At 57.1% G+C, this 228,422-nt stretch carries 226 protein-coding genes, 1 tRNA gene and 2 pseudogenes (2 of these 229 only partly in view); 136 read left to right on the top strand and 93 right to left on the bottom strand.

Going from position 1 to position 228,422, the window contains the following annotated elements:
• The 4 genes from SLH49_RS03590 to SLH49_RS03575 all read right to left on the bottom strand — a co-directional run.
• On the bottom strand, positions 1–452 hold the 5' end (the start) of the coding sequence (locus tag SLH49_RS03590; protein ID WP_320267795.1) for a HesA/MoeB/ThiF family protein. 610 nt of this gene lie to the left of the window's left edge; the window shows 452 of its 1,062 coding nt (coding positions 1–452); it begins with the start codon at positions 450–452; its stop codon lies beyond the left edge, outside the window.
• Positions 449–904, bottom strand: coding sequence for a dUTP diphosphatase (dut, locus tag SLH49_RS03585; RefSeq protein WP_320267794.1), 456 nt, complete (start codon positions 902–904; stop codon positions 449–451). Before dut ends, SLH49_RS03590 begins: the two co-directional genes overlap by 4 nt.
• A complete protein-coding gene (gene coaBC / locus SLH49_RS03580) occupies positions 901–2,094 on the bottom strand; it encodes a bifunctional phosphopantothenoylcysteine decarboxylase/phosphopantothenate--cysteine ligase CoaBC (protein ID WP_320267793.1) in 1,194 nt (397 codons plus the stop codon). Before coaBC ends, dut begins: the two co-directional genes overlap by 4 nt.
• 65 nt (positions 2,095–2,159) lie before the next feature.
• Entirely contained in the window at positions 2,160–3,038 is an 879-nt protein-coding gene (locus SLH49_RS03575; protein ID WP_320238290.1) for an RNA polymerase factor sigma-32, read from the bottom strand.
• Between the two features lie 96 nt (positions 3,039–3,134).
• On the opposite strand from SLH49_RS03575, the gene cobU reads away from it, so the two are divergent.
• Genes cobU through SLH49_RS03555 form a run of 4 tightly spaced genes read left to right on the top strand, consistent with a single transcriptional unit; the run spans position 3,135 to position 6,546 of the window.
• Entirely contained in the window at positions 3,135–3,656 is a 522-nt protein-coding gene (gene cobU, locus SLH49_RS03570) for a bifunctional adenosylcobinamide kinase/adenosylcobinamide-phosphate guanylyltransferase (RefSeq protein ID WP_320267792.1), read from the top strand.
• A complete protein-coding gene (locus SLH49_RS03565; RefSeq protein ID WP_320267791.1) occupies positions 3,653–4,231 on the top strand; it encodes a histidine phosphatase family protein in 579 nt (192 codons plus the stop codon). The genes cobU and SLH49_RS03565 overlap by 4 nt, the downstream gene beginning before the upstream one ends.
• Positions 4,232–4,289: 58 nt before the next feature.
• Complete coding sequence (locus tag SLH49_RS03560) at positions 4,290–4,979, top strand: glutathione S-transferase (RefSeq protein ID WP_320267790.1); 690 nt, start codon at positions 4,290–4,292, stop codon at positions 4,977–4,979.
• A gap of 52 nt (positions 4,980–5,031) precedes the next feature.
• On the top strand, positions 5,032–6,546 hold the full coding sequence (locus SLH49_RS03555; protein WP_320267789.1) for a YifB family Mg chelatase-like AAA ATPase: 1,515 nt from the start codon (positions 5,032–5,034) through the stop codon (positions 6,544–6,546).
• Here SLH49_RS03555 and gshB read toward each other — a convergent pair.
• The 3 genes from gshB to rsmI form a co-directional block, all read right to left on the bottom strand.
• Positions 6,516–7,481, bottom strand: a complete 966-nt coding sequence (gshB, locus tag SLH49_RS03550) for a glutathione synthase (protein ID WP_320267788.1) — start codon at positions 7,479–7,481, stop codon at positions 6,516–6,518. The genes SLH49_RS03555 and gshB overlap by 31 nt on opposite strands.
• A gap of 170 nt (positions 7,482–7,651) precedes the next feature.
• Positions 7,652–8,008, bottom strand: coding sequence for a YraN family protein (locus SLH49_RS03545; protein ID WP_320267787.1), 357 nt, complete (start codon positions 8,006–8,008; stop codon positions 7,652–7,654).
• The gene (rsmI, locus tag SLH49_RS03540; RefSeq protein WP_320267786.1) at positions 8,005–8,865 is read right to left on the bottom strand and encodes a 16S rRNA (cytidine(1402)-2'-O)-methyltransferase; all 861 of its coding nucleotides are present in this window, start codon (positions 8,863–8,865) and stop codon (positions 8,005–8,007) included. Before rsmI ends, SLH49_RS03545 begins: the two co-directional genes overlap by 4 nt.
• Positions 8,866–8,951: 86 nt before the next feature.
• On the opposite strand from rsmI, the gene SLH49_RS03535 reads away from it, so the two are divergent.
• Genes SLH49_RS03535 through murJ form a run of 3 tightly spaced genes read left to right on the top strand, consistent with a single transcriptional unit; the run spans position 8,952 to position 14,506 of the window.
• Positions 8,952–10,136, top strand: a complete 1,185-nt coding sequence (locus SLH49_RS03535) for a penicillin-binding protein activator (protein WP_320267785.1) — start codon at positions 8,952–8,954, stop codon at positions 10,134–10,136.
• On the top strand, positions 10,096–12,909 hold the full coding sequence (locus tag SLH49_RS03530) for a [protein-PII] uridylyltransferase (protein WP_413785266.1): 2,814 nt from the start codon (positions 10,096–10,098) through the stop codon (positions 12,907–12,909). The genes SLH49_RS03535 and SLH49_RS03530 overlap by 41 nt, the downstream gene beginning before the upstream one ends.
• Positions 12,910–12,943: 34 nt before the next feature.
• Positions 12,944–14,506, top strand: coding sequence for a murein biosynthesis integral membrane protein MurJ (murJ, locus tag SLH49_RS03525; protein ID WP_320267784.1), 1,563 nt, complete (start codon positions 12,944–12,946; stop codon positions 14,504–14,506).
• Here murJ and SLH49_RS03520 read toward each other — a convergent pair.
• Positions 14,494–15,321, bottom strand: coding sequence for a rhomboid family intramembrane serine protease (locus SLH49_RS03520; RefSeq protein WP_320267783.1), 828 nt, complete (start codon positions 15,319–15,321; stop codon positions 14,494–14,496). The genes murJ and SLH49_RS03520 overlap by 13 nt on opposite strands.
• Here SLH49_RS03520 and trpS point away from each other — a divergent pair.
• On the top strand, positions 15,281–16,297 hold the full coding sequence (gene trpS, locus SLH49_RS03515; protein WP_320267782.1) for a tryptophan--tRNA ligase: 1,017 nt from the start codon (positions 15,281–15,283) through the stop codon (positions 16,295–16,297). The genes SLH49_RS03520 and trpS overlap by 41 nt on opposite strands.
• A gap of 10 nt (positions 16,298–16,307) precedes the next feature.
• Here the strand turns inward: trpS and SLH49_RS03510 are convergent, their stop codons facing one another.
• Positions 16,308–17,165 (bottom strand): class I SAM-dependent methyltransferase, encoded by an 858-nt coding sequence (locus SLH49_RS03510; protein ID WP_320267781.1) that lies wholly within the window; start codon positions 17,163–17,165, stop codon positions 16,308–16,310.
• 301 nt (positions 17,166–17,466) lie between these two features.
• On the opposite strand from SLH49_RS03510, the gene SLH49_RS03505 reads away from it, so the two are divergent.
• The 16 genes from SLH49_RS03505 (at position 17,467) to SLH49_RS03430 (ending at position 30,599) form a co-directional block, all read left to right on the top strand.
• Complete coding sequence (locus SLH49_RS03505; RefSeq protein ID WP_320267780.1) at positions 17,467–18,330, top strand: branched-chain amino acid aminotransferase; 864 nt, start codon at positions 17,467–17,469, stop codon at positions 18,328–18,330.
• Positions 18,327–19,388, top strand: coding sequence for an AbrB family transcriptional regulator (locus SLH49_RS03500; protein ID WP_320267779.1), 1,062 nt, complete (start codon positions 18,327–18,329; stop codon positions 19,386–19,388). Before SLH49_RS03505 ends, SLH49_RS03500 begins: the two co-directional genes overlap by 4 nt.
• 33 nt (positions 19,389–19,421) lie before the next feature.
• On the top strand, positions 19,422–19,877 hold the full coding sequence (locus SLH49_RS03495) for a universal stress protein (RefSeq protein ID WP_320238305.1): 456 nt from the start codon (positions 19,422–19,424) through the stop codon (positions 19,875–19,877).
• Entirely contained in the window at positions 19,877–20,491 is a 615-nt protein-coding gene (locus tag SLH49_RS03490; protein WP_320267778.1) for a CPBP family intramembrane glutamic endopeptidase, read from the top strand. Before SLH49_RS03495 ends, SLH49_RS03490 begins: the two co-directional genes overlap by 1 nt.
• Positions 20,492–20,630: 139 nt before the next feature.
• Entirely contained in the window at positions 20,631–21,194 is a 564-nt protein-coding gene (locus tag SLH49_RS03485; protein WP_320267777.1) for a NifU family protein, read from the top strand.
• Positions 21,195–21,208: 14 nt separating this feature from the next.
• Entirely contained in the window at positions 21,209–21,637 is a 429-nt protein-coding gene (locus SLH49_RS03480; RefSeq protein WP_320267776.1) for a GFA family protein, read from the top strand.
• A gap of 18 nt (positions 21,638–21,655) precedes the next feature.
• Positions 21,656–22,231, top strand: coding sequence for a tRNA (adenosine(37)-N6)-threonylcarbamoyltransferase complex dimerization subunit type 1 TsaB (gene tsaB, locus SLH49_RS03475; RefSeq protein WP_320268508.1), 576 nt, complete (start codon positions 21,656–21,658; stop codon positions 22,229–22,231).
• Positions 22,228–22,647 (top strand): GNAT family N-acetyltransferase, encoded by a 420-nt coding sequence (locus SLH49_RS03470; RefSeq protein ID WP_320267775.1) that lies wholly within the window; start codon positions 22,228–22,230, stop codon positions 22,645–22,647. Before tsaB ends, SLH49_RS03470 begins: the two co-directional genes overlap by 4 nt.
• A gap of 189 nt (positions 22,648–22,836) precedes the next feature.
• Positions 22,837–23,832 carry a BMP family ABC transporter substrate-binding protein gene (locus tag SLH49_RS03465; RefSeq protein ID WP_320267774.1) on the top strand — a complete coding sequence of 332 codons (996 nt, stop codon included), beginning with the start codon at positions 22,837–22,839 and terminating at the stop codon, positions 23,830–23,832.
• A 79-nt stretch (positions 23,833–23,911) separates the two neighbouring features.
• Positions 23,912–25,516, top strand: a complete 1,605-nt coding sequence (locus SLH49_RS03460) for an ABC transporter ATP-binding protein (RefSeq protein ID WP_320267773.1) — start codon at positions 23,912–23,914, stop codon at positions 25,514–25,516.
• A gap of 3 nt (positions 25,517–25,519) precedes the next feature.
• Positions 25,520–26,605 (top strand): ABC transporter permease, encoded by a 1,086-nt coding sequence (locus SLH49_RS03455; RefSeq protein WP_320267772.1) that lies wholly within the window; start codon positions 25,520–25,522, stop codon positions 26,603–26,605.
• Between the two features lie 8 nt (positions 26,606–26,613).
• Entirely contained in the window at positions 26,614–27,033 is a 420-nt protein-coding gene (locus SLH49_RS03450; protein WP_320267771.1) for a hypothetical protein, read from the top strand.
• Positions 27,034–28,002 carry an ABC transporter permease gene (locus tag SLH49_RS03445; protein ID WP_320267770.1) on the top strand — a complete coding sequence of 323 codons (969 nt, stop codon included), beginning with the start codon at positions 27,034–27,036 and terminating at the stop codon, positions 28,000–28,002.
• Positions 27,986–28,792 (top strand): purine-nucleoside phosphorylase, encoded by an 807-nt coding sequence (locus SLH49_RS03440; protein WP_320267769.1) that lies wholly within the window; start codon positions 27,986–27,988, stop codon positions 28,790–28,792. Before SLH49_RS03445 ends, SLH49_RS03440 begins: the two co-directional genes overlap by 17 nt.
• 137 nt (positions 28,793–28,929) lie before the next feature.
• Complete coding sequence (locus SLH49_RS03435; protein ID WP_320267768.1) at positions 28,930–29,853, top strand: sulfite exporter TauE/SafE family protein; 924 nt, start codon at positions 28,930–28,932, stop codon at positions 29,851–29,853.
• Complete coding sequence (locus SLH49_RS03430) at positions 29,850–30,599, top strand: TIGR02186 family protein (RefSeq protein ID WP_320267767.1); 750 nt, start codon at positions 29,850–29,852, stop codon at positions 30,597–30,599. Before SLH49_RS03435 ends, SLH49_RS03430 begins: the two co-directional genes overlap by 4 nt.
• Here the strand turns inward: SLH49_RS03430 and SLH49_RS03425 are convergent.
• The 4 genes from SLH49_RS03425 to SLH49_RS03410 form a co-directional block, all read right to left on the bottom strand.
• Positions 30,596–31,306 carry an SDR family oxidoreductase gene (locus SLH49_RS03425; protein WP_320267766.1) on the bottom strand — a complete coding sequence of 237 codons (711 nt, stop codon included), beginning with the start codon at positions 31,304–31,306 and terminating at the stop codon, positions 30,596–30,598. The genes SLH49_RS03430 and SLH49_RS03425 overlap by 4 nt on opposite strands.
• Positions 31,303–32,829 (bottom strand): ATP-dependent DNA helicase, encoded by a 1,527-nt coding sequence (locus SLH49_RS03420; protein WP_320267765.1) that lies wholly within the window; start codon positions 32,827–32,829, stop codon positions 31,303–31,305. Before SLH49_RS03420 ends, SLH49_RS03425 begins: the two co-directional genes overlap by 4 nt.
• Before the next feature lie 40 nt (positions 32,830–32,869).
• Positions 32,870–33,505, bottom strand: a complete 636-nt coding sequence (locus tag SLH49_RS03415) for an acyl-homoserine-lactone synthase (RefSeq protein WP_320267764.1) — start codon at positions 33,503–33,505, stop codon at positions 32,870–32,872.
• A gap of 91 nt (positions 33,506–33,596) precedes the next feature.
• Positions 33,597–34,427 carry a helix-turn-helix transcriptional regulator gene (locus SLH49_RS03410; RefSeq protein WP_320267763.1) on the bottom strand — a complete coding sequence of 277 codons (831 nt, stop codon included), beginning with the start codon at positions 34,425–34,427 and terminating at the stop codon, positions 33,597–33,599.
• Between the two features lie 230 nt (positions 34,428–34,657).
• Here SLH49_RS03410 and SLH49_RS03405 point away from each other — a divergent pair, with 230 nt between their 5' ends.
• Positions 34,658–34,909 (top strand): hypothetical protein, encoded by a 252-nt coding sequence (locus SLH49_RS03405; RefSeq protein WP_320267762.1) that lies wholly within the window; start codon positions 34,658–34,660, stop codon positions 34,907–34,909.
• Here SLH49_RS03405 and SLH49_RS03400 read toward each other — a convergent pair.
• Entirely contained in the window at positions 34,894–35,265 is a 372-nt protein-coding gene (locus SLH49_RS03400; protein WP_320267761.1) for an XRE family transcriptional regulator, read from the bottom strand. The two genes, SLH49_RS03405 and SLH49_RS03400, sit on opposite strands and share 16 nt — an antisense overlap.
• 145 nt (positions 35,266–35,410) lie before the next feature.
• Between SLH49_RS03400 and SLH49_RS03395 the strand changes: the two genes are divergently transcribed.
• The 3 genes from SLH49_RS03395 to SLH49_RS03385 are packed head-to-tail and all read left to right on the top strand — an operon-like array spanning position 35,411 to position 38,705.
• Positions 35,411–36,910, top strand: coding sequence for a recombinase family protein (locus SLH49_RS03395; RefSeq protein WP_320268507.1), 1,500 nt, complete (start codon positions 35,411–35,413; stop codon positions 36,908–36,910).
• Positions 36,910–37,809 (top strand): plasmid partitioning protein RepB C-terminal domain-containing protein, encoded by a 900-nt coding sequence (locus SLH49_RS03390; protein ID WP_320267760.1) that lies wholly within the window; start codon positions 36,910–36,912, stop codon positions 37,807–37,809. Before SLH49_RS03395 ends, SLH49_RS03390 begins: the two co-directional genes overlap by 1 nt.
• Positions 37,806–38,705, top strand: a complete 900-nt coding sequence (locus tag SLH49_RS03385) for a plasmid partitioning protein RepB C-terminal domain-containing protein (RefSeq protein WP_320267759.1) — start codon at positions 37,806–37,808, stop codon at positions 38,703–38,705. The genes SLH49_RS03390 and SLH49_RS03385 overlap by 4 nt, the downstream gene beginning before the upstream one ends.
• Before the next feature lie 378 nt (positions 38,706–39,083).
• Here the strand turns inward: SLH49_RS03385 and ccrA are convergent, their stop codons facing one another.
• Positions 39,084–40,376 (bottom strand): crotonyl-CoA carboxylase/reductase, encoded by a 1,293-nt coding sequence (gene ccrA / locus SLH49_RS03380; RefSeq protein WP_320267758.1) that lies wholly within the window; start codon positions 40,374–40,376, stop codon positions 39,084–39,086.
• Between the two features lie 120 nt (positions 40,377–40,496).
• Positions 40,497–41,894 carry a 1-acyl-sn-glycerol-3-phosphate acyltransferase gene (locus tag SLH49_RS03375; protein WP_320267757.1) on the bottom strand — a complete coding sequence of 466 codons (1,398 nt, stop codon included), beginning with the start codon at positions 41,892–41,894 and terminating at the stop codon, positions 40,497–40,499.
• Between the two features lie 177 nt (positions 41,895–42,071).
• On the opposite strand from SLH49_RS03375, the gene SLH49_RS03370 reads away from it, so the two are divergent.
• The 3 genes from SLH49_RS03370 (at position 42,072) to deoD (ending at position 45,288) form a co-directional block, all read left to right on the top strand.
• A complete protein-coding gene (locus SLH49_RS03370; protein ID WP_320267756.1) occupies positions 42,072–44,039 on the top strand; it encodes a protein meaA in 1,968 nt (655 codons plus the stop codon).
• 100 nt (positions 44,040–44,139) lie between these two features.
• Complete coding sequence (locus SLH49_RS03365; protein WP_320267755.1) at positions 44,140–44,478, top strand: H-NS histone family protein; 339 nt, start codon at positions 44,140–44,142, stop codon at positions 44,476–44,478.
• A gap of 105 nt (positions 44,479–44,583) precedes the next feature.
• On the top strand, positions 44,584–45,288 hold the full coding sequence (gene deoD, locus SLH49_RS03360; protein WP_320267754.1) for a purine-nucleoside phosphorylase: 705 nt from the start codon (positions 44,584–44,586) through the stop codon (positions 45,286–45,288).
• Here the strand turns inward: deoD and SLH49_RS03355 are convergent.
• The 13 genes from SLH49_RS03355 to SLH49_RS03295 form a co-directional block, all read right to left on the bottom strand.
• A complete protein-coding gene (locus SLH49_RS03355) occupies positions 45,285–46,136 on the bottom strand; it encodes an urea carboxylase-associated family protein (RefSeq protein WP_320267753.1) in 852 nt (283 codons plus the stop codon). The two genes, deoD and SLH49_RS03355, sit on opposite strands and share 4 nt — an antisense overlap.
• 85 nt (positions 46,137–46,221) lie before the next feature.
• Positions 46,222–47,001 (bottom strand): succinate dehydrogenase iron-sulfur subunit, encoded by a 780-nt coding sequence (locus tag SLH49_RS03350; protein WP_320267752.1) that lies wholly within the window; start codon positions 46,999–47,001, stop codon positions 46,222–46,224.
• 25 nt (positions 47,002–47,026) lie between these two features.
• Complete coding sequence (locus SLH49_RS03345; protein WP_320238329.1) at positions 47,027–47,317, bottom strand: hypothetical protein; 291 nt, start codon at positions 47,315–47,317, stop codon at positions 47,027–47,029.
• Positions 47,317–47,646, bottom strand: a complete 330-nt coding sequence (locus tag SLH49_RS03340) for a succinate dehydrogenase (RefSeq protein ID WP_320267751.1) — start codon at positions 47,644–47,646, stop codon at positions 47,317–47,319. The genes SLH49_RS03345 and SLH49_RS03340 overlap by 1 nt, the downstream gene beginning before the upstream one ends.
• Entirely contained in the window at positions 47,646–49,451 is a 1,806-nt protein-coding gene (sdhA, locus tag SLH49_RS03335) for a succinate dehydrogenase flavoprotein subunit (RefSeq protein WP_320267750.1), read from the bottom strand. The genes SLH49_RS03340 and sdhA overlap by 1 nt, the downstream gene beginning before the upstream one ends.
• 21 nt (positions 49,452–49,472) lie before the next feature.
• On the bottom strand, positions 49,473–49,844 hold the full coding sequence (gene sdhD / locus SLH49_RS03330; RefSeq protein WP_320267749.1) for a succinate dehydrogenase, hydrophobic membrane anchor protein: 372 nt from the start codon (positions 49,842–49,844) through the stop codon (positions 49,473–49,475).
• 12 nt (positions 49,845–49,856) lie between these two features.
• Complete coding sequence (sdhC, locus tag SLH49_RS03325) at positions 49,857–50,240, bottom strand: succinate dehydrogenase, cytochrome b556 subunit (RefSeq protein ID WP_320267748.1); 384 nt, start codon at positions 50,238–50,240, stop codon at positions 49,857–49,859.
• A gap of 216 nt (positions 50,241–50,456) precedes the next feature.
• Positions 50,457–51,122 (bottom strand): DUF1194 domain-containing protein, encoded by a 666-nt coding sequence (locus tag SLH49_RS03320; RefSeq protein WP_320267747.1) that lies wholly within the window; start codon positions 51,120–51,122, stop codon positions 50,457–50,459.
• A gap of 64 nt (positions 51,123–51,186) precedes the next feature.
• The gene (locus tag SLH49_RS03315; RefSeq protein ID WP_320267746.1) at positions 51,187–52,287 is read right to left on the bottom strand and encodes a M48 family metallopeptidase; all 1,101 of its coding nucleotides are present in this window, start codon (positions 52,285–52,287) and stop codon (positions 51,187–51,189) included.
• Positions 52,284–53,309: a MaoC family dehydratase gene (locus tag SLH49_RS03310; RefSeq protein WP_320267745.1), complete on the bottom strand. Its 1,026-nt coding sequence runs from the start codon at positions 53,307–53,309 to the stop codon at positions 52,284–52,286. Before SLH49_RS03310 ends, SLH49_RS03315 begins: the two co-directional genes overlap by 4 nt.
• Positions 53,306–53,512, bottom strand: a complete 207-nt coding sequence (locus SLH49_RS03305) for a DUF1737 domain-containing protein (RefSeq protein WP_320267744.1) — start codon at positions 53,510–53,512, stop codon at positions 53,306–53,308. Before SLH49_RS03305 ends, SLH49_RS03310 begins: the two co-directional genes overlap by 4 nt.
• A 1-nt stretch (position 53,513) precedes the next feature.
• Positions 53,514–54,068 carry an NnrU family protein gene (locus SLH49_RS03300; RefSeq protein ID WP_320267743.1) on the bottom strand — a complete coding sequence of 185 codons (555 nt, stop codon included), beginning with the start codon at positions 54,066–54,068 and terminating at the stop codon, positions 53,514–53,516.
• Complete coding sequence (locus SLH49_RS03295; protein WP_320267742.1) at positions 54,065–54,907, bottom strand: CoA ester lyase; 843 nt, start codon at positions 54,905–54,907, stop codon at positions 54,065–54,067. Before SLH49_RS03295 ends, SLH49_RS03300 begins: the two co-directional genes overlap by 4 nt.
• A gap of 200 nt (positions 54,908–55,107) precedes the next feature.
• On the opposite strand from SLH49_RS03295, the gene SLH49_RS03290 reads away from it, so the two are divergent.
• Entirely contained in the window at positions 55,108–55,422 is a 315-nt protein-coding gene (locus SLH49_RS03290) for a hypothetical protein (protein WP_320238340.1), read from the top strand.
• Positions 55,423–55,454: 32 nt separating this feature from the next.
• On the opposite strand, the gene SLH49_RS03285 is transcribed toward SLH49_RS03290, so the two are convergent.
• A complete protein-coding gene (locus tag SLH49_RS03285; RefSeq protein WP_320267741.1) occupies positions 55,455–56,210 on the bottom strand; it encodes a sulfite exporter TauE/SafE family protein in 756 nt (251 codons plus the stop codon).
• Between the two features lie 159 nt (positions 56,211–56,369).
• Here SLH49_RS03285 and mdh point away from each other — a divergent pair, with 159 nt between their 5' ends.
• The gene (mdh, locus tag SLH49_RS03280; RefSeq protein ID WP_320267740.1) at positions 56,370–57,332 is read left to right on the top strand and encodes a malate dehydrogenase; all 963 of its coding nucleotides are present in this window, start codon (positions 56,370–56,372) and stop codon (positions 57,330–57,332) included.
• Positions 57,333–57,378: 46 nt separating this feature from the next.
• On the opposite strand, the gene SLH49_RS03275 is transcribed toward mdh, so the two are convergent.
• Positions 57,379–57,738, bottom strand: coding sequence for a hypothetical protein (locus SLH49_RS03275; protein WP_320267739.1), 360 nt, complete (start codon positions 57,736–57,738; stop codon positions 57,379–57,381).
• Positions 57,739–57,792: 54 nt separating this feature from the next.
• Positions 57,793–58,803, bottom strand: a complete 1,011-nt coding sequence (locus SLH49_RS03270) for a glycosyltransferase family 2 protein (RefSeq protein ID WP_320267738.1) — start codon at positions 58,801–58,803, stop codon at positions 57,793–57,795.
• Between the two features lie 201 nt (positions 58,804–59,004).
• On the opposite strand from SLH49_RS03270, the gene sucC reads away from it, so the two are divergent.
• The 10 genes from sucC to SLH49_RS03220 all read left to right on the top strand — a co-directional run bounded on the left by sucC (position 59,005) and on the right by SLH49_RS03220 (position 69,849).
• Entirely contained in the window at positions 59,005–60,198 is a 1,194-nt protein-coding gene (gene sucC / locus SLH49_RS03265; protein WP_320267737.1) for an ADP-forming succinate--CoA ligase subunit beta, read from the top strand.
• A complete protein-coding gene (locus SLH49_RS03260) occupies positions 60,195–60,647 on the top strand; it encodes a hypothetical protein (RefSeq protein ID WP_320267736.1) in 453 nt (150 codons plus the stop codon). The genes sucC and SLH49_RS03260 overlap by 4 nt, the downstream gene beginning before the upstream one ends.
• A 9-nt stretch (positions 60,648–60,656) precedes the next feature.
• Positions 60,657–61,538 carry a succinate--CoA ligase subunit alpha gene (gene sucD, locus SLH49_RS03255; RefSeq protein WP_320267735.1) on the top strand — a complete coding sequence of 294 codons (882 nt, stop codon included), beginning with the start codon at positions 60,657–60,659 and terminating at the stop codon, positions 61,536–61,538.
• A 90-nt stretch (positions 61,539–61,628) separates the two neighbouring features.
• Positions 61,629–62,117, top strand: a complete 489-nt coding sequence (locus tag SLH49_RS03250) for a DUF805 domain-containing protein (protein WP_320267734.1) — start codon at positions 61,629–61,631, stop codon at positions 62,115–62,117.
• On the top strand, positions 62,114–65,071 hold the full coding sequence (locus tag SLH49_RS03245) for a 2-oxoglutarate dehydrogenase E1 component (RefSeq protein WP_320267733.1): 2,958 nt from the start codon (positions 62,114–62,116) through the stop codon (positions 65,069–65,071). Before SLH49_RS03250 ends, SLH49_RS03245 begins: the two co-directional genes overlap by 4 nt.
• Positions 65,071–66,270 carry a 2-oxoglutarate dehydrogenase complex dihydrolipoyllysine-residue succinyltransferase gene (odhB, locus tag SLH49_RS03240; protein ID WP_320267732.1) on the top strand — a complete coding sequence of 400 codons (1,200 nt, stop codon included), beginning with the start codon at positions 65,071–65,073 and terminating at the stop codon, positions 66,268–66,270. Before SLH49_RS03245 ends, odhB begins: the two co-directional genes overlap by 1 nt.
• A gap of 139 nt (positions 66,271–66,409) precedes the next feature.
• Entirely contained in the window at positions 66,410–66,880 is a 471-nt protein-coding gene (locus tag SLH49_RS03235) for a hypothetical protein (RefSeq protein WP_320267731.1), read from the top strand.
• Positions 66,877–67,266 (top strand): MAPEG family protein, encoded by a 390-nt coding sequence (locus SLH49_RS03230; protein WP_320267730.1) that lies wholly within the window; start codon positions 66,877–66,879, stop codon positions 67,264–67,266. The genes SLH49_RS03235 and SLH49_RS03230 overlap by 4 nt, the downstream gene beginning before the upstream one ends.
• A gap of 64 nt (positions 67,267–67,330) precedes the next feature.
• Positions 67,331–68,719, top strand: a complete 1,389-nt coding sequence (gene lpdA / locus SLH49_RS03225) for a dihydrolipoyl dehydrogenase (RefSeq protein ID WP_320267729.1) — start codon at positions 67,331–67,333, stop codon at positions 68,717–68,719.
• 278 nt (positions 68,720–68,997) lie between these two features.
• Positions 68,998–69,849 carry a TerB family tellurite resistance protein gene (locus tag SLH49_RS03220; RefSeq protein WP_320267728.1) on the top strand — a complete coding sequence of 284 codons (852 nt, stop codon included), beginning with the start codon at positions 68,998–69,000 and terminating at the stop codon, positions 69,847–69,849.
• On the opposite strand, the gene SLH49_RS03215 is transcribed toward SLH49_RS03220, so the two are convergent.
• Complete coding sequence (locus SLH49_RS03215; protein ID WP_320238356.1) at positions 69,830–70,480, bottom strand: GntR family transcriptional regulator; 651 nt, start codon at positions 70,478–70,480, stop codon at positions 69,830–69,832. The two genes, SLH49_RS03220 and SLH49_RS03215, sit on opposite strands and share 20 nt — an antisense overlap.
• Before the next feature lie 31 nt (positions 70,481–70,511).
• Complete coding sequence (locus SLH49_RS03210) at positions 70,512–71,201, bottom strand: SprT family zinc-dependent metalloprotease (protein WP_320267727.1); 690 nt, start codon at positions 71,199–71,201, stop codon at positions 70,512–70,514.
• A gap of 111 nt (positions 71,202–71,312) precedes the next feature.
• Between SLH49_RS03210 and SLH49_RS03205 the strand changes: the two genes are divergently transcribed.
• From SLH49_RS03205 to SLH49_RS22310, 6 genes and pseudogenes are all read left to right on the top strand, one after another.
• Complete coding sequence (locus SLH49_RS03205) at positions 71,313–71,639, top strand: TIGR02300 family protein (protein ID WP_320267726.1); 327 nt, start codon at positions 71,313–71,315, stop codon at positions 71,637–71,639.
• Between the two features lie 84 nt (positions 71,640–71,723).
• A tRNA-Ala gene (locus SLH49_RS03200) sits at positions 71,724–71,799 on the top strand.
• A gap of 413 nt (positions 71,800–72,212) precedes the next feature.
• Positions 72,213–74,429 (top strand): hypothetical protein, encoded by a 2,217-nt coding sequence (locus tag SLH49_RS03195; protein WP_320267725.1) that lies wholly within the window; start codon positions 72,213–72,215, stop codon positions 74,427–74,429.
• A gap of 95 nt (positions 74,430–74,524) precedes the next feature.
• Positions 74,525–75,073, top strand: a pseudogene (locus SLH49_RS03190) (recombinase family protein).
• A gap of 14 nt (positions 75,074–75,087) precedes the next feature.
• Positions 75,088–75,873 carry a hypothetical protein gene (locus tag SLH49_RS03185; protein ID WP_320267724.1) on the top strand — a complete coding sequence of 262 codons (786 nt, stop codon included), beginning with the start codon at positions 75,088–75,090 and terminating at the stop codon, positions 75,871–75,873.
• Between the two features lie 225 nt (positions 75,874–76,098).
• The gene (locus SLH49_RS22310; protein WP_413785272.1) at positions 76,099–76,473 is read left to right on the top strand and encodes a GNAT family N-acetyltransferase; all 375 of its coding nucleotides are present in this window, start codon (positions 76,099–76,101) and stop codon (positions 76,471–76,473) included.
• Here the strand turns inward: SLH49_RS22310 and SLH49_RS03180 are convergent.
• From SLH49_RS03180 to SLH49_RS03165, 4 genes are all read right to left on the bottom strand, one after another.
• Complete coding sequence (locus SLH49_RS03180) at positions 76,470–76,961, bottom strand: DUF6653 family protein (protein WP_320267723.1); 492 nt, start codon at positions 76,959–76,961, stop codon at positions 76,470–76,472. The two genes, SLH49_RS22310 and SLH49_RS03180, sit on opposite strands and share 4 nt — an antisense overlap.
• Before the next feature lie 69 nt (positions 76,962–77,030).
• The gene (locus tag SLH49_RS03175) at positions 77,031–78,212 is read right to left on the bottom strand and encodes an NAD(P)/FAD-dependent oxidoreductase (RefSeq protein WP_320267722.1); all 1,182 of its coding nucleotides are present in this window, start codon (positions 78,210–78,212) and stop codon (positions 77,031–77,033) included.
• A 9-nt stretch (positions 78,213–78,221) separates the two neighbouring features.
• The gene (locus tag SLH49_RS03170; RefSeq protein WP_320267721.1) at positions 78,222–78,368 is read right to left on the bottom strand and encodes a hypothetical protein; all 147 of its coding nucleotides are present in this window, start codon (positions 78,366–78,368) and stop codon (positions 78,222–78,224) included.
• A gap of 29 nt (positions 78,369–78,397) precedes the next feature.
• Positions 78,398–79,480: a class I SAM-dependent methyltransferase gene (locus SLH49_RS03165; protein ID WP_320267720.1), complete on the bottom strand. Its 1,083-nt coding sequence runs from the start codon at positions 79,478–79,480 to the stop codon at positions 78,398–78,400.
• A 114-nt stretch (positions 79,481–79,594) separates the two neighbouring features.
• Here SLH49_RS03165 and SLH49_RS03160 point away from each other — a divergent pair, with 114 nt between their 5' ends.
• Both SLH49_RS03160 and SLH49_RS22305 read left to right on the top strand, forming a co-directional pair.
• Complete coding sequence (locus tag SLH49_RS03160) at positions 79,595–80,623, top strand: GlxA family transcriptional regulator (RefSeq protein ID WP_320267719.1); 1,029 nt, start codon at positions 79,595–79,597, stop codon at positions 80,621–80,623.
• 59 nt (positions 80,624–80,682) lie between these two features.
• A complete protein-coding gene (locus SLH49_RS22305; protein WP_413785265.1) occupies positions 80,683–81,168 on the top strand; it encodes an SRPBCC family protein in 486 nt (161 codons plus the stop codon).
• A gap of 184 nt (positions 81,169–81,352) precedes the next feature.
• Here SLH49_RS22305 and SLH49_RS03155 read toward each other — a convergent pair whose 3' ends face one another.
• Positions 81,353–82,261, bottom strand: a complete 909-nt coding sequence (locus tag SLH49_RS03155; RefSeq protein ID WP_320267718.1) for a LysR family transcriptional regulator — start codon at positions 82,259–82,261, stop codon at positions 81,353–81,355.
• A gap of 72 nt (positions 82,262–82,333) precedes the next feature.
• On the opposite strand from SLH49_RS03155, the gene SLH49_RS03150 reads away from it, so the two are divergent.
• Genes SLH49_RS03150 through SLH49_RS03125 form a run of 6 tightly spaced genes read left to right on the top strand, consistent with a single transcriptional unit; the run spans position 82,334 to position 85,467 of the window.
• The gene (locus tag SLH49_RS03150; RefSeq protein ID WP_320267717.1) at positions 82,334–82,738 is read left to right on the top strand and encodes a hypothetical protein; all 405 of its coding nucleotides are present in this window, start codon (positions 82,334–82,336) and stop codon (positions 82,736–82,738) included.
• Positions 82,702–82,947 (top strand): hypothetical protein, encoded by a 246-nt coding sequence (locus SLH49_RS03145; RefSeq protein ID WP_320267716.1) that lies wholly within the window; start codon positions 82,702–82,704, stop codon positions 82,945–82,947. Before SLH49_RS03150 ends, SLH49_RS03145 begins: the two co-directional genes overlap by 37 nt.
• Positions 82,947–83,567 (top strand): glutathione S-transferase family protein, encoded by a 621-nt coding sequence (locus tag SLH49_RS03140; protein WP_320267715.1) that lies wholly within the window; start codon positions 82,947–82,949, stop codon positions 83,565–83,567. The genes SLH49_RS03145 and SLH49_RS03140 overlap by 1 nt, the downstream gene beginning before the upstream one ends.
• A 19-nt stretch (positions 83,568–83,586) precedes the next feature.
• On the top strand, positions 83,587–84,297 hold the full coding sequence (locus SLH49_RS03135; RefSeq protein WP_320267714.1) for a type 1 glutamine amidotransferase domain-containing protein: 711 nt from the start codon (positions 83,587–83,589) through the stop codon (positions 84,295–84,297).
• Positions 84,294–84,740 carry a DMT family transporter gene (locus SLH49_RS03130; RefSeq protein ID WP_320267713.1) on the top strand — a complete coding sequence of 149 codons (447 nt, stop codon included), beginning with the start codon at positions 84,294–84,296 and terminating at the stop codon, positions 84,738–84,740. The genes SLH49_RS03135 and SLH49_RS03130 overlap by 4 nt, the downstream gene beginning before the upstream one ends.
• Positions 84,741–84,750: 10 nt before the next feature.
• On the top strand, positions 84,751–85,467 hold the full coding sequence (locus SLH49_RS03125) for an SDR family NAD(P)-dependent oxidoreductase (protein ID WP_320267712.1): 717 nt from the start codon (positions 84,751–84,753) through the stop codon (positions 85,465–85,467).
• A gap of 340 nt (positions 85,468–85,807) precedes the next feature.
• Here the strand turns inward: SLH49_RS03125 and SLH49_RS03120 are convergent, their stop codons facing one another.
• From SLH49_RS03120 to SLH49_RS03105, 4 genes are all read right to left on the bottom strand, one after another.
• Complete coding sequence (locus tag SLH49_RS03120) at positions 85,808–86,281, bottom strand: GNAT family N-acetyltransferase (RefSeq protein WP_320267711.1); 474 nt, start codon at positions 86,279–86,281, stop codon at positions 85,808–85,810.
• 100 nt (positions 86,282–86,381) lie between these two features.
• Positions 86,382–86,816, bottom strand: coding sequence for a carboxymuconolactone decarboxylase family protein (locus SLH49_RS03115; RefSeq protein WP_320267710.1), 435 nt, complete (start codon positions 86,814–86,816; stop codon positions 86,382–86,384).
• Between the two features lie 23 nt (positions 86,817–86,839).
• Positions 86,840–87,250 (bottom strand): DUF6326 family protein, encoded by a 411-nt coding sequence (locus tag SLH49_RS03110; RefSeq protein ID WP_320267709.1) that lies wholly within the window; start codon positions 87,248–87,250, stop codon positions 86,840–86,842.
• Between the two features lie 162 nt (positions 87,251–87,412).
• A complete protein-coding gene (locus SLH49_RS03105) occupies positions 87,413–87,802 on the bottom strand; it encodes a hypothetical protein (protein ID WP_320267708.1) in 390 nt (129 codons plus the stop codon).
• A gap of 52 nt (positions 87,803–87,854) precedes the next feature.
• Here SLH49_RS03105 and SLH49_RS03100 point away from each other — a divergent pair, with 52 nt between their 5' ends.
• On the top strand, positions 87,855–88,337 hold the full coding sequence (locus SLH49_RS03100; RefSeq protein WP_320267707.1) for a helix-turn-helix domain-containing protein: 483 nt from the start codon (positions 87,855–87,857) through the stop codon (positions 88,335–88,337).
• A 94-nt stretch (positions 88,338–88,431) separates the two neighbouring features.
• Here the strand turns inward: SLH49_RS03100 and SLH49_RS03095 are convergent, their stop codons facing one another.
• Positions 88,432–89,235: a hypothetical protein gene (locus SLH49_RS03095; protein ID WP_320267706.1), complete on the bottom strand. Its 804-nt coding sequence runs from the start codon at positions 89,233–89,235 to the stop codon at positions 88,432–88,434.
• Between the two features lie 262 nt (positions 89,236–89,497).
• Between SLH49_RS03095 and SLH49_RS03090 the strand changes: the two genes are divergently transcribed.
• The gene (locus SLH49_RS03090) at positions 89,498–90,436 is read left to right on the top strand and encodes a class I SAM-dependent methyltransferase (RefSeq protein WP_320267705.1); all 939 of its coding nucleotides are present in this window, start codon (positions 89,498–89,500) and stop codon (positions 90,434–90,436) included.
• 417 nt (positions 90,437–90,853) lie between these two features.
• Here the strand turns inward: SLH49_RS03090 and SLH49_RS03085 are convergent, their stop codons facing one another.
• Positions 90,854–91,756 carry a LysR family transcriptional regulator gene (locus SLH49_RS03085; RefSeq protein ID WP_320267704.1) on the bottom strand — a complete coding sequence of 301 codons (903 nt, stop codon included), beginning with the start codon at positions 91,754–91,756 and terminating at the stop codon, positions 90,854–90,856.
• Positions 91,757–91,849: 93 nt separating this feature from the next.
• Here SLH49_RS03085 and SLH49_RS03080 point away from each other — a divergent pair, with 93 nt between their 5' ends.
• A complete protein-coding gene (locus SLH49_RS03080; protein WP_320267703.1) occupies positions 91,850–92,491 on the top strand; it encodes a class I SAM-dependent methyltransferase in 642 nt (213 codons plus the stop codon).
• A 403-nt stretch (positions 92,492–92,894) separates the two neighbouring features.
• On the opposite strand, the gene SLH49_RS03075 is transcribed toward SLH49_RS03080, so the two are convergent.
• Complete coding sequence (locus SLH49_RS03075) at positions 92,895–95,354, bottom strand: ATP-binding protein (protein ID WP_413785264.1); 2,460 nt, start codon at positions 95,352–95,354, stop codon at positions 92,895–92,897.
• A gap of 184 nt (positions 95,355–95,538) precedes the next feature.
• Between SLH49_RS03075 and SLH49_RS03065 the strand changes: the two genes are divergently transcribed.
• Both SLH49_RS03065 and SLH49_RS03060 read left to right on the top strand, forming a co-directional pair.
• A complete protein-coding gene (locus tag SLH49_RS03065) occupies positions 95,539–96,357 on the top strand; it encodes a class I SAM-dependent methyltransferase (protein WP_320267702.1) in 819 nt (272 codons plus the stop codon).
• 76 nt (positions 96,358–96,433) lie between these two features.
• Entirely contained in the window at positions 96,434–97,168 is a 735-nt protein-coding gene (locus tag SLH49_RS03060; protein ID WP_320267701.1) for a GNAT family N-acetyltransferase, read from the top strand.
• A gap of 57 nt (positions 97,169–97,225) precedes the next feature.
• Here the strand turns inward: SLH49_RS03060 and SLH49_RS03055 are convergent, their stop codons facing one another.
• A complete protein-coding gene (locus SLH49_RS03055) occupies positions 97,226–98,776 on the bottom strand; it encodes a winged helix-turn-helix domain-containing tetratricopeptide repeat protein (RefSeq protein WP_320267700.1) in 1,551 nt (516 codons plus the stop codon).
• 551 nt (positions 98,777–99,327) lie between these two features.
• On the opposite strand from SLH49_RS03055, the gene SLH49_RS03050 reads away from it, so the two are divergent.
• From SLH49_RS03050 to SLH49_RS03040, 3 genes are all read left to right on the top strand, one after another.
• Complete coding sequence (locus SLH49_RS03050) at positions 99,328–99,474, top strand: hypothetical protein (RefSeq protein WP_320267699.1); 147 nt, start codon at positions 99,328–99,330, stop codon at positions 99,472–99,474.
• A gap of 11 nt (positions 99,475–99,485) precedes the next feature.
• Complete coding sequence (locus tag SLH49_RS03045; protein WP_320267698.1) at positions 99,486–100,244, top strand: NnrU family protein; 759 nt, start codon at positions 99,486–99,488, stop codon at positions 100,242–100,244.
• A gap of 63 nt (positions 100,245–100,307) precedes the next feature.
• Positions 100,308–101,054 carry an alpha/beta hydrolase gene (locus SLH49_RS03040; protein WP_320267697.1) on the top strand — a complete coding sequence of 249 codons (747 nt, stop codon included), beginning with the start codon at positions 100,308–100,310 and terminating at the stop codon, positions 101,052–101,054.
• A gap of 320 nt (positions 101,055–101,374) precedes the next feature.
• On the opposite strand, the gene SLH49_RS03035 is transcribed toward SLH49_RS03040, so the two are convergent.
• The 7 genes from SLH49_RS03035 to SLH49_RS03005 form a co-directional block, all read right to left on the bottom strand.
• Positions 101,375–101,899: a GNAT family N-acetyltransferase gene (locus SLH49_RS03035; RefSeq protein WP_320267696.1), complete on the bottom strand. Its 525-nt coding sequence runs from the start codon at positions 101,897–101,899 to the stop codon at positions 101,375–101,377.
• Complete coding sequence (locus SLH49_RS03030; RefSeq protein WP_320267695.1) at positions 101,896–102,483, bottom strand: GNAT family N-acetyltransferase; 588 nt, start codon at positions 102,481–102,483, stop codon at positions 101,896–101,898. Before SLH49_RS03030 ends, SLH49_RS03035 begins: the two co-directional genes overlap by 4 nt.
• A 284-nt stretch (positions 102,484–102,767) precedes the next feature.
• Complete coding sequence (gene cynS / locus SLH49_RS03025; protein WP_320267694.1) at positions 102,768–103,238, bottom strand: cyanase; 471 nt, start codon at positions 103,236–103,238, stop codon at positions 102,768–102,770.
• 27 nt (positions 103,239–103,265) lie between these two features.
• Positions 103,266–103,745, bottom strand: coding sequence for a nuclear transport factor 2 family protein (locus tag SLH49_RS03020; RefSeq protein ID WP_320267693.1), 480 nt, complete (start codon positions 103,743–103,745; stop codon positions 103,266–103,268).
• Positions 103,746–103,757: 12 nt separating this feature from the next.
• Entirely contained in the window at positions 103,758–104,675 is a 918-nt protein-coding gene (locus tag SLH49_RS03015; protein ID WP_320267692.1) for an ABC transporter ATP-binding protein, read from the bottom strand.
• Positions 104,676–104,686: 11 nt separating this feature from the next.
• The gene (ntrB, locus tag SLH49_RS03010) at positions 104,687–105,688 is read right to left on the bottom strand and encodes a nitrate ABC transporter permease (protein ID WP_320267691.1); all 1,002 of its coding nucleotides are present in this window, start codon (positions 105,686–105,688) and stop codon (positions 104,687–104,689) included.
• Positions 105,689–105,760: 72 nt separating this feature from the next.
• The gene (locus SLH49_RS03005) at positions 105,761–107,188 is read right to left on the bottom strand and encodes an ABC transporter substrate-binding protein (RefSeq protein ID WP_320267690.1); all 1,428 of its coding nucleotides are present in this window, start codon (positions 107,186–107,188) and stop codon (positions 105,761–105,763) included.
• Positions 107,189–107,468: 280 nt separating this feature from the next.
• Here SLH49_RS03005 and SLH49_RS03000 point away from each other — a divergent pair, with 280 nt between their 5' ends.
• Positions 107,469–109,325, top strand: coding sequence for a sigma 54-interacting transcriptional regulator (locus tag SLH49_RS03000; RefSeq protein WP_320267689.1), 1,857 nt, complete (start codon positions 107,469–107,471; stop codon positions 109,323–109,325).
• 52 nt (positions 109,326–109,377) lie between these two features.
• Here the strand turns inward: SLH49_RS03000 and SLH49_RS02995 are convergent, their stop codons facing one another.
• Positions 109,378–110,583, bottom strand: a complete 1,206-nt coding sequence (locus tag SLH49_RS02995; RefSeq protein WP_320267688.1) for an acyl-CoA dehydrogenase family protein — start codon at positions 110,581–110,583, stop codon at positions 109,378–109,380.
• A 160-nt stretch (positions 110,584–110,743) separates the two neighbouring features.
• Entirely contained in the window at positions 110,744–111,772 is a 1,029-nt protein-coding gene (locus tag SLH49_RS02990) for an AraC family transcriptional regulator ligand-binding domain-containing protein (RefSeq protein WP_320268505.1), read from the bottom strand.
• A gap of 191 nt (positions 111,773–111,963) precedes the next feature.
• Here SLH49_RS02990 and SLH49_RS02985 point away from each other — a divergent pair, with 191 nt between their 5' ends.
• The 6 genes from SLH49_RS02985 to SLH49_RS02960 are packed head-to-tail and all read left to right on the top strand — an operon-like array spanning position 111,964 to position 117,793.
• Positions 111,964–113,532, top strand: a complete 1,569-nt coding sequence (locus SLH49_RS02985) for an ABC transporter substrate-binding protein (protein ID WP_320267687.1) — start codon at positions 111,964–111,966, stop codon at positions 113,530–113,532.
• Positions 113,522–114,304 (top strand): ATP-binding cassette domain-containing protein, encoded by a 783-nt coding sequence (locus SLH49_RS02980; protein ID WP_320267686.1) that lies wholly within the window; start codon positions 113,522–113,524, stop codon positions 114,302–114,304. Before SLH49_RS02985 ends, SLH49_RS02980 begins: the two co-directional genes overlap by 11 nt.
• A complete protein-coding gene (locus tag SLH49_RS02975; RefSeq protein WP_320267685.1) occupies positions 114,291–115,079 on the top strand; it encodes a dipeptide/oligopeptide/nickel ABC transporter ATP-binding protein in 789 nt (262 codons plus the stop codon). The genes SLH49_RS02980 and SLH49_RS02975 overlap by 14 nt, the downstream gene beginning before the upstream one ends.
• Positions 115,076–116,020, top strand: coding sequence for an ABC transporter permease (locus SLH49_RS02970; protein WP_320267684.1), 945 nt, complete (start codon positions 115,076–115,078; stop codon positions 116,018–116,020). The genes SLH49_RS02975 and SLH49_RS02970 overlap by 4 nt, the downstream gene beginning before the upstream one ends.
• A complete protein-coding gene (locus tag SLH49_RS02965; RefSeq protein ID WP_320267683.1) occupies positions 116,017–116,865 on the top strand; it encodes an ABC transporter permease in 849 nt (282 codons plus the stop codon). The genes SLH49_RS02970 and SLH49_RS02965 overlap by 4 nt, the downstream gene beginning before the upstream one ends.
• A gap of 10 nt (positions 116,866–116,875) precedes the next feature.
• Complete coding sequence (locus SLH49_RS02960) at positions 116,876–117,793, top strand: DMT family transporter (RefSeq protein WP_320267682.1); 918 nt, start codon at positions 116,876–116,878, stop codon at positions 117,791–117,793.
• A 239-nt stretch (positions 117,794–118,032) separates the two neighbouring features.
• Here SLH49_RS02960 and SLH49_RS02955 read toward each other — a convergent pair whose 3' ends face one another.
• Positions 118,033–118,923, bottom strand: coding sequence for a LysR family transcriptional regulator (locus SLH49_RS02955; RefSeq protein WP_320267681.1), 891 nt, complete (start codon positions 118,921–118,923; stop codon positions 118,033–118,035).
• Between the two features lie 128 nt (positions 118,924–119,051).
• On the opposite strand from SLH49_RS02955, the gene SLH49_RS02950 reads away from it, so the two are divergent.
• Complete coding sequence (locus tag SLH49_RS02950) at positions 119,052–119,678, top strand: NAD(P)-dependent oxidoreductase (RefSeq protein ID WP_320267680.1); 627 nt, start codon at positions 119,052–119,054, stop codon at positions 119,676–119,678.
• A gap of 27 nt (positions 119,679–119,705) precedes the next feature.
• Here the strand turns inward: SLH49_RS02950 and SLH49_RS02945 are convergent, their stop codons facing one another.
• The 3 genes from SLH49_RS02945 to SLH49_RS02935 form a co-directional block, all read right to left on the bottom strand.
• Positions 119,706–120,134: a glyoxalase superfamily protein gene (locus SLH49_RS02945; RefSeq protein ID WP_320267679.1), complete on the bottom strand. Its 429-nt coding sequence runs from the start codon at positions 120,132–120,134 to the stop codon at positions 119,706–119,708.
• A complete protein-coding gene (locus SLH49_RS02940) occupies positions 120,131–121,519 on the bottom strand; it encodes an MATE family efflux transporter (protein WP_320267678.1) in 1,389 nt (462 codons plus the stop codon). Before SLH49_RS02940 ends, SLH49_RS02945 begins: the two co-directional genes overlap by 4 nt.
• 844 nt (positions 121,520–122,363) lie before the next feature.
• Positions 122,364–123,152, bottom strand: coding sequence for a relaxase/mobilization nuclease domain-containing protein (locus SLH49_RS02935; RefSeq protein WP_320267677.1), 789 nt, complete (start codon positions 123,150–123,152; stop codon positions 122,364–122,366).
• A gap of 302 nt (positions 123,153–123,454) precedes the next feature.
• Between SLH49_RS02935 and SLH49_RS02930 the strand changes: the two genes are divergently transcribed.
• From SLH49_RS02930 to SLH49_RS02890, 9 genes are all read left to right on the top strand, one after another.
• Positions 123,455–124,252 (top strand): alpha/beta hydrolase, encoded by a 798-nt coding sequence (locus SLH49_RS02930; protein WP_320267676.1) that lies wholly within the window; start codon positions 123,455–123,457, stop codon positions 124,250–124,252.
• Positions 124,253–124,967: 715 nt separating this feature from the next.
• On the top strand, positions 124,968–127,007 hold the full coding sequence (locus tag SLH49_RS02925) for a dynamin family protein (protein WP_320267675.1): 2,040 nt from the start codon (positions 124,968–124,970) through the stop codon (positions 127,005–127,007).
• 17 nt (positions 127,008–127,024) lie between these two features.
• On the top strand, positions 127,025–128,371 hold the full coding sequence (locus SLH49_RS02920) for a dynamin family protein (RefSeq protein ID WP_320267674.1): 1,347 nt from the start codon (positions 127,025–127,027) through the stop codon (positions 128,369–128,371).
• Entirely contained in the window at positions 128,368–129,519 is a 1,152-nt protein-coding gene (locus SLH49_RS02915) for a fused DSP-PTPase phosphatase/NAD kinase-like protein (RefSeq protein ID WP_320267673.1), read from the top strand. The genes SLH49_RS02920 and SLH49_RS02915 overlap by 4 nt, the downstream gene beginning before the upstream one ends.
• 66 nt (positions 129,520–129,585) lie before the next feature.
• On the top strand, positions 129,586–130,755 hold the full coding sequence (locus SLH49_RS02910; RefSeq protein WP_320267672.1) for an ATP-binding cassette domain-containing protein: 1,170 nt from the start codon (positions 129,586–129,588) through the stop codon (positions 130,753–130,755).
• A gap of 12 nt (positions 130,756–130,767) precedes the next feature.
• A complete protein-coding gene (locus tag SLH49_RS02905; protein ID WP_320267671.1) occupies positions 130,768–132,330 on the top strand; it encodes a 2Fe-2S iron-sulfur cluster-binding protein in 1,563 nt (520 codons plus the stop codon).
• Positions 132,331–132,342: 12 nt separating this feature from the next.
• Positions 132,343–132,924 carry a GFA family protein gene (locus tag SLH49_RS02900; RefSeq protein ID WP_320267670.1) on the top strand — a complete coding sequence of 194 codons (582 nt, stop codon included), beginning with the start codon at positions 132,343–132,345 and terminating at the stop codon, positions 132,922–132,924.
• A 91-nt stretch (positions 132,925–133,015) separates the two neighbouring features.
• Positions 133,016–133,477 (top strand): BLUF domain-containing protein, encoded by a 462-nt coding sequence (locus SLH49_RS02895; protein WP_320267669.1) that lies wholly within the window; start codon positions 133,016–133,018, stop codon positions 133,475–133,477.
• Positions 133,478–134,284: 807 nt separating this feature from the next.
• Positions 134,285–135,022, top strand: a complete 738-nt coding sequence (locus SLH49_RS02890; protein ID WP_320267668.1) for an autoinducer binding domain-containing protein — start codon at positions 134,285–134,287, stop codon at positions 135,020–135,022.
• Between the two features lie 40 nt (positions 135,023–135,062).
• Here SLH49_RS02890 and SLH49_RS02885 read toward each other — a convergent pair whose 3' ends face one another.
• Both SLH49_RS02885 and SLH49_RS02880 read right to left on the bottom strand, forming a co-directional pair.
• Entirely contained in the window at positions 135,063–136,277 is a 1,215-nt protein-coding gene (locus SLH49_RS02885) for an HlyD family secretion protein (RefSeq protein WP_320267667.1), read from the bottom strand.
• On the bottom strand, positions 136,274–138,403 hold the full coding sequence (locus SLH49_RS02880) for a peptidase domain-containing ABC transporter (RefSeq protein WP_320267666.1): 2,130 nt from the start codon (positions 138,401–138,403) through the stop codon (positions 136,274–136,276). The genes SLH49_RS02885 and SLH49_RS02880 overlap by 4 nt, the downstream gene beginning before the upstream one ends.
• Positions 138,404–138,596: 193 nt before the next feature.
• Between SLH49_RS02880 and SLH49_RS02875 the strand changes: the two genes are divergently transcribed.
• From SLH49_RS02875 to SLH49_RS02865, 3 genes are all read left to right on the top strand, one after another.
• Entirely contained in the window at positions 138,597–138,794 is a 198-nt protein-coding gene (locus SLH49_RS02875) for a hypothetical protein (RefSeq protein ID WP_320267665.1), read from the top strand.
• A 74-nt stretch (positions 138,795–138,868) separates the two neighbouring features.
• The gene (locus tag SLH49_RS02870; protein WP_320267664.1) at positions 138,869–139,867 is read left to right on the top strand and encodes a radical SAM protein; all 999 of its coding nucleotides are present in this window, start codon (positions 138,869–138,871) and stop codon (positions 139,865–139,867) included.
• Positions 139,864–141,072, top strand: a complete 1,209-nt coding sequence (locus tag SLH49_RS02865) for a S41 family peptidase (RefSeq protein ID WP_320267663.1) — start codon at positions 139,864–139,866, stop codon at positions 141,070–141,072. Before SLH49_RS02870 ends, SLH49_RS02865 begins: the two co-directional genes overlap by 4 nt.
• A 193-nt stretch (positions 141,073–141,265) precedes the next feature.
• On the opposite strand, the gene SLH49_RS02860 is transcribed toward SLH49_RS02865, so the two are convergent.
• Positions 141,266–141,466, bottom strand: coding sequence for a hypothetical protein (locus SLH49_RS02860; RefSeq protein ID WP_320267662.1), 201 nt, complete (start codon positions 141,464–141,466; stop codon positions 141,266–141,268).
• Between the two features lie 285 nt (positions 141,467–141,751).
• A complete protein-coding gene (locus SLH49_RS02855) occupies positions 141,752–143,053 on the bottom strand; it encodes a flavin monoamine oxidase family protein (RefSeq protein WP_320267661.1) in 1,302 nt (433 codons plus the stop codon).
• A 151-nt stretch (positions 143,054–143,204) separates the two neighbouring features.
• Between SLH49_RS02855 and SLH49_RS02850 the strand changes: the two genes are divergently transcribed.
• Positions 143,205–143,687, top strand: a complete 483-nt coding sequence (locus tag SLH49_RS02850; protein ID WP_320267660.1) for a helix-turn-helix transcriptional regulator — start codon at positions 143,205–143,207, stop codon at positions 143,685–143,687.
• 73 nt (positions 143,688–143,760) lie between these two features.
• Here SLH49_RS02850 and SLH49_RS02845 read toward each other — a convergent pair whose 3' ends face one another.
• From SLH49_RS02845 to SLH49_RS02830, 4 genes are all read right to left on the bottom strand, one after another.
• Positions 143,761–144,261, bottom strand: coding sequence for an SRPBCC family protein (locus tag SLH49_RS02845; protein WP_320267659.1), 501 nt, complete (start codon positions 144,259–144,261; stop codon positions 143,761–143,763).
• 88 nt (positions 144,262–144,349) lie between these two features.
• Positions 144,350–145,579 (bottom strand): RNA polymerase sigma factor, encoded by a 1,230-nt coding sequence (locus SLH49_RS02840; protein ID WP_320267658.1) that lies wholly within the window; start codon positions 145,577–145,579, stop codon positions 144,350–144,352.
• Positions 145,576–145,929: a YciI family protein gene (locus SLH49_RS02835; protein WP_320267657.1), complete on the bottom strand. Its 354-nt coding sequence runs from the start codon at positions 145,927–145,929 to the stop codon at positions 145,576–145,578. The genes SLH49_RS02840 and SLH49_RS02835 overlap by 4 nt, the downstream gene beginning before the upstream one ends.
• A gap of 40 nt (positions 145,930–145,969) precedes the next feature.
• Entirely contained in the window at positions 145,970–146,482 is a 513-nt protein-coding gene (locus SLH49_RS02830; RefSeq protein ID WP_320267656.1) for an SRPBCC family protein, read from the bottom strand.
• An 809-nt stretch (positions 146,483–147,291) separates the two neighbouring features.
• Between SLH49_RS02830 and SLH49_RS02825 the strand changes: the two genes are divergently transcribed.
• The gene (locus tag SLH49_RS02825) at positions 147,292–147,456 is read left to right on the top strand and encodes a hypothetical protein (RefSeq protein WP_320267655.1); all 165 of its coding nucleotides are present in this window, start codon (positions 147,292–147,294) and stop codon (positions 147,454–147,456) included.
• A gap of 677 nt (positions 147,457–148,133) precedes the next feature.
• Here the strand turns inward: SLH49_RS02825 and SLH49_RS02820 are convergent.
• Both SLH49_RS02820 and SLH49_RS02815 read right to left on the bottom strand, forming a co-directional pair.
• Positions 148,134–150,362 (bottom strand): xanthine dehydrogenase family protein molybdopterin-binding subunit, encoded by a 2,229-nt coding sequence (locus SLH49_RS02820; RefSeq protein ID WP_320267654.1) that lies wholly within the window; start codon positions 150,360–150,362, stop codon positions 148,134–148,136.
• 3 nt (positions 150,363–150,365) lie between these two features.
• On the bottom strand, positions 150,366–150,830 hold the full coding sequence (locus SLH49_RS02815) for a (2Fe-2S)-binding protein (RefSeq protein ID WP_320267653.1): 465 nt from the start codon (positions 150,828–150,830) through the stop codon (positions 150,366–150,368).
• A 132-nt stretch (positions 150,831–150,962) separates the two neighbouring features.
• Here SLH49_RS02815 and SLH49_RS02810 point away from each other — a divergent pair, with 132 nt between their 5' ends.
• On the top strand, positions 150,963–151,403 hold the full coding sequence (locus SLH49_RS02810) for a MarR family winged helix-turn-helix transcriptional regulator (protein WP_320267652.1): 441 nt from the start codon (positions 150,963–150,965) through the stop codon (positions 151,401–151,403).
• A gap of 560 nt (positions 151,404–151,963) precedes the next feature.
• On the opposite strand, the gene SLH49_RS02805 is transcribed toward SLH49_RS02810, so the two are convergent.
• The gene (locus tag SLH49_RS02805) at positions 151,964–153,325 is read right to left on the bottom strand and encodes a phosphomannomutase (protein ID WP_320267651.1); all 1,362 of its coding nucleotides are present in this window, start codon (positions 153,323–153,325) and stop codon (positions 151,964–151,966) included.
• Positions 153,326–153,533: 208 nt separating this feature from the next.
• Between SLH49_RS02805 and SLH49_RS02800 the strand changes: the two genes are divergently transcribed.
• The 5 genes from SLH49_RS02800 (at position 153,534) to SLH49_RS02780 (ending at position 162,145) form a co-directional block, all read left to right on the top strand.
• Positions 153,534–154,898: an HlyD family efflux transporter periplasmic adaptor subunit gene (locus SLH49_RS02800; RefSeq protein ID WP_320267650.1), complete on the top strand. Its 1,365-nt coding sequence runs from the start codon at positions 153,534–153,536 to the stop codon at positions 154,896–154,898.
• On the top strand, positions 154,898–156,484 hold the full coding sequence (locus tag SLH49_RS02795) for a glycosyltransferase (RefSeq protein ID WP_320267649.1): 1,587 nt from the start codon (positions 154,898–154,900) through the stop codon (positions 156,482–156,484). The genes SLH49_RS02800 and SLH49_RS02795 overlap by 1 nt, the downstream gene beginning before the upstream one ends.
• 132 nt (positions 156,485–156,616) lie before the next feature.
• Entirely contained in the window at positions 156,617–158,053 is a 1,437-nt protein-coding gene (locus SLH49_RS02790; RefSeq protein ID WP_320267648.1) for a mannose-1-phosphate guanylyltransferase/mannose-6-phosphate isomerase, read from the top strand.
• Positions 158,054–158,258: 205 nt separating this feature from the next.
• On the top strand, positions 158,259–159,665 hold the full coding sequence (locus SLH49_RS02785) for a UDP-glucose/GDP-mannose dehydrogenase family protein (RefSeq protein WP_320267647.1): 1,407 nt from the start codon (positions 158,259–158,261) through the stop codon (positions 159,663–159,665).
• Between the two features lie 26 nt (positions 159,666–159,691).
• Positions 159,692–162,145 carry a calcium-binding protein gene (locus SLH49_RS02780; protein WP_320267646.1) on the top strand — a complete coding sequence of 818 codons (2,454 nt, stop codon included), beginning with the start codon at positions 159,692–159,694 and terminating at the stop codon, positions 162,143–162,145.
• A 19-nt stretch (positions 162,146–162,164) separates the two neighbouring features.
• Here SLH49_RS02780 and SLH49_RS02775 read toward each other — a convergent pair whose 3' ends face one another.
• From SLH49_RS02775 to hisI, 5 genes are all read right to left on the bottom strand, one after another.
• Positions 162,165–162,779 (bottom strand): response regulator transcription factor, encoded by a 615-nt coding sequence (locus tag SLH49_RS02775; RefSeq protein ID WP_320267645.1) that lies wholly within the window; start codon positions 162,777–162,779, stop codon positions 162,165–162,167.
• Between the two features lie 9 nt (positions 162,780–162,788).
• Positions 162,789–165,539: a PAS domain-containing protein gene (locus tag SLH49_RS02770; protein WP_320267644.1), complete on the bottom strand. Its 2,751-nt coding sequence runs from the start codon at positions 165,537–165,539 to the stop codon at positions 162,789–162,791.
• Between the two features lie 19 nt (positions 165,540–165,558).
• Positions 165,559–166,704: an FIST signal transduction protein gene (locus SLH49_RS02765; protein ID WP_320267643.1), complete on the bottom strand. Its 1,146-nt coding sequence runs from the start codon at positions 166,702–166,704 to the stop codon at positions 165,559–165,561.
• A 634-nt stretch (positions 166,705–167,338) separates the two neighbouring features.
• Positions 167,339–167,761 (bottom strand): outer membrane protein, encoded by a 423-nt coding sequence (locus SLH49_RS02760; RefSeq protein WP_413785263.1) that lies wholly within the window; start codon positions 167,759–167,761, stop codon positions 167,339–167,341.
• A gap of 379 nt (positions 167,762–168,140) precedes the next feature.
• Positions 168,141–168,614: a phosphoribosyl-AMP cyclohydrolase gene (gene hisI / locus SLH49_RS02755; RefSeq protein WP_320267642.1), complete on the bottom strand. Its 474-nt coding sequence runs from the start codon at positions 168,612–168,614 to the stop codon at positions 168,141–168,143.
• An 84-nt stretch (positions 168,615–168,698) separates the two neighbouring features.
• On the opposite strand from hisI, the gene SLH49_RS02750 reads away from it, so the two are divergent.
• On the top strand, positions 168,699–169,832 hold the full coding sequence (locus SLH49_RS02750) for a GTP-binding protein (protein ID WP_320267641.1): 1,134 nt from the start codon (positions 168,699–168,701) through the stop codon (positions 169,830–169,832).
• A gap of 443 nt (positions 169,833–170,275) precedes the next feature.
• Here SLH49_RS02750 and SLH49_RS02745 read toward each other — a convergent pair whose 3' ends face one another.
• Positions 170,276–171,841 (bottom strand): alpha/beta fold hydrolase, encoded by a 1,566-nt coding sequence (locus SLH49_RS02745; protein ID WP_320267640.1) that lies wholly within the window; start codon positions 171,839–171,841, stop codon positions 170,276–170,278.
• 895 nt (positions 171,842–172,736) lie between these two features.
• Between SLH49_RS02745 and SLH49_RS02740 the strand changes: the two genes are divergently transcribed.
• The 28 genes and pseudogenes from SLH49_RS02740 (at position 172,737) to SLH49_RS02605 (ending at position 204,285) form a co-directional block, all read left to right on the top strand.
• Positions 172,737–173,327 carry an RNA polymerase sigma factor gene (locus SLH49_RS02740; RefSeq protein ID WP_320267639.1) on the top strand — a complete coding sequence of 197 codons (591 nt, stop codon included), beginning with the start codon at positions 172,737–172,739 and terminating at the stop codon, positions 173,325–173,327.
• On the top strand, positions 173,314–173,949 hold the full coding sequence (locus SLH49_RS02735) for a hypothetical protein (RefSeq protein ID WP_320267638.1): 636 nt from the start codon (positions 173,314–173,316) through the stop codon (positions 173,947–173,949). The genes SLH49_RS02740 and SLH49_RS02735 overlap by 14 nt, the downstream gene beginning before the upstream one ends.
• Positions 173,946–175,130 carry a S8 family peptidase gene (locus tag SLH49_RS02730; protein ID WP_320267637.1) on the top strand — a complete coding sequence of 395 codons (1,185 nt, stop codon included), beginning with the start codon at positions 173,946–173,948 and terminating at the stop codon, positions 175,128–175,130. The genes SLH49_RS02735 and SLH49_RS02730 overlap by 4 nt, the downstream gene beginning before the upstream one ends.
• Positions 175,127–176,146, top strand: coding sequence for a peptidoglycan-binding protein (locus SLH49_RS02725; protein WP_320267636.1), 1,020 nt, complete (start codon positions 175,127–175,129; stop codon positions 176,144–176,146). Before SLH49_RS02730 ends, SLH49_RS02725 begins: the two co-directional genes overlap by 4 nt.
• 61 nt (positions 176,147–176,207) lie before the next feature.
• On the top strand, positions 176,208–177,080 hold the full coding sequence (locus SLH49_RS02720) for a DUF3365 domain-containing protein (protein ID WP_320267635.1): 873 nt from the start codon (positions 176,208–176,210) through the stop codon (positions 177,078–177,080).
• Positions 177,073–178,440: a serine/threonine-protein kinase gene (locus SLH49_RS02715; protein ID WP_320267634.1), complete on the top strand. Its 1,368-nt coding sequence runs from the start codon at positions 177,073–177,075 to the stop codon at positions 178,438–178,440. The genes SLH49_RS02720 and SLH49_RS02715 overlap by 8 nt, the downstream gene beginning before the upstream one ends.
• Positions 178,441–178,499: 59 nt before the next feature.
• The gene (tssA, locus tag SLH49_RS02710) at positions 178,500–179,534 is read left to right on the top strand and encodes a type VI secretion system protein TssA (protein WP_320267633.1); all 1,035 of its coding nucleotides are present in this window, start codon (positions 178,500–178,502) and stop codon (positions 179,532–179,534) included.
• Between the two features lie 62 nt (positions 179,535–179,596).
• On the top strand, positions 179,597–180,106 hold the full coding sequence (gene tssB, locus SLH49_RS02705) for a type VI secretion system contractile sheath small subunit (RefSeq protein ID WP_320267632.1): 510 nt from the start codon (positions 179,597–179,599) through the stop codon (positions 180,104–180,106).
• 3 nt (positions 180,107–180,109) lie between these two features.
• A complete protein-coding gene (gene tssC / locus SLH49_RS02700) occupies positions 180,110–181,606 on the top strand; it encodes a type VI secretion system contractile sheath large subunit (protein WP_320267631.1) in 1,497 nt (498 codons plus the stop codon).
• Between the two features lie 74 nt (positions 181,607–181,680).
• Positions 181,681–182,217, top strand: coding sequence for a type VI secretion system tube protein Hcp (locus SLH49_RS02695; protein WP_320267630.1), 537 nt, complete (start codon positions 181,681–181,683; stop codon positions 182,215–182,217).
• Between the two features lie 108 nt (positions 182,218–182,325).
• Entirely contained in the window at positions 182,326–182,904 is a 579-nt protein-coding gene (gene tssE, locus SLH49_RS02690) for a type VI secretion system baseplate subunit TssE (protein WP_320267629.1), read from the top strand.
• Positions 182,905–182,910: 6 nt separating this feature from the next.
• Positions 182,911–184,785: a type VI secretion system baseplate subunit TssF gene (tssF, locus tag SLH49_RS02685; RefSeq protein WP_320267628.1), complete on the top strand. Its 1,875-nt coding sequence runs from the start codon at positions 182,911–182,913 to the stop codon at positions 184,783–184,785.
• On the top strand, positions 184,749–185,768 hold the full coding sequence (gene tssG / locus SLH49_RS02680; RefSeq protein WP_320267627.1) for a type VI secretion system baseplate subunit TssG: 1,020 nt from the start codon (positions 184,749–184,751) through the stop codon (positions 185,766–185,768). Before tssF ends, tssG begins: the two co-directional genes overlap by 37 nt.
• A 338-nt stretch (positions 185,769–186,106) precedes the next feature.
• Positions 186,107–187,261, top strand: a complete 1,155-nt coding sequence (locus SLH49_RS02675; protein WP_320267626.1) for a hypothetical protein — start codon at positions 186,107–186,109, stop codon at positions 187,259–187,261.
• Positions 187,262–187,453: 192 nt separating this feature from the next.
• Positions 187,454–187,930: pseudogene (gene tssB, locus SLH49_RS02670) on the top strand (type VI secretion system contractile sheath small subunit); the annotation flags it as partial.
• Positions 187,931–188,257: 327 nt separating this feature from the next.
• Positions 188,258–190,267: a type VI secretion system contractile sheath domain-containing protein gene (locus SLH49_RS02665; RefSeq protein ID WP_320268504.1), complete on the top strand. Its 2,010-nt coding sequence runs from the start codon at positions 188,258–188,260 to the stop codon at positions 190,265–190,267.
• A gap of 1 nt (position 190,268) precedes the next feature.
• Positions 190,269–190,568, top strand: coding sequence for a hypothetical protein (locus tag SLH49_RS02660; RefSeq protein ID WP_320267625.1), 300 nt, complete (start codon positions 190,269–190,271; stop codon positions 190,566–190,568).
• 27 nt (positions 190,569–190,595) lie between these two features.
• Positions 190,596–192,722, top strand: a complete 2,127-nt coding sequence (locus SLH49_RS02655) for a type VI secretion system Vgr family protein (RefSeq protein ID WP_320267624.1) — start codon at positions 190,596–190,598, stop codon at positions 192,720–192,722.
• Between the two features lie 12 nt (positions 192,723–192,734).
• On the top strand, positions 192,735–193,340 hold the full coding sequence (locus SLH49_RS02650) for a DUF6931 family protein (RefSeq protein ID WP_320267623.1): 606 nt from the start codon (positions 192,735–192,737) through the stop codon (positions 193,338–193,340).
• 66 nt (positions 193,341–193,406) lie between these two features.
• The gene (locus SLH49_RS02645) at positions 193,407–193,697 is read left to right on the top strand and encodes a PAAR domain-containing protein (protein WP_320267622.1); all 291 of its coding nucleotides are present in this window, start codon (positions 193,407–193,409) and stop codon (positions 193,695–193,697) included.
• A gap of 9 nt (positions 193,698–193,706) precedes the next feature.
• Entirely contained in the window at positions 193,707–195,047 is a 1,341-nt protein-coding gene (gene tagH, locus SLH49_RS02640; protein ID WP_320267621.1) for a type VI secretion system-associated FHA domain protein TagH, read from the top strand.
• 11 nt (positions 195,048–195,058) lie between these two features.
• On the top strand, positions 195,059–195,562 hold the full coding sequence (tssJ, locus tag SLH49_RS02635; RefSeq protein WP_320267620.1) for a type VI secretion system lipoprotein TssJ: 504 nt from the start codon (positions 195,059–195,061) through the stop codon (positions 195,560–195,562).
• Between the two features lie 30 nt (positions 195,563–195,592).
• Positions 195,593–196,927: a type VI secretion system baseplate subunit TssK gene (gene tssK, locus SLH49_RS02630; protein ID WP_320267619.1), complete on the top strand. Its 1,335-nt coding sequence runs from the start codon at positions 195,593–195,595 to the stop codon at positions 196,925–196,927.
• 24 nt (positions 196,928–196,951) lie between these two features.
• The gene (icmH, locus tag SLH49_RS02625) at positions 196,952–198,316 is read left to right on the top strand and encodes a type IVB secretion system protein IcmH/DotU (protein WP_320267618.1); all 1,365 of its coding nucleotides are present in this window, start codon (positions 196,952–196,954) and stop codon (positions 198,314–198,316) included.
• Positions 198,317–198,318: 2 nt separating this feature from the next.
• Positions 198,319–201,900, top strand: coding sequence for a type VI secretion system membrane subunit TssM (gene tssM, locus SLH49_RS02620; protein WP_320267617.1), 3,582 nt, complete (start codon positions 198,319–198,321; stop codon positions 201,898–201,900).
• The gene (gene tagF / locus SLH49_RS02615) at positions 201,900–202,505 is read left to right on the top strand and encodes a type VI secretion system-associated protein TagF (protein WP_320267616.1); all 606 of its coding nucleotides are present in this window, start codon (positions 201,900–201,902) and stop codon (positions 202,503–202,505) included. Before tssM ends, tagF begins: the two co-directional genes overlap by 1 nt.
• A 10-nt stretch (positions 202,506–202,515) precedes the next feature.
• Positions 202,516–203,238, top strand: a complete 723-nt coding sequence (locus tag SLH49_RS02610; RefSeq protein WP_320267615.1) for a PP2C family protein-serine/threonine phosphatase — start codon at positions 202,516–202,518, stop codon at positions 203,236–203,238.
• 9 nt (positions 203,239–203,247) lie between these two features.
• Positions 203,248–204,285, top strand: a complete 1,038-nt coding sequence (locus tag SLH49_RS02605) for a hypothetical protein (protein ID WP_320267614.1) — start codon at positions 203,248–203,250, stop codon at positions 204,283–204,285.
• 151 nt (positions 204,286–204,436) lie between these two features.
• On the opposite strand, the gene SLH49_RS02600 is transcribed toward SLH49_RS02605, so the two are convergent.
• The 3 genes from SLH49_RS02600 to SLH49_RS02590 form a co-directional block, all read right to left on the bottom strand.
• Entirely contained in the window at positions 204,437–205,429 is a 993-nt protein-coding gene (locus SLH49_RS02600; protein ID WP_320267613.1) for a serine hydrolase, read from the bottom strand.
• Between the two features lie 300 nt (positions 205,430–205,729).
• Positions 205,730–206,545 (bottom strand): M15 family metallopeptidase, encoded by an 816-nt coding sequence (locus SLH49_RS02595; RefSeq protein ID WP_320267612.1) that lies wholly within the window; start codon positions 206,543–206,545, stop codon positions 205,730–205,732.
• A gap of 205 nt (positions 206,546–206,750) precedes the next feature.
• Positions 206,751–207,335 (bottom strand): hypothetical protein, encoded by a 585-nt coding sequence (locus tag SLH49_RS02590; RefSeq protein WP_320267611.1) that lies wholly within the window; start codon positions 207,333–207,335, stop codon positions 206,751–206,753.
• Positions 207,336–207,577: 242 nt separating this feature from the next.
• Between SLH49_RS02590 and SLH49_RS02585 the strand changes: the two genes are divergently transcribed.
• The 5 genes from SLH49_RS02585 to SLH49_RS02565 all read left to right on the top strand — a co-directional run bounded on the left by SLH49_RS02585 (position 207,578) and on the right by SLH49_RS02565 (position 210,371).
• On the top strand, positions 207,578–207,949 hold the full coding sequence (locus SLH49_RS02585) for a YciI family protein (RefSeq protein ID WP_320267610.1): 372 nt from the start codon (positions 207,578–207,580) through the stop codon (positions 207,947–207,949).
• A 3-nt stretch (positions 207,950–207,952) separates the two neighbouring features.
• A complete protein-coding gene (locus tag SLH49_RS02580) occupies positions 207,953–209,188 on the top strand; it encodes an RNA polymerase sigma factor (RefSeq protein WP_320267609.1) in 1,236 nt (411 codons plus the stop codon).
• A gap of 69 nt (positions 209,189–209,257) precedes the next feature.
• Positions 209,258–209,644 (top strand): VOC family protein, encoded by a 387-nt coding sequence (locus SLH49_RS02575; RefSeq protein WP_320267608.1) that lies wholly within the window; start codon positions 209,258–209,260, stop codon positions 209,642–209,644.
• A gap of 27 nt (positions 209,645–209,671) precedes the next feature.
• The gene (locus SLH49_RS02570) at positions 209,672–210,070 is read left to right on the top strand and encodes an MAPEG family protein (RefSeq protein WP_320267607.1); all 399 of its coding nucleotides are present in this window, start codon (positions 209,672–209,674) and stop codon (positions 210,068–210,070) included.
• 154 nt (positions 210,071–210,224) lie between these two features.
• Positions 210,225–210,371, top strand: coding sequence for a hypothetical protein (locus SLH49_RS02565; protein ID WP_320267606.1), 147 nt, complete (start codon positions 210,225–210,227; stop codon positions 210,369–210,371).
• Positions 210,372–210,625: 254 nt separating this feature from the next.
• Here SLH49_RS02565 and SLH49_RS02560 read toward each other — a convergent pair whose 3' ends face one another.
• Positions 210,626–211,009: a PAS domain-containing protein gene (locus SLH49_RS02560; protein ID WP_320267605.1), complete on the bottom strand. Its 384-nt coding sequence runs from the start codon at positions 211,007–211,009 to the stop codon at positions 210,626–210,628.
• A gap of 15 nt (positions 211,010–211,024) precedes the next feature.
• A complete protein-coding gene (locus SLH49_RS02555; RefSeq protein ID WP_320267604.1) occupies positions 211,025–211,441 on the bottom strand; it encodes a helix-turn-helix transcriptional regulator in 417 nt (138 codons plus the stop codon).
• Positions 211,442–211,675: 234 nt separating this feature from the next.
• Between SLH49_RS02555 and SLH49_RS02550 the strand changes: the two genes are divergently transcribed.
• The 7 genes from SLH49_RS02550 (at position 211,676) to SLH49_RS02520 (ending at position 217,805) form a co-directional block, all read left to right on the top strand.
• Entirely contained in the window at positions 211,676–213,547 is a 1,872-nt protein-coding gene (locus SLH49_RS02550) for a serine/threonine protein kinase (protein ID WP_320267603.1), read from the top strand.
• Between the two features lie 5 nt (positions 213,548–213,552).
• Positions 213,553–214,509 (top strand): PP2C family protein-serine/threonine phosphatase, encoded by a 957-nt coding sequence (locus SLH49_RS02545; protein ID WP_320267602.1) that lies wholly within the window; start codon positions 213,553–213,555, stop codon positions 214,507–214,509.
• A gap of 168 nt (positions 214,510–214,677) precedes the next feature.
• Entirely contained in the window at positions 214,678–214,890 is a 213-nt protein-coding gene (locus SLH49_RS02540; RefSeq protein WP_320267601.1) for a hypothetical protein, read from the top strand.
• Complete coding sequence (locus tag SLH49_RS02535; protein WP_320267600.1) at positions 214,890–215,528, top strand: hypothetical protein; 639 nt, start codon at positions 214,890–214,892, stop codon at positions 215,526–215,528. Before SLH49_RS02540 ends, SLH49_RS02535 begins: the two co-directional genes overlap by 1 nt.
• Positions 215,529–215,542: 14 nt before the next feature.
• The gene (locus SLH49_RS02530) at positions 215,543–215,956 is read left to right on the top strand and encodes a hypothetical protein (RefSeq protein ID WP_320267599.1); all 414 of its coding nucleotides are present in this window, start codon (positions 215,543–215,545) and stop codon (positions 215,954–215,956) included.
• Positions 215,953–216,366, top strand: coding sequence for a BLUF domain-containing protein (locus SLH49_RS02525; RefSeq protein WP_320267598.1), 414 nt, complete (start codon positions 215,953–215,955; stop codon positions 216,364–216,366). The genes SLH49_RS02530 and SLH49_RS02525 overlap by 4 nt, the downstream gene beginning before the upstream one ends.
• 89 nt (positions 216,367–216,455) lie before the next feature.
• The gene (locus tag SLH49_RS02520) at positions 216,456–217,805 is read left to right on the top strand and encodes an AarF/ABC1/UbiB kinase family protein (RefSeq protein WP_320267597.1); all 1,350 of its coding nucleotides are present in this window, start codon (positions 216,456–216,458) and stop codon (positions 217,803–217,805) included.
• On the opposite strand, the gene SLH49_RS02515 is transcribed toward SLH49_RS02520, so the two are convergent.
• The 4 genes from SLH49_RS02515 to SLH49_RS02500 form a co-directional block, all read right to left on the bottom strand.
• A complete protein-coding gene (locus tag SLH49_RS02515) occupies positions 217,802–218,587 on the bottom strand; it encodes a carnitinyl-CoA dehydratase (protein WP_320267596.1) in 786 nt (261 codons plus the stop codon). The genes SLH49_RS02520 and SLH49_RS02515 overlap by 4 nt on opposite strands.
• Positions 218,580–220,619, bottom strand: coding sequence for an acetate--CoA ligase family protein (locus SLH49_RS02510; RefSeq protein WP_320267595.1), 2,040 nt, complete (start codon positions 220,617–220,619; stop codon positions 218,580–218,582). Before SLH49_RS02510 ends, SLH49_RS02515 begins: the two co-directional genes overlap by 8 nt.
• Complete coding sequence (locus SLH49_RS02505) at positions 220,620–221,780, bottom strand: acyl-CoA dehydrogenase family protein (protein WP_320267594.1); 1,161 nt, start codon at positions 221,778–221,780, stop codon at positions 220,620–220,622.
• Positions 221,781–221,842: 62 nt separating this feature from the next.
• Positions 221,843–222,988: an alpha-D-ribose 1-methylphosphonate 5-triphosphate diphosphatase gene (locus SLH49_RS02500; RefSeq protein WP_320267593.1), complete on the bottom strand. Its 1,146-nt coding sequence runs from the start codon at positions 222,986–222,988 to the stop codon at positions 221,843–221,845.
• Positions 222,989–223,022: 34 nt separating this feature from the next.
• Between SLH49_RS02500 and SLH49_RS02495 the strand changes: the two genes are divergently transcribed.
• On the top strand, positions 223,023–223,700 hold the full coding sequence (locus tag SLH49_RS02495; RefSeq protein WP_320267592.1) for a DUF1045 domain-containing protein: 678 nt from the start codon (positions 223,023–223,025) through the stop codon (positions 223,698–223,700).
• On the opposite strand, the gene phnN is transcribed toward SLH49_RS02495, so the two are convergent.
• The 5 genes from phnN to SLH49_RS02470 are packed head-to-tail and all read right to left on the bottom strand — an operon-like array spanning position 223,682 to position 226,880.
• Positions 223,682–224,224: a phosphonate metabolism protein/1,5-bisphosphokinase (PRPP-forming) PhnN gene (gene phnN / locus SLH49_RS02490; protein WP_320267591.1), complete on the bottom strand. Its 543-nt coding sequence runs from the start codon at positions 224,222–224,224 to the stop codon at positions 223,682–223,684. The two genes, SLH49_RS02495 and phnN, sit on opposite strands and share 19 nt — an antisense overlap.
• Positions 224,221–224,904 (bottom strand): phosphonate C-P lyase system protein PhnL, encoded by a 684-nt coding sequence (gene phnL / locus SLH49_RS02485; protein ID WP_320267590.1) that lies wholly within the window; start codon positions 224,902–224,904, stop codon positions 224,221–224,223. Before phnL ends, phnN begins: the two co-directional genes overlap by 4 nt.
• A gap of 4 nt (positions 224,905–224,908) precedes the next feature.
• Positions 224,909–225,679 carry a phosphonate C-P lyase system protein PhnK gene (gene phnK / locus SLH49_RS02480; RefSeq protein WP_320267589.1) on the bottom strand — a complete coding sequence of 257 codons (771 nt, stop codon included), beginning with the start codon at positions 225,677–225,679 and terminating at the stop codon, positions 224,909–224,911.
• The gene (locus SLH49_RS02475) at positions 225,676–226,014 is read right to left on the bottom strand and encodes an NIPSNAP family protein (protein WP_320267588.1); all 339 of its coding nucleotides are present in this window, start codon (positions 226,012–226,014) and stop codon (positions 225,676–225,678) included. Before SLH49_RS02475 ends, phnK begins: the two co-directional genes overlap by 4 nt.
• The gene (locus SLH49_RS02470; RefSeq protein ID WP_320267587.1) at positions 226,011–226,880 is read right to left on the bottom strand and encodes an alpha-D-ribose 1-methylphosphonate 5-phosphate C-P-lyase PhnJ; all 870 of its coding nucleotides are present in this window, start codon (positions 226,878–226,880) and stop codon (positions 226,011–226,013) included. Before SLH49_RS02470 ends, SLH49_RS02475 begins: the two co-directional genes overlap by 4 nt.
• A 50-nt stretch (positions 226,881–226,930) precedes the next feature.
• On the opposite strand from SLH49_RS02470, the gene SLH49_RS02465 reads away from it, so the two are divergent.
• Positions 226,931–227,272, top strand: a complete 342-nt coding sequence (locus tag SLH49_RS02465) for a hypothetical protein (protein ID WP_320267586.1) — start codon at positions 226,931–226,933, stop codon at positions 227,270–227,272.
• Positions 227,273–227,280: 8 nt separating this feature from the next.
• Here the strand turns inward: SLH49_RS02465 and SLH49_RS02460 are convergent, their stop codons facing one another.
• Together SLH49_RS02460 and phnH are read right to left on the bottom strand one after the other, a co-directional pair.
• On the bottom strand, positions 227,281–228,363 hold the full coding sequence (locus SLH49_RS02460) for a carbon-phosphorus lyase complex subunit PhnI (RefSeq protein WP_320267585.1): 1,083 nt from the start codon (positions 228,361–228,363) through the stop codon (positions 227,281–227,283).
• Positions 228,363–228,422 carry the final stretch of a phosphonate C-P lyase system protein PhnH gene (phnH, locus tag SLH49_RS02455; RefSeq protein WP_320267584.1) on the bottom strand. 501 nt of this gene lie beyond the right edge of the window, so the window shows 60 of its 561 coding nt (coding positions 502–561); its start codon lies off the right edge, out of view; its stop codon occupies positions 228,363–228,365. Before phnH ends, SLH49_RS02460 begins: the two co-directional genes overlap by 1 nt.

The following is a 228,422-nucleotide window of genomic DNA, read 5'->3' as shown; positions in this document are numbered from 1 at the left end:
CCGACCCCGGCTGCGGCAAGATATTGCAGCGCGGGCGCGCCCAAGCCCCCTGCCCCGACAGCGAGCACTTTCGCGTTCCGCAGCGCCTTTTGCCCCGGCCCACCAATCTCGCGCAGCACGATGTGGCGCGCATAGCGGTCGAGTTCCGTTTCGGAAAAACTGTCCGACGGCGGCGCAGGGGCGTTGCTTTCCCGCGCCACAACGCGGGCACGCAAGTTGCCCAGCGCGCGGCGATACCCCCAGACCATGAAGCCGAAGGCGATGAGCAGCCCCCAAAGCCGGGCATCTCCACCCGTTGCCATGCGCAAAGGATGCCCGTTCGGCAGGATCACATGCAGCATCATCACCCCGACCAGCAGGATGCCCATCATGTTCCAGCGCACCGCATATGGCACCTTCATCGCGATACCGATCCCCCAAAGGGTCGCAGCCATGGCACCGACCATAATCATAGACCGGTTGACCCGAACCCGCCCGCGCCGCGCAGTGTTGCGTCAAGCATGTCAACTTGTGCCATGTTTGCCTGGATCATGGGGGCAACAACCATCTGCGCGATGCGCATCCCATGGGTGATCGTGAAATCCTCCTGCCCCAAATTGATCAGGATCACGCCGACGGGACCCCGATAGTCGCTGTCAATCGTGCCGGGGGTATTCACCAGCGTCACACCATGTTTCAGCGCCAGCCCAGATCGTGGCCGCACTTGCACTTCGTAGTTCGGCGGGATCGCCATGTGAAACCCGGTGGAGATCAACGCACGGTCGCCGGGTTGCAGCACGACGGGGTGCTTGCCTTCCAGATTGGCGCGCAGATCGGCCCCGGCCGCTCCGGCGGTTTCGTAGCTTGGCAGGCCAAGCGTCTGATCAGCCCCCTCAGCCCATTGCAACCGGATTTCGACCGTCACGAGACAGCCTCGGCAATGCGTTGTGCCAGCTTCTGCGCAACCGCATCTTTGGACATGCGGGGCCAAGTCTCGGCGCCATCATCGGTGATCAGCGTCACCGCGTTCTCCTGCCCGCCCATGATGCCCGTCTCAGGCGACACGTCATTGGCCACGATCCAGTCACAACCCTTGCGCGCCCGCTTTGCAGTCGCATGTGCGATGACATCATTTGTCTCTGCCGCAAAGCCAATGACAAGCGGCGGACGCCCCTCCTGCCGTTGCGCAATGGTCGCGAGGACGTCGGGGTTTTCAGCCAGTTCCAGCGCAGGCAGTGCGCTGCCCTCTTTCTTGATCTTCTGTGCCCCGGCATTGACCACATGCCAATCCGCCACGGCGGCTGCAAAGATCGCCACCTCTGCCAGTGGTGCGGCCTCAACAGCTCGTAGCATCTCTTGCGCGGTCTCGATCCGAACGACGTTCACCCCAGCGGGGGGGGGCACACCCGCCGGACCGGTCACAAAGGTGACGTCCGCGCCAATTGCGGCGAGCGCTTTGGCAATGGCCGTTCCTTGCGCGCCCGATGAGCGATTAGCGATGTAGCGCACCGGATCAATGGGTTCATGGGTCGGGCCGGATGTCACGAGGATGTGCCGCCCCTTTAGCGGCCCATCACCCAACGCGGCATCAATCGCGGCGATGATTTCGGGCACTTCCGCCATGCGCCCCGGGCCGTATTCGCCACAAGCCATATCGCCCTCGTTCGGGCCGACAACCAGCACGCCATCGCCTTGCAAGGTCGCAAGACTGCGCTGGGTGGCGGGATGCTCCCACATGCGCACATTCATCGATGGCGCGATCAGCACGCGTTTATCCGTCGCCAATAGCAATGTTGACGCCAAATCGTCGGCATGCCCGCCGACCATCTTGGCCATCAGATCAGCCGTTGCTGGCGCGACAACGATGAGGTCTGCAGCGCGCGACAACTCGATATGCCCCATCTCGGCCTCGTCAGTGAGATCAAAGAGGTCTTGATAGATTTTCGTGGCGGAAAGCGCCGACAGGCTGAGTGGCGTCACAAACTCCGAACCCGCGCGCGTCAAAACTGGTGTGACCTGTACCCCTTGTTCGCGCAAGCGACGCACCAAATCCAACGACTTAAATGCGGCGATGCCGCCCCCAACGATCAATAATATATGTTTGCCAGCCAGCATCGGGCTCTCCGGTCTGTAGTCGGGCTGACACTAGGTCAGATCAGACCGGAAAGACAATGATGCGCTCAGGCAAAGAAGGCGTGCACTTCCGAGCTTTGTGCCTCAAGGCTTTTGCGCATTTTCCCGAAAGCTGCCGCTTCCAGCTGGCGCACGCGCTCCTTCGACAGGCCAAGCTCTGTCCCCAGGCTCTCCAGTGTCCGGGGGTCATCACGCAGCTTGCGTTCCCGCACGATAAACTGCTCACGGTCATTCAGCGCCGACAGCGCCGTCATCAGCCACTGACGCAGTGTTTCATTGTCATGGTTGTTTTCCACCGTCTCTGACGCCTGCGGGCCGTCATCTTCAAGCGCATCAATCCACTCGCGGCCTTCGTCATCGCTTGATTGCGTGGCGTTGAGCGAGAAATCAGAGCCGGACAGGCGCCCTTCCATCATCTCAACATCGTGCAGCGGTACGCCCACTTCGATGGCGATGAGTTCCCGCATCTCCTGACGGTCAAGTTCGCGACCCTCTGCCGCCGCTTCCCGTTCAAGCCGCGCTTGCACCCGGCGCATGTTGAAGAAAAGCGACTTTTGCGAAGACGTCGACCCGGTCCGGACCATCGACCAGTTGCGCATCACGTAATCCTGGATCGACGCCTTGATCCACCAGACAGCGTATGTCGAGAAGCGCACCCCACGGTCAGGGTCGAACTTGTCTGCCGCCTTCATAAGGCCCACGGACGCCTCTTGGATAAGGTCGTTCATCGGGGCGCCGTAGCGCTTAAATTTAGAAGCCATGGAAATCGCAAGACGCATATACGCAGTGATCAGGCGGTGCAGCGCTTCTTCATCCCGGTCGTCACGCCACGCATAGGCCAGCGCAAGCTCTGTTTCTGCATCAAGCAGCTCTGCTTTCATCGCCGTACGTGACAAACTTTGATCAGAAAAACCGGTGACACCCATGTTTATTCTCCCAATTCGCCGTGCGAGGCATTAACTTTTTTCTCAAGTGTTATTACGCAGGGTCACGAAGACTGGATCACATAAAGTATTTAGGAAATGTTACCCAAGATTTCCCTCGTGTTGGGCGGTGCGGCTTCGGGTAAGTCCGCCTATGCCGAAAATCTGGTTCTGAGCATGGGGTTAGCGCCGATCTACATCGCGACGGCGCAGAGCTTTGACGACGAGATGACCGCGAAAATTGCTGCTCATCAAGGGGCGCGTGACGCTAAATGGCATACCATCGAAGAACCGATTGACCTGCCTGCAGTGCTCGCCCAGCGCTCCTCTGATCAGGCTGTCTTGATCGATTGCGCAACGCTTTGGCTTAGCAACCTTCTGTTGGAGGAGCATGATCTTGATGCCCGCTGCGCTGACCTCATCACCGCGCTCCAAAACTGTGATGCACCAGTTACAGTCGTCTCAAACGAAGTCGGTCAGGGCGTTGTGCCGGACAATGCGCTCGCCCGCCGTTTTCGTAATGCGCAGGGGCGATTGAACCAGCAGATCGCAAGCATCGCTGACCGGGTTGTGGTGGTGATGGCGGGGCTGCCCATGACGCTCAAAGATCAATCGCAATGACCCGGCTCTGGTGGGTGCGGCACGGGCCGACACATGAAAAAGCCTTTGTCGGGTGGCGGGACGTACCTGCGGATTTATCCGATCAGGCTCTGATTGATCGTGTCGCGCGTTACTTGCCGTCAGAGGCCGCAATTGTGTCCTCTGACCTCAGCCGTGCAGTTACGACCGCCGACGCCATCGGAAGAAATCGAAAGCGTTTGGCACACCATACCGGGTTGCGCGAGTTCAATTTTGGCCTTTGGGATGGTTTGCGTTTTGATGAAGTCACCGCCCGTGACCCGGACCTCAGCCGCCGTTTTTGGGAGGAGCCGGGCGATCTTGCCCCTCCAGACGGCGAAAGTTGGAATGCAGTTGCAAGTCGCGTGAATGACGCCGTTGATGATCTGATCCGCGCATGCCCTGATCAAGATCTTATTCTCGTCGCGCATATTGGCGTGATCATGACGCAAATCCAGCGCGCCGCAGGATGCAGCGCCTACGAGGCGATGGGCCATCACATCGACAATCTGTCGGTCACGGACATGACGTTGGCAGCCGACCACTGGGAAATCGGGCGGATCAATCACATTGCGTGATGGGCCGCGTCACGAATGATCGTTCGTGAATTTGCAGCACGCACGCTAGCGTCGCTGCATGACATATGACCTCTATATTGGCGATCGCACCTTCAGCAGTTGGTCCTTACGCGCCTGGCTGTTGTTCGAAAAGTTCAACATCCCCTTCAAGACGCATCTCGTTGGCTTATATGCGGGCACCTACCGCAGCGAATTGGCCCCTATGCCGCCGGCCCGCACCGTGCCCGCAGTGCGAACGCCTGAGGGTCATGTTTTGTCAGACAGCCTGGCCATCGCCGAAACACTGGCAGAGCGGCACCCGGATATCGCGCTCTATCCCGCCGACCCCGCCGCGCGCGCATTGGCGCGGTCCATTACCGCCGAGATGCATTCGAGTTTCCTCGCCCTGCGCAGTGATTGCCCCAATATGATCACCCATGTCTGGGACGGGTTTATGCCGTCAGACGCCGTGCGAGCAGATATCACCCGGATTGAAGCGCTTTGGGCCTTGGCGAAAGAGCATCATGGTCAGGAAGGACCGTGGCTGTTTGGCGCATACACGATTGCCGATGCATTCTATGCACCCGTGGCCATGCGCATCACGGCGTATGACCTGCCGATCAACGCGGCCTCGCAAACCTATGTAGACAATCACCTGAAAGATCCCGCATTCGTGGCATGGCGTGAGGCCTCAAGGGCCGAGACCTACGACCCTTGGCCCTATCCGATGGAACTTGGCCGCAAGCCATGGCCGGGTGACATGGGTTAACCATTCCTCAACCAGCGGCAATTACCCGTTAACCACGTTAGGGGAGATGGGTATGGTCGCAGTGACCTACACGGTGGCATTTGAAGGCATTGAGGCGCGGCTGGTCGAGGTCCAATGCGCGGTCACGCCCGGCATACCGGCGTTTTCGATTGTGGGATTGCCGGACAAGGCCGTGTCAGAGGCGCGGGAACGCGTGCGCGCGGCGCTGACTTCCATGGCCATCGCGCTGCCATCAAAACGGATCACGGTGAACCTGTCGCCCGCGGACCTGCCCAAGGAGGGGTCGCATTTCGATTTGCCAATCGCCTTGGCCCTGCTGGCCGCGCTTGAGATTATCCCGCGCGAGGATGCCGAGCAGACGGTGGCATTGGGCGAGTTGTCCTTGGACGGCACGTTGGTGCCCGTCGTCGGCGCCTTGCCGGCCGCAATGGCCGCCGCAAGGGATGATCGCACACTCCTGTGCCCGCAAGCTTGCGGGGCCGAAGCCGCCTGGGTTGGCGCGGCAAATGTCATTGCGCCGCGTAGTCTGGGTGACGTGATCCGACATTTTACTGGCCAGTCAGTGATGTCTGCGTCGGAGCCGGGCGAAGTTCACAATGGTGCGGCACAACGCGACCTGTCCGAAGTGAAGGGGCAGGAACGGGCCAAAAGGGCTTTGGAAATCGCGGCAGCGGGCCGCCATCACCTGCTACTCGTTGGCTCCCCCGGATCGGGCAAATCCATGCTGGCGGCGCGCATTCCCGGCATCCTGCCGCCGCTGACGCCGGCAGAAGCGCTTGAGACGTCAATGATCCATTCGCTTTCCGGATTGCTTGACGAAGGCGGGATCAACCGGGATCGGCCTTTTCGCGAACCCCACCATACCGCCTCTATGGCCGCCATCGTGGGTGGCGGGCGCGGCGCCAAACCGGGGGAGATCAGCCTTGCCCATAATGGTGTGCTGTTCATGGACGAATTCCCCGAGTTTCCGCGGACCGTCCTAGAGACGCTGCGTCAGCCGATTGAAACCGGCGATGTCGTCGTGGCCCGCGCCAACGCCCATGTGCGTTATCCTTGTCGTTTTATGCTGGTGGCCGCCGCGAACCCTTGCAAATGCGGCTACCTGGCCGACCCTGCCCGCGCCTGCGCGCGGGTCCCCGTCTGCGGTGAGGATTACATGGGCCGCATCTCTGGCCCGCTGATGGACCGGTTTGATCTGCGGATTGAGGTGCCACCCGTCGCATTCACCGATCTGGACCTTCCGGAAACTGGTGAAAGCTCATCCGCAATCGCGGCGCGTGTGCTTGCTGCTCGCGATATGCAATCGGCGCGGTTTTCCGGACATGACAACGCACGCGTGAACGCCGATGCGGAAGGGCATCTGCTTGAAGAGATCGCAACCCCCGACACAGAAGGGCGTGGGCTGCTTGTCAAAGTGGCCGAGCGATTTGGCCTTTCCGCACGCGGCTATCATCGGGTCCTGCGCGTCGCCCGCACGATTGCGGATCTCGCCGGGTCAGACGACGTTCGAAAACCTCATGTGGCTGAGGCTGTCAGCTACCGGCTTGCGATGACGGCAGAGGTATAGCGGCGCGCCTCGATAGCTTGCCAGATCTTTTCGGCAATATTGACACCGTCAAACCTTTCAAGCTCCTGAATGCCCGTTGGTGACGTCACATTGATCTCGGTCAGCCAGTCGCCGATCACGTCAATGCCGACAAAAATCTGCCCTTTCTCTTTCAAGAGCGGCCCGATCCGGGCGCAAATCTCGCGATCCCGTTCGGTGAGCGCCACTTTCTCCGGACGTCCCCCCACATGCATGTTCGAACGTGTCTCGCCCGCCGCGGGCACACGGTTGATGGCACCCGCAGGCTCGCCATCGACAAGGATGACACGCTTGTCGCCTTCACTAACGGCTGGCAGGAACTTCTGCATGATCAAGGGCTCGCGGTTGATGCCCGCGAAAAGCTCATGCAGTGATGCCAAATTGCTGTCACCCGTCTTCAGCTTGAATACACCAGCGCCGCCATTGCCATAAAGCGGTTTCAGAATGACATCACCGTGTGTGGCACGAAATGCCTTTAACGTATCGAGGTCACGGGCAATCATGGTTGGCGGCGTCAGATCTGGAAACTCTAGCACCAACAGCTTTTCGGGATAGTTCCGCACCCAGAAGGGATCGTTCACGACGAGGGTATCTGGATGGATCATGTCCAATAGATGCGTTGTCGTGATGTAGCCCATGTCAAAGGGCGGATCCTGGCGGAGCCAAACCACGTCAAAATCAGCGAGCCTCACGGTTTCTTCATTGCCGAGGGTAAAATGGTCACCCGTGACCCTTCGCACCGTCAGCGGCCACCCTCCTGCCACAACATCACCTGCATCATAGGCCAGTTTATCGGGGGTGTAGTAAAAGAGTTCATGGCCCCGCGCCTGCGCCTCTTCCGCAATCCGGAATGTGCTGTCGGCATCAATGTCGATAGGTCCAATCGGGTCCATCTGAAACGCGATTTTCAGCGGCATGGCGGTGACCTCTTTGGTTACTTGTTTCCGCTGTTACATGACGCAGCGCGGCATGGCACGCAATGGGGTCATAATGCGCCGCAAAAATTCGAGGTAACGCTTGATCGCCTTCGAAATTGCTTTCCGCACCCTGCTCTGCTGAGCGTTCGAACGTCCGACCCCAAATTGGTTTAGGCTTCCATAAAGGCGTTCTCGATCACCTTGACCGCGCCTCGGCCGTCAACCATGGCCAGATCAAATCGCACATCGGTCAATTGTCCACGCGGTTCGCCGGCCAGAAACTCTGATGCGGCCACACACAAACGATCCATCTGTCGCCGACCCAGGCGCGCCGCCGCCCGACCGAAGGATTTGCTTTTCTTGACCTCGACAAAGACAACCTGATCGCCGTCACGCGCGATCAGGTCAATCTCTCCGCCTTCTCCACGCCATCGTTTTGCGACCACTTGATGCTGACGGTTTTCGTAATCCCGAGCAACCGCAGCCTCGGCTGATATGCCCGCATGATATCCAACAGACCCTGTCATTCCTCATCCTTCATCTGCAGCGCGATCTGATAGACCTGCCTGCGGGGCAGACCCAGCGCACCGGCCACCACTGTCGCGGCGTCTTTGATACGCATTGTCTTCATGGCCTCTTGCAAAGCGGCGGCAACATCCATGTCAGCGACGTCATCCGCGCCTTGTCGGCCCACAAGGACAACCAGCTCGCCCTTCACGGACCGGTTTGCGAATGCATCCGCAACTTCGCCCAATGTCCCGCGCGTTATCTCCTCAAACCGTTTTGTCAGTTCGCGACAAACAACCGTTTCCCGCTCTGCCCCCAGAACATCGCGCAAATTACCTAACATTTCCCCAATGCGTTTCGGACTTTCATAAAATACCAACGTGAAGGGCACATCGCGCAGTGCCGCGATTTCGGTTTCGCGTTGCGTCTTTGCGGCTGGCAGGAAACCCACAAATGCAAATCGGTCAGTCGCAAGGCCTGATGCGGTAAGCGCAGCCAGCACAGCGGATGGGCCGGGTGCTGAGATCACGGGTAAATCTGCTGCTATCACGCCGCGCGCCAACTCATAGCCGGGATCAGCTACCAGGGGCGTGCCCGCTTCCGATGCGTAAGCGACGGATTTGCCCGACGCAATCTCGGCCACTAGGCGTTCCACGTCAGCCACCGCGCTATGATCATGAAACGCAACAAGCTGGCGCCCGTTGAGCGGCACGCCGTGAATATCCATCAACTTGCGGGTCGTACGCGTATCTTCAGCCGCGATCACATCGGCGCTCGCCAGAATATCAAGCGCGCGCAGCGTGATATCGCGTGCGGCACCAATAGGTGTAGCCACAAAATACAATCCGGCGGACAGTGGCTTGGTGACAAAATTCATCTCTGGACCCGCCTGTCCCCTGCATTATGATGCCCTCAGCTGGCGGCGGACCAAAACCGGCGCATGATCCAGGAGGGATATCAGCCATGTTTGCTTGTTTCCGCACCGCCCGCAAGGCGACGTTGCGCATTTTTGTCTTGCTGTCATTCGCCTGGCTGGCTGCCTGCGATGTCACGCTTAGCGCTGACGCAAATGTCGGCCCGCAGATTGACCCTGATGACCCCGTGCAGGTAGCCCTGCTGGTTCCCGGCGGATCGGCCCAATCGACGGACAATCAACTGGCGCAGAACTTTGAGAATGCCGCACGTTTGGCAATCGCCGATCTGGAAGGCGCTTCGATTGAATTGCGCGTCTATAATACCGGGGGCGGCGATCCGACACAGGCTGCGACCGTTGCTGCACAGGCCGTCAATGATGGTGCAAAGATCATCATTGGCCCGCTCTACGCCGAAGCGGCAAATGCCGCTGGCGTCGCCGTTGCCAGCCGCAACGTCAATATTCTTGCATTCAGCAATAACCCGTCCATTGCGGGTGGCAACGTGCTTGTCCTTGGCGCGACCTTCAACAATACCGCGAACCGCTTGACCCGTTACGCAAACCGGCAGGGGATCAGCAGATATGCTGTTGTGCATGGCAATGACCTTGCAGGCGACGTCGGGCGAGACGCAATTACGCGCGCCGTGCAATCGAATGGCGGCCAGGTTGTGGCGGTTGAAAGCTATCCGCTTTCGCAGCAGGGTATCTTCAGTTCAACGAACCGCATGGTCTCAAGCGTTCGGAATTCCGGCGCGCAGGCGGTATTTACGACGGCCGGTGCCGCGGCAGACCTCCCGATTGTGGCAACGGCCTTGCCAGATGCGGGCATGAATACCGAGAACAGCCGTTTCATCGGCCTGACCCGGTGGGACACTGTTCCACAATTGCTGGCCCTTCCGGGGCTTGAGGGTGGCCTCTTTGCATTGCCCGACCAGTCAACGCAAACCTTGTTCGAAAACCGCTATGCGGCGACCTATGGGGCGCAACCGCACCCGCTTGCGGGGCTGGCCTATGACGGAATCGCTGCTATCGGGGCATTGGTTGCGTCGGGCAATGATGACGCATTGAAGAAAGCTGCATTAACAACTTCGCAAGGTTTCCGTGGGACAGCGGGTGTTTTCCGGCTTTTGCCCAATGGTCTGAACGAACGCGCTTTGGCCATTGCAACAATTGAAGAAAATCAGGTGGTGATCCTTGAACAAGCCCCACGCAGCTTTGGTGGCGCAGGGCTCTGACGCGCTTCTGACCGCTACTGATGACGCGCCGGACGATCTTATCTGTCGGGCGGAGTCGATTTTCGACAAAGCCGCCGTGATAGCAGACATCATGGCGCAGGTTGCGGACGCGACCTCCGAAAAGGAAGTGCGCGCGATCAGCGTGGCCGTCATACGCCGCGCACGTGACACGGGCCGGGAAAGCATCGCAGAGGCATTTCGCGCCGCTCCTTTTGCATCACGCCCCACAACCCGCGCCTATAGCTGGCTGGCCGATCAGATCGTGTGCACCGTCCTCGAGGTTTCGACCACGATCCTGCACAAACTCGCCAACCCGACAGAAAGCGAGCGGCTGACGCTCATCGCTGTCGGCGGCTCTGGCCGTGGCGAAATGGCACCTTACTCGGACATCGACCTTCTCTTTCTGACACCCTACAAGATCACTCCCTGGGCCGAGAGCGTGATCGAGTCCATGCTTTACATGCTGTGGGATCTGAAGCTGAAGATCGGCCATGCCAGCCGCACCATCAAGGATTGCGTCCGCCTGGCGCGTGAGGATTACACGATACGCACTTCACTGGTCGAATACCGGTTCCTCGCGGGCGACCGCGGGCTTGCCAATGAGCTGGGCCAGCGTTTGTGGAGCGATCTTTTCCAATCCTCGGCGCGCGATTTCATTGATGCCAAGCTAATCGAACGCGACGAGCGGCACCGCAAACAGGGCGGCCAGCGATATGTGGTTGAGCCCAACGTAAAAGAAGGCAAGGGCGGCCTGCGCGACCTGCAATCCCTGTTCTGGATCAGCAAATACGTCAATGACGTTAAAGACGCCGCTGATCTGGTCAATCTAGGCGTGTTCACAACTGAAGAATTTGAGACCTTCGTTACCGCCGAAGACTTTCTTTGGGCAGTGCGTTGCCATTTGCATCTGATTGCAGGTCGAGCGGTCGATCAGCTGACATTTGATATGCAGGTCGAGGTCGCGGAGGCCATGGGCTACCGTGATCACGGGGGACGGCGCGCGGTTGAGCATTTCATGCAGGCCTATTTCAGACAGGCGACGCGGGTGGGTGAACTGACCCGCATCTTCCTGACCGCGCTTGAGGCGAACCACACCAAGCGTGAACCCATGCTGGTGCGGCTCTTTACCCGCCGCAAGAAGGCCAAGCCGCCCTACGCAATCAAGCAGAACCGCCTCACCATCGCGGACAAGGCGGCATTTTTTGAAGACAAACTGAACATGTTGCGCATCTTTGAAGAGGCACTGCGGACGGGCACGCTCTTACATCCCGATGCGATGCGTATGATCTCGGCCAATCTTGATGTCATTGATGAAGACCTGCGACAGAACAAGGAAGCGCGGCGCATATTTCTTGACCTGCTGCTCAAACACGGCAACCCGGAACGCGCCCTGCGCCGGATGAACGAGCTTGGGGTGCTGAGCGCTTTCATCCCCGAATTCGCCCCGATTGTCGCGATGATGCAGTTCAACATGTATCACCATTTCACCGTGGATGAGCATACGATCCAATGTATCAGCAACCTGTCCCAAATCGAACGCAAAAGACTGATCGAAGAGCTGCCTGTCGCATCCGGCATTCTGGATCGTGGGGTGAACCGCAAGGTGCTTTATGTGGCACTGTTGCTGCACGACATCGGCAAGGGGCGCGACGAGGATCATTCGGTCCTCGGAGCGCAAATCGCACGGAAAGTGGCACCACGGCTTGGGCTGAACAAGAAGGAATGTGAGACGGTCGAATGGCTCATCCGGTATCACCTTCTCCTCTCGGACGTGGCGCAGAAGCGCGATATTACCGAGCCGTTCACCATTAGCGGCTTTGCAAAGGCAGTGAAATCCGTCGAACGCCTGGATTTGCTGACCGTGTTGACGGTCTGCGACATTCGGGGTGTTGGGCCGGGCACTTGGAACAACTGGAAAGCGGTGCTGATCCGCAACCTTTACCGCGCAACGAAAGAGGCCCTTGAAACCGGCATCGAAGACCTCAGCCGCGACCGGCTGGAGACCGAGGCCAAGCGGGGGCTGCGCGAAGCCCTTGCCGATTGGGACGCCAAATCACAGAAGACCGAAATCGGGCGGCATTACGGGCCCTATTGGCAGGGCATGCCGCTGGCCGCACAGGTCATCTTTGCAGGGCTTTTGCGGGACATTCCCGACGATGAGGTACGCATTGATCTGATGCTCGACGAAGATCGTGACGCGACCCGTGCCTGCTTTGCCATGGTCGACCATCCCGGCCTCTTCAGCCGGATGACGGGGGCCTTGGCGCTTGTCGGGGCCAATATTGTGGACGCGCGCACGTACACATCCAAAGACGGCTACGCGACAGCAGTCTTTTGGGTGCAGGACAATGACGGCAACCCTTACGATGAAACCCGCCTGCCGCGCCTGCGCCAGATGATCGCCAAAACGCTGAAAGGCGAGGTCGTGCCGCGCGAGGCGCTGAAAGACAAAGACAAGCTCAAGAAACGCGAGCGTCCGTTCGAAGTGCCGACGAATATCAGCTTCGACAATGATGGTTCCGAGATTTACACGATCATTGAGGTCGACACGCGCGACCGTCCCGGACTTCTGTTCGATTTGACACGAACTCTTGCGAATAACCACGTCTATATCGCCTCAGCCGTAATCGCGACATACGGAGAGCAGGTTGTGGACACCTTCTACGTCAAAGATCTTGTGGGGCTGAAATTCCACTCCGAGGCCAAACGCGCCGGATTGGAGCGCAAATTGCGCGAGGCCATCGCGCAAGGGGCTGAGCAGGCTAAGTCTTGAAGGCGTCGGGTACCTTGCGACCGGAGTATCTGCGATGAAACCCATCCGCCTGATGGCCGGTTTTTTCACCGTGGGTCTTTGGACGATGCTCAGTCGTGTGCTGGGCTTTGTCCGCGACATCATGATCGCGGCCTACCTGGGCACCGGACCGGTGGCAGAGGCTTTCCTTGTCGCGTTCTCGCTCCCCAACCTCTTCCGCCGGTTTTTTGCCGAAGGCGCATTCAATATGGCCTTTGTGCCCATGTTCTCAAAAAAGCTCGAAGCGGGCGAAGACCCCAAGCGGTTTGCACAAGACGCTTTTGTCGGCCTGGGCGGCGTTTTGGCTGTCTTTACAGTGATCGGCGTCATCTTCATGCCCGCGCTGGTGACGATGATGGCAAGCGGCTATCTCGGAACTGAGCGTTTCGATCTCGCCGTCTATTACGGACGGATTGCGTTCCCCTACATTCTCTTTATCTCGCTTTCGGCGCTGCTATCGGGCGTGTTGAACGCCACTGGTCGCTTTGCCGCCGCTGCCGCCGCGCCGGTCTTGCTGAATGTGATCTTTGTCGGTGCGCTTTTGATCGTCGCTTTGGGAACAGGCGGTGAGGATCAGGCGCTGATGGGCCAATCGCTTGCCTTTGCGGTGCCGGTTGCCGGAATGGCCCAGCTTGCACTTGTCTGGTTCGCGGCCAAAAGGGCCGGGTTCGCGCTGAAAATCGGTCGCCCAAAACTGACGCCGGAATTGCGCCGTCTCGCCATCATCGCCGCCCCGGCAGCGCTCGCTGGCGGAGTGGTGCAGATCAACCTGCTCGTCGGTCGGCAGGTTGCCAGCTTTTTTGAAGGCGCCGTGGCGTGGCTGAACTACGCGGACCGCCTTTATCAATTGCCCTTGGGCGTCGTTGGCATCGCGATTGGCGTGGTCTTGCTGCCAGATCTGTCGCGCAGGTTGCGGGCAGGCGATGCGGCTGGCGGGCAGGACGCGTTCAACCGCGCGACAGAGATCAGTCTGGCGCTCACCGTCCCCGCCGCCATCGCGCTCATGGTGATCCCCCTGCCACTGGTCAGCGTGCTGTTCGAACGTGGCGCCTTCAACAGCGACGACACAGCCGCCACAGCGCTTGCTGTCGCGGTCTATGGTCTCGGCCTGCCTGCCTTCGTGATGCAGAAGACGCTACAGCCGCTCTTTTTTGCGCGTGAAGACACTAAACGCCCGTTTTACTATGCGCTTATCGCGATGGTCCTGAATGCCGCATTGGCTATCGGGCTTTCACCGCTCATCGGGTTTATCGCGGCGGCAATTGGCACAACAATCACTGGCTGGGCGACAGTGCTCCTCTTGTGGCGGGGCACGCGCAACATGGGCGACGCCGCTTGCCTTGACGCGCGGTTCAAGTCGCGCCTATGGCGGATTGTCCTGGCGTCCATCGGCATGGGTCTGGCGCTCGCCGCCACGGCGACCATCATGAAACCGTTCTTTGGCCTGCCAACGATCCGCTACGCTGCACTTCTGGCACTCGTTCTGATCGGCATCGGCAGCTACTTTGGGATCGGCCAGATGATCGGGGCGTTCAAACTGTCTGAGTTCCGCCGCAGCCTGCGCCGTCAGGAGCGTTGACGCATCCGCGCCACAAATGACGTCCACCCACCTGGGGCCAGGAGCACCGCCAAACCAAAGCCCGCCACAAAACCCGAAAGCTCGGAAATCCATGTGGGCGGCGGGGGTGTTTCGTAAAGAAAGCTCGCGACGATGCCAAAGATCAACTGGATCAACAGAAGAAAGCCGATCAGGCGGAAGGCGAGGATCTGATTGTCGCCCGCCTCACCCAAGCGCAGCCAAAGCGCGTAGGTATAGGCACCGATCAACCCGTAAACCGGCGTGTAGCCACCCAAAAGCGGAAAGTCCGTGTTCGCCAGAAGGCCAAAGGCAAGGGCGCCAACAATGGATGTCAGCACATAGACAATCAGGATCTTTGTGCCGCCATAATACTCTGCCGTGAACTTGCCCAAGGCGAGTGTGAGTGCCGCGCAGAACGCCACCTGTGTCAGGTCAATGTTGATGAACGGATAGGTCACAAACCGTTTCAGGATATCGAAGGAATAGTCGGCATTCACCAGAACACGGTCGAGAACGGCGGTTGAAAACCCATATTGCTCAATCGCATCAAAGCGCCAGCCGACACCGCGCGGCCCACCGATCATCCCATAATTGGCCAACTGGAATACGCACTCTATCCCAACGATCAAAAGGGTCAGGACAATCACAACCGGCGGCAGGCGGTTGATCGGGCTTTCAGGCTGCATGACGTGTCTCGGGCGCGGTTGAAGTTGACGGGTCTGTCTGGCATGGGTATGCGACCCAAGCCCCGAAATCCAGACCGGACCTGCATCGATGACGACGACCACTTTCACACCGCGCGTATTCTCGGGCATCAAGCCATCGGGCGGTCTGACGCTGGGCAATTATCTTGGCGCAATCAAACGTTTTGTCGGTATCCAGGGGCAGATGGAGACGATCTATTGTGTGGTCGATCTGCACGCGATCACCGTTTGGCAAGACCCTGCAGAGCTTGCCAACATGACCCGCGAAGTGGCTGCCGGGTATCTCGCGGCGGGTCTCGACCCAACCCAGTCGATCCTCTTCAATCAGTCTCAGGTCGCGGCCCATGCCGAACTTGGCTGGATCTTCAACTGCGTCGCCCGTGTCGGCTGGATGAACCGGATGACGCAGTTCAAGGACAAGGCGGGCGCGAATGCCGAGCAGGTCTCGCTGGGGCTTTACGCCTATCCGTCGCTGATGGCGGCTGACATCCTGCTTTATCACGCGACACATGTTCCGGTGGGTGACGACCAAAAGCAGCATGTCGAGCTGACGCGCGACATCGCCACGAAGTTCAACCACGACTTCAAGACCGATTTCTTCCCGCTGACCGAACCGGTCATCGAAGGACCTGCCATGCGCATCATGAACCTGCGCGACGGAACCAAGAAAATGTCGAAATCCGGTGAAAGCGACATGGAGCGCATCAACATGACCGATGATGCCGACCTGATCGCCAAGAAGTTCAAAAAGGCCAAGACCGACCCGGAGCCGCTGCCAGAGACCATTGACGGGCTTGCGGAACGGCCGGAGGCGCGCAATCTGGTCGATATCTATGCGGCCCTTGATGACCAGACGCCCGAATCCGTGATTGCCGAATATGCCGGTGCAGGCTGGGGCAAGTTCAAACCCGCCCTCGCCGATCTCGCAGTTGCCAAACTCAGCCCCATTTCCAGCGAAATGGCACGGCTGATGAATGATCCTGCAGAGATTGACCGCATTCTGGGTGACGGGGCCGAAAAGGCGCGGGCCATTGCAGAACCGATCCTGCAGAAGACTTATGATATCGTGGGGCTTCTACGCAGCTAACCACGCGTTCTCACGCGCGCCGCGCGATGAGCACATGGCAGGAATTGTTCAGAACAAAGGGCAGTTCGCGACCGCCGCTGCGGCTTTCAAAGGCGGCGAGGACCGCGTGCTCGACCTCTTGCCGTTCCTCGGGGGTGCAAGCCGCGATCAATGCGCCCGTAATCGGGTTCCCGACCATGCCGCGCCACATGGCTTTCGGCGTCGGCAAGGCGAGCGTTGCATCCAGAATGTGAATTTCAGGGTCAATGAGGGGAGCCGCGCACGTGATCTCTTCGACCAGTCCTTCCGCTGTCATGAGATCCGCCCAGCTTGCGCGCGGCGGCGGGTCCGTCAGACGCGCAGGTAAGGCCGACATGAGCGGCCCCATCTGCGCCTTTGCAAGTTCGTTAAACTCCGGCCCACGCCAGACGGACGTTACAAAAATCCCTCCAGGCCGCAATGTCTCTGCCGCTGCTTGCCAACCCGCAACGCGGTCGGGAAAGAGAAAGATGCCAAAGCACGACAAGGCAGCATCAAATGATGCACTTTCAAGCCCGAGGTCTTGACCATCGCGCACCTCAGCCCCCGCATCAGCATCAATCGGTTGCAGTGCCCGCTGCGTCAGCGCCACCATCCGCGGCGAGATATCAGTCGCCAGAACCGAACCTGCACCACGCTCTGCACAAAGGGTCGCGGCAGCGACAGCAAGATCTCCGGGCCCGCACGCGATATCGAGAAGACGCGGCGCATCCGGCAGACGTGACTGCACCAAAGCCACCATCCCCCGCGCGACATGGCCGGTAAGTGGCGAAAACAACCGCAGATAATCGTCCGCATGTGCATCCCACGCACCAGCAGGTGCACGGGCATCATTGGCATTGTTTGACATGTTGGACATACCCTTATTCTGGCGTAGCATAATGATATTACTACAGGCGTCCTGCAGAAACTTGACATGGGTGCCCCTTGCACAAAAGACCGCACCCGACCCGCGTCACAAAACTGAATCTCGTACATGCGACGGTTGTAATGCGGCATAGATTCGCTCTGCCCGTCCCCGCCCGGGTGTCCCATCCCGTCCCTCGGTCACCTTGGGTTCAGCAGGCGTTCGGTGTTCCCCGGCACCGAACGCCACGCTGACTTTACCTTGTCACACCATCAGCTTACGGTCCCGACAGGGAGGATCATTCATGGCAACCGGCTCTCACATCCGCACGTATTTTGAAGGCGCCTGGCATGATGAAGATATCCCCATCATGCGGGCGGCGGATCATGGGTCGTGGCTAGGCACGACCGTCTTTGACGGGGCGCGTTTTGTGAATGGGCTTGCGCCTGATCTTGACCTGCATTGTGCGCGGGTGAACCGTTCGGCAAAGGCGCTGATGATCACGCCGACCGTGTCGACAGAGGACATGATAGCGATCACCCATGAAGGCTTGTCACGCTATCCAAAAGGTGCCGCAGTCTATATCCGGCCCATGTATTGGGCGATCCATGGCGACCCCACGGCCATTGTGCCCAGCCCAGATGAAACCGGCTTTGCCATTTGCCTTGAAGAAATACCAATGGCACCCGAAAGCGCCTCGACAACCCTTGGCCTGACCCGCTTCCGCAGGCCCGTGATTGATGATGCCGTTGTCGATGCCAAGGCGGGCTGCCTTTATCCCAACAACGCCCGCATGCTGGCCGAGGTGCGTGCGCGTGGTTTTGGCAATGCGCTGGTTGCCGACGCGATGGGCAATGTGGCCGAAACGGCGACCGCCAATGTGTTCATGGTCAAGGATGGCGAGGTTTTCACGCCCATCGCCAACGGCACCTTTCTGTCCGGGATCACCCGCGCGCGCCATATCAAAAACCTTCGGCAAGACGGTGTTACGGTCAATGAAACCGTGCTGACATTCGATGATTTCCGGGAAGCGGATGAGGTGTTTTTGTCTGGCAACATGTCCAAGGTCACACCCGTTACCGCGTTTGAGGATCACCAATACCAGGTCGGCCCAGTGACAAGGCGGGTGCGCGAGATGTATTGGGACTGGGCCGCCTCAACCTCATGACATCGGAATGGTCTTTTGCAAGTCGGCTGATCCTGCTTGTGGGGATCACTGCCCTTGGCGCCTTGGGTGGGCTGGCCATTGGCATGCCTGTCCCACTGCTGACAGGGCCCGCTTTGCTGACAACAATCGGATGCCTTGCCGGTCTGCCGCTTGTCTTTCCATTACCTTTGCGCAACGCGATTTTTCTGCTGGCAGGTGTGGCGATTGGGGCGACGGTTTCGCCTGAATCAATGGCCGCGCTCTTGCGTTGGCCCTTGGCATTTGCGGTGCTTGGGATGGCAATCGTGTTGATGGTCTTCTTGGGGCAGCGGCTGATGCGGCGGATGATGCGGGTCGATGACCGTTCGGCGCTGCTTGCCGCAGCACCGGGGCATCTGAGCTACGTCATCGCGTTAGGTGAGGATCTGGGGCTGGACACGCGCCGCGTGGCGGTGGTGCAGTCGATACGCCTCTTGGCGCTCACACTTTTGGTACCGTTCCTCGCCACGCTTTCCGGCATGGAGACAGGCCTTGGCCTTGGGCCTGGCGGCGCAGAAGCGGCGGAAATGACGATGGTCCAGACCGCGATTGCGGTTCTGGCGGCTGTGGCCCTGGCCCCCTTGGTGAAACTGACCGGGGCGCCTGCACCAATGCTCCTTGCGGGCATGGCTGTGGGTGCAGCCATGCGCCTTTCGGGCTGGGCGCCCGGTGGGCTGAGCCACTATATCGCGTTTCCGGTCCTTGCTGCGATTGGTGCCCTGATTGGCACCCGCTTTGCTGGGATCTCGCTGACAGAGTTGCGGCAATCCCTGCTGGCAGGGCTCGCCGTCACAACCCTCGCGGCAGTGCTCACTTTGATCGCGGCATGGCTCGCAACTTATCTCGTGGGCATGCCGCTCGCCCATGTGCTTGTGGCATTCGCCCCCGGCGGCTTAGAGACGATGGCTGTCATGGGCGCGGCCATTGGTGCCAATCCCGGCTTTGTGGCCGCGGCCCATGTGGGGCGTCTTGTCCTTCTCTCGATCCTTGTTCCGGTTCTGGTGGCCCGCAACCAAGGGCCGTTGCCACTTCGCGATTGATGTTCCACTATCCGATCCAAGAGGGAGTGGAAGATGCGTAAATTCTTGGTCGTCCTTGACGACAGCCGCGAATGTCTGAATGCGATGCGGTTTGCGGCCATGCGGGCGGCAAGGTCCGGCGGCGGCGTCGCCATTCTGTCGATCATTCCACCTGACGAGTTCAACCACTGGATCGGTGTCGGTGAGATCATGCGCGCCGAGGCGCGTGAGCGGATCGAAGTCCATTACGAGGTCTTCGCCAAATGGATGCGTGACAAACAGAACGTGCATCCAGAATTGATCATCCGCGAAGGCGAACCGCTGGTTGAGATCATGAACCAGATCAACGAAGACCCCGAAATTGGGGTGCTGGTTCTGGGCGCGGGCACCGACAATAAGGGGCCGGGGCCGCTGGTTACGCATCTGAGCCGTCAATCCGGCAGCTTGCCTATTCCGATCACGATCGTGCCCGGGGATCTGTCTAAAGAGCGGCTCGAAGCGATTACCTGATGGATCGGGCTGCTGCGGGCGCGGTTGCCGCCGCAATCCCTTTTTTGGCTATTGTCTTTTACGTCGCAACCCGTGCGATGCCGCCGCTTGCCGGTTATCTCTTCGGCCTCGCTGTCTATTGGTTCATGGTATTGACCCCCTTGATCCTATGGCGCTGCGGTTTCCGCGCCGTCCGCCATGAACTGGCCTGGCCACATTTTGTGCTGATCATGCTGAACGTCATTCCGATTGGCGGGGTGGCGGTTGCCGCATTCATCGGCTGGCATAATCATCCGTTGAACGCGGCAGTACTTGGTGCGGTTGTGGCAGCGGCCCTGATCAACGGGACACTGGAAGAGGTGTTTTGGCGGGGCACGCTTTTGCGAAACGCGCAACACCTTGCCTCTTACTTGTCGCAGATCGCCCTGTTCGTTTCCTGGCATATCGCCCTGCTTTTCGCAGGTGGAGTTGTAGTGACTGGAGGCGCACTTGGTCTTTTCGGCGGCGCCTTGATAGGCGGCATTCTCTGGACTTGGGCGCGCGTGCAGACCGGTTCTATCGGTTTTGGCATCCTGTGCCATATCGGCTTGAACCTGTTTGCCTTTACCGAACTGGCCACGAATAACCCGATTTAAGTCGGGAGCCGGTGCTTGGCTTGTGGCAGAAGCGATCTCGCGGGGGGTCGGTCAATTTGCCTAACTTAGAATGGTTCCAAACCTTGACAGACCACGTCACCAGGCGCATATCAAAAGCCTGACAGAAAGGTTGGGCGCCATGTTCATTCAAACTGAATCCACACCAAATCCAGCGACACTGAAATTCCTGCCGGGCCAGAACGTACTGGAGGTCGGCACCGCCGATTTCCCGACCGTCGAGGCGGCTGAAAAGTCACCCATGGCCAAGCGCATCTTTGCAACCGGCAATGTCAGCGGTGTCTTCTTTGGCCTCGACTTCATCACCGTCACCAAAGACGACGCCGTCGAATGGGATCATATCAAGCCCGCCATTCTGGGCGCGATCATGGAGCATTATCAATCCGGTCAGCCCGTGATGGCCGACGATCACGCGCCTGCGAGCGGCCATGCCGAGCATAGCGGTGAAGACGCCGAAATTGTTGGCCAGATCAAGGAATTGCTGGATACGCGTGTACGCCCTGCCGTGGCCCAGGATGGCGGCGATATCACGTTTCACGGCTTTGATCGCGGCATCGTCTACCTGCATATGCAAGGCGCCTGCGCGGGCTGCCCGTCCTCAACCCTCACGCTGAAAATGGGGATTGAGAACCTGTTGCGCCATTACATCCCCGAAGTTGTCGAAGTACGGCCTGTAGCAGCCTAGCCGAGGTGGAGGGTGTGAGCGCACTGACAGGGCGCTGCTATTGCGGCGCCTTGCACGTTGGCACGAAGGCATCTCCACAGACCGTTGCCTATTGTCACTGTTCTGATTGTCGCCGCCTCTCCGGCGCACCAGTTGCGGCTTTCGCGGCGTTTGATCCTGCACATGTCGTGATCACACCGCGCTGGCCCGATGCCAAATCACATGCGAAAGGTGTGAAACGCTGGTTCTGCCCGGAATGTGGAACACAGCTGGGTGCGACATACGATTACCTGCCCGATCAGGTTTACATGCCCGTGGGGCTTTTTGACCAAGCCGACCGATTGCAGCCGCAATTGCATAGCCACGCCGATTCTGCGCTGCCGTGGCTGCATATCGATGACGGCCTGCCGCGCAATGCCGCGTCCAGCCGCGCCAGCCTCACAATGGCATCGTGTGACAGCTAGGCACCTGATTTGAAACCGATGTTGTATCCAAAACTCATCGCCTTTGACACATCCGCCGCGCATTGCGCCGCTGCTTTGCTGTTGCAGGGGCAAGTCATCACGCGTGTTGACGAAATGGCGCGGGGGCAGGCCGAGCATCTGATGCCGATGCTACAACAGATGCTGCAAGCCGCAGGTCTGGATTGGTCAGACCTTGATGCCGTTGCCGTCGGCACCGGACCAGGGAACTTCACCGGCATCCGTATCTCGGTTTCGGCGGCGCGCGGCCTTGGGCTTGGCCTTGGTAGACCTGTGATCGGTGTGACGGGCTTTGAGATGCGTGCCTTTGATGAACCCCGCCCCTTTACGGCGACCATCCGCGCACCGCGCGAAACCTCCTATATTCAGACCTTTCACGCCGATGGCAGCACGACGGCACCCGTACAGCAGGACGTGCCAGCCGGGCCGCAAAAGCCCGCCGCAGATCTGATCGCGGCTGCTGCGCATATCGCCGCCGCGCGGATCGGAGAAAAACTACCACGCCCTGCGCCGCTCTATATCCGGCCCGCTGACGCCGCCCCGCCAAAAGACACGGCTCCCGTCATTCTGTCATGAAACCCGAAGACTTCGCGGCCCTGCACGCCAAAGCCTTTCGCGCGACACGCGCATGGTCAGCCACCGAATTCGCCAACCTGCTCGGCCAGCGCGGGGTGAACTGGTATGGTGATCCTCGCTGCTTCATTCTGATCCGTCAGGTCGCGGATGAGGCAGAAATCCTGACTCTCGCAACCGACCCTGACCATTGCCGACAGGGCCTCGCGCGTGCGGCACTATCCCGCGCCGAGACCGCAGCGACGGACGCTGGCGTCCATCGATTTTTCCTGGAAGTCGCCGAAGATAACGCCGCCGCACGCGCGCTTTACGCAACCTTTGGTTACACCCAGGTTGGGCGGCGTCCTGACTACTATCTGCCTAAAGATGGGGCACCGGTTGCCGCTCTTGTCCTGCAAAAGGAACGCGGAGCCAGCTAAGCCGCCACCGGGCAGTGGATAAGTTCGCATTTCGGCGTAGAGTCCCACAAGATTGACCAAAAAGCGGTTGATCTTCCCTTGAAGGCAAGGCCTTATCTGATGATGACCCGACATAAGATCGGCTCGGCTTTAACAGAGGGGGCGTGTGTCGCCGGTAACACCCTCGCGTAACGACCTGGGAGAAAAATAATGACCGTAATGCAGAAATTCCTTGGCGCGTCTGCCGCCCTGGCTTTGACAGCCGGTACAGCAGCGGCAGAGCCCGCCATCCTGTTCGATCTTGGCGGCAAGTTCGACAAATCCTTCAACGAAAGCGCCTATAACGGGGCCGAACGCTGGGCAGCGGAAACCGGCGGCTCTTATGCCGAGGTGGAAATCCAGTCTGACGCCCAACGCGAACAGGCGATCCGCCGCTTCGCCGAATCCGGTGCGAACCCGATTGTCATGGCTGGTTTTTCGTGGGCCACACCGCTGGCTGAAGTGGCCGCCGACTACCCTGACACCAAGTTCGCGATCATCGACATGGTCGTGGATGCCCCCAACGTGCGGTCCGTTGTCTTCAACGAACATGAAGGTTCTTACCTTGTGGGCATGATGGCCGCGATGGCGTCTGAAACCGGCACGGTCTCATTCGTAGGCGGGATGGATATTCCGCTGATCCGCAAATTCGCCTGCGGTTACGCCCAGGGCGTGATGGCTGTGAACGCAGACGCAACTGTGATCGCCAACATGACCGGTACGACACCTGCGGCGTGGAACGACCCTGTGAAAGGCTCTGAACTGACGCTCGCGCAAATCAGCCAGGGCTCTGACGTTGTGTTCGCCGCTGCTGGTGGCACGGGTGTTGGTGTGCTGCAAACCGCCGCTGACGAAGACATCCTGTCCATCGGTGTGGATGCCAACCAGAACTACCTGCATCCCGGCGAAGTGCTGACTTCCATGATGAAGCGCGTGGACAACGCGGTTTATGAGGCGATGCTGCAGGGCGAAGACCTTGAAACCGGCTTTAACGTCATGGGCGTTGCAAATGAAGGCGTGGGCTATGCGCTTGACGAATTCAACGCAGAGCTTGTGAGCGCTGAGATGCAGGCGACCGTCGATGCCGCTGCCGCTGAAATCGCGGCTGGTGATCTGGTTGTGCATGATTACACATCGGACGAAAGCTGCCCTGCGCTGACATTCTAAGTCTGCCAATAGGCCAATAAAATCAAAGGCCGCGCCCGGGAACGAGCGCGGCCTTTTGCGTCCATGACAAGGTTCCGCCATGACAGACCAAGCCCCCGCTATTGAACTTAAGGGCATCTCGAAATCCTTTGGTCCGGTTCAGGCCAACAAGGATATCTCGATCCGCGTGATGCCCGGTACCATCCACGGCATCATAGGCGAGAATGGGGCCGGAAAATCGACCCTGATGTCGATTTTGTACGGGTTTTACAAGGCAGATGCCGGCGAAATCTTAATCTCAGGTCAGAAAACTGCAATTCCCGATAGCCAGGCCGCCATCGCCGCAGGCATTGGGATGGTGTTCCAGCACTTCAAACTGGTCGAGAACTTCACGGTTCTGGAAAATGTCGTGCTGGGGGCCGAAGACAGCGGCCTCTTGCGTCCGTCGCTTGCCCGTGCCCGGCGCGAGCTCAAAAGCCTGGCCGAAGAATATGAGTTGAATGTAGATCCTGACGCGCTGATCGAAGAGGTCGGAGTGGGCATGCAGCAGCGGGTGGAAATCCTCAAAGCGCTCTATCGCAAGGCCGATATCCTCATCCTTGACGAGCCGACCGGTGTGCTGACCCCCGCCGAGGCCGATCACCTGTTCCGCATTCTTGAAAACCTCAAGCGTGAGGGCAAAACGATCATCCTGATCACGCATAAACTGCGTGAGATTATGGAGATCACCGATACGGTCAGCGTGATGCGCCGGGGTGAGATGACCGCGACCGTGAAGACATCCGAGACAAGCCCGGCGGAACTCGCCGAGCTTATGGTCGGGCGCAAGGTGCTGTTGCGTGTTGACAAGGCACCCGCTCAGATCGGGCGGAAAATCCTCGAAGTCAAGGACCTTAACGTCACCGACAGCAAGGGTGTGCACAGGCTGAAGGGGATCAGTTTCGACGTCCATGCAGGCGAAATCCTGGGGATCGCTGGCGTTGCAGGCAATGGCCAATCTGAATTGCTGGAGGTGCTGGGCGGCTATGAAAAGGCCACAGGTTCGATCAAGGTCAACGGGGAAGAAATCGATCTGACCGGCGCCAAATCAGACGGCCAAAGCCGCAGGGCGCGGGGAATCAGCCACGTGCCAGAAGATCGGCAACGCGAAGGGCTGATCATGGATTTTCACGCCTGGGAAAACACTGCCTTTGGCTATCATCATGACGATCGCTATCAGCGCTCAAAGCTCTTTATGGACAACAACATCATCCGGCAGGATACCGAAGAAAAGATGGCGCGTTTTGACGTGCGGCCACCCGATCCAAGGCTTGCGGCGAAGAGTTTTTCAGGCGGCAACCAGCAGAAAATCGTCCTCGCGCGCGAGATTGAGCGTAATCCCGACCTTCTGCTTGTGGGCCAACCCACACGCGGAGTGGACATCGGCGCCATCGAATTCATCCACCAGCAGATTGTTGCACTTAGGGATCAGGGCAAGGCAATCTTGTTGGTTTCTGTGGAGTTAGAGGAAATTTTGTCGCTCTCGGACCGCATCGCCGTTATGTTTGACGGAAAAATAATGGGCGAGCGAATGCCTGAACAAACGGACGAAAAAGAGCTTGGATTGCTGATGGCAGGCATGACAACCGAGCCGAAGGGGCCCATCCACGAGGCGGTTGAGGCTAACCTTGCCCATGCTGGTGGTAGCGCTGGCAAGGAGGTCTGAGGCATGGACGCAATGCCAAAATGGGCCGATGTCATCCTGATACCGCTGATCTCGATCCTGCTGGCAGCTTTGCTGTCGGCGCTTGTGATCCTGGCTATTGGTGAGAACCCTTGGGAAGCGCTGAAGCTCATGGTCGACGGCGCTTTAGGGTCGACTTACGGCTGGGGCTACACGCTTTATTACGCGACGAATTTCATCTTCACAGGGCTGGCCGTGGCCATCGCCTTTCACGCGCGGCTTTTCAACATCGGCGGCGAAGGCCAAGCGCTGGTGGGTGGCCTGGGTGTCGCGATCATCTGCCTTTACATCCCGTGGCCCCATTGGACCCTGGCCCTGTTGGGTGCGGCCATCGGAGCTGCGATATTCGGTGCGGCGTGGGCCGCCATCCCTGCCTTCCTGCAGGCCAAGCGCGGCAGTCATATCGTGATCACCACGATCATGTTCAACTTCATCGCCGCCGCCCTGCTGAACTACATGCTGATTGGTGCGCTGAAGGCACCTGGCATGGAACCGGCGACACCGCGGTTTCCCGAAACGACGCATTTACCGTCTTTCCAGGACATGTTCAATTTCGGCGAAACCACGTTTTTCCGTGGTGCGCCCGCCAATATCACATTCTTCGTGGCCCTCATCGCCTGTGTCGCCCTTTGGGCGCTGATCTGGCGGACGCGGCTTGGCTACGAAATCCGCTCCTTCGGGCAATCTGAATCAGCGGCCAAATATGCGGGCATCAGCCCGACCAAGATCATCATGGTTGCCATGCTTATCTCAGGCGCTCTTGCCGGCATGATGGCCATCAACAACGTCCAGGGCGAGGCCGAACGGCTGGTCCTGAACGCAGTGGAGGGGGCGGGCTTTATCGGCATCGCCGTCGCACTGATGGGGCGCAGTCATCCCTTCGGGGTGTTGCTGGCGGCCCTTCTTTTCGGCTTTCTATATCAAGGCGGCGCAGAACTCGCCCTATGGACGTCGATCCCCCGGGAACTGATCATCGTAATACAGGCATTGGTGATCCTGTTCACGGGCGCACTGGATAACATGGTGCGCATGCCGCTCGAGCGGCTTTTCCTGAAAATGAGGAGAGCATAATAATGATAATGGCAGGACCACTCAAAATCGGTGTCGAGGATGACACAGGGGCAGATCTGGGCTTTGTGCTCAGTTGTCTGGCCCTTGGCATGATCACAATGGAGGAGTTCCACCAATGGATCCACATGGTGATCGAAAACATCCCCGGCAATGATGTGCCACCCCATTTGATCGCGCTACTGGCGGTCAAGAACAGGGCCAACGTCTTTCGCCCGAACGAGGCGGTGATGCGCCGCATCCCGCATGATCCCTTCATCACCGATGATCGGTTCGACGCGATGCTGGGGCTGCAATTCTTCATGCGGCGCGACCGCACGCAGGCCAATGACATCACGCAGGCAGAGGCCGAAGATGCCTTGCGGCGCAACCCCGAAGTGGCCGAACGCTTTTTCGCCCTCTTCCCCTTCCTGATGGAGAAAGCCGCCTAGATGGACTTTGCGACCCTTCTACAGATGCTGGACGCCACGTTGCGTCTGGCAACCCCGCTACTTCTGGCCTGCCTCGCGGGCCTCTTTTCAGAGCGGGCCGGTATCTTTGATATCGGGTTGGAAGGGAAAATGCTGGCCGCGGCATTTCTGTCGGCTGCGATAGCTGCCGTGTCAGGCAGCGTCTGGTTGGGCCTTTTGGCCGGGATTGGCGCATCGCTGATCCTGTCGGTCGTACACGGCCTCGCCTCAATCACTTTTCGCGGCAACCAACTGATTTCCGGGGTCGCCATCAACTTTCTGGCCGCGGGCCTGACGGTTGTCATCGCGCAAAGCTGGTTTCGCCAGGGCGGGCGAACCCCGCAACTGAGCGGGGATGCGCGCTTTAACCCGATTGAACTGCCCTTTGCTGATGCGCTCAGCGACGTCCCGTTTTTCGGCCCCGTCTATGCCGAACTGATTTCCGGCCACACAATCCTTATTTACCTCGCGCTTCTGACAGTGCCGCTCACATGGTGGGTCCTGTTCCGCACCCGCTTTGGCCTGCGCTTGCGCGCTGTTGGAGAAAACCCCGCCGCTGTTGATACCGCTGGCGTCTCGGTCATCTGGTTACGCTTTGCGGCAGTGGGCATCTGCGGCGTGCTTTGCGGTCTTGCCGGGGCTTATCTCGCCACCGCTCTGCAGGCGGGTTTCGTGAAAGACATGAGCGCCGGGCGCGGCTTTATCGCACTCGCCGCGCTGATCTTCGCCAAATGGCGCCCTTGGTACGCACTTTATGCCTGCCTTCTCTTTGGGTTCCTGCAGGCGATGTCACTGCGGGCGGACGTGGTCGAAGGTGTGCTGGGCTTCCAGGTCAATGGCCAGCTTTTGGATGTACTGCCCTACATCCTGACCGTCGTGATCCTGGCCGGTTTTGTGGGCAAGGCGATCCCGCCGCGCGCCGGGGGGGAGCCTTATGTCAAAGAACGCTGAAACGCTCGCGGCCCAGATCAAGGGGGTTGCGGGCGATGCGCCCGTGCGCTTTGGGCTGATCTTGGGCTCTGGTCTAGGACACATCGCCGATACGGTGAACGGCATCGCGATCCCCTATGGCGACCTTCCTGGCTTTCCACATGCGGGCGTGTCGGGTCACAACCCCAACCTCGTGATCGGCGATCTGGAAGGGGTACGCGTCGCTGTCTTTGGCGGACGGTCGCACTACTACGAACACGGGCGCGCTGATGCGATGCGGTTGCCGTTGGAGGTGCTCAAGGAACTCGGCGCCGAAGCCGTGATCGCGACAAATGCGGCTGGATCGATGCAGACCGACATGCCAACCGGGTCGATCATGTGCCTGACCGATCACATCAACTTTTCCGGACTGAACCCGTTGATCGGTGAACCAACTGATGCGCGCTTTGTGCCCATGAAAGACGCCTACGACCCTGCCCTACGCAGTGTGCTACATCAAGCGGCCAAGACGGCAGAGGTCGAGATGGCCGAAGGCGTCTACGCCTGGTATTCCGGCCCATCTTTTGAGACCCCGGCCGAGATCAAGGCCATCGCCATGCTGGGTGCCGATGCGGTTGGCATGTCCACCGTCCCCGAAGTGATCCTCGCGCGGTTTCTTGGCCTCAAGGCCGCCGCCATCTCAACTATCACGAACATGGCCGCGGGCTTGAGCGATGAGGCGATCAGCCACGATCATACCAAGGCGATGGCGCCCATTGGTGCAGCCAAGCTGGAAAAGGTCCTACGCGGGTTCCTGCAGGCGCAAACATAAGTCCAATTTAGGCTCACCCATACGTCCACGTGGCGGAATTTCTGCATCTGCAGCATAATCGCCGCCCAGCCATTTGACACGATGCACTGAAAGCGTTTTCTTGTAGCGCACAGGGGCACAAGCGCCCGGATCAGTTCATGCAGATTTACCTTCCCATCGCCGAGGTTTCGGTGAACGCGTTCCTGTTACTCGGGCTAGGTGGGATTGTGGGCATCTTGTCGGGCATGTTCGGGGTTGGCGGTGGCTTTCTAATGACGCCGCTCCTCTTTTTTATCGGCATCCCACCTGCTGTGGCCGTCGCGACGGAGGCCAACCAGATCGTAGCATCCTCATTCTCAGGGGTTCTGGCCCATCTCAAACGCAAAACCGTCGATCTCAAGATGGGAACGGTTTTGCTCATAGGCGGCCTTGTTGGATCGGGCCTGGGGATAGTGCTGTTCAATTACCTCAAATCCCTGGGCCAAGTGGAACTCCTGGTTCAGCTCTGTTACGTCGTCTTTCTGGGCATGATCGGCACGCTGATGTTTTTCGAAAGCCTCAAGGCGATCCGTCGGGCAGGCAAGGCAGGCGGCACCGCACCGCCAACAAGGCGCAAGCATAACTGGGTCCACAACCTGCCCCTCAAAATGAAGTTCCGGGTGTCAGGCCTTTACATCTCGGTCATTCCCCCGCTGATGGTCGGTGTGCTTGTCGGTGTCCTCGCTGCAATCATGGGCGTCGGCGGCGGTTTCATCATGGTGCCTGCGATGATCTATCTGTTGGGCATGCCGACCAAGGTGGTTGTCGGGACATCGCTGTTCCAGATCATCTTTGTGACGGCCTTCACCACGATGCTGCATGCCACGACGAACTACACAGTCGACGTAGTTCTGGCGGTTCTTTTACTAGTCGGTGGCGTGATCGGCGCCCAGATCGGCACGCGGATCGGGGTCAAGATGAAGGCCGAGCAACTGCGCATTCTGCTGGCGCTGATGGTGCTGGCCGTCTGCGGCAAGCTGGCCTTTGACCTTTTGGTTCAACCAGCAGAACTCTATAGCTTGGGCGAAGGCGGGCATTCATGATACGTCTCTTCGCGCTCTTCATCTTGCTGGCCCTACCCGCCAAGGCCGAGGAAATTGTACTGGGCCTCAGCCGCGATCAGGTGGCGATTACGGCAACTTTCGAAGGCTCTGACATTCTGGTCTTTGGCGCCATCAAACGTGAGGCGCCGATCCCCGATGAAAGTGATCTCGGCGTGATCGTCACGGTGATGGGGCCAAATGAACCAGTCATTGTCCGGCGTAAGGACAAGCGGCTGGGTATCTGGGTTAACACTGATGAAGTTGAGGTGGACGCCGCTCCGTCTTTCTACGCAGTCGCGACCAGTGCACCGATGCGCGAGGTGCTCAAGGATGTCGAAGACCTACGCTATGGCATCACGATCCCCCGCGTGATCCGGTCTGTCGGTGCAGTCGTTGAAGACAGCGCATCCTTTACCCGCGCGCTGATCCGTATCCGCGCCGGCGAAGAGCTTTATCAGGTGCTCGAAGGGGCGGTGGATTTGGAACAGGAAACGCTGTTTCGCACCGCGATCAGTCTACCCGCCAACCTCACCGAGGGCGAGTACGAGGCGCATATTTTCCTGACCCGCGATGGCAAAGTCATTGACGAATACATCACCTACATCCCTGTGCGTAAGGTTGGCCTGGAACGATGGCTCTACAACCTCGCCCACGACAATGCGTTTCTTTACGGGCTGATGTCACTCGCCATCGCAATCGCAGCGGGCTGGGGCGCATCGGCAGCGTTTTCACTGCTGCGCCGCTAACCCCGCCCGATATGCGGCATCTTGGTCGCCATGATCATCATGTTCTGTACATTCGCCTCTGGCGGCAGCGAGGCCATGTGAAACACGGCGCGTGCCACGTCCTCGACCGCCATGCTCGGCAAAGGCTCAAGACCTTGTGCGGCGCGCGTCTTTTCAAGGTTCTTTACAAGATCGGTGCGCGCATTGCCGATATCGATCTGTCCGCAAGCGATATCAAAAGGCCTGCCATCGAGCGATAATGTCTTCGTCAGCCCCGAAACCCCATGCTTTGTTGTCGTATAGCAAACCGAGCCTTCCCGCGGCGTATGGGCCGAGATTGAGCCGTTATTGATGATCCGCCCCCCTTGCGGGTTCTGACTGCGCATCACACGAAACGCCGCCCGGGCGCAGAGGAACATGCCCGTCAGGTTCACATCCACAACCTGTTGCCAATCGGTCAGTGCGACCTGATCAATCGTTGTCTGCGGCCCGAACATCCCCGCATTGTTGAAAAGAACGTCCAACCGCCCGAACGCGTCAAAAGCCGCATCGATAGCAGCCTCGTCTGTCACATCGCAGGGGAGCGGCACGGCATTAGCGTGAGCCATCTCCTTCAGTGGCTCCGCCCTGCGCGCGATCAGACCAACGCGCCAGCCTTCCTGCAGAAAATGCTCCGCCGTCACACGGCCAATCCCGCTGCTGGCACCGGTGATGATGATGCTTTTCATATCTCTTCACTTTTCAATTCAAGCGGCGCTGCGGGCACTTCCAGATCGTCCACCCGCAAAGCGCCCGTCGGGCGCGCCAAGCGGTTGCGCACGACCCAGCGCAACTGTGTCTCGGCCCGCGTGATCGCAACATAGGCAAGTCGCTTCCACAAAGGCTGCCCTGCTTCAACCCGTCCCATGCGCGAAGCCGCGTAAATGTCCGGCGCAAAGACCTGCACCGTATCCCATTGTGATCCTTGCGCCTTGTGGATTGTCACGGCAGCCCCATGCAGAAACGTGGCCCCCATCCGCGCAGCGAACGGGATAAAGGGCTCTTCATCGCTCTCCTGTTCGATCTTCACAATGCTCGCCGCACTCACCTGAGGATCTTCTGCCCCCATTACATGCAGACGCGAGAATCCGGGCTTACGCCCCGGCCCAAGGTAGATCACCTGCGCGCCCTTGATCAGACCCCGCGCCTCCAGATCAAGGCGTTTCTTGCGATGCTTCAGCGGCAGCTCGATACCGTCACAAATCAACGGCTCACCTGCCAGCAACTCATCATCCGGCGCACCAAAGGCAGCCCGAAACGCGTGGATTAGGCGGATCCGCGTGGCGTTGCGCCAAACCAGACAGGGGGAGCGGGCCATCAGATCGGCCTCCACCCGCTGCGCCATCACGACGCGGTCATCGGTCTTGGCGGCATCCTCCACCATCCGCTCAAACCCATAGAAATCAAGCTGCGGGTCGGCCAGGGCATGGGCCAGATCAAGGATCGGATTACCTGCATCCTGCCGGTGAATACGGCTGAGGGTCAGGACACGCTTTTCCGGCAGAGTTTCAAACACCATGCCCCCTGACGATTGAACCGGCGGCAATTGCGCCGGGTCGCCGAATAAAAGCAGCGTCGGAAATATCTCTTGCAGGTCTTCAAACTGCTTTTCATCGAGCATGGAGCTTTCGTCGACAAACCCGATATCCAGCGGCTCTTCCCGGCGTTTCCAGCCAGTGATGAAATCAGACCCGCGCAGGCCCGCGGCGGCCAAAGCCGCCGGGATCGATTTGTTGGATTGGTAAGAGGCAAAGGCGCGGTCCAGCGCCATTTCGGTCAGCCCCTCAATCTCCGGCTTGTCCCCCTGCCCGGCCAGCCATTCGGCCACCTTTTCGTATTCGGGGTCATAGACTGGGGTATAAAGGATACGGTGGATTGTCGTCGCAGGCACACCGCGATTGCGCAAGACACTCGCCGCCTTGTTGGTCGGTGCGAGAATGGCCAGGGTCCGGCGATCCTTGCGCTTGCGCCCTTCCCAATCGCCGGAAATGACATCGACGCCTGCCTCATCCAGTGCCTGGTATAGCTTGGCGAGCAGCATCGTTTTGCCCGACCCCGCCTTGCCCACCACCGCCAGAACCGAAGTCGTGTCCGATTGCGGCGGCTGCAGCAGCGCGTCATCCAGATCAATCCCGGATTGGCGCATGGCAAGCGCCACATTGTCCCAGGCCTCTGCCTGGTCATCGGAGAATGTGATCTGGGGTGCGTTCATGCCGCGACACTATCCGGCCCGTCGCGGCACGACCAGAGCGTCAGGCGACCTTTTGCATGTCGCGGATCGGATGACCGAAGGAGCGGCTGAACCAGTGTTCGGAAATCTCTGATGACAGTCCAGCCCGTTTGAGGACGCGGATGCGGTCTTCGGGCCGATAGGGCCACAGGCCGACACTGATCTTGTCACGGCCCTCACCAGAACTGCCCAGAACCTCGGGCGAGGCACCGATCATGGAGTAAATGCGCACCATGCGCGGGTCGAACACACCCAGAAGATGCGTCAAGGAGAATGCCCGCATCAATTCGCCGCCTGCCAGCATCATTGCGGCCGCGACCCGCGAATTGGCGCCCTGCCCAAGTACAAAACGCGTGCATTCCCAGATAAACGGGCTGCAAATGTCCACGCCATTCAGCAAGGCACTGAAATGATCATTCACCATGGTCTGTTCCGTCGTCGGCAGAAAGCGCATTGAGCCGCCATGCGTACCATCTGGATTTTCCCAGATCACGTAGAGCGGATTGAGCGCATCATACTCATCCCGCTCCCAGCCGTTTTCGTCGACGTGAACAGCCCATTTCAGGCGGTCCGCAAATTGCGCAGCACGGTCCCGGTGCATGCTGTCCTGCAAAACAGGATAGTTGGTGAGATCATTTCCATAAATGTAACGCAGCATCTGATTACCCTTCTAACAACGCTAATGCGATCAGGGTAAAATGTGGCACGACACCAATGGTTAATGCGCCGCCCGCGCGATTAACCTTTTGTTAACTCGCTGCGCTCTTATGCGGTTTGTCGTCCTCTTCGCGACCGGGCCACCCACCAGATGCAGCGCGCGCGGCGCCGCCGATAATGATGAGACCCTCGCTGGTCGCGCGCGCAACCGCATGGGTCGTGTTCAGCGCACCGAGTTTAAACCGCGCGCTTTCAATATAGGCACGTAGCGTGTGTTCAGAGATTTTCAACAAATCGGCCACTTGGCCACGGCTATAGCCCATGCCGAGGTAGGTGAGCGCGTCGGTTTCACGCGGGCTGAGCGCGCGTACTGGGTCCGGCGCGCGGCCTTTTTCAAGCTGGAGCGCCTTTTGGTTGAGGTAGTGGGCGATCAGGATCCAATTGCGCTGATGCTTCGCCGTGAATTCGGCCCAAGTCTCATCATCCGTGGAGTGCGATGCGGTAAAGAGCGCGAGCTGCCCATTTGGCCCACGGATCGGAATGGAGTACCCTTGGTTTCCCACTCCATACTCAATCGCCTCTTTTCGGAATTCGCGCGCCGCCTTGGATGACCAGTCAAGACGGTTCCAATCCACTGGGTGGAAACGCTGGAAACAGCCGATAATCACTGGATCGACGCGCAGATACTCCTGATCCTGGTAACGTTGCGCCCAAGCTGGATCGTACGTCCCAAACCCATATTGCTCGCCATCGGCGCTGACCCAGTGATAGACAACGTGATCGACTTCAAAGGCGTCACGTAACCCAACGATGAGGTTTTGGATTTTATCAAGCGCGTCGGCCTGCTCCAGCGCTCGCAAAAAAGTATCTATCTCCAGCACCGTCACCTCGCATCGTGCGGGACGGTTTTTCCACCTTACCATCGATCTCTTGTCGTGCTGCCAGAGCAGTCTCTTCCAAGTGCTCCGCCAACTGCGGCAGGTCATTTGTACTCGCAAATGATTTCAGATCTGCGAGAACATCAATTATCCAATCATGTCCCATTTACCAGTCTCTCTAATAATCGTTAATGATTTCTTAACAACCTATAGTAGCACCATGCATCTTAGCATTTTACTCACAGGTTCCGACCCCCCAAAAATAGTGGGTAGACATGCTGCTTATCGACGCACCCATCCTGCCGGGCAAACAAGAAGGGGCGCAGCAACCATGTGCCACGTCCCGCCAAGCTGTTGAAAAATTATCTGTGAGTTTTCACGAAACCTTTCCCCTTTCAGGATACTATCTGCTTGATTTTGACCAGGTCTGCAGTCTAGCTATGAAAAACGTTTTTTCTTGTTCGATAGAGCTTTTCCTCCACTGGAAACGCCGTGAGCTCATAAGAATTGGCTATTTGTCATCTTGAGACCCACACAGAAGATCAAGCTTTTCAAGGACTTCAGCTAGTTCATCTCGTGCGGCCCGAATACGTTCCGTCGTCATGGCTTCCTGCCTCCCGGCAAGCCCCAAGACCACGTTCAGTATGGTGTCCGAATGCCTCATCAGTTCGATCATATGTTCGGCTGTTGGTCCGTAGGAGCCAGATATCCAGTTCTTCACCGTTCGCTCGCTTGCTCCGGTCCATCGCATGGCTGCTTTCGCGGCCCTGCCTGCACCGCCAAGTTCTTGCGTCAGCGCTGCGCTGATTGCCTGTCGATATTCTGACGCAGAAACACGCCCGTCGCATTCTCGATGAAACGAGTTGCCCTTTTTATGCAACATGTTTCCGCCCCTCTCTCGTTAAGATTGAGAGAGGAATCGCAAAGATCCCGCGCAGGTTTGCGAATTTAGATGATGGAGAGCCGCAGCATTGAGTTGGCTAGATGATGATTGTGAGAAGGATAGTCGCCGCAAGGCAGCGCAATACGTGCGCATGTCGACCGAGCATCAGCGCTACTCCACTGAAAATCAGGCGGATGCGATCCGGCGATACGCCGATGAGCGTAGGTATCAGATCATAAAGACCTATTCAGATGCGGGAAAGAGTGGTCTGCGCATTCAAGGCCGCGCTGGCCTTACGCAGTTGATTGACGATATTGAAAACGGCCACGCCGACTTCAAGACCGTTTTGGTCTACGACGTCAGCCGCTGGGGTCGTTTTCAAGATGCGGATGAAAGCGCCTACTACGAGTATGCTTGCAAGCGCGCGGGCATTTCAGTCGAATACTGCGCCGAACAGTTCGAAAACGATGGCAGCCCGGTTTCCACCATTGTCAAAGGCGTCAAACGAGCAATGGCAGGTGAATATAGCCGCGAGCTCTCTCAGAAGGTCTTTGCGGGTCAATGCCGCTTGATTGAACTGGGCTACCGTCAAGGTGGTGCGCCGGGATTTGGCTTGAGGCGCATGCTGATTGATGAAGCGGGCAACGCGAAAGGCATCCTGTCCCGCGGTGAACATAAGAGCATTCAAACCGATCGCGTGACGCTCGTCCCGGGACCTTACGAAGAGATCGCTGTTGTAAACCAGATTTTCCAGAGTTTTGTGCACGACGGTCGATCCGAGGCCGAAATCGCCGCGAACCTCAATGCGCGCGGAATTAAGACAGATCTGGATCGGAGCTGGACGCCAACCGTCGTGCGGCAAATCCTGACCAACGAAAAGTATATCGGCAACAACATCTGGAACCGAAACTCATTCAAGCTGAAGAAGCGTCATGTCCGCAATGATCCGAGCAATTGGATCCGCGCGGTTAATGCCTTTGAAGCCATCGTCAGTACAGACCTTTTCGAGGCTGCGCGCGCCATTATAGGCGCACGCTCTCAACGGATGTCGGACGAGGAAATGCTTGAAGGTCTGAAAGAAACGCTGGAACAACACGGATTTCTCTCTGGTTTTGTGATCAATGAAGCCGCTGGCTTGCCGTCAAGTGGCGCGTTTCAAAGCCGGTTTGGAAGCCTACTGCGGGCCTATAGTCTTGTCGGTTTCAAACCGGACCGGGATTATCGCTATATTGAAATCAACAAACGCCTGCGGGACATCCATGCCGATATCATATGTGACGCCATTTCTGGCGTTGAAGCCGTCGGTGGACTGGCTGATCGCGATCCACAAACCGACATCCTCACGATCAATGACGAGTTCACAGTGTCCATCGTCATTGCCCGTTGCATGCAGACCGGCGCTGGTGCGTTTCGATGGAACATTCGCCTCGATACCGGGCGCTTGCCCAATATGACGATCGTCGTGCGGATGGGAAAGATGAATGAACTGCCACTGGACTACTATTTGCTGCCAACCTTCGACATGACCCAATCCAAGCTACGTCTGTCGAAGAACAATGGCCTGTCACTTGACGCATTCCGTTTCGATGATTTGTCACATTTCTTCGCAATGGCGGCGCGCGCACCGCTTCTGGAAGTGGCTTGATGAGCGACACCGATGTCAAACAGACGGTACTTGTTCCGATCGATGCGATCACCGTCGTTAATCCGAGGGTTCGCAACCAAAAGGTTTTCGAAGAGATCAAGGCCAATATCGCTGAACTTGGGCTCAAGCGGCCGATCACAGTTGCGGTGCGCGAAACTGAAGGTGGGGACGAACCAAAATATGAGTTGGTGTGTGGCCAGGGGCGCATGGAGGCGTTCAAAGCGCTCGGCAAATCCGAGATTCCAGCGATCGTGATCAGCGCAAGCAGCGAAGACTGTTTGGTGATGAGCCTCGTCGAAAACCTGGCGCGCCGTCAGCACCATTCGCTCGATTTGCTGAGGGATATTCGACGGCTCAAGGAAAGCGGCTATCCGGAACGAGAGATCGCGGCCAAAACACAGCTTTCCGCCAAATATGTGCAAGGCGTCATCAAGTTGTTGGAGGGTCAAGAACACCGTCTGTTGCGCGCGGTCGAAAGTGGAAAGATCCCGGTGAGCGTTGCTGTCGATATCGCTGATGCGGACGACGTCGGTGTTCAGACGATTCTGAGGCAAGCTTATGAGAAAAAGCTCCTAAGAGGTGGAAGACTTCTGCGTGCAAAGCGCCTAGTCGAAGCGCGCCAAAAGCACGGTAAGGGGCAAGCAACATCCGATGGCCGTTCACGGAAAAGCATGTCTGTTGAGAGTCTACTGAAGACCTATGAGAACGATGTCGAAAAGAAGAAGATGCTCTTGCGGAAGGCGCATGCAACACGAAGCGAAATGCTCTTTCTGCTGCAATCGCTCAAGGCCCTGATGGCCGACGAGAACTTCGTCACGCTGCTGCGTGCTGAAGGATTGGCCAGCCTGCCAAAGACGATTGCCGATCGGCTCTCGCACCCCGAAAGTGCACCGACATGACCACAACCTCAGCCGAAAAAGAGGTCGTCGCTGCCTTTGAGCGAGAGCTACTGACGGTTCGCTTTAATCAGATCGCCCCACTTTACATTGTCACCCCGCAAAAGAAGGCGAGCACCAAGTACAAACAGATCGCCGCATCCGTTCACGAAATCGGCCTTGTTGAACCCATCGTGGTGGTGCCGGACCGACATGAAGCAGGACAATACACATTGCTGGATGGCCACTTGCGGCTGGAGGTCCTGAAAGATCATGGCCATACCGAGACGCAATGCTTGATTTCGACTGATGATGAAGCTTTCACGTACAACAAGCGGATCAATCGTCTTGCGACCATTCAGGAACACAAAATGATCCTGCGTGCGCTGTCGTTGGGCGTCCCCGAGGAGCGCCTAGCCAGTGCGCTGAACGTCAATATCAAGACCATCAAAGAGAAGCGTCGCTTGCTCGACGGTATCTGCGACGAAGCAGCCGAGCTTCTGAAAGACAAACAGGTTGCGCTGACCAGCTTTCAGATCCTCAAGAAGATGAAACCCATGCGCCAGATCGAGGCGGCACAGCTGATGGTCGCCATGAACAAATTCACCATCAACTACGCCCGGTCTCTTTTGGCAGCGACACCAGAAAACCTGCTGATGTCCGCGGCCACACCGAAGAAGATCAAAGGGCTTTCGCGTGAGCAACTCGAGTTGATGGAACGCGAGTCCACCAACCTGGAACGAGAAGTCCGCCTTGTCGAAGACAGCTACGGCGCGGACCATCTCGATCTGGTACTGGCACGCGGATACATCTCTAAACTGATGAGCTGTGAGAGGGTCAGGCGATATCTGTCCCTGCATCACGAAGAGTTCTTGCCAGCATTCGAAAAGATCACTGAAACGGAGGCCTCTGCGTCCTGACGGCCTTATTTGGCCATGACGATTTTGCGGACCCGGACCCATGAAGCGCGGGGACCGCAGGAGACGCCGCACTGTGGGGCGGATCAAGTGCGGCGATGGGAATGGCGGCGGACCCGTCGGGGCCATCACGTCGGGCCAGATACCCCGATCAAAATGGAAATGGCCCCGATATCCTGCGGGTCTCCTCAAGCGCTCGGCTTGTGCAACGCGCGCCCACCAAGTCGCGTCAAAAGTTTGGAGTGATCCTGCCAAGAACGACTAAAAACCTACCTCGAATGGTCAAGCATCACTATTCGTTAGTGTGTGGGTGCAAGCCCACAGCGATCGCCCCAAACGGAAGAAACCGGTCGTAAAGGGGCGATCAGGTGTCATTTCTCGCTATCTATTTTGTGAAGCCTCAAGAGTATCTTCGAAGGTCCGTAGGCCTGTAATGGGCGCCTGCACAAGAACCGCCATGTTACCCGGCTTATGTTCATTTTTGCGCATTTTGGTATGCGCGGCGGGAATATCCTGCCAACCGAACACCTCTGACATGCAAGGATCAAGGCGGCGTTCGATCATAAGTTGATTGGCAGCGCTAGCCTGCTTAAGATGCGCAAAATGGCTGCCCTGCAGGCGCTTCTGGTGCATCCACATGTAACGGACATCAAAGGTGCAGTTAAACCCTGTGGTGCCTGCGCAAATGACAACCATGCCGCCTTTCTTGCAGACCAGTGATGAGACGGGGAATGTCGCTTCACCTGGGTGTTCGAACACCATGTCGACATTCACGCCCTTACCGGTGATGTCCCAGATGGCCTTGCCGAACTTTCGCGCCTCTTTCAGCCAAGTGTTGTATTCGGGCGTATTGACGGTCGGCAACTGGCCCCAGCAATTGAAGTCCTTTCGGTTGATGACGCCTTTCGCTCCCAGCGACTCAACAAATTCACGCTTGCTTTCGTCGCTGATCACACCAATCGCGTTCGCACCGGCGGTGTTGATCAACTGGATCGCGTAAGAGCCCAAGCCGCCGGATGCGCCCCAGACCAGTACGTTCTGCCCCGGCTTCAAATCATGGGGTTCATGCCCAAAGAGCATCCGATAGGCCGTCGCCAATGTCAGCGTGTAGCAAGCACTTTCTTCCCAGGTCAGGTGCTGAGGGCGCGGCATCAGCTGCTGCGATTGCACGCAAGTAAACTGCGCAAACGAGCCGTCAGGCGTCTCGTAACCCCAAATCCGCTGGCTGTCCGAGAACATCGGATCGCCACCATTACAGTGTTCATCATCGCCATCGTCCTGGTTGCAATGGATGACAACCTCATCCCCCACTTTCCAACGCTTGACCTTGTCACCCACGGCCCAGACAATGCCGGATGCGTCGGAACCCGCGATGTGGAAATCGGCACCATGGACGTCGAATGGGCTAATCGGCACACCAAGCCCGGCCCAGACGCCATTGTAGTTGACCCCTGCCGCCATGACGAGCACCAGGACCTCATTACTGTCGGGCTTGGGGCAATCGACAACCTCGATCTCAAATGCCTTGTCGGGTTCGCCATGACGCTCGCGCCGGATGGTCCAAGCGTGCATCTGCGCGGGCACATGGCCCAGCGGAGGCATCTCACCAACCTCATAAAGGTCCTTTTGCCGCGCGTTGTAGGTGGCGCCATGGGCAGTTTGATCGAGGGCCATCGTCGTCTCCATTATGCGTTATCCATGTCCTGCTGCACCGCAGAATCGGGTGCGCTGTGGCTTCGTTATATGGTGCATTGGTAACATTGCAACCAATTTTGATACATATTTGTAATTTAATTACTCAGCAGCCGCAGCATTTTCCACCAAACCCTTTGCAGGGGCAGAAAAATGATGCGCAATGGAATTGGCATAGAACGGCAGAACGTCCCGGCCCTTGACGGTCACGGTGAACTGATCACCGGACTGCGCAATGAGTTTGCGCGCTTTCATCCGCTGCAGCGCGTCGCGGACGATCTCGTTGGCCTTGCGGCGCGGCTTAGGCCGATTTCGGTCAGTCAAATCGGCGATAGAAGCCGTGACCGCCTGCTCTAATGCAGCGGCAGTGGCCTTGTCGGACGCCAAAAGATGCCCCGCGACAAGTGGCACACCCAGAACAGGCGTCACTTCCGAAATACGATGCATTAATTCCGTCGCTACTGCTTCGGTGAGGTCATCCTTCGCATCGGGTTTAAATGCGGACAGTTTCAAAGGCTCACCAAAGCTGACGGAGGCCGTGCCAAATCCACGAAAACGTCCCGTCAGGCGTTGTAGAAAATGGCGACTGACCCGCCGAAGCACGTTGAGAAGCGGCGGTTGAAAGCGGCGCTGCCCGGATTTGTCTGCCGCTATCAGGATCGTGTCCTCCAGAACGCGGTCGTAGTTCAGGGCCACTGGGATAAAGATGACCTCACGGGCTTCCGGGTCGAAATCCTCGATCACATAGCTCAAAAGACCCATACGCGGGGGCGCGAGTTTACCATCAAGGCTAAGTCCACCTTCAGGGAAGACCGCTTGGCTCACCCCGCCGCGCGTTGCCATCTGCACGTAACGCGCCAGTACTTTTCGATAGAGAGCACCGCGCGACTTGCGGCGAATGAAGTAGGCGCCCATAGCCCGTATCAACGGCGACAACGGCCAAACCCGCGCCCATTCGCCAACCGCATAGGAAAGCGCACCCGCATTCGCAGCAAGATAGGTCACAAGAACGTAGTCCATGTTACTGCGGTGGTTCATGACAAAGATGACAGCAGCTTGCGGATCAATATCGGCGAGAGCTTTGCGATCAAAGCTATCCAGTCTGATCCGGTAAAGCGACTTCGACAGCCAGCGCGCCAACCGAATACCAACGCTGAAGTATGCCGTGGCGGAGAATGAGGGAACGATCTCGCGGGCATATTGCTGTGCCTTCTCAAAGGCCACGTTTTCGGGCACCTGCTCTTTGCGAGCATATTCCACGACTGCCTGTGTCACCTCTGGATCATAGCTGAGGCGTTGGATCATGTCGTAGCGACGGGCGAGCTTGAAGGGTTCAATTGGGCGCTGCAGCCTTTCATTCAATCGCGCGATGGCCCGTTCGGCCCGTTTACGAAAGAACCAGCGCACAGATGGGAACAGAAAATGCGATGCAAAGGTCACAGCCGCAAAAAGCAAGACAAGAACAAATGCCCAAAGCGGCATGGTAATAGGCTGTGTCATGGCGAAAGCGTATCAAAACACCGATGATTGCCAATGGAAATCGCGGACAGGCCCTGATGGACCCGGCCTGATAACGTTTCTTATGCCGCAACGCAGCGAATTGACAGCGCCACTTCATTACCTATAACGGAAGCGTAACGTAATAAAATTGCGCAGACAGATTCGAGGAGTGCTCGCATGTCCCAGACACAGAAAGACCGCCCCTGGCTGTTTCGGACCTATGCCGGGCATTCAACCGCCGCTGCCTCAAACGCGCTTTACCGGGGCAATCTGGCCAAGGGACAAACGGGGCTTTCCGTGGCCTTCGATCTGCCGACCCAGACGGGTTACGACAGCGATCATGTCTTGGCCAAGGGTGAGGTGGGCAAGGTTGGCGTGCCCGTAAGCCATCTCGGCGACATGCATGCCCTTTTTGATCAGATCCCGCTTGATCAGATGAATACCTCGATGACCATCAACGCGACGGCCCCCTGGCTATTGTCGCTTTACATTGCCGTGGCCGAGGAACAGGGTGCTGATATTAGCGCGCTGCAGGGCACGGTGCAGAATGACATTATCAAGGAATACCTGTCGCGCGGCACCTATATCTGCCCGCCGGAGCCGTCTTTGCGCATGATTACGGATGTGGCGGCCTATACCCGCGCGCATTTGCCAAAATGGAATCCAATGAATGTGTGCTCCTATCATTTGCAAGAGGCCGGCGCGACACCAGAAGAGGAATTGGCATTTGCACTTGCAACCGCAACGGCAGTCCTTGATGATTTAAAAGGCAAAGTCTCGGCCGAGCAATTCCCGGCAATGGTAGGCCGTATTTCGTTTTTCGTGAATGCGGGCATTCGGTTTGTCACCGAGCTTTGCAAGATGCGCGCCTTTGTCGAATTGTGGGACGAGATTTGTGAGACCCGCTATGGCGTTGAAGACCCGAAATATCGCCGTTTCCGCTATGGTGTGCAGGTCAATTCGCTGGGACTGACCGAACAGCAGCCGGAAAACAACGTCTACCGTATTCTGTTGGAAACGCTCGCGGTGACGCTGTCGAAAAAAGCACGTGCCCGCGCAGTCCAATTGCCTGCCTGGAATGAGGCGCTCGGCCTGCCGCGCCCTTGGGATCAGCAATGGTCGCTACGCATGCAGCAAATCCTCGCCTATGAAACGGACCTGCTGGAATTCGACGACCTCTTTGAAGGCAATCCCGCGATTGAACGCAAAGTTGAGGCACTGAAAGAAGGTGCACGCGCCGAATTGGCCCAGATTGACGGGATGGGCGGTGCGGTGGGCGCAATCTCCTATATGAAATCGCGCCTCGTTGAAAGTAATGCAGCCCGCATTGTGGGAATTGAGAAGGGCGAAACAACAGTTGTGGGCGTCAACAAATGGCAAGCTGGTGAACCTTCACCGCTGACCGCAGGCGACGATGCAATTATGGTCGCAGACCCAGAGGCCGAGGCTGATCAATTGCGTCGTTTGCAAGCGTGGAAATCCGGGCGCGATCAGGGTGAGGTGCAAGAGGCACTGGCCGCTTTGCGCGCCGCAGCAATTGACGGCAGCAATATTATGCCACCTTCCATCGCGTGCGCGCGCGCCGGCGTGACCACAGGCGAATGGGCTGACGTGATCCGCAGCGTTTTCGGGCAATACCGTGCCCCAACCGGCGTCAGCACTAATCCGTCAAACCGTACCGAAGGGCTTGAGGATTTGCGCGAGCAGGTTGATCTGGTCAGCGCGGCCCTTGGCCGCCGCCTGAAATTCCTGGTCGGCAAACCTGGCCTTGATGGCCACTCCAATGGTGCCGAACAAATTGCCGCTCGCGCGCGCGATTGCGGGATGGATATCGATTACGAGGGCATTCGCCTCACCCCGGATGAGATTGTTCAGGCTGCGGTCGAAAATAAGGCGCATGTCATTGGCCTGTCCATTTTATCGGGGTCACATATTCCGTTGGTCCGTGATGTGATGGACAAAATGCGTGCTGCAGGCGTCAGTCATATTCCTGTCATTGCGGGCGGGATTATCCCCGATGACGATGCCAAGAAATTACGTGCTATGGGGGTTGCAAAAGTGTACACTCCGAAGGATTTCGAATTGAATGTCATTATGGGAGATATCGTTACGCTCGTTGATCCACGACAAGTCGCGGCGGAATAAGCGCCAATACTTGCACTTTAGTCTAGAGTACCCATGTTTTTGGGATGCATATCCCAAGAACTGGTGATATGCGCCCAGATACTATCAACTGGAGCGCAATATGAAACCTGACCTAAAATCAATGACAAGAAAAGAGCTGGAAAGGCTCAAGATCAACGTCGAAAAAGCGCTAGAGAAACTCGCCGAGAAGGACAAGAAAGCAGCTCTTGCCGCAGCACAAAAAGCTGCAGCGGCCCACGGTTTTTCGCTTGCTGACATTACCGGTGGTGTTCCCGCACCGACAAAAAGAAAGGCAAAGACCGGTCCCAAAAAAGCGTCTGTTCCAAAATATCGCAACCCCGAGAATAGCGATCAGACCTGGACCGGCAAAGGACGCCAACCAGAATGGTTCAAAGCAGCGATCGCGGCGGGCACCTCGCCGGACGCAATGGAAATCTGAAGTAAACAGTACCCTCCCCCTTTTTTGGTTATCGGATGAATTGACGCTAGAAAGCGTTGGGCGGCGTTCGCGTGCCGCATGCTTTGTCACGTCAGGAGGCCAGAAATGACGATCCATATTGGTGCCAAAAAGGGGGAGATTGCCCCAACGGTTTTGATGCCCGGCGATCCCTATCGCGCGAAATGGGCGGCTGAGACGTTTTTGCAGGATGCCCGTTGTATCAACGAGGTTCGGGGCATGTTGGGTTTTACCGGCACGTGGAACGGGCATCCCGTGACGATCCAGGGGTCGGGCATGGGGATGCCGTCGCTCTCAATCTACGCCAATGAGTTGATCCGGGATTATGATGTGAAGACGCTGATCCGCGTCGGGTCCTGTGGTGGCATGCAGGAACACGTGAAAATCCGCGACGTGATCCTGGCAATGACGGCGAGCACGCTTTCAACGCCGTCGCGTGGGATTTTCAAAGAGCTGAACTTTGCGCCTTGTGCGGATTTTGGTTTGCTCAGCGCGGCGTACCAGGCTGCAGCGGATAAGGGCGTGCCGACCCATGTGGGCGGGATCTATTCGTCGGATGTTTTTTACGATGAGCGGCCCGATCTGAATGAACAGATGGTCCGCCACGGTATCCTCGGGGTCGAGATGGAGGCGGCGGAGCTTTACAACCTTGCCGCGCGGCATGGGCGCCGGGCGCTTGCCGTTCTGACGGTCAGCGACCACCTTCTGACGCATGAGGCCTTGCCTGCCGAAGACCGGGAGCGGTCCTTTGGAGATATGATCGAGATTGCGCTGAGTGCCGCCTTTGCCTAGCGGCCATGGCTGCGATCATAGGCGTTGACTTGTGGCGGCTCCCATCCGGCAAGTGCTTCGGTTGTGGGTTGGAACACCTGCATTTCCAAAGGAAAGCAGCGGGCCTCGTCGCTGGAATGCACAGACCCGCAATCACCACCGGGGCAGGCGCTTAACACTGCTAGCAAGTCAATCTCGGCGAACAGTTCGATGTAGTCGCCCGCACGCACGGGGCTGGCCTTCATAAAGTACTGGCCCGTGTCCCGCGTGAAGCCTGTGCACATGAAGACGTTGAGGACGTCGTGAATGTGGGGCTCAGCTTCGGCAAGCGACATGTTCTGATCATCCGCCAAGGCCCGCGTCAGGTTCGAATGGCAGCAATAGTGGTAGTCCTCGTCGGACAAGAGGCGCCCTGTATAAGGATCGCATCTTGTGCCAATCACATCATGGACCCGGCCGCCAAATTCATCCGCGCCGTACCAGGCGAGGCTGTCATGGGTTATCGTCGCCATGGGCCGCAGGCTGGGAAAGGACGACCAAAGCCGATCTCCGGTTGTAACGTGACTGCCATGGAGCGCGCGTGTTTTGCCGGAATAGAAGCGTTCGGACAGGTCGTTGGCGTTGAACAGGTTCAGATCGCCCACTTGGGGGCCTTCGGTGCAGGCGATGCGCAGAAAGGCCCCGGCGGGCACGCGCATTGCGCCGGCATCGCGCGGCGGAACGGTAACGTGATCTGTTGGCGTCGCCGTGGCACGTGCACGCTGATAAAGCGGCAGGTCAGGCGTAGGGAGCGTATCGGTCGGGTAGCAGATGACCGGCTGCACCGCGCGACGCGCCGCGGCATCTGGCGGGGAGGTGTCGTTTGTCATGCCGCTATGTCACGCCGAAAAACGATGGGACGCAACACATGCTTGTGCACCCCAAGTTTCTACGGCCCGTTCGGGTGTCGTGCCCTTAGACGACGCGTTCGACCATCATGCCCTTGATATGCGCAATCGCCTTGGCGGGGTTCAGACCCTTGGGGCAAGTCTTGGCGCAATTCATGATCGTGTGGCAGCGATAGAGCTTGAACGGGTCTTCGAGCTGGTCCAGACGCTCACCCGTCGCCTCATCCCGGCTGTCGATAATCCAGCGATAGGCATGCAAGAGCGCTGCTGGCCCCAGATACCGATCACCGTTCCACCAATAAGACGGGCAGGAGGTCGAACAGGACGCGCACATCACGCATTCATAGAGACCGTCGAGCTTTTTGCGGTCTTCAATCGACTGCTTCCACTCTTTCGCCGGGCGGTTTGTCTTGGTCTCAAGCCATGGCATGATGCTGGCATGCTGCGCATAGAAATGGGTCAGGTCCGGGATCAGGTCCTTGATCACCGGCATATGCGGGAGCGGGTAGATTTTGATATCCCCCTTGATCTCATCCATCCCGTAAATACAGGCGAGCGTGTTGATCCCGTCGATATTCATCGCGCAGGACCCGCAAATCCCCTCACGGCAGGAGCGGCGGAAGGTCAGGGTCGGGTCAATCTCGTTCTTGATCTTGATGAGCGCGTCCAGAACCATCGGCCCGCAGCTGTCCATGTCGACGAAATAGGTATCCAGCGACGGGTTCTTGCCGTCATCGGGATTCCAGCGATAAATCTGGACTTTGCGCAGATTGGTGGCGTCTTCGGGTTTTGGCCAGGTTTTACCGACCGTCATCCGCGAATTCTTTGGAAGTGTCAGTTGTACCATCTTGCTATTCCTTCCATCACAGCTCTTACAGCGCCCGCAGACGCGCGGGTCGAATTGGCGGCTCGCCGGTTAGATTGAAAACACATTCCTCATAGACCTCCAACGGGTCACGTCCGCGCAGCAGGTCGGTCGTGACACCGATATCAACGCTCGCAAATGGGCCATCATTCGAGCTTGCGCCCACTTTGACACCGACATTCGGTGCTTGCGCATCGCGTGCGCGTTCTTCACAGCGGTTCGCGGCCTCTTCGCGTGTGGGTGGCTCGCTCTCACAAGCCGCTAGCAGGAGCACGCAGATCGCTAAAATTCCGCGCATCAGAGTGTCAGACCAGGAATTGCAAGCGAGTTATTCACCGCGCAGCGCACCGTTTCAGGCCGCGCGGCAATGTCTGCCACGAGTTCAGTCGTCGCTTGAGTCGTCCCGACGATCGCTGCTTCTGCGATCTGGAGAATTTCCGATCCGGTCGCATTATCGATGATGCAATCTGTGTAAGGCTCCGCATTCACGCCGGGAAAGCGTGTTTGTACCACCGAATTCACCACACCTTTGGCCGCATCGCGGGCCAATGTGTCGCCCGCCGGACCCAGATCCTGCATACACCCCGCTAGGGCCAGCGTGACGCCAGTTATTGCCAGAATGCGCATCAGAATGTCCGTTCCTTTGGTGCGATCTTGGCCTCACTGATCCCGCCATCTTTTTCAGACGTTAATGCGGCGGTGATCACAGGCCGGTAGCTGAGTTTGACCTTTGCGCCGTCGATATGAGTGATCGTGTGAACACGCCACTTTTCATCATCACGGCTGTCATAATCCTCATGCGCGTGGGCACCGCGGCTTTCCTTGCGTGCCTCGGCGCCCACGATCGTAGCTAGCGCATTGGGCATCAGGTTGGTCAGTTCCAGCGTCTCCATCAGGTCGCTGTTCCAGACCAGACTGCGGTCGGTGACTTTCAGGTCATCCATCTTCTCGGCAATCGCTGTCATCTTCTTAACGCCGTCGCCGAGCGTCTTGTCAGTGCGGAAGACGGCGGCGTCTTCTTGCATTGCGCGCTGCATTTCAAGCCGCAACTCTGCCGTGCCCGTCGTGCCGTCAGCATGACGCAGCGCATCGAACCGGTCGAAACATTGATCAATTGACGCCTGGTTCAGCGTCGGGTTCGGCGCGTCCTTGTCGACAACCTGACCCGCCTGAATGGCGGCGGCACGCCCGAAGACCACGAGGTCAATCAAGCTATTTGAACCAAGCCGGTTTGCACCGTGGACCGAGGCACAGCCGGCCTCGCCAACGGCCATCAAGCCGGGCACGATTGCATTCGGGTCTTTCTTGGTGGGACTCAACACTTCGCCCATGTAATTCGTCGGGATGCCGCCCATGTTGTAATGCACAGTGGGCAGCACAGGGATCGGCTCTTTAGTCACATCCACACCGGCAAAGATGCGGGCGGACTCAGAGATACCCGGCAAACGCTCGGCCAGCGCCTCTTTCGGCAGGTGGTTGAGGTTAAGGTGGATGTGGTCGCCGTCCGCGCCTACTCCACGCCCTTCGCGGATTTCCATCGTCATGCAGCGGCTGACATAATCACGCGGCGCGAGGTCTTTGTAGTTGGGCGCATAACGCTCCATGAAGCGCTCGCCATCCTTGTTGGTGAGATAACCGCCTTCGCCACGCGCGCCTTCGGTGATCAGGCAGCCGGCGCCGTAGATGCCAGTGGGATGGAACTGCACGAATTCCATGTCCTGCAAAGGCAGGCCCTGACGCGCGACCATCCCGCCACCGTCACCGGTGCAGGTATGGGCAGAGGTTGCGCTAAAATAGGCGCGGCCGTAGCCGCCCGTGGCCAACACGACCGTCTTCGCATTGAAGACATGCATGGTGCCGTCATCCAGCTTCCATGCAATCACGCCCTGACAGATGCCGTCATCGGACATGATCAGATCAAGCGCGAAGTACTCGATGTAGAACTCGGCCTGCTGTTTCAGCGACTGGCCATAGAGCGTGTGCAGGATCGCATGGCCGGTCCGGTCGGCAGCCGCACATGTGCGCTGCACCGGGGGGCCTTCTCCAAATTCAGTCGTGTGGCCGCCAAAAGGACGCTGATAAATCTTTCCCTCTTCAGTCCGGCTGAACGGCACGCCGTAATGTTCAAGCTCATAGACAGCCTTGGGTGCCTCGCGGGCCAGATACTCCATCGCGTCGGTATCACCGAGCCAATCCGACCCCTTGACCGTGTCATACATGTGCCACTGCCAGTGGTCGGGACCCATGTTGGAGAGTGACGCGGCAATGCCGCCTTGTGCGGCCACGGTGTGCGACCGCGTCGGGAACACTTTGGTGATGCAGGCCGTCCGCAGGCCCTGCTCCGCCAGGCCCAGAGTTGCACGCAGACCAGCGCCACCTGCCCCTACAACAATCGCGTCATAGGTATGCGTTTCGTATTCATAAGCTGCCATATTGAGGTTGCTCCGGACGTATTAAAGCGCGATGCGCACGATTGCGAAAATGGCAAATGCGGCTGCGGCGTAGGACACACAAATCATCGCGATGATCAGAACTTTGCGGGCAAGGCCATGCACGTAGTCTTCGATAAGGGTCTGCACGCCCAGCCGGAAATGGAACCAGCCGACCAGCATCGTCAGAATGGCAACCACAGCGGGGAACGGGCGCTGATAATAAGCGATCACCTCGTCATAGGATGAGCCCAGGATCCAGCCGAATGTGAAGACAAAAAGCGGGATCAGCACCAGAAGTGCGACCGAGGTCACCATCATCTGCCAATGATGCTCCGTCCCGGTTTTTGCCGAGCCGAGGCCCATGGCGCGCTTGCGATCTGTCAGAAATGCCATTCTCTTGCCCCCTTAGACCGCGATGACCGTGAAGATCGTCAGAAGGACGGACAGGACAATCATCATCTGCCCGGCCATTTCCGATCTTTCGACATCCAGCATCCGGCCACTGTCCCAGACAAGGTGACGCAATCCGCCCAGTGTATGATACCAGAGCCCAAGAACCGACAGAAACAGAACCAAATCCCCAAACCAGCTGGTTAGGAACCCGTTTGCCGTCGCAAATGCTTCTGGTCCCGAAGCAGCGGCGACGAACCACCAAACAATCATCAGCCCCGCAACGATCATTGCGTTACCGGTGATCCGGACGAGAATTGAGGTCATTGACGTCCATTGCGGGCGATAAACCGTCAGGTGCGGCGAGAGGGGGCGATTGCCCCTGTTCACATCAGCCATATCTGTTCCCTTCGCTGGCTTGCGCTGCCTCGGCGGGCAGTTGCTTGCGCATTTTGTGCACCATTCCATATCGAGAGTCACGTGGCCGAATGGGTCTGAAACGCGAAAAATGGTCGCGATTGTAAGGATTTTCACTTATGTGATCACAGCTGAAAAATCTGTGATCACATATGACCGCATACAAGTTGATTGGGTGATGGAACTTTGCACCTTCGTCTACCTCGTCCCGCTTTGTGCGACGGCTTGTGTTAACTCGCGATAAAGTTTGCGCCGAATTTGCACCGGATAATCGTCAAAATGATTGGCGGTAATCGCAAATGAACCCGGTCCAGTGATCACCTCTCGCTCGAAGTAACCAGTGAGGCCCGGCACGCTTTCCTCGATCACCAAGGCATTCACGGTCACGCCGGCCCTTTCCAGATCAGCCCAGGTGGCAGAGGGCACGCGCCCCTCATTGCTTTCGCCGTCTCCGGAGATATCGACGATATAGCGCAGACATTCAGGGACTTGAGCAAAGTAGCTGAGCGACAGCGCCATCGCCTCGCCAATGGCGGTTGAATAGTCCCGCCACAATCGGGGCTCTGCAATGATCCGATCGGCAAAGGCGCCCACATCAGCATGATACGTCATCTCTGTCCAGTTGATGACAACCGTCTGCCGACCCGACCCGGTCCATTGCATCAGCGCGACTTTGGCCCGACCTGCCACCAGCGCGTCCGCAATCGGCGGATCAATCAATGCTGCAGCAAGCCCATCCATCTGCACACGATATTCACGTGCATCGACCGAGCCCGAGACATCCACCGCCAGCATCAAAGCAACATCGCAGGCAGATACTGAACCGCCCCACCCGATCAAACCTGCCAACAGTGCCCCACGCATAGCCGCCACCCTACGCGGTATGGAACGGAGGACAAACAACAACAATGTGAGCCGAACGCGCTTTCTATTGCGCGTCAAATCGCAGTGCGAGCTTCTCACCTATTCTGTGCAGCGCTTTGTCGAGCGCAGGGTCTTCCTCATTAAAAAGCGAAGGCGAAAGTGTCACCTCATCAGGCGCGACGGTATCAACGAAAGCACGCCGATAGGCGTTGGGTGGATGTGTGACGTCGACCGAGAGTTTTTCTTGATCGTTTTGCGCGAGAAGCGTCGCGCGCCGCTGCGCGTCCATGTCCGTCAGGCATACAACCAACCGCCGCAGAACCGCGCGGCCCGACACGTCAGCCATCCCGTGTATCTTGTTCCACTCCGTCTCAAGAATGCTTGCAAGTGACGATGTATTCAAAAGGCTGGCAATCGCATCCGACCCCGCGACCTTCGCCGCAAGCGCGTCCGCAAGGTACTCGGCGCGCTGGCTTTGCAAAAACATCATCCGCAACAGCGCCTGCTCCAACGCGGCGATCAGCAATCGGAACGGCAGCAATGCGATATCTGCAAAGACATTGCCATACCAATCCGGGGCAACCAGATCCTCCCACCGAGCCAGCGTATCCAATGCGTAGCTCATCACCTGTCCGCGCGCCGGGTCATTGTTAACCAGATGCGCGATTTCATGGGCGACAAGCGCGCGCTTTTCATTGGCCGATGCTGCCTCCCACAGCAGGCCGCCAATCCCGAGAACGGTCTTGCCACCTGTGTTCGTAACGAAGGCGTTGAATTCCTCGGTCACCGCGACATGGCTGATCCGAGGTGCAGACAATGCATCGGATACCTTGTCCAGTTGAGCGAACAGGATGGGTGCCTCATCCCGCGTCAACGCATCTTTCGGTACGCAGTAACGCGCGGGGAGCAGGACATAGCCCGCCACGATCAAAACCGCGCCGAAAAACACCCCGCCCCAGGACGGCAGGGTGGAGAGTATCAACGCCACACCACCGAGTGCCACGGCAAAGGGCGTGGCGAGGATCAGGACTGACAGGATCTGCGCACCGATCAGGCCGTGGCGTTTTGCATCGAGCGTACCGCCCGCATAATCCCGCAGCGCGTCCAGAAAGACCTGCTCCCCCTGCGCGCGCTTGCGCTCTTCCCACCAGTTCGCCGCGATCATGTGGGCATCAATGCCCAATAGTCGAGATCGAGCAGTACGTCAGGCAGGTATTTGCCATCGTCGCCGCGCAGCGCCCCGGCATCGCCCTTGGTTGCCACAAGGCGCAGGCGGATCGCGCCGACGCCTGGCGCGTTGGTCTCGACAATGTCGAGGACCTCTGACCATGCACGCACCGTGTCGCCCGCAAAGCAGGGGTTGGCATGGGCACCCGCATTGAGCGCCACAATCATCTGCGCATTGGCAAGCCCGTTGAATGACAAAGCCCGCGCGAGCGAGATGACATGGCCGCCATAGATCAACCGTTTGCCATCGGGCCTATGCGTGGCATCGAAATGCACCTTCGCCGTGTTCTGCCAGAGACGCGTGGCCAGCATATGCTCGGCCTCTTCCACGGTCACGCCGTCCACATGGTCGATGATCTCGCCCACTTGATAGTCGCCCAAGCGGTGCGGCTCTCCTGCCAGCGTGAAGTCGTAGTTCGCAAAAGACAGCCCGTCCGGAATCACCAGATCGCCCGGTGCCACAGCACCCGCGAGCGTAGGGATCACGGCCTCTGGCGCTTCGCCTTCGCCACGTTTGCGCACCATCACCCAGCGCACATAGGTCATGACGTCTTCACCATGCTGATTGCGCCCTGCGGTGCGCACCCAAACGACCCCGGATTTCCCGTTGGAGTTTTGCTTGATCCCGATCACCTCGGACCCAGACGTGAGCGTATCGCCCGCATAGACGGGCCGCAGCCACCGCCCCTCCGCATAGCCGAGATTGGCCACGGCGTTGAGCGAGATATCAGGTACACTCTTGCCGAACACAGTATGAAACGTGATCAGGTCATCGACCGGCGAAGCGGGCAGACCGCAGGCACGCGCAAATTCATCTGAAGAATAAAGTGCCCCGCGTGCAGGGTAGAGCGCATGATACATCGCTCGTTCACCGCCGGAAATCGTACGCGGCACGGCATGGGTGATCACATCACCAACGGCGTAATCCTCAAAGAAGCGACCCGGATTTGTCTTGCTCATTGGTCGCCCAGCTTCATGTCCGACGAATAGGGTTGCTCCACCTCTTTGGTGACCGCCTGCCCGCAGCGCATCACGCCATTCGCGTGGTCGTAGGCGTAAGTCGGATCGCCATAAAGCTCCCACCCTTTGGATAGGGCGTCTGACACTTTGTGGCAGAAGGCAGCGGTGTCATCCTCGGTCAGCAGACGGTAGAGTTTGGTCATCTTATCCCCATGGTGTGACGCCCAGCGCATAATGAATGCCCATCACAACGGCGTAAATGACAAGCGTGATGACAATCGCCACCACCTCTTTCTTGAAAGGTGCGCGCGGGGGGCGTTCCCACGGGCCGTCTTGTATGTTGATCAGAAGAACCTCGACAATGGCCCAAGACAAAAGCCCGCCGAACAGCACGAATGACGGCAGATCGCCATTGACCAAGAGATGCGCGACGGCCCAGATCGAAAAGCCGGTCAGTTGCGGATGCCGCACCTTGGTGCCAAGCCAGATTTTGGCGCCTTTTGCGCCGCTGGCTGCGTAGAAATAGAAGGCAAGCAGCATCAAGAGGTTGTTGATGCCCACCCACATCGGGTCACGACCCCAATAAACCGGCCCATCCGCCGCGCGATAGCCCAGCACCATCAGCACAACGCTGATCACTATCAGGACCGCAAAAATCCCCTTGCCCGGTTCGCCCAGCTTGGCGCGTGCCGCCGGGGCCAGTCGTTTGAACAAATGCGCCGCCCACCAAAGGGCGACACCGGCGATGAGTGTGGTCATGTTGTCTCCAGCGCAGCGATGGCTTCAGCTTTCGCCAAAGTCGCCCGCGCGGTCACGATATGCAAGTTCTCAACGATGCGTCCGTCGACGACGGCCACCCCCTGCCCTTCGGCCTCTGCCGCCTCAAACGCCGCGATCTGACGGCGGGCGAGGTCGATTTCCTCCGCAGTGGGCCCGAAAATCTCATTGGTGATGGCGACCTGCGCTGGGTGGATCAGCGTCTTGCCGTCAAAACCCATATCGCGCCCTTCTATGCATTCGGCGCGCAGGCCGTCCTCATCCTTGAAGGCGTTGTAGACCCCGTCGAGCGCCACGATACCCGCCGCGCGCGCTGCAAGGACGCAGATCTGTAGGGAGGTGGTGAGGGCGGCGCGCGTCCGCGAATTCAGATCCTTTGCGAGATCGTTGGTGCCGAGGACAAAACCCGCAATCCGGGGATGATTTGCGATTTGGGCTGTGTTCAGGATGCCTTGGGGGGTCTCCATCATCGCCCAGATCGGCATGTCGGGAACGAAAGCGGCGAGCGCGTCGACGTCTTCGGTGCCGTTCACCTTGGGCAAGAGGATCGCATCACAATCCATCGCCGCCACGGCTGCTGCGTCCGCGCGGCCCCATTCCGTATCCAACCCATTGATCCGCACGATCCGCAGCCTTTGCCCGTAACCGCCATCCGAAAGTGCTGCATGCAGCGTATCGCGCGCGGCGATCTTGGCGTCGGGCGCCACCGCGTCTTCAAGATCAAACAGGATCACATCCACAGGCAAGCCGCGCGCCTTATCAAGCGCCCGATCTTTTGAGCCGGGGATGTAAAGTGCGGAGCGATAGGGGCGATTTTGCATCGAATCCTCCTTGAAATATTATTGCGCGGAGATGGCCAGAATTTCCCAGATCATTCAAGCCAGAAACGCCGCGGCGCAGCATTTCCCCTCCGTCACGGTGTATTAACCAATTTACGTCAGGTTGGACGGACAATTTCTCTACTTGCCCGACTGCGACGGAAGATCAGCCGCGGTCCCCCAATCGCAATAAGGTGTAGAATATGAAACGTAATCTTTTTCTGATGTCCTTTGGCTTTGGTGCCATGATGCTGGCGGCTGGTCAGGTCAACGCGCAAACCCGCAATTGTGCCGCCCATGCGCAGGTGGTCGAACGGCTGGCCGAACGGTACGGCGAAAGCCGGCAATCCATCGGCTTGGGTAGCGACAATTCCATGGTTGAAATGTTCGCCTCGTCCGAAACCGGCACATGGACCATCACAATCACCCGCCCCGGCGGCCCCACATGTCTTGTGGCTGCGGGCCAGGCCTATCAGCATGTCAACGAACCGCTGCCCGTCGACGATAACGGCGCATGATGGACATGGGGTTGCCAGTTTTGGCGGCCCTTCTATGAGATGGCGACTGAAATCAGGCGTAGACCTGTGATGATGAGCAGCACGTAAGTCAGTCCGAAGAACACCCGCTCACTGACGATATGATGGGCCTTGAGGCCCAGCCATGTTCCCAAAAGGGCAAAGGGTGCCAGAACGAGGCTGCCCATCAGGCTCTCCCAACTGAAGATGCCCAGAAAGGCGTAGGGGACCGCCTTCATCCAGTTCACGGCCCAGAAGACGACGACTGTTGTCGCCTGATAGGCCGTTTTTCTCAGGCCCTGCGACAGCAGGAATACCGCCGCAGGCGGGCCGCCTGCATGGCTAACAAAGCTGGTGAAGCCGCTGACAAGGCCCGCGAACCACGCGACGGGTCGCGAGAACGGCATCACCCGCACCTGCAGCCAGCCCAGCGCCCGGCTGAGTTGAAAAGCGACAAAAGCAAGGCAAATCACCCCGATCAGTAGTCGAAAGACGTCAGCCTCCACTGCCGTGTAGAGCCATGCCGCGATGATGCAGCCCGGCACGGCGCCGATCATCAGCCCCTTTGCGGATGGCCAATGCCACTTGCCCCAATAGGGGCGCAACGTCGCCGCATCCACCAGCATGAAAAGCGGCAGAACGATCCCAAGTGCGAGGCCCGGAGGCACGATAAGTGCCAGAATCGCCCCTGCCGCAAATGCAGCACCTGAGCCGAATCCGGCCTTGGATATCCCGCCAAAGATAATGGCAGGGATGCCCACCGCAAAAAATTCCCACCCAAATTCAACCACCTAGCGCACCTGCCTTATCCCGCCTTCCGCTTTCGGTAGCGCGTCGGGCCCGGTTTGGCCATGCCGCGTCCCCTTTGCGCCGCGTCGCAGCACCCTTGCACGGGCCCGCGCAAACCCTTACCCAAAGCGCCAAATCCAAACCACCAAAGGATCCATTTCATGGCCAGACCCAAGATTGCCCTTATCGGCGCCGGACAGATCGGCGGCACGCTTGCGCATCTCGCTGCCGTCAAAGAGCTTGGCGACGTTGTGCTTTTCGACATCGCCGAAGGCATTCCGCAAGGCAAGGCGCTTGATATCGCCGAATCCGGCCCTGCCGCGAAATTCGATGGCAGCTTCAAAGGCACCAACGATTACGCCGATATCGCTGGCGCCGATGTCTGCATCGTGACCGCCGGTGTGCCACGCAAGCCGGGGATGAGCCGGGACGATCTTTTGGGCATCAACCTGAAAGTCATGAAATCGGTCGGCGAAGGCATCGCCGCTCATGCGCCAAACGCGTTCGTGATCTGCATCACCAACCCGCTTGATGCGATGGTCTGGGCGTTGCGCGAGTTCTCCGGTCTGCCCACTGAAAAGGTCTGTGGCATGGCAGGGGTGCTGGACAGCGCCCGTTTCCGCCATTTCCTCGCTGAAGAATTCGACGTCTCCATGCGGGATGTGACCGCCTTTGTACTGGGCGGCCATGGCGACACGATGGTTCCACTGACGCGTTACTCCACCGTCGCAGGCATCCCGCTGCCTGATCTGGTGGAGATGGGCTGGACCAGCCAGGAAAAGCTCGACGCTATCGTGCAGCGCACGCGTGATGGCGGTGCCGAGATTGTGGGCCTTCTGAAAACCGGCTCTGCTTTCTACGCCCCGGCCACTTCCGCCATCGAAATGGCCGAAGCATACCTCAAAGACCAAAAGCGCCTGCTGCCTTGTGCGGCGCATGTGGATGGCGCTTACGGCCTGAACGGATTCTACGTGGGCGTGCCAACCATCATCGGCGCGGGCGGGATTGAGCGCACCGTCGAGATCAAGATGAACAAGGACGAACAGGCGATGTTCGACAAATCCGTCGACGCGGTCAAAGGCCTGGTCGAGGCCTGTAAGGGCATCGACAGCAGCCTGGGTTAAACGCCCCGAAAGCGCGCGAGGGGCACCCCACGGGTGCCCCCCTTTTTTAGCAGCTGATCACGATGGTCCAGACCTGATTGGCGCTGTCATAGCGATCCTGACTGGTCAAACGGCTGAGGTTGCGGGTGCATCCACGCGATTGGATATAGGCGGCTGCGGCAGAGCTGGCACGCCGCTGGTCTTGCCCGAAAGTCAGCGATCTTTGGCTTGGACTGACGGTGATGTAAAACCGCTCGTCGCCCGACACGACATAGGTCCGCATGTCGTAGCGGTCGCCCGTGGGTGAAAGAAAGCTGTTCACCCGGTTTTCGCTAATCTCCGCGGCGTCTTCGGGCAGAATCCCACCGCTGCTTGCACAGGCCATCAGGCCCAAAGCTCCAACCATTGCCAATATCAGTTTGCGCACGCTCGTCATCCTCTTTGGGTCTTTTGGGCAGGTTAGCGGGCTGGCGGCATCGCATCAATCACTGGCATTCAGCCCAAACTGGCGAAAAAGAGTTGGCCTGCGCAGATGCAGCCACGCATCGAACTGCTTTGGCGAGAGGTCAAAGTCGAGATCAGGCCAAAGCGCCTGCATCGCCCCCTCTGGTGCAAAATCAGGATCGAGGAGCAGCGCGCGGTCCGCCAGATGCTGCTGCGCCATCGCATCCGGGCGTTTGAGCCGGTCATGTATGGCCATAACTTCCTGCGCCGCGGCCAGGACCGCGTTGATCTGCCGTTGGCGATGCCGAGTCGCTGGCATGCCACCGTGATTGGCCACCGCATCAGCCTTGCGCAGGATTTTGAAAGCCCAATGCGCGGGTGTCAGCCCGTCGAAATGCAAAAGCGTCAGACCATTTGCCTGTTCTGACCGAAAGTCCGCGCCCTTTTGCTTTGGCCGGTGGATTGACGGGGTTGCCTTCGCGCCGCGCCGCAGAAAGCTCTTGCCAATCGCATGGCCGGTCAGCCCCCGCTGTGTCATCGCATAGCCACGACCGAACAGGGCCCGCCCCATGTCCGGATTGCCCGCAAATGGCCGCCGGAACGAACCTGCGAAAATGGACGCGTCAGCGCTGTCAGTCACATAGAACCTCTCGGCCACCGGGGTGATCAGGCATTGAGCTCCCGCTCCCGCCCTATCCAGACTTGCTGCAACCGATGCCTCCGGCCACAAGAACTCATCGCCATCGCAATGCAGCAGCCAGTCTTCCTGGGTCGCGGCAAATGCGTCACGCGCATTCAGGACCTGCCGCAATTGATGCTTGTCGGGCCGTCGCTTGCCCATTGTCTTCCAATAGGTAGCATCGCAACGCGTCACCCGCACCTGCGGAATGGCGGCCACCAGATCGGCCGCGGGGTCATCCGGCCTGTCAAAATAGAGATGCATCTCTGCCGCGCCCAGCGACAAATGCCATGCCACAAAGGCCGCAACGAGTGTCGGTGGTTCATCCAGGGTCGCAACGACCGCCCAACTGCAAGTCTGTGCCTTCATTGCACATGCATAGCACCCTGCCGAATCTAAGAAAACGGACGAAAGCTGATTCAAATTAACCAGTCATACATTTGTGATCACACAAAAAAAATCTGTGATCACAAATGTACGATTATTCGCCCGATCAGGATTTTTCCCTTAGAAGCGCGGGTTTTTCTATGATCTAACCCAGGGGAAATGTAGCCGAATTGGGATTGCCTTATGAACATTCACGAATACCAGGCGAAAGCCTTGCTGCGCAGCTATGGCGCGCCTGTGTCCGACGGTCGTCCGGTTTTGAAAGCCGAAGATGCGAAAACCGCCGCGGGTGAACTGGATGGCCCGCTTTGGGTTGTGAAGGCGCAGATCCACGCAGGCGGACGCGGCAAGGGTAAGTTCAAAGAGACTGATGCAGGCGATGCAGGCGGCGTGCGCCTCGCGAAATCGGCCACCGAGGCCGCCGAAGAGGCCAAAAGGATGCTTGGCCGCACACTGGTCACCCATCAGACCGGCCCCGCAGGTAAGCAAGTCAACCGAATCTATATCGAGGATGGCTCAGGCATCGAGACCGAGATGTACCTCGCCCTGCTCGTTGACCGCCAGACCAGCCGCATCGGCTTTGTCTGCTCGACCGAGGGCGGGATGGATATTGAGGAAGTCGCTGCCGAAACCCCGGATAAGATCCTGAACTTCACCGTCGACCCCGCCACCGGCTACCAGCCCTATCACGGACGGCGCGTGGCCTTTGCGCTGGGTTTGACGGGCAATCAGGTCAAGCAATGCGTGAAACTGATGGGCCAGCTTTATACCGCCTTCGTTGAGAAGGACATGGAGATGCTGGAGATCAACCCGCTGATCGTGACCGATGGCGGTGATCTGAAGGTGCTGGACGCCAAGGTCGCCTTCGACGGCAACGCCGTCTACCGCCACGCCGATGTGGCCGCCCTGCGCGACGAGACCGAAGAAGACCCAAAGGAACTCGCCGCCTCGAAATTCGACCTCAACTACATCGCGCTTGACGGCGAGATCGGCTGCATGGTCAACGGCGCAGGCCTCGCCATGGCGACGATGGACATCATCAAGCTTTACGGGGCCGAGCCTGCCAACTTCCTCGACGTGGGCGGCGGGGCGACCAAGGAAAAGGTGACCGAGGCGTTCAAGATCATCACCTCTGACCCCAACGTCAAAGGCATCCTCGTGAACATCTTCGGCGGCATCATGCGCTGCGACGTCATCGCCGAAGGCGTTGTGGCTGCGGTGAAAGAGGTCGGCCTGCAAGTCCCCCTCGTCGTGCGTCTTGAAGGGACGAATGTGCAGCAGGGCAAAGACATCATCAACAATTCCGGCCTCGACGTGATTGCGGCGGATGATTTGAAGGATGGGGCGCAGAAGATTGTGAAAGCAGTGAAGGGATGACACTACGTTTCCCGACATTAGCGGCAATGCTGCTTCTCAGTTGGACAACGCCCGCGCAATCTGAGAACCACGTTTCCGCTCAAGACGTGGCAGACCTAGCAAACGAACGAGCCATCGACGCTTTTCATTCATTGTGCATGCGTAATCTAGACGATCCAGACGCAGCACGAACCGATGCAGAAAAGGCCGGTTTTGAGTTTCTCGGTCAAGGAACCGCCGTCACCGATAACTTGACGATTCAAATCAATACACATCCCGCCAGGTCCTTTGAGTGCATTGTCGTAAGAGAGCGCTTGGCAACAAATTATGGCGGACGAGATGACTTCTTCCGTTCGCTAAGTCTGCAGCATCGTCGAGGCGTGGCGCAAATGATAATCAGTGGTGAGCCTTACGTGTTCATGCACACTTCTTCCGGTGGATTTGCATCTTTCACCGTCTTCAAAGAATAAAGGGAAAAAATGGCAATCCTCGTAAACGAAAACACCAAAGTCATCTGCCAGGGCCTCACCGGCTCGCAAGGCACGTTCCATTCCGAACAGGCCATCGCCTATGGCACCAAGATGGTGGGCGGCGTGACACCCGGCAAGGGCGGCACGACGCATCTGGACCTGCCCGTCTTCAACTCCGTCCATGAGGCGAAGGCGAAGACCGAGGCGAACGCATCGGTCATTTACGTCCCCCCACCCTTCGCGGCGGATTCGATCCTTGAGGCGATTGATGCCGAGATGGAGCTGATCATCTGCATCACCGAAGGCATCCCCGTCCTCGACATGATGCGCGTGAAAAAGGCGCTCGAAGGCTCTGCCAGCCGCCTGATTGGCCCCAACTGCCCCGGTGTCATCACGCCCGATGCCTGCAAGATCGGGATCATGCCCGGCCATATCCACAAACGCGGCTCGGTCGGCGTCGTCTCCCGCTCTGGTACGCTGACCTACGAGGCGGTCAAGCAGACCTCTGACAGCGGCCTCGGCCAGTCTACGGCCGTCGGCATCGGCGGCGACCCAATCAAGGGGACCGAACATATCGACGTGCTCGACATGTTCCTCGACGATGACGAAACCCAATCGATCATCATGATCGGTGAGATCGGGGGCACGGCTGAAGAAGAAGCCGCCGCATTCCTCGCCGAACAGAAGAAGAAAGGCCGCTGGAAACCCGTCGCCGGTTTCATCGCCGGCCGCACCGCCCCTCCCGGCCGCCGCATGGGCCATGCCGGCGCCATCGTCGCAGGCGGCAAAGGCGACGCGGAAAGCAAGATTGAAGCCATGAAATCCGCTGGGATCGTCGTGGCGGATAGCCCCGCAACGCTTGGTGAAGCTGTGCTGGAGGCGATTGGCTGAGAAGACACCGAGGTCCCGGATCAAGTGCGGGACTTCGCAAATAATGCAACGCAGTCCCGGGCCTGACCCGGGACATCAAACAGGACCCTCATGATGGGACTGATTAAGGCCACGAAATCCTGCTTTACGAAGTCTTTCGACTTCTCAAGTCGTGCTTCTAGAGCAGAGTTTTGGTGGTTCATACTCTTTATATCTATTGTTCATTCGATCTTGTTTAATTGGAATAACCAGGAAGCTGGCAAGCTCACGCTGCACTTCGGTTTCAATCTCAGTTTAAGCACTGATGCTCCGTGGTGGGTGAACATATACACGGCGCTATTCACTCTTCCCTTCGTTTCCGCGTTCGTGCGACGAGCTCATGATATTAACATCGATGGAAGCCGGATTTTTGTTGTTTTGTTTTTAGGATTTGCGACTGTCGTATTCCTTCTAAAGCTGGTGCCAACACAAGGCATGTACACTGCGCTGCTCGTCGCTGCACTCGTCGTCGTGGGCGGAGGTTTCTTGTTCACGACACTGAAGAAATCTGACTTTCATGAGAACCGTTTCGGCCCCAACCCCAACGAGGTCCCCCAATGACCGAACAATCCCCAAACGACGTCTTCCACGCCTCATCCTTCCTGCAGGGGCACAATGCTGAATATGTTGAACAGCTCTACGCCCGCTATGCCGACAACCCCGGCGCGGTAGATGAGCAATGGCAGGCCTTCTTCCGCTCGCTCGGTGATGCGCCGATGGAGGCGAAGGCCGAGGCGGCGGGGCCGTCCTGGGCGCGCATGGATTGGCCGCCGCAGCCAGCGGATGACCTTACGGCAGCTCTTGATGGGCAATGGCCTGCGGAGCCGGAAGCGGCGGCGAAGAAGATCAAGGACAAGGCTGCCGAAAAAGGTGTGAACCTGACCGAGGAGCAGGTGCGGCACGCCGTGCTCGACAGCATCCGCGCGCTGATGATCATCCGGGCCTACCGGATCCGGGGTCACCTGATCGCCGAGCTCGACCCGCTGGGGATGCGTGCCAATACGCCCCATCCAGAGCTTGATCCGAAATCCTACGGTTTCACCGACGCCGATATGGACCGGCCGATTTTCATAGACAACGTCCTCGGCCTCGAAATGGCGACGATGAACGAGATCATTGCCATTGTTCGGCGCACCTATTGCGGCACTTTCGCGCTGCAATACATGCATATCTCCAACCCTGAAGAGGCCGGTTGGCTGAAAGAGCGGATCGAAGGCTACGGCAAGGAAATCGCGTTCACCAAGGAAGGGCGCAAGGCGATCCTGAACAGCCTCGTCGAGGCCGAAGGTTTCGAAAAGTTCCTGCATGTCAAATACATGGGCACCAAACGCTTTGGCCTTGATGGTGGCGAAAGCCTGATCCCCGCGATGGAGCAGATCATCAAACGCGGCGGCCAGCTGGGGCTTGAGGATATCGTGATCGGCATGCCCCACCGGGGCCGTTTGTCCGTCCTCGCCAATGTGATGGAAAAGCCCTATCGCGCCATCTTTAACGAATTCCAGGGCGGGTCGTTCAAACCTGAAGAGGTGGATGGCTCTGGCGATGTGAAATACCACCTTGGCGCGTCCTCTGACCGCGCATTTGACGGCAATAACGTGCACCTGTCGCTGACCGCCAACCCAAGCCACCTGGAGGCCGTGAACCCTGTGGTCCTCGGCAAAGTGCGGGCCAAGCAGGACCAGTTGAACGACACCGACCGCACCAAGGTCATGGGCGTCCTGCTTCACGGCGATGCGGCCTTTGCGGGCCAGGGTGTTGTCGCAGAAGGCTTTGGCCTGTCCGGTCTGCGCGGGCATCGCACCGGCGGCACGATGCATATCGTCGTCAACAACCAGATCGGCTTTACCACCGCCCCGCATTTCAGCCGGTCCAGCCCCTACCCCACCGATATCGCCCTGATGGTCGAGGCGCCGATTTTCCACGTCAATGGCGACGATCCAGAGGCCGTGGTGCATGCCGCGCGCGTCGCCACGGAGTTCCGGCAGAAATTCCACAAGGACGTGGTGCTCGACATCATCTGCTACCGCCGGTTTGGCCATAACGAAGGCGATGAGCCGATGTTCACCAACCCGATCATGTACAAGAAGATCAAGAAGCATAAGACAACGCTGACATTGTACACGGAGCGGCTGGTCAGCGACGGGCTGATCCCCGAAGGCGAGATCGAGGATATGAAAGCCGCGTTCCAGGCGCATCTGAATGATGAGTTTGAGGCGGGCAAAACCTACAAACCCAACAAGGCCGATTGGCTGGATGGGAAATGGTCGCATCTCGACCGCAAGGAAGAGGATTACCAGCGCGGCGTGACGGCCATCGAAGAGGCGACGTTCAACGCTGTGGGCCAGGCGCTGACAAAAGCGCCGGAAGGTTTCGCATTGCACAAAACCGTCGCGCGGCTTCTGGATACCAAGGCGAAGATGTTCGACAGTGGCGAAGGGATCGACTGGGCGACGGGTGAAGCGCTCGCCTTCGGCTCACTCCTGACAGAAGGCTACCGCGTGCGGCTTGCCGGGCAGGACTCGACCCGTGGGACGTTCAGCCAGCGCCATTCCGGCCTGATCAATCAGGATACCGAAGAACGGTACTACCCGCTCAACCACATTCGCGACGGACAGGCGCATTACGAAGTCATCGACTCGATGCTGTCAGAATATGCGGTACTGGGTTTCGAATACGGCTATTCACTCGCCGAACCCAACGCGTTGACCCTGTGGGAGGCGCAATTTGGCGATTTCGCCAATGGTGCCCAGATCATGTTCGATCAGTTCATCTCGTCTGGTGAATCGAAATGGCTGCGTATGTCGGGCCTCGTCTGCCTGCTGCCCCACGGGTACGAAGGGCAAGGACCGGAACACTCCTCAGCCCGGCTGGAACGGTTCCTGACCATGTGCGGCGGCGATAACTGGATCGTGGCCAACTGCACGACACCCGCGAACTATTTCCACCTGCTCCGGCGTCAGCTGCACCGCACCTTCCGCAAACCGCTGATCCTGATGACGCCGAAATCGCTCTTGCGGCACAAACTGGCCGTTTCCAAACGCGCCGAATTCACAACCGGCTCCAGCTTCCACCGGGTCCTCTGGGATGATGCCGAACAGGGCAATTCCGACACAAAACTGGTGGCCGATGACAAGATCAAGCGGGTCGTGATGTGTTCCGGCAAGGTCTATTACGACCTCTTGGAAGAGCGGGACGCGCGGGGGATCGACGACATCTACATCCTCCGGTTTGAACAGTTCTACCCATTCCCCGCCCAATCGGCGGTCAATGAGCTTGAACGGTTCAAGAACGCCGAAATGGTCTGGTGTCAGGAAGAGCCCAAGAACCAGGGGCCATGGTCCTTTATGGAGCCGAATATTGAATGGGTCCTGACCCGGACCAAAGCCAAACACACGCGGCCCATCTACGCAGGTCGCGCGGCCGCCGCCTCGCCCGCGACCGGCCTCGCCAGCAAACACAAAGCAGAGCAAACGGCGCTCGTGAATGACGCCCTGACCATCGAAGGAAAGAAGTAATGAGCACCGAAGTCCGCGTCCCCACCCTTGGCGAATCCGTCACCGAGGCGACCGTCGCAACCTGGTTCAAACAGCCCGGCGATGCCGTGGCGGTGGACGAAATGCTGTGTGAGCTGGAAACCGATAAAGTGACCGTGGAGGTGCCCAGCCCGGTGGCTGGCACCCTGTCGGAAATCGTTGCCGCCGAAGGTGAAACCGTGGGTGTTGACGCCCTGCTCGCCCAGATCGCCGAGGGCGACGCGGCCCCCGCCCCGAAAGCCGACGCACCCAAAGCGGCAGAAACACCCGCCGCCGCCCCGGCACCTGCGCCCGCCACCACGCGCACGGATGTCGAGAATGCCCCTTCGGCCAACAAGTTGATGGCCGAAAACAACCTCTCCGACGTCCAAGGCACCGGCAAGGATGGTCGCGTGATGAAAGAGGATGTGCTGAACGCGCTCTCATCAGCCGCGCCCGCCCCTGCCCCGGCCCCGCGCGCACCGGTCCCAGCCGAACAGGCGGACCGTGAAGAGCGGGTCAAGATGACCCGCCTGCGCCAGACCATCGCCAAGCGCCTGAAAGACAGCCAGAACACGGCGGCCATGCTGACGACCTATAACGAGGTCGACATGACCGAGGTCATGGCGCTGCGCAACGAATACAAGGACCTGTTCCTGCAGAAGCACGGCGTGAAGCTCGGCTTCATGTCCTTCTTCACCAAAGCCTGCTGCCACGCGCTGAAAGAAGTGCCAGAGGTCAACGCCGAAATCAACGGCACTGACATCGTCTACAAGAACTACGTCAACATGGGCATCGCGGCAGGCACGCCCACGGGCCTCGTGGTGCCGGTGATCAACGATGCGGATGCGATGTCATTCGCCGCCATCGAAAAGGCAATCGCCGAAAAGGGCGCGAAGGCACGCGACGGCAAGCTGAGCATGGCCGAAATGCAAGGCGGCACCTTCACGATCTCTAACGGCGGCGTCTACGGCTCCCTTATGTCGTCGCCCATCCTGAACCCGCCGCAATCGGGCATCTTGGGCATGCACAAAATCCAGGACCGGCCCATGGCCATCGGCGGGCAGGTGGTGATCCGTCCGATGATGTACCTCGCTTTGTCCTACGACCACCGGATCGTCGATGGCAAAGGCGCGGTGACGTTCCTCGTTCGCGTAAAGGAGGCGCTGGAGGACCCACGGCGGTTGTTGATGGATTTGTAAATTGGTCTTCCAGTCTGCGTTCGACGCGTCAAGAAATTGGACAAACAGCTTAAGCCGACTTGGCTTCGGCATACTGTTTCTCACGATTCTTGGAGAATTGAGCTTGTTCCCAAGCGCTTGGAGTCCTGGGCATCTGGCAATGGAAAGCCTTACTGCAGGCACTATCCCCATCGTCGTGCTGATCATTATGCTGTCAATGGTGATCGGTGCTGTTTGCACCATGTTGGGATCAATAAGCCTGACAAAAAGTCACAGAGAGCTCGGCCGTGTCGAAAGAGCATACAACATCGGAAGCTTGGGAAACCCAGTTCTGCTTGAGTTGTTGAGGGACGCAAACGCGAAGTATGAACTGGCTTCCGGTTTTATGGGACTTCTCTATCTTTCGCTCGCTGCTTCCATGCTCGCTTCAATCACTGGTCTAGACACTGTACTTCAAGAACCTTTTCTGGAGTCAACCGATCCTCCGGCATGGATTGCACCACTCTATGGCGTAGTCGGGGGGGTCACGGCCTATTTGGTGAAGCTATCATCGACGAGTACATTTGACGCGCTGGACAAGGTTCTCGAAGACCATCAATCAAACTCAACCAATACTGAGTTAACACAATGACCCCCGAACTCACCGTCCTCGCCCTTTCCGCCATCTTGCAGGCTGTCCAGTTCACGCTCTATTCCATCGCGGCCAACCTGCAGGTCGGTCCGAAAAAGGCGATGAGTCCGCGGGATCAGAAGATAGACCTGACCGGCGGTGCGGGCCGCCTGCAGCGCGCGATGAACAACCATTTCGAAGGGCTGATCCTCTTCACCATTGCCGTCGTTGTGATCACGCTCGGCGACAAGGGGACCGGGTTCAGCGCCGCGTGTGCCTGGACCTACCTAGGTGCCCGCATCCTTTATGTCCCCGCCTACTATTTCGGCCTCTCCCCCTGGCGGACGCTGATTTGGATGGTGGGGTTCCTCTCAACCTTGCTGATGATACTCTCAGCCCTGATATGACACTTTGTACGTACAGCATCCCTAACAGGTTCTGTACGCGTTCTGCATGACTAAAGGAGACCCCATGTCCAGCTATGATGTCATCGTAATCGGTGCCGGCCCCGGCGGCTATGTCTGCGCCATCCGCTGCGCGCAATTGGGGATGAAAGTCGCCTGCGTTGAGGGCCGCGAAACGCTGGGCGGAACCTGCCTGAATGTGGGCTGTATCCCGTCCAAAGCGATGCTGCATGCGACGCATCTGTTGCATGAGGCCGAGCACAATTTCGCGACGATGGGCCTGAAGGGCAAGGCGCCCTCGGTCGATTGGAAACAGATGCTCGCCTATAAAGAACAGACCATCGGCCAGAATACGGGCGGCGTCGAATTTCTTTTCAAAAAGAACAAGATCGACTGGATCAAGGGATGGGCCTCGATCCCTGAGGCAGGCAAGGTGCAGGTGGGTGACGACGTGCATGAGGCCAAGCATATCGTGATCGCATCCGGGTCAGAGCCGTCGTCATTACCTGGTGTTGAAGTGGACGAAAAGACGGTTGTCACGTCAACCGGTGCGCTGGAACTGACCAAAATCCCCAAGAAGCTGGTGGTGATCGGCGCCGGTGTGATCGGGCTGGAACTAGGCTCGGTTTATGCGCGTTTGGGGGCCGAGGTTGAGGTGATTGAGTTCCTCGACGCAATCACGCCGGGCATGGATGCCGAGATCGCGCGGCAATTTCAGAAGATGCTGATGAAGCAGGGGCTGAAATTCACCCTGGGTGCGGCGGTGCAGAATGTTGCGGTCAAGGGCAGCAAGGCGACCGTGACCTACAAGTTGCGCAAGGATGAGAGCGAGCATCAGATGACCGCGGATACCGTCCTCGTCGCTACGGGCCGGAAGCCCTATACCGATGGGCTCGGTCTTGACGCGCTGGGCGTTGCGATGTCAGAGCGTGGCCAGATCAAGACGGATACGAAATTTGCCACCAGCCTCCCCGGCATCTACGCCATCGGCGATGCGATCGCGGGGCCAATGCTGGCCCATAAGGCCGAGGATGAGGGCATGGCCGTTGCCGAAGGCATCGCTGGTCAGCACCCCCATGTGAATTACGGTGTGATCCCAGGCGTGATCTACACCCATCCCGAGGTCGCCAATGTGGGCGAAACCGAAGAAAGCCTGAAAGAACAAGGGCGCGCCTACAAGGTCGGCAAGTTCCCGTTTTTGGGAAATGCCCGTGCGAAGGCCAATTTTGCAGGCGACGGCTTTGTCAAAATCCTCGCTGACGCAAGCACCGACCGCATTTTGGGCGCGCATATTATCGGACCTATGGCCGGTGACCTGATCCATGAGATCTGCGTGGCGATGGAGTTTGGTGCCGCCGCCGAAGACCTCGCCCGCACCTGTCACGCGCATCCCACCTATTCTGAAGCCGTGCGCGAGGCAGCGCTGGCCTGTGGCGATGGGGCTATTCACGTCTGACCCAAACGGACAACCAAGCGATCGTCGGAGGGCCCGCATGTTGAGGGTCTTCCCGGCAAAGAACCCCTCATTTTGACCGCTTGGGACCACAACTACGTCTTCAAAGATTAACGCGTTAACAAATACTTAATAATTTCGACCAAGAAACTGTTGCCAAATTGCTACCAATTCACTGTCCACGCGGAAATTGCCGCAGACAAGGTCCCAGTCAAACACAAGTGCGCCACAATTCTAGGGTTGTTTCGGCGCGATACCGAGTACTCCGATCCGAGAAGCCCATGAGAGCGCGCATTCTATTAACGTTGTTTCTGGCCCTGATCTCCTACCCAGCGCATGCGTTCACGAATGATACCGGGTATTTTGACGGCCTAGAGTTCGTGGCCGACACAACGATTCCCGGCCCGGACGTGAATACGATGTCGCTTTGTTACGTGACCCGTGACCTCAAGATCCTCGGCTTGACGCTCACCAGTGACATTACCGGATATGCTTTGGCTGACGATGGCTGCGTGTCAGAACCATTGCGTCCGTTCACTGAAGAGCAGATGATCACCGCACAGTCGCTCGAACTGATCGCGACAGATATCCCGGCGCGCGCGCGCAACGATCTGACCCGTAATGTGCAGAATTACGGCCTCTGGGCGGCGATTGGCCTCGCACTCATTGCCGTGATCATCCGCCGCATCAAATCGCTGTTGGGCTATGATCTGCGCGGACCACTCCGCGCCAAGGCATCCAGCCGGATCCTGACAACGATGTGTTACGCAGGCAGTGCGGCCGGTGTCATGGCGTCAAACGATATCGCGATTGTGGCGCAGGCGGCGCGGCGCCTGACCCGCCGCAATTATCAGCCACAGGACATCATCCGGATCGCCGATCATCTCGATCCCGGCCTTGATGCACAGGATTACATCGATTTTGGTCGCGGATTGCGCGACCGCGAAAAAGACATCATGATGCAAGGGGTGCTTTATGTGGGCATGGCAAATGGGCGCATGCTGCCGGGTCAATATGCCTTTGCAACTGAACTCGCACATGGCCTCGGCATGCCCGGCGAGGATTTTCGCCGGGTGCTAAAGAACGCTATGATCGACCTCGACCGGTTCCCACCTACCCCTTCAACATCCTGAGGCCTTGCGTGGCATCCGTGCGCACCGCAAGGCGCAGGCCCGGCTCATCACCTGCTTTGAGCGCGCTGATGATCAGCTTGTGGTGATAGGGCGGCTCGGTCCGGTTCAGCCGCCCATAAAGTGCCCGCATTGTCGGCCCTAGTTGCAACCAAACCGTCTCAGCAATAGCGAGCATCGCGGGTGCCTGCGCGCGCAGATAGAGCGTGCGGTGAAATTCGAGATTCATGCGGATGTAACCCGTCGCATCATGGCGGGCGATCATCTGGCTGACACCCTGGTTGGTCGCTTCAAGCCGTTCGATCAGGGCAAAGTGCGCCCGTGGCAAGGCGCGTGAGGCGAGCTCCGGTTCGAGCAGGGCGCGCAGACTTGCCAATTCCTCAATCCTGTCATTTGACAAGGTCGGCGCCGAGACACGACCGGACGATGAAAGGAACAGTGCCCCTTCCGCCACAAGCCGCCGCACAGCTTCACGCGCAGGCGTCATCGACACGTCATAAGTCTCGCCAATCCCGCGCAGGGTAAGGGCCTCGCCCGGTGCAATCTCGCCATGCAGGATGCGCGTCCGCAAGGCGCGATAGACCCGCTCATGCGCGGCGGTGGTCGGGTCAATCGGGCGCGGCTGGATCATCATGCGGCAATTGTGATCACAAACCGGAGGGTGGTCAATTGTCGAAGCGGAAGCGATGCAATTGGTCGCCATTGTCGCGCAGCCACTGGCGCGGACGTTCATAGTCAGGGTAAAGCGCCCCCACGACATCCCAATATGCCGGTGAGTGGTTCATCTCAACAAGATGCGCCACCTCGTGGGCCGCCACGTAGTCAAGCACATCGGGTGGTGCCATAATCAGGCGCCAAGAATACATCAACGTGCCGTTGCTGGAACACGAGCCCCAACGCGACCTTGTATCGCGCAGTGTCAACCGCGTGTAATGACGACCGACCTTAGCCGCATACCGGTCCGAAGCCGCCGCCAACGCGTCACGCGCCAAATGCCTTAGCTGAGCCTTGATGCGCACCGCGGCAGTCGCCTGATCCGGCACACAGATCTCGGATGTCGTGATCTGAACGCGCTTCGCATCGCCGGTCACAACCGGGAGCAGCTGCCCGCGCACCATCAACTCTGTGCCGACCGCAACCGCCGAGGGAGGCGCAACATCATGCAGATGGGTGCGCAACCACGCCTCTTTCGCTTTCAGAAAGGCGATCCCCTCCCGTTCGGCAGTAAAGCGCGGCAAGGTCAACGTCACCCGCCCATCAAGCCGCGAAATACGTAACGACAGGCGTCGCGCGCGGGTCGATTTCCGCAGATTGACCTCAATCGGGGGGTTGCCTTCAAGCGTGTGACGGCCCATATCCAGCTACTCGTATTTCCATGTGCCAAAGGCTTTGACACAGCCCCCTGCTTATGGCAGTTGGCACCGATCACCCGCAAGGGTCCGTGCAAGATTTCGAAGGGATAGCCCATGCCAAAGGAAGAATGGGGTACAAAACGTCTTTGCCCCGAAACCGGCAAGCGCTTTTACGACCTGAACGCCACCCCGATCATCAGCCCTTACACAGGTAACGAGGTTACGGTGGACACGTCCAAGACCCGAACCATGGTGGCGGATGCCGAGGACGCGCAAAGCAAGAAGATCAAAGAGGTCGCCGAAGAGGACGATCTGGTCCTTGATGACGACGATGACGGCGACGACGTCGATCTGGGCGATGATGTGCTCGAAGATGATGATGACGACGATACCGTCTCGCTGGACGAATTGGCCGATGTGGCCACGGGTGACGACGAGTAATTGAAAGGTGCGGGCGAGATTTACTCTTGATCTCGCCCGACCCGCTGCATAGACAGCACCTCGCAACAGGACGTTGCGCCGGATGGGGCCTTAGCTCAGTTGGGAGAGCGCTTGCATGGCATGCAAGAGGTCAGGGGTTCGACTCCCCTAGGCTCCACCACATCACTCATGGTGCATTCATCATATTCTTTCCATTTATTAAGCATAGTTCTTCCATTTGCTGGCTTTGATCCAGTTTCAGGGCGAATTGGCGCGCTGTCTAGGCTTTAGTGTGAACGAGAGCGAAGAGCAGTTTTCCGCAAAAAGGGCGGAAAGCGGAAGTTCGCTGCGGTGGCAAGCCGATAAAGGCTCGAACGTCAAAGCTGACGTTCATTTTGATCTGAGAAGACAAGTTTTCATACACAAGGGGCTTATGCGTCTGCGGGGTGCGGTCATAACCTTCCACTAACAACAAATCGACCGACGAGACTGTTGGACAACAATTTGCAGACATAACGCCTAAACCCTGTGTTTATTCGACTCTTGGACGCAAGAACAGTACGTTGGCGACCGCGATACAACCATAAGTTTGAAATGATGACAGTCGGTCCAGCAGCGGTAAGAGTAAACGCGGTTCTTTCTGCGTTTCGCGACGATGAGAATTCGGACGTCATGGACGCCCTTTGCTACTTCTACGTCCCCATTCTCGACAAGCTTCACGGAAAGCCGATCACCGCATCATTGCTGGCGAAAGCCGCTAAACTCATCTACGGGTGGAACCTCACGGAGTCAGTCGGGCATGTCTTCGTTGAGCGACTAGTTGCGCAAGGGCACCTAGTCGAGGAGCAAAAGAACGGCCAGACGATTTTCGTTGCGCAGCCAAGCCCGGAGCTAGCTGCCGACGTTGAAATGTCGATCCAAGATTCATTCGATCAAGTCACCGAGTTGTTCGGGGAGTTCGACCTTGTTTCTGGCGATCTCATCTACAGGCAATTGACCCCTGAGCAGTTGGGCGACCTACTCGTCCGCTTTCTTATATCGCTCGACGCCTATTCGAACAATGAAATTTCTGCCTCCTTAAGGTCAGGAGACATTGCCAACGGGGAACGCAGCGCCCTTCAAGAATTAACAAATGACGTTTCGGTTCTGTCGCAGTCGGAAACCCACGCCTGTGCGCGCTTTGTACAATGGCTTTCAAAGGAACAGCCGGAACTAGCCGAAAAACTCAGCCTTTTTGTCGCGGCAGGCCTGTTGGCTGAATTAGTTGAGGATTTTCGCAAGCCCTCTGCACTGGAAACAACAAGCGAAACAACATTCTTTCTCGACGGGCCAATGCTACTTGGCCTTGTCGGGACAAGCGGTGCAGCCCTTCAAGAGGAAGCAAGAACGATTGTTGATGCATTGAGGTCAATTGGTTGTCGCATTCAGGTCTTCAGCGAAAGCTGCCGCGAGGCAGAACGCGTCCTCTCGTCCTACTTGAAGGCTTCGCCCTCGGATCGTCACGGTCGCACCCACACGGCGGCTATAAAGGGAGAGGTTGACCGAGCCTACGTGCAAACTGTTGCTTCAGACATTGAGGCAGCCGCAGAAAAGTTCGGTGTGAATGTCAGGGATTACTCGCTAGACGCCTTCCCCAATGATCAAAAGTACTTCGATTCCGAACGAAATACCGACGTCTACTCGTTCCTGTCTTGGGATAACCCACTTGCTCGCGAGCATGATGCGTTCGCCGTGACAGCCATCATGCGGATGCGCCATGGCAGGCACAAGAACGATCCGCTGCAAAACAGCCATGTCTTCATTTCCTCGAACGAGAAGCTGGTCAGGAAAGCGCGGGAATACTGCTTGCAGTCTCAATTGGTACGCGAAACACAATGCGGCCCCGTCGTCGATACCCGAGACTTGGCGACAATCGCTTGGCTCCGAACTGGGTTCGAGAACTCGGAGAAACTGCCAACATCGCACATGTTGGCACAATGCGAACGCGTCCTCAGGGTCCGAAAAGACGTGATTGAAAATGCCCGGCAGCAGGTTGCCAAGTTCACCCCCGAAAAGGTGGAGCAATTTGAACTGCTTTTGCAGGACAACCGCGCGGTCAGCTACCTAATGGACACCGCACGCGGCTCGTCTGCGCCGTTTGATCCTGAACGAGACCAAGAGCTTCTGGACGGAATGCTAGATGCTGCCATCAAGGTCGTTCGCGACGAAACGGACGCGAAGCTGTCAGAGAAAGACAAGAAAATTCGTCAACTGCGCGCCGAGAACAAAAAGACGCAGAAAGAAACCGAAGCCGAATATGAAGCAAGGCTCGATGAAGAAGCCCGGAGGACCGCCGATGTGGAGGCGCGGCTGGCCGAGTTGGAGCGTTTAAGGGAGGAAGATGCAAGGCGCCTTGCATCGGTCACATCACGTCATGAGACCGTGATGCAGGCAGGCATCGAATATGCCAACAAGTGGATAGGCCGCTATCAGGTGCTGGGCGGAGCGGTTTTGGCCGCAGCGGGCATCCTCGCAACATTTGGAGTATTTTGGGATCCGTCATCGCTGCCGCCGGTGGTGGACTGGGGTTCTAAGCTAGTGGCTGTAATCGGCGTCGTGTTCACAGTCCTCGCACTTCTCGGGCGACCTGTGCCCGGCTTGTGGCAACTGATCGAGCGTCGTGGCGAGAAGTGGTATTCAAAGTATTGCGTAAACAAGGGCGTACCAGCAATTGAGGCTCAAAATCGCCTGTCGGTCGGAAAAAGTCGGCTAGTACTTGCCAAACCTAGTATCACAAACAACTCGTCGAACTGTTTGGAGCGTAAGTCATGATTTCTGCACCACGCCCACCAACCCCACAAAACAAGGTTATAGACATGGTGCATAAATCAGGTGCGCATTTCGTCTCAATCTGATACCCTATCAACATGAAGATCGGCTATGCTAGAGTATCGACCCGAGCCCAAAGTCTCGACCGCCAGATTGGAGCGCTAAACGCGGCTGGCGCAGAACGTATCTTCCGAGAAAAGGCGACAGCCAAGACAGTGAAGGGCCGCCCATAGCTCGAAAAGGCTATTGATGCTCTTGGGGCGGAAGACGTGTTTGTGATCGCAGAATGGGACCGAGCCACCCGGTCGATGATGGACGGCATTACCATCATTCAACGTGTTGCTGACCGCTGCGCGACAGTCAAGGTGCTAGACAAACCATGGCTCGATCTGACTACGCCGACGGGTAAGGGCATTCTTGCCTTCCTTTCGGCGTTGGCCGAGGATAAGCGTGAGCGCATCACACGCCGTGCGAACGAAGGTAGAGACGCCGCGAAATCGCGAGGCGTAAAATTCGGCCCAAAACCAAAGCTTACAGAGCACCAACGGACACTCGCGCTTGCTCGAATGGCTCAAGGGGACAGCTGCCGCGCGATTGCTAAAGACATGGGTGTCGCTCACACAACTATTTCTCGACTGAGCAAGTAAACGGACGACAATGCATGGATGAGCCAAAAGACCCAAAGGAAGTCGGTAAACAGCTTGGGACGCTCGTTGAATTATTGAAGGAGTTTGAAGAGGGACCAAGCATGCCAAACGACATTCGAGTTGGTGACATGTTGGCGATTGAGAGAGAGCGCAGCCTGCCGCCGCCGCCAGGTGGTCTTGGTTCTATACTTGGTTTTTGGACAGCATGGGTTGGAGCACTTCTGTCGGGAATAAGTCTAATGAGTGCGTTTGTTCGAATCTATCAGGTAGGGCTAAATGCATTTGTTTCCGAATTGGTGAGTACATTTCGCGGTGCGACGCAACCTATAGTGAACATTGTGAATTCTTGGCCTCTACCGTTCCAGCTAACACCTTTCGCAATCGAAATGATTTTAGTTTACCTAACACTATTCACTATCTCCGCTAGAACACTTCAAACTTACAGTTGGAGGAGGCCGGTTTCCGTCAAAGTCTTAGGAAAAGAAGCTACGTTGAACGTAGGATTTTTCTCCAAATCCATAATGATAATTTCTCTATGGCCGATTTTTACTCTTCTCCCACTCAGGAACTATCTGAGTGCGAAAAAGGGATTGCGCTATGCAAAGGAACTGCCTGACACTAGGCGAATGGCAAACCTAAGAAAAATACTTGGTCCTATGGCCTACCCAGTGAGCAAAGAAGGGATGCTTGATGTCTGGAAGGGAGCCTCCCGATATAGCTGGTATGCCTGCTTGCAAGTCGTACTTCCTCCACTGATTGTAGTATTGCTACTTGTGATCAATATGTTTCCGCCGTTTTAACATAATGAACCCTATCGGCGCGAAAGTCTGCTTTGCAGGCTGCGACCGCAGCATCCCAACTGTGAACTGACCGTCCGTTTTGGGCCGTCTGCGATGAACTCAGAGTGCGCAGTCTTGTCCGATCCAAGCCTATGCTTTCCGATCGAAACCTTGCGAATTGAATGAAATCGCGGTGGTTTCCGTTGACGCTTAACAGACGAGTAGTTTGATCGGTCCCATGACGACATTAGAACATACAGACTTGTCCAAAGCGCTTGGTCGCTGAATCAAACGGGACCGTTCGTGGTTTGTCGCAAAGATACAAACGACGCCATTGGTACTGCCGGGCCCTGGTATCCAAGCGGTTGGCCAGAGAAGGAACTGACCTGGTCGATCTGGTCTCCCGAGGACGAAGGCCAGGGTTTTGCCAGTGAAGCTGTCGTTTCATTACGCAACCACGTTCTAAGGGATCTCAATTGGACCCGCGCCGTCAGCTACATTGACCCCGAGAACACGGCGTCCATTCGACTTGCTGAGCGTATTGGCTGTTTGCTGGATGAAAGTGCCCTGGCTCCCGATGACGACCCAACGCTTGTCTACGTTCACAGGCAAACAGACTAATGCTTGGCTTTGAGGCCGCCCGTGTCCTCAAAAAGCCAGACCATGCGGTCCAAGAACCAGAGCTTGCCGCCCATCACAAGGATCATTCCAGCAAGCACGGGCCATGGGTCCAGTACCCACAAGCCCCATCCTAATGGCAGCAACCCCAATCCACTAACTACTGCCAGAATGTGAGGCATCCTCCTGTGATGTTCAGGCACAGGATCGGCCTTTCGGGCGATCCATACACGCTCACCAAAGACTCCTTTCGACATCCAGTTGTCTAGGTTATCAGATTTTCGAAATGCGCGTGGGTTCCACCAAGTCCAGATGCAAACCAGCGCAATGAGTGCGAGCGACCACCAGCCGATCCACTCACGGCTCCAGACGGCCGCGACAAAGAGGGGCGGGATGGAGATGCGGCTCCATCCACTCCAAGGATTGGCATGTCGTTCCCAAACCTCGTCGGACATGGACATCAGGCTTTCGGAGAATGAGCTTTTGGTCATGTTGATTTCCTTGGGTGAGTGAGGTGCCCCGATAAGCTGACAGCTATCATCAAAGCACCTCGTCATTGACTATGCAGCAAGCTTTCGCTGTGGCGAAGCATGAGCCGGTTTGACGGTCTTGGCGTCTTTAAGGATGCCGGACGCAATTCGATGCGCCCCCTTGGCCGCCGAGTGGAAGTAGCCTTGGAATTCAGGCCGAAACCCATTGAACCATAGACCTGGCAGACCTGGCGTCGGCTCTCCCATCGGGTGCTTTGGGATGCCCGCATGGTTGAGGACATCAAAACCCCCGAGCAAAGGCTCCAATGCAGTTTTGTATCCTGTCGCACAGATCACCACATCCGGCTCGAACGTGCGGAAGCAATCGAAAGAGACGCGGTCGGTCCAAAACTCAGTGATCTCACCAACGACCTTGAAGCGCCCGCTCTTGATTGCTGCAACAAAACCGTCGTCGATGGCGAACGCCGTCCCGTCGGTGGCGAGCCTCGTTCCGCCGCCCATTGAATGAGAGGTCAGACCGTACTTTTTGAGATCGCCAAAGAACAAGCGCTGCGTCAGCGCGAACGCCGGATCGACCATCCAAAGTGGCATTGCGGCAAAGAGATTGGCTGCGCGGTGTAGCGGGAATCCGAACACGCGTTGCGGAACGATCGCAGGACCGTAGCGTATGGAGATCCGCACATCTTTTGGATTGTGTCGCGCGAGGTGGTTCAACACGTCACCGCCGGAGTTACCTGCCCCAACAACAAGAACCTTCTTTCCGTTGTATTGCGAGAAATTGCCTACGTTTGCTGCATGGATCACTTCCCCCTCAAAACGCTCAAGACCTCGCCAGGCTGGGATGTGCGGGGTTCGGTCGCGTCCTGTTGCCACGACGACATGCGGTGCCTCGAACGAACGGCTTCCGGCAACGACGCGCCAACCATTTGAAGTCCGTTCTATCCCGGAGACGATGACACCAGCCTCGATGCAGTCGCGAAGATCATAGGCAAAATCTTCGAGGTGCTGAATGAGAGTATCGCGCTTGAGGTAGGCGCCGTCTGAACGTGGTGCCGGCTTGCCTGGTAGTGCTACAAATCTACGATGAATGTTCAACCGCAGCGCGGGATGGCGCTGCCGCCAGTTCCAAGCCACGCGGTCAGATGCATCCAGCACGGTCACAGGGATGCCCTGGTCGCGCAGGATGTGTGCGGTGGAGAGGCCAGTCAAACCGGCCCCAATGATAAGTGTGTGTTTGTCGGCGTGTGGCATGGCCAACTCCTAACGTGATCGGCGGAGCACCCCATCGGGCAGACCATCGATCAAGCCGATGTCCCGTTGGACGCTCTTTGGCAGGTTTGTGATGATGCGGCGTGTTTTGCGTCGCTGGCGGGCGTCGGAGAGACGCTGAAGAATACGTAGTTTCATGGTTTTGTCCTTGTTGCGATCACTCGCATTTAACGGCGTGCAACGAAGTAGGCGTTCACTTGGTCATGCGGCAGGCGGTGGGTTTCCACATCGTCAAACCCAGCTTCGGCCAAGAAGTCCTGCGCGGTTTCCACACCCCACATCGTTCCCAAACCTGGACCGCCCTGACCAATCGAAATCGGCGTACAATGCATCAGCGAAATGGTGAACAAAAGTGGCGAAAGCGGATTGTCCATATTGGTGACAAGGTCCCGCGACCCGCCGATATCTTGCATCAGGAACACGCCGTCTTCCGTCAGCGAATTGTAAACAGTTTTGACAAGCCCCAGAGGGTCTTTCTGGTCATGAACCGCGTCGAAACCAGTCACCAGGTCGAATGCGCCAAGTGAATCGACGGTGCTCAAATCCAGCGTTTTGAAGGTGAGGTTATCCAAACCGTCCTTTAGGGCCTGAACACGCGCTTCGGCGAATGCGTCCTCGCAGAGGTCCACACCCGTAAACCGACTATTTGGAAATGCATGCGCCATCTTGAGTAGTGCACGACCGCCGCCACACGCAATATCGACGACATCGATACCTTCCTTCAAGCGCTCGATCAGACCTGGGACAATTGGCAAGATACTATCGATCAAGGCCATAACCGTGGTCTGATAGCTGTCTTCTGCCATCACCTCGTGGAAGCGAAGGAAATGGTCGTAGTGCAGACCATCGCCGCTTTGAAATCGCTCGATCATTTGCTCTTCGACCGAGGCGGCAACCCCAACAAACTGGCTGGTCACAGCGATGTTATTAGGTGCGGCTGCTCGCGTCAGAAAAGCGGCATGCTCAGCAGGCAGTGAGTAAGTCCGGTTCTCCGGTTGGTACTCGACGATCCGAGAAGTCACCATGACAGCAAGCCATTCGCGTACGTATCGCTCAGCAAGACCCGCTGAAGAAGCGAGTGCTTCACTGCTGCTCGGTGGCAGAGCGGCCATTGCGTCGAACAGGCCGACACGGTGGCCAAGCGAGATCATAATCGAGGTTGCGGCGTTCGTGATCGTGCCGACAAGCTGACCAGCGAAGGCTTCGGCGCGTTCGGCATTGAAGGGGGTTGGTGAGGAAAGATCGTTCATTTGGGTCTCCATTGTTGAAAGCGCCGTGGCGCTCAGATGGAGATCGTTTGCATTGACAAGCCGAGTCGCGTTAGCTGTTAGATCGACAAGAACGGCTCAAATCGGACATCTGAAATGTCAAAATCACTCGAAACAGTTGTCGTAGGACTTCCTTGGGCTGGCACATCGACAGTCTTTTCGATCCTGGATGTTCTGGCTTCTGTGGGTCGGGACTGGGCGATGCTTCATGGCGAACAGATGCTCCAATCACCGTTCCGGGCGCGTCTGTGCACGCCGGACGGTGTAGCCTATCGCGATTTGAATGGCCGCTTGATCACCCCGGAAGCTGTGTTACCTGAACCGTCGCAAACCGATCTCGTGATTGTACCAGACATGCATCTCGACCCATGGAAACCGCTCCCTTCGGAAATGAATCCAATCGCGGAGTGGGCCGCTCAGGTGCACGATTCCGGCGGGATGGTGACATCCGTCTGTTCCGGAGCGTTGCTATTAGGCATGAGTGGCGTACTGAACGGCGTGGATGCAACGACCCATTGGGCTTACTCAGAACGGTTAGCTGAAGAGTTCGAAGGAATACGGGTGCGCCGCGAACGGGTCTTGATCCCTGCGGGCGACGGACATCGCATCGTAACCGCCGGTGGCGCGTCAGCTTGGGCTGATCTTGTTCTTTACCTGATTGCCCATTTGGTAGGTTGCGAAGAAGCGCGTCGAATTGCCAAACTCTACCTAATTGAACCGCACTCCCAAGGCCAAATGGGCTTTGCGTCTTTGTCCGCTGGACGCCAGCATTCTGACGCAGTCATCGGCGACCTACAGAGCTGGATAGCCGTCAACTACGAGCATTCGAACCCTGTTCAGGAAATGGCGCGCATGGCGGGTATGACAGAGCGTACGTTGTTGCGCCGGTTCCGAGCTGCCACAGGACAGACTCCAAGCGACTATGTTCAAACGGTCCGGGTCGAAGAGGCAAAACAGGCACTCGAAACATCCGATACCCCAATCGACGACATTGCTGGAGAAGTTGGATATGCAGAGCCTTCTGCTTTTCGCACCGCGTTCAAGAAGCGGGTCGGATTGAGTGCTAGCGAATACCGACGCAAGTGGCAGGCGAAGTTGAGCCATGCGCTTGGAGACGCAACCTAGCGTCTTATCCAAACCCTTCGTGTCCGATGGGCGAATAGCGGGAAGGAGCCTGTTGAGGCATGCCACTCCTGAAAAGGAGAAGAGATATGCATGCACTAAGTGCGGAAGCCGGGATGCCTTCAACGTCTGTTGTTGAAAGTTCCATCCTCATTACGTCCCCGTTGGAAACTGTCTGGAAATACACAATTGACGTCAATCGATGGCCTGAATGGTGCCCAACGATACAAGCGGCGAGTGTTCAAGATGCCGATCAGCTGTCAATAGGGACGGAGTTCTCGCTTAAGCAACCGCTACAACCTAAACGGAGCTGGCAAGTCACCGAACTGGTTCCAAACAAAGTAGCGGCATGGCGCACCATCGATGAGAAGGGTCGCTTTGTGGCGAGGCACGTCTTGGTAGACAACGGCACATCAGTCGAGAGCACTTTGCAACTCCGATTTGTTCCAACCTGGTGGCCAATCCAATCATTGTTCACGCTAGCGTTCAAAGCGGCGTTGAACCGAGAAAACAGAGCGCTCAAGGTCGTTTGTGAGCGTTCGAACTAGTTTGAATGCCACTGGTGCTGATGCAGTTTTGAATGTCAGCTTTGCGGACTGCGGCTGCAGCATTGAGGCAGGCTGTCGGAAGTCGGCTATGGGCCGAAGTGCGCCGCTCTGAGCGCGTGTCAGGTACCCTTTTGCGGAAAAAAGATATCCCGTTTCCAAAGCTCGTGCACCACAAAGCGTTCAGCTATTTTGCCAGTTTGTCAGTAACCCAGTTATGTACTGCACTTTTGCTATGTCTTTTGTGACGAAGAATTGAGACATCAAACGAACGGATTTCGATCGGCGGCTCACAGAATTTCAACCCAAAGTAGCTCGCATGATGTCTGACGAGGTCGGCGGGTAAAGTGCTAATGAAGTCGCTTTCTGCCAGAACAGACAGCGCAGGTAGGAACGACGGAACGGCGAGGCAGACCTGCCGGTTCAGCCCCTGCTGTTCCAGCGTGGTATCGACAACTCCCCGCATTGATCCATCGCTTGAGACAAGGATATGCGCCTCGGCGGCATAGGTTTCGGGCGTCAAGGGCGCATCGAATATGGCGTGTCCTTTTCGAGCAGCGACAAGGTAGCCTTCCTTGCGAATGAGGTGTGTGTCGAATTCATCACCAGCGCCCGCAAAGTAGCCCAAGGCAAGGTCGAGCGTGCCGTCGGATAACCCGCGCAAGCACTCTGATCTGGTCAGTGACCGAACAGACAGGTGAATGCCGGGGGCCTCCTCTCGCATGTTCGCCATAGCCTTCGGGAGAAATGTCGCGATCTCCCGGTCTGACGCGGACAGACGCAAAGTTATGTCTGCCGTTGCCGGGTTGAACAGCGCTGGTCCCGACAAGGCCGACTGAACCGCATCGACGGCGGCGCGGATGCTGGGTTCAATCTGGATCGCGAATGCCGTGGGCTCCAAGCCATGCGGGCGACGCAGAAACAACTCATCCTCGAATACCTCGCGCAACCTGCGCAGCGTATGGCTGATCGAGGAGTTCGTGAGCCCCAATTCACCAGCGACGTCAGAGGCTTTGCGGGTGCGCATGAGCGCGAGAAAAATCAAAAGGACGGTCAGATCCAGCCTTCTGATTTTATTTTCATTGTATTCTGACATGAAGCGTTTTCAGTTTAACTACACTGTGCCGATCCATATGTCCTGAGCACCGGCAAGGCAAGGAGCGGCGGCATGAAGATTGGGATCATTGGACGTGGACGCGTTTCATCCGCGCTGTCCGGCACGTTTGCGCACCAACATGAGGTTCGACTTGGTGTCCGGACTGCATCAGCCCCATCCGAAGGCCCAATCGGCGAAGTTGCGGTTTGGTCCGATGCTATCGTGCTTGCAACGCCGTGTGGTGCCGAAAACGAGGTTTGCCGGGCGATCGTGGATCACGTCACGGGTAAGCCTGTGATTGACGCGACCAATCCCGTGGGCATGCGAAACGGCAAGCTTGATCTGGTCCTTGATGGGCCGGGCTCTGCCGCTGAAGTTCTGCAGGCACGGCTGCCGGACGCCATGTCGTCAAGTGCTTCAACCAGATCGGGGCTGAGTTCATGGACGATGCTGGCAAGTTGTCCGGCACGCCCGTGATGTTCGCCGCGGGCGATGATCCGGCGGCAAAGACACTCGCACTCACCCTTGCTGCAGAAGCCGGATTTGAGGCTGTCGACGGTGGGCCGCTTTCCAATGCTCGGCATCTGGAGTCGCTCGCGATGATCTGGATCTGGTCCGCTGTCAAAGGGCCTTTGGGGCGAACATTCGGCTTTGCCCTGTCCCACACAAACTCAAAGGACACCTGATGGAGCTCTATCACTGGCCGATGTCTCACAACGCGCGCAAGGCCCGCGCTCTCGCCCGCCATCTTGGCGTCGCGGTCCAAGAAGTACCCCTGTCGATGCAGGACAAGGACCACAAGGCCGATAGCTTTTTGGCAATCAACCCGATGGGGCAAGTGCCGGCAATCAAGGACGATGATTACACGGTCTGGGAAGCGAATGCGGTTCTTATCTACCTTGCCGCGCAATCCCCAAACGACTTGCTGGGGCAATCGGCGCAGGAGTGGGGCCACATCACACAGTGGATGACATGGCAGTCGGTCGAACTGTCGCCCGTTGTGGTGCCGCTGCATGTCGAAAACCATTTCAAGCGTGTGCGCGGCATCGATGCAGACGCGGTCAAACGTGACGCCGCCAAGCAGAAGCTGCGCGCCTTGTTGAAGATTCTTGATGATACGCTGGACGGCAAGGATCACCTGGTCGGCGATCGCCTGACCGTGGCGGATTTTGCCGTCGCCGGTGACTTTACCCACGCAAGAAACGCGCACTTCCCGCTTTCTGAATACCCGAATGTCGCGCGTTGGCTCAAGGGCATCGAAACGCTGCCAGCCTGGGCCGACACGACACCTCCGCAAATTGGCTGAAAACCTGAAAGGAAAACCTATGACAAAACGTATCTTGATGCTGGCCTCCAACCCGGCGGTCTCACCTGTAACACAATGGCCCATCGGTTTCTGGTGGGCCGAGTTGAGCCACGCCTACGAGGTCTTCAAGGACGCGGGCCACGATGTGACGATTGCATCGCCGGGTGGCGGTGTACTTCAAGCGGACGGCTATTCCGACCCCGAAGACGAAAGTGGCTATTCCGTCGAAGACACCATTTCGCTCGCGTTCAAGCAGGACCCCGCCAAAATGGCGCTCTTGCAGAACACGCCCGCTTTGAACGACCTCGATATGGATGATTTCGACGCGATCTTCGTGGTCGGCGGGCAAGGCCCGATGGTCACGATGATCGACGACCCCAAGACCCACAAGGCAGTCGCGGATTTCTACGAGGCGGGCAAAGTCACGGCAGCTGTCTGTCACGGCACCTGTGTTCTTCTGAAAACGCGGCTGTCCAACGGGGATCTTTTGGTGAAAGGCAAACGCTGGACCGGCTTTGCGGATTCAGAAGAGGCGTACGCCGAGAAAGCAGTAGGAATGAAGATCCAACCGTTCTGGATCGAATCTGAGGCGCGCAAGCTGGCCGACACGTCCTTTGAAGTGGGTGGCCCGCTGGAAGAGTTTGCGATCCGCGACGGCAATCTGATCACCGGCCAGCAACAGGTCTCGGCCGCCGCAGCCGCCCGTCACGTGGTCGATGCGCTCGCATGACCCAGTGGCCACTCATCCTCGCTGCGTTTGCAACGGGCGCAATGGTGCCCCTCCAGTTGGTCTTTAACGGCCAATTGGGGGGCGTCACACGGAATGCCTTCACCGCCTCGCTTATCGTGTTTCTGGTTGGGGCTGTCGTGCTTCTGGTGCTTGTCGCGGTGATGCGTCCGCCGCTGCCCTCTTTTGAGGAGTTGCGCGCCGCACCCCGAACCGTTTGGCTCGGCGGCTTGATCGCGACCGGCTACATCGTGGCCATCGTCATCATAACGCGGCGGCTTGGTGTGGGGCTGACGACCGGCCTGATCCTTGTGGGGCAGCTTTGCATGGCGCTCGCACTCGACCATTTCGGGGCGTTCGGCAATCCGCAACACGCGCTCGGGCTTGGTCGGGCTGCAGGTCTTGCGCTGATGATTGCTGGCGTCATTACAATCAAATCTTTCTAGGAGAAAATCCATGTCTGATCCCCTAAAGACAATCCTTGTGACAGGCGCCAATCGCGGCCTCGGTGCGGCTATCGCATCGGCCTTTCACAAAGAGGGCTGGCGCGTAATCGGGACGGCCCGCCGTCCCGAGAGCCTCGCCCCCGCCATCATAGACGAGGCCCATGCGCTCGATCTGTCCGACCCGGCCAGCCTGCAGGCATTCAGCGCGGCCATCACCGCTGCGGGACCGGTCATCGACCTTATGGTCAACAATGCCGGGTTCAACCCGAAAGACCGCAAGGACGATCCGGATTATTTTCGGTCCACCTTTTCCATCGACAGTTTCTCAGCCGCGAACGTCGCGGAGAGCATGTGGATCAATGCCTTGGCCCCGACCGAGTTGGTCTCGAAGCTGTTGCCACTTCTGGCCGAGGATGGCGTTGTCCTGAACATCTCGTCCTGGCTTGGATCGATTGGCGGTAAGTCAAGCGGCGGTCACTACGGCTATGCTGGGTCAAAGGCCCTGCTGAACATGATGACGCGCGCAATTGCCGGCGAATGGTCTGAGAGCGGCCGATCGGCCGTCGCCCTGAACCCCGGCTGGATGCAAACAGATATGGGCGGCGCCAAGGCGGACCGGACGCCAGAAGAGGTCGCGCGCGCTGTGTTTGCATTGTGGAGAGATGGAAAACTGTCTTCGGCCAACGGCAATTTCCTAAACACTGACGGATCGACCCATCCCTGGTAGCCAACGGAAAGAAGAAGTCGAAAGTCCGTCTTGTTAGCGGTCATTCGTTCAGTCGAAGCCAAAGGCCGCTTCGTCCCGCGATGCGGTCCTCGGGCGATCCATTGATTTCGCAGCGGTGGCGAATGACCGCTAAGCGGGCGCGCATGCAGCATCGCCAAAGCTAAGCGAACGGCAGGATTGGGCCGTCGAAGCTCATCATGGGTGATACTCCGATCAGAAGGAACGATCGTCTCGAGATTGGCAGTGGGTCCGCTAGGGTTAGTCCTAGACACTGGCGGGTGTGTAACAGGACAGAGCCTCCGTTTATCGCAATACTCAGCATTGCAACCTCGCTCTGCGGCTAATCAGTTTCAAGGCGAAACTTGAGGAACGTCTCTCCGTCGTAGTCGATATGGTCAACGTGCGTTGCTCCTAGTCTTCGAAGCGCGCCCAGGTTCTTGCGAGATGGCGGCAACAGAAAAGTTACAAACGGAATGCGGTCGTCTGACTTTGCAAACTCAAGGGCCTTCATCGTGATACGCCGCCCCAGACCGAATGAGTTCGGACGCAGAACGAGTCCGAAATCCCACTCGTCGCCTTCCTTTTGAAACCCGCCCCATCCGACATACTTGCCGTCAACCAGAAACGCCCAGTGTCCAAGACCGTCACGGCTCCAGCACTCTTCTTTCTTCGCGACAAAGCCGGCGGCAACCTTGGCGTTCCACTTGAAGTTTAGAAGTGGCATGTGCTCGGCGACCTTGGGGTCGGACATGTGTTCGACAATCTCGGCGGGCTCAACGTCGGTGAGCCTTGCGAAGATAATTTCATTTTTCAAAGCCGCCTCCTTTGGCGATCGATTCCGGCCGACTCCGCTTGCGGAGTGCGGCGCCCAGTCCACCGAGCGCCACCGCGACCATGATACGTATTCGTCCGTGTCAGTGTTTCGACTTCTGAACCCGGTTCCAAAGACTGATCATACCGATGTCTGCCGTGATGACTGAGATCTCCTGGTCGGAGTAGTGCTTTCGCAAATCCCGGCGGAGTTCTGACAGGTCCTGATCTCGATCAAGGTATGTCAGGGCTTCGGTCCACGCGAGAACCGCCTGTTCGGCGGGCGAGAAGTGGTCCACCTCGCGCCAGACCACGAGAGTATCCAGCTTTGCCTGTGAAACACCCGCCTTGCGCGCTTGGCTAAGGTGCATAGCCACACAATAGGCGCACTGATTGATTTGTGACGCCCGAAGCTCGATCAGCACTGACAGGGCATGATCTAAGCCATGGTTGGCCATAAGTGCGTGGGTATTGCCGAGATGCCCGTAAATCTCGGGTTGGTTCTTCTCGTGCGTCAGGGGTTGGTTGGTGTCAGTCATGGATTTGTCCATTTTTTCTTGTGTTAGGTGAATAGTGCATCGCCGCCTGTCGGTGCCGGTTTCCATCGCCAAGCCATCACGACGATTGTGGCCATCGCGACAAGTTGAAGTACAAGGTGGTAGGCATCATCGAGATCGATTGGAGACGGCGGGATCATGGTGACGGTTGTGATGAGTGCTGCGACGAATGTGAGAGGCCGAGCGAAACGACGCTCCAATAGCATTGACAATGGCACCATGGAGATCGGGATCGAAACCACGATGCCACCGATCAGCATCAATTCTGGTGTGATCTCCATGCCGTTGAACTGACCCGTCATGACGGTTTGAAGAAACCCAGGCATCACGAAATGGTGGAGATCTCGAAAAATGATGTTGAGCAGGATGAATAGCCAGAGGGCCGCGAGTTTGATGGGAGTCTCTGCAAAATGCATTTCTGTTGTCCTTCTTCCTTTGTTAAGGGCTTTGAGTGGATTCAGAGCTGTTGCTTTTAGCGTTCACCTGGACGCTTTTGTTGCGAGGCTGGCGAACAGTCGATTGCTAAAAAGTGGACAGCGGCTATGCACGGGCGCATGACGTGGAACGCGACCCTTCCGCTACCATAAAAGCAAGGGTTGAAAGGCGCCGGTTGGCCGCAATGCTGCCCAGATCAGCAACAAGCCAATCGTACCAAAGACCGCGCAATAAGCTCTTGAGGATGCGGTCCCGTTGAATGCCAGAATTCCCGTGGCTCCTATGTTTGATACAATGCCCATAAGCACGGACCCCCAGGGAAAAACCCCGTTCGAGCTTTGCCAAAGCCCGAAGCCGTAGCCGACGAGCAAAGCTGTCGCGGCCATTCCGTAGAGCCGAAACAGTGTTGCGGAAGTGGTGGTTACTGCCGTCATCGCCGCCAGACGCGATCGAGGCAAGAGCAAGAACGGCCCCGCCACAAAGACTACGGTGACGACCATCTTTACAGTAAGTATCAACGATATTGCAGACATGATCTGAAACCTTATTCTGAACTCAGATCACACTTACTGGAGCTGAAACCGTATGTCAAACTCAGATACTATATATCGTCGGCATTCACCTGTTCCCCTGGACAAATGCGGAGCGGCCCTCGCGACCGATATCATCTCGGATCGCTGGACAATTCTGATCATGCGCGAGGCGTTTTACGGTGTGATGCGGTATGATGACTTCCGTGCGGACATCGGCATCCCGCGATCAGTGTTGACAGACCGGCTCAAGCGTCTGGTCGACGCCGAAATGCTCAAGCGTATCCCCTACCGAGAAGGCAACTCTCGCACCAGATACGGATATGCCCCGACAGAGACAGGCCTAACCTTTGGTCTTCCTTTGCTTGCCTTAATGGCTTGGGGAGACACGCATTTGGCAGAGCATGGCAGTGCGATAAAAATCGTGGACCGATCAACCGGAACGAAGTTGAAGGTCGCAATTGTGCCGGAAGACACGCCGGAAATTGGGATAACCGACGTCAGGATTGTTCCGAAGCAGTCCGAAATGACGCGTTGATGTAGTCGAATTGGCAAACCAGGAGTCGTTGCCAAATATCTGATTTTCGATCTGTTGCCTGCCAACACGTCCGGCAGGCGGTGTTGACGAACCATCAATGAACGCTGCCCAGCAACCCATGAATCCAATCTTCCAATCCGATGGCACCAGCAACGAGAAACAAGGCTGGAACCGGCGCGACCGCTATGGCGATGCAGGTAAGAAAAGCGGGGTATGTAAGGGTCCGGCTATACCCGACCGCCATCGCGATGCCGCCACCCCCGCCAAAGACTGTGTTGCCTGGCATGTTGATCATGAAGATTAGGGCTAGCCCGCGAAAGCGCATGAGTCGCTGAAGAACCGGTCGCCGTCCGAGTTTCTGGTGAAGGATTGCCAGAGCGTCCTTATTAGTTTGAGCGGTACTTGCGGGGTCAGCACTTCGGGCCCGATCTGCAAACCGTCCTGTGGCGAACGCGATAGTCAGGCCAAGGATTGTCGCAGCATAAACCGGCAGAGCAACGGAAGAGCCCAAAGCAAGCATTACTGCAAGTCCGATTTCAGCACTCGGCACGAACGGTACGGCGAGCAAGACAATGTAGACCAGCAGGATCGCGACGCCCATGGCGATGGACGGCATTCCAGTTTGCAAATGGGTCGTTAGCGTCGAAGAAAGCCCCGAGGTACCAAGGAGCAGCAAAGAGGTCAGGACGCCAACCAAAATGGCCAACCCGATCTTACGATAGTGCCGCACCACGTTTGCGAACTTTGCACGAAGGAACATGCCCGCAATTGGTTTGGGGCTTTTAATGACCGGGCCCGCCTCGGGATCGTCTAGGACGGACCCATTTGCCGGAAACAACCCATCAGCGGGTTGGCCTATGGGCACCGAGGATCGGTGCGAGGTTAATGTGGTATGCATGGCGGGTCTCCGAGGTTGGAGACGGTTTAGCAATATGCTGGCAAATGGCAGATTGCCCAAATCCTTACACTGACCATACGCCAACGCATGATCTGGCAAGTCGTGTCTATGAGTGGCACCAGCTGCGCATCCGGAAAGCAACTCAGACTGGTGGAGCTGCCTTGATTTCAGCTCCGCGATGGGTGGCATGCCGTAGGATGAACGTGACCAAGCGAGCAGGATGCGGTTCACCTAGCTCCGCCACAAATGCATCCATCAATGGGTGCATGGCAACTGTTCAGACTTCCGCAATGGCGCCGCGATCGTTGAATGGGCATTTCAAGGTCCGAAGACGGGAAATCCCCCGAAACCAAAACTGTCAGGGTCGAGAAGGAGCCACCTGAAAATGAACGATCTGAGTAAAGCCGCGCCGTGGGATTGCGTCGCGAACGGGTATGAAGCCTCGGCCAAGCTGGTATTCACTCAGTTTGCTATCGCTGCAATGGACTTGGTAGATATCGAGCCCGGTCAAGATGTAGCCGATATCGCATGTGGGCCCGGGACACTCACAACCCTGCTTGCTGACCGGCAGGCGCGGGTTTCCGCGCTCGACTTTTCGATGAGCATGCTGCGCATTCTGGAAAGAAACCTGTCCAGATCCGATCTCAACGCGGTCACCGTGCATCATGGCGACGGACAGGCGCTCCCGTTCGAAGACTCGCAATTCGACGCAGCGTTTTCTCTTTTTGGCCTGATGTTCTTCCCTGATCGTGCAGCTGGCTATTCAGAGATGTATCGGACGCTGCGCAAAGGTGGCATGGCCTGCATTTCAAGCTGGGCACAACTCTCTCTCTGCCCATTGTTTGACGTAATGGCGCAGACTATCGCGCGCTTGGATCCGTCGCGACGACCGCCAACGTACGACATCAGTTCGTTAGAAAACCCCGACGTTCTTGTGGCGGAAATGCAGGCGGCAGGGTTTGTTGACGTCTCAGTTCACCGTGTGTCGCGCAGCTTCGCATTTCCATCCGCGAACCAGCTTTGGCACGACTTGACAGAAGGAAGCGCGCCAGTTTCGGTCATGCGATCGCGGATGTCGGCTGAGGCTTGGAACGCCGTGAGTTCCGAAGCGGTGCGCTTCGTCGACGCGCAGGTGGGGCCTTTCCCAACCCAGTTGGGGGCAACCGCATGGATTGCGACCGGACGCAAGCCGTTGGCCTGACAGCATGCGGTGCACCATGCACTCGTTGCGTTGTCAGCCCGGTGTTAGTGAAGTTCGCAGTTGTGGCAGGATGGGGCGCTTACCATTTTCCAATATTCAGGACATTCCAGAATGAAAACTCAACCCTACGGCCCTTCCGGCCGTCCTATGCAGCCGAATTGACGGCGATCATGTATGAGGCTGCTCACAACATCGGCGTACCCGATTACACGCCCGAGCAGAGCAAATCGTGGAGCCCGGCGCCGTGCGTACCGGCAGATTACATTAAGCGGGTCGCAGACAAAGAGACAGTGATCGTGGCTGTTGCGGCAAACAACACACCCATTGCCATCACCGAGCTCGAGGCAGATGGTCACATCGATTGCCAGGCTTTCCAGCGGCGCGGCCTTACAATTCACAACTACCGCCGAAGGCCTGTTAGCTAGCTTTAACAACCTGGCTTAGACCATAAGCAATCTGGTCGAAGACAATCCGGATACGTTTGCTTGTCTGAAGCTCGCGGTGTGTGACAAGCCAGACAGGCATCGTTGGCATGCGTAGATCCGGGAGTACCTGTTCATACCCAGGATCCGATTTGCATATCGCAGCCGGGAGAAGCGAGACACCGAAGCCCGCCTTAACACAGCCGGATATTGCGGTCCCAGCGTCGCTTGAAATCGCAAAGTTCCTGTCGCTGATCGGTATCCCGAGGCTGTTCAGCAAGGACTGGACACCATCCTGCTCGATCGGTGCGACGAATGTAAGGTCACCAGCATCGCGAGGTGAACTCGGACGTCCGACGCGATCGAGATATGCAGGCGAGGCATATAGATGCGTCGTCAGATCGCCGATGTGTCGCGCGATGAGTTCGGGCTGGCTCGGCCGCACGTGCCGGACAGCGATATCCGCCTCTCGCCGCAGAAGATCGTCGATTGAATTGGACGAGATCAGTTGCGGCCGGACACCTGGCGCCTTTTCATGCAGCGGAAGCAGGATTGCTGGTAGCAACTGCGCTGCCATCATATCGAATGCAGTGATGCGCACCGTTCCAGACACGTCCACCGACTGACTTATGGCAGCCATTGAAACCATCATGGCGGCGTCACTCATGGCACGGACGTGGTGCAATAGAACCTCGCCTGCCTCTGTCAGCTTTGGCCCTTTCTGGCTTCGCTCTAGAAGCGTCACACTTAACCGTTCCTCTAGTTCCGAGATCTGGCGACCGACTGTCGGTTGGGTGGTCTTCAGGGCGCGTGCAGCAGCACTGAAGCTGCCCTCCTCGGCGGTCGCCAAAAAGGCCCGTACTTGGTTCCAATCAAACGAAATTGCATCCCAGTTCATGCGCTGACGTATAGCAGTCATTGAGTTTTAGGCAATCGCTTGTTCGTATACGCATAACAATAAGGTGGCAAATCCCCGACAAGGAAGTAAGATATGGAATGTGCTACCAAACAGCAGAACCAGACGCTCCAAACATATGAGCGGCTGGCCCCAACCTACGATCAACTTCATCAACGGTGGCTGCGGTTCTCTGGCGGCGAGGCGCAGGCCGCCCTCGAGGCCGCCGTTCGAGTCGCCATGAACGCCGACACAACCCTGCTGGATGCAGGCTGCGGAACAGGACGATTTGCGCGTCGCCTTCTGTCGGAGGGTGTCCGGCCCGAGCAGATCACCTTACTGGACCCTTCATGGGCCATGCTCGCGCACTCCGCCGATCTCCCCGTAGAGAAGACCCGCGGGCGTTTTGAGGCCCTCCCGTTTGCGGCAGCGAGCTTCGATATTGTAACCTGTGCTTGGGCGATTGAAACGGTGTTTGAGCCCAGTGATGCAGTGGATGAGCTGTGCCGCGTCTTGCGACCCGGCGGTCTGCTTTGCTTGACGTTCTGTGCGGAGAAATCGGAGCGCAGCATTCTTGACCGGATAATGCAGGCGCGACTTGCATATCGCCGGACGGGGCGGTTCCTTGATATCGACACGATCAAGGCACAGGTGAGCCGAGCAATGAACTGCGATGTGCAGATTCTGCCGTCATCGGGTCCTGCTGCGACGCTGATTGCGCGCCGAAAGCGGCTCTGATGCTCCTGCTGACCGATCTCACCACATTGACTTAGGACAGTAATCTAGACGATGACTCGGAAAGCTCTCAGTGACTGCTTCGACGTCCGTAGGAGCGTTGAGCGAACTACCCGCCGCACAGGCAACCGGATGCTGCGCCAGCAATAGTTGCAGTCGCACAAGTCCGCTTTGTCCGCGATCAGTGAGTTCGAGCGGGGCAGCATTTCGGCATTGCGGCTAAAGTCCGGTCTGGTGAAGCTGCGCCGCAGCGCTTGGCGACATCGGCAACGGCAGCTCCGGGCCGTCCTCTACGGCTCTCAATGAGGGCAAAGCACCCGATTTTGTGCTGCCTCTCGTGGCGGCTTTGAGCCCAAACTCACCAGACTGCCAAGCAGTAGCGAACGCCTCCTTCCCTAAAGGTGGCCTAGTCGATGATCACGTCGAGTTCTGATAGAACATCCTCCAAGTCCCAGTCCTGTCCCATAGAAACTGCATTGTCAAAGTCGATATCGGTCATGCTCGCGACGGCACGCTCCATTGCGCCTTCGTAGCCAGGTGCCAGAGAACCCTTTTCGCCCAATCCGCGAATGCTGGGGATAAGACCAGAAAGACGCGCGGCGGAAGCGGGCTCGCCAACGTCTACCAAGCAAATGGCAATCGCACGCAGGATTGTTGGCAGTTGAATGACGTCACCCGTACTGATCGCGGATTTCAGCCCTTTTGCGTACATTTCCAGTTGCACTTTCGCTTCGTCCGGAGGGCGCGACAGGCTGGCCTCGATCCCGGCGGCGGTCACTTTGAACCAGGGCGCGTAGCAGCGGTTTGCGGCAATTTCGAGCATATTGCGATAGTGCTCGACATCTTCAGGGCTTCCACGACCAAATGCGGCGACCGTACGCCCAATCAGTTCGCAGCAATGCCCTGACGGCCAATCATAGTCTTTCAACATGGCCTCTATGTCTTCAAAAAGTCCGGGGATTTCTGGCGCGTCGCCCTGACTCATCGCGTAGCCGCATGCCAGAAAGGCAGAGGTTTGGATCTTCCATGCAATATCATTATTCTTCCGGGCGAGATCCCATGCCTTCTTGCCGCTGATGAACACTTTCTCAAAGTCTTCTCGCGCAAACCCTTGGTAGAACTGGAAATAGGCGGTTTCGACCGTTTCTCCGCCCGCAGCAATGCTTGTGGCCATAAGTGCCTCTGAACGGTCCAGGTCACCGGCGCTCCATGCGCCAATAGATCTGACAAGGTCGGCGCGATGGTGATATTCAGCCGACAGGTCGCAACACTGGACGCCGGCTTCCAACCATTCAAATCCTTCGATCCGAAGCTGCCAAAGTAGATGGATGTGCAACGCGAGCAGCGGTTCAACGGCAATGTCAGCACGCTTGACGCGCCGTCCCCATGCAAGCGCGCGACCGACATCGGGCCAGGCAGCCGTCAGCGCTTCGCAAGCCGTGACCTCATCAGGCCCACGCATCTTTTGTGCCAGATCGTTGATCTGCGATGCAAACCATTCACCATGCCGTTCTTCCAGCCTACTGCGACGCTCCTCCTCAAGTTGCTTTTCGCTGAACTGACGGATCGGTTCCAGCAACCGAAAGCGTGACATCGGAGTGTCAGGGATAAAGTTGACCATCGATTGGCTGACAAGGCTGTGCAGGATATCCCTTGCATTCGGCGTTTCGCACACAGCCTCGGCCGCTTGGGCGGTAAAGGCGCCGGCAAAGATGCTCAGGCTCGTCAATGCATTTTGTTCGTCGTCAGACAGCAGGTTGAACGACCATGCGATTGTGTCGTCCATGGTATGGTGCCGCCCACGCGCTCTACCGCGGCGGTTGGACAAGACGGACAGTTGATCGTCAAGGTCTTGCAGGAGCTCATCTGGGGTGCGCGACGATAACCGGGGCGCAGCAAGTTCGATGGCGAGGGGAAGCCCTTCCAAACGTTCGGTAATCTGGCGCACCGTCTCGGACAGATTATCTGTTGTGGCAAGATCGGTCGCCTGTCTTGCGCAGTGCAGAAACATTTCGACCGCGACACCATCGCGCGCCTCGTAAGGCAAACCACCGAGCCGCAAGACTGTCTCGGTTGGCAAATCAAGTGCTTCGCGGCTTGTCGTCAGAATTGTCAGGTTTGGGACAAGACCAGAAAGCTTGTCGGCCAATGCGGCAGCAGCCTCAATCACATGTTCGCAATTATCAAGGACCAGCAGGACCTGCTCTTCTCCCAACCGTTCGGCAATCTTGGCCGGGCTGACAGGCCCTGAACCGGCACTGGAATCGAGCACACCAAGCACGGCAGATTCTATTCTGTCGCTTTCGGCCGGGGCCAATTCGCAGAACCAAATGCCACCCGGATATCTCTCCAAAACTGAGGATGCGACCTCAACCGCCAATGCGGATTTCCCGGCACCCCCTGGGCCGACGATTGACACGATGTCGCCACTCGCAAGTTCATCAAGCACACGTTCAACTTCGTGGCGCCGTCCAAACAGAGGGCGTCGCCGCTTTCGCAGATTGTTCGGAGCGTTGTTCTGAGCTGGTGCGGCGGGTGAGGAGTGCTGGGCAAGTGGCGCCGCTGCGATATCGCCAACAAAGCGGAAGCCATGCCCGTGAATTGTACGCACGAAACGTTGTGTTCGGCCGTCATCATTAATCGCTTGCCGCGCGGCCTTAATCGCGGTGGAGACGGCACTGTCAGAAATGAAGCGGCCGTCCCAAACACGGTCTACCAATTCATCTTTCGGGACGACGCGGTCACGATTTTCAATGAGCAGAACGAGGACATCAAACACTTTTGGTTCGATTGGATGGCGCCTGCCTGCGCGCTGCAGCTCTCTTGTCGAGAGGTCAACTTCAAAGTCATCGAAACTGTAAATCATGCAAAAGCAACCGTTCTTTGGATGAACCGTAAAAGCGCAAACACGCTATCACAACGGAAAACCGGGCCCGAATTGCCGATCCGCCAGACTTCCCCACAAAAAACTCATGTCGTCCACAAGCGTGCTGGACCGTGCGTTGGCATAGCTCTGCCATCGACAAACAAAGATATCGAAGGAGATAACCATGACAATTCAACAAGAAATCACGCCAGACTTTGAAGCGATCAAGAAAAAGCAAAACGCCGCATGGACGTCAGGCGATTACGCCGTCGTTGGTGTGACCCTGCAAAAAGTTGGCGAAGAACTGGCCGATCGGTTGGACCTTGTTCCGGGATCACAGGTACTAGACGTCGCTGCGGGCAACGGTAATGCGACGCTGGCCCTTGCGCGCCGTTGGCACGCGGTCACCTCGACTGACTATGTCCAGCATCTACTCGACAAAGGCGCGCAGCGTGCGAAAGCCGAAGGTTTCGACGTCAATTTTCAGATTGCCGATGCCGAAAACCTTCCGTTTGCAGACGGGCAATTTGATGCAGTGGTATCAACGTTTGGCGTCATGTTTGCGCCAAATCAGACGAAAGCGGCTGCAGAATTGATGCGGGTTACGCGCACGGGCGGCAAGATCGGCATGGCCAACTGGACGCCAGATGGGTTCATCGGTCGTCTTTTCCGTGTGCTGGGTGCCTATGTGGCGCCACCAACCGGGGTGAAATCTCCCGCGCTTTGGGGGGATGAGGTCTGGCTAAACACCAGCTTCAGCGACGCAAGTTCCATCGAGATTGAAACCCGCAGCTTTCGGTTCCGTTACCGGTCAGCAGAACATTTCATTGGCGTATTCCGCGAACTGTATGGCCCGGTTCACAAAGCATTTCTGGCGCTCTCGGCAGAAGGACAAGCTGATTTGGCCGGCGCTATCTCAGAGCTGATTGCGGAGTTCAATCAAGCCAAGGACGGATCTGTCGCGATTGATGGTCGTTACGCCGAAGTCGAAATCACCAAGTGATGACGGCGCGTGAGGCCGGGTCAATCTCCGGACTGACTTGACCTAATTTCAACGCATTCTGATGAAGGAAAAGAATATGCCTGACAACGATAACATGCTCGACAACCCAGTTTGGTGGTCCTTGTCGACGCACCACAGACCAAGGGCAACTGGAACACGTGGCGCCCTTACAATTGCAAAAGATTTTGGGCCTTTCGCGGCCCTGTCCGGTGATGATCCTAAGACAATTGACGCTTTCCTGAACCTCGTCGCGCAGCGCGAAGCGCCAGCTTATACGATGCAACACTGGTCTCCATTTGGCAATGAGGTCGCACCAACCGCTATGGGCGTACAAATGGTCGCGCATAGTGTTGCGAACCCAACTGACCATCACGAGATTGTGGACCTGCGCGAAGTCGATGCCGTACAGATGTTCAACCTCGCGCGGCAGGCCCGTCCGGGACCGTTTGAATGCCGGACACATGAACTGGGCGACTTCATTGGCGTGAAAGAAGGCGGAAGGTTAATCGCAATGGCGGGTCAAAGGCTCAGTTTTCCGGGTTTCACCGAGATCAGCGCCGTTTGTGTGGCGGAAGACTGTCGTTCACGTGGACTGGGCGCTGCACTTGTTCTGGAAATGACAGCGCGTATCTTGGCTTCGGGAAACCAGCCTTTCCTGCACACCTTTGCGTCTAACCAAGGTGCAATTGCGCTCTACAAACGCTTGGGCTTTCGCATCAGAGCCGATGTGCAGGTCACCCTTTGGGACGCTGCGAAGATTTCCGAGGCGCGGCGTTACTTGCAAGGATCGGAAATGCGTTTGGCGTCTTAACCCGCGATTTTTCCCGTCGAGAGGCTCGCTAAACAGATCACCTGCTTTGGCGGGTCCTCAGAACCCGAGCCTATCAAATGCAGTTTGTAGCTGCGCTGCCTTTGCGGGATCGGTCGGGCGGAAGAGCATCTCGAAATGGTCCCGGCCAAAGCCGCCGCCCAGTTTTGCGATCCGTGCAAGCACGTCGTCCGAGCGGTCATCTCTCCCGAAATGGGCAAAGATGGCCGCGGCGATCACACAGACGTAGAGATGTGCATTGGGCGCGCGTAGCGATTGCTCGGCAAAGCGAATGGCCTGCTCGGGTTGGTCATCCACAAATGCAGCAAACGCCCTGGCACTGAGCATTGATTGCAAGTGTGGATCAATCGGGCTGAAGGTCAGTGCTGATTGCAGGTGTTGGTCTGCCGCGGTGCCGTGGCATGCAATCGCCGAGAACTTGCCACTGTTGTAGTGGCCGAAGGCATAGTTCGGGTTCAAGTTGATGGCCCGATCAGTCCATGCTTGTGCACCATCAATGTCTTGATGGATCCAATGTGCGCGGCCCAAAACCAGATTGCAGAATGGGTCATGCGGATCGAGATCGACGGATCTTTCGGCATGGGCGAGCGCATTTGCCAAATGGGCAGACTTTTCGGGCCCAAATCCGAGATTGAAGTTTTCGAACTCTGTATAAGACAAACCGGCTGTCGCGCGTCCAAAGTCGGGGTCGCGTTCCAATGCAAGCTTGAAATAGGCGGCTGCCTTTGTGTTTTCCGGGCCGCTGAAGCGATAAAGATGACGAAGGCCAAGGTGATATAGCCCCCAGGCGTCAAGCTTTTCTGTTGGGACATTCGTCAGACGCACGGCCTCATGCTGTGGTATGCGCAGGTCAACGGCTGTCGCAACAGCGCGGACCACATCCTGCCGTACAATGAAGATGTCATCCAAGGAAACGTCGTATGTTTCGCTCCAAAGAACCTGCTCATCACGCGTGTCAGCAAGATCGACGACAATACGTACCCTCTGCCCGGACACTTCGATCGATCCGCTAACAACGTAGGTCACGCCAAGTCGCGCATGGATGTCCGAAAGCGCGTGCGCCTGCAAATCAAGGCGAAAGGAGGATCCGCGTGCAATCACACTGATCGAATGCAGCCGGGATAGCCCCGCGATGATTTCGATCGGCAGCCCGTCTGCGATCGCCGTCTCCTCCCGGTCCGACCCAATCAAAGAGAACGGCAATACCGCAATGACCGGTTGTCCGGCCATCGCATTTGAGTGCTCGTTTTCAATTGTCTGAGAATCGGACAGGGCGGTTTGCCCTCTTTCAAGATCCCTCACAAAACGAAAGCCTTTTCCGCGAACGGTGCGGATGAACGTTTGGGTTGCACCATCGTCGCCCAGCGCTTTGCGAATATGTTTGATCGCACCACTCAGCGACGCCTCTGTCACAAACACTCCCGGCCAGATTTCATCGAAAATCTCGTCCTTTGTCAGAACGCGATCTGCATGCGCCACCAGAAGGGACAACAATTCAAAATGCTTCGGTTCGAGATGGGTTGCTTCGCCATTTTGCCGCAGCTCCATGCGGCGTGTATCGAGCTCAAATCCATCAAAGGCATAGATCATGGCAACAGATTAACAGGGCCCAGATGTTTGGGAAACCTTCATGCAAACGGCCAATCATCAGACAATCGTCAGACTGACCTCAAGCTCTGTGGCGATCAGCAGCGCATACCTCATGCACCGCAGTTTGAGCGGCATAGCATAAGAGGATTACCGAAAATGATAACAAGTCTTGTCACCAGTTTGAGACGTCACGTCTGGCAAAGGCGCAAAAATGCGCTACCGCGCGACATTCAACGCCTTCCCACACATCTGCGGGCGGACATTGGCTTCCCAAAGCCTGATGAGCCCGCCTCCTTTGACGATTTTCCCTTCAATTTCAGAGTATAGCACCTGGATTTGGCTGCAGGAGCTGACCCATCAAACGGCCGCGATCGCGGCCGTTTGGCATTTCGGCCGACCCAAGATCCTGCCTCTCAGGTGTCGCACTAAGATTCCTCAAGAAACCCTCAAGCAAACCTCAAGCATGCAGCTGGCTCCACCCGCATAAGGCGCCTCACAAGCCAGCGCATTTGACGTGCTTGCAAATGACACAACACCGATTGGAGAAAGAAATGACACGCCGTCTGACACGTTGGTTCCGCATCGCGCGTTCCACAAACCACCCCCCACAGATCGATTATCTGAGCGACCACATGCGCTCTGACATCGGCATGCCGCCGTTTCGTGATGCAGGCGCCCACCTGCGCACCTGGTTCTGAGGAGAGAAACGATGAAAAGATTTATCGTCTTCGCATATGGTATCACAGCCTATCTGTTGTTCCTCGCCGTGTTTTCATACCTTGCTGGTTTTTTGCTGAACCTTCTGGTCCCGAAAGCGATTAACACGGCAGATGGCGCGCAAACGTCTCTGGGTGCCAGCGTTACAATCAACCTGCTGTTGATCGCGACTTTCGGGTTCTTTCACTCTCTCTTGGCCCGCGATCACGTGAAAGCAGTACTGTTGAAAGTCCTGCCAGCAGCTGCCGAGCGAAGCACTTATGTTGTGCAGTCAAGCCTGTGCCTGGCTCTGGCGATGTGGCAATGGCAGGCGCTGCCGGGAACAATCTGGCATATCGATGGCTTTGCTGCGGTCATGGCCTATGTAGGTTTTGCAATCGGGGCGTCATTGGTCCTTTGGTCGACGTTTCTGATCGATCACTTTGAACTGTTTGGGCTGCGCCAAATCTGGACCCACATGCGGAACGCACCTATGCCGCAGCCTGAGTTTCGGACACCTGCGCTTTACAAGATTGTGCGCCATCCAATGCAGCTTGGTGTGATCGTGCTGTTGTTCGCGACGCCGCACATGACATGGGGGCATTTGCTCTTTGCTGGGGCGATGACCGCATACATCTTTGTCGGTCTCTACTTCGAGGAGCGCGCTTTGCTGCGGACATTCGGCGACCGCTACGCAACGTACCAGCGTAATGTCCCGATGCTATTTCCAATGCTCAAGCCACGTGGCCAGCAGATCACTGCGAGAAACTAACCGATTTGGCCGGTGGTGTGATGCACCGGCCAATGCACCCAAATGCATTCAAAGGATATTCCGATGCTCTCCCTAGATAATCATCAGTCAATCGTCGCGGTTCACGGATCCGCAAGTTCGTCCAAACAGTGGCTCTCCCTGCACGCGGCGGCTGCACCAGACTACCAAGTTGTTGCACCTACAGTTCCCGATGCAGATCCCAAGGCGCGTCTGGACGTCGTCATGAACGCCATCGCGAATAGTGCAACACCGGTTCACCTGATCGCGCACTCTTTTGGGGCATCGATTGCAATGATGGCGGCAAAGACGGCACCTGAAAGGGTCGCAAGCGTGACACTTTATGATCCGGTTGTTCCGGTGAAAGTCGGCGCCGAAATGTCAGCGCCACCGGACTTGCGCGATCTGGCTTTGGTGATGCAGCTCGCCGGGGCAGAACATGGCATGGCGCTCTTCATTGAGTTTTGGGCCGGGGCAAAGGCCTGGTCAGGCGGCACTGACAAGTTTCGGGCCGCGGTGATTGCCAAATACGGCTCAGTCCTTCGCGATTTTGAGCAAGTCGCCTCTGGGGTCTGGAACCCGCACCAAATCAAGTACAACGGTCCGATGACGATACTGCATGGTCAGGAGTCACCGTCTGTCATTCTGGAAACCACCGGATTTCTGCAGCGCGTCTATCCGCATGCATGGCTGATACCAGTCGCTGGTCTCAATCACATGACCCCACTCGTCGCCTCGCAACTGACCGATGAACTCTTTTTGAACGCAATAGAGGTCAGCCGCATTGGTCAGCTTGATCAGGTTGCGGCATAATAAAACACCTACAACGCATAGTCAGTGATCCAAACATCTAGATGAATGAGAACCGCTGGGCGTCTGTCGTCGTCAGTCAGAAATGCGCAAATGCTGTCCTTTGGAGTAAAACTTCAAAGGTCGGTTTTGTCCGTAAACTGTGAATTCGACCATTGCCTGATTTTGCGCCCGCAGCGAACGACTGGTTCGGTGAAGCTGCATTGCGGCGCGGCCTCACCCGACGAATGGCTGGTTTGGGCCGTCTTCGATAGATCATACAGCAACCGATATGCATGTCTCGCTTGCTCTAACGTCTGATCAGAGCCTACCCGCCGAAGTGATCAATGCGCTGCTGCGGCCAGCTCCAGACCAAACCTATGGTCGGGATAGTCGTAGCCTTCGAACATGACGTCCCTTTCATACGTCATGCCGATCTTCTGCAAGACGCGTACTGATTGTTGGTTGTTTGGATCGACAATTGCTACAATACGTTTCGTCCCGGGAAGGCATGTTGCGTGAGCCACCATGGCCTGTGCGGCCTCGGTCGCAATCCCGCGACCCCAGCAATCATGAGCCAAACGGAAACCGAGCTCTGCTTCGCACTCAATCACCCGGTGTGGATCGTTGGCAAGCTTTCCGTATCCAATCAACCGCTCGTCCGGTTTCAGGCAGATGGCCAGCATCAGTGGCAGCCCGTGATCAGTGGTGGTTTGCTTCGCCCGATACAACCATTCGCAGCAGGCCGTATGATCAAGCGCGCCATCGTCGCTGAAAGCCATAACGTTGGGATCGCCGAGGATTTCTGAGACTTGGTGAAGATCATCATCGCGAAACGGCCTTAGGTTCAGGCGGAGGGTGTTGATCATGTCTCACTGCTCTTTCCGGACTGAGGCAGCTTCGCCAAGCGTGCCATGCTGACAGCATCAATGAACTCACCTCCGCGCAAAGCATAGTCTCGCAACACACCTTCTCGTTCAAACCCCATGCGTTCGTAGAGACCAATAGCGCGTGCGTTGTCCGTATTCACGGTCAATTCGATCCGGCGCAAGGCCCACCAGTCGTCGGCCACCTCAAGCAATGACGTCAACAAACGCGTTCCAAGTCCATGTCCGACGTAAGAATCGTGGACGCCCATGCCAACGGCACCGACATGTGACCTGCGCCCCTCAAAGCGCGTCAGAGAGGCCATGCCGACGATCTCTTCCTTCGAGGTGGCTACGAGGCATACGAAATTTGGTCCACTCGTCGACATCTTTTGTCGCGTTGTGCTAACACTTTGATAGGGCAGCCGCATCGTGCCCCAGCGATAACCGGGAAGGTTCATCAAAGCCGTCACGCCAGGCGCATCTTCCGGTTCAACTGGACGGACAAATATATCTGGCACCGCGCCCTGCTTGGGTCGCGGCTTGGTTATCGCCTCGTCACCATCTTCAATTTGATCTGTCGTCATTTTTGCTCCTTACTTGCCCGAAGGAGCAGTCACCCCACTCCAATCGGTGGGGTGATATGGACGGTTCTCAGCCTAAGTCGTGTACGTCCTGTTACCCCATACGATATGGGAATGAACCATGAACCGCGCTTTTGTCTGACCTAGAACCATACGGTTCGGTAGCATCTCCGAGATCCAAAATGAAGTGCCCAAATCGAAATTAGCCCGCGCTGGAGCCACGCAGGCAATGTCTTGGCGCGGACGACGCGGTTTCTTGTCCTCGCGAAGGGAGAGACTGCAGATAGCTACCAGGAATTGTACGACAAGAACTTGCCGGACATTTCGACTTTGACACGATCGCCCTTCTCATGCGGAACCTTTGTAATCTGCATGTCAAAATCAATCGCGGACATGATGCCGGTACCGAATTTCTCTTCGATCAGCGCTTTGATAGTCGGGCCGTAGACACCGACAATCTCATAAAGACGGTAGATGCATGGGTCGGTGGGAACGGCCTGCTCCCAGACTTTTGTTGGCGGCTCCTCCAGCACGCTGACCGCTTCCTGCGGCAGGCCCATGACAGACACAATGGCTTCGGCCTTGTCTTTCGGCCAACCATTCATGCCCATGCAAGCCGAATGGGTCCAAACCGGGGACATATCAATCTTTTCGGCGATCTCCTCCCAAGTGAAGCCGGCCGTTTTCTTAGCCGAGAGGATCATCATCGTTACGTCTTCTTTGGTCATCATGGTCGGGACCTCAATTGTGTCTTTCATATTTGCCTCCTCAAGTTTTGTTGTGGGCTAAAGGCCAAGTGCGGTCAGGCTAGGGTGGTCATCAGGGCGAGGACCTTGCGGCCAGTGGAATTTGCGGTCTTCTGCTGTGATGGGCACGTCGTTGATGGAGGCATGGCGCACGGCCATGTAGCCTTTTTCATCGAACTCCCAGTTCTCGTTTCCATGGGCCCGAAACCAGTTTCCGTCATCGTCGTGCCATTCGTACACAAAGCGCACGGCGATGCGGTTTTCTGCATGCGCCCAGATTTCCTTGATCAGGCGATAGCCATTTTCCCTGGCCCATTTGCGGGTCAGAAAGTCCCGGACCTCTTCGCGTCCATTCAGAAATTCTGACCGGTTGCGCCAACGCGTGTCAGGCGTGTAGGCCAAGGCGACCTTGGCAGGGTCGCGGGTATTCCATGCATCCTCTGCCATGCGTACTTTCTTCACCGCATCTTCATAAGTGAACGGTGGCAGCGGAGCGCGGATTGGGCTTTGTTCTGTCATGGATCTACCACCCTAGTCATTCACTGCGCGCAAAGGGGGGACGACGGGCGCCACCTCTGCAGGCGCGGTCTGATGCTCTGTTGTTTTGTCGATATGCACTGTCTCAGGGCGGTGTTCTGATCCGTCAGCAGCCTGACCTGCCAGATCCTTTGAGCGCTGGCCCAAGAACTGCACAAGGTGGTTGCGAATGGCGTAATAGTTCGGATGCTCAACAATCTCGGTCCGATTACGTGGCCGTGGGATCGTGATGTCGACGGACTCTGCAACTCGGGCGAGCGGCCCGTTGGTCATCAGCAAAATCCGGTCCGCCAACAGGATCGCCTCATCAATGTCGTGTGTGATCATAAATACGGTTTGCTCTGTCTGGCTCCACACCTTGACCAGCTCTTCCTGGATTGTGCCACGGGTCAGCGCATCAAGCGCGCCAAAGGGTTCGTCCAAAAGCAGCAATTTCGGTTGGTTCGCAAAAGCCCGGGCAATCGACACGCGCTGGCGCATGCCACCCGAAAGCTGAGAGGGTTTGCGATGCACCACATCACCATCAAGGCCGACCATCGAGAGGTATTTGCGCGCGTGCTTCTCGACCTGGGGCTTGGACCAATCTTTGTAACGCGCGCTGACCCCAAATGTGACGTTCTTGAGTGCCGAAAGCCATGGCAGCAACGAATAGTTCTGGAACACCACCCCGCGATCAAGCGACGGCCCAGACACCTCATAGCCGTCCATTTTCACGACGCCAGAGGTCGGCTCTGCAAGCCCCGCCAGAATGTTCATGATCGTCGACTTGCCGCAGCCGGAGTGGCCTAGGATGCAAACGAACTCTCCCTTTTCGACGCCGAATGTCGCCTTCTCAAAAACGGTCAGCGTGCCGCCCGCACCATCGGGGAATTGCTGGGTAAGCTGCTCAACCGACAGAAATGGTTTGGCCATTTCGGTTCTCCTTATTCAACGTAAGCGACAGCGCGCTGCAAGCGGGCGAAGGCCGCATCGAGAAGCATGCCCATGACCCCGATCAGCAAAATGGCCACGATCATGCGGTCGAGCCGGAGACCGTTCCATTCGTTCCAGACGACGTAGCCAATGCCGGTGCCACCGACGAGCATTTCGGCGGCTACAATGACCAACCAGGCGATGCCAATCGAGATGCGCATGCCAGTAATGATTGTCGGTGCAGCGGCAGGCAGGATGACCGTCAGCGCGGTTTTGATCGTGCTCAATTCATGGGTGCGCGCCACATTGATCCAATCGCCGCGCACGCTGGCCACGCCAAATGCGGTGTTGGTGAGCATCGGCCAAACCGAGCAGATGAAAATCACGAAGATCGACGAAAGCTCGCTGTCGCCGATGGTGAAAAGCGCAATTGGCATCCAAGCAAGGGGCGAAATCGGTTTGAGAACCTGAATGTAAGGATCGAGCGCCTTGTAGGCGAGCGGCGACATTCCGATCAAGAACCCAAGGGGTATCGCCACGGCCGCCGCCAGCGTGTAGCCGATCAGAACCCGCAAAAGAGAATAGCCGATCTGAATCCCGTATCCCATGTCGTTGGTGCCCGCGACATAGAACGGATCAGTGATTGTGGCCCAAAGCTCGGTCCCGATTTGTGCTGGGGACGGGAACAACGAACCGGGTGCCGGCGCGGAATTCTCATCCGGCACACTGATACCAAGCGCCTGAATACCACCAGCCATGTCAATCATCTCGCGCGACAGGCCAAGCCCGGCAATCTGATCAAGTTGCGGAAATGCGACGCCCTGGCTGGCGTAATATGCGATGTCATCAGCAGCCATGTTCTGGCTGAGTAGCGCCTCTTGCTGCTCCGGGCTCAGATCAACTGCAATCGGGCCGGTGTCCGGCACAAATGTTGTCACATGCCAAATTAAAAGGCCGACCACGAGTATCAGGACGGACAGCATCGTACTGCGCAGATCATATTTGCCGATCATGGTCTTGCCTCTAGAAGATCAGTCGAGAGAACGGGGCGGCGATCCGCCCCACTTATGCGCGAGCCAACCACGTCAGATGGTGCGGCTGAAAGGCTGGCTATCGATAAACTCCTGAGCGGCCCCTGGCGCGAACTCGCGACCCTGGATTTCCACCGGCGCGTAGACGTCCTGTTCGGCGTCCGAGAATGTCAGGTTCGCATCGGCGGCCATCATCGCCCTCATGGTTTCGCGGGTGGTTGTGGTCATCACCAGCTCCTCGGCCAGCGTGGCATAGTCTGTGTCGCTGTCGATGTAGTTCCAGCGGCGTAGCTGCGAGAGCACCCAAGTGCCCATGGTTTGCGTGGGCAGCGGCATGAACGAAATACGGTCTGGCACCGCCTTGATGTTGCCTTGTCCATCCGGGAACACCCCAGTCAGGATCTGTTTGAGGATCTCGACGGGCTGGTTGAGGTAGTTGGCAGGTGCCATCGATTCCGCAAATGCCACACGACCCTCAGAGGTCTCCGCAGAAGCAGTCGCTTCGAGGATCGCAGTCGTCAAAGCCATCGTTGTGTTGGGGTTTTCGTCGATGAAGGTCTGGGACAGACCGAAGACGCAGCATGGGTGCTGTTTCCAAAGGTCGAGCGTCAGCTTGTGGATGAAACCAACCTGATCATAGACAGCCCGCTGGCAGAACGGATCGGGCGCCAGATAACCATCAACGTTTTCTGAGCGTAGATTGGCAACCATCTCTGGTGGCGGCACGACGCGGATCTGAATGTCGCGGTCGGGGTCCAGACCTGCATCCGCCACGTAGTTGCGCAGCAGAAGGTTGTGCATCGAGTATTCGAACGGCACGGCAAAGGTGAAGCCTTTCCAATTCGCCGGATCCTGATTTTCCAGATGCTTGTTGGCAAGAACGATGGCCTGACCGTTGGTGTTCACGTTCGACACAACCCGCCAAGGCTGCGCGGTCGATCCAATGCCGAGCGACATTGCCATCGGCATCGGGAACAAAAGATGAGACCCATCATATTCGCCGTTCAGGCATTTGTCCCGCGAGACAGCCCAACCGGCCGTTTTCACGATGTCTACATCAAGGCCATAGCGCTGATAGAAGCCAAGCGCATGCCCGCCAATGATCGGCGTCGCGCAGGTGATAGGGACAAAGCCCAGCGTCAGCTTGGTCTTTTCGAGGTTCTTCATCGCCTCTTCGGCCATCAACTGAAGCGACGAAAGCGGGAAAACGCTGGCCACGGCAGCAAGGGCCCCGGTCACACCGGCGCTCCGCAAGAACCCACGCCGCGAGACGTCATTTTTGAACAGGCCCTGCAGCACGGCGCTTTCAAGGGCGCGGGTCATCCCCACCTCGGAGGTCAGCGTCTGTTTCTCTCTGCGCCGCAGAATATCGGCATCCTCTGCAGACAGACCTGCATATGGATCGGCTGGTCCGGTCGAAGCCTCACCGCACTCATTCCATACGTCGATGTTCGGATTGAAGGGGTCCTTAAAATGCGTCATCTCTCACCTGTTCTGTTGTCTAGCGCCGCAGACAAGAAGGCGCTTTCTGTCGAAATCTTCGACGGACTTGCGCTTGCTAAGTACGAATGCCCGTCGAGCTCCCTGATGAGGGTAGCGAGGATGACACGTTAAGAAAGTGCGTGCCCAATATTTCCGCTGTTTGAAAAATAATATAAAAAACAGAAACTTAAGTGTGTTCTACGAGTCTATGGTGTAACGAAATATCGTAAATTACGAAATCTCGCTAGTGCGCCTAAGGGAGCTGCTCTAGGCTTTCGCCATGACACAGCTCGCGCTCTCTGCCGATTCCATCGTTGCCGCTGTTCCCGAAGCTGCGATTGTGTTGAACACCCATACCGACGACATTGTGACAGCCAATGACGCCGCGTGTCAGCTCTTAGGATTTCAACGCGAAACGCCACCGCGCTTCTCTCGGCTCCTTGGCGCGCAGGTGCAGCAATTTCTTGTATTTCTGGATGAGCTAGATACTCGTGGGGCGGCCTGGACGAGACAGGTTGAACTCAAGCGCGCCGACGGCCACGGCCTCCGCTGCGAGATCCGCGGCCGTCCGCTGCGCATTACAGACCACAGCGTTTTCCTGACCATCGTCGACCTCGATGAATTGGATCGCCGAACCCATGACACCGAGGTCGCGCGGCTCCAGCGCGCGGGTGTCACGGAATGGAAGCGCGCCGAAGGGTTTTTTGCCGACCTTGAGCGGCGCAACCAGCTTATCCTGAACGCAGCTGGCGAGGGCATCTATGGATTGAATGCCGAGGGCAAAGCCACATTCGTGAACCGGGCCGCCCAGGAGATGCTTGGATGGACGACCGACGACCTGCTGGGCAAAGATATCCATTCGATCCTGCACCACACCCACGTCAACGGTGACCATTACCACCACCATGATTGCCCGATCTACAAGTCCTTCCGCTTTGAGCAGGTCAACCGGATCGAAGACGAAGTGTTCTGGCGAAAGGACGGAAAACCCATCCCGGTCGAGTATATCTCGACGCCGATCTATGATCACCAGATCCTCGCGGGTGCCGTTGTGATCTTTCGCGACATCTCTGAGCGCAAGGAAAGCGAACGCAAGCTGCGTCAAGCTATGCAGGAGGTTGCGGATTTGCGCGACCGCCTGGAACAGGAAAACGCCTATCTGCAGGAGGAGATCAATACCGAGCGCGCGCACCACGCGATCATTGGTACGTCGACCGCGATAGCGCAGACCTTGGCACGGATCGATCTTGTCGCCGGGACAGACGCCACAGTCATGATCTCTGGCGAGCATGGGACAGGGAAATCTCTGGTGGCGAAGGAGATTCACAAAACCAGTCCGAGGTCACGAAGGCCTCTCATCCACTTTAACTGTGGTTCGGTGCTGCCTAGCGAGGTTGAGGCAGAACTTTTTGGTCAAGTGCGTGGCGGCGCATCAGGCGCCAAACAGGACAAGCCTGGCAAACTCGAACTGGCCCATGGTGGGACGCTGTTTCTTGATGATGTTGAGGATCTTCCCCACGACGTGCAAGGGAAACTGCTCCATGTGTTGCAAACCAAGTCGGTGCGCCGGCTGGGTGACGTCCGAGAAAAGCCGCTCGACATCCGGGTGATTGCAGCGACGACCCTGTCGCTCACGAAACGTTCGGCCTCGGAGCAGTTGCGCGAACAGCTTTACATGTATCTGAATCTCTTCCCGATCACATGCGCCCCTTTGCGCGAACGACCTGAGGACATTCCGCCTTTAGCTGCACACCTGTTGGAAATCGCCTGCGCAAAGCTCAACCGACCGGTGCCAGCGATCACAGAACGCGCGATGCACCGGCTTCAGAGCTACCGGTGGCCCGGAAACGTCCGGGAATTGCGTAACGTGATCGAGCGCGCGGCGATCCTGTCAACGAAGGATAAGCTCCGCATCGAACTGTCCAGCGGTGCGCCGAGTGAAACGAAGTCCGTGGATGTCGTGAAAACTGAGGCTGAGATTCAGTCAATCGTCCGGGCAAATGTAATTGCCGCCATGCGGTCAACGAACGGCAAGGTTTCAGGGCCAAATGGTGCAGCCTCGCTTTTGGATATTCGGCCCACAACCCTTTATTCACGTATCAAGGCGTTTCAAATCACGCATGCGGATTGGAATTAGGCGCACGGAATTGCGCCACATCCAGAAGTCACCAAAGCAAATTTGGATGATTTTATTCCGCAGCGACAGATGGAGAGGCAGCGTCACTCTCACCGAACCCCCTGGGCACCGGCAGGTCCGGCAGACCTGCCGCGCGCTTTTGCAAAGCACGTCCGATGACAACACGGCTGATCTCGGTCGTGCCATCAACGATCCGCAGCATCTGTGCAAGGCGCGAGAGCCGGTCGAGGCCGTAGGGCTGCAATAGCCCCATGCCACCCAGCACTTGAGTGCAAGTATTGGCCGCTTTGACGGCAGCATCGGGTACGAAACGCTTCGCATGGGCTGCCATCAACGGACCCTCCGGCGTGCCGAGCGCCTCTGCCGCTTTGCGATAGAGCAGTCTGGAGGCCTCAAGGTCCGTCGCCACTTCGCCCAGCATCCACTGGATGCCGTCCAATTCGATATTCTTGCCGCCGAACATCTTGCGGTTCTTGGAATAGGCGAGTGCGGTGTCGAGTGCCGCTTGCATCAAACCGCAGCAGCCTGACGCGATAGAAACGCGTGCGATGTCGATGGCCATCAGTGACCCTTGGAAACCCTGCCCGATAGGCAGGATGATATTGTCCTCACTCACTATGACATTGTTGAGATACATCTCGGACATGGGCAGGAAGCTGTAGGATGGCGTGTCGTAAAGCGGCCCGAAGCTGATCCCTGGCGTGTCGGCAGGGATAGCGATCATGGCCATATCCTTGTGCCCCGGCGCATCGCTGGTTTTCACAACGGTGAAGTAAACATCCGCCTCGGTTGCAAGGCTGACCCACGCCTTGGATCCGTTGATTATCCAGGTGCCGTCGCCGTTGATGGTGGCGTGGGTATACATCGTCATCGGGTCAGAGCCGGATTGCGGCTCTGTCAGTGCGAAGTTTGCCAATTTACGGCCCGAAGTCAGATCGCGCGCCCATTGTTCCTTGAACGCATCCGTCCCATAGCCGCATGCCGCATAAGTGCAGATGTTGTGCATCGATAACGCGAACGCATAAGCGCCATCGCCAAGGCCAAGTTGCTCGTAGACCTGGATGCCCTCTGCCAATGACAAGCCCTGGCCTCCCCATTCTTCGGGTACGTAGAGCCCCGTTAAACCAGCAGCGCCCGCCTTGTCAGATGCACTTCGGGGCCACAAGCGTGCTGCGTTCCACGCATCCACATTGGGCGCAATAACGTCAGATGCATGATCTCTTGCAGCGGTCAGGATGGTTTGGAGTTTTTCTGACATGACGTCTCCTTTCAAGGGCGGAATTGTCGTATCACGCCATGCGGCGGCATGTTCTTTCTGGAGGCACTGAATTCCAAATTCATTTCTGCAGGTATATGACAGATCACCGTACCCACCGCCATCTCAGGATGTGACAGTGTATTGTCCAAAAGTGACAAACTCAGTGCGAGACGGTCGGCTTGCGTCGGTACGTGCTGGGTGTATTTCCTGTCCATCTGACGAAGGCTTTGTGAAAGCTCGCAGCAGAGGAAAACCCAACAAAATGCGCGATGGCTTCGATGCTTTCGCCACCGGTTTGCAAGTGGGCAATTGCCAGATCGCGGCGCAGCGCATCTTTGATGGCTTGAAACGATGTCCCATCCTGTTCCAGCTTTCGGATCAGGGTGCGCGGGGTCATGTGCAGGGCGCGTGCTGCATCAGCAAGCTGTGCACGCTCCCATCCGGATTTGCTGATGTAGCTGCGCACACGCAAGGCTTGCCGGTGCGTGCTGGAACGCGTGAATATCCAGTCCCGTGGCGCGTTTCGCAAAAACGTGTGGAGGTCACCGGTCGCACGGGCGTGCCCTGGCCCCAAATCGGATTTGTCGAACGAAATAGATGTCACCGGCTGCGCAAAATGCACGTGGGCCGGAAAGATAACGGCATAGTCTTCTGCAAATGCCGGTCGATCAAAGGCGAAACCAACTGACTTCACAGGAACTTCTTGCCGCGCAAGCCATGACAGAAGACCATGGGCCAGCTTGAGGATCAGCATGTGTCCGAACCGTTGGGCAACCTGATCACCGTAGGGCTTAAGGGCCAGGGTCAGCGCGTCGCTATCCTCTGAAAGGACGCGTTCATAATCGTCGAGCAGAAGGTTCCAAAAGGTCGAGAACCGATACAGCGCAGATGCAAGCGATGTTGCCTCTCTTACAGACGTAAGCAGATGTTGCAGCGCGCGCGGTCTGATGGGACGCGACCAAAGCCCCATCATCTCATCCCCGGTCTCAACAGCGGCGAGTTGATAGAGGCAGACAATCTGATCAAGCGTAACCCGGCCTTGAGAACCCATCTGACAAATCGCCAAATCTGATCTCTCAAGCAATGAGCGATAATGGTCGTCGGTGCATCTGGATTGAAGGGCCAGAAGCCAATCTGCGATGAACTGATTGGATACGGTGAAAAATGATGACGAGGCTTCCTGCTGCATCGCATAATTGGGTATCACCGATTGACGCGGTAGAGAAGCCGTGGGCGACACATGCTGGTGTCCAGATGTGCGCTTTGAGTGGGCGAGATCATTGCTTGGCGACCTCAGAAAATCGGTGTGGTGCAATGTTACGTAATAACATAAGTAACATCTGAACGAGACGATCCATCAAAGTTAATGGAGGCCGCTACATGGCTGTAAAACGAAATCCATTCGAGGCAACTCAGTTCAGAACTCTGGTAGCCGGCGTAGCCACTGCGCTGACCTTGTCTGCCTCTGCAGCACATGCCGAAGGCAAGGAAATCATCGTCGCGTCGGGTTTTGGGCCGACCAGCAACATCCCTGATCCGCGTGCGCGTCAAAACGGCTGGCTGGCCAATCGTGCGGGAGTGTCCGAAACACTGATCGGGCTGGACTATGAGATGAATATGGTTCCGCGCCTCGCCATAGCGTTTGAGAACATGTCCGAGACGGAATGGAAGATCACGCTGCGGGAAGATGTTCTCTTCCATGACGGCACAAAGATGACGGCAGAAGCGGTAAGGGAATCTTTCGCCAAGCTGAGCGAGGAAGGCCACCCGGGGCACAATCCGCGCCTTGTCAGCTTGTTGGGGATTGCGGAGATCGAAGTCGTTGACCCGCTCACCCTGATTTTCCGGACCGAGGCGCCAAACGCGGCCTTCCTTTGGTCCCTGACAGAGCCCTCTGCCACCGTTCTGAAAGAGGGCACGGAAGAGATGCCGATCATTGGCACCGGACCGTTTGTGTTCGACATGGCGGAGACCGACAAGACCTATCAGGTCACAGGTTTTGCCGACTACTGGGGCGGCGCGCCCAAACTCGACCGTCTCGTGATCGACGCAATCCCCGATGCATCCGTGGCCGCGCTGGCCTTGCAGGCGGGCGATGTTGATCTGGTCACGCACTACCCGGAACCGGAATTTGCGAGGTTAAAAGAAGAAGGCGGGGCACAGCTTTTTTCGGCACCGACCGGGCGCCTCTTTTTCATTCAGGTGAACATGTCTGACGGCCCGCTAGCCAACGCGACCCTGCGCGAAGCGGTGTCGCTAAGTCTTGACCGCGACACGATCGTTGCCGCATCGCTGGTGGGTGTCGGGGGTCAGGCTGCCCAAGGTATTTTCCCGGCGAACATGGCATCTTGGACAAACGCTGATTTGTCTCTGCCCTATGATCCGGCCGTAGCCATGGGGATGCTGGATGACGCTGGCATTGTCGACACAGACGGCAACGGTATTCGTGAGCTGGACGGCGAGGATATCGTGCTGCAAATGCGCAGCTATGAAGGCCGTGCCGCGCTGCGCCCCTCCCTTGAAATCAGCCAGGCGATGCTGAGCCAGATCGGACTTCAGGTCGATATTGCGATGGGCGAGTGGGGTGCCAATAATGACGCCCTGCAAGCAGGTGAAATCGACATGCACCTGCAGGCGTGGGGGACCGCGCCGCAAGGCGACCCAGACTACTTCCCCAGCACCTTGGCGGCAACAGATGGCGCCTATAACATCGGCGGCTACTCTAACCCCGAACTGGATGCGCTTCTTGAAAAAGGGCGGAGCCTTTTTGCAACCGAGGATCGACAGCCTGTTTATGCCGAGATTCAGGCAATCCTGAATGAGGACCTGCCGCTCATCCCGCTTTTCCATAAAACGCAGGTGTCGGTGGGGAACGGCAAGGTCGAAGGCTACCGTATTCACCCTGCGGAAACCTATCTGGCAACGCCGGATTTGACGGTTGTCGAATAACGCTGATGGACTTTTGAAAATCGGTGCCCTGTCCGCCGAGATCGGCGGGCGGGACGTATTGCATGACATCAACCTAGAAGTTGCGCGATCTGAATGGTTGGCCGTCGTTGGCGGGTCCGGCGCGGGCAAATCCACGTTGCTGCGGGCGATCATGGGGTTGAAGCGTCCGGCAAGGCCGACAAGTGGCGAGATGCATTTTGAAGGAGCTCATTGGCGCTTTTCAGACCGCAAGCCGTTTCGACCCAACGCGATGAGTTTTGTACCACAAAGCCCAGCATATGGTTTTGATCCGCTGCGTCGGCTGCACTGGCAATTGGCGCAGCTTGCGCGCAGGATCAAAGGTGACCCGGTGGATCACCGTGCCTTGTTTGACACGCTGTCATTGCCCGACCCGGCCCAAAACTACCCGCATGAATGGAGCCGGGGGATGCAGCAACGCCTGCTTTTGGCGATGGCGCTGATGGAACAACCGTCGCTCTTGATCTTGGATGAGCCGACCTCAGCCCTTGATCCGATTGTCGCGGCACAAGTGCTTCAGGAAGTGCAGCGCATCGCAGCGGCACAAGGTATCGCAGTTATCATGGTTACGCATGATCTTGCCCTCGCGGCGCGCTATGCACAGAAGATCGTCATCATGGAACAGGGGCGGATCGTTGAAGCCGGACGTAGTGATATCGTTTTGACGCGCCCGCAGACCGCCTATGCCCGTGAACTGGTGGCGCATCGTCACTGGCATAGCGCATCAATTGGGCCGAGCCATGCGGCCAACTGACCCCATTTTGGTCCTTGATGGGCTTTCCGTTCAAGTCGGGCAAGCGGCGCTCTTGCACGACGTATCGCTGTCGCTCGCCAAGGGTGAGGTGCTTTGCATCATCGGCGAAAGCGGTGCGGGAAAGTCGACCATGCTGAAAGCATTGCAGGGCCTGATGCCTGCAACGTGTAGACGCTTCTACTTTGGTCCCGCTGGCATTGATGTCACGGGTCGAATGCCCAACCGCGTCGGCCTGCCCAGAACGCGCTGGGTCATGCAGGACCCGCTTGCCGCATTGAATCCCCGCCAGAGCCTAGGGAACTCCATTGCCGAGAGCTTGCATCGCCACCGGCTCTCGGTCGAAGAGCGGAAGGACGCGACGCTTAGTGCACTCGCGCAGGTGGAGCTTGGACCCGAATTCTATGACCGCCTGCCGGCCCAGGTGTCCTTGGGACAGGCGCAACGCGCGTGTCTCGCACGGGCGATGATCGCACAGCCGGAGCTGATACTTTTTGACGAACCGCTCAGCGCCTTGGATGCGCTTGTGCAAAAGAAGATCGCCTATCGTATGGATTTGCTCCGAAACGAAACGCAGATTACCTACATCGTCGTCACGCATGACATCGGCTTTGCCGAAAGCTATGCCGACCAAATCCTGGTTCTGAAAGACGGTCGCGTCGCGGCCTACCAGCGTCGCGATCCCTTCTTTGCCGCACCGCAAGGCCGTTACGCAAGTGAGCTGATTGCAGCGGCGGATGCGCTGGGTGCGCTGCAGCGCGCAGAGGCCGCGGAATGAACGCGTTTGCTCTGCGCCTCGTCGGCCTGATTGTTGTGCTAGCAGGGATCAGCCTGATTACCTTCACGCTGAACCACTTCGCCCCAGGCGATAAAGCACTGATCATCGCGCAGGCGCGTTATCCCGATACAATGAGCCTTCCGGCCGAGCTGTTGCAGGAGATCCGCGCAGAATTTCATCTCGACGCCCCCTTTTTGGTGCAATATGGCCACTGGATGTCGGGGATACTAAGGGGCGATTTTGGCACCTCTTACACATCCGGCGTTCCTGTCTGGGATATCTTTGTCGGGAATTTGGGTGAGACGATTGCGCTGACGCTCTCTTCACTCGCGCTTGGTCTTTTGGGCGCGTTTGTGCTGGCAAGTCTCGCGGTATTCAATCCCGGTACGCTGATTGACCGGTTCGCTGTTTTTGTCGCCTCCATCGGGGCGGCCATGCCGAATTACTGGCTTGCGTTGCTCTTGATCCTCGGTGTCTCGGTGCATCTGGGCTGGTTGCCTGCTTATGGCGAAGGCACGCTGGCGCATCTGATCTTGCCATCACTCACGCTTGCCCTTTGGGTGATGGCATCGCAAACGCGGCTTTTGCGCAGCTTCATGCTGGATGCTTACAACCAACCGTTCATCGAAACACTGCGCCTTCGTGGGATTTCCGAGCGCGAGATCTTTTTCGCCCACGTCGTGCCTCATGCAAGGATCCCTGCGCTTACCATGATCGGTCTCGATCTGGCGGCGCTTCTGGAGGGGGCGATTATCGTGGAATTGACTTTCTCCCGATCCGGTCTGGGCTCGCTCTTGGCGGGCTCGGTGCTGTCGCGTGATCTGCCGGTCATGATGTTTTTGGTGATGTTTTTCGCAACCACCTACGTGGTGATCAACACTGCGATTGACGCTATCCAGGCGTTCTCTGACCCCCGCGCGCGGCAAAGAGGTGCAGCATGAGCGAACTCTCTGTTGATGGCCCCGCCGTTGTCAAAGACCCGCTTGCTGCGTTCGGCTTCCGGGTCGGACTGGCCCTCTGCTGTCTTGGTCTTATGATTGGTCTGGCCCTGTGGCTGACACCTTACGATCCGGCAGAGGCGGACTTTCTGGACCGGCTGACGCCACCAAATGCGGAACACTGGTTCGGTACAGACCATCTGGGACGCGACATAGGCACGCGGCTAATGCATGGGATGGTCTGGTCGCTGGGCCTCTCCCTGATTATTGCAACGGTTGGGTTGATTGTCGGCACAACTGTCGGGCTAGCTGCGGCGCGGGCGGGCCGCGTTGGTGACTTTGCCCTGATGCGGGTGACCGACAGTTTCTTCGCCTTTCCCGAACTGGTTGCTGCTGTAGCTTTTGCTGGCCTCTTTGGCCCTTCGACCACCAACCTGGTCATCGCCCTCTCAATCGTAAGCTGGATGAAGTTCACCCGCCTCGCGCGCAGTCTGGCCCACGGCCTTGACGAAAGGGACTTCATTATTCAGGCGCGGTTGAACGGCCTGTCATCGGGACTGATTCTGTCGCGGCATATTCTGCCAAATGTCATCCCATCACTCCTGGTGCTATGGACCAATACATGGTCGCGGACCATTCTCGCGGTCTCTGGCCTCAGCTTTCTGGGCTTTGGCGTGCAACCGCCAACGGCGGAATGGGGGGCAATGTTGCTTGACGGGAAACCCTACATGCAATCGGCACCACATGTAATGATTTTTCCGGGCGTTGCCGTGCTGATCTCTGTGTTGACGATCAATCTTGTCGGCGACCGCCTGCGCGACCTAGTCGCGGCGACGGACAGGCCCTAGGGGGTGAGCCATGGAAGCAACGGGTATTCTGCTAAGGATCGGCGCGACTTTCTTTTTCACCGTGATGGTCGTTTTTGTGAAGCTTCTGGCAGAGGCGATCCCTCTAGGCCAGGTTGTCTTCTTCCGCAGCGCGATTGCTTTGATCCCTTTGGTGCTGTTTTTGATGTGGACCCGCGACTTCCCCAGCGGCTTACGCACAACACGGCCCCTCGGCCATGTGCTGCGCTGCACCATGGGCTGTATTGCACTCTTTGCGTCCTTTGCGTCGCTCAAATACCTGCCGTTGGCGCATGCCTCGATCATCGGCTACCTCGCACCCGTCATCGCCGTGATCCTCGCACGGCCCCTTTTGGGAGAGACAGTGACCGGCCTACGCTGGTTCGCTGTCGCGCTAGGCTTTCTCGGCATGCTGGTGCTCGTCGCCCCCAAACTGACCGCAACCGAACTAGATGAGAGCTATCTGATCGGGGTCGCACTAGCATTGATCATGGCTGTCTTTACAGCGGGGGCGAAAATCCAGATCCGCAGCCTTGCGCTTACCGAAAACGCGGGCGCGATTGCGTTCTATTTCGCCTTCACATGTTCTGTGGCCGGTGCTCTGACGGTGTTTTGGGGCTGGGCACGACCGACACCAATAGAATTGGTCTATCTTTGTGGTGCAGGTCTCGCTGGTGGCGTGGCGCATATCATGATGACACTCGCGCTTCAGCATAGCGAGGTCTCGAAACTCGCACCCCTTGAGTATCTATCACTGATCTTTGCCGTCATCGCGGATTTCGCTCTCTTCAAAATCGTACCCGACGGCGCGTTCTATCTTTCTACGCTGCTGATTGTGATTGCGATGTGGACCATTGCAGCTCGTGATCATCGCAAGACTGACACAGACAGGTCCGTGAAAGCAGAATACAAGCAGACTTCACAGACATAACATCTTTCCCAATCGTTGTATATTTGGCCTGTCGGCTTAGCGCTTGGCCTTTGGCTTCAGTCAATTCGGCACGATCGCTCTATTGCCGTTTCTTGAACGGTCGGTTGGTGAGAAGTGCGAATAATACTTACACTGATTGGCGAATATAGCAGGCCATTCTTCACCTCATCGGGTAAGGCGGAAAAGGCCCGCTCTAGGTTTGGATCGTCGAATGGCTGGCTCACATCACGTTCCTTTCGTCAGCGGCCCGACAGAGCATCGGCCAATATGTCAAAGACTAGCCGGATGCGACGGCTGGTCTGAAGCTCGCGGTGGGCGACAAGCCAGACAGGGATAGAGAACGGCTCAATCTCTGTCAGTACGGGCCGAAATTCGGGGAACTTGGCGGCAATATTGTCGTTCATGATCGCAATGGCATGGCCTTTGCGTGCGATTTCCCATTCGACCAGTTGCGAATTCGACGCGTAGCGGAAGTTTCTCTGCATCAGATCCAACCCGACAAGCTTGAGGTAGCCGACGATCCTTTCGAAGTCCCCGAAGCTCACGAATTGATGTTCTGACATGTCTCCGGTCTGTTGCGGGATGCCATACCGGGTGATGTACTCGTCGACCGCGTAGAAGCGCATCGTCTGATCGCAGGCGAGCTTCGCTATCAGATTGGGCTGCTCGGGGCGCATATGCCGAATGGCGATGTCTGCCTCTCGCAGGAGAAGATCCCGCACAGAGTTATCGGCGGCAATCTCTAGCTGCAGATCAGGTGCCGTTTGTGAAAGTCGGTCCAGAATATCAGGCAAAAGATAAACCGCGGTCATCTCAGAGGCGGTGACGCGCACCTTGCCTTCGATGTCCTGTGATTGGCCGGACGCGGCCAGAGACATCATGTTCGCCCCTTCTGCCATCGCTCGGACGTGATCAAGCAGGTCAAGACCCGCAGGTGTGAGCGAGACGGTTCGACCTGTCCGCTCCAAAAGCATTACATTCAAGCCCTCTTCAAGAGCAGTGAGTTGCCGCGTGATGGTCGGCTGGGTCAGCTTCAAAGCCAGCGCGGCCGCTGACAAAGACCCTTCCTCGGCAACTGCCAAGAAGGACCGAGCCTGGTTCCAGTCAAAAGAGATCGCATTCCAGTTCATGACAGACAAATACCACAGTTCTAAGAATACCAAATCAACGATTTTGGTCAGTTCATATACAAGAATCGTCAGTTTAGTTGTGTGGCGGGCAGGACCCAGAACTCACATCAGCTGGAAAGGACGACATTATGAAACTCGTTGTGTTGGGAGCAAACGGCGGCACTGGTCAGCATGTGCTGCGCGCTGCATTAGAAGACGGCATGACCGTGACCGCCGTTGTGCGGTCAGAAGAGAAGCGACCAAGGATTACTCATCCAAATTTAAAAACTGTCGTCGGTGATCCTTGCGACCCAGAATTCTTGAAGACGATCTTGCGGGGCCAAGACGCGCTGATTTCCACGCTAGGCGGACGCGCACCAACAAAGGGCGCAACCTCAGTCTACTACCGCTCTGCCGATGCCATTGTCGAAGCGGCTTGGGACACCGGCCTGAAACGTGTGCTTGTGACGTCGACTGCATTGCTTTTCCCCGAGCAGACACTTCTCGGAACATTGCTACAGTACCTTGTCCCCAATGTCGTGCGCAGCGCAGACCGCATGGAAAAGGTACTGCAGAACTCCGGTTTGAACTGGACAGCAGCGCGCGCGGGTTTTTTGAATGACGCACGAGAGGCAACCTACCGCGCAGCCAAGGGTGTGCTTCCTAAAGACGGAACAGCGGTGCCCCGTCTCGCACTGGCTCGTTTCCTGGTCGACGCGGTTAGGAACCCAGAGACCAACTGCGCAGCCTACGGCGTATCCCACGCGGCTGCTTGAGACGCGCCAAGGACGCTTAATCCATAATCATGGATCAAGCTCCACATGCGGTCTCCCGTCGGATGTGCGCTCTTTCGAATGCCCTGCTGGACCGACCTCAACGCGGATCTGCTTGCGCAGGTTCGAAAAACTCTCAAAGCGCACAACGTCAACTGCCTCATCAAGGTCCAAGATCATTCGGAACCAGCCGGGCCGCAATTGTTCAGATGACAGGATTTTTGCCGCAAACGGTTGGGACAAGTAGTGCCCGGTCACCCGAGCGCCGACGCTCCAGGCCTCAAATTGGTGGGCTTCGATTGCGGCGTGAAACCCGTTCCAATCCCTGAAACCATGGTCTTGGGCAATGCGCTCAAGCGCTTGGGAGTGGCCAAGAATGACGCCTTCATCGGCAAGGCGCTTGCGCAGCGCCTTTGCCAGTTTTTTCGCGTCGATGAGTGTTGGCAGATCTCGGGTCATGCCACTTCCTCCTTGCCGGGTTGAAACACGCCCCAGCGCAGGGACCGAACCTTAGCCAGTCTCATCAGAACGCCAAACGTCAGGATTAGCAGCAGGATTTCGGCGATAGGCGCCGCCAGCCAAATCCCAATCTCGCCAACATTTGCGGCCAGCACGAAGGTCAGCGGTGTCGCGAAGAGATACGGCTTCGACAGCCCCAGGAGGCCAGCCCGCCCGGCGTCACCAACTGCCTGAAAATGCATCGCGAGCATCATCAGCGGCCCGGACAGGAAGAACCCTGCGGACATGATGGGCAGAATGCGCGCAACCTCAGAGATGACGGGCGCATCTGTGACAAAAGCAGCCCCCAGCTGGCCTGCGAATACCGACATGCCGATCTGAACGGTAAGGCAATACGCAAACGCAACAGCAGACGCCAGACGCAGGCTGGCATCACTGCGACGAAAGGCGCCCGCGCCAAAATTGTGCCCCGTGATGGTTTGCATCGCATGGGCCAATCCCAAAAGCGGCAGGAAGGCAAAGGTGATCAGGCGTGTGATGATGCCATAGGCGGACACGGTCGCGTCAAATTGCGTGGCCTCAACCCATTGCAATGCGGCAAGGATCGCGGTTGATCCAAGTGCCAGGCCGATAAAGTTCAAACTTTGCGGCGCACCCAAGGCCAGGATGCGCCCCCACCCGGCGACCAAGGAATGGTGCAGCAGCACCGATGGCCGCAGATCCGTTGTCCCCAGTACACGGAACGCGAGGATGATCGCGAACGCCAGCGCCTGCGCCATGGCTGTGCTGTAGGCTGACCCCGCGACGCCCATATCTAGCAGGCCAATCAGCACGTAGTTGAACCCCATATTCGACAGCGAGACGAGCAAGCTCATTGCCGCCATGAACAGCACCCGGCCTTCATTGCGCAAAGCGTCCGAATTGACCGACAAGACAAAGACCAACGGCGACGCGAACACGGTGATCCGTAGATAGATCAACCCAAGCTCCGCCAGATGCTCTGACCCACTTGCGAGTAACAGCGCAACGGGGGCACCGAACGCCAAAAACAGCAGGATAAGCATGAGACCCATGAAACCAGCCAAGCCATGGGCTCCGGCAAAGGTGCTGCGTGCTTGATGCAGGTCTTCCGCCCCTAAAGATCGGGCCAGCACGCTCGACATTCCCGATGACACAAGCGTCGCCAAAGAGACCACCAGCATATAAAGTGGAAACATCAGCGTAACCGCCGCCAACGCGTCAGGACCAGCGAAATGGCCCAGGAACAACGCATCGACAACGGCAAGAAGTCCGTTCATCCACATAACGAAGATGATCGGCAATGCGGTTTTGGCGTAAATTGGACCCAATGGCCCAGTAAGATAGGTATTTGATTGGGACGACATGACCCGGTTTCCTTCTGGCTCAAGTCGCGAAGAAAGATGGGGCCCGCATTACCATCCACGCGACGAATGCCGAGGATGACCAAGATCGTATCTGATACAGAACTTCACCAAGACAAAGCGTCAGCGGGCGGCAGGCGTCCGTAGCCAAGAGTCCGGCTACCTGAGTGATTGGTAACCGTCAAGCCCATTTTGAACTGAACGGTTCACTTTTGTAGTTGCTTCCTTTTCAAATGAGAAGCGCAACAGTTGTAATACTTACTGCCGCCGAATGGGTGGACCGCGCAATTCCCGCGAAGGCCCGCTTATCGGCGTGCGTCTCAGCGGAAAAGTTTCCAATAGTTGGTTCGATCAGTTGCCGTTGCATGTTGCAACGCACGCCTGCGAGAACTTCGGTCTGCTCTTGCTACGCGGTCCAAACACTAAACGTCAGTTTGTGTCGAAGTTGGATTGGATCAAATCTGGCCACATAGGGTACAGCTTCTTGAAGAACGGACCTGAAGCCATGGTTGACAAGCTAGCCGAGCTGGAACGCAAACGTCCCAACGACAACTCGCTCTATCGCGCCCGTTTTGGGGTATTTTTTGAATGGCTCCGGAACCGGGACGACGACCCCGCGTTTGACGCCATTCGCGACCCTGTTCGCGCGTTCATCTTTGAGACCTACCCGGTCCCCAAGGGTGCGCTGGTTCTTGGGGTCGAGAACCCCAAACGAAAGTTCCACACGCATCGCACCTTGTCGAAGGAGCGACGTTTGAACCTCACAAAGACGGGTCACGCGCTGCTTCAGCGGGGCTTCGTTCGGCGCAATGACAGCAATCACTTTGAGCTATTGCGCTACATTCCGTCAGACGTTGCAGATGAAGTTGCACATGAATTGAACCGCGTTTTTACAGTTTCGCACACTGCCAAGAAACTCGGTCTGACCCGCGCGACAATAGACAGTCTTTTGGCGAACAAACTGATCTTGCCCCACTTCAAACATATCGGTGCTGTTCCGGGGTTTGGCAAGGAAGAAGCCTTTATCCTCCAGAGCAGCTTTGAGTGCATCACTGCCATCTGAGTTTTTCCAGCATTCTTGAAACGCGGCCTTGATCAGTTTCGGGTCTTGTTTGCTGCGCTGTGCTTGCTGCCATTCGGCGCGGCTGAAGTTCAGCGGATTGCGCATGGATTTATCGATCATGCCTTTGGGCATCTCCCATCCATGCTGCAGATAAAGATCACGGGAGACATCCATGAGCTTGTCTTCATAGAAGCTCATGTTCTTGGCGCGCATTTCATCGGTATCAATGCGGCTCCACACAGCAGGAGCATGGCGTCTGCCTTCCTTTTCATGAAAGATGATGGCGCGAGCCTGATCACTCAGGCCGAGCTTGGTCTCGATGCTGCCGATGGCGCGCTCAAAATCCTCGCGAGAGACATTCGCCCCCTCAGGCGGGTTCAAACTCATCGAAAACAGGTGGTTTTTGCATTTGGTGCCGGAAGCGATGGCTTCGGCCTCTTGAAAAGCTTCCGCCAGATCATCGCTCATGCAGCCGCGCAACTCATGCAGCTCGACATGCTCATTGTCCCGCATCGAGAGAAGATTTTTTGCAAGTTGAGGGGCATTGCCGCGTTCCTTGGCTTTCAAGATCATGACAGCATATCGGTCGTTCAACGTCCGTGAACGCAACGACCCAAGAGCGGGACAAAGAGCCCGTTTTGACAAATGCTGCGCAGTGTACGAATGTCCGTCGTGGGCGTCGCCTTAGGTGAACACATTTTGGTTATTGCCCACGGTGTGGGCTCTGGTTTTCGCTCATCCTTCTACAAGGCCGTCAGGCGTGAGACCGGTAAGACACCAATGCAAGTAAAGCCGTAGTTTGTGGGTATCTATTTTGATACCCAAGACTTTGTCACAAGCGAAAGACGGCCCGATGGATTTGCTGGAGATGCCTCATGAAGCTTAAGCAGCTGGACCTGTCTGATGGTCGGAGTTTCGAATATGCACTGATCGGCGATGGCACCAACCCCATCGTCATGCTGCATGGCTATGGCGACAGTTGGTACTCCTTCAACGGCATGATAGATGCCGCACCTGATGGCGTTTCGGTGGTCTCGTTGACGCAGCGCGGCCATGGCAACAGCCATAAGCCGGAAGACGATTATTCTATCGGCACCTACGCGCAGGATGCCATCGATGTTATGGATGCGCTTGGCATTTCGGACGTGCCGATTGTTGGCCATTCCATGGGGACCTTCATCGCGCAGGAGATTGCCATGCGCGACCCGGCCAAGGTCAGCCATCTCTGCCTGATCGGCTCTGCCACCACGGGCGACAACGCCGTCTTGCGCAGCTTAACCCCCGAAACCGAGGTGCTGACAGACCCGGTGCATCGCGAGTTCGTGCACGAGTTTCAGGCAGGCACCTGCGCCAACCCGCTGGGGCCGGGCATGACGCTCGAACGCATCGTCGACGAAAGCATGCTGCTGCCAGCACGTGTCTGGCATATGGCGCTCATGGGGCTGATTGACTACCGTGACGCCGATGCCGACCCGGACCTCTCCGCCATCATCTGTCCAACGCTGATCATGTGGGGCGACAAGGATGAGATCTTTCTCGAACACGAGCAAACCAAGTTGCAAGTGAAGATCAAGGGGGCGAAGCGGTCGGACTACAAGGATGTGGGCCATGGTCTGCATTGGGAAAAGCCGCAAGAGGCTATGGCGGAATTGTTGGGCTTTCTCGGACGCTGACGCCATCCGATAGTGAAAGTCCGTGCCGCTCAGGGGGTCTGTTCCGGTAGGGAATGGGGTTGTATGTTATTGCAAGCAGCCGTTCGCGGGCGACGCGGCGAATATGTCGTGTGAGCCCAAGGCAGTCATTGTGAATTTGTGCTGCACGCGCTCGCAGCACATATATCACCGCAAGTCCTGGGAACGATCTTCTGTGCGGTGGAAGCAAAACCGGTTACTCACACTCCCTGCAGCCAAGTCGGCAAGAACAACATTGTATAGTATTCAAAAGACGCGGGTCATTGCAGAGTAGACCGGATTATTTGCGATATATCGGATAACCACCCGCGTCGCCGGTTTGGACCTGATCATATTGCCACATCTAGTCGCAGTGTGATTGCGACGACTGGGTACATTCAGACGTTTGGAACCATCAACGGCGCTATCGGGTTTCGCCTACCTGACAAATCATCTCCTTCACTACAGTACAATCGCCGGGCGAACAGTGAATGCCACATAATTGCCGTTTTTTGGACCTTGCGAAAACTAAGTCTTGCTCGGTAGTGCAGAGTAAGTTCAAGTCAAGTACGCCGTTCAAAAAAAGTCTGGACGCGTTTGTTTGCAAGTGTTGAAAGTTAGTCAAAATGGCTTTGCTGTCGAAAGTACATGGTTTTTGTACTGTAGTAGATAGACTTATCGTCAAATTGTTTGTTGTCGTCTCTGGGCGCGTGACATCATGAGCGCGGTTGAGACAACTGAGCCGGAACAGCGACTCAATCAAAAGCTTTTGTGCCAGGGCAGCGAGAAGCTGGGGCAATTTTTCGAAAAGCTCGACACCTTGCGCGGCGATATCGAAGCGCAGGGTAAGGTGGTTGATCCGTCGATGGTCCGCCAGTTCAACAATTTGGCCCGCAAGATCGATAGGTTCGAGGCCTCAGTCACGCTGGTCGGTCAGGTGAAGGCTGGAAAGACGGCACTGACCAATGTCTTGAGCGGGAATGTCGCGTTGTTGCCGTCGGATGTGAACCCGTGGACTTCGGTTGTCACTTCGGTCCATCTGAATGCGCGGAATGCAAAGCCAAAGACCCGTGCCGCGTTCACATTCTTTGACGACACTGAATGGGATGGCATGGTCAAAGGGGGCGGCCGTCTGGGCGAGTTGGCCCGCCGTGCCGGCGCAGAAGATGATCTGGAAAAGCTGCGCCAGCAGGTGTCGGAGATGCGCCAGACAGCCCGCGAACGTCTGGGTGGCAAGTTCGAGGCACTACTCGGCAAGACGCATAAATATGGCTATGTCGATGCCGAACTGATGGAGCGCTATGTCTGCCTTGGCGATCCTGATGAGTTGGAAGAGAACCCGACCAGCCAGCAGGGCCGTTTTTCAGATCTGACAAAGTCAGCGGACATCTGGCTGGATATCCCGGAATTCAAGGGTGCCCTGATGATCCGCGATACACCGGGTGTGAACGACACCTTCATGGTGCGAGAGCAGATTACCATTCGCGCATTGCGCGGCTCGAAAATATGTGTCGTCGTATTGTCGGCGAATGAGGCGCTGAACACGACAGATCTGGCACTTGTGCGCCTGATTTCGAATTACGATGACCGTCAGGTTATTCTTTTTGTCAATCGTATCGATGAACTGCCCCATCCTGGCACACAGGTCCCAGAGATTTTGGGCAGCATTCGCACGACCTTGCGGTCCTATCCGTCTTTGAAAGATGTGACTGTTGTCTTTGGCAGCGCCCGTTGGGCCGAAATGGCGCTGACATCGGATTATTCTGGCATGGATGAGGAGGCCGTCGCAGCCCTTGCCGATTGGTCCAAGAACAGCGGGTTCGCGCGTGAACGCAACCGCGATTCATTCGTTTGGAAGCTGTCCGGTGTCCCCACGTTGATGGAAGCGGTCAGCGATTGCATCGTCGATCAATATGGCCAGCGTCATCTTGAGAAAGTGGAAGCGGCTTTGCAAAACCTGACCGCTGATCTCGAGACCAAGGATGCGCTTGCTGAAATGGCGCAGACAGCGCAGCCAATGGTCAATCTCGATGTCCCCAAATTGCGCCGCGATGTTGGTGACATGCGCAAGGAAATCAGTGCGGAATTGGACGCATTGATGACCGACCTTCGGGACCGTGAGTTTATGCCCGTTCTCGATCAGATCAAACAAGCCCATGTCGAAGAGGCGCGGCAGGAATTGCTGGCCGCTTTTGTAGATAAGTCAGCGCAGGAAGAATGGGTTTACGACGCAGCGCCTTTGCGGGGGCGGTTGCGCCGCGCCTACGAAGAGTTTGGCGAAAGCATCTCGCGCAAGGTCGCCGCCCAATATGAGGATGCCGCCGCACGCTTCACCACCATCTATCAGGACCGCCTAGGCATCGAGATTGCAGATTTCGCCTTTAATGCGCCTCCTGCGCCAGACGTCCCGCCGCCGGTTGTGCTGGGCAAGACGATCGCAATTGACCTGAGCAGCAATTGGTGGGGCCGCTGGTGGCAACGCCGCCGCAATATCAAAACCAACGCCGAGGATTACGCCACCCTTATCGATGCCGAAATCCAGACGATGATCGACGATCTTTGTAACAGTCAGGTCGATGATCTGTTCGCCGATTTTCGTGCCGTCCTCGACAAGTTCCTGGATGAACGGTGCAGCGCGATTTTCGAGTTTGTGTGCATGGCCCCCATGCTCGCTTCAAAGACGGTGTCGAAGACGACACGTGCTGCCGATTTCAAGGCACTGTATCGCCGCGCCCTTGATCTGACTGCCGTTGAATAGCCCGCCGGAGACCCAGAATGACCTCTCAAACCACTACTGAACGTCAGGTGACCCAAGCGCAACTGGAACGACTTGCCGATTGGAGTATGCGAAAACCGGTCATCGCGCTGATGGGTGAGTTCAGCGCGGGCAAGTCAACGCTGATGAACCTGCTGATTGGCCAGGACATTCTGCCGACACAGATCACCGCAACGCGCATGCCACCCGTCTGGCTGACCTATGGCGACGCGCCGCCATACCGGATGGATCAAGACGGCAAGAAACACAAAGTTGATCCGTCTCGCACGGACCGGATTCCGATCACGACGACCCGCTACATCCGCCTGTACGTCAAGGCTGACATTCTCAAGAACTGCGATCTGATCGACACGCCCGGGATCTCGGACCCGCATATCAAGACCAGCTATTGGCTCAACACGATCCGCTACGCGAATGCCGTGATGTGGTGTACCCATGCCGGTCAGGCCTGGCGCGAAAGCGAACGCGGCGCGTGGGAAGGCCTGCCGCTGCGCCTGCGCGAAACCTCGATCCTGCTGGTCACCCGCAAGGACAAGATCACGTCGGAGCGTGATCTGGCCAAGATCAGGCGCAGGTTAGAGCGTGAAACAACGCATCTTTTCAACGCGCGTATGTTTGTCTCTTTGACAAACGCGATCAAGGCGCGCGCCAAGGGGGATGCCAAGGCATGGACCGAAAGCGGCGCCGAGGAATTTGCCGAAATGCTCGAAAAGATTGTCGAGGGCATTTACGTGCAGCGCAGCTACCTCTTGGCCCGGTATCTGACCGATGATGGTGCCAAAGCCGGGGCGGACGTCAAAGCGGCTTCCGGCGTCGATACAAACAACATGTTGGGTTTTGTGGGCAGCGTCGCAGCTGAAGAAGCGCCGCGCGACACGGCCAGCCTGCTTGACGATATCATGAACTCGGTCGGTGCAATTGGGGATGATCAGGTCTTGGGTGATACAACGGCAGAAGAAGAGGCCGCAATGATGCACGGAACTGACGAAGACACCGCTGAAACACCATCTTTGGACGAACCCGAACCACCTGTTTTCAAAACGCCCCGTGCGGACGCCAATATCAATGACTACCGACTTTCGGACCCAAGCGCCTATCGCGGGGAGCAAAGCCGGGTTGATCTGACGAATTATCGACTGAAGAACCCATCGCAAGCCGAAGAGCCGGAAGAACCAAGCACCCTGAGTATCGCAGAGCAGGCGGCCCTGTTGCAAGCGATCTGGAACGATGCGCAGGAACAGCATGATTTGTCTGACGCGCCGCAGCTCGTTTCGGCGATGCGGGGCCTGATCGCGCAGATGCAGGCACAGGCCGAAGCCGACACGACCGAAAGAAGAACCGCTTGAGCACGCAATCCACAGCCCTCTATCGCGAAGATGCGCGGATGAACGTGGTTGCCGGTGCGCCCTGGAGCGATCCATTTGCCAACACCGATGCGGTGCCCGCCGAAGTGCCAAATGCACCCACGGCCTATGCTGGACCGACGAACTTCACCTGGCTGATACGCGGGCGTCTGGGCGGAATGCCCCGACCGGGTTTGCACCGCGATCTTGCAGCCGACCTGTCGGCCGTGACGCGCATCGGCGTTGATACGGTTGTGAGCCTGACGGAAGAGTGGCAACCGCCCGCCGCCATGTTTGCAGAGCACAATCTGAAATCCGTTTACGTGCCGGTTCCTGACATGCAGCCGCCAACAATGGATCAGGCCGTCGAAATCTGCGGCATGCTGGCTGACATGCTGCGAGACGGGGCCTCAATCGCGTTTCATTGCCATGCAGGGCGCGGACGGACCGGCACGCTGCTGGCCGCAATGTTGATCTGGTATCTGCCCGATTTCGATGCCGCGATCACACGGATCAAACGCACAAACCGCTACTGGATCGAGTCGTCTTCACAAATGAACTTTCTCCAAAAACTCGAAATGCAGCGCCGGGTCATGCTTGGCCGCGCCGCCAAAGCCATTCACCGCACCAGAACTGAGCCTGATGCGGCGTCTCAAGGGGAAGAAACGCGGTCCGAGACCGTATCGGACCCGCCAATGCCAGGGAAACAGAACGAAGTTAGTCAGTTAAACTCCGAGAAGGGAACAAATATGTCACTCGATAAAGCCTTACAAACCGCCATGACCAAAGTACCGGAATGCCTTGCTTCCGGTTACACAGACATGGAATCCGGAATGTTGATCGGTATTCAAACGCTCGATTCTCATCCGCAAGAGGTGCTGGACCTGCTTGCCGCCGCAACCGCCGACCTGTTCCAGGGATCTTCGGTTGTACAGATTGAAAACATCTTCAAAGGCGCACGCGGTTCAAAGGACGAAAACCACTATTTCAACGAGATCCTCGTCTTTTCGGAGAACCTGATCCACATGTTCATGCGGACCAAAGCGTATCCGAACCACGTTGTCTGCTTTGTTTGCCGCAAAAGCGCCAACCCAGGCATGGTCATGACAAAGGCACGGATGAGCCTTGAAGAAGTGACCAACGCAGTCTGACATCTTGGATGGGCCGTCTTAATCGGCGGCCTGCCACCCTTTTCGGTGTTTTGAGAGTTCAAGGCTGTGCCCGATCCCATTCTCAGCATTGCAGACCTGAACCTGCGCGCAGCGGACAAGCGCATCTTGGCAGATGTGGCCTTCAGCCTGCCACCTGTTGGCATGACTGCGCTCATGGGTCCTGTCGGTTCGGGAAAATCGACCCTGCTGAAATGGCTGACGCGCAATGCCGCCCCGCATGTCTATGACGCGAATTGGTCGCTTGCCATCTATCACGGTCGACCGATTGACGAAGGAAATGTGCCGCTCCTTTATGCCCAACTTCAGGCGCAACCGCTTGATGCTCTTATGGCAAGCCTGGAAAAGCTATGTGCAGCGGACCCGCGCTTGCTTTGCGTGGACGAACCAACCGCGCATATGTCGCGCGCTGACGCAAACGTCGTGATGAAATACCTGCATCGGGTTGCGCAGGACCGGGCCGTTCTGCTTGTGACCCATCATCAGGAAGACGCCAGAACCTATGCCGATCAGGTCATGTTATTGGCCGGTGGCCGCATGCATGAACTGACCCCGGCAGCGCAGTTCTTCCGTGACCCGCAAACGGATATTGGGCGCCAGTTTCTGGGCAGCGGATCGGCGATGACCATCGGGCTGGACACGCCTGAACACCATGTCCGCCCCGACTTGCGCCAACCTAGCTTCGCAACAAACGTTTCCTCTGCCGGTGCCGATGACCGCTTGCGTATGATCGTCGACGGTCAGCTTTACATGCTTGATGTCGGTGACGACCCTGACCGCGCGGCGCAGGCCTTGCGGGCGGCGGGGCTGAACGCAATGATCACCATGGGCGACATTGATAGCGCGCTCGTCGGTCTGGACATCATTTGCCTGACTGCACCGCAAGATGAACGGGCGACCTGTCAAATGGTCGATGCCCAGATCGCAGAGGGCAGGCCGGTTGTATTCCTGCGAAATGGCGATGCTGCAGCCGCGCCCAGAGCCATCGCACGACAACTTATCTTCATGGGACTTGGCGCGCATCGCGCGGCAAAGGTCGCGGCGCGCCTTCAGGATGTCCCCCACCTTAGTCCCGAGGATGAGCAGCACCTTTGGGATTTTGAACTCGTCTGCGAACTCGCAAAAGACGGGATTGATCCCGCAGCCGCAGAAATCGACCCGCCTCGCATAACCTGGTCGGCCGATGTAGTCGCCCGCCCACGTGCGGCCAGCAGGTAGGGGGACGGCAAGATGAGCTTAGACAACTGGATCATGTTTGAAGGGCAGAAATATCAGCTCAAATCCGGTGAACGCGCGCTGGACGCATTGTTGCGTCAGGGCGCGCCTGTGCATTTCTCCTGCCGCAAGGGGGCGTGTCGTTCCTGCATGTTGCAGGTCGTCTCCGGCGACGTGGACCCCAACGCAACCGAGAAGCTGCCCAGTGATTTTCAGCAGATGGGTCTCTTTCTTCCCTGTCTGGCGGCGAACAACGCCAAAGTGGTCGCAAAGCTTCCGGACCTGTCAGAATGCACACATGAGGCAATTGTCGCCGAAAAGACTTACGCCGCACCCGATATCGTCATCCTGAAACTGGAACCCGCATCGATGCTGGACTGGCGGGCAGGTCAGGTCATTGGCCTGATGCGTGAAACCGGCGCGATGCGCAGCTATTCCCTTGTCACCAGTACCTCCGATTACTTTCTAGAGCTGCATATTCGCATCCTGCCTGGCGGGGAACTCAGCGGTTGGGTAGATGGACTTGGCGTCGGCGACATGGTGCGTTTTCAAGCGCCGGCGGGAAACTTCGTCTACAACAAAGACATGAGCGAGCGTCCCCTGTTACTGGTCGGGACGGGGACGGGATGCGGCGTGCTGACCGGGATCGTGCAGGACGCCCTTGCCAAGGGGCACCGTGGGCCCATCAGCCTTTATCTTGGCGGGCGCACGGCCAATGACCTTTACCTGAAAGAGCAGACCGCGGAATTCCCGCAAGAGGTAAACATTACACAGGCTGCATCGCGCGAAAGCGTTGATGGCATGCCCGCCGCGCGTATCGTGGATCTTGCCATGCAGGCCCACCCGGACCTGACCGAGACCGAGGTCTTTATCTGCGGCAACCCGAACATGTGCGAAAGCGCGCGGATTGCAGCCGTCCGCAACGGTGCCGCGCTTCACCGTCTGCACAGCGACGCCTTTGAGCCGCCGACGCCTTATCAGACAAATGAGCGGGAAAAACTGGCGGTGCTGCAGCCTGATCCGGAATTGTGGGATGCGCTTGGGCGGGGCGCGTTGCTGACCGACATCCTCACCGAATTCTATACGGCACTATTCGATGATCCGCTTTTGTCGCCGTTCTTTCAGCGTACGACGAAACAACGCGCCATCGAAAAGCAGTACAATTTCTTGCAGGACGTCTTTTCTGGCACCAAGCTTTACTTTGGCGAAAAGCCGTTCAATGCCCACCATTGGATGGTGATCAGCGATGAGCTCTTCGATTATCGCGAAAATATGTTGTTCGACATCGTGCGCCGCCATGGGATCGCTGATCAAATGATCCACCGTTGGGCTGCCATCCACGAAATGTTCCGGCGCGACATCGTCAAATCCACCGCGCGGGGACTTCTGCAGCACGGAGTCGAGGTCAATCTCGAAGGGTATTGCCACGAAACCCTTGGCGTCGGCTCGGTCTGTGATGGCTGTCACGAAGAGATTGCCGCGGGAGACACCGTCCTTATGCACAACCGCACCGGCGAAATCTACTGCGCCGCGTGCGAAGGAAACAAATCACGCAGGTCGCATAGCGCCGCCAACTGAAAGGAAATGATCATGAAAGGTATGGGAGAGGGGCAATGCCCGTTCGGCTTTGGTTCGGACACGACCGAAAGCAGCGGCACATCATATGCAGAAGGGCATATGGGCATGGCGAAAAGTCTGGCCCGCGAAAGCCTGCCGGAACTCGTCCGGGAACCGATTGAGCCGGGTACCGGTAATCAGCGTACAGGTCGTTGCCTTTGCGGCAAGGTCAGTTTCAAGATCAACAAACCGGTCGAAATGGTTTTTGCCAACCATGATGAGACCTCACGGCGCAGATCAGGCGGCGTGTCCTTGACCATCATGATCCGGGCGAAGAACACCACTTTCAACGGTTGGGGGCATCTGGTCCATTACCCATTGTCAGAGCAGGAAACCTCGTGTTTTTGCCGCGCCTGCGGCTCTCCGGTGCTGAGCTATTACGTTGCGCCAGAACCAATGGCAGGCATGGCCCGGATCTCGACCGGTGCTTTGGACAACACCGATGGTCTGCGACTGACCGCTGACATCAGCACGGATGCAAAGCCCGCCTATTACGACTTTGAAGGCGACCGGCGCAGCATTTCGTCCACCGACCTTGCAAAGATGTTTGGTTAGCCATGTCGGCTGATCATCAAAAGCCTATGTCGCAGGGCAACTGATCGATGCGGCTCCGGGGGCGTGTGTTTGAGTAATCGGGAGGTATCAGATGACCACGGAAGCCGTTCGCAAGGACATTGTATCGCGCTTGATTTACACAAGCCGCTCGCTCATCGATCCTGATGATAAGATCAACCAGTCACGGCAACTCAATCAGATCTTGCGGGTCGCGCAGGCAAGAAACACCGAACTTGCGGTCACCGGCGGGCTTTTCCTGAAAGGCAATGTATTTGGGCAGGTGCTTGAGGGCGCGCCAGAGCATCTTGATCAAATCATGCAGAAGATCCGACAGGATCCGCGCCATACCAATGTCACCCAGACAAGCCGCGAAGACGGGGTGCAACGCGTCTTTGGCGATTGGTCCATGGCGTTGGTGGGTGATATGGACACACCAGTATTGATGGTCAACCCGCCGGAATCCACGGACAAAAACGAAGCCGGGTGGCTGGTGTCGCCAGAGCAATTTGATATCATTACGAAAATCAAACGCAGCGTTCTGTGCGCCGCCTGACCCATCAGAAATCGACAGTTCATTGAACCAGATCTCTGCTCCGTTTGGTTCGCAGATTTAGGCGCACCTCTCTTTCAAACGAGTTCTTTTCCGGCAACAGCCACATCTGCAAAAGTGCCGCTTCCGACATGTCTCGTTAGGCGATACGCCAAACCAGACTGCTAAGAGAAGCGTGACCCGGATAAGTGATCCCGATCGAAGAAATGAAAGGAAATGAACTTGACCCAAACACCCGATTAGAGAAGCGGTCGTTCGCCGCGAGAACCCGGCAACCAGTTAGTTTCAACAATGCAAAAATTAATTGTGTTGCTAGGAACTGAACGATTTTGGACCGGCGCTCAGAGAGAAAAGCAGCGCAGCCTTTCAGAAGCGAGATCGCATTCGGGTCACCTTTCGAAATAACAAGCCTATTATCGACCTCCTTCAGAGCACGTTCCGAGAATGGCGGTCCGGCCACTTAAGATACGAGGCGAAGTGCCGGATCGATATCGTTCTTCTGAGTCATTTCGGACGGTAGTGAGCAAAGGCACTCAGAGTAACTTAGTTACCAATACTGCTGCAGCTTGGTGGATGTCGACTTTTCGAAATGTTCAAAAATGCAACAAAAAGCGGTCTCTCGCTAAGGGTTTGGGCGCTAAAATTTTCATTGGTTTTAGTCAGTGTTCGGTCAGCGCATTTCCGCTATCCCAAATGCCCTTCCCAGCGACGATGTGCCGACACATCCTATGGGTGATAATACTTCATAAAATTCCCGCTTAGCGATGTGATATACTGTCAGCCTACGCATTTATGTTTGGAGCGTCGCAGATGCCAACACACATACTTCAATGGTGCGAGGATGAGTTGTCAAAGGTAGAGACCGTCGACCAACTCTTGTTAAAAACAACAGCATTTCTCGGAAGCTCAGGTGTCAAAAACGTCGGGTTATTCTATCGCAGCTTCTTTGAGAGACGTGCGTTTTCAAATTTTCCTGAAGAGTGGGTGCTGCAGTATCGCCAAGACAATCTGGAGACCAAAGATCCAGTCTTTCGACGTGCCTTTGCAACAGGATTACCAACATGTTGGAGCAGCGCCTACAAAGGGCAAGAAGGTAGTGAATTTAAGGATCGTGCCAAGGACGCAGGCCTGCCGGACGATGGCATCACAATGTCGATTATGCGTCGATCAACATGCATCGTGATGTTCTCGGTTTGCGGCGATATTCCGTCCGATGAGGTAGAATGCAAGAACGAGGGCCTGACGTTGATGGTAGAACTAATCGCGCGGCGGTTTTGGCTTAAACTGAGTGAGTTGGAACATGAACTAGATGATTTAAGGGTGAGCCCACGCGAGGTGCAGACACTCTACTGGGCAGCGTGCGGGAAATCGGCCTGGGAGACTGCAAAGATCCTGGGGCTATCGGAAGGGACAGTGAACCAGTACTTGCATTCCGCTGCCAGAAAGCTGGGTGCGGCGAGTAAAACACACTCTGTAATCCGCGCGATTGATGCCGGAGTGTTGCGAGGCTCTGACCCAATTCAAGCAGTGACGGCTCTTGGATCATGACGTCTACGCTTTGATCGAAAGGTACTCGGTTCCCTTTAGTCTACCTATCTGATGCTTGCGCCGCCGACACGCGGTTGAACAAGCTCTGGGGTTTCAGGAAGGCGATAGTCCGAAGTGGTTGGCCGACATATAAACCCGCCTCCGATGCTGTTTGAGTGTCAAACTGTAGTCGAGCGCGGTAGACTGGTGTGTCGTCGCTCACCCCTAGTTTGACCGTATCAGAAACGTTTTCAGCAGGTATGGGCGTTGTGGAAACGGCTGCTAAACTGGCACGTACGCGGAATTCACGACCATCAGGCGCAGCCAAGGTGACGGCAAATTCCGGTTGGCTGCGTAGCGCCGACGATTGTCGCGCCGTCATATAGAGATCTGCACTCCAGCTGACAACAGGCGGTGAAATGACCATCAGATCAGCACCAGCTGCCACACTTTGCCCAGGACGCGACTGAACGAATTCAACCCGGCCAGAGATTGGTGCCGTTACTTCAACGATGCTCGGTGCATCAAGTGTTGCAAGCTGGGATTCCATTTCAGCAAGCTCTGCGGCGAGGCGCGCGTCGCTTGACCGCCAATCCGCCATTTCCTCCTCCTGCAGTCCCTGTAGTTCTACGATATCAGCCTGGATCGTCAGCCTGTCATTTTGTAGATTCATCAGCGCCATCTCGGCTGCAATAGTGCTTTGTTGCGTCTCGTTGACAGCACTTAACACCGCAAGTCCTTGCTGCTGCAGCATAGTCAACCGCTCGGCTTCCGCACTTAAAAGGTCAAAGCTGTACTCACTACGCGAGATAAGGACATCCATCTGCCTGATACGTTGTTCTGCCAAATCTATTTGGCGCGCCCGACTTTCGCCTTTCAGGCGTATCTCTTCAGCCTCAAGTGCGCGGACCTCGCTAAGTTGACCGAGGCTGCTGCGCAGCGCCTTTGCAGCAACGATACCTTCGGCAGGCCGAGAAATGGTCGTCAGGACCATGCCCGACCTTACTTCGGCCCCTTCCTCAATAAGGAGCGTGATAACCGTTCCTGATCCGGGAGAAGTAATGCGAATGGGACCCGGAGAAACCGTGACGACACCTTCAATCGCTATAGTCCTGGGTAGCGGCACAAAGACAATGATGCCTCCGATCGTGATAAGAAGAACAATGAGTACAAAGACGTGTTTTGCTGCACTGGCAAGATGATCCGAAACAGAGTGATGTTGTAGACGATCGTTTTGCGCGGCGACAGCAGCGGGCCGAAATGCCGGGCGGCTCATTCCGCGGCTTCCTTAAGACTGCCGCCAATAAGACGGCCCTGTCGCACTTCCAATATCCGGTCGGCCCAGTTCGTCAGAACCTGCGGGCGGTGGGTAATAATCAGCCGGCTCATCTCCCTCTTCGCGGAGAGGTTTCGGTGAATCTGTTCTTCCAGTTCGACATTGAGGTTCGCTGTTCCCTCATCCAAAATGAGGAGCTCAGGCTCGTGATAAAGCGCACGCGCGATCATAATGCGCTGCGTTTGTCCGCCGGAGAGCTGCGCGCCGCCGTCGCCAATTGGCGTATGATACCCAAGGGGCAGCGCCTCAATTTCGGTATCAATCGCAGCTAGGTGCGCGACCTCTGCAATCCGGTCATTATCCGGGAAATCTGCAAAACTGCATATGTTATCGGCCACACTACCACGAAACAGGTCGTCATTCTGCAAGACGACGCCGATGCGGTTGCGCAATGCACGGCCGCGACCTGGCGTAAGCGGCACATCATCGACAAAGATCTGGCCATCTGTGGGGAACTTCAAGCCAGTGATAAGTGAGACAAGCGTTGACTTTCCCGCGCCCGAGACACCGATGACGCCTATTGTTTCACCCGGAGTGATTTCTAGGTTGATGTTGGTCAGAGCCATCTCGTGTGCGCCCGAATGCCGGTAGCTCACGCAATCAAACCGAAGCGATAACCCATCGGCGTTCTTGCTCAGCACCCCGGAGCCAACTGTGTCAAATGCGTCCGGATCAGGCTCTTCTTCCAGTATGCTAGAAATGTTATCGACATGGCTTGTTACAGCATGGATCTGCCGCAAAAACGTTGCCATCCGTTGCAATGCCGCAGTCATGAGCCCCAAGATGATAAGAATGGCTAGAAGTGTCCCGACAGTTAAATTGCCAGCCATCACCGACTTTGCCCCAATCCAAACCACGATTGGCATGGTTAAAGTAAGAACGATTTCGATGGCACCGTCACTGGCGCGTTCACCTCTTTCAAACCGCCGTTCGGTCTGTAGCATTTCCACAAACCGCCCGGACCAAGCCCCGAAACTCTGGGCCTCGGCATTGCGGATGCGCACGCTGTCGATGCGGCTGACAAGCTCTATCGCAGCCCCGTTCGCTTCGGCACGGGCGTGCAGACGGTCTGCTTCGACCAGCCGCTGATAGTGCCCGGCGATGCAGTGGATAATCGCGATGAGGATCAACGCAAAGAGAACAGTGGCACCTATAGCTGGGCTCAGTACCGTCAGCATCACCAGACCTGGTAGGAATATGATGCAATCAGCAACTGCGGGAATGCCCCTTGCCACTGCAAGTTCCTGCACTTGAGAAGATGATGTGACACGCGAAAGGATTTGGCCGGTATCGCGTGCATGAAACCATGCAACCGGCAGTCGGATCAGTCGATCAAACAAGCTGGAAACCATCAAACGCGACACACGTTGAGAATACTCTATTAGAACGCCGCGAAGCATGATTCTGCAGATAGCAGCGACCAGCAACAGCGAAAACATCCCGAAAACCGTCCCTGACAGCAACAGGCCGCTCGTTGATGGGATAGCCACATCCACAATGTAGGCGGTCAGCAACGGGACTGCCATTTGGACCGCTTGAAGAAGGATCGATGTGCAGACTATCAAGGTTACGACGACGTTCTGGCCGGCAAATTTTGGCCAGATCTGCCGAAGCGATGGCCGCGGGCCAGTTGGCGGGAGTTTCATTTGATCGCTGGCTGGCGTAAAGCCAACAGCCACGCCAGTAAAGGAACAGTCAAAGTCATTGGCGCTGATATCGACAGCACCCTTGGCAGGATCAAGGATGTGATAACGCGCGCCGCGCATACCCGCAAAGATGACATAGTGATCAAAGTTCCAATGCAGTAACAGGCAATCCTTGTGCCGCCGAACTTGCCCTGGCTCGAGTCGCATCATCCTTGGCTTCAGCCCAATCTCGCGCGCAATCTTCAATATGTCGCGCAAAGATGTTCCACGATTACTGCTGGGATAGAGCGCCCTCAATGTTCTGAGTGCGATTGGACGGTCATTATGCGCCGCCACCATGGCGAGGCATGCCAATCCACATTCGCTCACGACGTCTTGCCGAATGAGAGGTAGCCGGGACTTGAACAACTGAACGACCATGGCACAGCCCCCTGGGTTAGCCGATCACACGCGGCATTTCGCACTTACAGGCATTTTGATCGGCCCCGCGCGTCAGTCACCCCTTCAATTCTGTAGTATTGGAGGACGGACGTTTGCTGCGGATGATCCAGATACCGCATTGTATCGACTTCGCTGCAATACGGCTTTTTTCAACTCAACAGGAGTTCGAACAATGAAGGACTTGATAACTGGCGCTTCGCAGACACAGGTGGATTTCAATCTGATCAGTTTTGAGATTGACGTCTTCGGCCGTTACGAGGTGACCGACCCCGAGATGCTTGATGTCGTTGCCGGCGGTTTCAGCACCAGCGGCAACGGCAGTTGCCAGCAGACCCAAAACGGAAACTGCGGCTGCAATACTCGGTCCTAGAGTTAGCGACCTTGGATGCTGGGTGCCAACTCACCCAGCATCTTCCCGATATCCTTCGAGAAAAGGTGACTGTTATGGCGAAAGATCTCTCCGACTACACTGAAGACGAAGCGAAATACATCAAAGGGTCGTTCAGTCCTCATGCGCTGGAACTGACCGTTTTGCCGACGGAGAAATGCAATTTTCGCTGCACCTATTGTTATGAAGATTTCAAGATCGGCAAGATGTCAGCGCGGACAGTCGCAGCGTTGAAAGCGCTGATCGATGAACGGTCGATGGATCTTCAGGTTTTGCGTCTCAATTGGTTTGGCGGAGAGCCGCTTTTGGCCTCAGACATCGTGCTGGATGTCGCCTCCCATGCCCATGCTGTTTGCTCGGATTGCGAAATCGACTTTTTCGGTGAGATCACCACAAACGGATACCTGCTCGACCTGGCGCTTCTTGAACGCCTGACAAATGTAGGCATGCGGGACTATCAAATTTCGATCGATGGTGACCGCACAGGCCATAATGAGACCCGCATACTTGGGTCCGGTGCCGGAACCTATGATGAGATTATGGCGAATTTAATGGCTGCACATCAATCGGATCTCGACTTCCATATCACATTGCGCGTTCACATTACCCGCCAGAACATAGGCTCTGTTGAACGTGCCATTTCTGAAATGCAAGATACCTTTGGGGCCGATGACCGATTTTCGTTTTTTATTAAAGCGATCGAGAATCTGGGTGGCGGTGCCACGGTTCGCGAGTCGGTTCCGGATAAAGGCGATGCACGCGATATGCGATCCCGTATGGAAGCACTTCTCGGGCTTAATCGTGGGCAGGATACGGTGTCGATATGCTACGCCTCTCGCCCCAATGCATTTGTCATTCGGGCAGATGGAACCGTGGGCAAATGCACCGTTCTTCTGAACGCCGATAGCAATCGCGTTGGAAACCTGAATAAAGGGGGTGAGATGCAGATCGATATCGATCGTTTACGACGTTGGATGACGGGGTATGATACACTTGACCGGGCCACACTGCATTGTCCGGCGGATGCGCTGAACATGTGGAGCGAAGCCAATTGAAAGACAGCGTGAAACAGGACCTGTCGGCTGGGCAACGCGCACATATTTGTTCGCGTATCCTGTCGGCTGTCGAATTGTGCTTTCCCCACAGCCTGGCCGGTAGCGATTTCGAAACCGAAGACAAGATCAAAGAGTGGCTTGATGATGCGATGATAGCATCAAACCGATCTGACTTTGCGCGCATATGTCAAAGAGGTCTCGCCTCGTTGAAGAATGGTCATACTTCGTTCCGAGATGACTGCGTTATGAGTACGCCCTTTCTTGGCTTTCACGCTAGAACCTTGGCGGATACGGCATGGACGGTAACTAGCAGCTCGCGAAAGGATATCGAAATCGGCCGCACGATTGTCGCGATCAATGACCAACCCATGGAGGCCGTTTTTAAGAGTATCGCGCCGTTCATCAGCGCATCACGGGATGCCAATGCGAGAGCCATAACGTTTTACAACAGCTGGCTGTTGCCTCCAGATGGCACCCTGACACTTTGCAACGGCCAAACTGTGTCCATGACCTCTAGCGGCACTAATGTTCATCACCGCGGTACAGCGGTCAAAATGTTTGAGATAATTGATGGCCGGATTGGGATGCTCACGATCCCCGACTTTGGCTTGCAGAGTAGCGATGCAGCCTTGGCCGAACGCGAAAATATTGAAGGATGTGAAGCACTCATTGTGGATCTTCGCGGTAACGGTGGCGGCAGCACACCGATGAAATTGATGCGCGGGTTGCATCCCGGACGCATGCCACTTTGGCAAGAGGCTTCAATTCTCGTATCCGGCCTTGAGAGGGCAAGCCGCGAAAAGGGTGTGAGCGGGTGGCCGCAGCCAGGCCGCATGATTTGGCCCACTGAATTTGCCCTCGGCGATGACAACGCTTTTTCGGGGGACATGGTCATTCTGCAGGATGCAAACACCTGTTCTGCCGCCGAAGACTTCGTCATGCCATTTAAGACCAGCGGTCGCGCGCACATTATGGGCGAAAGGTCCGCAGGCAGCACTGGTCAGCCTTATTTTGAGCGATTGGCTGATGACATATGGTTCCGAGTTGCAGCCAAACAAGTCTTATGGCCCGATGGCACCGCCTTCGAAGGGAAGGGTATCGCACCGGACACCGAGATCATGCTTACCGCCGATGACTTGGTCGCTGGTCGTGATCCTGTTCTGGAGGCGGCAATTGATTTTCTTGCCACTACTGGTAAAGCGTAGATTTCTCTAAGCGAAAACACTTACGGTTTGCCAACGCGGTGCTTCATTACAAATGACAACTTCGCTTCGTGTCTTGTCAAACGCTTGCTATCTTCTAATAGCTGCCGTCGTAGCTCTACGTTCTATTCTAGTAACTGTAGCCTTTGGAGAAAAGATGCCGGACAAAATGAAGTCCGACATCAAAGAGACTTAGTTAACCCACAGTATTGCAACCACAATTGCCGTTTGTTGTCTGCTGACAGCTGCCGTTGCCGCCTCCGGACCTGAAACCGCCGGCAACGACATCAAGCATCTCGGGGTCGGTCACCTCGTAGCGGCCGAAGGCGTCGATCTCAAAACTAACGAGGTTAAAGTCCACCTCGGTCTGGGAAGCACTGGTTATAATGTCCTTCATTGTTCGAGCTCCTGTTAGTTGAAGAAATCCGCGTAAATCATTTATGTCACCACGCGGTAACAAAAGTATCGACGGGAACGGCCCACCCTCCAATACTATAGAAATGAGGTGGTCTTCGACTTCACCTTGATTTCAGAAGTCAAACCTCAGGCAATGAAAAGGTTATGTAAGTTCATTCGTTGAAGTAGATGCATGTATTCTGGCGTCATCGGACCACCACAAAATTTCTTTTCAACCGGTTCGTTGACCTCGACTATGGAAACAAGGCCGGACAAGTCTGAACTCTCAAGAAGGATATGCCAAATCTAACGTTTCCTTAGCGTGACGCAGGACTTTGTCGTCCGGCAGCGCTGCAATGTCACGCGCCGGTTGCCCACCATTGAACGCCATGATGATCGGCTGGCCGATATAGGGGTAGAGGTTGAGCCATTGATTGAAGTGGCCTTGCGGTAATCCATTCTCAGGTGTTGCAATCCAGGTGATGTTCTCGTCCCAGAACACGCTGTCGTACTTGAGATAGACCTTGTCCAAGACGCCCATTCCAAGACGCTCGATTGCGCTTTGCTTCGATCCAGAGAGAGGTGGCTCAAACCTGATACACGCGGATTTGAGTACGCCGAGCGGTACGGTTACGATCACAGCATCAAACGCAAGCTCCGTACCGCCGGATAGTTGGACGGTCGTACCTTCTGTGTTGTAGTTGACTTGTTCAACCTGCGCACCCAAGTTCAGCGCAACTCCATCTGTCATCCCAGAAAAGAGTTGCGAGTAGCCGCCGGGAAACAGAACGTCATCGCCCTGATAGTCGTTGTCCCAAACATAGGCGAGGCCGTTGATCTCTTCAGATCCTGCACCAGCGCTGTGCTGGATCGATATGACCTCGTCTAACCAGTCTGGTTGTTCATCATCCGGGATCAGACGCCCACCTCTTCCGCGAACAATAAAGCTGTCCGCAGTTGGTTTGGTGGACACGCTCCTATCTGCCGCAAGCACCATCAGCGGGTTGTCTTCTGTCCCATGTATCCAGCTCGCCCCTAAATCCAAAGGCGCGCCAAGACCTTCATCCGTCCAGATGCGTCCACCGATGCGATCACGCGCTTCAAGGATGGTCACATCGTTCCCACTTTTCGCGAGCGACGACGCTGCGGCAAGCCCACTCATACCAGCACCAACGACACATATCCGTTGCGCCCCTGTTTGATTGACAGCGTCTGCGGCGATCAAACCAGATTCATAGGCGGCGTGCACGGTGCTGTTATAGTCAGGATGGGTCGCCTCCCCTGCAAAGAACACGCGGTCAAAAACGGGCTCCGCCAAAGCTCGCGCATGCCTACGGGCGGATCCCTTCGCAAAGAAGGAATAGGATCCAAAGCTGAACGGGTCGTGGCTCCAATTTGTACGTATGTATCCAAGCGGGCTACGTGCGCCTGCAGCAGCAACTGACAGTGGAACAAAACTAGCTGCGAGTGCTGCGGTAGCGGTTTCTAACAATTGACGGCGTTTCATGGTGTTGGTCTTCCTAGTTATGTATGAGGATGACCTGCACATCCCAAGTCCGGATGTCAAAAACTGGAAAAAGCTGTTCAAATGAGTCTTAAAAATCTGAAAAATATCATCTTTTTAAGAAACCTAGTAAACTCAGGACCCCGCAATGTGTAGAAGCTTGCACGCAAGTGTACAGCGCATATGACCATAGTTTATATCCGATCTGCGCTATACCATAAGCACAGGTTATCACATGCAGGTCCGCCTCCGCTTTATACTCTCTGCCGCCTACCTTGCCGTCTATATGCTTGTGGAATTGCTCGCTGAGATTGCGGTCAATTTTGGAGGCATATGGGAGGAGCTTGCGTGGTCTTTCTGGAACCTTCCGTGGGGATATCTAAATGCTGTGATTGCACTCATCTTGGGCTGGGAGGCTATCAGGCTGTTCCGATCAATGAATGCAATGGACACACAGCTAAAGGCATCAGCCGCTGCCTTCCAATCAACCGTTTCGTCCTATGCGAAGAAATGGCGTCTGTCTGACGCAGAGAAGGACGTCCTGATGTTGATTTTGAAAGGCTGTACACAAGGACAAATCGCGGAAATGCGCAAGACAGCAGAAGGCACTGTCAAAGCACAAGCTGCTCGCATTTATCAAAAGTCAGGGTTCAACAATAAGAACGAACTGCTCAGCACCTTGGTCGAAGACCTTTCTGGTGGACACTCTGTGTTGTAGGGAGCCGCTGAAGATATGTTGCAAAACAAATGGCGAGCCTCAGGCCCGCCATTACTCTTGGTTTTGATGATGTTCAGGCCAGCGCCTTGATGTTTTTGAGGCCAAGCTCGTAGGTTTTGCCGAGCATGCGGTCCATGAACAGACCAAAGATGCGGAAGACAGGGTTGAAGCCCATGTCCGAAGTCACGGTCCAAGTCACGCGGGTGCCGCCGGCATAAGACTTGGCCTCAATGGTCTGGACGGGCTTACCCATAGGGCCAAGGTCAATCAGATGCGAAACGCGAGTGGCAGTTATTTCAGTCACGGTCTGAGTGCCTTTGCCTTCCTTGCCTTCAAAGTGGAAGCCCGAGCCAACACCCTTGGTTGGGCCAAAAGGTGTGATTTTCAGCTCAGGATCCGTTGTGCAGTAAGGGTTAAAGGTCTGGAAGCCTTCGGTAGAGGCGACGCGCGCGATAACGTCCTCAGGTGAGAGCGCCACATCCGCCTTGCGGGTGACCACAACGGTGCGAGGCAAAAGCAGAGCGAGAAGGGCAACTGCGGCGACAATGGCGAGAATTGTGTAAACGATGGTCATGGGTCTGGTCCTTTCAGATCTGCGGTTGCAAGGGTCTTTCTTGTCCTTTCTGCACACATGACGAATGGCATCGGCCCCAATCGACAGGTCACGACATTTTTTTTCGCAAATCTGCAACTTTTTTCTTGAGCCAGTTTTTTGACGGTTGATCAGCGCACAGATCCACAGCCCTTGCATAGGCCTCCGCCGCCTCTGCGAAACGTGTAAGCCCTGCTAGACAATGCGCCCGCACAGCGTGGTAAGGCTGATAGGTGTCCAGCCCGTCATACGTGATCAGATCCAGCATCTTCAGCCCTTCGGCTGGGCCTGCATCCTCAGCCACAACGGCAGCGCGGCTTATGGCTCCACCAATCGAAGGGTAAGCGTTCATCAGCCCATGATAGAGCTGCGACAGGGCCCGCCAGTCAGTCTTACCAGTAACTGAACGCGCGGCATGCACCGATTGGATGGCGGCCTCAAGCTGGAAGCGTCCCGGAATGTCTGCCTGCACGCGCTTCAGCGAGGCTTGGGTCAAAAGACTGACTGAGTGGTCAATCAGCTTTGCATCCCATAAGTCGGTATCCTGTTCAGGCACGGGCACCAGAACACCGTCTTTGACACGGGCATCTCGGCGCGCTTCTATCAAACCGACAAGTGCGGTTAGGCCCAAAGCCTCAGGGTTTTCTGGCGCTAGCTCTGCCAGAATTGTGGAGAGAAAGAAGGCCTCATGGCTAAGATCGCCGTCGCCTTCCAACCAGTCGACTGCGTAAGCCCCATAGACGGCTTCGAGCACGGCTTCCATCCGCTTGGGAAAAGCATCAGGCTCGGGGACGACAAAAGGAATGCCCGCGGATTTTATCTTCTTCTTCGCCCGCACCAGCCGCTGCGCCATGGTTGCGGGCTTGGTCAGGAAGGCCTTCGCAATCTGCTTGGCCTCTAGCCCCAACACGGTTTGTAGCATCAAGGGAGTGCGGATCGCCTCATCTATCGCCGGGTGGGCGCAGACAAACATGAGCTTGAGCCGTTCGTCCAATGGTACTTCTTCGGTCTCAATCGCTTGTATATCAGCCATATCATTTGCCTCATCTGTGATGAACAGACGGGCATCTTTGCGCGCCTGATCGGTGCGTCTGTTTTTGGCCACGGTCAAAAGCCAGGCCTCGGGTTTGTCGGGAATCCCGCGCTGGGGCCAGGTCTGGAGAGCCGCCACAAAGGCGTCCGCTAGCGCGTCTTCGGCTGCGATGATGTCGCCCGAGCGGCTGGCCAGCATCGCGATTAGTTTGCCGTAAGCGGCGCGGGCAACATCCTCTGCCCGCGCCTGCACGTCGCTTTTGGTCACACGCTGCCCATGGCGGAGGCGCGGATCTCCAGCTTGCCGTAGTGGACGTGCGGACATTTCTCGGCCCATTTCATCGCTTCATCGAGGTTAGGTACGTCGATGGCAAAGTATCCGCCCAAAGTCTCTTTCGTTTCTGCAAACGGTCCATCCTGAACCCGTTTTTCCCCACCCGCCAGTGTGACGGTTGTGGCAGTGTCGGCGGGGTGAAGCCAGTCGGTTTCGATGAATACACCGGCTTCCTGCAAGGCACCGATGTACTGGCCGTAAATTTCTTTCGCCTTGGCCCAATCTTCATCGGTCATGTTGGCGGCCATCGCAGGGTCGGAGTAAAGAAGGAATGTGTAACGCATTGTTTTGTTTCCTCGTTGATGGAGTGTGTTGTTGATGGGATTAAGCGGCCACGTCGGCGATGTTGGCAAGGCCAAGCTCAAAATTCGGTCCGAGCATACCGTCCATGAAGAGCCCCATGACACGGAAGACCGGGTTCATGCCGAGATCCATTTCCATGCTCCAAGTGACTTCGGTGGCACCGTCAATAGCCACGGCCGAGATCGCCTGTGTCGGCTGGCCGAGCGGCCCCAGATCAAGGTCGAACACAACCTGATCTGCGGTGACAGACGCAACTGTTTGTTGCCCCACACCATCTTTGCTTTGAAAAGAAAAGCCAGAGCCAATGCCTGATGACGGGCCAAACATCTCAACTTGCAGGTTTGGGTCAAGATCTTTGTAGGGGTTGAATACTTGGTAGCCCGTGTTGGAGGCAGCCAGCTCAATCACAGCCTCAGGTGCTGTGTCGATCACAGCAGTGCGTTCAATACTCACATGGCGTGGTAACGCCAAGGTGGCGACGGCCAGTGCGGCGACACCGCAAGCTGTATGGGTGGCGATTTTCTTGAAGTTCATTTGTCTGTCCTCTCGTCTCAGGTTTGAGAAGGGCTTCTTGCCTCTTCACCCACACGACGGACAAGAAACGCGCCAATCGACACCAAGGAGGAGAAAACTTCAAAAAACTTGTGTGGCCGAGGATCGACTTTCCCTCCGACAGGCGGGAAATGGACTTGCTCGGTAAAAATCGAGCTCGTCCTCTGCCGGCCTAGCTCCTCCGGAAAGAACGCAGTTATCGAAAAACAAAAGGCGTGGACATTGATCAGGATACCACAGACGACCTTATCGCAGACTACATACGTCTCACGAAGTATGTACTGCCAACGCTTGCGCGAACGGAGCGAACAGACTGGCCGGTCCGCTAAGATCACTGCCTTCAGCGGGTTATGCTGGATACGATTTGCGATGGTGTTTGGTATGAACATCTAGACCGGCCTGCCTACAAGCATCTTTCAAACGAGCAAGCAGATCGGGCCGTTTCGTTGTGCCGAGACATTGCATCAGGCGAGGTCAACCTCGATCAGTTGCATCGCTAGTCCTTGAGGTGGCGCGGGAAGCTTGGGGTCGCCGCTCGGAAAGCATGACGGAAGGTAGCGCGCATGCCGAAACAAATCTCCCTGCAGGATGCCAAACGCATTGAGCGCTCTGATGACCTCGACGATTATTGGCAGGATAGGCGAGAGTGTTGGCTGCCAGTACCGCAAAGGTGCGGCGTCGTTAGCGGGGCTGTTCCGAACGAATGACAGACGAAAATGCCGGCTCGCACAAGACAATGCACTCCCAAATGATGAACATGACGAATTTAATGATGGGGGTTACAACGCAACATGAACAGCATGATTGATCTCAAGAAGCTAGAGCTGACGCCGTCGCTTGGCATTTACGGGCCCGATAATGTTGCCCCCGATGCGCACCTGCTCGACCGCAGGCTGACGATTGATCCCTCTCTGACGCTGATCAACGCGGATCGCATGAACCAAGTTTTTGACTAAAACCGACTGATCAGCGATATCGACCGGCTGGCGGGTGATGGGCACTAAGATATGCAAGAGCGGCTCATCACCCGTGTCGCGGGGGGCCTGCGCAGCCCATCTAGAGATTGAGGCGATCGAAATTCATCTGAGAAAACGCCCCGTTTTGCGGAAGAGTGGACAGCTTGGGGTTTGGCTGTGTGTGGACGCGGCGGTTTTGGCAGAAATCCGAAACCGTATCGCCAGCTAGCTGGGCCTTTCTCAAAAGGCCAAAGCCACGACCCTTAATCTGCAGCTCTCGATCTTCACGATGTCGCAGCAACGCCCTCACTATGTCTGGCCAACAAACGACAGTAGCTTGCACGTTAGCTAAGGCTCGCTCTAGATTTGGCGTCACGGCACTACCGGTAGCTGCCATTCGTACAGGCTGCAGCATTGGCTACTCCCAGCGCACTCCAGCCGAAGGAGACGGCGCAGCATTCTTAGTCGCATTTCGCAGAAGAGCTGCGCGGACGGCCCATCGCCGCCGTTGGAGAACAACAACCTTTGCTGCGCTGCAGCCCGTCGAAGGCAGCATTCGCGGCAGGAGCAAATCAATGCAATCACACCGTCGATTTCTTTCCGCCTTCTAAGCTGTCGGTCGATTGACGTTCAATAGAAGGACCGGCAACCGGAACCATCGGCGCATGCAGCCGACATCAGGCAGCATGGAGCCCGTGTTTGCCGATGGGAAGACTACGGATACGGTCACGTGTGACCGCATAAATCGCATTGGTCAGCGCCGGGGTCACTGGCGGCACACCGGGCTCGCCCAGGCCCCCAGGGGCCTCGTCGCTGGCGATGAAATGCACCTCCTGCTTAGGCGCGGTCGCCAGTTGCATCATCGGATAGTCGGGGAAGTTCAGCTGCTGGATTGCTCCACCTTCAAGGGTGATTTCGCCCCACAGCGCCGAGGTCAGGCCATAAATAACCGATCCGGTAATTTGCGCCTCGCCCGCTGACGGATTGATCAGCCTGCCGCAATCGACGACAGACCAGACCTTGTGCACACGCACGCCACCATCTTCCGTAACGCTGGCTTGGATAGCCTGGGCCACGATGGATTCGAAGCTTTTCACCATTGCCACGCCCATCCCGTGCCGGTCGGGCAGGTTTGAGCCCCAGTTCGCGATCTGGCCCAGACGTTCCAGCACGGCACGGATGCGCGGGTCGCTGGTATGTTTGATCCGAAAGCCAAGCGGGTCTGCCCCCGCCGCCTCGGCCAGTTCGTCCATAAAGGTTTCGTTGAAGAACCCCATTTGCGTGAAATCCACCGCACGCCACGTGCCAACCGGGATAGGGCTGGGGCAGATGACGCGCCCGATTTCCCGGTTCGGCACGTCGTATTGGAAGGCGAAGGGCCGTTCGCTATCGGGCATGCCGGATTGCGCGTCGACATAGTGATGCCGCACGGCGGTAATGCGGCCGCTTTCGACTGCGCCTTCCATCCGGCTCAGTATGGCGGGACGATAGGTGTCATTTGCCATATCGGTTTCGCGTGACCAGATGACCTTGACCGGCGTGTCCATTTCTTGCGCAATGCGCGCGGCGACGGTGACAAAATCTTTCTCAGCCCGACGCCCGAACCCGCCGCCAAGATAGACTTGGTGCATAGTCACATCGGCGGGTTCGAGCCCAAGTGTCTCTGCGGCGGCATTTCGGGCAAATAGCATGTTCTGACTTCCCGCCCAGATTTCGGCTTGGTCCCCTTTCAGGGCCACGGTGCAGTTCATCGGCTCCATCGTCGCATGTGCAAGGTAAGGCACGTCGAAGGCCGCCTGAAGCGCAGTTCCAGAAGCAATCGCTATGGACACGTCGCCTTCTTCGTCCATTACCTCGAACTCACCCCGGTCTAGGTCGGCATTGTGTTGCGCACGCACGCTGTCAGACGACACCTCCGTCTGGCCACCCTCCCAGACGATCTGCAACTCCTGCAAAGCGCGCGTTGCGGTCCAGTAGCTGTCGGCAGTTACGGCGACGACATCGCCCAGGTTGAGGACCCGTCCGAGGCCCACACGTTGGGTCAGCCCGCTTTCGTCGACCGATGCGACCAAGGCTCCGCGCGACGGCGGCAGGGCGATCGTTGCATAGACCATACCCGGCACGGTCACATCGATCCCGAAAGCGGCGGTACCATTGACTTTCGCCGGCAGGTCGAGGCGCGGCTTAGACCGACCGACAATACGGTACTCCGAACTGGACTTGAGCGCAGGTTTGAGGTTCGGCGTGAATTCCGCCGCTCCGGTCGCCAATTCGCCAAAAGTGACGCTGAGACCCGAGGCGTCGTGGGTGATCACGCTGTCGCGCGCTGTCAGGCTGCCTTCAGGCACCTCCCATTTAGCCGCCGCCGCTTGCATCAGCATCTCACGCGCCGCGGCCCCCGCTCGGCGCATCCCGTGATGTCCCGTCAGCCGGATCGCCGTGCTGCCCCCGGTCAGCTGTCCGACCAATCCACCCGCTATCTGCAGGAACGTAAAATCGATCATTGGGTACATAAAGGCCGGGATGTTTGCACCTTCACCAATGACGTAGCCGCGCCCGAGATCGCTGTTGATGTAATCCTCGGTCGCGGGGGCCTGCGCGATGGTCACGTTGTCCCAATCGGCCTCCATCTCTTCTGCCAGCATCTGCGCAAGTCCGGTGCCGGCGCCTTGTCCCATCTCGGAGTGCGGGAAGAACACGGTGATCTGGTTGTCGGGAGCGATCTTAACCCAGGTGTTCAACATCACCTCGTCGCCCGTCGCCGCTTCGACCGATGCCATTTTCAGCCGGTCGGGCGAGAGGGTTATCCCTAGAGCGAGGCCGCCGCCCACGACACCAGCGGTGGCGAGAAAGGATCGGCGGGTCCATGTCCCCAAGGAGGAGCTTTTCCTATTCTGTTCGCTCATAACTTAGGCCTCCCGACGCAAGGCGGCTGCCGTATGCACCGCGGCGCGGATGCGGTCATAGGTGCCGCAGCGACAGATATTGGTAATGGCTTCATCGATATCCTCATCCGTTGGATCTGACACTTCATCCAAGAGCGCCTCGACCGCCATGATCATGCCAGATTGGCAGTATCCGCATTGTGGCACTTGATGCTGCAGCCAGGCGCGTTGCACAGCACTCGGTGTCTCGGACGGCGCAATACCCTCGATAGTGCGCACGACAGCACCATCTACCGCCGACACCGGCAGCACACAGGTACGCGTCGCCTCTCCGTCCACGTGCATGGTGCAGGCCCCGCAGGCGGCGATGCCACATCCAAATTTTGTGCCCGTCAGTCCGATCTGCTCGCGCACAACCCACAAAAGTGGCATGTCGGGGTCGACATCAACCGTGACCTGCTCTCCATTCAACTGGAATGACGTTGACATGCATACCTCCAACCATGTTGACCTTGTTATAGGAGGAGGTAGATACGACCTTCGTAATGTCCAGAGATCGAACAAAAATTTTCAGAAGAGGCTGTCCGTGCGTTTCCCATCAGGGTGCCACAAGGTTTAAGTATGGAAGAAGAAATAGAGAGCCTTCACAAGGCCGTGACCGCGCTGATGAAGGCACTGAAGATCGCGGAAAAGAATGTTCAGGTGGCGCATCGAGAGTTGAACTTCGTCGCTGCTGACATTGCCACGCTCCGATATCTCTCGGATCATCAGGACTGTATGCTGTCGGATTTGGCCAACCACTTGGGCGTGGTTCCAACAACCGCGAGCAGCGTTGTTGACCGCCTCGTGGTGCGCGGGTTCGTGTCGCGCGAACGCCCCGAAACCAATCGGCGCTCCATTGCGCTGAGTATGACCCCCGATGGCCAGCATGCTTTCGCTTTGATCAATGCCGAGGAAAAGCAAACGATGAAAATGATGCTCGATGCTCTGCCTGCAGAGGATCGAGCGCAGTTTGTGAAGTCGATGACGCATATCGCAGACAGGGTTTCTCGACGCGACTAGGATAAGCTAACGGCTCTGGGCGGACCTTAGACTATCTGTCACGATGCTGCGCTACGGCACGTCAAACCTGCCATGCACTGCGTGAGCGAAATGCTCACAAGGTGGGCCCACAGTCTGTTGTATTATGGTTATGCGTCCAAAGCGGCATAAATGAAACGATATACTAAGCAGAGATAGAGTTCGATTATGCCCAAGCGCCTTACCAACCTCCCGGCATTGAGGTCCTGCGCTCGTGGTCTCCATCGATGCGAGGCGAGCTTGCGCTTCGCCAGCGAGGGGTTGCATTCGTCTGCGAGGTGCGGGGTATCGAAAGGACCTGCTGTCTTAGCCTCTACCCCTGATTTAGCAAAACCACGAAGCGGTCGAATGCGAGCTCTCCTTCCTGATCCTTCTCCACCGGTACGAATGCTCATTTGCCCTTCCAATCCTGACAGAGTCCGGGGCGAGTTGCGTTGAGATTGATGGCAATATCGCCGTTCTCTTCGAGGCGGCACTGGGTCGATTTGTTGAACCAGATAATCGGGATTGGAGGGGCGCTGTAATGAGGGCATGAGGTTGCTTTAGATCTCGATTAGTTGTGATACCGCCCCAACTAAACTACTAAGATCAATATCTTCAGTCTTGGCCTCAACGTTTAACCGAAGCAGCGGCTCTGTGTTGGACGACCTTAAGTTCAGGCGCCAATCTGTCATCTCAAGGCTTAGTCCATCAAGCCGGTCTAATTTCACGACATCGGCTGCGAAGGCGCGATGGACGCGTTCAGTAGCGGACCCGGCGTCATCGACCCGGAAATTGATCTCACCGGAGCTTTGAAAGCGCCCGCGCATATCGGCAACCAGTTCGTACAGGGTTTGTCCGGTTTGGGAGACATACGCAGCAATCAACAACCACGGGATCATGCCGCTGTCGCAGTGCATGAAATCGCGGAAGTAGTGATGCGCTGACATTTCGCCCCCGTAGACCGCGTTCGTTTCGCGCATCTTTGCCTTGATCAATGCATGACCGGTCTTTGAAACGATCGCGCGACCGCCAGCCCGTGCAATGACCTCTTGCGTGTTCCAGTAGACGCGTGGGTCGTGCACGATTCCTTCGCCCGGAAAACGCTCCAGCATGGATCCGGCAAGCAAGCCTACAACATACTCACCAGGGATGAAGGCCCCGGTGTGGTCGAAGAAGAAGCAGCGATCAAAATCCCCGTCCCATGCAATGCCGAAGTCTGCACCGCTGGCAACAACAGCTGCTGCTGTAACGGGCTGGTTTTCAGGCAAGAGCGGGTTGGGAATCCCATTTGGAAATGCTGGATCAGGATCATGGTGCAGACGCTCCACCTCAATAGCGACATCCTTGGCGCGCAACCCTGCGATGACGGCGTCAAACGTTGGCCCGGCGGCGCCATTCCCTGCATTCGCTAGGATTTTCAGTGGGCCCAGTTTCGACACATCGACGAACGATAAGACCCGAGCGACGTAGGCATCACGGCAATTGACACTCTGACGACTACCGTCAATCACACCGCCCGCATCAGCGCGCGCGGTCGTCGCAGCCTCAATCCTCCGGAACACATTGTCCGGCAGCGGTGCTGCACCCGCGCCGACCAATTTAAACCCGTTAAACTCAATCGGGTTATGGGATGCGGTGACCATTACGCCGGCGTCGGCACCATAGTGATCCGTACCGAAATAAACCTCCTCGGTGCCGCATAGCCCCAGATCGAGCACGTCAATACCCTCGGAAGTCAGCCCACCTGCCAAGGCATCCAAAAGGCGGGGTGATGCTGCGCGGGCGTCGCGCCCGAGTACAACGGTGCGGGCTTCCAGCACGGTGGCAATTGCACGGCCCAGATCGCGGGCAAGATCTTCTGTTAGATCAACATCGACCTGGCCACGAATGTCGTAAGCTTTGAAGCAGGAAAGTCGGGTCATCGGTATTCTCCAAGATCAGAATTTCCGCTGATGTACGCCGCCGTTCAAAAATTACAAAGCAAAAACATATACTTATATCCGAACGCGCGTTCACTATACTTTCGAGACACCGGCTATCCCGCTGCGCCACACATACCGCACCCGATGACGGTAAATAAAAGTCGAACGTAACGGAGATCGGTTCATGAAGATTCGGCATGAACGCCCCATGTCTGACTTATCCTTCCAGGTTCGTGCCCCATTGGGCCTCGAGCTCAACAGCGGTGAGCAGATCACGGTCTCAAATTGGTCGCTGCAGGGGTTTGAATTTCCTTATGACAGCGACGTTCTGCCAAAAGGGGCGATCTTGTCGATCCCCTTTCAGGGTGTCGACATACGCTTTCCGGTCCGCCTGAAACGGAATGACGACACCCAGTTTTTGTCATTTGACGGGCTGACCGGACGGCAGAGGGAAACCCTCGCGGTCTTCTATCGGTCGATCTTGTCGGGGAAAATGGCATCTACCGAAGAGGTTATCACAAGCCTCGATACGCCGGTTGATCTGGTTCCGATGGAGGAAACAGAAGAGGAAAAGACGATTGCCACCGAAGGCAAATCACCCCGTAGTCTTCGCGCTGCACTATCCGTTTTTATGTACCTCTGCCTAGGAGCGATCGTGTTTTGGACACTTGGCGCGGGCGTCTGGAACAAATTGGCGCATGTCGAAATTCAAAACGCACGGATCGAAGCGCAGCTTTTGCCCCACAAAGCGGCGCAACGTGGTTTTGTAAAAGAAGTCTTGGTCTCCCTTGATCAACCAGTTGCGCGAGGTGATGTCCTCGTGCGCCTGACTGATCCAGAAGGTGAAGCTGCTTTGGAAGATGTTCGCAGCCGGATCGAGTTGATCGAAGGACGGCTTGCAACTGCCATGATAACGGAGGAAAGGCTTGCAAATCGCATTGCTGGCATTCGCTCTGCGATTATTGCCGCAATGCAACCGAGCTTTCCGCAAATCGAGCGATTGCTGGCCGCGTTTGACGGTCTCTATGCGAAAGACCATGTAGATCTTTTTGCCGCACATGAAGCGGCACTTTTGCAGGTTGATAGCCTCAGCGATGAGCTGCGACGCTTGAAACGAGAGCGGGGCCGCTTGCGGGATGCAGGCGATGCTTTGCACGTTGTGGCTCAAACTGATGGGATCGTAGCAGAGATTGCCGTGATTCAAGGTCAGCTTGCTGCCAGAGGATCTGACGTCGCCGTTATCGAAGCTGCCGAAGCGCGCCTAGCACGCGGTTGGCTCGACTCTTCTATGTCGGCAGCGATCTTTCCGGGTATGGAGGTGGCTGTGATGGTCGCTGGTCCGCAAGGCCCCCGCCAGTTGAAAGGCGCAGTGCATCAAGTGGCAGCGGGTATTGACCCGGAGATATCGCCCGACTTCGGGATGCTCGTCGCAGTACATTTTGGCGGTCTGACGGTCGCGGAAACGCGCCAGGCGCTCCCGCATCTGGCTCCAGTTGAAATGGAAGCCAAGCGCCCGTGGATCGCAGAGCAGGAAGAGCGTTGGGATGTATTCCTGGCGCAGTTTGGTTTCTGATGCACGCACCTGAATCTGAATATGCCTTCGATAAGGACCTCACTGTGCGATTGCGCGGGTTGCGGGCACCGGCCAAACGTGGCCTCGCTAAATGGCGGGCGACACAGCTGTTGGGCCTTGCTTTGATTACAGCAATACTTTTGTGGTTGCTGATCCATACGCAGAATCGCTTTTTCCAGCCCGATACGCTCGAAGTGACATTGGTACTGGGTACGCTGGGCATTTGGCGGTTTGGCTGGTGGTTCACCCATGCTGTCCGGGCCGAGATCTACCGACGTCTGTGTTGGCCCGGGATGCGCGCTGCTGCGAGCGAGGTTTGGGAAAGTGGATGGCGGCCAAGGCGTCTGCATATCCAGATGACTACCTATTATGAGGAACCTGCCATTACCAAGCGCGTTATTGGCTCAATGCTTGCGCAAATCCGGCGCGAGAAGATCCCAACCACAATCTACATCGGTACCGGTTCGGCATATGACGAGCTGATTATTCGGTCATTTGTCGAAACACATACACAGGACATACCTGATGATCTGGCCGAGCTCGTATTCCTGCGACAGAACCAACCGGGCAAGCGCATGGCCATTGGTATGATCCTGCGTGCAATCAATCGCAACGGCGTAGACAAAGATGATCTCGTCATCTTTATGGACGGCGATGCGTTGTATGGAAACGACGTTCTGGAGAAAACACTTTCAATGTTTGGGGCGGACCCCGAACTTCAGGCCCTAACGACAGATGAAGAGGTCATCTGTTATGGACCTAAGTGGATTGCAAACTGGCTGGACATGCGTTTTGCGCAACGCAGGTTGGCTATGCAGTCTCATGCTATTTCCGGCAAAGTGCTGACCCTCACCGGACGGATGAGCGTCTTTCGCGCGCAGCATATGCTGAGCGAACGTTTTATTCGGACAATTGAAGCAGATCACCTTGACCACTGGCTTTGGGGACGGTTCCGCTTTTTGTCCGGCGATGACAAGAGCACGTGGTATTACATGCTGACCAAGGGCGCAAAGATGACCTACGTGCCAGATGCAACAGTCTATACGATCGAAGTCATCAAAGAGAACGGGCTGGAACGTATGGTTCAGAACTTTCGACGGTGGTCCGGCAACATGCTTCGAAATGGATCGCGTGCAATCGCGCTGGGGCCGCGCCAGGTCAAACCCTTCATCTGGTGGTGTGTGGTCGATCAGCGTTTAGCGATGTGGACCATGATGGTGTCACCCACACTTGCGATCCTAACGGCATTGATTGATCCACTCTATCTTTGGTCGTGTTTAATCTGGGTGCTGTTTAGTCGGGTCGTACTTTGTACATTCCTCTATACTTACTCGCGGCGCGTTGACCTCAGCTGGCCGTTCATCCTTTACCTCAACCAAGTCATCAACGCATCGGTGAAGATCTTCATGATCTTTCATCTATCGAAACAGAAATGGTCCAACCGCGGCAACCAAAGCGCTGGAGCAGGGGAGGGTTGGTTCGCCCGCCTGCAAAACGGCACGGCCAAGGCTCAGCTCGCAGTTGCAGTAACCACGTTCGTGACTATCCTCGCAATCTACGCTGGTGCTTTGCCCACTCCGTTCTGAAGAACAGCAGTCGACTATCCCTTTGGACAGTGCGCTGTGCTTTTGACCGCGTCACCTCTCCTCTCGGACAGCAGATAGCCCCGATTTCATTGGCTAAACCAAGATCAATGCAAATCTAGCGGAGTATACCTCATGATCACCCCAGTTATCCTCGCCGGCGGTTCAGGCACACGTCTTTGGCCTGCATCACGCCAAAGCTTCCCCAAGCAATTCACCGACATAGTCGGTGATGAGAGCCTCTTCCAGTCGACGCTACGTCGTCTTACAGGGGCAGGTTTTTCTGCACCAACCGTTGTGACGGGGACAGACTATCGGTTTATCACAGCCGAGCAGATAGAGCAGGCGGGTGTTGCAGATGCCACTATCCTGCTCGAGCCAGAAGGGCGCAACACGGCTGCAGCTATCCTTGCGGCAGCTCTGCATCATGAAGCGACACCAGACGCAATCCTTCTTGTCGCACCTTCAGATCATCAGATCACGGACCCCACTGCCTTTGCAGAAGCCGTTGCGGCAGGTGCGCGAGCCGCCGAGCAAGGTGAAATCGTCACTTTTGGGATCACGCCCACCGCGGTCGAAACCGGCTATGGCTATTTGCAACTGTCGGACACTCCGAAAAAGGCCACGCCGCAGCCACTCAAATCCTTTGTGGAGAAGCCAACCAAAGCCGCTGCCGAAGACATGCTGAACGGTGGAACATACCTGTGGAATGCCGGTATCTTCCTGTTCCGCGTCAGCACGATTATTGCGGCTTTCGAAGTCCTGGCACCGCGCCTTGTTATGCCATGCCGTGCTGCCGTGGCGACGGGGGCAGAAGACTTGTGCTTTTTCCGTCTTGGCGCAGACGCCTACGCACGCTGTGATGATATCTCAATCGACTATGCCGTTATGGAGGCCGCTGACGCACTTACCGTAATCCCGGTAGATTGTGGCTGGTCAGATCTCGGCTCTTGGCGGGCGGTGCATGGCGCGGGAGAAAAGGACGCAGATGGCAACACGCTGACCGGTGCTGCGACCCAGATCGACTGTAAAGGCGCATTGCTCCGCTCAGATCGCCCCGATACACGCATTGTTGGATTGGGGCTCAAGAACATCGCGGCAATCGCAACGGGTGATGCAATTCTTGTGGCAGACATGGATGATGCGGAACGCGTCAAGGATGTTGTTGCCGAACTAAAGGTTCAGAACGCGCCGCAAGCTACTGGGTTCCAGCAGTGCCACCGCCCATGGGGACATTATGAGACGCTGTCGCTCGGGGATCGTTTCCAAGTCAAGCGGATCATGGTGAAACCCGGTGGTCAGCTTTCGCTGCAATCACATCTACATCGATCTGAGCATTGGGTCGTCGTGGAAGGGACAGCAACGGTCACAGTAGATGACGACGTCCGCAACCTTGCTGAGAACCAGTCCGTATACATCCCACTCGGGGCAGTGCACAGGTTGGAGAATAAAGGCAAGGTCCCACTGACACTGATCGAAGTTCAAAGCGGTCCATACCTCGGCGAAGATGACATCATTCGGTATGAAGATATCTACGCGCGAGCACCTGAAGGGCGTATCGAAGCGGCATAGATTTCCACTCATGGGACAGCAAGGGCCTCCGCTTTTTTGGCGGGGGTTTTTGTCGTCTCGGAGCGATCGCTTTGTGCTGACTATCCTTTCGTATCGGATCGGTCTCTAACGCGCCTCTCCGTACACTTATGGGCAATATAACAAGCGTTTTCAGTGCTTTAGTTATCAACGCAGTAGATGAAAACTTACTCCACGGATGGCAAAAATGCTTGATCTAAGCCCAATAAATACGACTAACGCTCTACCTGCAGAGCAGTTTGACGTTCTCCAGAAGCCCGCGATTTCTATCGTTGGTCTTGGCTACGTAGGGGCAGTTTCAACTGCCTGCCTTGCAAGCCTTGGTCACCGCGTCGTTGGCGTTGATATCGACCCCGAGAAGGTCGCTGATATCGCGGCAGGTCGCTCTCCTATCCATGAAAAAGACCTTGGTCGTTTGCTGAGCAAGGGCGTCGAAGAGGGTCTCATTACGGCGTCTGACGATCTTGCCTTTGCAGTGCGGGATACGGATGTGACCTTCGTCTCGGTCGGTACGCCAACAGCTGCTGACGGAGGATGCGACTACCGTTTCATCGAGGCTGCGGCCAAGTCAATGGCTGTAGGTCTCGCCCAAAAAGAAGGCTTCCATGTCTTTGTTATGCGGTGCTCCATTCCGCCAGGAACGACGATGCGCGTCATGACACCCATCCTTGAACGGATGAGTGGCAAAATACTTGGGGTCGATTTTGGTGTCGCCTTCAACCCGGAGTTCCTACGCGAGGGTGTCGCGGTAGAGGATTTCTACGCTCCTCCAAAGACGGTGATCGGTGCCACCTGCGACCGCACAGCTGATATACTGCGCCGGATCTACCTGCCGGTCGATGGGGCGGCCATCATCACATCGATTAAGACGGCCGAGATGGTCAAATACGTGGACAATGTTTGGCACGCGACAAAGGTCTGTTTTGCCAATGAAGTTGGACGTTTGGCCAAGAGCCAGGATGTCGATAGCCATGAGGTGATGGAAGTCTTCTGTCAGGACCTTAAGCTGAATCTGTCACCCTACTATCTCAAGCCTGGCTTTGCCTATGGCGGGTCGTGTCTGCCGAAAGAAGTGCGTGCAGTGACCCATATCGCTGAGCAGGCTGGCGTTGCCTTGCCAATGATTGAGCAGCTGGACCAGTCAAATCGCGTGCAAGTGGCCCAAGCAGTTCAATTGGTCAGAGACAGCGGTGCACAACGCGTTGCAGTACTTGGATTGGCATTTAAGCCTGGCACAGATGACTTACGCGAAAGTCCAACGCTCGAACTGATTGCAGCGTTGAGAGAAGCAGGCATCGCGGTCCGAGCGCATGACCCCGCGGTTACGAAAGATACAAACATCGCCGCGCAGCTTGGCTACGTCAAACATGGTGCCGCTGGTCTTGCTGCCGTTGCGGATGAATTGGGCGATCTGATTGCCGAAAGTGCCGAGACTGCATGCGCTTACGCGGATGCGATTGTGGTGACCCAGAAAACGAAGACTTACGCAGATATTTCGCGCGCAGCACTCGCCATAGGCACACCCGTGATCGATGTCGTTCGCGTGTTCCCAAGATTGCCTGCCTCGCCTGCCTATCACGGCATTGGCTGGTGATGTGACCCGTAACCAAGGAGACTGTTATGTCAAAGATATTAGGAACTGATCTTGATGAAGAGATTAGAGGTGATGGCGCCGAAAACGTCATCATCGGTCGAGGAGGTGATGACACCATCCACGGCGCAGCCGGCGAAGATTTAATCGTCGGTGACTATGATGAAAACCTGCTGAGTGGCACAGAAGGTGCCATGTCTTTTGCTGGCTATGCCGATACCAGCCAATGGACTGTCACGGACCTTCCAGGTGGCCACAACGCAATGTCGCAAATTGTCGAAACGACCGCGGGCGTTGACTATCAACTGACGTTCGAAGTTGCAGCCAACATTGGCGCGGGTGTTGCGCAAGGTGGCGTCGAAGTCTTGTGGAATGGCGACAGCATTGGCAGCTATGACGCGGAAAACGGTCTTTTCGAACCGATCACTGTCACTTTCACTGGAACAGGCCACCCCGGTGAACTGACATTCCGTTCAACGGAACCCGAAGGACAGTCCAATATCGACAGCTCTGGTCCAATTTTTTCTTATGAAAAGACCATGACAATTGAAGGACAAGAGGTGAACGTCGCTGCGTTCGCAGAAGGCCAACCAAACCTCTACCAAGTCTTGAATGGCACGCTTGTTGTGTTTGATCCTGCCACGCAGACCTACACACAAGCGGGTGCTGACGCGACGGTCACAGTCAATGCGATTGGCTTCAATGTCGAAGATGATCTGATCTATGGGATTGCTGTGCGCGACGGTGTTGACTCTTTAGGCAACGCAATATCGCAACGTGATCTGGTCATGATTGATGCAGATGGGCAAAGCTACCGGATTGGAGAAACACCCTATCGCTCATGGACTGGGGACTTTGATGATAAGGGCAACCTCTGGGCATTTGAGGCGGACATGGACTACTTCATGCGCGTCGATGTGTCCGAACGCGATGCGGATGGAAATCCCATTGTTGAACGGTTCAACTTACCTGATGAGCTGATTCAGGCACGGGTTTGGGACGTGGCATATGATGCGGAGACCCAAACATTTAGCGGAGTAGTCCGACCGAACGCAGAAGGCCAAGCCGGTACGTTGATTACCATTGACGTTTCTGGCGATGAACCTGCGTTCACACTGGTGCCCGTCACTGGAACAATGATCGACGGTGTTTTGCAGGAGGGCTTGCCGGCGGTAACTTTCGGCGCAGCGATCATCGACGCAGACGGCACTCTTTATGTCGGTGGCAACTCTGGTGATCACGACATGAATGATACAACAAGTTCATCTGGCGGCTTCTACCGCGTTGAAACTGATCCTTCTACGGGCGAAGCCATACTTGTTTTGGTAGCTGATGCTCCACGCTCGTCTTCTAATGACGGTGCCGCAGACCCGCGTGCGCTTGATCCATTTCAGGCGATTGATCTCGATTCAAGCATTCTAATCCGTGATATCTCCATGGCAGAGGATCCCTCGGACGCGTCAAGTTTTGACGACACAATCGATGGAAATGCTGGTGCTGATGAGATTTTAGGCAATCAAGGTGATGACGTCCTTAGTGGCAGTTCGGCTGGTGATAAAATCAATGGTGGCAGTGGCGATGACCTAATTCATGGCGGCGCCGCACCAGGCCAGGAAAACCCCGATATCGTGTCAGTCTATGATAACGATGGCCTGCGCTATGATCAGTTCGGCAACTTGTTGCAAGAAGATGATGACATCCTCTTCGGTGGTGCTGGCGATGACGTCATGTCGGGTTCCGCTGGCCACGATCATTTAGATGGTGGGATTGGCAATGACACGCTATCGGGCGGTTCGGGCGCAGATACTTTGTCAGGTGGCGAGGGTGATGACTTACTGAATGGTGGTCGCGAAAACGATGTGCTTGATGGTGGATCGGGTCAGGATACTCTTGATGGCGGGTCTGGCGATGACAGCCTGTTCGGTGGTGAGGGCCAAGACAACCTGAAAGGTGGCAGCGGCAATGACTTTTTGTCGGGTGACGCTGGCGATGACTCACTGCGCGGCGATAAGGGTAACGATACGCTCAAAGGTGGTGATGGTGCCGATAAACTGAATGGCGGATCAGACAACGACACACTGTCCGGAGATGATGGCAACGACTATCTGAATGGTGGATCTGGCAATGATATGCTTGATGGTGGTGCGGGAAAGGACCGGATTTATCTGGGCGCTGGCGACGATATAGCCCTTGGAGGCGCAGGCAGCGACCGCTTTGTTTTCCGTGATCAGGACATGGATGGCGGCAACGACCTGATCATGGATTTCCGCAATGACGGATCAGAAAGTGACCGCATCGATGTCCGCGCCCTCGACCTGTTGGTCGATCTAACAGTAGAAAACTGGTTGGCCGAAAACGTGACTGCGGCAGACGATGGATCGGTTTTAGCTGATCTTGGGGGCTGCACGGTTACCTTCGCATCACGTGAAGATGGACAAATCAACTCGTTCTACCAGGAGATCTGCGACAGCTTCATGTTCTAAGCTCTAGTGGCGGGCCTTTTCAGATAAGGCCCGCTTCTTTCCCGATCATCGCGGCATGCGTACGATTCTTGGCTTCGAGCTTGCGACAGAGTGTTTTGACATGCAGCTTGATTGTAACCTCTTGCAGGTCAAGCTCGCGCGCCAGTTCCTTGTTCGACAGACCGCGGCAAAGCCCGCCCAAAACCTGCCGTTCGCGTTCGGATAAAAGCTTAGCCAGCGGCAGCTCTTCGGTTTCATCCTGTGCGTTCAGAAAGTCGAGCGGAACATAGGTTTCGCCCATAGCCATAAAGCGGACCGCGTTCACGAGTGATTTTGCGGCCATAGTCTTTGGCAAGAACCCAATCGCGCCCTTATCAATCGCTTCTTGTGCGACGGCCTTGGTTGCAGTGCCGGACATGATCGCGACCGGCCGCCCGAATGATGCAGAGATCGCCTTTTCCAGCCCCTGCAGCCCATCCATACCAGGCATTGAGTAGTCCAGCAGAACAAGGTCATAGGCCTCGTCATTCCCGATCTTTTCGCAAGCCGCTTCCAATGAGCCACAGGTCTCAACTTGAAACTGGCCTTGAGCGCTCAGAAACGCGCCAAGGGTTTCGAGAACAAGGTCATGATCATCTGCAAGTAGTAGTCTCATGGCCGGACACTACCGCGTGTTCGAGAGTGCCGCTAGTGCCCGCGACAATCGCACAAGATCAATCGGCTTGCCGAAAACCCCGCTGACCTGGTCTGCGGCAAGGCGTGGGTCAGAAAGGCGCTTGGCAAGGGCTGTGACGACAAAGATGGGCAGGTTCGGCGCATTTGGTCTAACCTTCGCAACGAGTTCCCCTCCGTTCATTATCGGCATGTCGTAATCTGTGATAAGCGCTGACCAACCGGCAGGATCATCCATGATCGCCTCTACCGCATCGCGTGGGTCTTCGCATGCGGCAACCTCGGCTCCGAGCGCTTCCAGATAGGACCCGACAACCCCGCTGACGTTAGGGTCATCGTCGACGATGATGATGGTCTTTCCCGACAGGTTGTCTGCACCAGGTTCGCCGATCACAGGTGCTTCAACCTCTGCCTTTGCCAGCGGCCAATAGAGAGCAACCCTGGTTCCGGTTCCAATGGCGCTTTCCACCTCAATCCCGCCACCAAGTGATCGCACATGTAACGCGGCCGTCGCCAGACCCAACCCAGTTCCCAGGCGTCCCTTCGTCGTAAAGTAGGGGTTGAAGACGCTTGCGGCTGTTTCCATGGTCATGCCGCTTCCGTCATCGCTGACGGTCAGTTTGATATACTCGCGCCCGCCCGTGATGCTGCCGACTTGCAGCGTCTCATCTGCCACGCAGTTGATTGGCTCAACCTCCAGCTTGATGGCGCCAATTGTTCCTTCAAGGGCGTCGCGCGCGTTAAGGATCAGGTTGATCAAGATCTGGCTGAGCGTGCCAGCGTTGCCGCGCAGGACTACGGCACGTGCCTCATCTGAAATGGTCAAAGTGACCGACGCCGGTAGGCTTGCCTGCACCAGCGATGGCAGGTCCGACAGCACGGAGACAAGTTCAAACGCTCCATCGGATTCGTCATGTGCACCTACATCGAGCAGCCGGGCCACCAGCTTGGCGGATTGCGCCCCTGCGCGCGATATTCTGTCAAGATGAGGCGCCACATCGCTGGGCAGGTCCTTTGACATGCCAATCAGCGTGGCCGAACCGTTGATCGCGGAGAGGAGGTTGTTGAAGTCATGTGCAACACCGGCGGTCAGTTGGGCAATCGCTTCCTGCCGCTGCAGCCGGAACAACTCACGCGTCAATTTTTCTTCTCGTACTTCGGTTTCCAAGCTTTCAGTGATGTCACGGATAACGATGACGCTGCCGCCATTTTCAAGCGGAGAGCCAATGATCTCGTGTGTTTGCTCCGCACCTTTCTCGCGACGTTTGAGAGTAATCTCAAAGGACTTATTCTCGGGTGAGCGTGGTGCGTTATGATACTTTTCGCGCCAGCTTTGCCCTTGCGCAGCCTGGGCCGAGGAAAAGGAAAGATGCGCCAGCCCGACAGAGTTCAGGTAAGTCAGCTTACCGTCTGCGTCTTCGATGGCAATACCGTCCGGTGCAGCCTCAATCGCGGCGAGCCTTTGCGACAAAAGATGCTGGGCGGCCTTGATCTCGCTGACATCCGTCGCTGAAAGCACCATCCCGCCATCAGCAAGGCGGCTTGCACGTATTAAGACCCGCCTCCCGCTTGGCAAGTTGACTTCTTGCCCGTTGCGCAGTGTGCTCAGCTGGCTGATATCAGCGCCCCGGACCAACCGTGTGATACGGTCTGCCTCGCCTTCGCTCGCGATCAGAAAAGCCGACCAATTTTCTGCAAAACCGCTACCAACGCGCCAGCCGATATCCGGTGCGGGGAAGAAATCATTGACGGCCTTATTGGCAAAAGACACGCTTTCATCAGCATCCAGCACTAGAAAAGCGTCCAATGTCGCGGCCAGGGCGCTTTCCATTCTTTCTCGCACCTGATCCCGTTCCGCGGCAGCCTCGACCCGCAACGTCACATCAGATTGCGTAGCCACTAGGTTTTTGACGTCTCCCATAGTGTCGTAGACGGGCGAAAGTGTTAGCTCGTTCCAAAAAAGCTCACCAGATTTGCGTCGGTTATGCAGCAGGAATTGCCCGCCCGAACGTGTTTCCACGGCATCCCGCAGACGCTTGCGTTCAGGCGCATCAGGTGGTTCGGCTGACAGAAAGCGGCAGTTTTCGCCCAGAACTTCCTCGGCGCCATAGCCCGACAGCCGCTCAAACGCTTCGTTCACATAGATCAACGGCTGGCGTGGGTCCGTTGCGTCCGAGATTGCAAATCCTGAGGAGGACCCGGCTATCGTGGCCGCAAGCAGATCCTTCTCTGCGGCGATTTCGCTGTTACGTAGGGCTTGGACTGCGAGGCCTGAAAGGCGCTGCACCAAGCTCAGATCGTCTTTGCGAAAATATGATGGTGGCTCCCGAAAGGTCAGCAACGCCAACCCATCTGCAGCCGGTGTTGCAATCATGCCCTTGAACCGGGACGGGTCAAAACCGTCGCCCCATTTGCCCAAAACCCCAAGATCCGAGATGTTGCGCGCACGTGTGAAAGGATCGAAGGGCGGTGCGATTGCCAAGCTGAGCAAGTCGGGATCATCACTGGCAACAATCGACAACGCGTCATCATCGTTAAGCGCGACAACCAGAGATAGTGCAGCACCCACCTTCTGCCGCAACGACAGAAAGATAGATGCCAAAGCGTCACCAGCGCTGGGGGCACCGGTAAATGCCTCCAGGCAGTCGAGAAGTGTTTTTGTTTCTTCGAGGGTGCGTGCTTCCCTGTCGCGCAGAAATTGCAGCTCCAGCAGGGCCTCACGCAGACTTTCATCTTCGGCCATGTGGTGCCTACGTGTTTGATTAGCCGAATACTATGCAGGATATCATGAGGTTTCCATGGCGATTTCCCGCCTTGATCAGCGTGCCTTGCTCACCAAAGGTGAACGCGCCCAGAAATGGTGCGCTGCCCAGTGCCGTGTTCACGCCATTGACTACCTCTGGGATGCTGTCCTGCACTGACAGCATGCAGCCCCCACAATAGATCATCAGGGCACCTGCAATAGGACCTTCATTCAGCCGACCAGTTTCCCGTGCCAGCGATGCGACACGACCCGCCCGCTCAACAAGGCTTTGCTTTGTGCCGTGCATAAGCGTAATCTCTTCGCCTTCCTCGACTGTGGCAAACATCTCCATCTCGCCGCTTTCATGGGCGACTGCGGGATGTGCGAGAAGAAAGAACGGCACTTGGCCTAACTGGTTGATTTCCCGGCCCAGCGGCCAAAGCGTGCTGGCACTTAGTATGGCCTCGGGACCGGAACCTTTGGGCACCAAAGGCACCTCATAACCCGTCCATTCCGCATAGACATCCATGGCCGGTTTGCCGTCGATTTCCTTTAGCGTGCGCCCGTCCACGCTAGTGACCCTGCCGGTCTTATCGGTGGGAGAGTACCCACTCTGATAGGCGAATGAAATCGGGCGCGATGGAAACAAAACCGAGACGATAACTCCCTCGGTTTCCCTGCCCTTGCCATCAAAAACGTACCAGTCACCGCTGACGGAGTTGTCTGCGGCGCTGCCACCAATGATGGGTATGTCGCTGCCAGTCACATCTTCGATGCCCTGCACAATCTCTTCTTCGGTTCCAGGCGTTGCAGAAACCCAAACGAGTTCTGGCTGCTCGCCCAGGCGGTCAGCTTGGCGCAGCGCATTCTGTGTTGCCGCCGTTGCTGCGGCGCGCGGCCCGGTGTCGAAGCTCGCCATCCCGGTGCCATAAGCCCCCTGGGCGTCTTCTATCGCAAAGACTGCCACTCCATCCGTTTTACCGGTGTCCGTCATGGCTCCAAGACAAGAGGTTGACCCATGTATGAAGTCTGGCAAGCCATGAGCTTTTCTCAGAACCGTGTCCGCAAAGCAGTTCGCGTGCGCAGTCACAAAGCTGAAGGGACCGTCACCCAAAGCCAAAACGGCGTCGTTGAGGGATACACCGCTTGCAGCTCTAATTCTCATTGTAGTCTCCTGCTCATCAGCGTTGATTTACACTGGCCCGCAAAGGTTCGCGACGGCTCCTAAGTATAGGCGGCTATGCTTTAGTATATGTGCGTGCCAAACATTTTAAGACAAATGTGATAGTCCGGCGCAGACAAAGGAAGACAGCAATACGATCCGTTATGCACCGGAGACGAGTGATCGTGGCAATAAAAGCGATCACGATGTCATACATCGCGCTAAGAAATCGCAAGCCGGGCTGAAAGCGCTAAATGCGCAAACCAAATCAGTCTAAACTCGACCGCATCATACTGGGCGACCATCGTAAAGGCAGACTTGTCAGCTAACCAATACCGGATTTGATAAGCACTCCCGGCAGCAACATCAGGACCGTGTTCCTCGTTCCTCAAGGCAGTGCCCAAGCAAACGGACTGGGGTGCGAAGTGCGTCAACATAGTAAGCAATAATAGCCTAGCACATCCAAGCATGCCTGTTTCTTTTCGGGTAGCCTGCAATCTCGAATATGGTAGCTCGCATTCTGAAGGAAAATGATCACGACAACCGTTTACGCCAACATTTCCTTCGTGACCGTCTCCTTTGATGAAGGGGGAGGTGAAGGGCCCGAAGAGCCCAGGAAACCAGGGGATCCCCGAGTTCAGAACCGAAACGCAGTGCCAAGAGCTATGTCGACGCTTCGATAGTCCGCACTTAGCGTTCCGCCCGGACCGCTAAGCGACTGACTGCCAGCGTCAAAATAGCGAAGCTCGCCGCTGATCGAACAACGGTCGGACACTGGGTATGCAGCCGCTGCCATAAGCTGATATCCAAAGACACCGGCGCCGCGGTTTCGCCGGGTGCCGCTGATGTCGAAGTCGATCTCGGTGACATAGGCGAGACCAGCCTCTACAAATGGCGTTAGGCGACCTCCCGCAACAGGCTTAAAGTCATAATATCCATTCAGTGCCAGCGTCGTAGATGCAAAGTCACCCGTAGTACCCGCTGCACCGTCAGCTTCGGCTGTCCGGTAAGCGAATTCGAGTTCGGCGCGGAAGGGACTTTCGGCGTAGCCGTAACCCACGGCCCCGCCGAACACCTGGCCGGTATCGAAACCAGAGGTTCATGTGACCGGACCCGCAGGGTCACTGTCAGACAATAAAGAGGCACCACCGAAGGCTTTCAGGTAAAACCCACTACCTGACGGATCTGCGAAGGCTGGAAACGGCACCATGGTGGGTCTGGAGTGTCAAAGTAAAGAATAAGTGCAGGAAGCCAACGGGATTGGCCTTGCCAACGGAGGAACGAATAAAGGCGATCCTGGCCCACGCCCCATCTATGGGTCTGATTTCTACGGGGCCTACCTGCGTGATCTTGCTTGCAACAAAATGAGTTTTGTCTTCCTAGGGCAACGTTGCCAGGTCGTTGCGGCCAAAATTCAGCGAGAAAATCTCGGCTGGCGATCAAAGTTGCGTCGGATTGGGCGCATCACCATAGACTGCCCCGGGATCGAAGGTCTTGCTATCTTCGGTGAAGACCAGCGGCTTGTCCGCATCACGACCTGTGGGCAAGGTGCGATAAAAGCAGGACCGATAGCCGACATGGCATGACGCACCCGAACCTGCGATTTCAACCCGCAACCAAATGGCGTCCTGATCGTCGTCAATCCGCGCCTCGACCACCTTTTGCACCAGACCAGATGTCGCGCCCTTACGCCACAAGGCCTGCCGCGCGCGGCTGAAATAATGTGCCTCACCGGTTTCAATTGTGAGTGCCAAAGCCTCTTCATTCATCCAGCCCAGCATTAAAACTTCCCCGTTTGCCGCATCGGTTGTGGTACAGAGCAAAAGGCCATTGCCATCAAACTTGGGCGCAAGTTCGGTGCCTTCTTCGACCTGTTCGACAGAGCGGCGGGGGTGGAAGATAAGTTTCGTCATGGATACGACCTTGAGATATGTTATGCTATAACATAAACGATATGCGCGCAGGTTGGCTGCAATGTAAAGGGGGGCTTTGTCACAATGAACAAACAAGACACGCGTGTTCCGGTGACGCTGCTGACGGGATTCCTTGGCGCTGGCAAAACCACATTGCTCAACAGTCTTATCCGCGACCCGGGCGCGGGCCGTATTGCGGTTGTGATCAACGAATTCGGCGATGTGGGCCTTGATCATGATTTGATTGAAGAATCCACCGAAGAAACCATCCTGCTCCCATCGGGATGTTTGTGCTGTTCAATCCGCGGCGACCTGATGAAATCTCTAGGCAAACTCATTGCACGGCGAAACAGTGGATCACTGGCCTTCGACCGGGTCGTGATCGAAACAACGGGCATTGCCGACCCCGGCCCCATTCTGCACAGCTTTGTGGTGGATCGCTTGGTCGGCCCCTATTTTCGGATGGACGGCATTGTGACCGTGGCCGATGCGGCGACGGGGTCCACCACGCTGCAAAAGCAGTTCGAAGCGGCGAGCCAAGTCGCGATGGCGGACCTGATCGTACTCAGCAAGTTGGATCTGGTGACGCCCGCAGCTTTGGCGCGTTTCGAAGCGCAAATCGCCGAAATCAACGCAACAGCAACACGCGTGCGTGCCGCCCATGGGCATGTCGCCACGAAGAAGCTCTTCGGATTGTCCGCCATGCGTGCCAATGTAACGCCTGACGTCGTTTCCAAATGGCTGGGTGCCGGTGCGGCGCCACCCGACCCCTTGGCCGGGCTGTCAGGTTTCGCACCAAAGCCCGATAAACCTGCCGCGTTGTCAGCGCCGACAGACGCCGCACCCGCTCATCACAACCACCGCATCAATTCGGCATCCATCGAAATGGCAGAGCCGGTTGCCGCTGATGTCTTCGACTTCTGGCTTGAAACACTCATGACCATCAAGGGGCCGAATATACTCCGCATCAAAGGCATTTTGCATGTGGAAGGTATGAACTGGCCCTTTGTTTTTCATGGCGTCCAGCACATCTTTGATCCGCCTGTCCCGCTCAAGAGCTGGACACATGAAGACAAAACCAGCCGCGTGGTGGTCATCGCCCGCGATATGAGTGCGGAAGACCTTGCTGCCAGCCTCGATCTTCTGCGGATGCAGGCCGTTGGCATGGACAAAGCCGCCAAAGCACTTGATGTTGAGATAAATGAGTTGCCGCTTTGATATTCGCCAAAATGTGTTCCGAGATGGCGCGGCGTTCATCACGGCGACACTTCAAGACTGGTCGAGGAAGCTGGGAGTCAAGCCAATCCGGATCTATACCGGATCACTCTGAGAGGATGGCTACAATCAGCGCTTAGTCAGCGCACTTCGCCGGGTAGTTCTCAATGCAAGGGCTCCACACTATCAAACAGGCGTAGGTTGTAATCAATGCATGACTCGGACGGTATGATCGTATCCGACGGCATCGGTCCCCAAACATGCGTCTGCCGATTCCAAAAGCCTCGCAAGAAAGTGGCGCATAGCATTGGGGCTAGAAAACGATCTAGAAACACTTCGGTCTGTCAGATGGATGAAACGACTGACGGGCCATACGTCAAGCTGACAGTGCTGCTACCAATAAGTTGCACTTCGCAACCGACAGCATCGGCTTGCCGGAATTCCGGTCAGCCGTGGTCAAGTAGGAATGCAGTGATTTCGTCCATGCAGACCTTCCAAGCTGGTTCATCGCCCAGAAGAAGATGATTGCGGCTTTCCAAAGTCACAAATTGTGCATGTGGGATTTCTGCCGCCAGCTTGCGGCCATATGCGGCGCTGACATGCTCGTCGCCGCGGGCATGCAGAACCAGTGTTGGAACATTGAGTTGCGGCAGCAGGTCGGCGATGTCGATTGCGGCTGAAGCCTCTTCGATGCGGGCTGCATTTTCGGCAGAGGCCGTGTGACGTTGGAAATCGTTGAACCAGTCCAAACGTGCCTGATCGGCGTCTGGCATCAGCGTTTGTGAGACCACGTTGCGGCAGGCTGGGTTGGTCTGATCCCATCCCAGACGGGCTAGGGTCAGCATCGCTTCGCGGCGCTGGCGCTCAACCTCTGAGCCACCGATACGCCATCCTGTATCGTAGCCTCCGATCAGTATCAGCGCGGAGACCCGATCGGGATTTGCAAGCGCATATTGGATCGCCGTTGCGCATCCTTGTGACGTGCCAAGCAGAGGAAACCGGTCCAGATCATGCGTATCAACGACCGCTGCAAGGTCATCGGCAAAAGACTGAAGATTGATCGCATCAACATGCGGTTCAGATAGACCGGTCCCGCGCCCATCATACCGGATAAAGGTGTTGTTGGCCGCGAGTGCCTGAAACGTCTCTTTCCAGACAGGGCTGTTCCATTCCAGTTCCAGGTGACCTGGACCAGAGGCCGCTTTGACCAAAGCCGGACCCAAACCCACCTTTGCATGGGCGATCCTGATACCGTCCTGCGTTTTGCAGAAGCCGATTTGCTGACGTTTATGGAGAACGGGCCGCGGCTGCCCAATGGCCGGAACAGGCGTTGTCCAGTCCTGCGCATCTTCGGCCATCAGCAGTTTGTAGTGGTTCAAGACGGTCTTTGCATCGTCTTTGCGACCAAGCGACGTCAGCTTTTGCCAAAGCTCAAATGGCGCGTCGTGGGAAAACGGCTCCAGACGGCACCATAGGCGCAACCATTTGACAGCCTCGGGGTCTGGCGTATCAGCTGCTTTGACGAGCTTCTGGATGATGCCACCGCGTAGTGCCTGGAGTTCTTCGCACTCGCTCAAAAGCCAGAGTTCGTAGTCCTGCGACCCCGACAAAGCCAGGCTGGAAAGTGGTCGTTGCGAGAGCAAAGTTGCCGCCTGACGCAGTTGTTTGGTCGTCGCTTTGGCGTCGTTATGGACGCTGCGCACGAAATTGGCGTCAAGGTGCACGCCGGTCATATCAAGACTGATACTGTCATCCGACGTGATCAGTTTTGATTCCGTCTGGTCCTTCAACGGTGGGCGCAGTTTGCTGAGCGACCATCGCAAGGCGGCACGCGGATCATTTGTGTTGTCAAAGAACATCTCACACAGATGTTCACGGCGATGCGACGTTCCTGTGATCGCCAGATAGGCCAGCAATGCGCGGGTTTTGCGTGACGAGACAAGCGGCACTTCGGTGCCCAGCTTGTAAAGCGACATCTCGCTCATCACGTTGATTTCAAACGTGTTAAGCATGTGTCGGCCTCGTCATATGAGGCGATGCGAACGACGGATCGATCACGCTGAAAAGGCGATCAAGCACCGATACAAACATGCCGCCTTCGACCGTTTTTGTATGTTGTATCGTTGCCGCCACTGTCGTTGTCACTTTCCAGTTATCGTTTGATCAAGTTACGCAGCGGCACTGGGTATTATTCTTAGAAAAGCTCGAAGGCGGTTTTTGGGCACTGCGATCCTCCGTTTCGCTGACTTGTCTGAACCGGGTTTCTCAATTTCAGTTCATAGGCTTACAAGCCCTTGGCACGTAGCAGGGCTCATGAATCCTGAAACAGAGAAAAAACACTCCCTCATGCCGTCAGGCCAAGGCGCTGGGTGCTGCGTACCGCTTGACCTTCTTTTGCTTTCAGAGATGACGACGTGGGTGGCGTGAGAACGCCCCTCCACTCCTTGAAATCGCAAGGCCAAGCAGATGGCCCAAAAAATGTATCGGCTTCGATGGCCCACAAATCATTGAAAATAAAATATAAATTATTGCGTCGTTGTTGGAGCACGGGCGAGAATCCAGAATCCACGCCTTTTACAACGCTCGTTCCAACGCTGCGCCCCACAGACCGTTTCTAGACCTGAGTTCAGCGGCGCGAAACACCAAGTGCGCCCTGAATATGATCTGTCGCCTGCTTTGCAGGTGCCTCTTATCAGGAGATAAAGACGTGTTTTATTTCAATTACTTAATAGCATATTACCCAGTACCCCTCGCGGCCCAATTTCACCGCAACAAACGCGCCTCTGCCTCCCAACACTGACCACCAACCCGTGCATTGACCTCCCGCAGAACGCGTTTGGCCAAGGGATGAACCTTTTTGCCGCCGTGCGGGACTAATCACCCAAGACGAGAAAGTGAAACCGCATCATGCGTATTTTGAAATCAATCCGAACCCAGACAAAGGCCGCGTCAGACGACGCTTTGATTGCTGCGATTGCCCAAGGCGATATGGCGGCGTTTGAACAGATTTACAGCAAATATTTCCCCAAACTGGTGCGGTTTTCAAAGCGCATCACAGGCAGCCAGGAAGCCGCCGAAGAGGTCACCAATGACGTGCTGATGACGGTCTGGCGGACCGCCGCACGGTTTGAGGGTCGCTCGAAAGTGTCCACATGGATCTTTGGCATCGCGTACCGCATGTCATTGAAACAAAGTCGCAAAATCAGTGCACGGCGGGGCGACGTGGAACTAGATGAAGGGATGGTCAGCGACAACACAAACGTTGCCGACGCCGTCATCACAAAAACCGATCTTGCCTGGGCGCTCAAGCAACTGAACCCCGATCTGCGGGCGGTTGTCGAGCTGACTTATTACAACGGTTATCTCTACACCGAGATTGCCGAAATCCTTGGGTGCCCGGTGGGCACGGTCAAGACGCGCATGATGACAGCGCGCCGCCGCTTACGCGCCATGCTGTCAGAAGACATCAACATAGGTAGTGAGAATGCAGTTGCATAACGGACAAAACTGGGGTCCGGCGGGCCGCCGTGACGCGCTTTGGGAACTTATCCCTTGGTATGTGAATGGGTCCCTGCCCGCGAAACAGGCGGACGAAATCAAGGCGAAAAGCAAGACTTGTGCAGATTTCGCCGCCGAAATCATGCGGCAGCGGGACATTGCAAGTGAGGTGCGCAAGCCGGACCTTTTTGATGTTCCGCTTGCGCGAAACTGGCAAGCGCTTCAATCGCAGATCAAGGCGGAAGAGCGGGCCCGCAGCCCCAAGTTCGATCTTTGGGAGCAGTTTGTCAGGAGACATAGCGGAACCGTCGCCTTTGTCAGCGTTGCCGCAATGGCCGCCCTCGTCATGCTGATGCCGCCGGAAGGGCCTGCATTTCAAACGCTTACTACAGATGCGCATATTCCTGCGGGGAATGTGATTAAGTTTCAACTGGCCGTAGGTGTCTCGGAAGATCAGTTGAGCGCGCGGCTGGCAGAGCTTGGTCTGACACTGATTGTTGGTCCGTCTGAGACCGGGGTTTATCAGGCATCTGTGCCAACTGATGCAGATGCGGATGCTCTGGCTGTCGCGCTTATTGAAACTGCCGAGGTGGCTTTTGCCGCAACCGAGGTCGCGCAATGACCTTGGCGCGCCTGTTCCTCATGATGTTTTTTAGCCTCACCATGGCCACGACGGGTCAGGCGCAGCATGCCGAAGCCGAGGATTGGCGTCTTGCCGATGCCGATCAGATCAGCTCGGACAAATACCTTATTCTAACTGTGGCCTTGGCAGATCGCGCCCGTCTTTCTGCGGTTACCGATGGGATTGAGACCACATTTGGCGTGCCGCTGACAGCCGAATGGCCCCTACAATCCATCGACGTTCATTGCCTGGTTTTTGACGCAACCGACGTCACTGACGTCGACGCGCTGATGCGTTCCATGCGGCAGGATGTGCGTATCGAAACAGTGCAGCGGATGCAGAGTTTTGAAGTCTCAGCACATTCTTACACCGACACGCTTTTTCCTCTGCAATGGTCTCTGGATCGTATGGATGTGGTGGAGGCGCATGCGGTCTCGACCGGGCGCGGTGTCACCATTGGCGTGGTCGACACGGCGATTGATCAGGCCCACGCGGATCTGGCCCGACAACTGCAGGACACCCGTGATTTTGTTGCCGCAAGCTCTGCTCACAGTGCCGAAACGCATGGCACCGCCATCGCAGCGGTGATTGCAGCGGATGCGACCAACGGCAGCGGCATCGTTGGCGTTGCCCCGGACGCCATGTTGATCGGTCTGCGTGCCTGCTGGGAAGAGGATGGACAGCCCGGCAGATGCAGCAGCTTCTCACTGGCGCGCGCATTGAATTTTGCCATCCTGAACCAGGTCGCGGTGATCAACCTCAGCGTCGGCGGCCGTTTTGACCCTTTGCTTGAAGATCTGGTTCTGGCGGCCCTGAACGCGGGCATCGTGGTCGTCGCCGCGTCAGGGGAAACGCAGGAAAAGGTCTTTCCCGCCGCGATCCCCGGCGTCATTGCAGCAGCAGGTCTGAAGAGCAATGGCATTCCCGCACCGATGATCGATGTCATCAGCGCCGCACCGGGGAACCGGCACCGGTATGTCTCGGGGTCCTCCATTTCTGCAGCACATGTGTCTGGCGTTGTGGCGCTCCTGCTGGCCGCGCGCACCGATCTGACCACCTTCGAAGTCACTCAGGCGCTGCAAGACGCCGTTGTTACATCAGGAACCGCCATGCCAATGCTGAATGCTTGCGCAGTCCTTCGGGCTGTGACCAATACAACCATGTCGTGTGCGCAGTCATGACGTGGCCCCTTACAAAACCGCGTCAAAACGCCCGGCGCCACCTGCTGCTGACTTCTGCGTTTGGACTTTTTGCAAGCGTCGCAAACGCGCAAGACGACCGCATTGTCGCCCTTGTTGTGTCTGTCGGCGATGGAAACACGCGTGCCAATGTGGTGCAGGAGCAATTGCAGGCGATAGGCGTCGAAACGCTGCGCTCGAACAACCCAAGCAATGCCGAATTGCGCTCGATGGTTAGACGTTTTGCGGACGAATCCGAAGATGCAAGCGCAACGCTCGTCTATCTGGACATGCCCGCCGTGTCTTTCGAGGGTCGGGAATATGTGCTGGCTGATGGAAGAGGTCTTGTCTCCTACACAGATGGGGTCGGCCGACCCACGGATATTTTCACCGAAGCCATTCCGCTTCTGGCTTTTGCGCGCACGGCTGCACAGGCAGAACAGGGTGGCGCTGTCATAACGACGGTCAGCGACCCGCTTGACGGCCTACCGGTTGAGGTCAGTCAGGTCGTGAATGCCCCCGATCCTGTGCCTGGCGCCAGTCCGGTGATCGTGGTCAGCGACGTAGATGCCGAACCGGTGCTCCAGGTCATTGCGGCGGCGGGCAACAACGAAAACGTTGAAATCGGTGCCATGTTCCGCCGCATGGTCGTGCATGAGGGCGTCTCTGTCTCGGCGCTACCGACGACCCCGATTTTCCTCAGGAAAGCACCAGAGGTCGTGGCGGAGCCGGAACCTGCCCCGGTGGTTCCGTCCGATCCTGAGCCGGAAGTCGAGATTGTCCAAGAAGCACCGGAAACTCTGGAAGAGTTGGAAATCCTCGAACAGTCGCTGTCACGCTCTGCAAAGCGGTCCATTCAAAGATCACTGCGCGATCTGGGCCATTACAAAGGCCTGGTCGACGGGATTTTCGGCCCGCAGACGCGCGAGGCCATCACCGCTTTTCAAGGCACGCGCTCGGAAGACCCCACAGGGTTTCTGACGCGGCGGCAGCTGCTTGATCTGAAATCACAGGGATAGGCCATGCACCGCTGCATTCATCACGCATTTTTCGGCAATCATTAACGAAAGGTCAGACCGAATGGGACTTCGTCTGAAATACAACATCGTTCTGATTTTGGCCTGCACCATCGGCATCGGCGCCGCAACGGGCATGTCCTATTGGATTGTTCAGAAATCGGCCATCGAAGAAGTGCACCGCGAAATCGGCCTGTTGCGCGCCAACGCGACGGCAGTGCGGTCCTATACGCTGAACAGCATCGACCCGCTCTTGTCCGACGACAGCGACATCCTGTTTTTGCCCGAGTCCATTACATCCTACGCCGCACGCACGGTCTTTGCGATTTTCCGGCAGCAATTCCCGCAATACAGCTACAAGGAAGCAGCCCTGAACCCCACCAACCCGGCCGACTTGCCTAACGCGCTGGAAGAAGACCTGATCAAACAATTCCGCGCAGATCAGTCGCTGGATCAGCTGTCGGCCATTGTCGAGGAGGACGGGGAACGCATCCTGACTGTCGCCTTTCCGATCACGATTGAGCAGGAAGGGTGCCTGAGATGTCATTCGAACCCTGAAATTGCTCCCCCTGCGATGGTCGACCTTTACGGCTCGGAAAACGGCTTTGGCTGGGAATTGGGCGAAACCGTGGGTGCCCAGTTCATCTCGGCACCGATGGCGCTGGTCGATGAACGCTCTCAGGAAACAAGCCTCATCCTGAGCTCGGCACTGGTGATCGCCTTTTTGCTGGTTCTGATTGTAACCAACATCATGCTGAGCCGTATCGTTTTGCGCCCCGTCGCGCGCATGTCGCAGGTGGCTGAACAGGTCAGTCTGGGCGACTTTTCGGTCCCCGAATACGCAAAGCCCGGCAAAGACGAGATCAGCTCACTCTCGCTGTCTTTCAACCGGATGCGGCGCAGCCTGGAAAGCGCGATGAGGATGATCGATGACTGATCATACCATCATACAGCCCGGCGCCCAAAAGCGGATCGGCAAGTATCTTGTCGATGGCATTCTGGGCGAGGGCGCGATGGGTGTGGTCTATGCCGGGCATGACCCGGACATCGACCGACAAGTCGCGATCAAGACGGTCCACAAGCATCTGATTGATGCGTCTGCCGATGGCGATTGGCTGGAAAGGTTCGCCCGCGAGGCCCGCGCGGCAGGCCGCGTGCTGCACCCAAATCTGGTGACCATCTTCGAATACCTGCAGGAAGAAGGTGTGCCCTATCTGGTAATGGAGCGGATCCGGTCGATCACTCTGGAGGATCGGCTGGTATCGCCGGATGGCCTGGACCTGCAGGAGGTCATGACAATTGCATCCCAGATCCTTGATGGGCTGGACTGCATTCATGCGGCGGGCATCGTGCACCGCGATCTGAAGCCCGCCAACGTGATGCTGACCGAGAGCGGCGCGATCAAGCTGACCGATTTCGGGATCGCCCGGATCACCGCGATGGACAAGACCGGCGCGGGTATGATCGGCACCCCTGCCTATATGGCGCCAGAGCAATTCTCGGGCGGGGATGTGGATGCACGGGCTGACATCTATGCGATGGGCGTCCTGCTCTACGAACTGATTACAGGCCAGAAACCATTTAAAGGCGGGGGTATCGAAGCCCTTATCATCGCGTTTCAGTCGGGCGATGTGACACCACCAAGCGCGCTTGTGCCCGGCATCCCCCAAGCACTGGACGATGTCATTCTGAAAGCGATGAACCCCGACGCGGTGCAACGCTTTGCCAGCGCTGCCGAGATGCAGGCCGCATTGGCAGAAGCGTCTGGGCACGAGGCAGCGGCTATTCGTCTGCCCACCGCGTCTCGTGAAGCATCTGATTTGGCGAGATCGGCCTCCAACACGATGCTGCGCCAGATGTCGTCAGAGACGATGGCGCAGGTTGAGCACAATCTTGTCACCAAGATTGGTCCGATGGGTCAGGTGATTGCGCGGCGTGCGGCCGCCAGCGCCAAAAACACCGAAGAGCTGCTGGAACTGGTCCTGAAGGAAGTCACCCAGGTCGATGAACGCAATGACTTGCGCGATTCCATCATGCGGCTGCTTGCCAGCAATATTGGCCCCGTTTCCGCAGGTGTTCAAGACCGCGACCTGCAGCAGCTGATCGCGCTTCTCAAACCCTATCTCGGTCCGATCACGACCATTCTGGTCAAGCGACAGGCCGCGAAATCCGCGTCGGTTCAGGATCTGATCCGGGACCTGTCGGAAAACATCAAAAATCAAACCGAAAAGACCGAATTCGTTGAGGCCGCACGGCAATTGCACGGCAGCGCAACCGACAACGCGACAGAGGATTAACCGGATGCATAGCAATTCCCGTTTCAGCACGAACCCCCCGCAAACGAAAGGATCACGCGATGCTTGATCTCGACCAGATGCTGCAAAGCATCAGCGATGATGCACCGAGCGGCGAAGATCTGGAATATGATCCCGCCTTCACGGAACTGGAGATGGCCAATCAGCCCGGTGAAGAACGGGTGATCGGCGATGCGGTTATCCCCGCAGAAGATCCCGATTACGGGCAGGTCGCTGATCTGGCCATAGCACTTTTGGACCGCACAAAGGACCTGCGGGTGGCCGTCATTCTGGCCAATGCTGTTCTGGCGACAGAAGGGTTGACCGCCTTTGAGGTCGTTCTGCAGTACATGCGGCGCTCGGTCGAAGAGCATTGGGACAGCGTCCACCCGCAACTGGATGAAGAGGACGACGACGATCCCACGATGCGGGTGAACGCAATCCTGGGCCTGACAAACCGCGACACGGTTCTAAAAGCGCTCCGGTTAGCACCGCTGACGGACAGCCGCTCCTTCGGGCAGTTCAGCCTGCGGGATATGGAGGTGGCTTCAGGTGACATCCCGGCGCCCGATGACATGGACACGGTGCCGGCGATGCAGACAGTTTCTGCGGCCTTTCAGGATGAAGGACCTGAAAAGATCGCGGAAAGGATGGCCGCCATTGTCGCGATGGAAGAGCATATCAAGGCGATCTCGGACACGTTTGATGAGCATGTCGGCACTTTGGGCCCGGACTTGTCGCCGCTTTCCAAGATGATCTACGACATTAGGAAGCGACTATCTGTCTACACCGACAGCGCGGCCCCGGAAGACACCAGCAACGATCCGGCCACATCTGACACGCCAGTGCAAGCCGCAGTCACACATCTACCCGGCTTGGTCAGTTCGCCCAATGACGTGATCAACGCGCTCGACCGGATCGTTGAGTATTACACGCGCAACGAACCCTCCAGCCCGGTGCCAATTCTCTTGAACCGGGCCAAGCGGCTCGTGTCTGCAGATTTCGTGACCATCATGAAGGATATGGCGCCGCTGGGTGTTGAAAACGTGGCGCTGATTGGTGGCCTGCCCTCAGACGAAGATGACGACTACGACTAGCGCGGATCGGGCCGATCATCCGGCATCCGCACCACTCTCTCACCCATAAAAGGAAATCAATCATGGCGAAAAGCAGTCAGAAATTCATTGCCCGCAACCGCGCCCCCAGGGTCCAGATCGAATATGATGTTGAGCTCTACGGCGCCGAAAAGAACGTGAAACTGCCCTTTGTGATGGGGGTGATGTCGGATTTATCCGGCAAGTCCGAAGAGCCACTGCCGGCTGTGGCAGATCGTAAGTTTCTGGAGGTCGATATCGACAATTTCGACGATCGGATGAAATCGATGAAACCACGCTCAGCCTTCGCCATTCCCAACACACTGACCGGAGAAGGTAATCTGGCAATCGACATGACCTTTGAAAGCATGGACGATTTTTCGCCAGCCGCCATCGCCCGCAAGGTCGCGCCGCTAAAAAAATTGCTGGATGCGCGAACCCAATTGGCAAACCTGACCACTTACATGGACGGAAAGACCGGTGCGGAGAACTTGGTGGCCGAGGTGATCAAGGACCCCGATTTGCTCAAGGCTTTGGCCTCGGCGCCTGCCGCGAAACCGGAGAACGAGGAATAGGTCATGAACGAGACAGCAAAAGAGACGCAAGCGGCCGAAACGGAAACGATCTTTGCATCGTCCGAATTCGCGGATCTTCTTGAAAAGGAGTTTCGGCCCAAATCCGAGCAGGCCAAGACTGCCGTGGAAGAGGCAGTAAAAACGCTCGCGGCACAGGTGCTGGAAAACGAAGAATTGGTCTCGGACGACGCGCTGCGCTCAATCGAAGGGATCATTGCGGAGATTGACAAGAAGCTGACCGAGCAGATCAATCATATCCTGCATCATCAGGATTATCAGAAACTGGAAAGCGCGTGGCGTGGTCTTCATTTCCTGGTCAACAATACCGAGACCGAAGAACAGCTGAAAATCCGTGTTCTGAATATCTCAAAGAAAGACCTGTCGAAGACACTCCGGAAATACAAAGGGACCGCCTGGGATCAGTCGCCGATCTTCAAAAAGCTCTATGAAGAAGAATATGGCCAATTCGGTGGTGAACCTTACGGCTGTATGGTGGGCGATTATCATTTCGACCATTCGCCACAGGATGTTGAAATCCTTGGTGAGATGTCAAAGGTGGCCGCAGCCTCGCATGCACCGTTTATCACCGGCGCCAACCCATCGCTTTTGCAGATGGATAGCTGGTCGGAATTGGCCAACCCGCGCGACATTACCAAGATTTTCCAGACACCCGAATATGCCAGCTGGCGCAGCCTGCGCGAAAGCGAGGACAGTCGCTATCTTGGCTTGGCCATGCCGCGCTTTTTGGGCCGGCATCCCTACGGCGAGAAAACTGATCCGGTTGAGGAATTTGCGTTCGAAGAAGACACCGAAGGTGCCTCGTCGAACAAGTATTGCTGGGTCAATGCCGCCTATGGGATGGCCAGGAATATCACGCGGTCATTCAAGGAATATGGCTGGTGCACGCGCATCCGCGGTGTCGAATCCGGTGGCACGGTTGATAATCTGCCCAGCCACACCTTCCCCACCGACGATGGCGGCGTAGATATGAAGTGCCCAACAGAAATCGCTATTTCAGACCGACGTGAAGCCGAATTGGCGACCAACGGGATGATGCCGCTGATCCATCGCAAGAATTCTGATACGGCGGCCTTTATCGGCGCGCAGTCGCTACACAAGTCAGCCGAATATGATGACCCGGATGCGACTGCAAACGCCAACCTGGCAGCGCGCCTGCCGTACCTTTTCGCCACCTGCCGCTTTGCCCATTACCTCAAATGCATCGTGCGCGACAAGGTGGGGTCATTCCAGGGTCGTGATGACATGCAGGAATGGCTGCAAAATTGGATTAACAACTATGTTGATTACAATGCCAGCTCGTCGCCTGAAGAGGAAAAAGCGCGCAAGCCATTGGCCTCGGCCGAGGTGCAAGTCGAAGAGGTCGAAGGTAATCCCGGCTATTACACGTCGAAATTTTTCCTTCGTCCCCATTACCAGCTTGAGGGCCTTTCCGTTTCGCTCAGGCTCGTCTCAAAACTGCCTTCTCAGAAAAAGGCCTAGTCATATGGCCGCGGCGTCTTACTGGCGCCGCGCTTCTGCAACAAATACTCTATTCAACCTAGAAGGAACCCGATATGTCGATTGATGCATTCCTGTATTTTCCAAAACAGGCAAAACGCCAAATTCGTGGCGAGACCATGGATAGCGACTTTGGCGGCAAAGGCGCTTTTGAATTAACGGACTTCAGCTTTGGTGCCGAAAATAGCCTTCAAATGGGATCATTCTCAGACGGTGCTGGTGGCGGTAAAACCGATTTCGAGCCTTTCAGCGTGAGCAAGCGAGCAGATACGGCGACATGTCCTCTGTTCCACACACTCTGCGTCGGTCAGCATATTCCGGAAGCGATTTTGGAATTGCGCCGCTCCGGCGGGTCCGACAGAAAGTCTGGCTCCACCTTCCTAAAGATCCATTTTCTGACTGTTGTTGTCAAAAGTATCAAATGGGCGGGTGATGATGAAAGCGTTAAAGAAGATATCGAATTTGAGTCCGGCGCGATGAAGATTGAGTACTTCCGCCAGGACAAGACCGGCAAGCTCAAGAAAGCCGACGGCGATGCAGGCGAGGCGAAGTGGAGCCGCATGCTAAACGACGAAGTGTATCGCGTCGCATAAGCTACTCCGTTGACCTGGTGCGCGGGAAGGACGCGCACCAATCCTGTTCCACACCACCGGGGATGATCGCAATGACAGACGGAGAGCGTCTAAAGCACGGTGATTTCGATGGCGCTTTGGTGGTTTGCTGCCAAATGCCTCATCGCAACACGACAATCCCGACGGACCAGCGGGACATCGCCCGGACCAATGGTTGAGCGCCTGCTGGAAGAACGCCTGCAGCCGTCTTTGCTGGACCGGTTGACCGACGAGGCACCCGACAAAAAGACGGAAACCTCTTCAAGCTGGATCATTGATATCAACAGGTTGCGCGAAATCATCCAACGCGATCTGGCATGGCTTTTGAATACATCGAATTGCGAGGCCGAACATGATCTCTCGGCTTATCCCAATGTCGCTCGATCAGTCCTGAATTACGGCATCACTGATATCTCCGGGTCAGTTGCGACGCAGGATCGCGCGTTCGACATTAAACAGACGATCCGCAAGGCGATTGAAACGTTCGAGCCGAGGCTGCTGCCGGACACACTTCAGGTTGACATGCGTCAGGACAAGGTCGGGACAAGCGCTGTGATCTCGTTTGAAATCCGCGCGGAGCTTTGGGCCGAACCCGTCCCCATCGATCTTTATCTGCGGACGGCGCTGGATGTGACGACCGGTGCCGTCACCGTGACCAGGCAAGGGTGAGCCCACATGGATACGCGTTTGCTGAAGCATTATGAACAAGAACTGACCTTCATGCGTGAAATGGGGTCGGAATTCGCGAGCACATATCCCAAGATTGCCGGGCGCCTTGGCATGGACCAGCTTGAGGTTTTGGACCCCTATGTCGAACGCATGCTTGAGGGCTTTGCGTTTCTCGCGGCGCGTGTCCAGCTTGAACTGGATCTGCAATATCCTGTTTTCACGCAGAACCTGCTGGAGATCGTCTATCCCCATTTCCTCGCCCCGATCCCGTCGATGATGATCGCGCGGCTGACGGCGGACGCTGCGCAAGGCAATCTCGACAACGGCTTTACCCTGCCGCGCGGCACCCAGCTTCGTGGACATGTCCGAGAGGGCGAACAGACCGCGTGCCTTTTCCGAACTTCGCAGGATGTGACGCTTTGGCCGTTGGAGATATCAGAGGCCGAATATGTCGATGGCCGTAGTGAGTTGGTTGCCGCTGGCCTTGCACCATTCTCACCCGCCAAGGCCGCGTTGCGCCTGCGCATACGCCGGACCGATGGGGCGAAGATTTCTGAGCTGCCGCTGGATCAGTTAACGCTCTTTCTTTCGGGCAGTGCGTCCGAGCCATGGCGGCTTTATGAGGCGATGCTGGGTCAGGGCATTGGTCTTGCCGGGCGATCAACCGACCGGCGGGCCGATTGGGCGGAATACCTTGGGACGCATATTCGGCCACGCGGCTTTGACCCTGATGAGGCGCTTTTGCCGACCCCGGGCCAATCTTTTGAGGGCTATCGGTTGTTGCAAGAATACTTCGCCATGCCGCAGCGGTTCTTTTTTGTCGAACTGGGCGGGCTGCAAAATGCCCTGCAACGCGCGGAAGGCGATGACCTCGACATTTACGTCCTGCTGCGTGACGGAAACCCCGCTCTGAAATCGATCAATCACACGCATTTCGAATTGCACGCTGTCCCGGCAATCAATCTGTTTTCCAAGCGTTGCGACCGGGTCCACATCAACAGCACAGAGGTGGATCATCATGTCACGGTCGACCGCACCGCGCCGCTTGATTACGAAATCTACCAGCTGAATTCCGTCACTGGGATCAGCGGAGAGGGCGAAAATGATGTCGCCTTCCGTCCCTTCTACAGCGCGCAGGACTTCACCCCAAATGGCGATACGCATCAGGCCTACTACAGCCAAAGGCGACGGATGCGCCAGCGGTCCGAGAAACAGCGGCTAAAGGGCGCGCGGACCTCTTATCTGGGATCCGAGATTTATCTGTCACTGACCGACAGGCAGCAGGCCCCTTATCGCCAGGATCTCAAGCAACTCGCCGTCACCGCACTCTGCACAAACCGTGACCTGCCGATGCTGACGCCGATTGGGCAGGGCGAGACCGACTTTACGCTACCCGACGGTGGCCCGGTTTCCGAAGTGCGGGCCATTGTGCCCCCAACCAAGCCGCGCCCCAGCTTGGCCGATGGTCAGCAGGCCTGGCAACTGATCAGTCATCTTAGCCTGAATTATCTGTCCATCGCCGACGCTGACCGTGGCAAAGCGGCGACCGCCCTGCGCGAGATCATGGGGCTTTACATGCCGCTTGGTGCTCCCGCGTTGAGCAAGCAGGTTGAAGGGCTTTTATCCGTTGAGACACGACCCATCGTACGGCGCATGGCCGAGGATGTCTTGTCAACGGCGGTGCGTGGCATCGAGATCAAAGTGGGGTTCGATGAAAGCCAGTTCGAAGGTACCGGCTGCTATCTGATGGGTGCGGTGTTGGAAGCCTTCTTTGCCAAATACGTGACCCTGAACAGTTTCACAGAAACCGTCATCCATTCCACCCAACGCGGAGACATCAAAAGATGGCCAGCCAGAAGCGGGAGGCGGGTTCTGATCTGACGCGCCTTGCTGCACTGCGCGATGACCCGCAATCCCATCACATCTTTCACGCTCTGCGCCTGATCGAAGCGGCGCACCCGGACCGTCCGCGTCTGGGACGATCTGCGCGACCTGCAGAGGACCCGGTCAGGCTCAAGCAAGAGGCGGAGCTGGCTTTTGCGCCATCAGCGATTTCCGATTTCTCGGACGATGTTGAAACGGGTCCGCATAAACTGACACAGCGGTTTTTCGGCCTTTTCGGCCCCAATGGCTCGTTGCCTTTGCATCTGACCGAATATGCCCGTGACAGACAGCGCAATCACGATGATCCGACCTTCATCGCTTTTGCAGATATGTTCCACCACCGCATGTTTTCGCTGCTCTACCGGGCATGGACCAGCGGCCAGCCGGCAGTGTCGTTTGACCGGCCCGATGATGATCCGTTCGACACGAAGGTGGCAGCCCTTTCAGGACTGGCCGAACGGGCGTTCGAAGACCGGGACGCCATGCCCGATCTGGCCAAGCGACACTTTGCGGGGCTACTGGGGAGTGCCACGCGCAGCGAAGCCGGTCTTGAGGCGATGCTTTCTGGGTTCTTCGGTGCCGACGTTTCAATTGAGAGCTTTGTGGGCAGTTGGCTGCACCTTGAACCACACGACCGCGGGCAATTGGGTGGCGTTGCACTGGGTGGGAATGCGAGTCTGGGAACGAAAGTCTGGTCGCGCGAGGCGAAGTTCCGTGTGCGCATCGGCCCGTTGAACTTGGAGGACTATAGGCGGCTTTTGCCCGGTGGCCAAAGCTTCAAAAAGCTCGCCGCCATCATCCGCAATTACCTCGGCGATACCCTGGAATGGGAGGCCAACCTGATCCTGCAAAAGGCGGAGGTGCCACAATGCGCCTTGGGTCAGTCAGCCGATCTGGGGCTGACAAGCTGGATCGGCGAACGGCCGGATCGCGATGCCGACGACCTTTATCTGACAACACCTGCACAGCACTGCGCGTGATCTGCGTCTGACAAAGGACTTCAGAAAGGTCCGCGAACGCAAGCGGGCTTCTGACCCGTATCTTGGTTGGTTTGAACGTTGCAAGCATGGCCAATGATCTGGGGAATGCTGACCTGGCGCATGGATCATCGTCAAAAACGCAGAGACTCAAAAAAATTCGTAGACCCCGAACCTTCCTGAAGCTTCCCGGCACTTAATAACAAGCGGAAGCAAAATAGGAAAAAGTACTGTGCCCTAACTTACAAGGGCTGTTTTCAACATGTCCCGCCGCATTTTAGTTTCACATTTCAATTGGCGCAGCTGCCTTTGCCAGTTGATAATCTAAAGGAGAACACCAAGTGGCCACAATCGTCTTAGTTGATCATGACTTGAAACAAGTGCTTACGGCAAAGGCAAAACCAAGTGCGATCAAACTCGAAAAGAAAATACCAATAAAGATCGCATTGCAAGTTGACGGCAAAGGAAATGAGGCGGTCGATAAAGATCCGCTGCTCCAAGCAAAAATTACAAAGCCAGCAACAAAATCCTATCAGACGCTCGTTATTACCCTGGCCAGCGATCTTATGGACGCCGACAAACGTGTTCAGAAGGCAAAAACGGCTGCAGAACGTCAGAAAATCGTCGATATTTTCACCAAAACAATGCAGGCAAAGATAGCCAAGCACAAGACTTTGGGAGAGCAAAAGGCTATTGCGGCATGGGGCAAGGTGAAGAAAGAAAAACGAGAGTATCTGAATTATAAACTCAAAGCTGTATACGAATTAGGCTCTGACGCGCTCTCATTGACTGTCGACATCGCATCAATTCCGGCATCGGGCGGTTTGTCAGCTGTCCTGGCCGGCATCAAGGCGTTCAGGACAATCATGAAGATGTCCTTGAAACTTTATCAAATGTCGCTATCGGCAAACAAGATGCAGAAGAAGGTCAAAAAGCATCTGGAGACACTAAAAAAACAGTATAATGGCGATAAGAAAGAACTTTCAGGGCTGAAAGGAACACTGAAAGCAGCTGCAAACAAGATCATTGGTGCGAAGTTCATCACAACCATCGACAGCGTAAAGAGTGAAAATGACCAATATGAAAAAACACTTCTCGGCGTGAAGGTGAACTCTCATAAGGTTGCAAAGGAGCTGAACAAGCTGTTGAAATTCCTAGATACCGCAAGCAAGAATAAGGACGTAAAATCCAGTAAGAAAACCTTGAACTCAATTGAGAAAATGAACGACTCTGTGCGTAAATTGCTTGATCGTATCATTACCATGCAAGAGACTGCTGAAAAGGGCGATAAGTTTATTGCCGACACCAAAATTGCTATCAATGAGATTGAAAATATCGAACCAAGTAAATGGAAATATATTAAAAAGGGCCTTGTGCTAGTTGATATTATGCTTGAGGTCGATGACTACAGCAGTGTGCAAAAGGTTGCCGAACAGATGGGCGAGGCGGCAATTGATCAGATTGAGTCCGAGCTGAAAGATCGCATGGCCGCCTGATCAGACCATACGCTAGTTATTGGCGGTGATTTGAGTAATCATAGCACTAGTACGGCAGAGGTTTTTACCTCTGCCGTTTTTAGATATTCACGTACCAATGAACCCTTTACGTGCCAGACGGCACTAACCATCGAAACCAGAACGATGGTGGGATTTCTCCACACCAAAGCCAGCGATCCGAGGAGTGCCTGCATGTCAAAGAGCGGTCAGAAATTTGTTGCGCGCAACCGCGCCCCGCGCGTGCAAATCGAATATGACGTTGAACTCTATGGTGCGGAAAAGAGCGTGCAACTGCCCTTTGTAATGGGTGTGATGTCGGATCTTTCCGGCAAATCTGAGGAGCCGCTTCCATCTGTTGATGACCGCAAATTTCTTGAAGTCGACCTCGACAATTTCGATGACCGGATGAAGGCGATCAAACCCCGCGCGGCCCTTACAGTGCCCAATACCTTGACTGGCGATGGTAATCTGCCCGTGGACTTGACCTTTGAAGCCATGGACGATTTCTCGCCCACGGCGATTGCGCAGAAGGTCGCGCCACTTCGCAAGCTCCTTCAGGCGCGGACAGAGCTTGCGCATCTGGCCACCTATATGGACGGCAAGGCAGGTGCGGAAGACCTGATCGCCAAACTGATATCCGATCCGGCGTCGTTCGCGGCTATCGCAAATGTGGACGCGGAGGATACGGAAGAGGGGGTGACTGAGGCGCTGGAAAGCTTGCGTCAGACCGCCCCGTCCGCCACCCAAACGGTTGACAGCGAGGCTGAGACAAAAGCCGCGTTAGACGATATCCGCCGACGCGCAGCCGAGACGGTGCAGGAGGTGTCTGTGGACGACACAGCACTTGCCCTCAATGCACTACACCATGCCGCGGAGGGTGCCGCCACCGAAGAGGACGACATAGCTGAGACTCTGGAAAGTGCCGCCGTGGTGTCTGAACCAGCCTCTGACGATACAGATGTCCAGGTTGAGGACACTCCTTCCGATGACATTGTGATGATTGATCAGGACGATGCCGACGACACAATCGCCGCATCTGATAATGAAGATGATGTCCTTGGCGCGCAAATGGACAACGGCTTTTCCGAAGATCTCGCGGACCTGTCGGAAGAAGAAACATTAGATGTTGAGACAGATGATCCTGTCGAGGCCGAAGAGACTGTTATTGCCGAACCATTCGGCACGATGTCAGCCGAACGGCCCACGGATCTTGACCAAACATCCGGCAAGTTTCGCATTGCGATCCTCGGTGACTTTTCCGGTCGGGCGAGCCGGGGGATTATTGAAACGGGCGCTGATCTGGCAAACCGCAAGCCGATCAAATTCGACATCGACAACATTGAGCAGATCATCCGCCGGTTTGCGACCACCTTGGTCCTGCCCATCGGAAACGATGGTGCGGGGGTCGAGGTGAAGCTGAGCGAAATCGACGACCTTCATCCCGATGAGCTCTACGAAAATGTAGCGGTCTTCGACGAATTGTCGGCCCTACGCCAGCGTGTCGCGATGGGTGACGGCGCAGCAGCGATTGCCGATATGCAGGGTTGGGCAGAGAGCTTTGGCGACCTCAAACTGTCCTCCCGCAAGCGGGCCAAGGGTGCCGATGTGCCCGCGGATCGCAAGCTCAGCAGCTTCCAAAGCCTGATGAGTGAAGTCGATAAACGATTGGCCAAAGCCAGCCCCGCATCCGACTTGATCGAGCGGATCGTTGGCCCTTATGTGCAAGCCGCACCCGACCCCGCGCAAGGCTCAATGCTGGCAGCGATTGACGAGGCTATCTCGGGTGCGATGCGCGCCATCCTGCATCACCCCGATTTTCAGGCCATCGAGGCCACATGGCGGTCACTTGACCTGCTGGCGCGGAGGATCAACACCGGCCCGGACATCGAGATCGTGCTGTATGATGTCTCGGCAGAAGAATGGGCGCTTGACCTCTCCGCGCAGGACGATCTGGCCGAAAGCGGTCTGTTTCAAATGCTGGCGGAAGAGCCTCGACTGGATGAGGCGCAAGGCGCGCTCTCGGCGGTTTTCGGTCTCTACACGCTGGAAGAAACGCCCCCCCATGCTGAACTGCTGGCAAGGATGTCGCGGATTTCGGCGTGGATGAACGCGCCCTTCATGACGGCAATTTCACCCAAATTTCTTGAAACACCCAAACACGAACGCCATCCGCTTGTCGCCAAAACATGGGATGCGCTGTCTGCCTTGCCCGAGGCCGCCTACATAGGGCTGGCCGCGCCCCGGTTCCTGCTGCGTCTGCCCTATGGCAAGAAGACAGAGCCGGTTGACCCCTTTGATTTTGAGGAATTCAGCCTGCGCAGCGGCCTGAAAGGCATGCTTTGGGCGAACCCCGTCATTCTGTCCGCGATCCTGATGGCAGAGACGGTCAATCAGCACGGTAAGAAGATGCGGCTTGGGCAGATCATGTCGCTGGACGATATGCCGTTCCATTACATGACCGACCAATATGGTGATCAGGTGGCGCTGCCTTGCACCGAGAGGCTCTTGAACACACGCACCACCGCTGATGTGGTCGCCCGCGGCTTTATCCCGCTCTTGTCGATCAAGGGCCGTAACGAAGTGCGGCAGGGATCGTTCCAGGCCCTTGGTGCAGGCTCGCTTGCAGGCCCATGGGGTCAGGTCGGCGGGTCGGGCCTTGCAGCGGATGGATCAGAGGTCGGGTTTAACGCAGGCCTCGCGTCGGACGATACAAGTGCGGCAGACGATGCCGATGATGATCTGCTGGATCTTGAGACCGGTGAAGAGACCGAAGACGACGATCTGGATGCGTTGTTCGCAGATACCGACGACAGTGATGCGCCCGATTTCGGCAGCGATGACACGGACCTGGACGCACTTCTCGCCGACGATGACGACATGAGCGCTAGCGAAGATCTCGATGCTCTGCTTGCCAGTTTTGATGACGATGATGACGGCACCGGTGACGGCGATGACGACGACACCGAGATGGACCCGGAACTGGCCGCCCTATTGGAAGGATTGTAAGATGCGCGATACCGATGATTTCCTGGACGAACCCAACGCAGACAAGGTGATTATCGCCCGCGTGGGTCACGCCTTTTGGCTGCTGGAAGGGGAGCAGCATTTTGGTGCCATGCTCGCTGGCGACGGGTCTTATCCAAAGCCGGTCACCTGCATCGCCTTTCAGTCGCAGCCCCACTTTATCGATGCGTTGGACGCACAAGGTGTCAGCTTCCACACGCTATGGGGGATCAACCCCGCCATTATCCGGCGGCTGGAACGTGACGCGGAGCTTGTCGAAGTCACGCCGCCCCAGGCCGCATAACCCGACCCTCAGCAAAAGATATCCCAGATGGCAAGTGAACTGACGCTGAAAGGTCGACAAATCAGGCTGAAGCTGCCCAATAAGCTGAAAGGGTCGCTGGTGCGTGCGCAGGTGGATGAAGGGTTAAGCCGGATCACCGAGACAACGATTGAATTCATGTCCACTGATCTGGACCTTGATCTGCAAAAGCTGATGGGCGAACGCCTTACCCTGGAAATGGAGGCGCCCAAGGACAAAACCCGCTATTTTCAGGGTCACTGCGTTGCCACGGAATATCTTGGTGCCTTTGGCAATTACGGCTTTTTCCGCGCGAGCGTCCGCCCGTGGCTGTGGTTTCTGACACGCACATCGAATTGCCGGATATTTCAAGACAAATCGGTGATCGAGATCATCAAGGATATCTTTGGCCAGCTTGGCTTTTCCGATTTCAGCGACAAGACCAAGGGCTCTTACCCCAAGCGCAAATATTGCGTCCAATATCGCGAAAGCGATTTTGATTTCATCTCGCGCCTCATGGAAGAGGAAGGGATCTACTATTACCTGACGCATGACAAGAGCCGGGAAACGTTGATCCTCGCGGATGAAGCTAGCGCGCATAAGCCGGTCGAGGATCAGGATGAGATCGCGTTCTATTTGCGCAGCGCGCGGTATCAGCGGGACAAGGATCATATTTCCGAATGGCGCGGCGGTGAGAGCATCCAGACCGGCAAGGTCACGCTGCAAGATTATGATTTCGAAAAACCAAAATCGGATCTGAAATCGGTCAAGGCGCTTGCCAAAGGGCGTCATGCCCATAACGCCTACGAGCTTTACCAATATCCGGGCCGTTACGACGATCTGCGTACCGGCGAACGCCATGCAAGGGTCAAGGTCGAAGGGCTTGCCGCGAATTGTCAGCGGTCGCGCGGGTCGTGCAATGTGCGTCAGATGGCAGCCGGAGCAAAGTTCAAACTGACAAAGCACCCGCGCAAGTCCGAGAACACCGAATATCTCGTCTTGTCCACCCGGCACCAGATGCAGGTTGATACGGATCTTCTGGACCGAGAGGTCACCAGCGTAATCCTTGGGCCGACCCTGGATTTTGACCGTGAGAACAGTTCAGATCTCTATCGCTGTATCTTTGAGGTGCAGCCTATCAAAGAAGCTTTTCGCGCGCCGCAAATCACGCCGCGCCCCGAAAATCCGGGCGTCCAGACGGCAGTGGTCGTTGGCAAAAGCGGCGAAGAGATTTGGACCGACCAATATGGGCGCGTCAAAGTCCAGTTTCATTGGGATCGTGACGGTAAACGCGACGAAAACGCATCCTGCTGGATTCGCACCTCCGTCCCGTGGAGTGGTAAGGGCTGGGGCATGGTCGCTGTTCCGCGCATCGGCCAGGAGGTCGTCGTGCAGTTTGAGAACGGCGATCCGGACCGCCCGATCATCACCGGCATGGTCTATAACGGGGACACGAAATTCCCGCAGGCGCTGCCGGCCAATCAGACCCAGTTGGGGTTGAAAACGAACAGCTCCAAAGGTGGGAACGGCTTTAACGAACTGGTCTTTGAAGACAAGAAAGATGCCGAGTTCGTGCGTCTGCAATCCGAGCGGGATTTCAAACAGATCATCAAAAACAATGCCGAGATCACGGTTGGTCTGGAGCATAAGAAGGAAGGTTTCTTCAAACAAACGATCCACGGCGACAAGACCGAAACGATCCTGGAGGGTAATCACAGCTTCTCGGTCGCGAAGGGCGAGGAAACGATTTCGATTGCCAAAATGCGCGAGGCGAAAATTGGCGGGGCCGACAAGCTCACCGTCGCCGAGGATCAGTCGCTGACAGTGCAGGGTGGCAAGGCTGCCTCAGTTACCAAGTCCTATGAACTGGATATCGGTGCGGCGTTTGATCTGTCGGCCAAATCGAAAATCACGCTCAAATGCGGCGCGTCAAAAATCGAGATGACGCCATCAAAGATCACGATCTCATCGACGCAGATCGACGTCAAAGCCGATGCGAGCGCGAAACTGACCGCCAATGGGCAGCTGAAGATGGAAGGCAAGGGGCAGGCCGCGCTCAAGGGGGCGGGCATGCTGAAGCTGGAGGGTGGCGGCATGACACAACTCAAATCCTCTGGCCTTTTGAGCGTCAAGGGCAGCCTGACGATGATCAATTGAAGAGGCCCCGCAATGACGTCCCCCCGCTTTGACGACCTGAAGAAACTGCCCACCCATCCAGCCGCCCGGATCATCGCGCATAACAACATCGTGCTGCAGACGCCGGTCACGGCCCCCGCCAGCGCGACCGTGGCCCAACTGCTGTCTGAACTGCACGAAAAAGGGGCCGTGATCGACATGATGCAGCTTCTGGCCCACGCGCTCCCCCCGCGTGAGACGACGTGGTGGGCGTGCCTTTCCGCACGCGATCTGTTGCCGGATGGATCGGACAAGCTGACCCCGTCGATCAAGGCCGCTGAAGATTGGGTGCTGCAACCCAGCGAAGAGACGCGCGCATTGGCGCGGGCCGCCTTGGACAGCGCACCAAACGATGATGACACCGTTTTCTGCGCCATGGCTGCGACCTTTGCCGACGGCACACTTGGACCCGGAGAATACGAAGATTATGACGCGCCGCCCGGCGCCGTCGGCAGTGCGGCTTTCAGCATCGCGCTGATTGCGATGTTTGACCGCGAGGATGAGACCGAAACCCGAGCCACGCTCTTGCTGGAACGCGCCCTTGATATTTCGCGCGGCGGCAGCGGACAGGTGAACCCTTTGACCTTTTCCGAGCACTAACAAGCAACGAAAAGGAAACAGCACAATGCAATCAGCAGATTTTGCACCACGCGGCGTGGTGGCAGTATGACTTTGCCTGCCGCACGTGTCGCTGACACTCATGTCTGTCCGATGGTCACCGGGATCGTGCCCCATGTGGGCGGCCCGATTGTGACGCCAACGCCAACAGTTCTAATCGGCAAGATGCCTGCGGCGACGGCAACGGCAATGGCCGTCTGCATCGGCCCGCCCGACATGGTTGCCAAAGGCTCAACCACCGTTCTGACAGTCAAGAAACCACAAGCACGCCTTGGCGATACCTGCGCACATGGTGGCACCATCGTCATGGGCTGCCCAACCGTTCTGGTCGGCGGATAGAGCCTGAACATGCCCCTGTCGCTTCGCCTTCAACCTCCCAACACATTGCCAGACGGTCAGACCGTGACCGCGATGGTCGGCGATGTGTTGACCATCGGGCGGGGCGAAGAAAACGACCTTGTTCTGCCAGACCCCGAACGCACGTTGTCCAAGCGGCACTGCGTCGTCGAACATCGGGGCGGCGATTATGTCATCACGGATATTAGCACGAACGGCACCTTTCTGAACTACAGCGCCGAACGGCTGGATCATCTGTCCACCCCCCTTAACAATGGCGATGTGATTATCGTTGGCAGCTATGAGCTGATTGTTGAAATCACCGCCGATGCCACAGCGGAACTTCCGGGTCAGAACGTGTCAGCACCGCTTCCGCCGCTTGAGGAAGGGTCCATCGCACCGCCAAGCCCGACAGGTGGCTTTGACGGCGGCAACGCAATGCAGCGCCTTGATGATTTGTCGGAGACTGGGCCGGATTTTCTGGATGACCTTCTGGGTCAACCGGCGCAATCTTCCACACCGCCAATGCCATCACCCGATGATCTGGACGGACTGCTGGGCCCCGCACCATCGCCGGATACATCACGCGGGCTGGCCGATGGCAGCAGCGCGCCCAACCATTCCCCCGCCACGCAAGACCATTTTGCGCCGCCGCAGGCCGACCATCACATGATCCCGGAAGATTGGAGCGATTCCCTGATTGGCTCCTCATCGGCACCGCAAGCTCCCGCCACTCCTGATCCGACCACGCCTCCCACCCCCGCTACAGATGCAGGCGACGCGGCAATCCGTGCCTTCTTTCAGGGCGCAGGCGCCGCGCATCTGGCTATTCCACCTGCCGAGATGGAGGCAACGATGGCCCGGATGGGCCAGATCATGGCCGCGGTCATCACGGGCATGCGCGACATCCTGATGACCCGCGCCGCACTGAAAAGCGAAATGCGGATGGACCGCACGATGATCAATGCGGGCGGGAACAATCCGCTGAAATTCTCGGTCAGCGCAGAGCAGGCGATTGAGGCGATGATACGCCCGTCGGTCAAAGGCTATCTGGAGGCTGACGCGGCCATTACCGAAGCGCTCAACGACATCAAGGCACATGAAGTTGCAACGATGTCCGGCATGGAAGCGGCGTTGAAGGATCTGTTGTTCCGGCTTGGCCCAGAACAGCTGTCCGCACGGATCGAGGCAGGATCAACCCTCGGCAACCTCCTGGGCGGGAAAAAGGCCCGCTACTGGGAAGCCTACGAAAAGATGTACGCGCAAATTGCCAGAGAGACCGAGGACGATTTCCAATCGGCCTTCGGCAAGGAATTCGCCCGTGCCTACGAAGAGCAGGTCAAGAAATTATGAGAGGAAAGACGATGTCGCCAAAGTTTCATTTGTGCCTGAGCGCCCTGGTTCTGGCGTTGTCAGCTTGCACACCGCCCGCGCTGCCGGATGGGCAAAACGGACAGAACAGGTCTACCCTGTCGCGCCTGTCAGATCTGACCGGCCTGACACAAGCACCAACAACAGCCCAGCTCAGCATCACCGGCGCATCGAGCATGAATGGCGGTGCACCAGCGCGGGTCAAAGTCTATTACTTGAACGCGCCGGACACCTTCAGTTCGGCAGATTTTTTTGCAGTCTTTGACCAGCCCGAACAGACCCTCGGAGCGGATCTGGTGGCTGTCGATGAATTCCAACTGGCGCCGGGCCGGACAGTGACAGACCTGAAAAGCTTTGGCACACCGCCCGCCGCCATCGGTGTGGTCGCTGCATTCCGCGATGTTGGCGGCACCTTCTCTGCCGTCAAGCCGCTGATACCAAACACGCCCAACCCGGTTCAGATCACTTTGGCCGGCAACACCGTCACCATCCGCTAACGACGCCTACGACGAAGGAGTGATTTAGCCGTGTCCTGGGAAAGCAAAGTTGTCTGGCAGGAAGGGTTGTTTTTGCAGCCCCACCATTTCCAGCAACAAGACCGATATATCGAGGCCCTTGTCGCAGGCGTGGCGACCGGTGTCGCACCTTATGCCTGGGGCGTGCGGGAGCTGACGCTGGACGACGCGCTTCTCAAGCTTGGCAAGATCGCGGTGAAGTCCTGTTCCGGCCTGACCCCTGACGGTGCCGTCTTCCGTATACCGCAGACTGACGAGCATCCGGCGGCGCTTGATGTCCCGAATACGATCAAAAACGCTGTCGTATATCTCGCCATCCCGATCCGGAGACCAGGCACGACAGAAGTTGACATGAGCGGCGCGCCGCAATCGGCGGCACGTTACACCCCTGCCGAGATCGAAGTGACCGATACGATGGGTCGCGATCAGCGGGCGCTGCAGATGGCCGTTGGCAAACTGCGCATCCAGGTTGTTCTGGATGTGGATGATCTGTCCGATCAGCTCATCATTCCGATTGCCCGCATTATTGAGGTCAGACAGGACGGGGAGGTTGTTCTTGACAAGGCCTTCATGCCCTCCTGTACCGATGCGCGAGCTGCGACGCCCTTGCATGGGTTCATGCGCGAACTTGAAGGCTTGCTGAGCCACCGCGCGGAAGCCTTATCGGGTCGGCTCAGCCAGACCGGCGCGGCCAAGGGTGTGGCCGAAATCGCCGATTTCCTGCTCCTGATTGCCGTGAACCGCGCCTTGCCGCAGATCCAGCATCTTCTGTCGATTGAAAACGCGCATCCGGCGGCGATCTATCAGTTTCTGGTGGGGCTTGCCGGGGAACTTGCAACCTTCATGACCCCGGAAAAGCGCGCAGCTGAATACCCTGCCTATCGCCACGATGACCTCAGCAATGTGTTTCAGCCCGTCTTCCGCGCGCTGCGCCAGTATCTGAGCGCGGTGCTGGAACAAAACGCCGTCGCCATCCCGATTGAACCGCGCAAATACGGCATCTCGGTCGCGATGGTTGAGGATAAGAGCCTGCTGACATCGGCCAATTTCGTCCTGGCCGCCAAGGCTAATGTGCCGCCCGAAAGCGTGCGGCGTCACTTCCCCTCACAAGCCAAGCTGGGACCTGTCGAGGAGATCCGCCAATTGGTAAACTCCGCCCTTTCCGGTGTGGAGCTGCGCCCGCTGCCCGTCGCCCCCCGCCAGGTGCCTTATCATGCAGGTGTCGTCTACTTCGAACTGGATAGCAAAAGCCCCTATTGGAAGCAGATGGCGACGTCTGGCGGCCTGGCCGTCCATGTGGCGGGCGATTTCCCCAACCTTGAAATGGAGCTCTGGGCGATCCGCTAAGGCGGGCTCTCTGAGAGATGTGTCATGAACCGCGATGATCCCTTTGCTGAACCGTCCGATACCGACAAAACCGTCATTCGCCCCAACCCGGCGGGGCGGCGGACCGCGCCGCAGGTGGCAACCCCCGCTGCGTCGCCGAGCCCTGCGCCTGCCGGCGTGGTTCCGAAAGCGCAGGCGGGCCCTGATGTTGCGATAGGGACGGTTGCAACGGGTCTGAACCCGCTGAACGCGGCAGCCTCATCTCTATTTCTGCTCGTCGGACGGATCCGGAACCGAGCACAGCACGGCAATCCCGGACAATTGCGCGAAAGCGTGGTCACCCAGATCCGCTCGTTCGAGAACAAGGCGCTTCAGGCCGGTGTGCCTGCACAATCGGTGAAAATCGCGCGCTATGCGATCTGTGCCACAATTGACGACGTCGTGCTGAATACGCCCTGGGGCGGCCAAAGCATCTGGGCCCAACAAAGCATGGTCGGCACCTTTCACAAGGAAACCCATGGTGGAGACCGGTTTTTCGACCTGCTGGAGCATCTGGAAAAGGAACCAGCGCAGAACCGTGACCTACTGGAATTCCTTTACATGTGCCTCAGTCTGGGGTTCGAGGGGCGCTTGCGCGTTGAGAACCGCGGCCCGGAAAAGCACCTGTCGATCCGCGATGGACTGGCCCGCCTGATCCGGGCGCATCGCGGTCCGGTGGAGCGTGATCTGGCCCCGCGCTGGAAAGGTATAGCGGTTGCGCATCGCCCCGTCTCTGCATGGATGACAATCTGGCTGATCACCGGGTTGACCGTGGGTGCGGTTTCATTGGCCTTCTTCGGGTTTTCCCTGGCGCTCAGCAGCGATACGGAGCGGTTGCGCGGGCAGTTGTCAGCGCTGAACTTCGGCGGCCCAATTGAACTGGCGCGAGTGGCACCGCCCCCGCCACCGCCGCCCCCGACCCCGCAACAGGTCCAGGAGGTCGTGAAGGTCGAAACCTTCCTTGCCCCCGAAATCGAACAGGGACTGGTGGACGTCATCGATCAGGGCAACGTGCTGACGGTTCGCGTGGCAGGCAACGGATTGTTTGGGTCCGGTTCGGACGTGCTTGAACCTGATTTTGTCCCGGTCATTGACCGTATCGCCGCAGCGCTTAACGATGAGTCGGGGCGTATCATCGTGGCAGGCCATTCCGACAACATCCCGATCAACACCGCGCGCTTTCCGTCCAATCTGTTCCTGTCGCTCGCGCGGGCCACATCCGTCATGGACAAGATTTCGCGGTCGCTGGACGACCCGGGCCGCATCAGTGCCGAGGGCCGCGCTGATGCCGAACCCATCGCCCGGAATGACACCCCAGAAGGGCGCGCCCAAAACCGCCGTATTGAAGTCATCCTCGTGAAAGCAGGCTAACCATGTTTCAACGTATTCTTCGCACCGTCTTCAGCCCCGTCGGCGTTCTGATCCTGTCGAGCCTGATCCTGGCAGCCGCCATCTGGTATCTTGGCCCACTTCTGTCGATTGCAGAGGTTCGGCCCTTTGACAGCGTCACGGATCGTCTGATCACCATCGGCGCCTTGGCCGCCGGAACGACGATTGCGATCCTGATCATCCTTCTGAACCGCCGCAAAACCGATACGGAAATCGTGGAGGCGATCACCGAGAAGGCAACAGATACGCAGGATGAGGCCGTCGAGGCTGAACTGGGCGAAATGCGCACGGGGATGAAAGAGGCGTTGGGTTTCCTGCGGAAATCAAAGCTGGGCGGGCGTTTCGGCTCGCGCCATCTTTATCAATTGCCGTGGTATATCATGATCGGCCCGCCCGGTGCGGGCAAGACGACGGCCATTGTGAATTCCGGTCTGCAATTCCCCCTGGCAGAGCGCATGGGCAAAACCGCCATCGGCGGTGTGGGCGGCACGCGGAACTGCGACTGGTGGTTCACGAATGAAGCGGTGTTGCTGGACACAGCCGGACGCTACACGACCCAGGACAGCAATCAGGACGCGGATGCCAAGGCCTGGACCGGGTTCCTTGATATGCTCAAAAAGCACCGCAAGCGTCAGCCGATCAATGGTGCGATGGTTGCGATCAGCCTCTCCGATCTGTCATCGCAGGATGAACGGACGCGTCAGGAACACGCCAAGGCGATCCGCACACGGCTGCATGAATTGCGCGAGCGTTTGGGCGTGCGCTTTCCGGTCTATGTGCTCTTTACCAAGGCGGATCTGATCGCCGGGTTTCAGGAGTTTTTCGACAACCTTGGCAGCGAGGAACGTGAACAGGTCTGGGGCTTCACGCTGCCTTTTGAAAAGGGCGCGCAGGCCAGCCCCGCGATGGCGGCTTTCGTGACAGAATTCGACGCGCTCCTGACCCAGTTGAGCAATCACAGCCTGGAACGGATGCAGGCCGAGACGGATTATCAGCGCCGCAGCCTGATTTCCGGCTTCCCGGCCCAGATCGCGTCACTGCGCAATGTCGCCGAGAGCTTCTTGGGGGAGGTGTTTCAGGACAGCCGATTTGAAGACACGCAATTGCTGCGCGGGGTCTATTTCACCTCTGGCACGCAGGAAGGGATGCCCATTGACCGGCTGATGATGGGCATGTCGCGCACGTTTGGGATCGGGCGTCAGGCCATCGGCACCGGACAAGGTCAGGGGCGCAGCTACTTCCTGACCCGCCTGATGAACAGCGTGATCTTTGGCGAGGCTGGTCTGGTCTCCGCCGATGACGCGGTGGAGCGCCGGTATCGCTGGGCGACACGCGGGGCCATCGCAACCAGCGTAGCGGCATTTGGGGCGGTCTTCGGGGTTCTGCTCAACAGCTATATCGGCAATGTCAGGCTGATCGCGGACGCCAAAGACAGCATCACCGTCTTTCAGGACCTGTCGGCAGACATCCCCGGTACGCCGATCTCGGATCAGGATATCCCGTCCGTCGTCCCGGCCCTGAACATCTTACGCGATCTGCCCGGCAACCCTGCCGCGACTGACCCTGAACCGCCAGTCGCACTGACCTATGGGCTTTATCAGGGTGACGCCATCGGCAGTGAAACCGCGCAATCCTATCGCGGCGCGCTCAATAACTTGCTGTTGCCGCGACTGCTGGTCCGGCTGGAAGAGCAGATGCAGGCGAACCTGAACAACTCTGACTTGCTGTTTGAGGCCTTGAAGATCTACCTGATGCTCGGCCTACAGGGGCCGATGGATGAAACGCAGGTCAAGCAGTGGATGGAGCTTGACTGGCAGGTCGCCTTCCCCGGCGAGGACGCCTTGCGCGGCGATCTCATGGGCCATCTCGATGAGATGGTGAACCAGCCGATGCGAGAGATTGCTTTGAACGGCCCGCTTGTGGAACAGGTGCAAGGCATTCTGGCCGAAACCCCGCTGTCTGAACGCGTCTACCAAAGCATTGTCAGCGCCCCAACGGCACGCGATCTGCCGCAGTTTCGCATCACCGATGTGGGTGGCCCGGCGGTATCGCGGGTCTTGCTGCGTCCCTCTGGCACACCGCTGAGCGCAGGTGTCGAAGGGGTCTACACGCATAACGGCTTTCATACGTATTTCCTGCCCGAAGTGCTGGTTGTCACCGAACGGGTCCAGCGGGAAAGCCAGATCTTGGGTGATGCGATTGCCGTCGACGATTCACCGCAGGCCCTGTCCCGGATCACCCGCGATGTGCTCGATCTTTATGAAAACGACTATGTCAGCAGATACGACCAGCTTTTGGCGGATATCGACGTGATCCCCGTTGGCAGCCTCGGACAGGCGACAGATGTCGTGAATATCCTCTCCGGCCCGACATCACCCATCAAGAACATTCTTGAGGCCGTGTCGGAAGAAACGAAGCTGACCGAACTGCCTGACAGCCAGGTGCTTGTGAATAATGCCGCAGGCAATGTCGGAGACTTTTTGCAGGACGAAATCCTGTCATCGATCAACTCACAGCAATCGGCAATCCTTGAGGTGATCCAATCGTCCGTCCCCGCAGGTGAAGCAGACGATCAGGATCAGCCAGGTCAGTTTGTCGAAGACCGCTTTCGTGAACTGCATGAATTGGTCGACGGTTTTGACGGCGCGCCATCGCAGCTGGATCAGGTCCTTGGGACAATGACGGATGTCTATGATGAGCTAAACCGGCTGTCGCTGGGCCAGAACCTCGGCACCGCCATTGTCGGCCAGGGTAATAGTGCTGCGGCACGGTTGCAGGCTGAAATCGGGCGCTTGCCTAGCCCGATGCAGCGGTGGGCATCACAGGTTGCCTCAGTCTCGTCCGGCGCGGCGGTTGGCGGCGCGCGGACAGAGCTGAACGCCAAATGGCAGGCACAGGTGCTGCCGTTTTGTGAACGCGCGATCAATGGACGCTATCCGTTTGACCGCCAATCCGCGTCAGATGTGGCCCTGCAGGATTTCGGCAGGCTGTTTGCGCCCAACGGGTTGATCGACACGTTCTTTAACGAAAACCTAGTGTCCTTTGTCGATACAACCACGAACCCGTGGCAGGTGCGGCGCGTGAACGGGGTGGATATCGGCATCTCAAACGCCGTTGTGGCGCAGTTCCAGAAGGCGTCTGAAATCCGCGACAGCTTCTTTCTCGGACCCGGGCTGCCTTCGGTCACCTTCGATCTGACACCGGTTGCACTTGATCCGGATGTCGAACAGGTGATCCTTGAGGTGGAAGGCCAGACCGTTTCATACGCCCATGGCCCTCCGCAGGTCACGGCGCTGTCCTGGCCCGGTCAGTTGGGCGGGCGCACCCGCGTTGCGTTCACGCCGACACGGTCTGATATCGAAAGCACGATCAACCGCGACGGACCTTGGGCCTGGTTCCGGCTGCTGGACACGGCAGAAGTGCGGCGGACCAATGTTTCCGACAGGAATCGTGTGATCTTCAATATCGGCGGCCGTATCGCGATTTTCCAGCTGCGCGCGGGCTCGGCACTGAACCCGTTTACGGTGCCCGCCTTGGACAGTTTCAGCTGCCCGAGTTCCTTGTGATGGCACCGGCCTACGGATTTTATGGCAAAGTGCCCTGCCTTGGCGATTTTGTGCGCCGGGGCCTGTCGCAGGCTTTTGTCGAAGACTGGGATGTCTGGATGCAGGAACTGCTTTTGATCGGGCAGACCGCCATTGGGGACCGCTGGCAAGATTGCTACATGAGCGCACCGATCTGGCGGTTCACCCTGGCTGCAGGGCTTTGCGGACCAAGGACAGCAGCGGGTGTGATGATGCCCAGCGTTGATCGTGTCGGCCGCCGTTTTCCGATCTGCATCGCCTTCGAAACAGATGCACCAGTCTGGCCTGCCCATCTGGCGTTGCAAAGCGTCGTTGAGCCGCTTGAAGACACCGCCCTACGGATGCTGGACGACAGCACCAACCTACCCGGACTGGAGAAAGATCTTAAGGCCTTGCCACCTCCGCCATCGGTTTTGACTGCAGAAACACAGTCTGGACCCGACATGCCCGGATCACTCTGGATCGCTGTTGTCGAGGGGACCCCAAGGAGTTTCTTCGCTGATGGAATGCCAGCAGATCCCACGCTGGCCAACGCCCTTTTTGATCTGAACGACAATCATTGGCGCGAACATGCGCACGCCACCTAAGGCAAGTAAGATGACCATTTCTTCCACGAAGAGGCACTACAGCGCGAAGACCCATATCGGACGCGTTCGCAAAGTAAATGAGGACGCTATTCTGGCCCTGCCCCATCTGGGTCTTTGGCTCGTCTCAGACGGGATGGGCGGGCATGCGGGCGGCGATTTTGCGAGCCAGACAATTGTCGACATCCTGACGGCTCTTCCGGCCGATCTGTCGCCCGCCGACGTGATGCATGCCGCCCGGACGGCGCTGGGCGAGGCACATCGGGCAATCCAGAAAGAAGCAACCCGACGCGGTAGTGTCACGATTGGGGCAACGGTTGTCCTGCTGGCCTTGTCCGAAGAACACTTCATGTGCCTCTGGGCGGGCGACAGCCGCCTATACCGCTTACGCGATGAGCGGATCACGATGATCAGCAGCGATCATTCCATCGTTGGGGAACTTGTTGAGGCGGGTCAACTGACCTGGGCCGAGGCCGAAAATCACCCACACGGCAATCAGATCACCCGTGCGGTCGGCGTGGATGAAACGCTGCTGCTCGACAAACGTCGCGGGGACATCCTGCCCGGTGACAGATTCCTTTTGTGCTCGGATGGGCTGACCAAATATGCCGACGCAGAAACGCTGCAACGCCATTTGTGCGACGAACCTATCGACAGAATCGCCGATGACCTGATCCGGATCGCGTTGGATGGCGGCGGCGCGGACAACGTGTCTGTCATCGTGGTCGATATCTGAGGTCCGCTCATGCCCTGCTTTTGCACCGTCCCGACCGAGATTGTCAGCAACCGTTTCAGCCCCAGCATGTCGCTAGTTCTACCGCCCGTTCCGCTCAGCCTGCAGGCCGCTGTTGCCTTTCCCAACCTGACACCGGAAAACCGCTTGGACATGCAGATCGCGGCGTTGATCGACCCGATCAAGATACCCAATATTCACTTTGGCGGTGGCGGGCTGGCGCAGATTGCCATGACCATCTCAATGATGATGGGCAACTTCACGTTTGACGATCTGCCCAAGCTTGAATTTCAGATGCAGCAGGCCGCGACGAGCATCAATACAAATGTGTGGCCACGCCTAAAGGGCTTGGTCGGCCTGCGAATGCAGCCGCTTCTGAACTATTCCATTATCGCACGACTGGTGATTGACCTGCAAAGCCTGGGCATTGATCCGTTCAACATCACGTTCTTCCCTGAACCACCTGTCAATCTGCCGCACCGGTTCCGGTTTGCATTGAAGCCACCGCAGATCAAAAAGGCACGGTTCCTGGCTGGGCTGCCGCAGCTGTTTCAAATGACCGAGGCGTTAGATCTTCCACCGCTCGGCGATCCCGGCGTGGTGTCGGCCATGCAGAACCGGTTCAACATGATGGCGCGCCTTTCACCGCCACAGCTGATCGTGCCCATGCCGATGCTGATGAAACTGATGATGGTGCTGGAAGCGCTTGCGACAATCGAGGCCGCCTTTGGCGATGATGCCTTTACGCCCGCAGGTATGATGCGCACCCGGTCCATGTTGCGGCTTTGGGGCGGCTTTCCGATCCCGATGCCGCCGATGCCCGCGCTCGCCATGAACATGCGCCTCGCAGCCCTGCCACCCTTGGAGGATATCCAGTTGGGCGAACAGATGTTGGGCTCGATGTCCAACCCATCGTTCCGCATGGCCTCTTCGCCCCCAAAACTGGCCATCATGCCATTTTTGAACGTCGCGATGGCACTGAACACCGCGATGACCATGACACTGGATATGCCGCCCTTTGATATGTGCAGCCTTTGTCCCTGCGCGTAGCTGCAGAGGACGATCGCTGGGCACAGCATTTCATCAGCCGCCGTTTGGGATCATTGATGTCGGTCTTAGTGAACGTTCGAAAAGCGCCCAAAGTGACCGATGCTGCGCCATGCACAAATGTCGGCTATTGTCCGAAGCACGAGATACCGAGCTACTCAGACCTCGCTCGATTGACCTCTGGAACTGCGAAATCGACAACAACGCGTAGAGGCAATTGCCATGCTTCAGGATCGTTGTATCGACCGGCAAAGGTCGCAACGACGAATTCTGCGGAAGGCTGAACGGTCAAACGCTGGCCACCGTTTCCAGATGCGATAATGATTTGATCGCCACTCGGTCCAACAGCGAGATACCAGAGCATTCCGTAGTCAAAGCCGTCCATTATCGCTGCTTGTGCGCTGAATGACACATCGAGCCAGGAGGCGGGTACGACCTGACGACCATTGTAGGTTCCGTTTCCCGCGATCATTACGCCGATTGTCGCCAAATCTTGCGCCTTCAAGCGCAGGCCGGACGCCGCAGAAGGTACACCGTCAGCACCCGCCACCCATTCAAAATCAGAGATACCGAGCGGTTCAAACAATCTGCTTTGCGCATAGACATCGAGCGCCATACCTGAGCCTTCGGAAATCAGATGGCCAAGAAGTGCGACTGCGCCACCATTGTATGTCCATACGGTGCCGGGCTCCGCGACCATGGGCCGGTCCAAGACAAAGCGATAGCGGTCGTCTGCTAGCTCCATTGCAATCTCGCTATTGCGTGGGTCGGAATACGGGAGGCTCTCATCCCATTCGGTGCCCATCTGCATAGTCAAAACATCCGCAATTGTAATGGCTTCACGGGCCGATCCGTCGCGAAGGTCCGCATATTCTGGGAAGACATCCAACAGCGGAGTTTCAAGGTCAGGGACGATGCCTTCACCAAGGGCTATTCCATAGAGCAAACCGACGATGGACTTCGTTACGGAACGCGTATCATGCAGCGTTTCCGGGCCATGTACGACTTCGCCAATGGGTATCCCCCAGCGTTCGTCTTCGCCCGTAAAGTAGGCTTCGGCGATGAGCTCGCCGCCCAACATGACAACGGTCGAGTGGAGGCCCGGCAATTCATTTGCCTCAATCGCCCTATTCATTCGTTCTTGCATTGTCTGCCCCATGAGCATCGTAGTGGATGCACTCATGCTAATCGCGAGCCACTTGAAGAAGCGTAGGGCGCTCCATTTCAGCATCCTGCGTGCCTCCCACTTTTTTGAAGTTTGAGAATGCTGCGGCGTGCATATCAACCGCTACCTCTACTATCGCGAAATGTTAGGCGTAAACACGAGCTCCGCAAAGCAGACTTTCACGACTTCCGGTTCAACGGCAGAAAGTCGGCATCGGTGCCGACCTGCGCCGCCCTTCAAGGCCGTTGGGGGTAGGAATGCTTCCGACTTTCGGCAAACAAGTTAAATCTGGCCTTGCCTACGCCATTGTTCGATCTTTTGGCGGCTGACTTCGAAATGCATTGAATCCTCGCGGCCAAAGCCCGCACCCCAGATCCAGCCCTCTTTCCTGAAGAAATCGGCAAGCAAGATCAGACCAAGCTGCGTTTTGCCGTCCGCAAGCTCATCCAGGACGCCATCGATGTTGATATCGACGGCCAGTCCGAAGGCATGGGCAGAGGCTGAACTGGATGATCCGCGGATCAACCGCACACATAAAGAACCCGCACTTTCAATCCGGTCATAAAGTTCGGGCTCAAACACCTGAACATTTGCAAAAACCTGTCTGAGTGAGACAAGCGCCGGGCGGATCATCTGCGCGCGGATCGGCCCCACGTCTTCAATAGCCAGAAGTTCGATAAGTCTCTGGTTGGTTGGCGGTTGGCAATCGTCGTTCAAATCATCCCTTGGCGGGCCAAACACGCTGGCCAGAAAGGATGGGGATGCAACCGTCAGCCCCTCATTCGCGGACCGCCGATCTGCAATCAGAACAACCTGGGCAAACGCATCCTTCAACGTATCCGACGCAATTGGGTTCTGGTTTTGCGGCTCAGATGGCGCAGCCGACGCCGCCAGCCCAAGGGATGTCCGAGCATCAAGGCCATCCACGCGGCCCTTGAGCTGCGTCAGCTCATTACGCAACGCCGCAACCTCAGCCCGCAGGGGGCCGGTTTCGTCCACACCGGGTTCCGGAGCGGCAAGATGATGATCCGCGACTTGCCAGAGGACAGGTGCGGCTGTGATCGAAAGGGCAATCAGAATGCCGGACAGCAGCTTCATGACAGCACCTCTGGATTGGCCAAGCGGAGAGGCGAAACACTCAGACTAAGCACGCACATCCTCCACCGCAGCGGCCGCGATCCGTCTCATTTCTTTCCTGCGCCTTTCAGATCGAAGTATCTCTCAAACCAGACAACACGCGTTGCCTTGATCATGAGTGCCATGCGGCGCGAATAAGGTTCAGGCACCGAAGCCGCCAAGTGCATCAGCGGTTACATCTGACAAGTTCTTCAACGATCTGTTTTCCGCTCAACCGCGATCCGCAATGGCGCGCAATTTCGTCTGCAGTTTGGATCGCCGTCTCTCGGCGGGACCGAAACAGAACAATCACGTCGGATAAATCAGCAGTGTTTTTCACACCAATTTCTCGTAGAAGCGTTGATGGCACCTTTGTTCTTTTGATCAGGTTTTGCCGATGCGGGTTGCTGAAGTACTCACTTTCAAAGAACGCTTCGAGGTAGTCCACCTGGACTAAATGCGCCACCTCCTTGCGCGCCGCAGCGTAAACATCCAACCAGCCAGCCTTGTTGTTCCAAAGCCTCGCATTGGCGAGCCTGGAGACCTTTTGGCGTGTGAAAGAGGAAATTGGGATCGCTTTGGGACCGTCTTCAAAGAAATAGAGATCAAAATGCTTTTTGGAGTTCAGTTTGACTGATGCATCAAGGAACTCCGTGTTCTGACCAGCACTCTTGGATTCGACAAAGGCCCGAAAAGCAGGTCCTATCGCCGCGTTTCGCAAAACATCTAATACATTGTCAGGATAGGAAATCCCATCGATTTTTCGAGCCATCTCGGTTCCCGGTGTCATCGTAAATGCTGAAACGACGATCAAGGCGCATCTGAACCGTTAGTGCACGTTCTGAACTCAAAGGTTCACAACTGAAGAGAATAAGATGACATGTGTATTTGGATAGTAATTGAGCGACACAAGTCACAACAGACTGCCTACATTGCGACAGGTCACCCAAGCCATGTCGGATTTGCAACGGCGCGCGCGTCCTTGCAGCATATAACTGCTCTGCGGAGGACAAGATGATCTATGCAATAACCATTTATGGCGAACCGGGCGTGTTTGAGGCACTTCCAAAAGGACGACAGGACGACGTGATGTCAAGGCACAGCGCATTGCAAGACGCGCTCAAGAACCGGGGGGCGTTTGTGTCGATGAAGCTGATGCCGCCCACATCTGCGGTGATGGTAGAACCGGCTAGGAACGACAGTGCTGCACCGCTGATCGTGGACGGACCGTTTGCCGAGACCAAGGAAAACTTTCTGGGCTTCTATGCTGCCGATTTCAAAGACCTTGATGAGGCGCTGGAATACGCGAAAATGATCTCGTCGCCCATCGCGCGGCTTGAGGTGCGGCCCGTCGCCTGGGCGGGGGGTGCATTGTCATCGGACTAGGTCATGTCAGACTGGCTTGAGGCCACATTCACCGAGCAACGGCCCCGCGCCATCGCGGCACTTACGCGGGTGTTTCGCGACATCGATCTGGCCGAAGAGGCCTTTGCCGAGGCCTGCGTAAAAGCCCTGACCGTTTGGGGCACAGATGGCGCGCCACGTGACCCGCTCGCCTGGCTACTGACCACGGCCCGCAATGCAGGCCTTGACCATCTGCGCAAATCGCAGCGCCGTGCCGCGATCCTTTCGCGCCATAGTGAAGAGTTTCAGCCCATGCCTGCAGAAACACCTGACCCGGATGAATTGCGCGACGACGTTCTGCGACTACTTTTCATCTGCTGCCACCCCGAGCTTGACCGGCAAGATCAGATCGCGGTCGCCTTGCGGGTGATCCTGGGGCTCAGCGTCGCTGAAATCGCCAGCGGCTTTCTCATCAAGCCCAAGACAATGGAACAGCGGATCACGCGTGCCAAAAGAAAAATCGCGGAAAACCCGGTCGCCTTCGAAACGCCCACGCCGCAAGAGCGTGGCGTGCGGCTCAGCGAAGTCTCTTTGATGATCTATCTGATGTTCAACGAGGGGTGGTCAACTTCGTCCGGGCCGGTTCAGATGAAACTGACATTGTGTGAGGAGGCGATACGGCTCGCCCGCCTACTGGTGAGGCTGTTTCCAGCGATGGGCGAACAATCTGCGCTTCTGGCGCTATTGCTGCTGCAGCATGCGCGCCGCCATGCGCGGATTGACGGGGATGGAAAGCTGGTCACGCTCGATGATCAGGATCGCAGCCTTTGGGACCGTTCGAACATCGCCGAGGCGATGGCGCTTTTGCAGAAGGCACAGCGCATTAATCATCGGGGCATTTACATCATCCAGGCCACAATCGCCGCCGCGCATGCAAGTGCGGCAACATCCGATAAGACCGATTGGGCACTCATCGAGTCTCATTACGCCGCACTCTACGCGTTGCAGCCGACCCCGGTCGTGCGTCTCAACCAGGTTGCCGCGCAGGCCAAGCTACACGGGCCACATTTTGCAATCAACGCTTTGGAAACGCTGACGGAGGATCTGTCCACTTATCGGTGGTTTCATGCAATGCGTGGCGGTCTGCTGCAGGAGATCGGCGATCACCGTGCCGCAATAAAGGCATTTGAAACGGTCCTGACGCTCACGCCAACCGCGCCTGAACGCGCCGCCGTCACAGACAAAATCGCGATCAGCCAAAAAGAACTGAGCCACCTGTAGGGAAGCCGCCAGTACATGCGTCCTTGGATCAGACCCGCATGTGGCGGGCGCAACCAAGGGAGATAACCCATGAGTATTCTTGAGATGACAACACTCGGCAATTCCGGCTGGATCGGCCATTCCGGCCCGGATCAAAAGGAAGCCAAAGCGTTTTATCAGGACGTATTGGGATGGACGATCAATGACATGCCAATGCAGGACGGGTCGAGCTATTCGGCCGCCGTGATTGGTGAAACCGCGATTGGGGGCTTCTCCCCAATGCCCGAAGATAAGGGTGCCTGGACGATCTATTTCACCGTCGCGGATGTTGATGCCAGCACTGCCAAGGCAAAGGCCAAAGGGGCAACCATCATCCAGCCGGCAATGGATATGCCCGGTGTCGGGCGCATGGCGACACTGACCGATCCGCATGGCGCACGGTTTGCGCTGATCACTTACGAAAGCATGGCGTCGTAAGGCACATCACCGGAAAGGAGAGATCAGATGGAAAACCTGCCCCATATCACGCTTGCCGTCGTCGCCGTCCTTGTGTTGATGAGCATTCCGATGGCTATTGCGGTTGGCCTGCGCCGGGCCAAGACCGGGATCCTTCTGCTGCATGGTGAGGATGACCATCTGTTGCGACTGATGCGCGCGCATGGGAACTTTGTGGAATATGTCCCCCTTGCGCTCGTAGCTCTTGCGGCGGCTGAGATTGCGGGCGTCGCCCCTTGGCTGGTGCTGGGCTGTGGCGGTGCGTTGATCCTGGCGCGCCTTGTCCATTATTTCGGTCTGCGCAAAGCAGCCGACAGCATGGGCCGCCTGATCGGGGCAGGTTTAACCAACATCACTTTGCTGATCTTGGGGCTGGCAATCCTGTGGCAGCTTGGCGCGGCATTCTGATGCCCGTTGACGAAGGGCTCAACACCCGTTTGCGCAACGCATTGGCCGCCCATGTCGGGATTTCCGAAAAACAGATGATGGTCGGGCAGTATTTCTTTCTTAACAGTAACATGCTTTGCGGGGCGCTGCGACACAAAGACGGTTTGGGCGTTTCATGTTCCTCGTGGGCAAGGTAAATGAAGCCCTCGTGCAGCGCGATCCTAGTGCGAATGCGATCATCCATGGTAGCCGCAAACTGGGCGGTATCGTTGATGTGAACGCAATTGATTGCGATGAGACCGCCTTGCAGCGCAGATTGTAGCCTTTGATCGCCCACACCGCCCCACATCCTGCGAAGAATTGATCGATAATGCAAAAAGCAATTCGACCGTTTTCGGCACCGCATTTTTCGCTTCTAGAAAAAGTTGAAGGCCTACCACACAAAGGCTTCGTTTGCCGCGAACAAGGCATGCCGCAAGGCAGGACTCAAGCCGCCAGTGCAGTGACCTCTTTGCCGGACTGTAGGCGCCGTGACGTGACATAAGCCGATCTTCGATTACTTTTTGGTAATGTCGCCTAGCCGGCCACGGGCGTCTGTATGGCGATGAAATGGCTGACATTGCCCTGCGCATTCTTGATCGGGCGCAGGGCGCATTCGTGCACGAACGGCGTCTTGTCCTTGCGGTAGTTTGTGATGCGCACCGTACCGGGCACACCGTTCTCGATCAGAAAGCGAAAATCCTCAATCGCCTGCGCTTCGGTCATTGGGCCCTGCAGGATTGAGAGCGACTTGCCGATGACTTCGCTGGGCTTGTAGCCCGTATGCGATTCAAAAACGTCAGAGACATAAATCACCGGCACGCCCGGCGTTGCGAGACATATGACCGCGGAATGGCCCGCCGCTGCCGCGCGGGTCACATCATCGGCGTTTTCCTCCAGGAAACGATTGTAACTCTCCAACACACACCCCGGTACTTACTCACCGCCCCTCCCGTGGGCCGAGCCTACCGCTTCGATCAATTGAACGAAACGTAATTTTTCTTCCGCGTCATCGAGCCCGACGAACGCAGTGACCAATCGTGCCAGCAAGTCCGCCTCATTCGCGATCTCTGGCTGAGGCGCGGCTGGAGCTGTGCCATGATCCGCACAATCCGGCAGAAAGGCGTTGACGCTCACCCCATAATGATCGGCGAGCGCAATCAGATAGTTAAGGCTGCATTTTGAATGCGCATCTTCGTATTTTTGATATTGCTGCGGGCTGACGCTAATCACACGCGCGGCCTGAGCCTGGGTTAGCCCGCGTTCAAGCCGAAGCTTGCGCAATGACCGCCCGACATGCGCATACGCATCTTCCTCCGCGCGCGGTGGCAGATCGCTGACGGCATCTTCCATGAAATTTACGTCTCCTTTTTTAGACGACTTCAACATAATTTCGCGCACAATGCTATCGGTCCGCGTCTTATAGGCGCTTCTCAGCCGCCTCTCAACCTGCAGGTGAAACACTCCATTAATGATGCAATTTTAGCATATTATCTTATTTATTGAACATAAATCGCGCCAAAATCCGCCATAATTCGCACATTATCTCAAATTACGAGAGCTTACGTAGCGGTAAAGGTTTTGTTGATGGCCAGTGGTTCACCAGTTGATGTCGATCCTGATTTTTCAGAAGAGTTGCCGACCGGCACCACGCTTCTGTCAGGACAATATACGATAGACAGTTACCTCAATCATGGCGGTTTCGGCATCACATATCTTGCCACTGACAGCCTTGATCGACAGGTGGTCATTAAGGAATGCTTCCCCGGAACGCTTTGCCGCCGCAGCCGACTGGCGGTACAGGCACGCTCGCGCGCGCATGTGAAGGATCTGCAAGGTGTCGTCCGCCTTTTTGTGAAAGAGGCACAATCGCTTTCAAAACTTGTCCATCCAAACATCGTTGGCGTGCATCAGGTTTTTGAAGACCACGGCACAGCCTACATGGCGCTGGATTATGTCCGTGGGTCGGACCTGCTGAGCTATATCGAAAGCCCCGAAAAGCGCCTTTCACCCGCCCAAATCACGACTTTGCTGGAGAAAGTGCTGGATGCCGTGCGATTCGTGCATGACGCGGGGCTTTTGCATCGCGACATCTCGCCCGACAACATCATCCTGACCGAAGCGCTAGAACCCATTCTGATTGATTTTGGCGCTGCGCGCGAACAGGCGACAAAAGCGACCCAAGCCTTGTCTGCCTTAAGGGTAGTAAAGGACGGGTATTCGCCACAGGAATTCTATCTGGCGGGCAGCACCCAGGCACCGTCCAGCGACCTTTATTCGCTCGCCGCCACGTTCTACCATCTGATTGCGGGAGAGGTGCCACCGGACAGTCAGGTGCGAATCACATCGCACGTGGCCGAACAAACCGATCCCTACGTGCCGCTTGGACAGAAGACCAAGGATTTTGATGCGACGTTCTGCGCGGCAATTGACCGGGCCCTCGCCATCCTGCCGCAGGACCGTTTGCAAAGTGCCACCGAGTGGAAACAGCTTTTGCAGGTCAAACCGGCTGAAGCCAAAGCCGCACCTGTCGCCAGCGAGACGCCTGCCCCGACGCGCAAGAAGAAGACAAGCCGCCAGACCAAGCCGCAAGCCGTTGCAATCAGCCGACCGCGCCGCGCCGCAAAACCGAAGCAAAGCGCCTCCCGCCATATCCCAGCCCTGTTGATGGGCGGCGCTGCCGTTCTTGTGCTGGTGGGCGGGTCATATCTGACACCTGATGATGTTGCCCCAGCATCGCCCGTTACCACAGCCGCGTACCAAACAAACGCCGATCCGATGCCACAGGTGATCACGACACCAATCGCGGCCCTTCCGGCAAGTGGAGAAACGGTGCCGACGGCAGAAATCACCGCGCCCTCGCCTGTCGCAATAATTGATCCGACGACCCTTGATACGAGCTGGGCCGACGGCCTGATCGAACTGAACTGGCGCGCGGATTTGCCCTTCACCATCGGCCCAAATGCCGTTGTGACGGCGGGCACGGCCGCTGTCCCTTCTGGCGCCCAGATCATGGCAATCGATGGGATAACTGTTCAAACGCGGGCCGAGGTTGAGGCTGGTATCGCTGCTGTGGCCGGTCGCTCTGACGGGACAATCGCAACTGTCAGCGTAACCTGGATCGGCCCTGATGACGGCAACGAGATGATAACCGAACTTCCCTTCAAGATCATCTACCATACCGCCTTTGACAACGGGCTCGCGTTTGAAACCCGTTTTGACGATGAGGCCTGGATCACCAAGGTCGTCAACGCCCCGGCCACACTCGGCATCGAGCTTCAGGTCGGCGATGAGATCGTGGCGCTGGTCCCAGATAACAAACGCATCATCGGCGGCGCGTCATTGGCCGAGATCACAAGCAAGGCGTTGATGGATGATCGCGGCGATCTGCAATTCGCCGTCCGCCGTAATGACGCACTGTGGATCGCCGATCTCGGTGTTGCGGATGAGCAGAGCTAGACCTCATGAACACCCACTACACATTCGGGCGACAGCGGGCCAAGCCTGCGCCAGACGACAGCACCAAAAGGCGGTTTGACCCTGCCAGCTTTGTGCATGTGGGGCGGCGAGACTACCAGCAGGACGCGCTGATGACCAATATGCCGCGCGGTGAGCCTTTTGGCATCGCCGTGCTCGCCGACGGGATGGGCGGTCATCGGGGTGGCGAAGTGGCCGGCAATGTGGCGATGGGTGCTGCTTTCGCGGAAATCAGTGTTCAGCTGGCCCATTTTCGCAACGGTCAGGTAACACTACCTGCCGCATTGGTAGCATCGGTCGACCGTGCCAACGACGCGATCACGAACCAGATTATCACGCGCGCCGACCTGGCAGGGATGGGAACAACGCTGGTAATCTGCGCTTTTGCCGGCCCCGCACTTTACTGGGCGTCGGTGGGCGATTCACCTTTGTACCACTATCGCGACGGCGCGCTGACCCGACTGAATGAAGACCATTCCATGGCGCCTCAGATAGATGCAATGGTCCAATCCGGCATGATCGACGCCATCGATGCGGCCACCCATCCGCAGCGCAATCAGCTGGTCTCAGCCCTTTGCGGCAAGGACATCGCAAAGGTGGATTGCCCGGATGCACCGTTGGCGCTGAAAACAGGTGACATTATTCTGCTGGCCAGCGACGGTCTGCAGACCCTGACCGACGATCAAATCGCGCAAATTCTCCGCAAGCGGCAACGCGCAGAGAGCGAAGAGATCGCCAGCGCGCTGTTGCAGTCCGTGCTTGAAGTTGGCAAGGCCGATCAGGACAACACATCGCTTATCGTCGTGAAAGTGTTGAACGACGATCCCCCACCCCGCCCGGTCCAGCCCGTCGCGCTCGCCGACGCGCAGACGGAACCACCCGCATCAGATGATCCGCAAATCGAACAGGCCTCGGATCTGCTGAACAAAGCACTGCAGCTTTAGGGGGCCATGATGGACACAGATCGATTGGCACCGCACTTGCCGCATCCGAGGACAATTCAGGCGATCACGCATTCGCCCCTTCAACGACGCACCATTGCGGCCGGGCATGACAGACTTGTCCGCGCCGCTATGGCCAGAACCGAAACCGAAAAGTGAGAACTCCCGCAGATGATCGTTTATTCGCACCGTTTTTCCGGCATCATTCAGCAAATGGTGGTCGACCTTGGGCTCGACATGATTTTGTCTGATCAAACCTCGCCCGTGTCACTGATCGACAATGAAACCATGCTCAATGACGTGGCCAATGGTCTGGGCGTCGATATGAAAAAGGTCGTTGCGGCAGATGGCAGCGTTCTTTTCAAGTTCCAGCGGCGGAACTGATGGTAGCAAAGCCACCCATAGAAGATGGTGCGCGCAACCGCGCGGGCATGTCGCTGGCGCGCGCACAGCGCCTGTCGGATAAGGCCAAATCGACAGAGCGGTCCGGCGCCACGCCCAAAGTGCTGCTCTTCGGTGTTGCGCTTGCCGCTCTGGGTGGTGTCGGATTCCTTTTGCAAAGCAATCTCGGCACACCGGCCGTTGATACTGCAGAGATCATCGCCACTGACGCGGTTGCCGCTCCGGCTATCGAGGACATTCAGATCACATCAGCACAGGAGGCAGTGGCCGAAGAGATCCCTGCCGAGACCTTTGCACCTCGCCCCATCCTTGCCCCGTGTATCGCGCGCATCGAAAACGACCTGACCGCTTTGCAGCAGGCGGATGCACAGGCCATGGCTTGGGAGATCAAGCGCGCGCGCATCCGCACCGCCGCGCAATCGGTGCTGAATTGTGAACTGGCAGGGGTGAGCTTTGAAGGAGATTTTGAGCTGACCGCGACTGACTTTGCCGACCTGCATGTCGCGTGGGACCGCACAGACGGGCACCTCACCTTCACCATCGTCGATAGCGTTGCACCCGAAGACTCCCCGCTTGTCCTGACAGAGGACGGGCAACCCATCGAATTTATTGTCCATTGACCGGAGGTCTTATCATGGAAAACCTTCCCAGTATCGACAGCATCTTGGCCGCAGCCAGCCAATGGATGTCCCATCTTATGGCCTTTGAATTGCCGGTACCCGATGCGGCATTGATCCTTGCCTTTCTGCTTGCGGCCTATGCGATGCGGCTCAGCCATCGCGGTGCGACAGATCAGTCGCGCGCCGAGGTCGAAAACCTGTATCAGGCCGAACTTCTGCTCGCCAACCGCCGCACACATCAGGCGCAGGGCGAGCTGCGCAAAGCCCACCTTGAACTTGAGCGCGAACGGCAAAAGCGGCGCCGCGAACATGGCCGCAGCGATGCGGCCAGACGCCGCATGATCGCGGCCAAGCTTGTCAAAACGCCAGACCGCGCCCCCGCACCCCTTCATTCAAACACACAGACAAAACTGGAGCATACATCATGAACCTGACCCGCTTGGTCTATTACAGTCAGCGCAACCCGTCGATGAGCTTAAACATGGACGAATTGTTGACGGTCTGTAAGCGCAACAACTCGGCGATGAACGTCACCGGCATTCTGCATTACAACGGCAACTACTTTCTGCAGGTGCTTGAAGGTGGGCGCGCCGAGGTCAGCGCCATTTATCACCGCATCGCGGCTGATCCACGCCATGTGAACATCATCCTGATGTCGTGCAATGACGTGCGTGAGCGTATCTTCCCCACATGGTCGATGGGCCTGCATGAGGGGATGGGCGAAGAGACCAAGCAGATTTTCCTGCGCTACTTCCCCAGCAACAACGTCAACCCCGAGGCGATCAGCGTCGACAGTCTGCTCGATTTCCTGCAGGACGTCTCGACCGAATTGACCTAAGGGCACGTATTTCCACATTGGAAAGCGGTTGCGCTGGTTTGCTGTGATGCAGGATTGTCAGGTCAGGCAATTCCGCTACCTGCTGCTTTATGGATAGAGATGATCTTTCTGCACGGCGCGGCGCGGCTCTGTCCGCTGCACGCGCGATTTCAGTGCCCGCGAGCCGGGCGGCAAGGCTGACGCAACTGGGCTCAATGACCGCAAGCGTTGCGGGGTTAATGGCGCTGAACGGTGTGGCGCAGCTAGGTAAGGGTCAGCGGCCCGCGCTGCGTGACCTCTTGCTGACCCCGCGCAATCTGCACAAAATCACCGATCAACTGGCCAAGATGCGCGGCGCGGCCATGAAGGTCGGGCAATTGATCTCGATGGATACGGGCGAAATGCTCCCGCCCGAACTGGCCGAGATCATGGCGCGCCTGCGGGCAGACGCGCATTTCATGCCGCCTGCGCAGTTGAAACAGGTCTTGAATGCCGAATGGCCCAAGGGTTGGCTTGGCCAGTTTGCGAAATTCGATGTGCGCCCTATCGCTGCCGCCTCGATCGGGCAGGTGCATCGCGCCCGGCTGAAAGATGGGCGCGACGTCGCCATCAAGGTACAATATCCCGGCATCGCGCAGAGCATCGACAGCGATGTGGCCAATGTGGGTACATTGATCCGCATGTCGGGCCTGTTGCCCAAAGGATTTGACCTTGCGCCCTACATGGCTGAGGCGCGCCAACAACTGCATGAAGAGACTGATTATGAGTTGGAGGGGTCGCATCTGACCCGCTTCGACGCGCTTTTGCGCGATGACCCGCGGTTTCGCCTGCCCGCACTGATCGCAGAATGGACGACGCCGCAGGTCATGGTGATGGGTTTCATCAACAGTGTGCCAATCGAGGATGCGGTGGATCTGCCCCAAGGCCACCGCGACCGCATCGCCCGTGATCTGATTGATCTGATGCTGCAGGAGTTGTTTATCTTTGGCTGGATGCAGACCGACCCGAACTTCGCCAATTACCGCTACGATCCCGCGACGGACAAGATCGTGCTGCTGGATTTCGGTGCAACCCGGCAGATTTCTCCAGCAATTGCAAAGCAATACCGTCGGCTGATCGCAGCCGGGATTGCGGACGACGCTGATGCGCTACACGCCACCGCGATGGAGATCGGTTTTTTCACCGCTGAGACTGACCCCACCCACAGCGCCCAGATTGTACATATGATGCGGCATGTTTTTCGCGCGTTGCTGGAAAACCCGCTCTACGATTTTGCCGACACGACGCTGTCGCAGCAAATGCAGGCGGAAGGTATGGCGCTCGCCGATGCCGGGTTCATCCCGCCACCCTTGCCCATCGATATCCTGTTTCTGCAGCGCAAGTTCGGGGGCATGTTCCTTTTGGCCAACCGGTTGCGGGCAAAAGTGCCGGTGGCCGACATGCTGCGCAACCTCTCCTAGCGGCCCTTCCAGACCGGATCGCGCTTTTCGGCAAAGGCGCGCGCGCCCTCTCGCTGATCCTCTGAGCGGTAGAGGGTCTCAACCGTTTCAAACTGGCTTTTTGTGATGCGGTTGAGCGCATCCTGAAACTTCATATCCTCCGCCTCGCGCACGATTTCCTTGATCGCGGCATTCACAAGCGGCGGACCAGAGGCGATGAGCGAGGCCATTTCATGCGACGTGCTCATCAGGTCGGCGGCGGGCACAATGCGGTTGATAAGGCCCCAGCGCGCCGCCTCTTCCGCATCAACCCAGCGCCCGGTCAACAGCATCTCCATCGCGATGTGGTAGGGGATACGTTTCGGCAATTTGATCGAGGCGGCATCCGCCACCGTGCCGGAACGGATTTCGGGTAGCGCAAATGTCGCGTGATCGGCGGCAAGGATAATGTCCGCCGACAATGCCAGTTCCAGCCCGCCGCCACAGCAGATGCCGTTCACCGCAGCAATGACCGGCTTGTTCATGCGCGGCAATTCCTGCAAACCGCCAAAGCCCCCCCGGCCGTAGTCCCCATCAACTGCGTCACCGTCAGCGGCGGCCTTAAGATCCCAGCCGGGGCAAAAGAACTTCTCACCCGCGCCGGTTAGGACCGCCACTCGCAGGTCCGGATTGTCCCGGAAATCAGCGAAGACATCGCCCATGATCCGGCTGGTGGCGAGGTCGATGGCGTTGGCTTTGGGCCGGGCCAACGTAACCTCCAGCACCTGTCCCTGAACCCTTGTTTTGATGGGGCTGTCAGTCATCGCAAACTCCTTTCACAATCAGTGCATCCGCCGCAATCGCGCCGTCCTCCCGGCAGATCAGCGGGTTCACCTCAACCTCTTGCGGGCGGTGGGCGGTGACATAGGCCTGCACCGCCATTACCGCGTCGATGATCGCCGCAATATCCGCGCCCGGTTTGCCACGATAGCCCTGCAAGACGGGGAATACCCGCAATCTGTCCAGCGCGGATCGCACCATCGGCGCGTCGACCGGCAGCAAAAGTGACACGCGATCATCCATCAATTCGGTCATAACGCCCCCGGCTGCGAGCGTCAGCACGTAGCCATGGGCCGGGTCGGAAACGACCCCGATCAGAAGTTCCGCCACCGCGCCCTTCACCATTTCCTCCAGCAGAAAACGCGTTGCGGGCATGACGGATGCGGCTGCCATCACCGCCTCTGGCGTTGCGAGATCAAGCGCCAGCGCAGCCGCTTCAGTCTTATGCGCGAAGCCGTCGCCCTTCAGCACGACAGGATAGCCGACCCGCGCCGCTGCGTCGGTCACGGCATCCAAACTCGCGGCACTACATGATTTGGGAACGGTCAGTCCGTAAACAGCCAACGCGTCCTTCGCCTCAGCCTCGCTCAGTGTCACGGCCTTGGTGGGTGCCGTCGCGGGCAACAACAGGTCGGCGGCTGGTGGAACGGCTTGCCCGATGGCGGCAGCCACGCCGATCGCTTCAATTGCTTCGGTTATCCCGCAAAGCGGCAGGATACCCTGCGCCACGAGGTCTTGCGCTACATCTTCGGGCATGTTCTCGACCAGCGAGCTGAGCAGCGCGATACGCTTACCTGAGATTTCCTGCGCCTCTGCCACGGCTGTGATCACGGGCTCCCAGGCGGCCATTGAACAGCGATCCGGGCGCGGGAAATCCAGAACGACAAGACCCAACGCCATACGTGCATCCATCATGGCACTGAACGTGGCCGCCATCTTGTGCACATCGCCCCAAATGTAGGTGTGGTAATCAAGCGGATTGGCGAGCGCGACCATCGGACCGAGTACGGCCCGCAACGCGGTTGTTTGCGCATCAGACAGCGGAGGATAAGCGACGGTGCTGCCATGGGCGGCGTCAGCCATCAGGCTCGCCTCGCCCCCGGAACAGGACATGGAGGCCACACTATCCGATGGCAAAGGCCCCACGACATGCAACAGTTTCAGCGTTTCAAGAAACCCTGACAGCGTCTCGACCTGCCCCACGCCCAGCCGAGCAAAGAGCGCTTGCGCACCCGCTTCGCTGCCTGCGAGCGCGGCAGTGTGCGAGACTGTCGCGGCACGGGCTTGCGCAGAGCGGCCGACCTTGAGGGCAACAATGGGCTTGCCCTTCTCGCGCGCTTTTCTCGCGAGGTTTTCAAAGCCACGCAAATCGCCAATCCCCTCGATATGCAGACCTAGAGCAGTCACGCGCGGGTCATCCAACAGGGCCAAACCGATCTGGGCAAATGTCGTCTGCGCCTGATTGCCTACCGTGATCACATAGGCAGTCGGCAGTCCACGTCGTTGCATTGTCAGGTTGATCGCGATGTTCGAGGATTGCGTGATGAGGACCACACCACCGTCCACTGTGACGCCGCCATGCTGGTCTGGCCACATGGCGACATCATCGAGGTAATTCAGGAAGCCATAGCAATTGGGGCCGATGATCGGCATATCGCCCGCCGCCTCCAGCAAAGCTGTCTGCAGGTCCCCCGCCACCGCATCCTCTTTCACGGCCTCCTGAAAACCCGAGGCAAAGCAGACCGCACCGCCCGCGCCCATCGCGCGCAGGTCGCGGACAACGTCAATCGTCGCATGCCGGTTCACGCCGACATAGACCGCATCCGGCGCACGCGGCAGATCGGCCAGCTTACGATAGGGTTTCAGACCGGCAATCTCGTCTTTGGTGGGATGCAGGACCCACAGATCACCCCGAAAGCCGGTCTTCTGGCATTGGCGCAGCACCTCCGCCCCCCAAGTGCCGCCCCCGACCACAAGGATCGCACGCGGGCGCAGCAGCCGGTCAAACCGCCCCATTCAGGCCCCCAAGGGGCGCAGCAATTCGCGGCTGATGATGTGGCGCTGGATTTCGGATGTGCCGTCCCAGATACGCTCCACCCGCGCATCGCGCCAAAACCGTTCAATCGGGAAATCCGCCATCAGCCCCATGCCGCCATAGATCTGCAACGTCGCATCCGTGACACGCGCCAGCATCTCGGTCGCGTAGAGCTTGGCCGAGGCGATTTCCCGATTTGCAGGAAGCCCCTGATCCAGCCGGTAAGCCGCTGCGAGCGTCAGGAAATCGGCCGCGTCAATCTCGGTGATCATGTCGGCGATCTGAAAACCGACACCCTGGAATTTACCGATGGGCTGGCCGAATTGCTCGCGCTCGGCGGCATAGCTCAACGCATAGTCAAAGCACCGCCGGGCACGACCCACCGACATCGCGGCAACCGTGATCCGCGTCGCATACAGCCATTCGTTCATCACCGCGAAGCCGCCGTCGACCTCACCCAAAACCTGCGCATCTGGCAAACGACAATCATCGAAAGTCAGAATGCAATTCTTGTAGCCCTTGTGACTGACCGAGGCGTAGCCATCGCGCACCTCAAAACCCGGCGTGCCGCGATCCACAAGGAACGTGGTGATCCGTTTCTTGGGGCCGCGGGGCGTGTCATCGACACCAGTCGCCACGAAAACGATGAAGAAATCCGCGTGTTCCGCGCCGGAAATGAAATGCTTGGAGCCGTTGATCACCCAATCACCGCCATCCCGCACCGCACTGCACTTCATGCCGCGCACATCCGAGCCCGCGTCAGGCTCGGTCATGGCGAGTGCATCCATCCGCTCCCCCCGGACAGCGGGCAGCAGATAACGCTCTTTCTGCTCACCCTCGCAGGCCATCAGGATATTCTGCGGGCGGCCAAAGAAATGCGTGAGCGCCATGGAGCCGCGGCCCAATTCACGCTCGACCAGCGCGAAATCCAGATGGCTCACCCCCGCGCCGCCGACACTTTCGGGGAAGTTGCAGGCGTAAAAGCCTAGTTCGATTGTCTTGCGCTTGATCTCATCAGCAACCTCTTGCGGCACCTCTCCGGTCCGTTCGACAAGGTCTTCATGCGGGTAAATCTCGTTTTCAACAAATGACCGGACCGTGGTCACGATCATCTCTTGCTCATCGGTCAGGGCGAACTGCATGGGCGCTCATCTTCAGGTCTACCCAGCGACCCTAAAGCTGATTTTGCAGATTGCAATCCGCGTCAGGCGACCTGCCGACCTGCGGCCCAAACCTGACGCACCGCCGGTACATCATGCAGCATCGAAAAGCGTAAGAGATCGGCGCGCTTTCCCGGTGCGATCACGCCGCGATCTTCAAGATGGACGTAACGGGCGGCGTTCGCGGTCACCGTGGCGATGCCTTTGGCCCAGTTTCCCCAAAGCTGGGCAAGATGTGCCGCACCCATGAGGAGCGCCGCCGGCACGTAATCCGATGACAGAATGTCCAGACGATCAATCTGCGCCAAATCCTTGGCCGCGACATTGCCGGAATGTGAGCCGCCGCGCACGAGATTGGGCGCCCCCATAATCGTGGCAATTCCGGCGTCGTGACAGGCCTCTGCCGCTTCGACCGTCGTGGGAAATTCCGCGATTGTCACGCCGTGGGCCGCACTTGTCGCCACATGTTCGGCGGTCGTGTCATCATGGCTCGCCAGGGTCGCGCCGTAGCGCTTGGCCGCTGCTACGGCGCCTGCCTCGTGGGCGGCACCGAGGCGTTCCTGCAACCCGTAAAGGAAGGCGATGTATTCGGCAAAACCGGCCCGGTCGAGATTGTGCTTGCCGCACACATAATCCTCAAACTTCTGGATATCGCGAAACTGGCGCTGGCCGGGTGTGTGATCCATGAGAGAGACGATGCCAACACGGTCCTTGTCACCAAATTCGTCCATTTCGTCCAAAAGCGTCTCGGAACAAATCTCGGCCCGCAGATGGATATGATGTGAGATTTTCAGCGCGCCCGCATCGCGCATCTGCAAGATTTCATCGGCCATTTGGCGGGCATATTTGCCGTAGCGCTTGTTGCCGTCTGAGATGATAGAGCCCACGCGGATCGCATCGAAAACGGTGGTGATCCCGGTTGCGGCCAGTTCGCGGTCATGGGCCATGATCGCCGCGCGATGGGGCCAGTCGACCTTGGGGCGCGGGGTGATATGACGCTCCAAATTGTCCGTATGTAATTCGATCAGGCCCGGCGAGACAAAATCACCTTCACAATCCATTGCCTCTTTGGGCACAGAGCTGCCCTGAAAAATCTCGGCAATCTGGCCTTCGCACAGGACCAACCCGCCCCGAATGACCTCATCGGCCAGAATGATTTGCGCGTTGGCGAGAATGATGTCTTGTGTCATGGATTTGTCATGCAGCCTTGGCAAAAGTCTTCGAATGTTCAAACGTTACGCGATTTTCTATACACCACCCGTCGGTCCCTTCGCCGACTTCTGCGCAAGCTGGCTGGGCTGGGATAGCCGCGCTGGCAAATCCTTGGAGCATCCCACCATCAGCGGTTTCGACGTGGCCGCGCTGACCGATGTGCCGCGCAAATACGGGTTTCACGGCACGCTGAAAGCGCCCTTTCGTCTGGCTAGTGGCCAGAGCGTCGAAGACCTTCAGGCCACGCTCGCGGTCTTTGCGGATGCGAACGCGCCTGTCACCGTCCCCGGGATGACCTTGCAGCACCATCACGGCTTTTTGGCTCTGCGGCCTACGGGTGAGGCGACCGCGCTGAACGCGCTGGTCGCGCGCATCGTCAGCGATCTGGACCATTTTCGCGCGCCCGCAGGGGCGGACGAGCTGGCCCGCCGTCGCAAGGCTGGGCTGACCGAACGGCAGGAGCATAATCTGATGACCTGGGGCTATCCTTATGTGATGGCCGACTTTCACTTCCACCTGACATTGTCGGGCCGGTTGGATGACAGCGCCGGAGCCGCGGTACTGGCCCAGTTGGAACCGATGCTTTCGCCCTTGGTCCCCTCGCCTTTTGTGGTGGATCACATCACCCTTTTGGGGCAGGCGGAAGACGACATGTTTCATGAAATCCAACGCTACGCCCTGGCCGGTTGAAGTACGTGGCGGATCGCCGTAACCGTGTCCGCCAAGGCTCCGCTATTGTCGATTTGATGCACTGGCAGATCGGCGGGCAGCGTATAAACGGCTTGTTCCAACCGCCGAGCGATCTCGGCCTCATCCTCGCGCCCACGGCTGCGCAGCCGCGTGGCCAGCACGTCAGGCGACGCGGAAAGCAGGATGATCGCGAGATGCGGAAACCGAGCGGCGGCCTCTGACAGCACCTTGCGCGAGAGGTTGGCCAGCACATCCCGGCCCGCCTCAAGGTCCCGCAAAACAGCCCTTGGGATGCCGTAGCGCAGGCCATGGGCGGGCCAGGACAGGACAAAGGCACCGTCGCCCAGCATCTGATCAAAGACCGCTTCGGTCACGCCGTCGAAATCCTCGCCCCCCGCATCCGACGGGCGGGTGATCACGCGCCGGGCCAGCACCATATTTGGCATTGTTTCGACCATGGCGCACATCACGCTGTCTTTGCCCACGCCGGAGGGACCGACAACAGCGATCAGGCGCCCGGTCATGCGGCATCTCGTGGCGCAAAACCGGCCACGTCAATTTCCCGGTCGCAGACCTGCGCGCGCGCGGCATCATCGTGGAAGATACCGACAATAGCAGCACCCCGTGCCTTCGCCGCGTGGATCATGTCGAGCACGATAGCCCGGTTGGTTGCATCAAGGCTCGCCGTCGGCTCGTCCAGCAAAAGCGCCGGATAGTCATAGGCAAAGCCGCGCGCGATGTTGACGCGCTGCTGCTCGCCGCCTGAAAAAGTTGTCGGGCTCAGCGACCACAGCCGTTCGGGAATGTTGAGACGCGCCAGCAGTCCCCGCGCGCGGTCAAAGGCGGGGTCCTGCGCAACGCCGGTCACCAATAAAGGCTCGGCCACCACCTCCAGCGTCGGCACGCGGGGCACCACGCGCAGGAACTGGCTGACATAGCCCAGCACATGGCGCCGCAAGTCCAGAATCTCGCGCGGTGCGGCGCTGGCGACATCCACATCGCCGATCTGGATACGGCCCGAGGCGGCAAGGTAGTTGCCGTAAAGCATCCGCATCAGCGTGGATTTCCCCGCGCCTGACGCTCCGACCAAGGCCACGCATTCACCCGGCGCCACTTGCAGCGACGCCCCTTCCATCACCGGAATGACCGCCGCCGCCTGATTATGCAGCGTGAAGGTTTTTGAGACATTTTCGACGGTAATCATGTCGTTACACCTGCAGAACGGAAGAGACCAAAAGTTGCGTATAGGCATGCTGCGGATCGTCGAGCACCTGATCGGTCAGCCCGGTTTCCACCACATACCCGTCTTTCATCACCATCAGCCGGTCGGCCAAAAGCCGGACCACGGCCAGATCGTGGGTCACGATAATGGCGCTCAGGTTCATCTCGCGCACCAGCCCGCGCAGAAGATCGAGCAGCCGCGCCTGCACACTGACATCAAGGCCCCCCGTAGGTTCATCCATAAAGACCAAGCGCGGGCCGGTCACGAGGTTGCGCGCGATCTGCAAGCGCTGCTGCATCCCGCCTGAGAACGCGGTGGGGCGGTCATCGACGCGGTCGGCGCTTATCTCAACCCGGCCCAACCAGTCTACAGCGGCCTCGCGGATATCGCCGTAATGGCGCGCGCCCACGGCCATCAAACGCTCTCCCACATTGCCACCTGCGCTGACATTCATCCGCAGCCCGTCGCGGGCGTGCTGATGGACAAAGGCCCAATCGGTGCGTGAGAGCATGCGCCGCTCAGGCTCGCTCATCGTGACGGTATCGCGCAGCCCGTCGACGCGGGTGTCAAAGCAGACAGCACCGCGATCCGGTGTCACATGGCCCGCAAGGCAGTTTAGCAATGTCGATTTGCCTGACCCGCTTTCGCCTACGATGCCCATGACCTCACCACCGTAAAGATCAAAGCTGACATCGGCGCAGCCGATCCGGGATCCGTAGAACTTGGCGACGTCCCTGACTTGCAAAAGCGGGATCATGCGCTGCCTCCGATGCCGTTCGAAAAGTCTGTAGGGGTTAGCACCATATCTTCGATGCCCAGCACGAAATCGCCATGCGCGGCGGATGTGGCCACCTTGATGTCCTTCCATTCCTGATCGTCCATGAAGGCGGCCCAGGCGTCCTTCATCTGCGCCTCGCTGTCCCAGGCCAGCAGATAGACGAATTTGAGCGCCTCATCGGTTTCGCTGGTCCACATGGCCTGAATGCGAAAGCCGTAAGTGCCCATGATCCGCGCCGCATGATCGCGGAACCGATCCAGAAACGGGCCGCGGTTATGTGGCGGGACGGAGTAGATGCGGAGTTGGTTGATCATGCGGCACTCTCTTCCTCGACGACACCGCGCGCGCCCAAGAACCCGGCAGCGCGGCGTTTTGCGCAGTAATCGGTGTCAGAGCACATGAACATCCGCCCGCCCGCATCGTCGATAATCAGCTCATCCAGATAGCTGTCCGTGGCCCCGCAAAGATCACAGGCTGCATCGGCCTTCGTTGCCTCAAACGGGTAATCGTCGAAATCGAGGCTGACGACCTGCGTATAGGGCGGGATCGCATAGATGCGCTGCTCGCGCCCCGCGCCGAAAAGCTGGATCGCGGCCATTTCCAGTTTCGGGTTGTCGAATTTCGGGATCGGGGACGGGTCCATGACATAGCGCCCCTCGACCTTGACCGGATAGGCGTAAGAGGTCGCGATGGCCCCATGCTGGCTGATATCTTCATAAAGCTTCACATGCATCAGACCGTATTCCTCCAGGCTGTGCATCTTGCGCGTCTCGACCTCGGACGGCTCAAGAAACCGCAAAGGTTCGGGGATTGGCACCTGATAGACGAGGATCTGATCCTCGCGCAGCGCCTCTTCGGGGATGCGGTGGCGGGTCTGGATGACGCTCGCCTCTGCCGTCGCCTCGGTCACGGCCACATTGGCGGTCTTTTCAAAGAAGCGGCGGATCGAGACCGCGTTGGTCGTGTCATCTGCGCCCTGATCGATCACCTTGAATGTGTCTTCGGGCGTCAGCACGGCGGCCGAGACCTGCACCCCGCCGGTCCCCCAACCGTATGGCATCGGCATTTCGCGGCTGGCAAAGGGGACCTGATAGCCCGGAATAGCCAGGCCTTTCAGGATCGCGCGGCGGATCATCCGTTTGGTTTGTTCGTCAAGATAGGCGAAGTTATAGTCTGTCATAGCATTGCCGCTTTCTTGGCGCAGGTTGGGCGCAGAAGAGGGGGAAGACCGTGTTTGAACCATGTTTGGAAACCGTCAGCATTCTTTACGCCATCGTCTTTGGCGCGGGCGATGCCTGTATCGAAATCGGCACCATGTCGATCCTGACCGCGTTTGGCGCCTTCATCGTGCTTGTGGTGATTGCCCAGTATTTTGCCCGGATGCTGTGGCGGCAACTGACCGGAGCGGGCACGGCTCGCCCATCGCGCCGGGTTGGGACGATCTACGACGACGCTGACGATATCGTGGAACCGGTCGAAACCGGCAAACGCCGTCCTGGCACGCCCGGCGCGCAAAGCGCCAATGATGGCGACAAGTTCAAAGACAGCGCGGTGTGGTCGGCCAAAAGGTAACGCAGCACTCATTCCGCCGCTTCCTGCAGGCCTTGCGCCTCGCGCCGGAGTTTGCGGATCAGTTCAAGTTCGGCCTGAAAATCCACGTAATGCGGCAATTTGATGTGTTCGAGGAACCCGGTCGCCTGGATATTGTCGGCGTGATAGAGGACAAATTCCTCGTCCTGCGCAGGCGCGCCCACATTGTCTTCGCCCAGTTCCTTCCACCGCAAGGCGCGGTCGACCAAAGCCATGGAGATCGCCTTGCGTTCGGTCATGCCAAAGACGAGGCCATAGCCGCGCGTGAATTGCGGCGGTTCGGTTTTTGAGCCTTTGAATTGGTTGACAGTCTCACATTCGGTGAGCGTGATTTCCCCAATCTCGATGGTAAAGCCGAGTTCGGGGATGTCCATTTCCACAGCAACCGTCCCGATGCGCAGCTCCGCCACAAAGGCGTGGTTGCGGGCATAGCCGCGCTGCGTCGAATAGGCCATGCCGAGGATAAACCCCTCATCGCCCCGCGTCAGCGATTGCAGCCGCAGCGCACGATCAGCGGGCAGTTCCAGCGGCGTGCGGGTCAGATCGGGCGGGGTTTCGTCGCCGACGGGCTCTGATTGGACCAGATCCTCGCGATCCAGAAAGTCCATGATATGCGGCGTGTCCTGGTCGCGCGCTTCGGCCTGCGGCACGTCGCCGATATCGCCATCCGCCGCGAGTTTGAAATCCAGCAAACGGTGCGTGTAATCAAAGGTCGGCCCCAGCACCTGCCCGCCCGGCGCATCCTTGAACGTGGCCGAGATGCGGCGGTCGCAGGCCATCTTGTCGGTCTCCACCGGCTCCGATCCACCAAATCGGGGCAATGTCGTGCGATAAGCGCGGATCAGAAAGATCGCCTCGATCAGATCGCCCCGCGCCTGTTTGATCGCCAAAGCGGCCAGATCAGGATCATAAAGCGATCCTTCGGCCATCACGCGGTTCACGGCCAGCGCGAGCTGTTCGCGGATCTGATCCAGTGACAGTTCCGCGACGTCCAAATCACCGCGCCGCTCTTCGGCGAGCCAGGCATGCGCATTGTCAATCGCGGTATCACCGCCTTTTACCGCCACATACATCAGGACACCTTTGTCGTGCGGGGCAAGGCCGCGAGGCGTTCCGCACATGTGAAAATGAA

The sequence above is a fragment of the Cognatiyoonia sp. IB215446 genome (assembly GCF_033963825.1).
In the GTDB taxonomy this organism is placed as follows: domain Bacteria; phylum Pseudomonadota; class Alphaproteobacteria; order Rhodobacterales; family Rhodobacteraceae; genus Yoonia.
This window is presented reverse-complemented; position numbering and strand designations above follow the sequence as displayed.

Bases quoted from the DNA above. Each gene is read 5' to 3' on its own strand.
- coaBC (WP_320267793.1), bottom strand. From the start codon at position 2,094: ATGCTGGCTGGCAAACATATATTATTGATCGTTGGGGGCGGCATCGCC.
- SLH49_RS03575 (WP_320238290.1), bottom strand. From the start codon at position 3,038: ATGGGTGTCACCGGTTTTTCTGATCAAAGTTTGTCACGTACGGCGATG.
- cobU (WP_320267792.1), top strand. From the start codon at position 3,135: ATGTTACCCAAGATTTCCCTCGTGTTGGGCGGTGCGGCTTCGGGTAAG.
- SLH49_RS03565 (WP_320267791.1), top strand. From the start codon at position 3,653: ATGACCCGGCTCTGGTGGGTGCGGCACGGGCCGACACATGAAAAAGCC.
- SLH49_RS03560 (WP_320267790.1), top strand. From the start codon at position 4,290: ATGACATATGACCTCTATATTGGCGATCGCACCTTCAGCAGTTGGTCC.
- SLH49_RS03555 (WP_320267789.1), top strand. From the start codon at position 5,032: ATGGTCGCAGTGACCTACACGGTGGCATTTGAAGGCATTGAGGCGCGG.
- gshB (WP_320267788.1), bottom strand. From the start codon at position 7,481: ATGCCGCTGAAAATCGCGTTTCAGATGGACCCGATTGGACCTATCGAC.
- SLH49_RS03545 (WP_320267787.1), bottom strand. From the start codon at position 8,008: ATGACAGGGTCTGTTGGATATCATGCGGGCATATCAGCCGAGGCTGCG.
- rsmI (WP_320267786.1), bottom strand. From the start codon at position 8,865: ATGAATTTTGTCACCAAGCCACTGTCCGCCGGATTGTATTTTGTGGCT.
- SLH49_RS03535 (WP_320267785.1), top strand. From the start codon at position 8,952: ATGTTTGCTTGTTTCCGCACCGCCCGCAAGGCGACGTTGCGCATTTTT.
- murJ (WP_320267784.1), top strand. From the start codon at position 12,944: ATGAAACCCATCCGCCTGATGGCCGGTTTTTTCACCGTGGGTCTTTGG.
- trpS (WP_320267782.1), top strand. From the start codon at position 15,281: ATGACGACGACCACTTTCACACCGCGCGTATTCTCGGGCATCAAGCCA.
- SLH49_RS03520 (WP_320267783.1), bottom strand. From the start codon at position 15,321: ATGCCCGAGAATACGCGCGGTGTGAAAGTGGTCGTCGTCATCGATGCA.
- SLH49_RS03510 (WP_320267781.1), bottom strand. From the start codon at position 17,165: ATGTCAAACAATGCCAATGATGCCCGTGCACCTGCTGGTGCGTGGGAT.
- SLH49_RS03505 (WP_320267780.1), top strand. From the start codon at position 17,467: ATGGCAACCGGCTCTCACATCCGCACGTATTTTGAAGGCGCCTGGCAT.
- SLH49_RS03500 (WP_320267779.1), top strand. From the start codon at position 18,327: ATGACATCGGAATGGTCTTTTGCAAGTCGGCTGATCCTGCTTGTGGGG.
- SLH49_RS03495 (WP_320238305.1), top strand. From the start codon at position 19,422: ATGCGTAAATTCTTGGTCGTCCTTGACGACAGCCGCGAATGTCTGAAT.
- SLH49_RS03490 (WP_320267778.1), top strand. From the start codon at position 19,877: ATGGATCGGGCTGCTGCGGGCGCGGTTGCCGCCGCAATCCCTTTTTTG.
- SLH49_RS03485 (WP_320267777.1), top strand. From the start codon at position 20,631: ATGTTCATTCAAACTGAATCCACACCAAATCCAGCGACACTGAAATTC.
- tsaB (WP_320268508.1), top strand. From the start codon at position 21,656: ATGTTGTATCCAAAACTCATCGCCTTTGACACATCCGCCGCGCATTGC.
- SLH49_RS03470 (WP_320267775.1), top strand. From the start codon at position 22,228: ATGAAACCCGAAGACTTCGCGGCCCTGCACGCCAAAGCCTTTCGCGCG.
- SLH49_RS03465 (WP_320267774.1), top strand. From the start codon at position 22,837: ATGACCGTAATGCAGAAATTCCTTGGCGCGTCTGCCGCCCTGGCTTTG.
- SLH49_RS03460 (WP_320267773.1), top strand. From the start codon at position 23,912: ATGACAGACCAAGCCCCCGCTATTGAACTTAAGGGCATCTCGAAATCC.
- SLH49_RS03455 (WP_320267772.1), top strand. From the start codon at position 25,520: ATGGACGCAATGCCAAAATGGGCCGATGTCATCCTGATACCGCTGATC.
- SLH49_RS03450 (WP_320267771.1), top strand. From the start codon at position 26,614: ATGGCAGGACCACTCAAAATCGGTGTCGAGGATGACACAGGGGCAGAT.
- SLH49_RS03445 (WP_320267770.1), top strand. From the start codon at position 27,034: ATGGACTTTGCGACCCTTCTACAGATGCTGGACGCCACGTTGCGTCTG.
- SLH49_RS03440 (WP_320267769.1), top strand. From the start codon at position 27,986: ATGTCAAAGAACGCTGAAACGCTCGCGGCCCAGATCAAGGGGGTTGCG.
- SLH49_RS03435 (WP_320267768.1), top strand. From the start codon at position 28,930: ATGCAGATTTACCTTCCCATCGCCGAGGTTTCGGTGAACGCGTTCCTG.
- SLH49_RS03430 (WP_320267767.1), top strand. From the start codon at position 29,850: ATGATACGTCTCTTCGCGCTCTTCATCTTGCTGGCCCTACCCGCCAAG.
- SLH49_RS03425 (WP_320267766.1), bottom strand. From the start codon at position 31,306: ATGAAAAGCATCATCATCACCGGTGCCAGCAGCGGGATTGGCCGTGTG.
- SLH49_RS03420 (WP_320267765.1), bottom strand. From the start codon at position 32,829: ATGAACGCACCCCAGATCACATTCTCCGATGACCAGGCAGAGGCCTGG.
- SLH49_RS03415 (WP_320267764.1), bottom strand. From the start codon at position 33,505: ATGCTGCGTTACATTTATGGAAATGATCTCACCAACTATCCTGTTTTG.
- SLH49_RS03410 (WP_320267763.1), bottom strand. From the start codon at position 34,427: ATGGTAAGGTGGAAAAACCGTCCCGCACGATGCGAGGTGACGGTGCTG.
- SLH49_RS03405 (WP_320267762.1), top strand. From the start codon at position 34,658: ATGCTGCTTATCGACGCACCCATCCTGCCGGGCAAACAAGAAGGGGCG.
- SLH49_RS03400 (WP_320267761.1), bottom strand. From the start codon at position 35,265: ATGTTGCATAAAAAGGGCAACTCGTTTCATCGAGAATGCGACGGGCGT.
- SLH49_RS03390 (WP_320267760.1), top strand. From the start codon at position 36,910: ATGAGCGACACCGATGTCAAACAGACGGTACTTGTTCCGATCGATGCG.
- SLH49_RS03385 (WP_320267759.1), top strand. From the start codon at position 37,806: ATGACCACAACCTCAGCCGAAAAAGAGGTCGTCGCTGCCTTTGAGCGA.
- ccrA (WP_320267758.1), bottom strand. From the start codon at position 40,376: ATGGCCCTCGATCAAACTGCCCATGGCGCCACCTACAACGCGCGGCAA.
- SLH49_RS03375 (WP_320267757.1), bottom strand. From the start codon at position 41,894: ATGACACAGCCTATTACCATGCCGCTTTGGGCATTTGTTCTTGTCTTG.
- SLH49_RS03370 (WP_320267756.1), top strand. From the start codon at position 42,072: ATGTCCCAGACACAGAAAGACCGCCCCTGGCTGTTTCGGACCTATGCC.
- SLH49_RS03365 (WP_320267755.1), top strand. From the start codon at position 44,140: ATGAAACCTGACCTAAAATCAATGACAAGAAAAGAGCTGGAAAGGCTC.
- deoD (WP_320267754.1), top strand. From the start codon at position 44,584: ATGACGATCCATATTGGTGCCAAAAAGGGGGAGATTGCCCCAACGGTT.
- SLH49_RS03355 (WP_320267753.1), bottom strand. From the start codon at position 46,136: ATGACAAACGACACCTCCCCGCCAGATGCCGCGGCGCGTCGCGCGGTG.
- SLH49_RS03350 (WP_320267752.1), bottom strand. From the start codon at position 47,001: ATGGTACAACTGACACTTCCAAAGAATTCGCGGATGACGGTCGGTAAA.
- SLH49_RS03345 (WP_320238329.1), bottom strand. From the start codon at position 47,317: ATGCGCGGAATTTTAGCGATCTGCGTGCTCCTGCTAGCGGCTTGTGAG.
- SLH49_RS03340 (WP_320267751.1), bottom strand. From the start codon at position 47,646: ATGCGCATTCTGGCAATAACTGGCGTCACGCTGGCCCTAGCGGGGTGT.
- sdhA (WP_320267750.1), bottom strand. From the start codon at position 49,451: ATGGCAGCTTATGAATACGAAACGCATACCTATGACGCGATTGTTGTA.
- sdhD (WP_320267749.1), bottom strand. From the start codon at position 49,844: ATGGCATTTCTGACAGATCGCAAGCGCGCCATGGGCCTCGGCTCGGCA.
- sdhC (WP_320267748.1), bottom strand. From the start codon at position 50,240: ATGGCTGATGTGAACAGGGGCAATCGCCCCCTCTCGCCGCACCTGACG.
- SLH49_RS03320 (WP_320267747.1), bottom strand. From the start codon at position 51,122: ATGCGTGGGGCACTGTTGGCAGGTTTGATCGGGTGGGGCGGTTCAGTA.
- SLH49_RS03315 (WP_320267746.1), bottom strand. From the start codon at position 52,287: ATGATCGCGGCGAACTGGTGGGAAGAGCGCAAGCGCGCGCAGGGGGAG.
- SLH49_RS03310 (WP_320267745.1), bottom strand. From the start codon at position 53,309: ATGAGCAAGACAAATCCGGGTCGCTTCTTTGAGGATTACGCCGTTGGT.
- SLH49_RS03305 (WP_320267744.1), bottom strand. From the start codon at position 53,512: ATGACCAAACTCTACCGTCTGCTGACCGAGGATGACACCGCTGCCTTC.
- SLH49_RS03300 (WP_320267743.1), bottom strand. From the start codon at position 54,068: ATGACCACACTCATCGCCGGTGTCGCCCTTTGGTGGGCGGCGCATTTG.
- SLH49_RS03295 (WP_320267742.1), bottom strand. From the start codon at position 54,907: ATGCAAAATCGCCCCTATCGCTCCGCACTTTACATCCCCGGCTCAAAA.
- SLH49_RS03290 (WP_320238340.1), top strand. From the start codon at position 55,108: ATGAAACGTAATCTTTTTCTGATGTCCTTTGGCTTTGGTGCCATGATG.
- mdh (WP_320267740.1), top strand. From the start codon at position 56,370: ATGGCCAGACCCAAGATTGCCCTTATCGGCGCCGGACAGATCGGCGGC.
- SLH49_RS03270 (WP_320267738.1), bottom strand. From the start codon at position 58,803: ATGAAGGCACAGACTTGCAGTTGGGCGGTCGTTGCGACCCTGGATGAA.
- sucC (WP_320267737.1), top strand. From the start codon at position 59,005: ATGAACATTCACGAATACCAGGCGAAAGCCTTGCTGCGCAGCTATGGC.
- SLH49_RS03260 (WP_320267736.1), top strand. From the start codon at position 60,195: ATGACACTACGTTTCCCGACATTAGCGGCAATGCTGCTTCTCAGTTGG.
- sucD (WP_320267735.1), top strand. From the start codon at position 60,657: ATGGCAATCCTCGTAAACGAAAACACCAAAGTCATCTGCCAGGGCCTC.
- SLH49_RS03250 (WP_320267734.1), top strand. From the start codon at position 61,629: ATGATGGGACTGATTAAGGCCACGAAATCCTGCTTTACGAAGTCTTTC.
- SLH49_RS03245 (WP_320267733.1), top strand. From the start codon at position 62,114: ATGACCGAACAATCCCCAAACGACGTCTTCCACGCCTCATCCTTCCTG.
- odhB (WP_320267732.1), top strand. From the start codon at position 65,071: ATGAGCACCGAAGTCCGCGTCCCCACCCTTGGCGAATCCGTCACCGAG.
- SLH49_RS03235 (WP_320267731.1), top strand. From the start codon at position 66,410: ATGGAAAGCCTTACTGCAGGCACTATCCCCATCGTCGTGCTGATCATT.
- SLH49_RS03230 (WP_320267730.1), top strand. From the start codon at position 66,877: ATGACCCCCGAACTCACCGTCCTCGCCCTTTCCGCCATCTTGCAGGCT.
- lpdA (WP_320267729.1), top strand. From the start codon at position 67,331: ATGTCCAGCTATGATGTCATCGTAATCGGTGCCGGCCCCGGCGGCTAT.
- SLH49_RS03220 (WP_320267728.1), top strand. From the start codon at position 68,998: ATGAGAGCGCGCATTCTATTAACGTTGTTTCTGGCCCTGATCTCCTAC.
- SLH49_RS03215 (WP_320238356.1), bottom strand. From the start codon at position 70,480: ATGATGATCCAGCCGCGCCCGATTGACCCGACCACCGCCGCGCATGAG.
- SLH49_RS03210 (WP_320267727.1), bottom strand. From the start codon at position 71,201: ATGGGCCGTCACACGCTTGAAGGCAACCCCCCGATTGAGGTCAATCTG.
- SLH49_RS03205 (WP_320267726.1), top strand. From the start codon at position 71,313: ATGCCAAAGGAAGAATGGGGTACAAAACGTCTTTGCCCCGAAACCGGC.
- SLH49_RS03195 (WP_320267725.1), top strand. From the start codon at position 72,213: ATGATGACAGTCGGTCCAGCAGCGGTAAGAGTAAACGCGGTTCTTTCT.
- SLH49_RS03185 (WP_320267724.1), top strand. From the start codon at position 75,088: ATGGATGAGCCAAAAGACCCAAAGGAAGTCGGTAAACAGCTTGGGACG.
- SLH49_RS03180 (WP_320267723.1), bottom strand. From the start codon at position 76,961: ATGACCAAAAGCTCATTCTCCGAAAGCCTGATGTCCATGTCCGACGAG.
- SLH49_RS03175 (WP_320267722.1), bottom strand. From the start codon at position 78,212: ATGCCACACGCCGACAAACACACACTTATCATTGGGGCCGGTTTGACT.
- SLH49_RS03170 (WP_320267721.1), bottom strand. From the start codon at position 78,368: ATGAAACTACGTATTCTTCAGCGTCTCTCCGACGCCCGCCAGCGACGC.
- SLH49_RS03165 (WP_320267720.1), bottom strand. From the start codon at position 79,480: ATGAACGATCTTTCCTCACCAACCCCCTTCAATGCCGAACGCGCCGAA.
- SLH49_RS03160 (WP_320267719.1), top strand. From the start codon at position 79,595: ATGTCAAAATCACTCGAAACAGTTGTCGTAGGACTTCCTTGGGCTGGC.
- SLH49_RS22305 (WP_413785265.1), top strand. From the start codon at position 80,683: ATGCCACTCCTGAAAAGGAGAAGAGATATGCATGCACTAAGTGCGGAA.
- SLH49_RS03155 (WP_320267718.1), bottom strand. From the start codon at position 82,261: ATGTCAGAATACAATGAAAATAAAATCAGAAGGCTGGATCTGACCGTC.
- SLH49_RS03150 (WP_320267717.1), top strand. From the start codon at position 82,334: ATGAAGATTGGGATCATTGGACGTGGACGCGTTTCATCCGCGCTGTCC.
- SLH49_RS03145 (WP_320267716.1), top strand. From the start codon at position 82,702: ATGGACGATGCTGGCAAGTTGTCCGGCACGCCCGTGATGTTCGCCGCG.
- SLH49_RS03140 (WP_320267715.1), top strand. From the start codon at position 82,947: ATGGAGCTCTATCACTGGCCGATGTCTCACAACGCGCGCAAGGCCCGC.
- SLH49_RS03135 (WP_320267714.1), top strand. From the start codon at position 83,587: ATGACAAAACGTATCTTGATGCTGGCCTCCAACCCGGCGGTCTCACCT.
- SLH49_RS03130 (WP_320267713.1), top strand. From the start codon at position 84,294: ATGACCCAGTGGCCACTCATCCTCGCTGCGTTTGCAACGGGCGCAATG.
- SLH49_RS03125 (WP_320267712.1), top strand. From the start codon at position 84,751: ATGTCTGATCCCCTAAAGACAATCCTTGTGACAGGCGCCAATCGCGGC.
- SLH49_RS03115 (WP_320267710.1), bottom strand. From the start codon at position 86,816: ATGACTGACACCAACCAACCCCTGACGCACGAGAAGAACCAACCCGAG.
- SLH49_RS03110 (WP_320267709.1), bottom strand. From the start codon at position 87,250: ATGCATTTTGCAGAGACTCCCATCAAACTCGCGGCCCTCTGGCTATTC.
- SLH49_RS03105 (WP_320267708.1), bottom strand. From the start codon at position 87,802: ATGTCTGCAATATCGTTGATACTTACTGTAAAGATGGTCGTCACCGTA.
- SLH49_RS03100 (WP_320267707.1), top strand. From the start codon at position 87,855: ATGTCAAACTCAGATACTATATATCGTCGGCATTCACCTGTTCCCCTG.
- SLH49_RS03095 (WP_320267706.1), bottom strand. From the start codon at position 89,235: ATGCATACCACATTAACCTCGCACCGATCCTCGGTGCCCATAGGCCAA.
- SLH49_RS03085 (WP_320267704.1), bottom strand. From the start codon at position 91,756: ATGAACTGGGATGCAATTTCGTTTGATTGGAACCAAGTACGGGCCTTT.
- SLH49_RS03080 (WP_320267703.1), top strand. From the start codon at position 91,850: ATGGAATGTGCTACCAAACAGCAGAACCAGACGCTCCAAACATATGAG.
- SLH49_RS03075 (WP_413785264.1), bottom strand. From the start codon at position 95,354: ATGATTTACAGTTTCGATGACTTTGAAGTTGACCTCTCGACAAGAGAG.
- SLH49_RS03065 (WP_320267702.1), top strand. From the start codon at position 95,539: ATGACAATTCAACAAGAAATCACGCCAGACTTTGAAGCGATCAAGAAA.
- SLH49_RS03060 (WP_320267701.1), top strand. From the start codon at position 96,434: ATGCCTGACAACGATAACATGCTCGACAACCCAGTTTGGTGGTCCTTG.
- SLH49_RS03055 (WP_320267700.1), bottom strand. From the start codon at position 98,776: ATGATCTATGCCTTTGATGGATTTGAGCTCGATACACGCCGCATGGAG.
- SLH49_RS03050 (WP_320267699.1), top strand. From the start codon at position 99,328: ATGACACGCCGTCTGACACGTTGGTTCCGCATCGCGCGTTCCACAAAC.
- SLH49_RS03045 (WP_320267698.1), top strand. From the start codon at position 99,486: ATGAAAAGATTTATCGTCTTCGCATATGGTATCACAGCCTATCTGTTG.
- SLH49_RS03040 (WP_320267697.1), top strand. From the start codon at position 100,308: ATGCTCTCCCTAGATAATCATCAGTCAATCGTCGCGGTTCACGGATCC.
- SLH49_RS03035 (WP_320267696.1), bottom strand. From the start codon at position 101,899: ATGATCAACACCCTCCGCCTGAACCTAAGGCCGTTTCGCGATGATGAT.
- SLH49_RS03030 (WP_320267695.1), bottom strand. From the start codon at position 102,483: ATGACGACAGATCAAATTGAAGATGGTGACGAGGCGATAACCAAGCCG.
- cynS (WP_320267694.1), bottom strand. From the start codon at position 103,238: ATGAAAGACACAATTGAGGTCCCGACCATGATGACCAAAGAAGACGTA.
- SLH49_RS03020 (WP_320267693.1), bottom strand. From the start codon at position 103,745: ATGACAGAACAAAGCCCAATCCGCGCTCCGCTGCCACCGTTCACTTAT.
- SLH49_RS03015 (WP_320267692.1), bottom strand. From the start codon at position 104,675: ATGGCCAAACCATTTCTGTCGGTTGAGCAGCTTACCCAGCAATTCCCC.
- ntrB (WP_320267691.1), bottom strand. From the start codon at position 105,688: ATGATCGGCAAATATGATCTGCGCAGTACGATGCTGTCCGTCCTGATA.
- SLH49_RS03005 (WP_320267690.1), bottom strand. From the start codon at position 107,188: ATGACGCATTTTAAGGACCCCTTCAATCCGAACATCGACGTATGGAAT.
- SLH49_RS03000 (WP_320267689.1), top strand. From the start codon at position 107,469: ATGACACAGCTCGCGCTCTCTGCCGATTCCATCGTTGCCGCTGTTCCC.
- SLH49_RS02995 (WP_320267688.1), bottom strand. From the start codon at position 110,583: ATGTCAGAAAAACTCCAAACCATCCTGACCGCTGCAAGAGATCATGCA.
- SLH49_RS02990 (WP_320268505.1), bottom strand. From the start codon at position 111,772: ATGCAGCAGGAAGCCTCGTCATCATTTTTCACCGTATCCAATCAGTTC.
- SLH49_RS02985 (WP_320267687.1), top strand. From the start codon at position 111,964: ATGGCTGTAAAACGAAATCCATTCGAGGCAACTCAGTTCAGAACTCTG.
- SLH49_RS02975 (WP_320267685.1), top strand. From the start codon at position 114,291: ATGCGGCCAACTGACCCCATTTTGGTCCTTGATGGGCTTTCCGTTCAA.
- SLH49_RS02970 (WP_320267684.1), top strand. From the start codon at position 115,076: ATGAACGCGTTTGCTCTGCGCCTCGTCGGCCTGATTGTTGTGCTAGCA.
- SLH49_RS02965 (WP_320267683.1), top strand. From the start codon at position 116,017: ATGAGCGAACTCTCTGTTGATGGCCCCGCCGTTGTCAAAGACCCGCTT.
- SLH49_RS02960 (WP_320267682.1), top strand. From the start codon at position 116,876: ATGGAAGCAACGGGTATTCTGCTAAGGATCGGCGCGACTTTCTTTTTC.
- SLH49_RS02955 (WP_320267681.1), bottom strand. From the start codon at position 118,923: ATGAACTGGAATGCGATCTCTTTTGACTGGAACCAGGCTCGGTCCTTC.
- SLH49_RS02950 (WP_320267680.1), top strand. From the start codon at position 119,052: ATGAAACTCGTTGTGTTGGGAGCAAACGGCGGCACTGGTCAGCATGTG.
- SLH49_RS02945 (WP_320267679.1), bottom strand. From the start codon at position 120,134: ATGACCCGAGATCTGCCAACACTCATCGACGCGAAAAAACTGGCAAAG.
- SLH49_RS02940 (WP_320267678.1), bottom strand. From the start codon at position 121,519: ATGTCGTCCCAATCAAATACCTATCTTACTGGGCCATTGGGTCCAATT.
- SLH49_RS02935 (WP_320267677.1), bottom strand. From the start codon at position 123,152: ATGATCTTGAAAGCCAAGGAACGCGGCAATGCCCCTCAACTTGCAAAA.
- SLH49_RS02930 (WP_320267676.1), top strand. From the start codon at position 123,455: ATGAAGCTTAAGCAGCTGGACCTGTCTGATGGTCGGAGTTTCGAATAT.
- SLH49_RS02925 (WP_320267675.1), top strand. From the start codon at position 124,968: ATGAGCGCGGTTGAGACAACTGAGCCGGAACAGCGACTCAATCAAAAG.
- SLH49_RS02920 (WP_320267674.1), top strand. From the start codon at position 127,025: ATGACCTCTCAAACCACTACTGAACGTCAGGTGACCCAAGCGCAACTG.
- SLH49_RS02905 (WP_320267671.1), top strand. From the start codon at position 130,768: ATGAGCTTAGACAACTGGATCATGTTTGAAGGGCAGAAATATCAGCTC.
- SLH49_RS02900 (WP_320267670.1), top strand. From the start codon at position 132,343: ATGAAAGGTATGGGAGAGGGGCAATGCCCGTTCGGCTTTGGTTCGGAC.
- SLH49_RS02895 (WP_320267669.1), top strand. From the start codon at position 133,016: ATGACCACGGAAGCCGTTCGCAAGGACATTGTATCGCGCTTGATTTAC.
- SLH49_RS02890 (WP_320267668.1), top strand. From the start codon at position 134,285: ATGCCAACACACATACTTCAATGGTGCGAGGATGAGTTGTCAAAGGTA.
- SLH49_RS02885 (WP_320267667.1), bottom strand. From the start codon at position 136,277: ATGAGCCGCCCGGCATTTCGGCCCGCTGCTGTCGCCGCGCAAAACGAT.
- SLH49_RS02880 (WP_320267666.1), bottom strand. From the start codon at position 138,403: ATGGTCGTTCAGTTGTTCAAGTCCCGGCTACCTCTCATTCGGCAAGAC.
- SLH49_RS02875 (WP_320267665.1), top strand. From the start codon at position 138,597: ATGAAGGACTTGATAACTGGCGCTTCGCAGACACAGGTGGATTTCAAT.
- SLH49_RS02870 (WP_320267664.1), top strand. From the start codon at position 138,869: ATGGCGAAAGATCTCTCCGACTACACTGAAGACGAAGCGAAATACATC.
- SLH49_RS02860 (WP_320267662.1), bottom strand. From the start codon at position 141,466: ATGAAGGACATTATAACCAGTGCTTCCCAGACCGAGGTGGACTTTAAC.
- SLH49_RS02850 (WP_320267660.1), top strand. From the start codon at position 143,205: ATGCAGGTCCGCCTCCGCTTTATACTCTCTGCCGCCTACCTTGCCGTC.
- SLH49_RS02845 (WP_320267659.1), bottom strand. From the start codon at position 144,261: ATGACCATCGTTTACACAATTCTCGCCATTGTCGCCGCAGTTGCCCTT.
- SLH49_RS02835 (WP_320267657.1), bottom strand. From the start codon at position 145,929: ATGCGTTACACATTCCTTCTTTACTCCGACCCTGCGATGGCCGCCAAC.
- SLH49_RS02830 (WP_320267656.1), bottom strand. From the start codon at position 146,482: ATGAACTTCAAGAAAATCGCCACCCATACAGCTTGCGGTGTCGCCGCA.
- SLH49_RS02825 (WP_320267655.1), top strand. From the start codon at position 147,292: ATGAACAGCATGATTGATCTCAAGAAGCTAGAGCTGACGCCGTCGCTT.
- SLH49_RS02820 (WP_320267654.1), bottom strand. From the start codon at position 150,362: ATGAGCGAACAGAATAGGAAAAGCTCCTCCTTGGGGACATGGACCCGC.
- SLH49_RS02815 (WP_320267653.1), bottom strand. From the start codon at position 150,830: ATGTCAACGTCATTCCAGTTGAATGGAGAGCAGGTCACGGTTGATGTC.
- SLH49_RS02810 (WP_320267652.1), top strand. From the start codon at position 150,963: ATGGAAGAAGAAATAGAGAGCCTTCACAAGGCCGTGACCGCGCTGATG.
- SLH49_RS02805 (WP_320267651.1), bottom strand. From the start codon at position 153,325: ATGACCCGACTTTCCTGCTTCAAAGCTTACGACATTCGTGGCCAGGTC.
- SLH49_RS02800 (WP_320267650.1), top strand. From the start codon at position 153,534: ATGTCTGACTTATCCTTCCAGGTTCGTGCCCCATTGGGCCTCGAGCTC.
- SLH49_RS02795 (WP_320267649.1), top strand. From the start codon at position 154,898: ATGCACGCACCTGAATCTGAATATGCCTTCGATAAGGACCTCACTGTG.
- SLH49_RS02790 (WP_320267648.1), top strand. From the start codon at position 156,617: ATGATCACCCCAGTTATCCTCGCCGGCGGTTCAGGCACACGTCTTTGG.
- SLH49_RS02785 (WP_320267647.1), top strand. From the start codon at position 158,259: ATGCTTGATCTAAGCCCAATAAATACGACTAACGCTCTACCTGCAGAG.
- SLH49_RS02780 (WP_320267646.1), top strand. From the start codon at position 159,692: ATGTCAAAGATATTAGGAACTGATCTTGATGAAGAGATTAGAGGTGAT.
- SLH49_RS02775 (WP_320267645.1), bottom strand. From the start codon at position 162,779: ATGAGACTACTACTTGCAGATGATCATGACCTTGTTCTCGAAACCCTT.
- SLH49_RS02770 (WP_320267644.1), bottom strand. From the start codon at position 165,539: ATGGCCGAAGATGAAAGTCTGCGTGAGGCCCTGCTGGAGCTGCAATTT.
- SLH49_RS02765 (WP_320267643.1), bottom strand. From the start codon at position 166,704: ATGAGAATTAGAGCTGCAAGCGGTGTATCCCTCAACGACGCCGTTTTG.
- hisI (WP_320267642.1), bottom strand. From the start codon at position 168,614: ATGACGAAACTTATCTTCCACCCCCGCCGCTCTGTCGAACAGGTCGAA.
- SLH49_RS02750 (WP_320267641.1), top strand. From the start codon at position 168,699: ATGAACAAACAAGACACGCGTGTTCCGGTGACGCTGCTGACGGGATTC.
- SLH49_RS02745 (WP_320267640.1), bottom strand. From the start codon at position 171,841: ATGCTTAACACGTTTGAAATCAACGTGATGAGCGAGATGTCGCTTTAC.
- SLH49_RS02740 (WP_320267639.1), top strand. From the start codon at position 172,737: ATGCGTATTTTGAAATCAATCCGAACCCAGACAAAGGCCGCGTCAGAC.
- SLH49_RS02735 (WP_320267638.1), top strand. From the start codon at position 173,314: ATGCAGTTGCATAACGGACAAAACTGGGGTCCGGCGGGCCGCCGTGAC.
- SLH49_RS02730 (WP_320267637.1), top strand. From the start codon at position 173,946: ATGACCTTGGCGCGCCTGTTCCTCATGATGTTTTTTAGCCTCACCATG.
- SLH49_RS02725 (WP_320267636.1), top strand. From the start codon at position 175,127: ATGACGTGGCCCCTTACAAAACCGCGTCAAAACGCCCGGCGCCACCTG.
- SLH49_RS02720 (WP_320267635.1), top strand. From the start codon at position 176,208: ATGGGACTTCGTCTGAAATACAACATCGTTCTGATTTTGGCCTGCACC.
- SLH49_RS02715 (WP_320267634.1), top strand. From the start codon at position 177,073: ATGACTGATCATACCATCATACAGCCCGGCGCCCAAAAGCGGATCGGC.
- tssA (WP_320267633.1), top strand. From the start codon at position 178,500: ATGCTTGATCTCGACCAGATGCTGCAAAGCATCAGCGATGATGCACCG.
- tssB (WP_320267632.1), top strand. From the start codon at position 179,597: ATGGCGAAAAGCAGTCAGAAATTCATTGCCCGCAACCGCGCCCCCAGG.
- tssC (WP_320267631.1), top strand. From the start codon at position 180,110: ATGAACGAGACAGCAAAAGAGACGCAAGCGGCCGAAACGGAAACGATC.
- SLH49_RS02695 (WP_320267630.1), top strand. From the start codon at position 181,681: ATGTCGATTGATGCATTCCTGTATTTTCCAAAACAGGCAAAACGCCAA.
- tssE (WP_320267629.1), top strand. From the start codon at position 182,326: ATGGCGCTTTGGTGGTTTGCTGCCAAATGCCTCATCGCAACACGACAA.
- tssF (WP_320267628.1), top strand. From the start codon at position 182,911: ATGGATACGCGTTTGCTGAAGCATTATGAACAAGAACTGACCTTCATG.
- tssG (WP_320267627.1), top strand. From the start codon at position 184,749: ATGGCCAGCCAGAAGCGGGAGGCGGGTTCTGATCTGACGCGCCTTGCT.
- SLH49_RS02665 (WP_320268504.1), top strand. From the start codon at position 188,258: ATGATTGATCAGGACGATGCCGACGACACAATCGCCGCATCTGATAAT.
- SLH49_RS02660 (WP_320267625.1), top strand. From the start codon at position 190,269: ATGCGCGATACCGATGATTTCCTGGACGAACCCAACGCAGACAAGGTG.
- SLH49_RS02655 (WP_320267624.1), top strand. From the start codon at position 190,596: ATGGCAAGTGAACTGACGCTGAAAGGTCGACAAATCAGGCTGAAGCTG.
- SLH49_RS02650 (WP_320267623.1), top strand. From the start codon at position 192,735: ATGACGTCCCCCCGCTTTGACGACCTGAAGAAACTGCCCACCCATCCA.
- SLH49_RS02645 (WP_320267622.1), top strand. From the start codon at position 193,407: ATGACTTTGCCTGCCGCACGTGTCGCTGACACTCATGTCTGTCCGATG.
- tagH (WP_320267621.1), top strand. From the start codon at position 193,707: ATGCCCCTGTCGCTTCGCCTTCAACCTCCCAACACATTGCCAGACGGT.
- tssJ (WP_320267620.1), top strand. From the start codon at position 195,059: ATGTCGCCAAAGTTTCATTTGTGCCTGAGCGCCCTGGTTCTGGCGTTG.
- icmH (WP_320267618.1), top strand. From the start codon at position 196,952: ATGAACCGCGATGATCCCTTTGCTGAACCGTCCGATACCGACAAAACC.
- tssM (WP_320267617.1), top strand. From the start codon at position 198,319: ATGTTTCAACGTATTCTTCGCACCGTCTTCAGCCCCGTCGGCGTTCTG.
- tagF (WP_320267616.1), top strand. From the start codon at position 201,900: ATGGCACCGGCCTACGGATTTTATGGCAAAGTGCCCTGCCTTGGCGAT.
- SLH49_RS02610 (WP_320267615.1), top strand. From the start codon at position 202,516: ATGACCATTTCTTCCACGAAGAGGCACTACAGCGCGAAGACCCATATC.
- SLH49_RS02605 (WP_320267614.1), top strand. From the start codon at position 203,248: ATGCCCTGCTTTTGCACCGTCCCGACCGAGATTGTCAGCAACCGTTTC.
- SLH49_RS02600 (WP_320267613.1), bottom strand. From the start codon at position 205,429: ATGCAAGAACGAATGAATAGGGCGATTGAGGCAAATGAATTGCCGGGC.
- SLH49_RS02595 (WP_320267612.1), bottom strand. From the start codon at position 206,545: ATGAAGCTGCTGTCCGGCATTCTGATTGCCCTTTCGATCACAGCCGCA.
- SLH49_RS02590 (WP_320267611.1), bottom strand. From the start codon at position 207,335: ATGGCTCGAAAAATCGATGGGATTTCCTATCCTGACAATGTATTAGAT.
- SLH49_RS02585 (WP_320267610.1), top strand. From the start codon at position 207,578: ATGATCTATGCAATAACCATTTATGGCGAACCGGGCGTGTTTGAGGCA.
- SLH49_RS02580 (WP_320267609.1), top strand. From the start codon at position 207,953: ATGTCAGACTGGCTTGAGGCCACATTCACCGAGCAACGGCCCCGCGCC.
- SLH49_RS02575 (WP_320267608.1), top strand. From the start codon at position 209,258: ATGAGTATTCTTGAGATGACAACACTCGGCAATTCCGGCTGGATCGGC.
- SLH49_RS02570 (WP_320267607.1), top strand. From the start codon at position 209,672: ATGGAAAACCTGCCCCATATCACGCTTGCCGTCGTCGCCGTCCTTGTG.
- SLH49_RS02565 (WP_320267606.1), top strand. From the start codon at position 210,225: ATGTTCCTCGTGGGCAAGGTAAATGAAGCCCTCGTGCAGCGCGATCCT.
- SLH49_RS02555 (WP_320267604.1), bottom strand. From the start codon at position 211,441: ATGGAAGATGCCGTCAGCGATCTGCCACCGCGCGCGGAGGAAGATGCG.
- SLH49_RS02550 (WP_320267603.1), top strand. From the start codon at position 211,676: ATGGCCAGTGGTTCACCAGTTGATGTCGATCCTGATTTTTCAGAAGAG.
- SLH49_RS02545 (WP_320267602.1), top strand. From the start codon at position 213,553: ATGAACACCCACTACACATTCGGGCGACAGCGGGCCAAGCCTGCGCCA.
- SLH49_RS02540 (WP_320267601.1), top strand. From the start codon at position 214,678: ATGATCGTTTATTCGCACCGTTTTTCCGGCATCATTCAGCAAATGGTG.
- SLH49_RS02535 (WP_320267600.1), top strand. From the start codon at position 214,890: ATGGTAGCAAAGCCACCCATAGAAGATGGTGCGCGCAACCGCGCGGGC.
- SLH49_RS02530 (WP_320267599.1), top strand. From the start codon at position 215,543: ATGGAAAACCTTCCCAGTATCGACAGCATCTTGGCCGCAGCCAGCCAA.
- SLH49_RS02525 (WP_320267598.1), top strand. From the start codon at position 215,953: ATGAACCTGACCCGCTTGGTCTATTACAGTCAGCGCAACCCGTCGATG.
- SLH49_RS02520 (WP_320267597.1), top strand. From the start codon at position 216,456: ATGGATAGAGATGATCTTTCTGCACGGCGCGGCGCGGCTCTGTCCGCT.
- SLH49_RS02515 (WP_320267596.1), bottom strand. From the start codon at position 218,587: ATGACTGACAGCCCCATCAAAACAAGGGTTCAGGGACAGGTGCTGGAG.
- SLH49_RS02510 (WP_320267595.1), bottom strand. From the start codon at position 220,619: ATGGGGCGGTTTGACCGGCTGCTGCGCCCGCGTGCGATCCTTGTGGTC.
- SLH49_RS02505 (WP_320267594.1), bottom strand. From the start codon at position 221,780: ATGCAGTTCGCCCTGACCGATGAGCAAGAGATGATCGTGACCACGGTC.
- SLH49_RS02500 (WP_320267593.1), bottom strand. From the start codon at position 222,988: ATGACACAAGACATCATTCTCGCCAACGCGCAAATCATTCTGGCCGAT.
- SLH49_RS02495 (WP_320267592.1), top strand. From the start codon at position 223,023: ATGTTCAAACGTTACGCGATTTTCTATACACCACCCGTCGGTCCCTTC.
- phnN (WP_320267591.1), bottom strand. From the start codon at position 224,224: ATGACCGGGCGCCTGATCGCTGTTGTCGGTCCCTCCGGCGTGGGCAAA.
- phnL (WP_320267590.1), bottom strand. From the start codon at position 224,904: ATGATTACCGTCGAAAATGTCTCAAAAACCTTCACGCTGCATAATCAG.
- phnK (WP_320267589.1), bottom strand. From the start codon at position 225,679: ATGATCCCGCTTTTGCAAGTCAGGGACGTCGCCAAGTTCTACGGATCC.
- SLH49_RS02475 (WP_320267588.1), bottom strand. From the start codon at position 226,014: ATGATCAACCAACTCCGCATCTACTCCGTCCCGCCACATAACCGCGGC.
- SLH49_RS02470 (WP_320267587.1), bottom strand. From the start codon at position 226,880: ATGACAGACTATAACTTCGCCTATCTTGACGAACAAACCAAACGGATG.
- SLH49_RS02460 (WP_320267585.1), bottom strand. From the start codon at position 228,363: ATGTATGTGGCGGTAAAAGGCGGTGATACCGCGATTGACAATGCGCAT.